Source organism: Gelidibacter salicanalis, from assembly GCF_007997285.1.
Lineage (GTDB): Bacteria > Bacteroidota > Bacteroidia > Flavobacteriales > Flavobacteriaceae > Gelidibacter > Gelidibacter salicanalis.
Genome location: NZ_VORX01000003.1, coordinates 57,672 through 288,357, shown reverse-complemented (window position 1 = coordinate 288,357; position 230,686 = coordinate 57,672). Strand labels below are relative to the sequence as shown.

The following is a 230,686-nucleotide window of genomic DNA, read 5'->3' as shown; positions in this document are numbered from 1 at the left end:
TAATTTTGGCTGTGTGGTCATGGTGAACTAAGTATTTGAACCTTTAAAATTACTAAAGCTTAGGTTAACAAATTTGGATAAGCGGCATTTTTACCAAATAAAGAAATTACGATGTCTAAGGTTTAGAATATCGCAACATAATAGGGTCTGACCTATTGAAATCATAGTCTATTTTAAACCTAAAGTGGAATTCTAAGCTGTTTTGAGCATGGTAGACAACAGGAGTGTGCCCACCACTAATAATACTAAAGAAAGTAAGCCTCCAATGATTAAAAAATGTTTGAATTTATAAGCGCCAGTTCCGTAAATCAGCGTGTTGGTTTGATAGCCCATGGGCGTGAAAAAACTAAAGTTGGCGGCAAACATCACCGCGAGAATAAAGGGTTTGGCGGGCAAATCTAAGCCTGCGGCGAGGGTAATGGCAATTGGGGTGACAATTACTGCGGTTGCATTGTTGGAAATAAATCCACTCAAAATCATGGTAATTCCAAACAGCACACCCAAAATGATGATGTTATTTTGACCGGTGAGCAGATTTAACAAGACTTCTGAAATCCAGATATCTGAGCCGGAATTATTCATGGCGATGCCCAACGGAATCATCCCAGCCAAAAGAAAAATAATTTGCCAGTTGACTTTTTTATAAATCTTGGAGAGGTTGATGCAATCAGTTATCAACAATAAGGCCACGCCGGTTAAGGTACTGGTCAGAATGGTTAAGACGCCACTTGCTGCTAAACCGACTACCATAAGCAATGCAAATAAACTAATGGCACGTTTGTACGGATTGATGTTATAATCTTCTTCGTGGTGTCTTAAAACGAGCGCATTGTCTAAAGAATATAAATGTTGTATTTCGTCCTGTCTCGCCTTTAAAAGCAGTTTATCTCCCGCTTGTAAATTGGTATTTTTAATAAACTTCGGGAAATTTAAACGCATACCATTTTGAAACTGCCGTCTATTTTGTATGCCCAACGGTCGCGCCACATTGAAGAGCATGTTTTTAATTTCAGAAAAGGATTTATCGATAAATTCTGACCCGGGGAGGATTAATAATTCAATATAACTAAACGGATTTTTCTTTTCTTCCTTAGAATCGGTTTCTTCAGGGGAGTACAATTCATTTTCAGCGGTCAGGGTAAACTCATTTTTAGAGATGGAGGCATAGGCCTTAACGTCACTTAACACCACTAATTTGTCATGAGGTCTTAGCGTTGTGTTAGGCCCTGGATTGTCATTGATGATGTCATTCCGAATCAATTTTAAAACACGAATATCAGGATTCTTATAAAATTTAGCATCAGAAAGTGCAGTTCCTACTAATTTTGATTCTGTTCTTACCGTTAAAGTAAATAGGAAGGTGTTATCAATGTAGGTGTCAATAAGTTCATCATTATTAGATTTTGGTAGCCATCTGCTAGCAATGGTCATAAAAACAATCCCTACAGCTAACAGAATAAGACCATACACACTAAATTCGAAAAACGAAAATTGTTCGGCACCGAGTTTTTTTGCGACTGAGTTCACCAAAATATTAGTGGAGGTGCCCATCAGCGTACAACTGCCACCTAGAATACCTGCAAAAGAAATGGGCATCAGTAATTTTGGTGCGGAAAAATTATACTTTTCTGAAAGTTGTCCAATTATTTTTATGAAGATTACCACTACCGCCGTGGTACTTATAAAGGCTGAAATAGATGCCGATATCAACATGAATATCGGTACCATAAGTATAACAGGTAATATTTTTAAACGTTTGATAGATTGGGTCAACAAATCTATAACTCCATTGTCCTCAAGGCCAATAGCTAAGATCATCAGCATTAAAATGGTGATGGTGGCAGGGCTGGAAAATCCACTAATAGCCTCTTCTGGAGAGGTTAATCCGGATAAAACTAATGCCACAATGATAAGAAATGCAATCTTATCAATGGGCAAAGCTTCTGTTGCAAAGAGTAGAATGGTAACTCCTAGAATGATAAACACAAGGATGATTTCAAAACTCATAGCAACGTATATTTGAGCGGATTAATTAAAAACCGAAGCCTAGGCCAACTTGTAAGATGGCATCTTCTTCAGATACAAAATACCCCGCATTAACGGAAAAGGCATTTAAACTACCAATCCAAAATCCGCCACCAACGGAGTTATGCCAGGTGTCTGAATCTTGATTTGGCATCCAAACACGACCATAATCAAAACCACCAAAAATTCCGATGGTTATTGGGGTGATGGCGGTCACGTATTCCTTTAAACGCAATTTTAAATCTGTACTGTGATAAAATGATGATTTTCCAGTAAAACGTTCGTTTCTATAGCCTCTAAGGCCGTTGTCTCCACCGATTGATTGTCCGTGGTAAAACAAAAAGTCTTCTCCAAAATTAGTGCTGATCTCAGCTTTTGAACCTACTACCAAATCTCCGGAAGAAATTAATTTCTTGTCAAAACCTAGCTTAAAGGTAGCATACCCAAATTGGTTATCGTCCAATTTTAAGTTTTTCTTGTAGCCAAGCACGGCATTAAAATAAAGTACGCGGGTTGGAAAATCGAGCGCATCAGCATTTTCATACAATATATCAGCTTCAGCACCAATGTAGTTCTGGTTGTCAAATACGGCTTTTTGACCAAAAGAATTGGTATTGAATAATCTGTCTAAATTGTTCTCTACTTTGAAGTTTTCAAATAGGGCGTGAAAATGGATGCTTCTATAAGCAATCCCAGTTCTCAATTCCAGTTGTTCTACACGTGCTCTGTTAAAGTCCTTGTCAACAGCATCTTCATCATATTTTGTGTCATTGCCATAACCAAAAAAGTTTTTGGCAAATTTTGCACTGGTATAATAGCCTTGGGCTTCAAAATTCCAATTGGGAAAGATGTTCGCAAATGTACCCTCATACTCTAATTCTACAGCACCATAGTTGAAAAAATAATTGGCAGATAAGAAATGTTTGTATCTAAAATCTTCCCCGTTAAAGCCATGATTGGTATAGGTGTCTTTTGCACCAATAAATAAACCATCGTCTGTTTGAAAGCCTAAATTTGGAAAAAAGACGTTGGAATTTTCAATGAATTCTCGGTAGATAAAGGTGTTGGTTTCGTAGAGCGGTGTAAATTGTTTTGCAGGTGTTTTATTCGTAAATTCTGCTTTTTCATCTTTCCAATCGTACACTTTTAACTTCTTACGATTGCTCACATCAAAAACGTCATCACCGTAACCACCTACTAAGCGGATCATGATTTCGCGGTCTCCTTCACCGGACACTTCAAATTTATCATCGTCATTTAAACCATAAATCCAAAGCTCTTTAGTAGCCTCCCTATCAAAGGTACGCTCATAAAAGATTGGGTTTGGTGCATCCGATTTTAAACGCTTTAAAACTACTTTAGTTTTTCCTTGTGGAAGTCTGGTTATTTCAATCTTATCGTCTTTATGGGTTCCGTGAATTACAACTACTTGCTGCATTCTGTCGCCATAACGCTTAGCAATGTCATCAAGGTTCTTTAAACGTCCCTTTAATTTGTTTTTAATGTCTTCTGAAGTGTCGTCCTGAACTTCTACAGGTAATCTTGTAAACGCTTTATCAATAGCTTCATCACTCATACTCGCTTGGATGCTTTTAGCTTCTTCCACCCAAACTGAGGCATCATATTTATTTAAAAATGCCATATCTAGGTTGTTGCCTTCCGCATTAAACCATTTGACATTTTTTATATCTGTATCGTAGGATTGCCAAAAGCGAACGTCTGGCAATAGCATTTTTATGATAGGAATGGCAATACCATCAAATTTTGAGAATGCCGCATCACGATCTCTTGGAATTGGAATAAAACGGACATCATCATCGCTAATTTCGTATTCTAACCAACGCCATTGGTCATGATGACGGTCCCAATCGCCAATGAGCATGTCAAACAAACGTGCGCGAATGTAGGCACGTTGATCAATGCTATATTTTTCGTCTTCATTTAATTTTTCTAAGACGTCTGTAGTACTTTCATTATTAACAATTTTCCCATCTTTTCTTGGTGTGTCACGGGAATACCCCTTAAAATCGCTCTCTTCAGGGTTTGAACGCTCTTCAATAAAGTAAAGTTGATCACCATAATCATCACCTAAAAACTTAAATCCAGGTTGTTTCGGTACATAAAATAACTGTGTGTCTGCATGATTTATACCTGCTGCTTTTGCTAGCGGACTAACCACCAATTGTATATAAGGATGGCTTGTTGTGAAAAAGTCATAAACAGCTGTTTCTGGAAAGCTTCCTCTAAAATCTTCTGCTACGTAAGCCACACCTGGCACTTTAAAACGCAAGAATTTTAATGCATCTTTTTCAAGACCTCTCATGGCATATTCTCGGCCTTCAGAATCTTCAAGTCTCGCTGAGAATGATTGGTGTCCACCACCTTTTTGAGTCACTTTTAAACCGGTATACAAGGTGTCCAATATGGCGATATCTGCAGATACAGGTTTTCCAAAATAACTACGGTAACGGTCTCCCCATATAAATTTGTAAAAACCAGATTTATCCAATTTTTGGGAATCAGTCGTAATTGGTAAGGTTTTAGTGCTTTTTGCGAATGACGGAATAGGGTATTCTGCTTCTTTTTCTGGGAATTTACCGTTCATATCAAATGCAAATGAATCTGCTTCTGTAATGAATTTAACGTCAGAGGATCCATCTTCATAATAGTTGATGATGGCAAATCCTTTCTCACCGTAGCTAAATTTTCCTTCGAAATCTAAAGAACCCCCAACATTGGCGATGGTACCTGGAGATAATTTAGTCCCGGTACGTGACCCTAAAGAACCACTGATGACCTGACGAATATTATCGCTCGCTAAATATTGTAAGCTTTCTTCATGACCGGAAACAATGGTCACACGATCATTGTCTTGAGCTAGAGAACTTACAACAGTGCGTAAATAATTGTAACGTAGCGAGTTGGCTTGTTGTTTAGAAAATCCACCTAAATCCTGAATTTCATTGACGATTGGGCCAAGAATAGGAAGTGCCATGCTTTCTCCAAAGGTGCGGTTGCCTGCGTATTTGCCATTACTGAATAATGGGTGGTGCATCACAATCAACAAATTTTTACCTCTTGAATCTTTGATATAGCCTTCAAATTCTTCATTAAAGCGTCTTTTGGTATTGATGTCAGTACATTTTTCATTGATGCCATTGACCTTGTCCCAATTTATGGAAAACCAATTAGAATCTACATATAAAATATTTAACGTTTCATTGACCTCAACATATTCAAGTGGACAAACATTGTTGGGTTGCACTTCAAAGTTTTTGATTTTATTATCTTTTAAATAATCTTCAACCCATTCAATTTCTTTGGTATCATTGCTACTCCATTCGTGATGGCCTGGTGTAAACACCGTGTGCCCTTTAAAATCTTTGGCAATATCTATTTGAGCTTTAATGTAAGTTTCACGGGTGCTTTTGTCGGCTCCCTTCGGAATATAATCGCCGGTATATAATAAAGTGCTTTCTTTTTCAGCCTTGTCCAAATAAGATTTTAACAATTTTTGAAGTTCCGGATTTGCATCAACCGCTTCAGTGCCCAATCCGCCAGCAACAAAAAACGTATGGATAGGTTTTTTAGAGGCGTCTGATTTTGATGTGATATTCGATTGTGGTTTGTAGGTTGCGCAAGCCGTAACCGTTACAATTGTTACCAGCATCAACATCTTGTTGACTGAAAATTTGAAAGCCTTATTGATCATAGAATAGCGTGTTAATATTGTAAAAACGTGTCAAAAATACTAAAGATTTGAAAAAGTCTGCATATTATAAATTGTTTGATGCATTGACGTATCCATTTAAGAATAATGTTGACTGCATTATTTTAGGGAAGTTTACGAAGTAATGAAGGCGAGACTTTTCTGGATCACCTCTTTTAGTGGCGCTGGCGGATGGTTAAATTGCCAAGGATGGGAAGCCCCAAAAACATGATCGCTGTTGTCAATGGGTAAAAGTAGGCTTTTATTATTCCAAGAATGCAACGCTTCAGCTTCAGTAAAGGCTACTGACGGGTCGTCTTTTGCGTGAATGATAAGGTGTGGAATTTTTATTTTTTTGACCGCCTTTTCAATATGCAATCGTCTTTCATTCGCTTTAAAGTCTTCATAAAATTGGTAATTATGAGGCATCTGTTGCTTCGTTCTGCCGTTTAGCACATATTTTACGCCTTCTTTTTTCCATTGTTCCAATTCGCCGGAAGTAGCGGTGCGTTGTCCAAAATCACTTACCCCTGCCCAAGATATAACTTTAGTGATCCGGTCATCCTCAGATGCTTTAAGGGTGACGATGCCGCCACCACGCGAGTGCCCGATAAGTACTAAATTGTTAGGATTTATCTCGGCTTGAAATGGATTGGACGTTGACCTTAAAAAAGTGATCAGATCCTCTAAATCGTCCAATTCTTTGGAATAGTTGTTCTCTGCAAAGGCTTCCAAGTCTGGAAAATCAATAGGTTGTTCCATAGTGCCGCCATTGTGCGAAAAGTTAAATTTCACAAAAAATAAATCCGCTTCAGCAAAGGCTTTTGCGACCAAATCCCAAGCACCCCAATCTTTGAATCCTTTGTAGCCATGGCAAAAAATGACCATGGGTTTTTGAGTTTCAGTGGCCTTATAAAAAGCGTCCCAAAGGATGGGCTTTTTGGTGGTTCTGTTTAGGATGTTGTTTTTATGGATCTTCATACCTTTAAAATTACGGTATTATTTTCGTTTGTCGATAACTAGGATTGGTTTTCGGCTCAATTTTGGGAAGCGTAGCGCGTCAATCTCTTTTTTGTCGCACCACTCCAATTTTGGAGTTACCCGTAGTTTGGCTCTGAAATGGTCCTTAATTTGACCTAAGAGTTGTTCAGATGGTGTATGTGAAGCGATTTTAATTAAAATTTCATCCGTACCAATGGCATTGTGACTGATTTCAATAACAAAACACTCCAACTCATTAAAATTATTCAGTACATTTTGCATGGCAGGCGGATATAATGTGGTGCCTTTATACTTAATCATTTGCTTTTTTCGACCTGCAATTGGTCCGAGGCGTAGCGTGTTTCGGCCACACACACAAGATTCATGATGCGCTGTCATCATATCGCCAGTTTTGAAACGCAAAAGCGGCATCGCTTCAACGCCCAAAGTGGTGATGGTCAATTCACCTGTTTCTCCTTCTTTTACAGGATTGTTATGCTCATCTAAAAGTTCGGCAATGATGAGTTCCGGGTGTAAATGCCCACCTTGTTGTGAGCTACATTCCGTAAAGGCAGTACTCATTTCAGTAGAAGCATACGTAGAAAACAACGGGATGTTCCAATGCTCGGTGATCTTCTTACCCAATGTATTCAAAGTGAAATCTTCATTTCGGATGGCTTCTCCTATACAAATGGCGCCTTTAATTCCGGATGCATTCAAATCGATATTGTGCTGCTGTGCATATTCAATCATTTTCAATAAAAACGATGGGACGACGATGAGATAAGTGGGTTGAAATTTTAGGATAGAATCCCATTGCAATTCAGGAATTCCGGCGCCCACTCTTATAATTCCAGCGCCCAATTTACGGACGCCTAAAAAGTAAGCCAAACCCGCCATAAAACGACGGTCCATTGTCGTCATTAATTGTAATGTATCGTCTGAACTTACACCCGCACACGCAAATGAAATGGCTTCATTGTAAGCCAATCGTTCTAAATCAGCATCGGTCAAAACGTAGGTTACCGGATCACCTAAAGTCCCTGAAGTGGTAACATAGTCAATGATTTTAGATTTTGGAACGCAGATAAAATCGTCATTAAACTGTTGCAAATCGTCTTTTGTGGTGACGGGAATCTTTGTTAAATCCTCAAGGGTTTGAATCTCTGAAATGTAAAGTTGATGTGTTTCAAAATGCCGCTTGTAAAAAGGGGAATTTTTTGACAGATACGCCAACATGAGCTGCAGTTGATTTTCCTGAAAGGCTTTTATTTCAGCGGCAGATTTGGTTTCTATTTCAGGAATCATTTAAGTTTTCGTTTTAATTTTTTAATGTATTTTGATACTTGCTCAGCGTCCGGAATCGTAGTGATTTCCTTAGTGGCAGCGGTTTCAAAATGTTTCAGTGCGTTTGCAAAATCTCTATGCTGATAATTATATAGCCCTACAAGATAATAGGCTTTCCAATAATTTGGATTTAATTCTGACAACTTTTGAAGCTCGCTATCATCGATTGTTTCTTTTTCATTCAGGCTATGTTCAACCTTTCGTTCTAAAATGCGATACGCTTCGTAATTTTTATAGGCTTCCGTTTCCAAAAATGGATCTTTAGGGAAATTTAATATTGGATTGGACACTGTTACAGTGGAAGGATTACCGTTTCTATTTTCAAAAACAGTATTCAAATCATAAGCTACAAACTCGCCCAATTGGTACGGATTTGCGGACACCCAAACTTTAAGTTCTTCAGGTTTAAATACAATCCCGTGGTGAGCCAACAACTGATTTAACGCTTTTTCATTACCAAATCCGATAGCTTTATCATCTAGACCCTCTTTATTTCGTAATACTGAAACGGCTTTTTCAGGAGTCATTTTATCCTCTTCCTTCAATAATTGTTGCATTCTGTCGTAGCGGTATTGGGAATGGCTATTTTGAATGGTTTTTTTATTGCGACGATCGTTTTTATAGGCATCACTTTGAAAATGGTTAGAACAAATTAATTCATCAGAATTTTCCACCTCGTAAACCCCAAAGTTTTTTGGCGACACTTCAATCAACACCGCTTTTTGGTCAATAGCGCTGCCCACCATTATAGCTTCAGAAACAAACACCTCACGCTTTTTGGCAATAGCAATAGCTTCGTCAATGGTAGAAGCATATTGTAAAATTTCACGTGTCACTATGGAAATAGGTGTTTTAGCAACCAACGGGATTTTAGATTTCCCGGCATTTAAGGTTACAGTCAATCCTTTTTCATTCATCCCCGAAACCACGCCAATAAAGCCGCTCCAAGAAATGGACATGAATTTATAACCGTGGTCAGGATTGATAAACGACACTACTTTGTCTTCAGCAAACTTATCACCAGCATAAAAATCGAAGTTTCTACCTATTAACAACTGTCCGTCTTCCGTTTTTTCATCCCAAGCCGCAAATGAGGTGCAACCTACCAAGGCTAAATCTTGCAACGCATGGCCAATATCGTGGGCGCCGTGCAGGTATAAAGCCCTTAGATACGGGGTGGCAATGGCATCAAAATCGGCAGACATATATCTTGAAATACCATAAATCTCCGCTTTAAATTCTTCCGGTACATGCTGGTACATTTTGCGATTGTACCAAGACAAAAACTTTTTTAAAAATTTCTGCTGCCCTTCAGAAGGCACCATACTTTCTATTTTATCTAAAAAAACACCTTCTTGCTTATAAATAATTTCTTCTGATAAACGACCGGAGATGAGTCCACGTTCCAGCGCATCACCTTCCACATAAAGCTCCCAAAGTCCTTGGGCGTTTTTGGTCAGAAAACTGTTGCCAACAACAAATGTTGAATCATTGATTTTACTGCGCTCAGGAATAGAGGCGTTGTAGCTGCTCACATCGGGAAGATGGTTGAGCGATTTCCGAATGCCGCAAGACGTGAAAGACAGCGCCACCAAGCCGCAGAAAAGAAATTGTATGAAGGGATGCTTAGGCATCTGAATATTTTTTCTTATAATTTTTGTTCATGCGTTTGACCATCTGTTCTTCTTTATAATCTACCCAACCTTGACCGACGGTGCGGCGCATTACGTTTTCAAAAGTTCGCATAAAAACGATGTTTTTGAAGAGTTCAGCCAATCGGCCTATTTTTCTAGGAAAAGCGCGGAGGGTAATGGAAAATCCGCCATCTAAATAAGTAATATAATGCCAATAACCGCTTGGCATGTATAGGGCATCACCGTGTTTCATGTCTACCGAAATACCTTCTGCCAATTTCAGCGCCGGGTATTTTTCAAAATCAGGATGGTCCATATCTATCGTTTCCAGATTGTGAACGGTAAAAGGTACTTTATAGAGATGCTTGGCTTGGTCTGGCGCAAAAAGCGTGACTTGCTTATGTCCATGGAAATGAAAATGCACCAAATCGGCCAAATCCATATCATAATGAGCTAAGACCTTTGAACCCTTGCCGCCAAAGAACATCACCGGTAATTTTTTAAAAAACTTTAAACCAATGTCAGGATAGCTGAAATCGTTCAACAACACCGGCATTTTCTGAAGCACATTAAAGAAAAACATGCGCAAATCCGTAGGCTGCGTTTTTAGGATTTCAATATAATCTACCAACTTCATTTTTTTAGCAGGAGCCACTGAGTTTTGGCGTCCTTTGGTGGGCTCATTGTTGTATAATGGTACTATTTGATCTCCCGCTAAACTTTGAATATAGTCCAGATTCCATTTTTCATAAGCAGGCCATTCTTTAGTCATGTCTTCAATTAAGACAGGCTTTTGAGGCTTAAAATAGTGCTCGATAAAATCTTCTTTGGTGATGGATTTTACTCTGGTAATTGGTGTGGTTTTAATCGTTCCCATTTTTCGGTTTTAAAATAAGAAATTTATATAGCAACGGCTGAATCGTAAACGTAATGAACATGGCCGACAATATACCAATAATAGAGATGCTTGCCAACGAATGTAAGGCAGGATGTTTCGCAAAAATTAAGACGCCAACGCCCAAAATTGTAGTCAAAACGGATAAAATGATAGAGGTTTTATGCGTGGTCATTGATGCCACTCCTGATCTCATACCGTTGGTCATAAAAATACTGTAATCGACACCTAATCCAAAGATAAAGGTGGAAATAATGATGTTAAAAATATTGAATTCCAAATGGAATACGCCCATAATCCCGATAGTGACCACCCAAGTGATGATGATGGGAATGACCGTAACCAGCGTTAATTTCAGATTCCTGTAAAAAAGTAATAATAATAGCATTACCGCAATTAAACAGTAGCCTAAAAGCTTATTAAAATCGTTGTTGAGATGCCCTAACAAGGTTTCATTGATGGCTTGACGATCGATTACCAGGGTGTTATCCGAATTTTTAAATGCGTCTTTGACGTATTGAATATTGCTGTTTTCAACATTTACGACTGAAGAAATGGTCATAAAATCTCCATCTCGTGCGATGAAATCGTCAATGGGAATCACATTCATGGTTTTGTATGCTTCGATGCTGAGCGGCTGAAAGTCATGATCTAAAAGTTCGTAAAACTCTTGAAAAGTTGTTGGTTTAAATCCGAATGTTGTACCGTTTGTAATCAGTTCCGCTTTGGATTGCTCCTTGATTTCTGGCGTCCAAAAGTGATTCCAAGTTGCAATGTGTTCCTGCTGGGTTTTATCTGATGCTACCAACGCACCCACTGAATTGTAACTGATCAGCTTTTGTTGTTGCTCCAGTCCTTGAAGCGTTGCAAAAACACCATCATTCGTTTCTAATACGTGTTGTTCATCGGTGCCAAACGTTACGACATATAAGAATTTTGATGAGATGTTGATGAGTTTGTCCAATGCCGCTTCCGCAGATTTGATCTTTTCCGGTTGAAAGTTTAGGTTGGAAATATCCTTGTTAAATTCCACCCGATGATAGGTAAAGACGCTTAATAGTAGGAGCGCTGCAATCCCGCCGATGACTAATTTATTTTTATGGAAATCATACGCCGCCATGCGGTCCAAGATTGTGGACTTTACATCGGCTTTTGAACTGCCCTTATAAGCTTGCGGAATAAAGATGAGTGCAAAAATAGAAGCGCCTATCACACTGATCGCTGCAAAAATCCCTAAATCTTGAAGTGCTTGCGAATCGACAAACAGCAAACATAAAAACGCCAAAGCAGTGGTTAAGCTGCTCATTAAAATCGGTTTTGAAACGCCGTCATAGAGCTCCTTAACGGTTTCGTTATTTCGAATATGCGTGAGGATGTGCAGCGAATAATCGAGCGTGACACCCAAAAGCACGGCACCAATTCCCAAGGAAATGGCAGAAATTTCCGTTCGAATTACGGATAATGTGGCAATAGCCAATAAACCACCAAAAATTGTTGGCACAAACAAAATGATGGGGATGGTCAGTTTTCTATAAAAAACAATAAAGACTGCCATGAGCAAGACCATAGCAATGGAAACCGTCAGTTGAATATCGCTTTTAATTTGTTTTGCGTTGGCCACCGCAATGAGTGTCCCACCAAAATAGGAGCTTTTAACCTTGCCGGAATAGTCGCTATTTAATTCTTCTTGAAGTTGGTAAAGTTGCTCTGAAAAAACACTGTTTTCGTTAGTATTACTGCTCGGATATTTTGGGGTGATAAATAACAAGAGGTGTTGTTCATCTTTGCTGACCAGAAATCCATCTTTAAGCGTGAACTCATCGGAAATCCCGAGGTGTTGCAAATGTTTGATGCCCATCAATGAAATTCCTAACGGATCTTTGACAATCGTTTTCTTGGCGATAATCCCAGAAGGGGAAATCAATGTTTTGTAATTATTCTCGATGATTTTCGCAATAGAATCTGGATGTAATTTGTTTAAAAGTAATTGGTAATCAGCTTCCTTTAAAAAGAGCGGCGCGTTACTGTAAACAAAATCTAGGGATTCAAAAATGGTTTCGTCTTCTATGTTGCCCTGAACGTCTTTAACGTAATCACTTGAGCGTTTAGACAGTGAATCTAAAAATTGGGTTGCATAATCGGTTAAATCTTCGGAAGAACCATGGTCTTCCCGTTTAATATTGACGATAATTTTATCTGCAAACTGAACTGTGTTTAAAACTTTTTGCAGTTGCTCATTTTCCGAAGTAGTAGGAATTAACTTTGAGATGTCTTCATCAAATTTCAGCGTGGAAGTCATCCAAACAAGTATCCCAAAAAAAACGCATAGCGTAATCACAAAGGCAGATTTATGACTTTGAAAGGTGTTGTATAGTTTATAAAACCACTTAGCCATGGGTCAGTACATTTTTGCGATCAATGATTGAGAAAAATAAATAGCCTAGCACACCAAAAATGAGGGCAGAGGTTGTGGACAGTACAATACTACCCACAAGGTAGGCTTCAAAATGCTGCATCAAATCAAAATTTTCTCGAATACCTTCCAATGTGTAGTGGGATTCGATGCCTAACACCCAATTCCCTACTTGCAAACTCAATAAAAGTACAAGCGGAATAAATGGTGGAAAGCTAATATTTGAGAATGCAAACGCAATTACTTTATTAAGTCGGAGTAAAATTGCCAAGAAGATAACAATGACGGTATGAAAGCCCCAAAGTGGTGATAATCCTAAAAAGACGCCTAAGGCAATCGATAATGCTTTCTTTTTTGGCGAATCCTGATTCCTTAAAAAGTCTTCCAAAAAGAATCGTTTAAGGCCTTTTTTTTTTAGTTTCCTAATCAGGTTTCGGGGAATAATGTAGAACACTCTTACGAGCAAGAACCAAGTGTAAAGCACCACCATTCGGGCAATATCGTTGAAAGGTCTAAAGTGGGAAACACGCTCATTAAGGTCATACAATATGTTGATAGGCACGTGAACAATGTCAATCCCCGCCCAATAGGATTTAACAATAGCCTCAATTTCAAATTCGAATTTTTTGGTGGAATCCATAAATGTTATGGAGGCCATTTCTTTTATGGGATACAACCGAAATCCGGATTGTGAATCCTGAAGTTTCAAGCCTGTAACCGCTTTCATCCAAAAGGTTGACACGCGATTACCTTTTGCACTGGTAGCCAAAACATCCGCAGTATTCATATTGCGGTCGCCGATCATCAGTAGGTTTTTATTTTCAGAATCCTCAAGTGCTTCAATGAAATTGGGAATGTCTGAAGGAAAATGCTGACCATCCGTATCCAAAGTAATGGCAAATTCAAAACCTAATTGAACCGCTTTATTGAACCCGGTTTTTAGTGCGTTGCCTTTTCCTATGTTTTGAGGAAGATGGATTTGAACGATCTCGGGAAACTTTTGCAAAATGGCGGCGGTGCTATCGTTGGAGCCGTCATTAATGATAATAATGTCCTGAGTAAACTCTAAAACGCCAGTAATTACCCTCTCCAAAGTTTTCTCATTGTTATAGGTGGGTAAGACCACACAACAGCGATACAAATTTAGTTTAGATTGGGTTTCTGAAAGCGTCATTGAACAGGAGCGTAGTTAACGTTTCACAAAGGTAACATTACATTTCAAAACTGGCGTTCCGTCGTTAAAAGAAGTGCTATTTTTTATCTTCACATAGTTTCCATCTTCCTGAATTACAATATTAAATTTCAAGTTTGCATTGATATTAGGGTCAACCATGGTTAAAAATTTGACATTGGATGCGGATTCTATAAATAAGGACTGCTGCAGATGATCTTCAGTGAGTTCTTTGATGATTTGAAGCATTGTAACGCCAGGAGTTACAGGGAAATTAGGAAAATGGCCTTCAAAAATGGGATGTTCTTTTTGAATTTTTACCGTTGTTTCAAAGGATTGTGCTTTAGTTATTTCAGACGCAACGATAGTATAGAATTGTTGTAAAAGCATAGCGTTTTTAAATCGTCACGTTAAATTTTTAATTTATAAAAGCATTCTCAGATACTGATGTATTGATTTTTCGGTTAGCGAAAGTAATCAACGTGTAATCGTCATTTGGTTCAATCAATTTTACTTCTTGAACTTCTCCATTCGACTTAGAAAATTTGAGTTCAAAAGATGCCATAAATTTTTTCATACGTTTGTCTTTCGGAATGAATTTCACCAAATACCCTTCGTTAATTTTAAAATAGGCCAAATCAAACTGCGTCTCGTCAAACATATCGCCTTTAATACTGTTGACAATGAGTGTGTTCAAGCTTTTGAAGATTTTGTTGGAGCTCAAATCAATTTGGTCTTTTTTACCTTCATTGTTTACTAGGAGTTGATCATCCTTAAAGATAGCACTATTTTGATACGGTTTCACATATTCCCATTTAACTAGGTTTGGCGCTTTAAACACCAATTTTCCTTCAGATGCAATGGCATTGTCCATGACACTTAAATGCTTGGTTTGCGTAAAATCGCTGACAATGGTTTGGGTGTTTTTCGCCGTATTTTGAACTTTTGCTTTAAATTCTTTTTGTTCAGATGCTGACAGTTTTGTTTGTGACATCGCACTGATCGCAAACAAAAAGGTTACCGCTAAAGTGAATATATACTGTTTAGTGTTCATTGAGAAGTTCATTTATAGTGACCGTTTGATAATCTTGTTTTTGGAGAACTTGCAATAAATGTTCCAAAACTGGCAAGACGTTAGGTTGTTTATCGTGCAGCAAAATAACAGCGCCTGGTTTGAGCTGCTTAGTAATCCGTTTAACGATGCGTTCAGGATTTTTTATGACCGTATCGAAAGACCGAATGCTCCAGCCAATCACCTGTTGTTCAGTAACTGCTAATGCTTGTGCCAGCTTGGGTGTAGTAACACCAAATGGCGGACGGAAGAGTGTCGTTTTCCTATTGGTTAGTTTGTGAATGGCATTATCGGTTTGTTTGATTTCGTCGAGCCAATTTTCTGTCGAATTAAAATCGATCATCAATTCATGAGAAAATGAATGATTGCCAATAGCGTGGCCTTGAGCAACGATGGCTTTGAAAATTTCTGGATACCTTTCAATGTGTTCACCGATACAGAAAAAGGTGGCTTTGGCATTATACTGATTCAGGATATCCAATACTTTAAGAGTATATTCCGGATTTGGGCCATCATCAAAAGTAATGGCGATATTTTTTTGGGTAACTTTCGGATTTGAAGTGAACGCCTTCAAATAAAAGCCCCAACTCATATTAAAACTCCCTAAGGCCATTATCGTAAACCAAAGGATTAATAACAGTATATACCACCACAATGCAATCCCGACCGTGGTATCGAGAATGACCAAAAGCAAAAACAGACTTATGGTAACGAAGCTGGTGATTTTGAAGTTTTTCATCGTTTTAATAAGATAAAACTATGGTCGCGGCCTTTAAATTGGTTGTAGAGTAATATGTATTTGATTTCCGATTTCTCTTCCCCCTTATAAATCAAATCTTTTGGAATGTCCTGACGATTTAGAATTTCATACGCAGTCCACAGCCCAAATGATGAAGCTGTATAAAATTCGCCAATCAAATGTTTGTAATGAAGTTCAGTAGCGTTTTCTAATTCTGTTGAGACATTGTTGTAATAGGAATCAAAAGCATCACCATTTCTACCGGAAATCAATACATCAATCGCAGAAGCTTGAATTTCATTTTTGATTAGAAAATCATTTAACTTCTGTTGTATGGTGTTTTCCGAAACAGTACTGCACACGGCCATATCTACTAATTGAATAGCATTTGATTTCGCTTCAGAAGAAACCACAAAAAACGACGCACCTTCTCCAAACGGCACCTGAATGCCATTAGCATTAGCGTCTTCCATATGTCTCATATGCGTAATGATTTCACTGCCCAATTCGTCAACGCCACCCACTAAAACATGTCGGGCTTCCTCTTGTTGTAATACTAATTGTGCATCCATCAACGCCGATTCAAAAGATACTGCGGCATGGACATAGGTGTTGTTATAGGCTTTACATTTCAATCCCAGGGCAATTTGAGCACCAACCGTGTTGTGTGTAGACTGAATAAAGGAGGTTGGTGTTAAAAATTCTTCGTTATTATCAATTATGGTATTTAAAAATTTTTCGGTGTCCTCAATACAGCCCATACCCGTTCCGGTGATGATAGCATCGGGTTGTCCTAATTGTGCCCTCTGAAGTGCTTTAGTGGCCGCTGAAACACCCATTTTGACGCCGGTGGCCATACGTCGAGAGGCAGAAGACGAGATATAGTCTCTATAATTTGGGTATTTTGCTGGGACTGTACTTCCAGAAACGCTTATGATATCTTCCAAAAACCCATCACTATCAAAAGTGTTTTGAGCTGAAATACTGACGGCGCTATGGAGATAAACGTTTTTCATGACTTTGAAAAAATAAGCGTGGAGCAGTTGCCACCAAATCCAAACGAATTGGACAGGATGTGCTGTACCTCTTTTTTAACTACTGAAGTTACGGGTTGTAATCCGGTTTCAGGCATTGCCGTCTTAAAATTGAGATTAGGAAAAATAGTTTGTTCTCGTAAGGCGATGATTGAAAAAACGGCTTCCACAACGCCAGCTGCTGCTAAGGTATGTCCGGTAAAAGATTTGGTAGAACTGAAATCAGGAATATGGTTTCCAAATACCCGCTGCAGGGCGATGCTTTCAGAAAAATCATTATTTGGAGTTGCTGTGCCGTGAGCGTTGATATAATCGATGTGTTCAGGGTTCAGATCTGCTAATTTTAGGGCTTTTTTCATGGCTAAAAATGCACCTTCTCCATTTTCAGAGGAGGCGGTTTGATGAAATGCATCGTTAGCATTGCCATATCCAGAAAGATAGGCCAATACAGTTTTTTGTTCTTTAACAATTACTTTATCAGATTCTAATACCAAATATGCTGCGGCTTCACCCAAGTTTAAGCCTTTCCTGTCTGCATCAAATGGTGCACAAAGCTCATCAGATTGGATCATTAAAGTTTTAAATCCGTTGATGGTGAATTTAGATAAGGCATCCGTGCCACCTACCACCACACGGTCCAATTTCCTTGCTTTAATCAATCGCGCACCCAACATAATCGCATTGGCGGCGGACGAACATGCGGTACTGATTGTGGTTACAAATTCGATGATGTTTAGCGCATCCGCTATTTTTTGAGTGGAATCTCCCGCGTGATGACTTTGAATGTATTTTTGTGCCTCAGGATCAGTTGCAAATTGTTTCAAATAGAGTTCCGTCATGTCCATTCCGCCTACAGTGGTGGCTGAAATAAACCCTGTACGGTATTGTGAAATAGCGTTAATATTGGCATCTTTAAGCGCCGCTTTTGCCGCAAAAAGTCCTAATAAGCCAGTGCGGGTATAATTGTGGTCTTCGGGGAGTTGTAATTGTATTGTTAAGTCCGCATTAGAAAGCGAAATCTCACCAACTTTAATAAGACCCGAGTGTTTGGTTTGAATATGCTTGAGTGTACCAATGCCACTTTTTGAAGCCAATAGAGACGTCTTGCTCTCTGCAACGGAATGACCAATTGCAGAAATTATGCCCATTCCGGTAATTGCAACGCCCATAGTTTGGTCTTATTTAGCTCTCCTTTCGGTAATATAATCGGCCAGTACAGCCACAGATTTAAATATCTCTTTACCTTCTTTCGGATCGGTCAATTGAATACCGTAATCCTTATCTAACATCACAATTAACTCTAAAGCGTCAATGGAATCTAATCCTAAACCATCACCAAAAAGTACGTCATCATCAGCAATATCAGCAACCGTGAACTCTTCTAAATTCAATTGCTCTATAATCTTCTCCTTCAATTCTTGTCTTAACTCATTCATGTTTTGTATAATCTCTTAATCTCGTTAGGGCTATGTGCAATAATACCATTTTCTTCTACCAAATATAAGAAAGCCTCGTAATTTTTATCATCAAATTCGACCCATCCACATAAGACTTTTTCGGCTTTCTTTCGCTTTAGAAGACTCTGTGCATTGATCCATAAAGGATCGGCATTAAAGCGGTCAAAGATAAAAAAACAATTTTCAGAATGCAGTTGGTGTTTGATGCTAATTTCGCCCATACAAATGTTAGGCAAGGTGTAGACAAAAACGGATGGACTTGGGAAAAATTTTTCGGGATCAGCGATGGAGGCTTGATACGTCCTGTCGGTATCTAAACTTGACGCTTTGTTTGATAAAATTATGGCGATGTTATGTTCATTGTCTGAAGATAAATCAGCGTTTTTTAAGAGGACATCCGCAGCCAAAAATGCCAATTTACTCAAATTGTCCATTTTGTAAAATTTGGGATAATTGGTCTCTAATTGTTTTGCAGCGCTTTTTATAAATGTCGAAAATTCTTGAATGGGACTTGCATTCACATCCTTCCCATCTAAGAAAACACTGCTGTTCTTAATGTGGCAATAGGATGATATGCGATAGGGTTGTTCCAAAAATTATTAACGTTTTTTGCAGACGAGCATGGTGTGATAGTCGCCTAACGCTACATCTTCGTTAATCGTTAATCCAGCCTTTTCAATCAAGGATTCAAACACTGTAGCGGGATACATTTTGCTGTTGCCATTGGCCATTACTGTAAAATAAAGCGAGGTGGCTTCTAGGACGAATTTTGACATCGGGAATTCCTGACGGTCTGTAAAAGTTTCGATGATGATTAGCTCTGTGTCAGCATCCATTGAAGCGACACACGTAGATAGAATTGTCAAAATTTCAGCTTCAGAAAAACAATCTAAAAATTGGCTCATCCAAATGACATCCGCACCCGTTGGAATTTGAGGATTTGGATTTAACCAGTCCATTTCCTGACCGCTAATGCGGTTTCCAAAGCCTGCATCATTGATGTTTTTTAAGGCTTTATTCAATTGCCCTGGCAAATCAATAATTTTCACCTGGATTTTTTCATCATAATTAAAACATTGCAAAGCAAATTTCCCTGTGTTGCCGCCAATATCGAACAAAAGTTTTGGATGATTTTTAAACACGCGTTCTAAAGCTTCTTCAAAAATACCATCCGAATAAAAATGGTCAAATTCAAACCACGATTGTTGTTCTTTTGGCGTTAATTGCGATAGACCTTCATAAATCGTGTCCCATTCTCCTAGCTCTTTTAGGCCTGAAGGTTCTCCAGTTTTGATAGCTTCATCAAGATGAAACAAGCCTTTGTAACAAATGTCGTGCGTAAAGTTGAGGTTGACGTTGACATCTTTACTGTAATTTAAAAAATAGCCTGTTTTGGTCAATTCGTAGATGCCATTTTCGGATTTACTGACTACGCCTGCACTTTCGGAAAATTCTAATAACACGCCAAGACCATAGCGGCTGATGGAAAGTTGGTCAGAAATAGCGTCTATGGTAATGCCGCCGTTATGGCGACTATCAAAAATCAGGTCAAAAACACCCAGTTTTTTTAAGGTGATTGATGATTGGAATATAAAAGGGGCGAAGGCTATTTTTTGTGCTTCCAATAAAGCATCGGCGGCTCTAAGTTCTTTTTTCGACATAAAGGGTTATGATAATGCTCTGAAGAGTGCTGCCGTGTTGCAACCTCCAAATCCAGAAGCGGTTTTTAAAAATGTTCGTACTTTTTTTGATGTAGTTTCTGTAATAATGTTGAGCGGCTTAGTGACGCCCAAGGTTTCAAATCCTGCAGACGCAATTAAGGTGTTATGGTGTAAAGATTGCATACCAATTATAGTTTCCAATAATCCTGATGCACCCAAAGTGTGACCGAAATAACCTTTTAAACTGTGTAATGGCGTTTGCTCTAATCCTAATCTGTTGAAGGCGATGGCTTCCATTTCATCATTAAATAACGTGGCTGTTCCGTGGGCTGAAATATAATCGATGGTGTTGTAATCGATGTTTGCTTCTGCTAACGCCGATTTTACACTTCGGTATAAACCTTCGCCAGTGCGGGACGGTCCAGAAATATGATTAGCATCGTTACAACTGGCTTCACCCAAAATTTCCACAGCGTCTTCAGAAAGATTCTTTTTATTTGAAGTCACCAAAACACTGGCAGCCACTTCGCCTAAATTAATTCCCTTGCGATTGGCATCATAAGGTTTGCTTGGCCCATCACTTAAGGCGTGGAACGAATTAAATCCGGAAATTACAAAATCAGAAACCAAATCTCCAGCAACCACGAAAACCTGATCATAAATGCCTTCTTGGATATAGCGTTTCGCAATGGCAACCGATAAAATCCCTGAAACACAAGCGTTGGAAATAACAATGGCCTCATTTTTAAAGCCGTAATAGTTTTGGATTATTTTTCCCAAGTCGCTCAAATACCCACGTTCTTGAGGAAATTGGCTTTGAGTATCCAACACGTCAATATTTCCTTTGGTAGTGGAGATGATGAGTCCGACACGATCAGAAATGTCAATGCCTGAAGCTTTTATAGTTTCGGAAAGCGATAACAGCAGCATCTTTTCTAAACGGGTGAAATCCTTGTTAGGTGTTAAAATTTGAAATGCAGAATTTAAGATTTCGGTTGGGATGACAGCTCCAAAAAAAGGTTTATAAAATCGGAACGGTTCGTCCACTGATTGAATGGCGCGTTTGCCTTGTTTGAGATTTTCAAAAACGGTCGCGCTGTCAAACCCCAAGGATGACGTGATATTATGGTATGACACATAGCATTTAGTCATGCATTAAGTCGTGTTTTTCTTTCCAATTTTTATAAAATTCTGGCAGATTTAATGTCATGTCATTCGCCTCAAAATTGGTGAACACTTGAGTAGTTTTGCCGGTGCACACTATTTTGCCTTTTTCGTTTGTAATTGAGTAAGCAAACATCAATTTTGCCGCCCGCGAATTGACATAAGTTGTTTCAATGGTCGCTACTTCGCCATAACGCAAGGGTAAGTGGTGTTCTAAAACTGTTTTCACAATAGGCGTCGCATAACCATGGGTTTTTGCATCGAGATACGTTAATTCAAACGCCCTACCAAAAGCTTCACGGCCTTCTTCAAAGTATTTGACGTAGTGGCCATGCCATACAATATTTAAAGAATCGACCTCACTAAATCGCACTCTAATTTGATGGGAAATTTTCAATGAAGAATTTTCCTCTTTTTCTGACTCTTTCATTATGATACGTTAAGCATGAGATTCATTTCGGCGTTGGCAATTTCAAAATTGCCGTTAAATATAGAAAGTTTTACTGTGGTGAGATGCATTAGTTCATAGACAATAGCAACTTCCGTTTTTAGATACGCATTCACTTTTGGCAAATGCTGAATACTTACTGTTTTAATGGAAGCGATAAAACCTTCTTTTGCAGGTAGATTGTCGGCATAATTTTTATAACCGGTGTATAGGGCGGCGGCTTGAGCCATATGTTCGATTAATCCAGTTTCTGAGAACTCGTTATTTGCTACAAATAAATTGTCCTTTAAAATGGTAAAACCGACGGTGGCTTTGCCTTCAGAAAAATCTAACAATGAATCCACCATCATCATGGGTTCACGATGCGGCAATAACTTTTTAAGGTCTGCTAAGTTGGTAATTGGTATTTTCATTTTTTATCGTCCCAAAAATCATAAAAATTAAACCACTGCAGGGGATATTTCGCAATCATTTGCTCCACATTTTCAGTGTATTTTTTCAAGAGGTCATTCATGTCGCCTTTATTGTAATCGATCCACTTGGCGTATAAATGGTAATGCCGTTTTGGTTCTCGCATGACGTAAACAAACAATACGGGCACTTTTAATCGGCTTGCTAAGTAGAAAGGTCCCAAAGGGAATTTTGCTTTTTTACCGAGCAAGGTTTCCTCCAAACATTTGGTGTTATCCATATACCGATCGCCCGCAATACAAATGATCCTGTTGTTGGCCAACGCGGCATTGATTTCGAAAATATGCGATAAATCGTCCTTCACCACAATAAAATGCATCTCCTTTTTTACATACTGGCCTAAATAATCCTTGATTTCTTCATGATCTTGGTCTGTAATTACAATACTAATGGAATCTTTTGTCAAGCGTTCTTTGAAAAAATACTGCGCGAGTTCAAAATTACCAATGTGGGCACTGATGAGAATGCCGCCTTTGTTCATGGCCAACACTTCAGCAATTTTTACTTCACCATCAAATTCATAAGTATAATTGCTACGAAGGCCCGAAGAAATAGCTATTTTATCCACGATGGTCTGCCCAAACGTATAATAGGTTTTATAGATGCTCACCATGGTTTTCAACCGAGAATAGTGGAGCCTCTTCCTGAAATAATAGCGTAAGCCTTGCACATTCTTCCCAGAAAACAAGCAGAAATAGGGTACAGGAAGGTGCATCAATGCATAAGCCGCATTAATTCCGAAATTCTTTATAAAAAAAACGAAGACCTTAAAACCGAATACAGTGCCCCTCGATTTTCCATCCCATTCTGCCATTTGAGTGTGATATATGGGCTTGATGAAAGCGCATTATTAAGGCGACAAATTTACGCGAATTTTTCGGTTTTGAAATTGGCGTTTGGTTTAGTGAATTCCACCCGTAATACCTATGACTTCACCGGTAATATAAGACGCTTTTTTTGAAGCTAAGAAGGCGACTAAATGCGCAACTTCTTCAGGTGTTCCAAAACGATTGGCGGGAATCATCTTTTTAAGAGTGGCTTCATCCAAATCTGCCGTCATATCCGTAATGATAAATCCGGGAGCTACCGCGTTTACGGTGATGTTGCGTTTAGCAACTTCTTGGGAGAGCGATTTTGTCGCTGCAATAATGGCGCCTTTAGCAGCGGAATAATTAGTCTGCCCAGAAACTCCCTTTAATCCGGAAATGGACACCATATTAATGATACGGCCGTATCGGTTTAATAACATTTTTTCGATAAGCTGATTGGTGACATTGAAGAAGCCGTTCAAGCTGGTATTGATGACGTCATTCCATTCCTGAGGCTTCATCCACATAAATAATCCGTCTTTGGTGATGCCGGCATTATTTACCAATACTTCAATAATGGCGTCAGGTTGCTGTTCCTGCCAGGTATTTAAGGCGGTCTGTACACTTTCGAAATTAGAGACATCAAACTGGATGATTTGTCCAGAGCCTCCAACGGCTTCAACCTCCTTTAAGGTTTGAAGTGCCGCTTCCTTATTGGCCTTGTAATTGATAAGAATCTCATACTCTGAATCTTTGGCCAATTGGATACAAATCGCTTTGCCGATTCCTCTAGAACCTCCAGTGATTAGGGCGTATTTATTTTGTGTGGACATAGGTTAAATTTATTTTTCCCGCCGATGGCGCAGATTTCCGCGGCATAAATCTGCAAAAAAATTAGACTTCTTGATTCATGAGAAATGCTTTAACCGCATTCACATAAGGATACATCACAACATCTTCTTTAAAAATTGGCACAATCTTACGAATGGCGTCATAAGTGGTTCGTGTTTTTGATGAGACAGAATCCTTCACCCCTAAATATTCAATAGCCTGAATGATCGTGATAAATTCGATTGCCAGAACCTCGTAAGCGTTTTCAATTACTTTTTTGGTGATCAGCGCAGCATTGGAGCCCATACTCACGATATCCTGATTGTCATTATTATTAGGGATGCTGTGCACATACATAGGGTTGGAAAGCATTTGATTTTCGGCCGTGGTTGAGGTGGCTGTAAATTGGACACCCTGCATCCCGAAATTTAAGCCAAGTTTCCCTAAATTGACAAAAGGAGGTAAAATGTTATTAAGACTAGGGTTGAGCAAATAATTTAACTGGCGCTCGGCTAGCATGGACGTCTTGGTGACCACCAGTTTTAACTTGTCCATTTCTAATGACACATAATCGCCGTGAAAATTACCACCGTGATAGACATTTTGATTCTTGACATCCACAATCGGATTGTCGTTAGCCGAATTGGCCTCTTCAATTAGGATCGTTTCCACCTGATTGAGCGTATCCAAAACAGGTCCTAATATTTGCGGGACGCAACGCAAAGAGTAGTACTCTTGGACTTTATCTTCAAAAATAGAAACATCTTGAACGGCATTATACAAATGATGTTCACGTTTTTTTATTAGGGTGCTATCTTTTAAATGCGCGCGCATGAGTTCTGCAATGTCGCGTTGGCCTTTATGCTTTTTGGTTTGATTCAATTCAAATGAAAGGTGATCGTCGTAAGCTTTCACAATTTCATTAATGGCAGAGGATGCGGTGATGGTCCAATTTAAAAGCTGACGTGCGTAAATGGTGTTGACAATCCCGACGCCGGTCATCACTGAAGTGCCGTTCATCAGGGCTAGACCTTCACGCAGGTGAATAGAAACAGGTTGTAAATTTTCTCTTTTGAAAACGTCTTCAGTGGGATGTTTTTCACCTTTGTAGATCACTTCGCCTTCGCCAATCATCACTAGAGCTAAATGCGCCAATTGCACCAGATCGCCACTCGCGCCCACACCGCCATGTTCATAAATGACCGGTGCAATGTCTTTATTGATCAATTGCACCATCAATTCAACCACCGACTTATGCACGCCAGAATTCCCCAAACAAAGCGTGTTCAGTCGTGCCAACATAGCTGCTTTAACATAAAGCGACGGAATTAGGTTCCCCGTTCCTGAAGCATGACTCCTAATTAAATTATACTGGAGTTGCTGGCGTTCTGAATCTTCAATTTTATATTGCGCCATCGGCCCAAAACCGGTATTGACGCCGTAAATGATTTTGTTTTCTGAAAAGGTTTTTAAGAATTCGAAGCTTTTTTCAACCGTTTCAAGCACCTTATTTTCAATTTGAATGGGCTGCCTATCAAATAAAACATGTTTGAAGTCATCAATTCCTAGGGTTCCGTTAAGTGTGACCATTTAGAGCGTATTCACAAAGTTTTTTAAATCTTATAATAACCAGAAGTAAAGTGGTTATTTTTGTGCTACAAATGTAAAATAATAAATCATTTAAATCCATTAGCAGTATGAAGGATGTTCAGGTAGATGTTTTGATTATTGGTGCAGGGCCTTCTGGTTGCGTTGCAGCCGCGTATTTGCATAAGCATCAGGTGAATGTAAAAGTGGTTGAAAAAAGCGTTTTTCCGCGTTTTGTGATTGGAGAAAGTTTATTGCCCAGATGCATGGATCATTTTGAAGAAGTAGGCTTATTGGACGCCTTGATTGCTCAAAATTTTGAGATCAAAAGTGGGGCACGATTTATAAGAGGGGAGACCATTTGCGAGTTCGATTTTTCAGAAAAATATACGGCAGGTTATGATTGGACATGGCAAGCACCGAGAGCCGACTTCGACTTTGCCTTGACAAAAGAATTGAAAAAGCAAGGCGTTGACATTGCTTTTAATCAGGAAGTAGTAGCTGTTGAATTTGATGAAGAAAGTGCCTCACAAACAACGATAAAGACTGGAAATGGTGAACACTATCGTATAAAAGCCAAATTTATCATCGACTCTAGCGGGTACGGGCGGGTTTTGCCTCGATTATTGAATCTTGATAAACCCTCAACAATTCCCGAACATTCGTCCATTTTCAGTCATGTAAAAGAAGAAGCCCGTCCCGCAGGAACAGAAGGGACTTTTATAACCTTTGACGTGCTGGATACCGATACGTGGTTTTGGGTCATTCCCTTTAGTAATGGTAATACGAGTATTGGATTTGTAGGTAAAACGGACTTTATCAATAGTTTTGAAGGCACTCCTGAAGAACGCTTAGCTCAAATGTTAAAGAAATCGTCCTATTATTATGAACGCTTTAAAAATGTCGATTTTCTATTTGAACCTAAAAGCATTCAGAATTATTCTAAGTCAGTCACCCAGCTTTATGGTAAAGGCTATGCGCTGACCGGAAACAGTGCTGAATTTTTAGATCCCGTATTTTCTTCAGGCGTTACCTTTGCGACGGAATCTGGCTTAAAAGCAGCTAAATTAATTACCAAAGAATTGAACAATGAATTTGTTGATTGGGAAAAAGACTATGCCGAGTATATGAAAAAAGGGGTATCGGTATTTGCCTCCTACGTTAAGGAATGGTATACCGGAAACTTACAAACCATCTTTTTTGAAGGTGTAGATAATAAAGAGATCAAACGTCAGATTTGTGCGGTGTTGGCCGGTTATGTGTGGGATGAGACGAATCCTTTCGTGAAAAATCACCATCGATTGATCAAGACTGTGGCAAAGGTAATTCGCTTAGAGAAGCGATCTATCTCAAATTAGGACTTTCTGAAATCTATTGATTTTAATTAATGGTAAGTTACTCTTTCATTCTTTTATCGTTGAGTTGAGATCTTTAACTCGAATTTCAAAATCTAATACTCTAAGCGATTATAATTTTAACTATTCTTAAAAATTAAGTTAGAGTGACGGAGCGAAAGTCAAAAACCCATATATTTGATATCAAATTGAACAGAACCTTAAAACTGTAAATTTGAAATGTTTTAGTGATCTACTTCAAATGTTCAACTTTAGCATCAAATTTACTGTCGCACTTTATTTCATATATTTACGGACTAATGACTGTACAAAATAAGAAAGTTAAGACCACAATTTTAGCTGTGTTGATGACAGCGGTACATGCTATTGCTCAGGTCGAAAAGTTGCCACAACCTCATGAAAGAAGTGGGCCTCCTCCCCCAGGTTTCCCTATTGACGACGGCTTAATTTTTTTAGTTGCAGCGGCTTTAATATTTGGAATTTACAAAATTTTAAAATATTCTAAAAAACAGGTTTAAGCTCACATTTTAAGCTCATAAAGTCTTTTAATATATTTCCCCAACACATCAAATTCCAAATTCACCACAGTATTTTCCTTAAATAATTTAAAAGTAGTATGTTCATAAGTGTACGGGATAATGGCGACGCTGAATTCATTTTTCTTACTGTTAACCACGGTTAAGCTAACCCCATTCACGGTAATTGAGCCTTTTTCAATAGTCATATTGGTTAAAGCAGGATCATATGTAAACGTAAACAACCAACTTCCATTTTGAAATTCTACTGATTTACAAATGGCAGTTTGGTCGACGTGGCCCTGTACTATATGTCCATCTAGACGGTCTCCAAGCTTCATAGCGCGCTCTAAATTAACCTCATCATTCACAGTTAAATCTCCCAAATTTGTTTTTAGCAATGTTTCTCTAATGGCCGTCACGGTATATTCGAGGTTGTTTAAAGAAGTTACGGTTAAACAAACGCCGTTATGGGCCACACTTTGGTCAATTTTTAATTCTGGGGTAATGTTGCTTTTTACGGTGAGGTGAAGGTTGTCCTGATCTTGTTCTAAATTAGTGATGACTCCTAAATCTTCAATGATTCCAGTAAACATATTGTCGAATAATTAGTTAAATTTGCATTTGTGCAATGGGTTACAAAGATATGACATAAATGATTATTAGCCATTATAGTGCGATTTCATAAACACATATCTGTAGACCCATAGTCAAAGTTTAATATAAAGTAGGATGAAAAAAGACGAACAAATTAAAGTGGGAATTTCCATAGGTGATTTAAATGGTATCGGATCAGAAATTATCTTGAAAACCTTTGAGGATTCTAGAATGCTTGAATTTTGTACGCCAATTATTTTTGCTTCTATTAAAACCATGTCCTTTTTTAAGAAGCATTTTGATAGCGCCATTAATTTTCACGGGATTAATGATTTAACCCAAGTTATTGAAGGAAAAGTCAATGTATTAAATGTTTGGAAAGAAAATATCAGCATCGCTTTTGGAGAAGAAGATTTGAAAGCTGGTGAATATGCCATAAAATCTTTAGAGAAAGCGACTGAAGCTTTGAAGAACGATGAAATTGATGTTCTGGTAACCGCACCCATTAACAAACTGACCATACAATCTGACCAATTTAAATTTCCAGGACATACCAATTACCTCGCAAAAGAACTTGGTGGTAATAGCCTCATGTTTATGGTAACTGAGAAGCTTAAGGTGGGCTTATTGACGGATCATGTTCCGGTTAAGGATGTCCCGAGTCATATCACGGCTAAACTTATTGAAGAAAAAGTACAAACAGTTTACGATTCGCTAATCAAGGATTTCAGGATCAATGGACCAAAAATTGCGGTTATGGGAATTAATCCGCATGCAGGGGACAACGGTGTTATTGGCGATGAAGATGAAAAAATTCTTAAGCCTACACTTCTAAAACTTAGAGATAAAGGGAAATTGGTTTATGGACCGTATTCAGCGGACAGTTTTTTCGGGTCTAAAAATTATCAAAATTTTGACGGCATTATTGCCTCTTATCACGATCAGGGCTTGATTCCGTTTAAAACCATCACTTTTGGCGAAGGCGTAAATTACACTGCCGGATTAAATAAAGTTAGGACTTCTCCTGACCATGGTACTGCTTTTGAAATTGCTGGAAAAGGAACCGCAGACGAAACCTCGTTTAAGGAAGCTGTTTTTACTGCCATTCAGATTTTTAATAACAGAAAGGAATATAAAAAACTTTCCAAGAATCCTTTAAGGAAAGCGCCAAAAAAGATATAAACATTTTTTGTTAATAGCTTCTTTTTAATACAAAAATATTTTCTATATTTGCAGCCTCAAAATGAACGCGATCATGAAGCCCTTGAAAGAGTACGATATACAGTTTGTAGGTCTAAAGTTAGGAAAGCATCATTTTGATTATCAAATTGATAAAAAGTTCTTTGAGCATTTTGAGTATGATGATTTTAATGATGTTGATGTAAAGGTGGATTTGCTTTTTGAAAAGAAAAACACACTTTTAGAGCTGCATTTTGAAGTCGCCGGCACTGTAAACATCAATTGCGACACTAGTAATGAGCCTTATGATCAGGAGATTGAAGGTGAATTTGATTTGGTTGTCAAGTTTGGTGATGAATATAATGATGAAAATGAAGATATTTTAATCGTACCTCATGGAGAGTATGAAATTAATGTCGCACAAAACATCTATGAGTTGATCATCTTGTCCATGCCGATAAAACGAATTCATCCGGGCATTGAAGATGGAACGTTGGAGTCAGAAGTACTTAAAAAATTAGAAGAGTTGAGCCCTAAAGGCTTGGAAGATAAAGAACAAACAGAGGACATTGACCCTCGTTGGAATACATTAAAAAAACTATTAACGGATAAATAACAATATAAAATGGCACATCCTAAAAGAAAGATTTCTAGAACTAGAAGAGATAAAAGAAGAACACATTACAAAGCGGTTGTTCCTACAATTGCAACGTGTCCTACTACAGGAGAAGCACACTTATTCCACAGAGCTCATTGGCATGAAGGAAAACTTTACTACAGAGGACAAGTGCTTATTGATAACTCTGAAAAAGAGGAAAATTTAGCATAATTATTATGCATGCATACTAAAAAACGCTCAATCTTGAGCGTTTTTTTATGTTTAATTTTTGAAAGTCTTAAATTCAACTTAATTTGCGTCATATTCGACCAAGTTTTAGTAAATTCATTTATTATATACTGCTTTTGGCTAATTTCAGTCAAATTTTAGGTCATTCTAATAGAAAATGATGAGTAAAATCACTGCTGCAATTACTGCCATAGGTGGATATGTACCCGATTATGTATTGACAAACCAAATTTTGGAAACTTTAGTCGATACAAATGATGAGTGGATTGTCACCAGGACAGGTATTAAGGAACGAAGAATCCTTAAAGATGATGGCAAAGGCACTTCATATTTAGCCATCAAAGCCGCTCAAGATCTGATACAAAAGAAAGGTTTAGACCCTTCTGAAATAGAATTGGTTATCGTTGCAACTGCAACGCCAGACATGAAAGCTGCTGCTACAGCGGCTTATACAGCCACGCAAATAGGTGCTGTAAATGCTTTTTCATTTGATTTAGAAGCTGCATGTTCTAGTTTCTTATACGGAATGTCCGTTGCTGCGCGCTACATTGAATCAGGAAAATATAAAAAGGTACTTTTAATAGGTGCCGATAAAAATTCGTCCATGATCGATTATAAGGACAGGGCGACCTGTATTATTTTTGGTGATGGCGCAGGCGCGGCATTATTTGAGCCTAATTTGGAGGGCTTCGGACTTCAGGACGAAATACTAAAAAGTGATGGTAGCGGTAGAGATTTTTTACGCGCTACGCACGGTGGTTCGTCATATCCTCTAACTCCAGATGATGTTGCAGAGGGCAAACATTTTCTATACCAAGAAGGTAAAATGGTATTTAAGAATGCTGTTTTCAATATGGCGGATGTCACTGAAAAGATTTTAGAGAGGAATAATCTGGTAAATGATGATATTTCTTGGCTAGTGGCACACCAAGCCAACAAACGTATTATTGACGCTACCGCTAGCAGAATAAATCTTGATGAAAGCAAGGTTATGGTGAATATCCATAAATATGGGAATACAACTTCAGCAACACTACCGTTATTATTATTTGATTACGAGCAACAACTTAAAAAGGGAGACAAACTAGTGTTTGCTGCTTTTGGAGGGGGTTTCACCTGGGGTTCAGTTTACCTTACATGGGCATATAATTCATAGACTAACTAACTTTAAAATATTTAAATTCAATAATTATGGATATAAAAGAAATTCAAAACTTAATCAAGTTTGTGGCCAAATCTGGGGCAAGCGAGGTTAAATTGGAGATGGACGATATCAAAATTACCATTAAAACAGGTAGTGATGATAAAGGGGAGTCCACAACTTATGTGCAACAAATACCAATGGGACAAGCTCACGTTGCACAAGCTCCTGCACCTGTAGCTGCACCAATAGTAGCTTCTGCGCCTGCCGCGGATGAAAATTCAAAATATATTACTATTAAATCGCCAATTATCGGAACGTTCTACCGTAAACCATCTCCAGACAAACCTATGTTTGTTGAAGTAGGAACTTCTATAAAAGAAGGTGACGTTTTATGTGTTATTGAAGCAATGAAATTATTCAACGAAATTGAATCTGAAGTGTCCGGTAAAATCGTGAAAATTTTAGTTGATGATTCTTCACCTGTTGAATTTGATCAACCCTTGTTTTTAGTAGATCCGTCATAGGCCATTTGAAATTCCAATAATCAATTCCAATAGGAATGGTATTCTTGGAATTTGTGTTTTAAATAGTGAAAATTTGAAGAATCTATGTTTAAAAAAATATTAATAGCCAATAGAGGTGAAATAGCACTGCGTGTTATTAGAACCTGTAAGGAAATGGGCATAAAAACAGTAGCGGTTTACTCCACTGCTGATGCAGAAAGTTTGCATGTTAAGTTTGCTGATGAAGCCGTTTGTATAGGACCTCCCGCGAGTAGCGAGTCTTATCTAAAGATGTCAAACATCATTGCAGCGGCAGAAATTACCAATGCTGACGCCATTCATCCTGGTTACGGATTTTTATCTGAAAATGCTAAATTTTCAAAGATTTGCGAAGAGCACAATATTAAATTTATTGGTGCCTCTCCTGAAATGATTGAGAGAATGGGCGACAAGGCATCAGCCAAGGCGACTATGAAAGAAGCTGGAGTGCCTTGTGTTCCAGGAAGTGAAGGGATCTTAAAATCTTTTGAGCAAACGGAATCCTTAGCAGCAGAAATGGGATATCCTGTGATGCTGAAAGCTACCGCCGGTGGTGGAGGTAAAGGGATGCGTGCCGTATGGAAAGCTGAAAACCTTAAAGCCGCTTGGGATTCTGCTCGTCAGGAAGCTAAAGCAGCCTTTGGTAATGACGGGATGTATCTTGAAAAATTGATTGAAGAACCCCGTCATATTGAAATTCAAATTGTTGGCGATTCTCGCGGAAAAGCGTGTCATTTATCTGAACGTGACTGCTCAATTCAGCGCCGTCATCAAAAGTTGACAGAAGAAACACCATCACCATTTATGACCGATGAACTTCGAACTGAAATGGGATTAGCTGCCGTTAGAGCCGCAGAGTACATTAAATATGAAGGTGCAGGAACCATAGAATTTTTGGTGGACAAACACCGTAATTTCTATTTTATGGAAATGAATACACGTATTCAAGTTGAGCATCCTATTACAGAGCAGGTCATTGATTTTGACTTGATCAGAGAGCAAATCATGGTAGCGGCCGGAATTCCAATTTCTGGGAAAAACTATACACCTAAACTACACTCTATAGAATGTCGTATCAATGCGGAAGATCCGTATAATGATTTCAGACCTTCACCAGGAAAAATAACCACGCTTCATGCCCCTGGAGGTCATGGCGTACGTTTGGACACTCATGTTTATTCAGGGTATACTATTCCACCTAATTACGATTCTATGATTGCAAAGTTGATCACCACGGCGCAAACACGTGAAGAAGCTATCAATAAGATGAAACGTGCTTTGGATGAATTCGTGATAGAAGGCATTAAAACAACAATTCCGTTCCATAGACAATTAATGGATCATCCCGATTATTTGGCCGGTAATTATACCACCAAATTCATGGAAGGCTTTAAAATGGAAGCACCAATTGAAGATTAATACTAAAAACTCCGAAAGTAATTTCGGAGTTTTTTTTTGGTTATTATTAAGGATGACATATACTTCTCAGCTACATATTGAACGATTTAGATTGTGATCTAACCCATTTATAATTGGTACTTTTATGCCCATAAATTCCGAAACATGAATCTTTCTTATTGGGAACAAAATAGTTACCTCTCCAACATTGATTATACCATTGTGGGTAGTGGCATCGTAGGCCTCAACTGTGCATTGCAACTGCGACTACGGTTTCCCAAAGCGAATATTCTAATTCTAGAAAAGGGTGTTCTGCCTCAGGGTGCCAGTACAAAAAATGCAGGATTTGCCTGTTTTGGAAGTCTCAGCGAAATTTTAGATGATCTTAAATCGCATTCAGAGGAAGAGGTTGTGGCGTTGATCCAAAAACGACGTAGCGGCTTGGAGTTGTTAAGACACAACTTATCCGATTCCGCTATGGATTATAAGCAGTATGGCGGCTATGAATTGTTTAATCAAAAAGACGCGGAAGGGTTTCATCATTGCATGTCCCAAATGGGAAAGGTTAATTCCTTACTGAAACCGTATTTTAAGGCAGATGTATTTGAAGTAAAGGACAATCCATTCCACTTTAAAAATATACAAAATCAATTGAGTTTTACGCCTTTTGAAGGTCAAATAGATACTGGAAAAATGATGCGTTCGCTTACGGATTTGGTACTTCGTAAAGGTGTTTTGATTTTGAACTCAGTCGCTGTGGAAAGTTTTGAAGATTTGAAGAATAAGGTGCATATCAAAACCAATCACTTCGAATTTAATTCAAACCGAATGCTCATCTGTACCAACGGTTTTGCTACAAAACTTATTGATGTGGAAGTGAAACCAGCCAGAGCACAAGTGTTGATCACAAAACCGATTAAAAATTTAAAAATTAAAGGAACTTTCCATCTCGATGAAGGATATTATTATTTTCGTAATATTGACAACCGAATTTTATTGGGTGGCGGGCGTAATCTCGATTTTAAAACTGAAGAGACCACAGAAATGGGAGAAACGGAACTGATCCAAAATAAATTAAAATCCTTATTAGAATCGACAATTTTACCTCAGACGCCTTTTGAAATTGACTACAGTTGGAGTGGAATCATGGGTGTGGGAAGCACCAAATCTCCTATTGTTAAACAATTAAGTTCACAAGTGTTTTGCGGCGTGCGTTTAGGAGGTATGGGCATTGCTATTGGCAGTCATGTGGGGAAAGAGATAGCAGATCTAGTAAATTGATATAGCATTTACTTAAGTTGTTTTTTATAAAATTTACACTTAGAATTATTGCGCAAATACAACTAACTTCTTTATTAATATGCATTAGTGTCCGATAAAAATAAATAATAAATTAACAAACTCATTTAAAGCAAGGGACATTAGAAGATTTCCGAAATGAGACTTTGCATTTTAGAAACTATTTCTACCGAGAGGGAATGTGCGATTTTAATTTAAATGATCGTTATTTGTCAGTTAGTTGCAAACAAGTCTTAATTCTTTATTCTAACAGCGCAGCGGTCTTGATTCTTTATCGGACAACAATGATTAATATGATAAAAAAAATACTCAATTTTTTCTTTAAAATCATCTTGTTGCTTCTAGTTATTCCTTTAATTGGAGTGATTTTTTTCAAATGGGTACCCGTACCCGCAACTCCTTTAATGTTAATTAGATATTTAGAACAAAAGGAAGCGGATGCTGCAACGGTGTGGAAACATGATTGGGTGCCTATAGAAGAGATTTCTAAAAATTTACAATTGGCAGTGATTTGTAGTGAAGATCAAAATTTTTTAAAGCACAATGGTTTTGATATGAAGGCTATTGAGAAGGCCTTTGATAATAATCAGAAGGGAAAGAAGGTGAGAGGTGCTAGTACCATCAGTCAGCAGACTGCCAAAAACGTGTTTCTATGGCCACAACGCAGTTGGGTCAGAAAAGGCATGGAAACCTACGTCACTTTTTTAATGGAGTTGATTTGGAAGAAGGAACGCATCATGGAAGTGTATTTGAACAGTATAGAAATGGGCAACGGTATATATGGGGCTGAAGCAGCATCACAGTATTGGTTTAAGAAATCGGCGTCAAAATTGTCTAAGAGTGAAGCTGCTGCTATAGCAGCTATTTTACCACGACCTTTGAAATACCGGGCGAATCCAGCAACCGCTTATATTGCTGGACGTAAAATTTGGATCATGAGACAAATGGGATTCCACGGCAAGCTAAATTATGAGGCAAAAGATGAAAAATAATTTAGAATTAAAACAACGCCTCTTTAATCAATGTGCTGTTTTTGTAGACCAACGCTATTTAAAAATACAAACTCAAATCAAGGAAATTCAAGAATCCTTAACATCAGAAACCAAGAGTAGTGCTGGTGATAAGCACGAAACGGGAAGAGCTATGTTGCAATTAGAGCGTGAAAAAGCGGGGCAGCAATTGGCTGAAATCGAGAAAATTAAAGAAAATTTATCCAAAATCGACCCTACGAAGTCTACGGCGCATATCGGCCTAGGCAGTATCGTATTGACCTCTCAGTCCAACTATTTTTTGGCCATTAGTGCTGGTCAATTAAAAGTAGAAGCTGATGTGTTCTACGCCATTTCACCAAATACACCTATTGGCCTGCTTCTGGCTGGAAAAAAAGTGGGAGATCTGATACGTTTTAGAGAGCAACACTTTACGATAGAAGCCATATATTAAAATCCACACGTCTCAATTTTTTGGGTTATTAGGCTTTGTCAATTAAAACAAATAGTATTTCTCTACTGCAGCCAGTATCTTTTTTAGTAAAAACCATTTATCTTTATTAAAAAATTATTGCTAAATCATCTTGTCTGAAGAATCGAGGAAACACTTTTGATGTACTGATTATTGGTGGTGGCTTGGCAGGACTTTCTGCGGCTATCCATTTGCAAAAAAAAGACGTTAATGTTGTGCTCATTGAGAAAAACAGCTATCCCAGGCATAAGGTTTGTGGCGAATATATTTCTAATGAGGTCCTCCCGTATTTGAGTTATTTAGGAGTCGACGTCTTTAAATTGGGAGCGAAGAAAATTACTAGGTTTGAATTGTCTAGCATTAAAAGTAAACTTCTCGCAGCAGATTTGCCATTAGGTGGATTTGGAATCAGTCGCTACACCTTGGATGAAGCACTTTTTTTAGAGGCTAAAGCAGTAGGTGTACACGTAATTCAAGATACGGTTGTAGAGGTGCGTTTTTCAGGTGAATTATTCACGATAACCACTAAAGACCATGGGAGTTTTCATGCTCAACTAACCATTGGTGCTTATGGCAAACGCACAAATCTTGATGTGAAATTAAATCGTGAATTTATCAAAAATAAATCGCCTTATTTGGCTGTAAAAACCCATGTTAATGGTGATTTTCCTGAAGATGTGGTGGCCTTGCATAATTTTGAGGGCGGGTACTGTGGCGTTTCTAAGGTAGAAGATGACAGCATTAATCTTTGTTACATTACCAATTTGGAAGCGTTTAAGAAGTTCAAGGATATCGAGGAATTTCAACAACGAGTAGTTTTTAAGAACACCTATCTCAAATCGATATTTGAGAATTCCACTCCTGTGTTTGACGCGCCGTTAAGTATCAGCCAGATTTCCTTTGATAGGAAATCGCCAGTAGTACAGCATATGCTCATGTGTGGCGATTCTGCAGGAATGATCCATCCTCTTTGTGGTAATGGCATGAGCATGGCGATTAGAAGTGCTCAGATAGCTTCAGAACTTATTCTTGATTATTTTGATAATGGTATAACTCGAAGTAGTCTAGAAATAGCCTACACTAAAGCTTGGAATCAACAGTTTAAAAACCGATTGAAAGTGGGTCATCTTGTTGCGAAAGTATTCGACCATCCTAACGTATCTGAAACAGCACTTAGTGCACTTAAAATGATGCCATTTCTAATGCCTTTTATCATCCAACAAACCCACGGTAAACGAATGCAAATACAATGAGTTTATTAGTTGACACTACATATCGGACTGACGCCGACGAATTGATGGATGATTTTACCATTCAAGGTCCTATGCTTAATGATGCGTTAGATAAGTTAGCAACCATAAATAAGTTTTTGGGTGGGAATGCGGTGACTATTAATGGACTCAAGACACTCTTAAAACACCATCCAAAAGAGACTCCTATCACAATTATCGATTTGGGTTGTGGTGGTGGTGATATCTTGAGAGCAATTGCAGATTATGGTAACACTGAAGGGTACCAGTTTAATTTAATAGGAATAGACGCCAATAAAAATGCCACAGCCTATGCGAAAACCTTATCTTCAACCTATAAAAATATTGAGTTTCTCGATGTCGATGTTTTTTCTGAATCCTTTAAACAGATGCAATATGATGTGGCGATCAGCACATTATTCCTGCATCACTTTAAGGAACAAGAACTGAATGAACTCTTAAAACACCTCTTAGAAACCGCAATGATAGGGGTCGTGGTCAACGATTTACACAGACACCGATTAGCGTATTATTTGTTTAAAATGATTACGATTCCTGTACAGAACAAAATGATAATTGAAGACGGGTTAACCTCCGTATTACGTGGATTTAAAAGAAAAGAACTCGTTGCATTAGCATCACACTTAAACAGTAAATATCAACTCAAATGGAAATGGGCTTTTAGGTATCAGTGGATTTTGAAGAGAAATTAGGTTTGAGGTTTGAGGTTTTGGGTTTCAGATTTCAGGTAAATGAAGAAGGTATTGAAGTTAAAGCAAAACATGAAATTTTTGCGCATTTCAACATCATAAAAATCAATTTAAATCAGCAGTATCAGCGTCATCAGCGTTCCATAAAAGTAATATCATGAAAGTAAAAATAACGGCCGTCGCCAAGCAATTACCCAAATATTCTCGAAACACGAAGGACATCATCCCCTATTTAAACGTGTGGCTGGAGGGTCAGGAAGAGCGTTTTCAGCGTAAAGTGATCAAGTTATTTGAGAATGCAGGGGTGGACAAGCGGTATTCCATTATGGATGCGGAAGAGGTGTTTTTGAATAGCTCTTTTGAAGAAAAAAATGACATTTACACCCGCGAGGTAATCAAATTAGGAGAACAAGCTTTGTTGAAATCACTTGCAAAAGCCAAGCTTCAACCCACTGATATCGATTATATCATCACAGTGAGTTGCACGGGAATCATGATTCCGTCATTAGACGCTTATCTCATCAATCGGTTAAAAATGCGTCAGGATATTATCCGATTGCCGGTAACTGAAATGGGCTGTGCCGCAGGAGTCTCCGGTATCATTTATGCCAAGAATTTTTTGAAGGCGAATCCCAACAAACGCGCTGTGGTCATCGCGGTCGAATCGCCCACCGCGACTTTCCAACTCGACGATTATTCCATGGCAAATATTGTAAGTGCCGCCATTTTTGGTGATGGTGCCGCGAGCGTCATCTTGTCTTCCTATGAAGCGGATTCAGGTCCGGAAATTCTCGATGAAGCCATGTACCATTTCTACGATGCAGAACAAATGATGGGGTTCAAAATTGTCAATACTGGCTTGCAGATGATTCTGGATAAAGCAGTCCCTGAAACCATTTCAAACCATTTTCCAGAAATTGTCCATCCGTTCTTGGAGCGTAATCAGATGCGTATTGAGAATGTGGACCATCTCATTTTTCACCCTGGAGGTAAAAAAATAGTACAAACGGTAGAGGAACTTTTCGGTAGTTTGGGAAAAAATATTGATGATACCAAAGAAGTCCTTAAATTGTATGGCAACATGAGTAGCGCGACGGTGCTTTATGTGTTGGAACGATTTATGGAACGGGACTTGCCGAAAGGTGATATCGGCTTAATGTTGAGTTTTGGACCAGGGTTTTCAGCGCAACGGATTTTATTACAATGGTAGATGACAATCGCAGCGTTATCATGACTATTAGGTATGGATATGAAAAAGGATTTTGAAGATAAAAATTATTGGGCGCTTATTTTGGGGGGCTCCAGTGGACTGGGTTTAGCAACGGCTAAGACTTTAGCCCAACACGGCATGAATATTTGTATCATCCACCGTAATTCACGCGCCCAAGAAGACAGTATTAAAGCCGAATTTAATAGTATCCGCAACACTGGCGTGCAGTTTAAAGCCTTTAATGCCGATGCTTTTAAAGTTGAAAAACGTAACGAATTGGTGTTAGAAGTAAGCAAGCTTTGTGGTACAGAAGGCCGTATTCGGACATTGGTGCATAGCGTAGCCAAAGGCAATTTAAAACCGATGCTTTCAGAAGATCAACCTAGGTTACAAACTGACGATTTTAATTTGACCATCAACGCTATGGCCATTAGTTTATACGACTGGACGCAAGCCGTTTTTGAAGCCAAATTATTTGCTGAAGATGCCAGAATCATCAGTTTTACCAGTGAAGGCAATACCAAAGCTTTACAGAATTATGCCGCCGTGTCCGCAGCAAAAGTGACTTTAGAAGCGATTACCAGAAATATTGCTTTAGAATTTGCACCCTTCGGGATTCGAGCCAATTGCCTTCAAGCCGGTATAACAGACACGGCATCTTTGAGAATGATTCCCGGCAGTGAAGCACTGAAAGCACATGCATTAATGAGAAATCCGTTTAAACGCTTAACCACTCCAGTGGATGTAGCCAATGCGGTGTATCTGCTGAGTAAAGACGAGGCACGTTGGATTAATGGCTGTGTGATTCCTGTGGATGGTGGTGAACATATCTCGTAAGTTTAGCCTCCTGACTTAAATAAAAAATGCCTTATGATAATGAAGTTTTTAATTGAGAAAGTTTGGATGTTGGCCCTGCTATGTTCTTTCGCAGGTCTTGCTCAATCCGTTGAAAATGACACTTCGAAAACAATTCTACTCATATTGGGTTCTGGAAATTTAAACACGTCTATAGAACGCGCAGAAATGGGGTTTAATGTGTATAATTCCAAAAAAGACATCGACTATATTATCGTGTCGGGCGGGTGTGGAGCACATAGTTCCAGTATCTGCGAGGCAACGATTATGGCTGACGTTTTAATTGCCAAGGGCGTCCCTGAAACGATCATCTTTAAGGAAGAAAAATCAAAAAGTACGGCTCAGAACTATTGTTACAGTCGCGAGCTTAAACATTCAGATGGCACTAAGTTAATTAACCAAGGCGATCAGCTTTTTGTAGTGTCCAACCATTGGCACGCAATGTCGGTTTCTGGATGTTTTAATGATAACGATTTGGCGATTTCAAAATACATCATTGAAGGCAACATCATTCCCAAACCAGATAGTAAAACGGATTATGGCGCGATGTACGACAACTGTATGAACAATCCAAATTATTGTAAATCTGTGCTTTGGCCAAAAATTGGTGCCGCCTATAGTTTGAAAGGTGATCCTGCTAATCAACATAAATTTATTGAAGATCTTTACATCACCGGTCCGGATTCTAGTGCATCCTATTCTAAGATTGCCAAAACCATTCCTGAAGTTTCTAACTATTGGAATTCAGGAATTGATGCCACATTCTATAATAAATTCCAGGATCTTATTTATATATTTAAAGGCACAGATTATCTCACTCTGAAACCGGGAACTTTAAGCATGGTTGGGGAACATACCAAGCCAATACAGACCTTATTTTCTGAACTTCCAGATCATTGGCAGACGGGACATCTGGATGCCGCTTTTTTTGATTCCACCACCAAATATATGTACCTTTTTAAAGGCGCGGAATATGTTAAATTTCGATATAAAAAGTACAAAGTACAAATTGTTGATAGTCCAAAAATGATTACTGACTTGGTTGAGAATTGGCCTTTTAATTGGGGAACGGGTGACGTTGATGCTGCTCTCTTTACAGAAGCAACCAATGAAGTTTTGCTCTATCGCGGGCAAGAAATGCTCAGATTGAAATTTGAAGGGGACAAATTGATGATGTTAAATACATCGCCTCAAAAAGTGAATTTGGCATGGCCGACAGAATTCTGGGGAGATAGAAATTAAGTTTATCATGATCAAAAGTAGGTCATTTATAAAATTATCTATAACACAAAAAATTAGTATTACAAATGACCTCAAAAGATATCATTTCTCTATTGCCTTATGAAGCGCCTTTTCTGTTTGTGGATGGACTTTCCAAGATTTCAGAAGCAGGGGCGACGGGCTATTATACCTTTAAAGAAACTGAATATTTTTATAAAGGGCATTTTAAAGCACATCCCGTCACTCCGGGCGTGATTTTAACGGAGTGCATGGCGCAAATTGGAGTGGTCTGCTTGGGAATCTATCTGCTTAAGGATGAAATTACTGAGAATTTTAAGCCGGAAATTGCCTTAACCTCAAGCGCTGTAGATTTTTATCTCCCAGTTTTTCCTGGCGAAACCGTTACTGTTATTTCAGAAAAAACAGTCTTTCGATTTCATAAATTAAAATGCAACGTCAAGCTTTTTAACCAAAAAGAGGAATTGGTCTGCAGAGGTACCATTTCAGGAATGTTAAAACCAAAGGGAAATGACTAGAGTTGTTATTACGGGCATGGGTGTTGTAGCACCAAATGGTGTAGGCTTGGAAGCGTTTACTAAAGCGATTAAGCTCGGGACGTCCGGCATTGCCTATCACGAGAATTTAAAAGCGGCGAATTTTTCCTGCTGCATTGGAGGGATTCCTCAGGTTTCAGAAGAAAAAAAATTAGAATATCTCACACCATTACAACTCCGCGGATTTAATAGCTCTGGGATTTTATATGGGTGTATGGCAGGAATGGATGCATGGAAGGATGCTGGGTTGGAAATTGATGTGGAGAGTGCATTGGATTATGATAGTGGATGTGTGTTTGGTACTGGAACGTCGGGGGTTGATAAATTCCGCGAAGCGATTTATAAATTAGATGCCGGTGAAGTGAAACGCATGGGTAGTACGGTGGTCTTACAGACTATGGCCAGCGGCATCAGCGCATACCTTGGTGGGATTCTCGGATTGGGAAATCAGGTGACCACCAATTCGTCCGCCTGCACCACCGGAACAGAAGCCATTTTGATGGGATTTGAACGCATCAAGATTGGGCAGGCCAAACGGATGTTAGTAGGCAGTTGTAGTGATGATGGGCCTTACATTTGGGGCGGATTTGATGCCATGCGGGTCATGACTTATAAGCATAATGATTCCCCGCAGGAAGGATCGCGACCAATGAGCGCTTCGGCAAGCGGATTTGTGCCCGGAAGTGGCGCCGGTGCCATGGTTCTAGAATCATTAGAAAGTGCTTTAAAACGTGGTGCTACCATTTATGCGGAAGTGTTGGGAGGTCATGTCAACTCGGGAGGCCAACGCAACGGCGGCACATTGACAGCTCCTAATGCGGAGGCTGTGCAACGTTGCATTATGAATGCTATTGAAAGTTCAGGAATTGAAGCCAACGCGATTGACACCATCAACGGGCACTTAACCGCCACTTCAAAAGACAGTCTCGAAATTGAAAATTGGACCCATGCCTTGGGGCGGAATGGTGCTAATTTTCCATATGTCAACTCATTAAAATCGATGGTGGGTCATTGTCTTGCAGCTGCGGGAAGCATTGAAAGTGTAGCGACGGTATTGCAACTAAAAAATCAATTTGTGTTCCCAAACATCAATTGTGACGATGTGCATCTTGAAATTCTAGAGCTTATTTCTGATGACAAAATCCCGAAACAAATGCTCAATAAAACGTTGACCATCGCTGCAAAAGCGAGTTTTGGTTTTGGTGATGTTAACGCATGTATTATCTTTAAGACTTATAACTAAATCTTTATACGGATTCTAGAGCTTACAATTTATGAAAAACGAAGATTTAATTGCCAAATTGAAAACCATCGTCCAACCTTATGTGCAGGATGAAGATGCATTCAAAAATTTGTCAGAAGAAACCACTTTTGTGGGGGATTTAAAAATAAATTCGGCCAATTTGGTTGATATCATTTTAGATGTGGAAGACGAATTTGATATCCGCATTGAGAATGAGGAAATGGAACAAATGCTTTCGGTAAAAGCAGCGATGGCCATTGTTAATTCCAAAATTACTAGCTAATGATTGGTAATGATATTGTCGATATAGAACTTGCGAAACGCAATTCACGTTGGCAAGAGCAACGCTATTTAGACAAGCTATTTACCACTGAAGAACAGGAATTTATTCGTTCTGGCGACCAACAATTTCAAAATATTTGGCGTTTATGGACGATGAAGGAAAGCGTTTATAAAATCACCTCGAGAGCCGAGGGAACCATTCGGTTTAATCCAACTAATTTTAAATGTACTGTGTTAGATGCTACTCAAGGAAAGATCATTTATAAAAACCAATCCATAGCAACCTCTACAATAATTAATCAGAATTTTGTTCAGACTACTGCGAGTTCAAATCCGCAGTGGGTTTCAAAAATATTTCAATTTTCAAGTTTAGATTATCCTACCCAACATTCTGAAAGTGTGCAACAGGCTATTAAAGCTTATGCTGCTTATAAAAAGGTTGTTGACACGTCTGTAGCAGTTATCAAAAATCGTACAGGAATTCCACAATTTTATATTTATGGGCAGTTACAAACCGAACAGCTTTCACTTACACATCATGGTCTTTATGGGGCGTTTGCTATTAGCGTGATAGAATCTTAAGGAAAACTTCTGAATTTACTTCTAAAGCCGTGGGATGTTCAAATCTGAGGATGGTATCGTCGTGTTCCGCTTCAATTAAGTAATACGGCCCTTTAAAATAATTTTTCAACACGCGAGCTTTGAGTTCCGAATCGTCAACATATTTTAATTGATGGGCGTAAATAATATGATCATTAAGCATATTCACTTCACCAAAGAACGAGGCAATTAAGGGTGTTTCTGGATTGCGATACAGCTCCAGTGGCGAGTTGTTGGCGATGATGTTTGAATCGTGCAGCACCAACATTCTATCCGCGAAGCCTAAGACATCTTCCTTGTCGTGCGTGGCGACAAGGCAAGTGATTTGCTTTTCTTTCAAATACTTAAATACACTTCGGCGTAAGGATTGCTTCTGAAAATTATCAATATGGCTAAAGGGTTCATCCAAGAGAATAATCTCCGGTTGTTTGGCCAAAGCTCTTGCCAAGGCGACACGTTGCTTCTGTCCACCACTTAAGGTTTTGACTTTCGTTTTAGCAAATTCTTCTAATTCTACAACTTCTAGAAGCTCTTTTATACGTTCCTTTTTCTCTTCCGGAAAAAAATTGGAAAGGTGTTTTCCTACATTTTCTTCAACGGTGATGTAGGGCATCAAGTCGAATTCCTGCGCTACGTATTTCATAAACTCATAACCCACTACTAGATTGTATTTGGGACCTAAAATTTCATTGTCCTTCCAAAATATGTGGCCTTTATTTAAATCATATTCGCCGTAAATCAGTTTTAATAGGGTCGATTTTCCAGAGCCACTTTCCCCAATAATGGAGAGGTGCTCCCCTTGGGCTACAGTGAATTCCAAAGCCTTCAACACAGAGGCTTCTATAGCTTTCGGATCGTAAGAAAAAGTGATGTTTTTAACGTGTAACATAGTGTAGATATAACAAAACCTTTCAATCCATAGAAAAGACTGAAAGGTTTTTATAGTCTAAGAATTAGTGTTTTAGCCTTTAACCTTTGTCATGGTTTTGTTCGGCAATTCTTTATAACCCATATTATAAAGCGTAAAGCCGAAAATATCAGCGTATTGCTCAATGGTTTTGCTTACAGGCGTACCGGCACCATGACCTGCATCCGTTTCAATTCTGATCAAGGTCGGATTCGTACCCGTTTGCTTACTCTGTAATTCCGCTGCAAATTTAAAACTATGCGCAGGAACAACACGGTCATCATGATCTCCAGTAGTGATCATCGTTGCTGGATATTCTACCCCTTCTTTAACATTATGAACTGGTGAATAACCTTTTAAATAATCAAACATTTCTTTGTTATCCTCAGACGTGCCGTAATCATAAGCCCAACCTGCACCTGAGGTAAAGGTATGATAACGTAACATGTCTAACACCCCAACTGCCGGGATGGCAACTTTTACTAAGTCTGGACGTTGCGTCATGGTGGCACCAACTAACAATCCACCGTTAGAGCCACCGCGAATGGCTAAATAGTCTGATGAGGTATAGTTGTTATCGATTAAATATTCTGCTGCAGCGATAAAATCGTCAAACACATTTTGCTTTTTAAGCTGAGTCCCGGCATCGTGCCATTTCTTTCCATACTCACCACCACCGCGAATATTAGGAACGGCATATACACCGCCTTGCTCCATCCAAACAGCATTAGCAATGCTAAATGATGGGGTCATTGAAATGTTGAAGCCACCGTAGCTGTATAAAATAGTAGGGTTTTTACCATTAAGCTCCGTTCCTTTTTTATAGGAAATAAGCATCGGAATTTTGGTGCCGTCTTTTGAAGTGTAAAACACTTGCTTGCTTTCAAAATCGTCAGGATTATACTTAATTGCTGGTTTTTTGTACACTTTAGAAACTCCAGTTTTAGGATTCAAAGTATAAATTGTACTTGGGGTGATGTAATTAGAAAACGAGAAATAAACCGTTTCATCATCTTTTTTGCCTCCAAATCCGCCAGCACTACCCACGCCTGGCAATTCAATTTCTCTTACCAATTTCCCATCGTAATCGTATTGTTTTACCTGAGATACGGCATCCACCATATAACTTGCAAAAATATACCCACTACTTGTCGAGGCGCTTAACACATTTTCTGTTTCAGGAATAAAATCCTTCCAATGTTCTGGACTCGGATTTGAAGCATCTACAGTGACTACCTTTTGATTGGGTGCATCTTTATTGGTGATGATATAGAGCGTGCTGCCTACATTTTCCATCACCGCAGAATCCGTATTAAAATCATCTAAAATAGTTACGATCTTGCTATTTGGCTTAGACAGATCTTTCATCAATAACTTTGATCCAGATGTTGAGGTTCTAGGATAGATAAACAAGTATTTTCCATCTTCAGTAACGTTGCCACCTACATAACGGTGCTTCTCTTCAGGTGTTCCTCCATAAATCAATTGGTCTTGCTTTTGAGCCGTGCCTAATTTATGATAGAAGAGTTTATGCTGATCGGTCTTCGCGGAAAGCTCACTGCCCTTAGGTTTGTCGTAACTGGAGTAGTAAAACCCATCGTTATTTTTCCAGGAAATACCGCTGAACTTGACATCAACTAAGGTGTCTTCAATTTGTTCTTTGGTTTCAGTATTCATAATAATGACTTTTCGCCAATCGCTCCCGCCTTCTGAAATGGAATAAGCGAGAATTTTACCATCTTTAGAAAAGTTGACCCCGCCTAAAGAAACTGTACCATCGCTACTGAAGGTGTTAGGGTCTAGAAAAACTTCTTCTTTATCAGCGTCATTTTTCTTTCGGTAGATTACGGATTGGTTTTGAAGACCGTCATTTTTGTAGAAATAGGTATAGTCACCTTCTATAAATGGGGCGCCAACTTTTTCATAATTCCAGATTTCTTCCAAACGCTCTTTTAGTGCTTGACGGTAGGGAATGTGTGCTAGATAATCGCCAGTGACTTTATTCTGGGCTTTTACCCAAGCACCAGTTTCATCACTTCTGTCGTCTTCGAGCCAACGGTAAGGGTCTTTAACTTCTTTTCCAAAATAAGTATCTACAGAATCTACTGTTTTTGTTTCAGGATACGTCACAGCAATTGCATTGGAGTTTTTGAGTTCATTTTCAGTTTTGCAGGCGGTAATTGTAGTTAAAATTACCACAGCCAGCGCTAAGTTTTTCATAGGAGTAAACGTGTTTGGTGTTGTGTTTCAAAAATAAACAAAAAAGCCCCTACAAAATGGTGTAGGGGACTTTTTAATATATTATTAAGAAATAGTTTCTAAGATCTTATGATTTCTAAAATATAATTTCTGGCTTAAAGCAGATTGTTAGCAATTAAATATTCAGCAATCTGGATGGTATTGGTAGCCGCACCCTTTCTTAAGTTATCACTGACAATCCATAAGTTTAATGAATTGGGCTGCGACCCATCTCTACGGATACGCCCTACAAAAACATCATCTTTTCCATTAGCATAAATCGGCATTGGATAGGTGTTGACATCTGTATTGTCTTGAACGACAACGCCAGGTGTTTGACTTAATAACTTGCGAATTTTAGTCACATCAAAATCATTATCAAATTCGATATTTACAGATTCGCTATGGCCGCCTTCGGTTGGAATTCGTACGGCGGTGGCAGTAACTGCGATAGAACGGTCATCGAGAATTTTTTGAGTTTCTCTAACCAATTTCATTTCCTCTTTAGTGTAGCCATTTTCCTCAAACACATCGCAATGCGGGATGGCATTCTTATGAATTGGATAAGGGTAAGCCATTTCGCCTTTTATTCCTGCCAACTCATTTTCCAATTGTTTTACGGCTTTTAAACCTGTGCCGGTGATGGATTGGTAGGTAGACACAATAATCCGTTTAATACCATATTTTTTATGAAGCGGTGCCAAAATCATCACCAATTGAATGGTAGAACAATTAGGATTCGCAATAATTTTATCGTCTTTGGTAAGTTGATCAGCGTTAATTTCTGGAACAACCAATTTTTTTGAAGCGTCCATTCTCCAAGCTGAAGAATTGTCGATAACGGTTGTGCCAGCCTCAGCAAATTTAGGAGCCCATTCTAAAGACGTGTCGCCTCCTGCAGAAAATAGCGCAACGTCTGGCTTACTGGCCACAGCATCTGCCAAGCCAATAACCTTATAGGTCTTATTCTTAAATTTGATTTCTTTACCCACAGACCTTTCCGAGGCTACGAGCATCAATTCGGTAAATGGAAAATTACGTTCTTCAAGAACTTTTAACATCACTTCGCCAACCATTCCAGTGGCACCAACAACGGCTACTTTCATAAGAAAAAATTTAAGGAGCTAATGTAACCATTAAATGAAAGCGGTTAAAGAAGAAGTTAAAAAAAAAGAACCCGATTCTTTTCAGGAATCGGGTTTAAGTTAGAATATGAAGTGTAGCGGAATTATTTTTTTAACGCGTCTCTGATTTCTTTTAATACGTCCAGTTCAGTTGGTCCTGCTGGTGCTGCTGGGGCTTTTGGTTTTTTAGTTTTGTTGTAAGCTTTCACAATTATAAATAATACGAAACCAACAATTAATAAGTTAATGATAGAATTTACCCATTTCCCGTACATGATTGCGTTTTCTGGCTTAATGATCGTACCGTCAGCAGCAATATCAGCTGGTGATAACACATATTTCAGGTCAGCAAAATCAACGCCACCGGCAAAATTACCAACAATAGGCATCATAATGTCAGTTACAAATCCATTGACAACTAAGCCAACGGCACCTGCAAGAATAACGGCTACCGCTAAATCAATAACGTTGCCAGTCATAATAAAGTTTTTAAATTCTTTCCACATAGTTATTGGTTTTAAATGAGTTATTCAGTTACAAAAGTATGAAAAATTAAGAAATGTTAAATTTTTAAGAAAACATTATTTTTTAATGACCCGTTTCACCCGTTGGGAAATGGCAGTTAGCAATTCGTAGGAAATGGTTTGTGCTGTATTTGCTAAGTGTTCTGCAGTATGCGAGGCGTCAAAAATAATTACTTCATCACCTTCTTCGCAATCAATACTTGTAATGTCAACCATAATCATATCCATACAAACATTGCCTATAATAGGTGCTTTTTGTCCTTCAATAATCACAAAGCCTTTACCTTGTCCGTATTGCCTACCAACACCATCTGCATGTCCAATGGGTATGGTAGCAGTAGTCATAGTGGCTTCACTTTTGTAGGCACGGTTATAACCTACTGTTTCTCCTTTTTCGATATGATGAATTTGAGAAATGACCGATTTCAGTTTCGCTACGGGAATGAAGTTTTTATTTTCTTTTTCAGAATTGCCAAAACCATAAAGACCGATGCCGCTTCTCACCATATCCAGATGGGCTTCAGGATAGTTTAAGATTCCTGAAGTGTTGCTGAGGTGAAGCACAGGCTTATAATCAAAAACTGTGATAAATTTTTCGGTGATGCTTGTAAATGCTCGTATTTGCTGTTCTGTAAACGCTTTTTCGGTTAAGTCTTCACTAGCCGCCAAATGCGAAAAAATTGATTTTATACAAATGGCTTCTGAAGCATTTGTTATAGAATGTATCGGTTCAATATCTTCAAGATTAAAACCTAAGCGATTTAACCCCGTATTGAATTTAAGATGGATGGGGTAATTTTTCTGATTTTTATCCGATGCAACTTGTAAAAACTCATCTAAAACCTTCCAATTATAGATGCTTGGCTCCAGACAACGTTCAATAATAGTCTCAAAACTTACCGGCAAAGGATGGAGTACTAAAATAGGTTTTGTAACGCCTGCATCTCTTAGGACAACACCTTCGCTAGTATACGCTACCGCGAAATAATCAACACCTAATTCTTGCAAATAGAGTGCAATAGCATCAGCATCACTACCGTAAGCAAAGGCTTTTACTACAGCTAAAAATTTGGTATTTTTTTGAAGTTTGGATTTAAGATAATCAAAATTGTGTTTTAGGGCAGAAAGATCAATTTCGAGTACCGTTTCTTGCGCTTTAGACATGAGGATTTTTTAATTTATCAGTAGGTTCTTTTTCAGTCTTGACCTTCACGGCATTTACTTTGTCTTGTGCCATAGCTTTGTAAAATGCACCACGACTCAGGGGCTCATATTCATCCACTTCGCCTAACATTACGAGAGCATCGTTTTGAGATTTTCGGTAACTGTATTGGGCCAAATTTCCGGTGCGCGTACAAATGGCGTGCACTTTGGTGACATATTCGGCAGTGGCCATTAAGTAGGGCATTGGGCCAAACGGATTGCCTTTGAAATCCATGTCTAAACCAGCCACGATAACTCTCACACCCTTGTTGGCCAGGTCATTGCAAACACGAACAATTTCATCATCAAAAAACTGCGCTTCGTCAATGCCAACAACTTCACAGCCATCTGCTAAAATAGGAATGTTGGCTGCGGCAGGCACAGAAGTAGAACGGATTTGGTTAGCATCATGAGACATAACCATGCCTTCGTCATAACGCACGTCTATAGCAGGTTTAAAAATTTCCACTTTTTGTTTGGCAAACTGTGCACGTTTAAGACGCCTGATTAATTCTTCGGTCTTTCCAGAAAACATGGATCCACAAATAACCTCAATCCACCCAAATTGTTCTTTAGGATTTACTGTATTTTCAAGAAACATTTCGTAATTTTAACACTAAAACAAAGCTCATCTTCGTTTTACATAAAGGTGGCGTAAATTTATTAAAAATCATAAGCATAAATTAGAATTAAAGTTAAAAGTTATGAAGAAGAAGTTGGAGTCGGAATTGATGAGTATTGCGCATAGAATTCTTAAATTAAAGGGTAAAGAAAACGTTGCAGAATTGCATCGCGAAACAGGTCTTTTATACGAAAAATTGTGTGTCTTAAAATTTGCTAATGAAAACCTAGAACAAGGCTTGCCAACCATTGGCGTGGATTCTTCTTTTTTCGATATGTTGGATGTCGCTTTTAATAATGAAGTCAGTGATAATATTGAACGTGGCGACAGAATTTATGTCAATCTTGATGAAGTAGAAGATGACGGGATCATGGAGCCTGTTATGGAAAAAATTAAGGATTTAGTAGCGCAGATGCCTCACGAAACCCACGAAGTGGATGCCATGTTTGAGCACCCCGCAACACCCCCAGTTATTGAAGAAACCAAGGATGATTTTGAAGAATTGACCGCCGATTTTAAGAATATGCCCGTTTTTGATCCGGTATCGACATCTACCTCTAAAGATCAGCTTAGAAAATCATTAAACGACAGATTAAAAAATCGTATTAACATTGGTCTCAACGATAAAATTGCATTTATAAAACACCTTTTTGATGGGCAGCGTGAAGACTATGAGCGCGTACTCTCTCAAATAAATACCTCCAGCTCTTTTGAAGAAGCTCGTAATCTCATCCAAAATATCGTGAAACCTGATTATAACAATTGGGAAGGTAAAGAAGCGATTGAAGAGCGTTTTATGCAGATCATTGAAGGTAAGTTTGATTAATACATGAGTAAATTATTTATTGTTCCAACCCCTATTGGCAATCTTAAAGATATGACCTTTAGAGCTGTTGAAGTTTTAAAGGAAGTCGATTTGATTTTGGCTGAAGATACCCGTACGTCCGGGAAACTCTTAAAACATTTTGAAATTGCGACCCGTTCGCAATCGCATCACATGCACAATGAGCATAAGACGGTGCAAAATCTGATTGAAAAAATTAAATCAGGAACAACGGTTGCTTTAATAAGTGATGCGGGAACCCCTGCCATTTCCGATCCTGGATTTTTATTGACCCGTGCCTGCATTGAACACGGTATCGAAGTGGATTGCCTCCCAGGTGCCACTGCCTTTGTACCCGCTTTGGTGAATAGCGGTTTGCCTAATGACAAGTTTGTGTTTGAAGGTTTTCTACCGGTTAAAAAAGGCAGACGGACCCGTTTTCTTCAACTTGCGGAAGAAACACGAACCATGATTTTTTACGAAAGTCCGCATAAACTCATCAAAACATTAGCACATTTTTGTGAGTATTTTGGTGAAGATCGGTCGGTCTCCGTTTCTCGCGAATTGACCAAGCTCTATGAAGAAACAGTGAGAGGTAGCGCCAAAGAAGTCTTGGCACATTACACTCAAAAACCACCCAAGGGCGAAATCGTCATCGTAGTGGGCGGCAAACCTAAAGAGTAATTCGTTTTTAGTCCCATTCAAATATTTAGATTTTTCATAACATATTCTGGTAAAAACTTCAGTATCTTATTAGCCATATACTAAGATTATGAAGAATAAACATTATGACGTTTTCGTCATTGGTAGCGGGGTTGCAGGGCAAACCGCAGCAGAACTATGTGTCGAAAACAATTTGAGTGTGGCCATTGCGGACAATAGAGAATACGGAGGCACCTGTGCAAATAGAGGCTGTGATTCCAAAAGAATATTACTGCAATTTTCAAAACTGATGTACCAAAGTCGCAATTTAAAAGGCTTTGGCGTAGAAGAGATGCCCAAACTCAATTGGAAAAAAGTTCAAAAATTTAAACGTTCGTTTTCCAATCCTATTCCGCCGAATACTGAAGAGAAAATGAAAGGTTTGGGGATTGCCATGTACCATCAATCGCCAAAATTTATCTGTAAAACAGAAGTGGAAGTTGAAGGGAAGGTCATTTCTGCGGATTATTTTGTGATTGCTACCGGAAACATTCCCAGACCACTTGATATTGATGGGAAGGCATTATTAAATATAAGTGAAGATGTTCTTAATTTGAAAAAAATTCCGAAATCCATAACCTTTATTGGTTCGGGTTATATAACCATGGAATTCGCCTGTATGTTGGCAACCTTAGGGTCGAAGGTGACCATTTTAGAGCGCGCGGAAACGGCATTGGGGGACTTTGATCAGTTTTTGGTTAAAAAATTGATTGCGAAGTTGGAAAGTCTTGGCGTGAAGTTTATTTTTAATGCAGATGTCACTGCTGTTAAAAAATTAAAGAAAAATAAGAAAGTTTCTTATAGTATGAAAGGGGAAACGAAAACCTTAAAATCGCGAATGGTCATCAATGCTACCGGCAGAATTCCTGCGATTGCCGCTTTAGAATTAGATAAGGCTGGTATTGATGCCGATAAAGATGGAATTGTAGTCAATGACTATTTACAGAGCAAATCTCATCCTAAAGTTTATGCCTGTGGCGATGTTTCTAATAAATCGCCATCTTTAACCCCACTTTCAGGATTGCAAGGTTATATTGTTGGCAACAATGTGGTAAAGGAAAAATCGAAGACGTTGGATGTGCCCTGTGTGCCCTCTACGGTGTTTACCACGCCTAATTTATCTTCAGTAGGGTATGGCGAAGTTGAAGCCAAAGCACGTTATAAAAATGTCAAAGTATACCAAGGCGATTCTAGTGGTTGGTATAACGCCAAAAAAGAGAACGAAGACACCTACGCTTTTACCATTGTGGTGAATGAACGCACGGATGAAATTGTGGGGGCTCATATTTTGAGTTCTGAAGCCAATGAAAGCATCAACGTGTTTGCCGCCGCGATTTATAACAAAATGACCACCAAGAATTTCAAACGCATGATGATGACTTATCCCTCGTTTGGAATGGACCTGAAAAAAATGATGGAAAATAAGTAATTATTGAAATGCAAGATTTACATCATCGCATAAAAAACTGCACGCTATGTAAGGCTCACTTACCATTGGGTCCAAGACCTGTGGTGACGGCTCATGCCAATTCTAAAATTGTTATTATCGGTCAGGCACCGGGCACTAAAGTGCACGCTTCTGGAATTCCGTGGGATGATGCCAGCGGGAAACAACTGCGGAATTGGTTAGGGGTTAGCAACGAAGAATTTTATAACGAACAAAATTTTGCCATTGTCCCGATGGGCTTTTGTTATCCAGGACGCGGGAAAGGTGGCGATTTACCGCCGCGACCCGAATGCGCACCACAATGGCATGAGCAATTATGGGACCTGATGCCAAATGTTAAATTGGTGTTGCTGATTGGGATGTACGCCCAGAGATATTATTTAAAGAAGGACGCTAAAAAAACCTTAACAGAGACGGTTGATAATTTTCAACACTATTTGCCGAGGTTTTTTCCGTTACCACATCCTTCACCGCGCAATCGGTTTTGGTTAGCGCGGAATCCATGGTTTGAGATGGAGGTTGTGCCGGAGTTGAAGAAATCAATTCAAGAGATATTGAGAGCTTAATTTAGCGGTGCAATGAATATTCTAGAGAACAAATAGCGGTTAAAATTCATAAGTATCATCAGGGCTTATACCTTGATTTGTTTTTGCGAAAAATGGCACATATTGTATCATACCACCTCGAACTCTTGATATTAAATGGTATTTTTGAATACTCAAACTTCATTATTAAAAATCATTAAAAACTCAAAATATGGATCATAAAGTTATTACCCATTGGAAAGGAAATTCGCAATTTGAATCTGATAATCCCAGCGGGAAAACCCTCTTAATAGACACTTCAGAAGAAGACGGCGGTCACAATTCCGGGTTACGTCCTAAGGCAATGATGCTTTCAGCATTGGCAGGTTGCTCTGGTTTGGATGTGGTTTCTATTTTAAAAAAGATGAAAGTTGAAATTTCAGATTTCAGAATGGATACGTATGGCGAATTAACCGAAGAACATCCCAAAACATACCACACCGTCGCTGTAGAATATCATTTTTATGGGACAGATTTAAATGAAGATAAAATTAAAAAGGCAGTAGACTTATCCATTGAAAAATATTGTGGCGTGATGGAAATGTTTAAGAAGTTTGCCAAGGTGAACACATCGATTCATTACCATAATAATTAAATTATACATAGACCTCACAGGTTTTTAAAACATGTGAGGTCTAATTTTTGCCTTATCATCCAACCATAAACCATGTTCTCCTCATGCGCTGGACTCTAAAACCTAAACCTGAGCTTTCCAAAATAAAGCATCTTGCTGAATCCCTCAAGGTAGAGGATGCCATCGCTATGTTATTATTGCAACGGGGGATTGAAACCTATGAGGCCGCCAAACAGTTTTTTAGACCAAGTCTGAACGATCTGCACGATCCTTTTTTAATGAAAGATATGGACAAGGCCGTTGCGCGCATAGAGCACGCCATTGCCAGGGGAGAAAACATTTTGGTTTTTGGCGATTATGATGTGGATGGTACCACTTCAGTAGCTTTGATGTCGTCCTATTTAAGAACTCGAATCGATACCGTGGCCACTTATATTCCTGATCGGTACGAAGAAGGTTACGGCGTGTCTATTAAGGGGATCGATTTTGCACACGACAATGATTTTTCTTTAATCATCGCGCTAGATTGTGGGATTAAAGCCATTGACAAAGTCGCCTACGCGAAAGAAAAAGGAATCGATTTTATTATTTGCGACCATCACAGGCCCGGTGCTCAACTTCCAGATGCGGTGGCTATTTTAGATCCGAAACGCGACGATTGCTATTACCCTTATGACGAGTTGTGTGGTTGCGGGGTTGGATTTAAACTGGTTCAGGCCTTAGCTTCAAACGATGGGAAATCTATTGAAGATTTAACAGCATATCTTGACTTGGTGGCGACGGCTATTGGGGCTGATATTGTTCCGATTACTGGCGAGAACCGGACCTTGGCGTATTTCGGATTGCAGGTGATTAATGAGCAGCCGCGGGCAGGTATTAAAGCCATCATCAATCAAACCAAGAAAATCGAAATGACCATTACGGATGTGGTATTCATTGTAGCCCCCAGAATTAACGCTGCCGGACGCATGAAGCATGGGAATTATGCGGTTACTTTACTAACAGAGGAAGACGAAAATTTGGCCCAAACTTATGCAGCACAAATAGAGCAATTCAATTCTGACCGAAAGGAAGCGGATCAGCAAATTACCCAAGAAGCCTTACTGCAAATAGAGGAATTTAAAGAGCAGGAACGGCTGACTTCTGTGGTGTATCATGAAACTTGGCACAAAGGGGTGATTGGTATTGTAGCTTCCCGATTAATAGAAACTTATTACCGACCGACCTTAGTATTTACCAAAAGTGGCGATAGATTAGCGGCTTCGGCACGGTCTGTTAGCGGATTTGATGTGTACAATGCGCTTGAAGCCTGTAGTCAACATATTGAACAATTTGGAGGCCATAAATATGCCGCGGGATTGACCCTAAGGTCTGAAAACTACGAGGCCTTTAAGCAGGCTTTTGAAGATGAGGTTTCAAATACTATCGATAGGGCGCTATTGACTCCAGAAATCAGAGTGGATATGACCATCGATTTCAATGACATCAGTCCAAAATTTTACCGTATTCTCAAACAATTCGCGCCGTTTGGACCAGGAAATATGGCTCCTATTTTTATGACCGAAAATTTACAGGACACCGGCTACGGGAAATGTGTGGGTGGTGACGATAAACATTTAAGACTTACGGCCAAGCAAGGGCATTCCCAACAAATTGTAGGGATTGGCTTTAATTTGGGGGATAAATGTGATTTCATCACTAACAAGAAACCCTTTAAGGCAGTCTATTCCATTGATGAAAACCATTGGCAAGGGAATGTAAGTTTACAATTGAAATTAAGGGATATCAAACCCTGATCCTAAATTTTTAGTTTCAAGAAATTAATTTCTTAGCAGTTTGTTTTATTTTTGTGTCAAACTTCAAACACCTTTCAAGTAGTACAACGCTGTATTGCGAAAGGACAGGCACTTATGGAACAGCAACCAACTAAAAAAGATCCGTACGCGGCACTCCGCATCAAGGAATTCAATGTTTTTCTATTAGTTCGTTTTGCACTCGTCTTTGCCTGGTCTATGCAATTTATTGTGATCGAATGGCAAGTCTATTCCATTACTAAAGATCCGCTGTCATTAGGCCTTATCGGACTGATGGAAATTATCCCTGCCCTTTCTATGGCACTGTTTGCTGGACATATTGTAGATCAGAGTGAAAAACGTGGACTGCTGATGAAATGTATAATCGGGTTTTCAGTAATCAGTTTCGGACTGTTTTTATTGACTTGGCCTTTGGTGGTGGGCAATTGGTCCACCAATGCGGTGCTTTATAGTATTTATGCCTTGGTATTCATGGGAGGTTTGGTGCGCGCGTTTATTGGTCCCACGGTGTTTTCTCTAATCGCCTTAATTGTTCCTAAAAAACTATATCCCAATGCAGCCACATGGAGCAGTTCTACCTGGCAAGTCGCCTCCGTTTTAGGACCAGCTTTGGCGGGTTTCAGCATTAGTTGGATTGGTGTGCATTGGTCCATGTGTTTAATTTTAGCCTTCGCATTAATCGCGATGCTCAATTTGCTGCGTATTCCTACAAAACCGATTTTAAATCCTAAAATTGGCGAGCCTGTCATGCAAAGTTTGAAGGAAGGCGTCAAGTTTGTATTCAAAACAAAAGCCGTTTTAGGGGCCTTGACCTTAGATATGATTGCGGTACTTTTTGGAGGCGCCATAGCCTTGTTGCCCATATTTGCACAGGATATTCTTAAAGTGGGTTCAGAAGGATTTGGTGTGTTGCGTGCCGCGCCAGCCGTGGGAGCATTCTTAACCATGCTAATTACCGCTTATATCCCGATTAGTAAAAATGCAGGAATGAAACTTTTGGCGGCAATTTTTGGGTTTGGAGTGTGCATCATTGTCTTCGGATTATCTTCTATCTTTTGGGTGTCCGTCCTTGCCTTATTTTTCAGTGGGGTTACGGATGGCGTGTCTATGGTCATTCGTCAAACGATCTTGCAGTTAAAAACGCCAGATCATATGCGGGGGCGGGTAGCCTCCGTAAATTCTATGTTTGTGGGCTCATCCAATGAGCTTGGAGCCTTTGAAAGTGGCGTGACGGCAAAGTTGATGGGCACCGTGACTGCAGTTGTCTTTGGAGGTACAATGACCATATTGACAGTAGTCACCACAGGTCTTGTGTCTCCATCATTCAGAAGATTAGATTTACGAAAAGATTTGGAGGAGCACGAAAAGGAAGATTAAAATTTTACTATATAATGTCACACCTTTTAATCCCGAAGCGTCTGGATTGAAATCTTAAAGAACTTATCCTCTGACTTTGATCTTTTTAAATCAGAGCAAAGCTTTCTTATTTTTAATTTAGTTTCAATTGACGCCAATTTTACAATTCTTTCAAGAGTAAGTGCGCGTTATTGAAAACCGTATAGGTATAATATTGGATTCAATCGACCAATTTAAGGTAGGAAATATTTAATATCAAACAAGTCACTTGAATATTGGTGGACTAGATATGCACATATTTTACCGCCATATAATTAATCCATTCACACTACAGAAATTGCATATAAAGCTTTAAGTTCTTCTTGAGCTTTATCGCGTTTTATTTGTACTCTAGCTAAGGGAACTTATTTTGTGGGTTCGATAGTCTGAAATAAAGCAACCATCATTGCGGCAGTTCGATTGGTCTGGGTCTTTTCGATCTCCTACGTTATGGCAATTATTCCATTCAACCGCTTTTTGATGAGTCTGTAAATGAGAGCCTTTACAAGCTTTTTGAAGGAACCATTAAAGATACCACTGGTCACTTCCTAAATCACACTCTGCCTAAGAGAAATCCTACACGAACCTAAAAAAATTCATAAACTGATTCTTTGAGTAAAATTAACATAATATGTTAAAAAAACTAATTAAACTCAATAAATATAGCAGAAAACCTCAATTTACCTTATATTCTTAGCACAGATACTTATATATGACAAGAAAAATGACAGAATCGCAAGATCTTTTTGAGAGAAGAAAAAAGATTGTTGCAAATGGAGTTGGCGTGTTTAATACCGCTACAGTTAAGGACGCAAAAGGAGCTATCATCACTGATGTTGATGGTCGAGAACTCATTGATTTTGCCGGAGGTATTGGCGTAGTAAATGCCGGTCATTGCCCAGAACCTGTTGTGGAAGCTATACGGGAGCAAGCAGGAAAGTATTTGCATACAAGTTTTAATGTTGTTACCTATGAACCATATATAACCTTGTGCGAAGAACTCGCAGAAATTCTACCCCATGGTGAAAAAACAAAGGTAATGTTAGCTAGTACCGGTGCAGAAGCTGTAGAGAATGCCATAAAAATTGCACGTCAGGCTACTAATAGGCCGGCAATTCTTTGCTATACTGACGCGTATCATGGTCGAACCATGATGGCCATGACACTCACCAGCAAAATAAGTTATAAATATGATTGTGGCCCTTTCGCACCTGAGGTCTATAGGCTTCCTTTTCCAAATTTTTATAGATATCATGGCACAAGAACTATGGAAGAATTTGTGGAGGACGAATTGAAAAGACTTCATGAAAGTGCACTTAATCTCGTAGACGTTAAAAACGTTGCTGCAGTCATTATAGAACCGATCCAAGGTGAAGGAGGCTTTAATCCAGTTCCTCAAAAATATTTGGAAGGTCTTAGAGCATTTTGTGATACGCATGGCATTATGCTTATTATGGACGAAGTGCAAAGCGGATTTTGTAGGACAGGACATTGGGCAAGTTGGCAACATTATGGCGTACTGCCAGACATAAGTACCTATGCTAAGTCCTTAGGGTCCGGCTTACCCATTGCGGCCGTTGTTGGTAAAGCAGACGTTATGGACGCCGCCGCTGTAGGCTCTATTGGAGGCACCTACATTGGTAGTCCCATATGTTGTGTAGCGGCATCCGCTACAATCAAATACATGAAAGAGATCAATCTGAATGAAAAAGCAGTAAAAATTGGTCAAGTCATTATGAATAGGTTGCAAAGCTTAATGAAGCAACATCCGGAAATTGGAGATGTAAGAGGCGTTGGCGCCATGATAGGTATTGAATTTGTGAAAAGCGATGATCAGCGACAACCTAATTCTGAAATATGTTCAGAAATAGTAAAAGGCTGTGCGGAAAATGGATTGATCGTGTTAAGTGCAGGAACCTATAAAAATATAATACGGATTCTTTCGCCTTTGGTCATAACAGACAAAGAATTAGAAAAAGGGTTATCCATTTTGGAAACCGAAATTAGTAAAGCTATACAACAATAATATATGAAACCATTTGCAATTGCAGGAATACAAATGAAAGTATCGGCTGTCGCATCCAATGTGGAGATGATGAAGCTGAAATTAAATATTACAATGAGTCTCTATCCTTGGGTAGAGATGGTCGTTTTTAGTGAATTGTGCGCTTATGGACCTCTGACCCACACGGCAGAAGTTGTTCCAGGAAATTTTGAACGGGAAATGCAGGCCATGGCGAAAAAACATGGCATATGGCTTCTGCCAGGATCTATTTTTGAGAAAAGTGAAGGACATATTTTCAACACCACTACGGTCATAAATCCTCAAGGGGAGATTGTCACTAGATATAGAAAAATGTTTCCCTTTTTTCCATACGAAATAGGTGTAACTCCAGGATCAGATTTTTGTGTCTTTGACGTACCAGGAGTTGCCAGGTTTGGTATTTCCATATGTTATGACATGTGGTTTCCTGAAACCGTACGAACACTTGCTGTCATGGGCGCTGAAGTTATTTTGCATCCCACCATGACCGGAACTATTGATAGGGATATCGAATTATCTATTGTTCGTGCCATGGCAGCGGTTAATCAATGCTACTTTTTTGATGTCAACGGACTCGAATCTGGAGGTAACGGACGATCATTGGTTTGCGGGCCTGATGGGCGTGTCATTTATCAGGCAGAGGGGAATGAAGAAATTTTCCCACTAGAATTGAATATAGAGAGAGTTAGACGTAGCAGGGAATTAGGCGTACTCAGATTGGGACAACCATTAAAAAGTTTCCGGGATCATATTGGCCAGTTCGGGATTTACCAACAAGGTGCGCATTTGCCCTACTTAGATTCACTGGGACCACTTATTAAGCACACCAAACTTGATACTTTGGCCAAATTAAAAATGCAGGAAAACGAATATGAACCACCATCCAATCCAACCGGTTACAAAGGATTTGGAGAGGTATAAAACTGAATAATATGGGAGGAATATCACCAAAGAAAAAAAAAGAAGCACAATCTGTAAAGGATTTCATTAGCTGGTTTGAAATCCCAGCCATTAATTTTCAGCAGGCGGTAGATTTTTACAATCACATTTTCAATATGGAGATGGAGAAAAACCATGAAGGCAATTATGCTATGGCCTTTTTTCCTGCCGATAAAGGGATAGGAGGCGCCATAGTTGCGGGGCCCGGTTCCACACCCAGTGATACGGGAACTTTGATATATCTTAATGGCGGTAAAGATTTATACCAAGTTCTGCAACGTGTTGAACCAGCAGGCGGACGGATTATAATGCCTAAAACGCTCATTAAAAAAGAGTCGGGTTATTTTGCCATTTTCATCGATTCTGAAGGAAATAAACTTGCCTTACACTCAAATACATAAAATTTATGCCAGACAAAAAACAGCTTCGTTCCTATCATTATAATGTTGCACAGCTTCGATTGGAGTCGTGGAATACCTTAAAAAGTCAATCCATCAAACTTGACCATTGCAACCGTGGAGCTTCAGAAGAAAAAGATCTAAAAAGTAGCCTTCGCAACATTATAAAGGAGCTTGAGGGTGTGGAAAGTTATTTTGCTTTTCCCGGAAAATCGTGTTTACAAGTACTAAAAGACATGTTGGATAGGCAGGAACATACAGCCCTGGCGCATAAAATAGCTGAGATCACCAAAAATTTGGTAAGTGATAAATACAGAAGTAATCCAGATTTATTTGAAGATGATGAGAGTGGAGTTGCTACTTCAGAAAAAGGAGAGCATCAAGAAGGGGTGAAAAAAAATTATTTCGAAGTTTTGTTTGTTGAAGATATTTCCGTTCAGGAGGAAAATAAACTGAGAAACGATCTTAAGGATATTCGTGGTGCCAACGAGCAATTTACTTACGACATAGTGGTGCAGCGGTCTTTTGAGGATGCACTGATTGCCTTGCACTTTAATTATAATATCCAAGCCGTGGTGGTGCGTTACGCCCCGCCCTATCATTCCAAAAAACTAACACCCACCTTAAAACCTTTTATCCAAAATGTCTTGAAACTTGATCTGGCTGCCAAACCATCCTCTGAGCTGGGGCCACTTTTAAGTAATCTTGTCAAGAAGTTTAGACCCGAACTTGATACCTATTACGTCACAGACACTGCGTTGGGAAATCTTAAAGACAGTACCCTGAAAAGTTTTAAAAGGATTTTTTACAGAACTGAAGATTTACAAGAATTGCACCTTACTATTTTAAGGGGAATAAGCGAACGCTATGAAACGCCATTCTTTTCTGCCTTAAAGGAATATAGTAAAAAACCGACCGGTATCTTTCATGCCATGCCAATTTCTAGAGGGAATTCAGTTTTTAAATCCAGATGGATCAATGATTTCGGGAGCTTCTACGGCCGAAATATGTTTTTGGCAGAAACGTCTTCTACAACTGGTGGCTTGGATTCTTTACTTCAGCCAACGGGATCTTTAAAAAAAGCACAGGAGATGGCCAGTGACGCTTATGGATCTTTAAATACTTTTTTTGTAACTAACGGAACGTCAACAGCCAACAAGATTGTAGTGCAGGCGCTTGTAAAACCAGGCGACGTGATTCTCATTGATCGGGACTGCCATAAATCACATCATTACGGATTGGTTTTGGCAGGAGCCTACCCTGTTTATTTGGATTCTTACCCTATTGAGGAATATTCAATGTACGGTGCAGTTCCTTTGGAACAGATCAAAGAAAAATTACTTCATTTGAAGGCCGCAGGAAGATTGGATCTTGTAAAAATGTTGCTGCTCACCAACTGTACTTTTGACGGACTGGTTTACAATGTTGAAAAAGTAATGCAGGAAATTCTCGCCATAAAACCTGACATGGTCTTTTTGTGGGACGAAGCTTGGTTTGCTTTTGCGGGATTCACCTATAATTATAAACAAAGAACAGGCATGTTTGTCGCTCAAAAACTGTATGAAAAATACAGGAGCAGCGCCTATAGAGAAGAATATGATGCCCATATCAAGAATCTTAAAAAGAATGACATCCTTTGTCTTCCAGATCCTGATAAAGTTAGAATCAGAGTGTATTCCACCCAAAGTACGCACAAAACACTGAGCAGCTTCCGCCAAGGCTCAATGATTCATATTTGGGATGAAGACTTCCGACGAAAGAGTGAAAATACGTTTATGGAAGCTTATATGACACATACCTCAACCTCGCCAAACTACCAAATGCTAGCTTCATTAGATGTCGGTAGAAGGCAAGTGCAGTTTGAAGGTTACGAACTCGTGGAAAAAAGTATAGAAATGGCCATGGTGCTCCGCGCAAAAATAAACGATCATCCACGACTCAATAAATATTTTGATGTATTAACAGTGAGTGATTTTATCCCTAAGGAACTGCGCAAATCAGGACTTTCTGAATATTACACGCCTAAAGAAGGCTGGAACAGAATGGAAACTGCCTGGGAGAAAGATGAATTTGTACTAGACCCAACCAAAATAACCCTGCATGTAGGTCGTACCGGAGTAGATGGAGACACGTTCAAAAATAAATACCTCATGGATAAATTTAATATCCAGATCAATAAAACCTCCAGAAACACGGTCTTATTTATGACCAATATTGGTACTACCAGAGGCAGCGTGACCTATCTCACCAATGCCTTACTGAAAATTGCAGATGAATTGGATAAGGAATTACGTTCCTTAAGCGCTAAAGAAAACAAGATCCGCCAGGATAAGATTCATTCATTAACCAAAGATTTTCCCCCATTACCTGATTTTAGTTATTTCCATGAGTCATTCCAAGCGGTTCCGGGCGTTCCGGGAGGTAATATCAGAGAAGCTTTTTTCTTGGCTTATAATGAAGAGAATTACGAATATATGCCATTGTTAGAATGCCTGCCTGCTATGGAAAACAATAGAACTTTGGTCGCTTCTTCGTTTATAATCCCTTATCCTCCAGGATTCCCTGTACTTGTTCCCGGCCAAGTGGTCAGTAAAGAAATTATCAAGTTTTTAACGGCATTAGATGTGTCAGAAATTCATGGGTACCGTGCTGATTTAGGGTTGCGAATTTTTAAAGATAATGTATTGAACAGGCAAAAGACCGTTACCTCCATGGGCTCCATGGGAAATAATAATAAAAAGAAATTAATCAAATAAAATCAACAATTATGGATGATAAAAAACCAAATACGCCCAAATCAAAAGGGACAGAAGATAAAAAAGCAAAAGCTCCAATAAAAACAGGAACCGATAGAACAAAAATTCCGATTAGGGGAAAGAGCAAAAAAGAGAACAATCATTCTGCATCAAATTCGAAAACAGAAAAAGCAACCTCAAAACTTGCGGCTAAACCGTCTAAAGTCAAGGCTAAACCTGCTAAATCGTCTAACAAGGTTACAGGCACTAAAAAGTCTGGTACATCTTCTGTCTCCTCAAATAAGGCATTAAAGGGTGTTTCTGATATCCGTAGATCTTTTCATAAAAATGAGGAGCCCTTATATTTTATCAGCGCTACCAATTTTAATCTTTTAGGAGCCGATGAATGGATTAAGGGTTTCAAGTTCATTACTTATATTGAGTGCTTTGATGGATTACATCCCAATGTGTTCTCTCCAAAACAAGAAATTCCGCATGATGATTTTGATGGCATTGAAGACATCAATAACTATTTGCTGCAACATCCCGAAGTTCAGGATTATCTTAAAACAAGATCTGTGGATGGCAGGCCAGGTAAGGCAATGTTTTTAATGTTTAATGAAGAAACCGAAAGACTCGCTGAAAAATTGGGTCTGGAGATCATGTTCCCAAGTGCAGAGATGCGAACCTTTCTAGATAATAAAGTCAATACAAATAGAATTGCCGAAAGAGCAGGTGTGGCATGTGTTCCTTATGTACTTTCAAACGTAAAAGATTATAAGCACCTGACTAAGATTTCTAAAGAACTTGGCACAAAATTGGTCATCCAAACGCCTTTTGGTGATTCAGGACATACGACCTTTTTCATTTCCAATGAGAAAGAATATAAAAAATACGCGGAAGAGATTGAAGCGGAAGATGAAGTGAAAATCATGAAGCGCATTCGCTGTAGAGGATCTGCAATTGAAGCCTGTGTCACCCGTCACGGGACAATTGTAGCGCCATTAATGACCGAATTGGTAGGTTTTAAAGAACTTACACCTTATGAAGGTGGCTGGTGTGGGAATGAGATTTATCCGAATGCTTTTACCCCAGAATTGAGACAAAAAGCTATTGAGAATACACAACTTTTCGGAAATCAGTTAAGGGAAGAAGGTTATAAGGGCTATTTTGAGCTCGATTTTCTCATCGATCAAGATAATGGCGAAATATATCTGGGAGAATTGAATCCTAGGGTAACAGGAGCGAGTTCTATCACAAACCACGCGGTTTTTGCCCTTGCCGATGCCCCCTTATTTGTGTTCCATATTCTCGAATGGATGGATATTGAATACGAACTGGACATTGAAGCGATCAACGAGCGTTGGTCCAATCAGGATAACCTCGATGGATGGAGCCAACTCATTGTGAAGCACACGGAAGACACGATAGAATACGTGACCGCTTCGCCAAAATCAGGTATTTGGAGAATGTATGATACAGGACATATTCAATATGACCGCATGGATACACACCGAAGGGCCGTAGAAAATGAAAATGAAGCGTTCTTTTTAAGAATATCCAAAAAGGGAGATTATCTCTATGAAGGCGCAGATATGGGTATTTTAGTAACCAGAGGGCGTATGATGACCGATGAGTTTGAATTGAACAATAGAGCCAAACATTGGATTAAGGCCATCCGTTCACAATACAAATCTGAAATGGTTGAGGACAAAAAGAAGCCAAAACTTTCAGGTACTTTAACGAAATAAAAATTTAATTTAAAAAGCTTATCTGAATAATCAGAGAACTTTACGTCTTGAATTATTTAATAAAAAACAGCTTTAAAAAAGAAACACTAAATACATGCAACTACATTTTACCGCAGTTTCTGAACTTGGCGTACCAGGAAAGAAATGGCAAAAACTATATAATACGCACTGGGAAGCTTATAAAGCCTGGTTAATTTCAAAAGGCAATGCGCAAGTTCCGGATTTAAAAACCTCTCAGGCCGCCTTAAAAAAATACATGCCTGAAATGTGGCCAACTTACGAGCGACTATGTAAACTTGCCAATGCTGATGAGGTCGCGGCAAAATTTTTAACCGGGTTTCAACCCCCTGCCTACATTAGTGCCTGCTCTAACGCTGTTTTATCTGGGGAAGAAATACAACTAGTGCGCAATTATGATTATCACCCAAATTTAATGGAGGGCACGCAGTTATTGAGTGCCTGGAACGGCAAAAAAGTAATTGCTACAAGTGATTGTTTAATTGGAGCTGTAGATGGCATGAATGAAGATGGGCTTGCAATTTCTCTGACTTTTGGAGGAAGAAAAGAAGTAGGTATTGGTTTCGGAATTCCTTTTATCTTGAGATACGTTTTGGAATTCTGCAGCAATGCAGAAGACGCCATCGCAGCATTGATAAGGATACCTTCTCACATGTCCTACAATGTTACCGTTGTGGACAAAACTGGCGCTTTTAAAACGGTGCAACTCGCACCCGATAAAAAACCCGTTGTTACCGATGCAGCATTTACAACCAACTATCAGGGAACTGTAGACTGGCCTGAAAATGCAGCGTTCAATAAAACATTGGAACGCTCTGCATTTCTTGAAAAGCTGTTGGCAAAAAAAGGATTGAAGGCTTCGGCAATTGCTGATGCTTTTCTTCAGAAACCACTTTATAACACAAAATTTAAGGAAGGTTTCGGAACCTTATTTACTGCGGTATATCAACCCGCCAATGGCGTGGTGGAAATGCGCTGGCCAAATGAAAAAGTCACTCAAACCTTTGAAGGATTTCAGGAGCAATATAAACTCATTACATTTAATGAAGCTGTCATTGGTTCAAAACAAGATACTACTTGGGCAAGCGCTCCAACTGAAACACCTAAAATAACATCACAAGAAGCTGGTGTGCCCGATTGGCAGGAAACCGTCAACAAAAGCTTTATGAGTGCCAAAGCAAATGCATCTCATGCAAAAGACCGTAAAAGATCAGAATTAGTCGGTGATACTACAGTTCATAGAGGAGAGATTTCATGGGAAATAGTGGCTGATTATTGGGCCAATGTGGGCAAAAGTTATTGGGAAAAATGGCAGAATTAAATTCCTCCGCCTTCTTAATTTAGATACAATCATTAGCATCGCATTTCAAACCAACAAACTAATTGACCATGGAATTTCAAAGTATTAATCCCTATAATAACGAGCCTGTTGGAAAATTCACCGCGCTCACAAAGGAGGAGTTAAATGAAAAACTGACTAAAAGTCAAATAGCATTTGAGTCTTGGAGAAAGATATCTGTTGCAGAGCGCTGCCAGCATATTAGAAATGCTGGTCAAATATTGCGTGACAATGCCGAGCAATACGCCAGAATGATCACGTTGGAAATGGGGAAACCCATTTTCGAATCGAGAGCTGAAGTTAACAAATGTGCTTGGGTTTGCGATTATTACGCAGATAATGGGGAAACCTTTTTGGCTCATGAAATCATTTCTACGGATGCTTCACAAAGTTTTGTAAGGCATGATCCTATAGGTGCAGTTTTAGCCATAATGCCTTGGAATTTTCCATTTTGGCAAGTGTTCAGATTTGCAGCACCAACATTAATTGCGGGCAATACCGCCCTGTTAAAACATGCACCAAATGTCTTTGGCAGTGCCCAATTTATTGAAGAAGTGTTTACAAAAGCCGGCGTTCCTGACGGCGTCTTTCAAAATCTGATTATTCATCACGACGAAACAGAAAACATCATCGCACATGATGCCGTTCAAGCGGTTACCTTAACTGGAAGTGAAAGCGCAGGCGCTGCTGTTGCTGAAATTGCAGGACGACACATCAAAAAAACGGTTTTGGAACTTGGTGGCAACAACGCCTTTATCGTTTGGGAAGATGCCGATATCGATAATGCTGTGAAAATAGCTATTACTTCACGTATGCTCAACTGCGGGCAAAGTTGCATCGCTGCCAAAAGGTTTATCTTAATGGAAGCTATTTATGATGAGTTCGTCGCAAAATTCACAAAGATAGTAAGTGATTTAAAATCAGGGAATCCTTTAGACGATACTACACAAGTAGGGCCCTTAGCACGCAAGGATTTAGCAGATCAACTGAACAGACAAGTCAAAGAATCCGTAAAACAAGGCGCTCAGTTAGTACTTGGTGGCACTCAAAAAGAGTGCTTACATGAGCCTACGATTCTTGGGAACGTAGCACCCGGAATGCCAGCTTTTGATGAAGAAACTTTTGGACCTTTGGCAGCGATGATCAAAGCAAAAGACATTGAACATGCCTTTGCACTTTCAGAACAATCCAGATACGGACTAGGTGTTACTGTCTGTACAAAAAACATAGAAAAGGCGCTTAGCTATGCGGATAAAGTAAGTGATGGCGCCTATTTTATTAACGAATTAGTAAAGTCTGATCCGAGGTTGCCTTTTGGTGGGACTAAAAAATCGGGATACGGAAGAGAACTTTCGAAAGATGGCATGATGGAATTCGTTAATCGGAAAACGGTTTATGTTCAACATTAAAGTTGCGTTTTTACTTCTAGAGAATCCTGATTTTTATGTTTGCATTTACGGTTTTGCCACGCAGTCCCAGGAATTTTAAATCCCAAAATAGAGAGGTCGTCGTCTTTTAAGACTTCAGTTCATTCGTGTTTGATTTGCAGTACGACTTGCATAAATTAACGCTAAGTTATTTTTCGCATTTTAAGCATCAACCTAATATCGAACAGAAGATTGTTTCTGTGGTACAAAATGCATCCTCTTTCAGGGAAACTAATTTTCTAAGACGAAAGGAAATTAAATCAATATTGAAAGATGCTACTCAAATGTTAGTCAAGCTCCCATATTAATCTAGAGGATATCATATTAATACATGAAAACTGAAAAACCAAAAAAAAAAAATTTGCTTGGTTTTGATATCATTTCTCAAAGATAAAGTGACCGTTAAGGAATTAAAACCTTAAAGAATTTATCTTCTGACTTTGATCATTTTTAAATCAGAACAGCGCTTTCTTATTTTTGATTCGGTTTCAATTCATGTTCATTTTTAAATGTTTTTAACAACAAGTCCTCTCCATCAAAAACAGCATAGGTATAATATTGAATCCAATCGCCTAAATTGATATACGTTGACTGTTCATTTAATTTAATTTCCATCGGCAAATGGCGGTGGCCAAACACAAAATAGTCGCGGTGTTTGGATTCCAGTTTCCGTTTTGAATACTGAACTAGCCATTCTTTGTCTTCACCCAAAAATTGGGCGTCGTCATCTCCAGAAATCAATTTGTTTTTTACGGAGAGATGCTGGGCTATTTTCACACCTAAATCAGGATGTAGCCATCTAAAACACCATTTAAAAAACGGGTTAGTAAACACCTTTTTCATCCGTTTATAGCCTTTATCGTGAGGGCCCAGACCATCACCATGACCTATAAAAAAGAGTTTGTCATTAAAAATGAATTCCTTTGGCTTATGAAACACCTCAATATTGAGTTCTTCCTCAAAATACCCGTGCATCCATAAATCATGGTTACCCACAAAATAGTAAATAGGAATACCGGAATCGCTGATTTCTGCAAGCTTCCCCAAAGTGCGTGTAAATCCTTTTGGAATCACAGTTTTATATTCAAACCAAAAATCGAATAAATCGCCGAGAAGGAAAATTGCTGCCGCATCAGCTTTGATATCGTCTAACCAAGCCACAAATTTCTTTTCACGCGGAAAAGACTCTTCATGCGTAGGCGCTCCCAGATGATTGTCAGAAGCAAAGTAAATTTTTTTTCCTTTGGGAATATTCATTTAGTAAATATAAATATAATAGCCACGAATACACGAATGTTTTTAACAGACTGTGGACTGAAAACTGCCAACTGTAAACTAGTTATCACTCGCAAACCATTCTGCAAAACTGGAATCCGTTTCCTGAAGTCTCAATGCAGACAATTGAATGGTTTCTGGTAAATGTTTTTTGATCTTTTCTGCAAAATCAATCACCATCATTTCACTTGTAGGTTGATAGTCGACTAAGAGCACGTTGTGGTCTCTATCTGATAATTCTTTTGCCAATTCAACATGTGGTGTGTTTTTATTAAATACTGTGGCGTGGTCAAAGACATCGACGATTTCGGTTTTGACGATTTTTTTCAAATCAGAAAAGTCAATAACCATCCCGTATTTTACGTTAGTGGGATCACTAATAGGCGTGCCAATGACAGTCACTGATAATTTATAACTGTGTCCATGTACATTTTTGCACTTGCCATCATAACCATAAAGGGCGTGGCCAGTTTCAAAAGAAAATTGCTTGGTAATTCTGATTTTGCTCATTTAGCATCAATTTATTGCAAAGATATTCAAATTGTAAAAGGAAACCGTTTTTAGATTACATTTGGCCGATAATTATCATGTATTTAATAGATGGTTATCCTTTTAAATCGCTTTTAATGACTCAACTTTTTGAAGAGATTGATTTTGTTGAAAATCCGTTGTACGAACAAATCATCGCGGATATCATTTCACAAAAGTATGCCATTGTTGAAGACTTTTTTACGGATGATGAGGTTCAGGTATTACGGCAATCTTTACTTGATAAACACGAAGAAGATGTATTCAAAAAGGCGGCTATTGGCAATAGAGTCAATGAAGTTATCGTAAAATCTATTAGAGGTGATATTATTTTATGGATTGATGAGGCACATACCAATGCTGCTGAAAGTCTGTTTTTTACGAAAATAAATAATCTTGTCGGTTATTTAAATAAGACTTGTTTTTTAGGAATTCTTCGTAAAGAATTTCATTATGCCATTTATCCACAAGGCACATTTTATAAACGTCATTTAGATACATTTCAAAATGATGATCGTCGAAAACTGTCGTTTGTATGTTATTTGAATGAAGCGGGTTGGTTGCCAGAGAATGGTGGCGAATTAGTATTGTATTTAGATGATGATGGACGAGAGGTGGAAAAGATTATTTATCCGTTGCCTGGTCGGGTAGTTATTTTTGAAAGTCAAGTCCTTGAACACGAAGTAAAACCAGTCCATACCCAAAGACTGAGTATTACAGGATGGTTAAAAACCCGTTAAGATTATCTGTTTTTTCTGCGGTTATACACATATACCACAATCAACACGATGGCTAAGATTAAAAACAGACCATTTCCGCCTAAAAAATTTAAAAATTCCATAGTTTTTGTAATTATTTGTTGCCAAAGTTAATCGTTTTGGTGGCTTTGCAAAAAGAGTTTTCTAAATTTTATGATCAATGGTAAACCTCTTGCCACCATCCATAAGGTCATGGCAATAAAAATGGCATACAGCTGATATTCCAAATAATCCAAATAAAGTAGGACGGGTAAAAAGACAAGAAATGTAGCGCCTAATAATACATTGCGGAGGTATTTCATACGGCCTAAGCCTTTAAACATCCCGTCAAAAATAAACGCCAAGGCGCAAATAGGCTGCATCAACAGCACGATCCAAAACACGTCGTAAAAGGCTTTTAAAACTGCAGGGTCATTAGAAAACAAATTGCCTAATGGATAGTATAAAAGTGCTCCAACGCCCGCTATTGCAACACCAACCAAAATGCCATACTTTATGAGTTTATTGCTCAGCGCTATAAGCAAATCCGGTCGGTTGGCACCAAATAATTTACCAGATAAAATATTTCCTGCACTGGCATAACCATCAATCATAAACGCACCCAGAAACCATAAATTAATGGCAATGGTATAGGCTGCAATGTATTCTTTCCCGTAACTGGTAGCGTAAGCGTTGGCAAAGTATAAGGTGAAGTTGAGAGCTAAAGTTCTCATAAACAGGTTGGCAATCATTAATAAAAATCGGTTGATCTCCTTATTGAAAGGGAAGGTAATTTTAAGAGGAATGATCGTTTTTGTCAATAAAAAATAAGCCGAACATAAAGCCATTAAAAACTGTGCTGCCACACTGGCGTACGCCGCGCCTTCAATATTCATAGGGGTTATGTAACCGTTAATACCATAAACAAGGATGATGTCTAAAACAATGTTTGCTGTAGCCCCAATGATGGCAATAATCATGGGATAGAAGGTGTTTTGTAAGCCTCTAAACGCTCCAAATACGGCTATGGTAAACAGGGTAAACGGAAATCCGAAGACGCGAATTTTGTAATAGGCGACGCAATATTCCAATATCAAATCTGAAGCATTGTAGAGTTTGAAGATAAATTGTGCAAACGGATAAGTGCCTAAAATAATCAGAACACTTAATAATGTAATGATAAAAATGGCTTGTGCCGGTAAAGATTTAATATCGTCCAACCGGTCTGAACCGACATATTGCGATACAATGGACGAAATCGCGCTACGGGTTTGCCCCAAGACCCAGATCAACATCGAAATAAAAGCACCTACAATGCCCACCGCGGCTAGTGACTCTGTGGCGTTCACATTAATATTGCCCACAATGGCGGTATCCGTTATAGATAAAATTGGTTCTGAAACGCCAGCAATGAGGGCAGGTATGGCAATCCGGTTGATATTTTTTAAACTGATGGCAGATTTCACAGGACGTACTCGTAACAATAAAATGGATGTTCGCTTTGTTTAGGAAAATAAATAGAGCCTAAACGTTTGTAATTGCGAAGTTCGTAAAATTTTTGATTTCTAGGGTTTTGGGAAAATGTATCCAAGCGTATGGAAGCAAAATCATTATCCTTGCCGTATGTTTCTGCAAATTCCATCAGGTGCTGGGCATAACCATTGCCTTGATAATCGGGATGTACCGATAATCGGTGGATATATAAATTATTTGCATTTGGGGTTAACCAAGATATGGGTTGATATTCGGCATCCATCAAGGTAGAAATGACAATGGAGCCAATAATCGTTTCTTCTTGGGTTAAAACATACAGTTCATTTCTTTGAATATCCTTTTCAAAAGCCGCCGCATTGGGGTAATGTTCGTTCCATTGGTAAATAGTCTTAGCTACCATATCTCTTGCACAAGCCGTGGTAACTGAGAGAATCCCGTCAATATCTTTAAAGGTCGCTTTCCGAATCATTTTAATGTTTATTTTAGCCGAAATTTAGTATTAATAATGCACATGAAAAATATTTTAGTCCCAGTAGGATCTTCAAAAAATGCCGTAAGTCATTTGCAGTATGCCGTTGATTTTGCCCGAACCTTTGGGGCTAAATTATACGTGGTGCAAATTTTGAGCGTCACTAAAAAATCTGGAACCGTTGATAAAGGTGATTGCACCTTAGAACGCGAAAGTATGGAATTTTTGAAGGCTCACGTGGCTAAAGTGGATTCTACAGGTGTTAACGTAGTTGTAAAAACCTTTAAAGGAAAGTTGATTCCAACCTTAGAACTCGTTTGTCAGACCGCAGATATTGATTTAATTTTGGTAGAGCCGAGAACGAATTCCATAAAAGAAGAAGTGTATTTAGGCAAAACCTCTGGTAAGATTATCAAACAAACTAATATTCCAGCTTTAATAGTGCCTGAAGAATTTAAATTTCAACCTATCGAGAACATTTTAATTGCTTTAAAATCAGCAGTCCTTAAAAAAGATGATGTTTTTACGCCATTAATTTTCTATAAAAGAGCAGTTCAAATCAAAAATTAATTTACTTTTGGTCCAGACTCCGTTCTATAATGAAGGCGACTTTATTGTAAATAAAGAGCTGGCAGATTTGTTAAGCCACACAACATATAGTACGAATGCTACAACATTTCAGGGCGTTTTGGACAATTATAAGGATAGTAAACCAAATATGCTATGTGTGGTAAGACGAAAACGAGGTTTTTTTACGAAGATTTGGGAGAATAATACCATTCTTAAAAAAGACTTTAACAGTTCGTCCTTGCCAGTTTTGGTTTTAGGTGGATTGAAATAAAGTTGAAATACTTAAGCTTGTCATTAGAAAGGCCTAAGACTTATTTGGTGTAGAAATTTGCGAAAGCAAATAGAAGCCAGAACACGAGTAAAATATTTAAAATCTGCCGCCGGGAGAAGGTGGCGCAAACATAATTTGGGGATGTAGCTCAGTTGGCTAGAGCGCTTGGCTGGCAGCCAAGAGGTCGTCGGTTCGAGCCCGATCTTCTCCACCAATGAAACCAATGCTTTCAAGCGTTTTTGAAAGTGTTGGTTTTTTTATTTGCACACTATTTGCACACTAACTGAGAATTAGGCTAGTTTGGAAGACTATCAATTTGTAATATAATGTTTACGCATATGAGCTGTTGCATGTTTTAGAACGAACCACTCAAAATAAATACAGGCTTTAAAAAATCCGCAAGATTTTCCAAGTGACGTCTGTCCAAGCCATCGCTTACACTGTGTTCTGTGTGGTGTTTTTTTTTACTGTTCGCTATAGCTTAGATTACATTTTAAATTCCTTCCCAAAAATTAAAAGGTATTTTTCTTTAGAAACTTTGTTGACATTTTCGCCTAAATATTTGCCATCTATTCTCAGAGTTCCCATCCAACCAGATTCAATATTTGCAATAGAGAATAAGCCAAGATTTGTAAATTTCATATCAAAAACAGGTGAAAAATAATATTCATTACTTTCTAAAATTGGTTTTGCGTTTTTGAATAATCTTAACATAAAGTGTTTGTTTAAAGGGTCTTTGCTGTTATCTATTTTATTTAGAAATTCGTTTTCTGAAGTATTTGAGACAAACATTGCTATTATAACTATTCCTATAATAATATAAATTATTTTTTTCATTTCATTTAGATTCTGCTATTTTTCTAAACTTTTTATTTAGTTCTCTATGGTCATTTCGGACAATTTGTTTTTATTTATTGGGGAATGTTTGTTAACATTAGACACAACATCAGATAAGGATGAATTTATTATCTAATTAATTACATCCTGCTCTTTTCTTTCTTTCATTATATTGTTGAGTAACTTGATCGAGAGCAGCTTGACTACCACCCGTGTAATTTAATGCCTTAATGTATTGCGCATGTAACTCAGCACACTCCTCATCATTTGCATCATCACTTGAGCAATTGAATAATAGAATTGAGATAAAAAGTACGAGAAATTTTTTCATAATTTTAAATTTTAATTGGTTGAGTATTTATCTAATAAATAATATTTCTTAAACTTCTAACGTATTTTATTTTAGTATGCATAGGATATAAACATTTCTTTGTAAGATTATCTTATCTCTTATATCCTTTAAAATTACTTTTCATTTCATCGTTTTCTAGCATAATTATTACATCCATTCCACTTTGAGGTTTTATGCAAATAGCTGTATTTCTACCTCTATCATCGGTGGCTAAAATGTTGCATAAAGGGTCATCACCAAAATGTTGAGTAGGAGTATATCTGAAAATTGCACCATCACCCGTTTTTAATTCTAAAGTGTTGTCACTTTTTACAGTAAAATATGCTTTTTCTTCCAATTCTCTACCATTCATTTCTGTTAGCACAAACATGGGTGGTTCTCCATAATTATTGTTGTTAGAGTTTTCGTATTCACTATTTTGAGTGTCAGAACTATTATTTTTAGTAGATTCAAAACATGTAATAGCTAAGACTGCTATCAATGCAATAAGAATTATTTTTTTCATTATAACAGATATTTAATTGAAATTATTTTTTTTTAGATATTACAAATTCCACTACCAAATAATTTGAGATTTATCCTTTTGTGTATGTGTATCATTAATTTTTGTACTTTTTTGCAACAAGATAGTTATTTTTAATTGTTAGTTATTTCTAAAAATTAAATATTAAGGTATTGTTTATTAATATATTAAAGATATGACAATGGGATTATTGGTTTTTTAAATCTTATTAAGAAATATGTTACCAAATACTTTAAAAACTACCGAAAATTTTTTACATCCACTTGTAAGCCTTTTTATACTTCTTCATTGGGGGGGTGTGGGTGGGTGCTCTTTTATTTGTTAGTTTAATTTAAGTCAGGTTTTATCATAATTAAGTAGTCTGCAATGTCTAAACCTTGTTCTTTTTCACATTCTGTTGATTTATCTCTTAAAAGTGTTGAGGTTCTAAAGGTTGCTAAACTGGTAAGCTGTGGAATTTTATCGTTCCATAAATCAAAACATTTAAGGTCGGGAAAAAGCACCACGTTACGCCCTTTTAAGTATCTTGTTCTGGTTTCGTTTAGGTTGTTGGCACTTCCACACGCTAGCCAAATAAATTCGGGCAAATAAACGCTTGAAATAATAGCGGTTTTTTCGCTTTCAACTATGGCAACGGGTTTACTGGCATCTTCATTTAGTAAGTGTTCACCAAAATAGCATTGTTCCAAATTGAAACTGTCAAGTTTTAAAGCCTTATGTGCCCAGTTAATATGATTATAAGGTTCTTTTACTCTTTTGCCATTTAAAGCATTGTATAACATAATCTTACCACTTCTAACATTTTTGTTTCTATCGACTTGCCAAAATACGGTTGCACCTTGCCAATGCTTTGAAGTACCAATATTGTATTTATCTGCTAAGTTATAAGCTACTTCATAACTCCAAAGACTGGCTAAGTAATCAATAAAGTAATTAGGGCTTTTACTGGCTTTGCTTTTATCCATAACCTCAGCATTAACAAAACTGGTTTTAGGTTTTGGTTTAGGTTTTGCCCTTGTTGTAACGTTGTGGTTAATCGGGGTATCAAATGAAATATTATTATCATTAAAATACTGCTTTGGCTTATAGTGATAACCACATTTTACAAGCCTATTGCAGTAGCCAACGGCAGCATTCAAATACTCGTTAGCTTGTAGATCAATGTACTTTGTAAACACGCCTTTTTTATTACAGTTTGAGCAATGGTAACGGGTTTTCATTCCGTTGTATGGTTCTAATGTGTATCTGTAACCCTTCAATGTGCTAATATTTTTTTTTAGAGGTGCATTTAGTACACTTACTACATTAAAATATGTTTTCTGAAACATTTGTATCTCTTTCGATATAAATCGGATAACCGAAACTCTGCCTAATACCCAACTTAAATCCGTTTTTCTTTAATCTACTCGAAAAGGTACGACTTGAACATATTCCATAACCACTATCTAAACAATAGGTTTTATATTCCGTATAAATGTCTATTAAAGGTCTTGTTTGGTTTATTGAAATTTCATAACCCTTATCATCTAAAAACATTAATACGCTGTCGCTTTCCTTTCGATATTGCAATACTTCATTTTGAACTATATTACTTTGTGAAAAGTCTTTGTTTTTTAGAAGTCGAGTTAAGCCATTCAAAACCCAGTTGAACACACCCGATAATTCAGTTTCGATGATTCGTTGTGAAAGTTCTTTGTCTTGGTTGTTCGGTGCTATGGTAACCCTAAAAGGTAGGATTATAAACCTCCTAAAAAATGCGTTGGTGTTCTCAACCTCTTTGGGCAACTCGTTACAGTTAAACATAAACCTTGCATAGTCAGAAATGATTTGAGTATTCTTATAAAGTAATCTTGCTTCGACTGGTTCGCCCGAAATTAGAAGTTTAAAAATATTGCTTTCTAGTTTGCCGTTTATTTCACTTGCATAGTTGAGTAGCTTATTTACTAACATTGCCCTTGAATTGCCATTTTCTGCCGTTAAGGATTGCAGCGAATAGTTTGCAACGTTTTGACAACCTAATAAAGCCATTAGCACCTCAAATAAAACACTCTTACCATTTGCACCAGTACCAAATAACAATAAAACCTTTTCAAGCTTTAAAACGCTGTTCTTTACAAATATGTAACCCAAATATTCTGCAAGTATATTCTGTAATTCGGATTCGGGCAATACCTCATCTAAGAACTTCTGAAACTGTGGTGCTGTTGCTTCGCTATTATGGGCAAAGGGTAATTGATAGGTTAAAAAATCGGACTTCTTAAACGTTCTTAAAAACTGTTTCTTTGGCGTTATTTCAAAAGTGCCATTGTTGAGGTTTATTAAAGTAGTTCCAGTAGTCGGCTTAATCTCTTTTAATCCTGCATCTGCAATAAACTGTTTATACAGTTCATCTTTGAAAAGGTGGTGTTTAGCATCAAATTTATCAACACCCATTTTTAGGGCAACTTCTCCTAAAAAGTCTTTAAAAACATCATCGCTTACATTCTCCCAGTATTCGGAATTAAACAAATAAATAAATTCACTTTTACGGCAAAGACTAAACCCGTTATCGTTTACATTCTTTAATAGCAATTCAATACAGGCAACTAAATAATGTTTCTTTTGTAACTTGTCTTTGTCATTATCCAGTTTGCAATAATCCCTAAAGTTTACTGGCTCGATACCTTTTAGCATTTCATTTAAAATATTATCAACTTGATTTTGCTTTAGGTGTTCTTTATCCATTTTAACCGCTTCTAATATGGTTTTCGCTTCGCTTAGTATCTCATCAATACCAATACTTGATTTTTCTGTTTTCATAGCTTAAAACAGTTTTAATTGGTTCGACTTTGGGAAGTGTTTCGGATTTGTAGTAATATACCACGCCCAATGATTTGTTATCTTACATCTTTGACGTTTTACCTCAGCTAAAAGACCTAGTTTTTCTAAATCTCGCTTATACCTAGTGATGCATTTTTGAGATATACCAGTTGCTTCAAATACCATTGTAGCGGTCGCAATATGATTTTGTAAATAGATAAATATGGTTTTTAATTGGGTACTTTTATTGTTACCTTGCCTATGTCTTTTATTCGGGTTGTTATCTTGGTTTTCCATTATCTCAACCCGTTTTTATGATTAGACAAAAATTCATCTGTTTCAGCTACTATCTCTTTTGAAGTTTTCTGCTTTCCAGTCTTAATCCAGTTTATAATTTCAGATTTGAAAAAATAAAGTCGATTACCCTTTTTATGGTATGGTATTTCGTTACGTTGAACGTAACCGTAAAGGGTTGGTTTTGATAAACCCGTTAAAGGTGCAACCTCATCAAGTTGTATCGGGTTTTCAATTTCTTGTTGAGGTTTAGCCTTCTGAAGTAGTAAGGCTTTTAATTCTTTTACCTCGTTTGCAAGGGTTGCAATTACATTAGGTAATTGCTCAAATTTTAATGCTTCCATTACAGTAAATTTTAATTGTTTGCTGTAATGGTATCTGTTTATTAATGGTCTGAAAACAGTTAGAGTTTAATAGGTATTACTTTAGGTCTGTTAGGTTTGTTTTAAGGTATTTACTTTGCAAAATCTGTATAATCATTTTCATTAAATCCATAAAAAGCATCATTCATAATATTAAAGTATTTTCGTTTTAATCTTGTATGATTTGTTTCTTTATTCTTGTTATTAAAATAGAAATCATAAAACACTTTTCTCACTTTTTTCTTTTGAAAGCCTTTACAATTAAAATTTTGTTTTATTGGTTTTTTATCTGCAAAAGTTGTTTTTATAAAAATTAGAAGTTGTTCATTAGTCAAATAAAACTCGTCATTTTTGTTTGTGGTTTTTGTCAAAACTTCAAAATGTTTAAATACATCATAAATATCAATTTTAGGAATTAGATGGTTTTTCATTTCAAAAACATTATCATTAGATAAATCCTTATTGATTTGTTTAAAATCGGCTTGGCTCTGTGGTAATATTTCAGGGTATGCTGAAGTAATAAAATTTAAAATATTATTGCAGATAATTATGATGTCTTGAATAATGAATGATTTTGTTGTGTCATTGTGTTTTTTTATGAATTGTTTTTTCTCAAAAATTGTGTCATAAAATTGAAATTCAGAATCTTTCAAATAAATTGCGTGAAATTTAAACCAAGTTGAAAACCTTATAATTGGTGGTTCGTCTTTAATAAAAAAGCACTTTTCAAACATATCATCAGGTAAATTAATTAGCTTTTCATTCCATAGGTTAATTATATTAGTGCAATTATATTGTATAGATTTCAATACTATTAAGTTTATGATATTAGTTTCAGTAATGTAAGATTGTAAGGCATAGAAGTCTAAGAATTTTGTTTCTTCTTCACATACTTTGAATTGCTGTATTAACATACCTTTTTCAAAATCATCCATTAACAATTTTCTAATTTGTAATGTTTGATAATCTATTGTACTAATTATATTCATTGTCTTTTATTCTGAGTAATGTAGTTAATGTACTAAATGTACCTTAAAAAATTAAAAATATTTCAGTTCTAAAAATCAAGTAATGAATTAGCAAACTCCTTTTTTGCTTCATCTTCAAAACCTGCAAAGTAATTTTTTGTAACGTTGAGGTCGCTATGGTTTAAAGCTTCGCTTACAAACTCCATACTTGCACCTTTGCGCAGTGAATTTGTGGCAAAGCTATGCCGAGCCCAATAGGTACTTATGTCGTTTGGTAAATCGTTTCTTTTGGCTATTCTTTTTATGTGATCATTAACTAAACGAGTAAAGTTTTTGATTTTCTTGTACTGTGTTTGGATTGTATCTTTTGAATTGACAATATTAAAAACAAAGTCGCTTTTATCTTTATTGCCATAGTTTGAAATGATGCTATTTGTGAAGTCTGTTAAATAGATTGTTATTGCTGTTTTTTCGGCTGTCTTGTCAAATGTTTTAGCCCTGTAATAAGTAAACTTATCTTCTTTAATATCTGAATATTTTAAAAGGGCAATGTCTTTAAAATTCATTCCGTTACTGGCATAACTAAAGAACCAAAAATCTTTTGCTTGTTGCTCGTTTTCATTTTCAGCATCAGCACCAAACAAAGTTTTTAATTGTTTTGCGTTTAAAGCCTTTTTTACTTTTTTGGATTTTGGTATTCTGTATTTGTTTTTAGTAAAAGGGTAAATGTCAATGCTTATGTCATTGGCTTCAATAGCATTATTAAAAATAGCTCTTAATGCCTTTGTATAAATACCTATTGTGGTGTAGCTTCTACCTTTGGCTAACATAGATTTTTCATATTCTTTTAACCAGTCGGCCGTAATAGTATCAAAGGTTAGTTTGTCAATTTTGCTAAGTGCTTCTTTGGCATTGTCTTTATCGATAAAAACGGCTAACGAGTTTAGAGTGTATTTATAGCTTTCAGCCGTTCCGATCTTATCATTACTCATGTTCTTTTGAATAGCTAAGTCGAAATGATACTTAACATTGTTTTTGTCAGAAGATTTGCGAAAGTATTTAGTTTCAAACTTAGCAATGTCAAAAACGGTCATTGCTTCTGCTTCGTCATTTGCTCTGGTTTCAAACTCTAATAATCGTAAACGTATTTTTTTATTTGCACCTCTTAAACTTTTGTTTTCGGGGTTTATCCAAATCGTTTCAAATTCTTTATCTGTCAAATCAATATCCAACGAATAAAGTTTAACGGTCTTTTTATTATTGGCTTTGTTGTAGACTCTTAGTTTAACAGGAAACTTGCCGTTTTCTTTTTCACGTCTTGTATCTAATACTATTGAAATTATGTAACTCATTGCCTTTCATTTTCTCAAATATAATCATTTGCACACTATTTGCATACAATTTGCACACAATAGATATGAACTAACAAATAATAGATATTAAATGAAATTCGTATATTAGCCGTAAACATTAGAGTTAATCAATGATTGAGTATAATTTGTATAAGAAACAGATAGTTTAATTCTTGACTGGCAGCCAAGAGGTCGTCGGTTCGAGCCCGATCTTCTCCACATAAAAAAGCAACGCGGTAGCGTTGCTTTTTTGGTTTTCTAAAAGTCATAACTTAGTTGGTCCATAGATTAATGACTGACATCTTTCTCTATAAAATCTATATCTGGATTCATGATTTCCAAAATCAGTTTTTTTAATTCGATGTGAAATGCCTCCAAAGTTTCGGACGTAATGAGCTGCTCTTTAGTTTGACTGCGTGTGGAAGGTTTTTTTCCAAACTTTAAAAAATAGTCGCCTTGTAGATTCTTAAACGAAATAATCCCTGCTTCAATGGGTTGGGTAAAAGGTTCTGTGGCATTGAGCATATAGGCATAAGCCAAAATCTGAAAACTTTTACTGTATTTGGTGTAGTCTAAACTTAAATCTTCCCATTCGACGATTTCTACCTGGCCTTGGAGAACTTTTCCGGACTTATAATCAATAATCCTTAATGTGCCATCAAACTCGTCAATACGGTCTACCGTGCCCTTTAAATGGACCGGAAATGGTAATTCAGGAATATCTAATTTGATATGGAGCACTTTCTCTAAATCGATTATTTTTATCTGATGGCCAGATTTTAAAGTTTCCAGCTCCTTGTTGATGAAATTATAAACATAGCGTTTGGCAACTTCAAGGATGATCAAGTTTTTACCTTTGGTCATATCACCTTCTTTATACAAGGATTTGAAATGAAGCGCGACCGTATCATTGATCAATGTTTTCATGTCCTTCAAATTGTCTTGGGTCAGGATTTGTCCTTTGTAAGGCACATAAAAATCCTCTAAAGTTTGATGAATAACACTGCCCAACGTATTTACCGCAACCGTTTCTTCAACATCTTCAAAACTCTGAATCTTCAGTACCTTTTGATAGTAGAAATCGATAGGGTTTCTGATGTAATTGGTGAGCGATGAGGGCGAAAATCCGTCGGTCGCTATCTGCTGCAAGCGGTCAGAAACGGACGCTGTCTTGGCAATAATTATGGGCGATTTTTGAGCTACTTCAACCTTTGGTACCACAATACTGTGTTTGATCTTGTGGATATTTTCTATTTGAAGTTGGGTAATAAATCGGCTTTTTTCGCCCCCGTTTAATACGTCTGGCTCGGTGTTATAAATTATATAAACGTTTTTAGCGCGTTGCAAAAGGCGGTAGAAGTGATAGGTGTATACTGCATCTTTTTCTTTAAAGGTGGGCAATCCGTTTTCAAGTTTGACGTCAAAAGGAATAAATGAATTTGTGCTTTTCCCAGCAGGAAGAATGCCTTCATTGACGGAAGAAATAATCACCGTTTCAAAGTCGAGCACACGAGATTCCAGCATCCCCATAATTTGAAGCCCTTGCAAGGGTTCTCCCTGAAAATCTAAAGTTTCACTGCTCAACAATTCTTTGTAGAGATAGTAAAGCGTGGTGCTATTACTTATTAGTTTGTACTGCGTATTGTAGCGTTGCAGTTCGTTAAATACTTGATTAAATCGGTATAAATATTCCAGCGCCAGGACATTTTTCGACTTGTCAAGGTCGAGTTGTGCCTTTAAAGTGAGGATCAGTTGCGTGCAATTTTGAAGTGCCTTTTCAGGAACATTTTGCCAAGATTGGAACATCAATTTTATGATATCTTGTTTTGAATCCGATAAACTCATTAATTTTTCAACAGTAATACTGACAATATTATTGCTCTGAATGTGATTGATGATGAGATTGCTGTAATTTATCCCATTGTGGCTTAACACCGATTGTATAAATGCATGCGATAATAGAGCCACCACATCTTTATAATACAACTCGTTGGTATGGTTCTTTTGAATTTTAAAGATCGCATCAAATAAAGAGGCTAAGGGTACCGATTTTAAAGGTAGTCCCATCGTAATATTTACGGAGTTTACTCTTTCTGGAATGGAATTGAGCAGTGGCATTAAAAGGGTTTCATCGCCTAATACCACCGCAGTATTTTTCAAATCTTCCATTGGTAATGCATCTAACAACTCTCCAATATACTTTACCTGCCCAATGTTTTTAGGGATGGCAATGGTTTGTATGTTTTTTTCAGAACGGTAATTGTCGCCTATCCATTGAAAGTTATTATGGCTGAAATGGGACCAGCTTTTAAGATGTTGCCTGATAAATATGCCGGCATCATGGATGGGGTTGTTTAGAAAAGCAGCATCAATATCCCAATAGATGCGCGCTAAATTGTGTTTCAACAACTCTTGAATGATGCGTTCTTCAGCGGTATTAAGTGCGTTAAAGCCAATAAAAACATGGTGCTTGTCGGGATGCGAAGCCCTGTAGGAAGGGACGCCCTTTACTGCTTTTCTATACACTAAACCTTGGTATCCTTTTTTGCTGGCTATCAGTTCCGTTTTAAATTTTGCGTAGTAAATTTTAAGGCGTTGCCAAAAGGCTAGGTATGTTTTTATATAGGACGTTTGAGGATCGGCAACGGACCAATGGTTAAGCTCCTTAATGGAGCTAAGGTATTCAAAAATATGGTCGGGTGGAATGAGGTAGCGGTCAATCTCATTGAAATCTTGCAAGAGTAACTGTCCCCATTTCGAAAACTGATCAAAGGTTTCTTGTTCAGCTTCAGGAGTGAGTTCTTTATAGACTTTATAGAACTCAAAAAGGAGCTCTGTATTTGTGGCGTAATTCAGTTCAGAAAGTTGTTCGACAAATTCTTCTATCGACAGGATTTCTGGTGCAAATATGGTTTTTGCGACACTTTGGGAGAGAATGTTTTTAAGGAATGTACCGGCTCTTTTGCTAGGTAATATAAAGGTAAGATTTGCTATGTCTAGCTCTTCCTTTTGGATGTGGTCAATAACTTCTTTTAGAAAACTTGTCATGCTATAAATATAAAAAACGCCCCGAATATCGGAGCGTTTTTTCAAAAAATTTATGTGGGTTAAAACTTAGTTTGTAAGTTTTACTTCTACACGTCTGTTGTTAGTTCTACCAGCAGCAGTTTTGTTAGAATCAATTGGATTGTCTTCACCAAAACCTTTAGCAGTTAAACGTTCTTGTTTGATGCCGTTAGCAATCAACCAATCTCTTACTGCGTTAGCTCTTCTTTCAGACAATAATTGATTAGATCTTTCTGATCCAACACTATCAGTATATCCTTCTAAAGCGAAAGTAGCTTCTGGATATTTGTGGAAGATTGCATGCATAGACTCTAATGTTTGAATAGATTCTTTTTTGAAGGTAGATTTACCTGTATCAAATAAGATAGTTCTAGCGTACTCGTTAAGAGTTTTCATTTCTTCAACAGTTGGCTTAACTTCTGGACATCCGTTGTTTGCAACAGTACCAGCTTCGTTAGGACATTTGTCATCTTTGTCTAATACACCGTCACCGTCTGTGTCTTTCCAAGGACATCCTTTGTTTGCAGCAGGACCAGCTTCATTAGGACATTCGTCATCTTTATCAGCTACACCATCGCCATCAGCATCAGGACAACCGTTTAATGCTTTCAAGCCAGCAACTGTAGGACATTCGTCTTTGTTATCTGGAACACCATCACCGTCAGTATCAGGACAACCGTTAAACTCAGCTAAACCAGCTTCGTTAGGACAATCATCTTTTGAATCTTCAATACCATCGTTGTCAGAATCTGGACAACCGTTGAATGCTGCTAAACCAGGAACATCTGGACAAGCGTCATCTTTATCATATACACCGTCTCCATCAGTATCTTTTCCACCGAATTTAAGAGCTAAACCAACAGTGTGTTGGAAATGTGTAGCTAAGTAATCTTCAAATGAATGCTTGTAAGCTGACTGTACAGTCACACCAATGTTTTCAGAAAACCATAAGTTGAAACCTAAAGTTCCATTTGCAGTTCCTGCTCCAATGTCATCAACCCAAGTGTAACCACCACCTACTCCTAGGTAAGGGTCAAACACTGAAGTGTTTAACAAATGACCAAAGCTGTATTTAACTGTACCATCTAAGCCATAGTAAGATAAATCATCAGCTGAACTATCTCCAATTTTACTGATTTCATTAATAGTACCAGCTGCAGTCAATGTAAATCCGTCAGATAAGTATCTAGAAACAGAGATTGAAGATAAAGAAGGTAATACGTTGTAATGATCTCCATAATTGAAGTATTCATCAAAAGTTCCACCTTGTCCGTCTTCACCAGTTGGGTAAAAGTCAACTGCATTCACACCAACCCCAATTGCCCAAGGGTTGTTTTCGTCCTGCGCGTTGACGTTGCTAAAGCTAAATAAAAGCAACATAGCGAAAAATAATCTGCTAAGATTTTTCATATTCTAATAATTTAATTTTTAAGTGTTAATTAATGAACAAAAGTAAGTTGTAAAATATTATTAACAAAGACAAATATATAAAATTATATAGTAATTGCCTTAACTTATCAGTGTTTGGACTGATTTTAAATAATTTCTAAACTTTTTCCGACCTTGATAAATGCAGCGATTGCCTTGTCTAAATGTGCTTTTGTATGGGCCGCTGAAAGTTGTACTCTTATTCTTGCTTTGTCTTTTGGAACTACAGGAAAGAAGAATCCGATCACATAAATACCTTCTTTAAGGAGCATATTAGCCATGGTTTGGGACAGTTTTGCGTCATATAACATCACTGGTACAATTGCAGAATCGCCATCGATGATGTCAAATCCTGCCTTTTTCATACCTTCTTTAAAATAGGCCGTGTTCTCAGCTAAAGTGTCTCTGAGGGTTGTATCCGTAGCCAACATCTCAAAAACCTTTATGGAGGCCCCAACAATTGCAGGCGCAAGGGAATTGGAGAATAAGTAAGGTCTAGAACGTTGTCGTAATATTTCAATAATTTCTTTTTTGCCAGTTGTATAGCCGCCCATAGCACCACCCATCGCTTTGCCTAAAGTTCCGGTAATGATATCAATGCGGTCCATCACACCTTTTTCTTCTAAAGTGCCACGACCGGACTCGCCAATAAATCCAGTGGCATGACATTCGTCAATCATAACCATGGCGTCGTATTTGTCGGCCAAATCGCAAATTTTATCCAATGGTGCCACGATACCGTCCATAGAGAACACACCATCTGTCACTATAATTTTGAAACGTGCTCCCTTTTCATTGGCCGCGATAAGTTGTTGTTCCAGATCTTCCATATTGCTATTTTCATAGCGGTAACGGGCCGCTTTACACAAGCGTACACCATCAATAATAGAAGCGTGATTTAATGAATCAGAGATAATTGCGTCATTGGCATCCAATAGTGGTTCAAAAACCCCTCCATTTGCGTCAAAAGCTGCCGCGTAAAGAATGGTGTCTTCAGTACCGTAAAATTCTGCAATCTTTTTCTCTAAAGTTTTATGAATGTCCTGTGTCCCACAAATAAAGCGTACTGACGACATCCCAAAACCGTGTGAGTCTAAAGTGTCTTTAGCAGCTTTTACCACATCTGGGTGAGAAGACAAGCCTAAATAATTGTTAGCACAAAAATTTAAAACAGTTTCACCAGTATCCAGAGTGATCTCTGCACCTTGAGGTGACGTGATGATGCGCTCTTCTTTATATAGCCCAGCCTCACGTATGTCTTTAATTTCTTTTTGTAAGTGTTGTTGTAGTTTGTTACCGTACATGATTATTTGATTTTATGCAAAGTTAAAATTCTTTTATCTGAATGTCCTCATTAATGTAAACAAGTATTTTTTTTGCCACATTAAAGCCCATCTCTTCTAAAATGGCCGCGTACTCCAAGAGCTGATTGTGATGGTTGAGATGTGCCGCACCCGTTTTGTAATCTATAATCACTGCTTCTCGGTTTTCATTGACGACAATGCGGTCAGGTCTTAAAATTAAACCACCAGAGGCTAATATATCCTTTTCATTGTAAACTTTTAATTCAGGTTTAAAATACGCATTTAATTTTTGATGTTGTATAAGCGTGTTGACTACTGACCTGAGTTCTATACTTTGTTGCGCATTAATACTGCCGCTGCTTTCTAAAGTTTCAAATACCCCATCTAGGTCGTGGTCATATTCTATTTTGGACATAATGAGATGCACAAGATTCCCCTTTTCAATGGCTGCTTCTTGCTCGGTATCCCACAAATAACCTGCATTGGTAACAATTTTTAAATCGTGGTGTTCTTTGGCTACAGATATAAATTGCTCCTGAATTGATGAGGCTTGTATCCTTTTAGGCCTAAGGACACGTTCTGCTGTACCAATATTAAAAGTTTTTTTTGAGCTATCCCAAAGACCTACATGTTTTAGATAGCTTATAAATAGACCCGAGTATTTACCTAGTTTTTCATTTTGGGCTTTATCAACGTCATATTCTGAAATGATATAAAGTTGTTCTACTGCCCTAGTGAGAACCACATATAAGAGGTTCATACTATCCAATTCCAGTTGGGTTTTATACTCCGCATACATCTCTGCACCCGTTGTGCCTAGCTCTTCCAACTCTTTATTGATATTGATGAATACATTTGAAAAGCCGTTAAAGGCTTTGGGCATCACCGGAAACCAAGTTTTTGGAGAACGGTCATCATAAACATCTTGATTGGCATAAGGGAAAATGACTACAGGGAATTCCAATCCTTTCGATTTGTGGATGGTCATAATCTGCACCGCATTATTTCCTTGGGGCGAAGTGATGGACAATGTATCTTGTTTAATTTCCCAATGCACGGTGAAACTCGAGAACCCTGCATTATATTTTTGCGAAAAATCCAACACCTCATCCAGAAAAAACTGAATGTAAGCATTGGATGTGCTATTCAGTTTGAATTGACGTACAATACTTTCTATGGCTTCATAAAAAGGAAGCTGTAAAAAGTGATCAAAATCAAAATCGTACTCTTTCAAGTTTTTGAACATCTCCGCCGTGTCCAAATGCACTAAATTTTGAAAAAACAAATGGTTGTCCTCAAGTTGCAATTGATGTTTTGCCAGATAGCTGAGAATTTCAATTTTTAGCATGTCATTATGAGGCTGTGAAGCCAGGGCGATAATGCTGGTTAAAAATTGGACTTCCGGCGAGTTTTTTAATAGCAAGGATTCAGATGAAATAATTGGTACACCCTCAATACTTAAATATTCAGCCAAGGCAATCCCTTCTTTTCTTTTTCGTGTGATGATGCACATATCACGATAATCGAATGAATTTTTTTTGGCGTTTGTAATGGCTTCCATCACTTTAAACCCGTAGGCTTCGTCTTTTTCCTCAGCTTCAAATTCCAATAAAGAAATTTCCACATAGCCTTCTCCACTCAGCGATTGCTCCTGATGGCTTGCTTCGTAAATTTCCCTATGCGAAGGGTTAGTCACCACAAAAGAGGACAAATGCTTAAAAAAATTATTGTTAAAGTCGACAATATTTTTAAGACTCCTAAAATTGGCCGGCAGGTTTTTAACCTCCTGTAGGATCTGAAAGGGCTGTTGCTTTTTCGAGTATAAGTCTATAAACTGTTCTGCTTTTCCACCGCGCCATCGGTAGATGGCCTGTTTGGCATCGCCAACCAACATGACAGAGCCAGTTTCGCCTTTTAAATTCTGCCCCGACAAGGCATTGTCAATGAGAGGAATTAGGTTTTCCCATTGCTTTACTGAAGTGTCTTGAAATTCATCAATAAAATAATGTTTAAATTTTTCGCCCATCCGTTCATAGATAAATGGCGCGGGTTGCGATTTAATTTCATTGCTGATCAACGAGTTGAATTCAGAAATCAATACTAAATCCTCATCTTTTTTGATGTCCTGCAAACTGTTATAAATGGCGTTCAGTACTGAAAGTGGGGTGATGTTTTTAAGAACATTTTTTAAAAACTTCAGTTGAATTATGGCTTTCTTTGTTTCTTCTAGAGCATTGTATAGGCCCGGTTGAAGTCCGTCCATAGCCGACATCTTGGAGGCGTCCAATTTTTTTTTTGGATACATTGGTTTGCCTTCAGCTATATCTTGCTGCCATTTAGAACCAAAATTAACCTCGAAATTTGCTTCTGACAACTTTAAGAAATGCTTGGGGAGGTAGCTGCCAGAGAAATCTGAGAATTGAATCCCATGAGACTCAAAACTGTTGAGTACCTCTTGGGCAGATTGACTTATAGCGACTTCTAGGTGGGAAACTTGAGATAGGAGTTGGGTTTTAAGAGTTTTAAAGTCTGATAATGTTTTATCTTTTAACAATTCAATATAGGGCATGTCATTTTCGTTGGTCAATAATTGGGCAATTTGATTAAAATCAAACGCCACGTCCCAACTCTTATCATCATCAGCTTTTTCAATGGCAAATTCCACTAATATTTTTGTGAGTTCTTTATCCGTACCTGCCTTATCAATCAGCTGATCTACAGCTTTGGCAAGAATAGTTTTTGTATCTAACTCTACTTCAAAGTTTAGTGGCAATTTTAAATCGTGGGCAAATGTTCTGATTAAGCGGTGATTGAATTTGTCAATGGTTGAAATATCGAATGCCGCGTAATTATGGGCAATGGTATTTAAAATGATTTTGGACTTTTCATGCAGGGTATCAGGTTCAATTTCAAGTTCTTCAACAAGGAGACTGAACATGGGTGTGGGCGTTTCTAGAATGGATGGCTCAGAAAATGCCATAAGCATATCTACCACCCGAGCTTTCATTTCGGCTACTGCTTTATTGGTAAAAGTGAGCGCCAAGATGTTTTTAAAGGCATTTTTTTGGTTGGAAGTCATTAAGATCTTCAAATACATTTTTACAAGGGTAAACGTCTTACCACTTCCCGCTGAAGCATTATATATTGAAAAAGGATGTTGAAGTTCCATGGTTTTTATTTTGAGACAAGATAAAAACTTAAGCTGATTTATCTGTTCAATTTTTAAGGAATTCAATTTGCGATACTGCGCACGCCTCTACCGTTCATCAACGTTAAACTTTTCTTAACACTTAGATACGAAGCAGGTTATATTTTTAAATACACACTATTATGTGTAAATTTGAGTAGAATAAAATATTAACACTTAAAAACATATACATTATGGCTTTCGAATTACCGAAATTAAAATATGCATATGACGCTTTAGAGCCTCATATTGATGCAAAAACAATGGAAATACATCATACTAAACACCATCAAGGGTATACAGATAAATTGAACAGCGCTATTGAAGGAACTGATATGGCTGGAAAAACTATCGAAAATATTTTGATCAATTTAGAAATGGATAATAAGGCTGTTAGAAATAATGGCGGTGGATTCTATAACCACTCTCTTTTCTGGGAAGTGATGAATCCCGAGGGTAAGAAAGAATTGTCTGGAGATCTTAAGGCAGCCATAGAGTCTGCCTATAAATCAGTAGATGCATTTAAGGATGAATTTAGCAAAGCTGCTGCCACTCAATTTGGTTCAGGATGGGCTTGGTTGTGCGTACAAAAAGGTGGAAAAGTTGAAATTTGTTCAACTCCAAACCAAGATAATCCATTAATGCCAGGTGTAGGATGTGGTGGAACACCAATTTTAGGATTGGATGTTTGGGAACACGCTTACTATTTAAAATATCAGAATAAAAGACCTGATTATATTAGCGCTTTCTTCAATGTGATCAACTGGAGTGAAGTTGAGCGACGTTACGCAGAAGCGAAATAAGTTTTAGAGCTATCATTTTAGAAAAGCAAACTCGAAAGGGTTTGCTTTTTTTTTGCTTCTGATTCTAAATAATTAGAGTTAAAAAACTAGAGATACCTGTCTTCTGAAGAAACTTGAAAGTGGTAATTTAAAAGATTCCCATTTACACCGAAGGAAGTCCTCTTAAATTTGAGATACCGGCCTTCGAAGGTAGGCATGAAAAAAGGCGGACGAATGTCCACCTTTTTTGCCCCAAATCTACCATAAACTTAACCTACTTATGTTATGGTGAAGCAAATATACGTGCATAGTTTAGCAATACTTTAATTTATTAGTTAAACGGCGTATAAATTGGGCTGAATGAAATAATAAGTAAGAAACAGGAATTTAAAATTTTATCGTGCTAAGCACTTGATTGCGAGATGCGAATTCTGAAGTTCAGGCAATGTTGCAAAATAGAAGTGCATAAAAAAAGGCAAACCGAAGTTTACCTTTTTTTGCCCCAAATCTACCATGAACTTAACCTACTTATGTTATGGTATTGCTAATGTAGAGTGAAATTTAATAAGTCAATTAATTTTTAGATGAAGTGCTTAATTATCCGATTAAACGGTTTTTTTTCGGATGATCAGCATATTTAGCTAGTTTCCAGCTTAGTAGGCACGGGCGCTATTTCCTTCATAAAAATTGATAAATGCCTTGTTTACCACACGGTTTCCTCCTGCTGTTGGATAATTGCCCGTAAAATACCAATCGCCTAAATTTTTAGGACAGGCCAGATGTAAATTTTCGATGGTCTGAAATATGGTTTTTACCTCTGTTTTCACGCTGGAATCACAAATGAGTTCTGCAATCTTGTCCGAAATTTGTTCCGCGGTAAATTGACTGTACAGCTCTTTCACAAAATTACGCACGTCTTTATCGTCCAATTCCACTTGAGCGACACATTTGTGATAGACCTCTTCAATAAGATGGTATTTATCGTTTTCCTTTAACAATTCGAGCATTGCTCTAAAGGCGATTAAATCTTCCAATCGCGCCATGTCAATACCATAACAATCCGGGTAACGAATTTGTGGCGCTGATGACACTACAATTATTTTCTTAGGATGAAGTCTGTCCATCATTTTAATGATACTCTTTTTTAGAGTTGTACCACGTACAATACTGTCATCAATAATAACTAAATTGTCTGTGGGTTTGATTACGCCGTAGGTAACGTCATAAACGTGGGCTACTAAATCATCCCGACTGCTATCTTCAGTAATAAAGGTGCGGAGCTTAACGTCCTTAATGGCTATTTTCTCTATGCGCGGCCGCTCAGATAAAATCTGTGTGACCTTTTCAGCGGATAAGCCGCCATTACCTTCCAGAATGGCTTTAGTTTTCTTTTTGTTAAGATGATCTTCAACCGTTTCAATCATTCCAAAAAACGACGTTTCCGCAGTATTTGGTATATATGAAAACACACTGTTCTTGGTATCATAATCAATAGCTTCCAAAACTTTTGGCATCAAAAGTTTACCTAATTTTTTACGCTCTTGATAGATTTCAGCATCACTTCCTCTAGAAAAGTATATGCGTTCAAAAGAACAAGCTTTACGTTCTAAAGGCTCTAGAATTTTTTTAATAGAAGTTTCACCTGATTTCTTGGTAATGATGGCATGTCCTGGTGGAAGTTCTTGAACATCATCAAACTCTACGTTAAAAACGGTTTGAATAACTGGTCTCTCAGAAGCTACCACTACAATTTCATCATCCTGATAATAATAAGCCGGACGAATCCCGGAAGGATCACGAAGTACAAAAGAATCGCCATGACCCAAAAGTCCCGCCATAGCATAACCGCCATCCCAGTCTTTTGCAGAGCGTTTTAGTATTTTAGCAACATTTAATCGGTCAGCGATTAATGGTGAGCATTCGTTTTTATTATACCCTTCATTTTTAAGCTGCTTGTATTTTTTGGCTACGGCATCATCCAAAAAATGCCCAATCTTCTCCATGATGGTCACGGTATCTGCTTTTTCTTTCGGGTGTTGTCCTATTTTGACCAAGCCTTCAAATAACTTGTTCACGTTAGTCATGTTGAAGTTTCCGGCCAAAATGAGGTTTCTGTGCATCCAGTTATTCTGTCTTAAAAATGGGTGTACATTTTCAACACTATTTTTACCAAAAGTTCCGTATCGCACGTGGCCTAAAAGTAATTCTCCTATATAGGGGATGTTCTTTTTTTGTAAGTCAACATCATCAGCGTATTCAGGATGCTCCGTCAATTCTTTATTGATGCGCTCGTTTATTTGCGCAAAAATATCCTGAATAGGTTGTTGTGCTATAGAGCGTACTCGGCTAATGTAGCGTTCGCCAGGAGCTGTGTCCAATTTTATACTTGCAAAACCTGCGCCGTCTTGGCCGCGATTGTGTTGCTTTTCCATCATCAAGTACATCTTGTTGACGCCATAAAATGCACTACCATATTTTTGCTTATAGTAATCTAAAGGTTTTAAAAGTCTGATGAGGGCTATACCGCACTCATGTTTTAACGCATCACTCATTGGGTTATTTTAATTTTAGATTTCTGTAAATAGTAAAACTTTGTCGTCATTTGGCTTTCAATATTACAAACCATGGTTAAAAAAAAACGCGCTCCATTTGGAGCGCGTCAGTATATAGCAATTCAATTGTCACTCCTTCAGATTGATGTTGTTCAAAGGTCATATTGAATAGGTTTAAGGTCATAATTTTTAATCGTTCTCTTGGAGTATGCGCTACGGACTTACAAAATAATTTGGATAAAAGTCTTAGCGCGGTTTCTAAAGAAGTTGTTTTTAATTGTTTTCTAGAACAATTTCAAATTGGGTCAATTGCTTGAATTGATTCAATCGTTGATAAATTTCTTGGTCGTCAAGGGTTAGCATGCGCTCAGTCCCAAATTTCTCTACACAAAATGAGGCTAATGTAGAACCGTAAATAACGGCATTCTTCATATTCTCAAAAGAATAGTCTTCTGTTTTCGCCAAGAATCCGGCAAAGCCTCCAGCAAAAGTGTCTCCAGCACCTGTAGGGTCAAATACTTCCTCTAACGGAAGGGCAGGGGCAAAAAACACATTTTCTTTTTGGAATAAAAGCGCACCGTGTTCTCCTTTTTTTATCACCACGTATTTTGGACCCATTTCCTGAATCTTACGTGCCGCTACTACTAATGAATATTCTCCTGTTAATTGACGGGCTTCCTCATCATTGATGGTAAGGACATCCACTTTTTTAATCACAGCCTTTAATTCATCAAGAGCGCAATCCATCCAAAAATTCATGGTATCTAAAATCACCAATTTTGGTTTTTTGTGCATCTGCTCCAAAACACTCATCTGTACTAAGGGATGCAAATTCCCCAACATAACTACATTAGCATCTTTATAGTTTTCTGGAACTACCGGACTAAAATCAGCAAGTACGTTAAGCTCTGTTACTAGGGTATCGCGAGTGTTCATATCGTTATGATATTTTCCGCTCCAAAAGAACGTTTTGCCTTCTTTTACGATCTCAATCCCAGAAATATCTACATTTCTGTCTGCTAATAAATTTAAATAGTCTTGAGGAAAATCGCCACCAACAACTGACACTACAGCGCTTTCAACGTTAAATTGAGAGGCTGCCAAGCCTATAAAAGTTGCGGCGCCGCCTAGAATTTTATCCGTTTTTCCGAAAGGGGTTTCGATAGCGTCAAAAGCAACGGTACCTACGATAACTAATTTGCCCATAGTGAGGTTTAAAATTTGCTGCAAATATAAGGTTTTTTAGGCACGTCATAAGCACTATCTTTTGATAAAATATTCCTAAATAATGAATTATTTCCTTCCAAAATCGGCAGGAATCTCACCCCAGGCTTTGGTTTCCCATTTCACTACAGTGGTGGTGTAAGTGTTGTATTTAAGCCAATTTACCGCTCGGTCTACCAATACAAAAAGAGCTTCGTTTTTAGAGTTGCGAGGCAATTTGGTATTGCAGGTTTTTTTTCGGACCCAACTCATAGCGGTTCTTGAGTCGGTATAGATGATGCGTTTGCTCTCCATTTTCTTCAGAAATGCCAAGCCGTGAACAATGGCTAAAAATTCGCCAATATTATTAGTGCCTTCCGGGAAAGGTCCTTGAATGAACAATTGCTTCTTGGTTTTGGTATCCACACCGCGATACTCCATAATGCCAGGATTGCCGCTAGAAGCAGCATCTACCGAAATAGAATTTAAATTGGGTTGTCCGATTTTTTGCAATTCTACTCCCGATAAGCCGCTTTTAAAGCTTTTAGACTTCCCAATATAATCGTGATAGTTTCCGTCCAATGCTTTTTTTGCCGCCTCAAACGTTTCAAAAGATTTGTACTGGGCGCCTTGGTAATCTTTAATTTGCGCCTTGCAGTCATTCCACTTCTCAAAGATGCCCGTTTTATGGCCTTTCCAGACGGTATAATATTTTTTTTTCTTAGACATTTTTATCATTCTCGCGAAAGCGGGAATCTCTCAAAATTAGTTAGGGTCTTTTTTTAAAAGCAATTTCTCTACCACTTTTGGAAAATGTTCCATTTCCAGATCATGTATTTTGGCTGCTACCGTTTCTGCGGTATCTGTTGGACTGACCTCACATTTTTCTTGAAAAATAATAGCACCTTCGTCATAATGTTCATTCACATAGTGAATGGTGATCCCGGTTTCGGTCTCTTTATTGGTCACTACAGCTTCGTGCACAAAACTGCCATACATGCCTTTGCCGCCATACTTTGGGAGTAATGCCGGGTGGATATTGATGACCTTATCAGGGAAAGCATGTAGAATAAAATCTGGGAATTTCCACAAGAAACCGGCCAAGACAATTAAGTCAGGTTGGGAAGCTTTAAGGATATTCAAGACATCGTCAGTTAGGTTAAAGGCAATTCTATTAAAAGAAAGTGCGCTTACTTTTAAAGCCTTACATCGATCCAAAACTTTGGCATAAGGATTGTTAGTGAGTACCTGAATGACAGAACCAGTTTCTCTGTTGTGAAAATACTTGATTAAATTTTCAGCATTAGTACCACTTCCGGACGCAAAAATTACAATACGTTTCATCTGCTACGATCTCTATTTATGTTATTGTCAGATGCTAGTCGCTATCAAATTAAAAAATGTTCAGCAAAATTCCATAATCTCATTTCATTTACAGATATTCGCTCTAGAATTCGGAACAAAAAAAAGAATAAATAATAACAATTGGTAGGTAAAATAGAAATACTTCACTGTATATTTACTAAATTACAAACACATTGTAGAAATAAAAATGGGTTTTAAAGTAAAGTTTTTTATTTTTGCCAATTAATAAAACTTAAAATTAAAGATTATGTCAGACATTGCATCAAGAGTAAAAGCGATTATAGTAGACAAATTAGGTGTAGACGAGAACGAAGTTGTCACTGAAGCAAGCTTCACAAATGACTTAGGAGCAGATTCATTGGATACTGTAGAATTGATCATGGAATTCGAAAAGGAATTCGATATTCAAATTCCAGATGACCAAGCAGAAAACATTGCAACCGTAGGTCAAGCTATCTCTTATATAGAAGCAGCAAAATAAGCAACAAACTTTATGGAATTAAGGCGAGTTGTAGTTACGGGTTTAGGTGCGCTTACACCAATCGGGAATACCAAAGATGAATATTGGGAAGCCTTGATAAGTGGTAAGAGTGGTGCTGGACCAATAACTTATTTTGATGCTGAAAAGTTCAAGACTAAATTCGCTTGCGAATTAAAAAACTTTGAACCAACCAAATTTATTGACAGGAAGCTCGTCAACAGGATGGACCGGTTTACACAATACGCTATGGTTGCTTCTGATGAAGCAATTTTAGATGCGAAACTGGATCTTAATGTTGTTGATAAACTACGTGTTGGTGTTATTTGGGGTGCTGGTATTGGAGGGTTAGAGACTTTTCAGGACGAAGTTCTTAACTTTGCCGCTGGCGATGGAACTCCGCGTTTCAACCCTTTCTTTATTCCTAAAATGATTGCTGATATAGCTCCAGGAAACATTTCCATTAAACATGGATTTATGGGTCCTAACTATACCACGGTTTCGGCCTGTGCATCTTCTGCCAACGCAATGATTGATGCTTTAAACTATATACGTTTAGGGTATTGTGATGTTATTGTAACTGGAGGAAGTGAAGCAGCTGTTACCAAGGCAGGAATGGGTGGCTTTAATGCCATGCATGCTTTATCAACTAGAAATGAAAGTCCAGAAACAGCTTCTAGACCATTTGACGCTACCAGAGATGGTTTTGTTTTGGGTGAAGGTGCTGGGGCAATTATTCTAGAAGATTATGAGCACGCAAAGGCGAGAGGCGCTAAGATTTATGCGGAAGTACTTGGGGGCGGTTTGTCTTCAGATGCTTACCACATGACTGCACCACATCCTGAAGGAATAGGAGTTATAGCCGTAATGAAAAACTGTTTGGAGAATGCTGGATTGAAACCGGAAGATGTTGATCATATCAACACGCACGGTACATCCACACCTTTAGGTGATGTTGCTGAACTAAAAGCAATTACGGAAGTCTTTGGAGAACACGCCAAGAATATCAATATCAATTCAACCAAGTCCATGACAGGACACTTGTTGGGTGCTGCAGGAGCTGTAGAGTCTATTGCTGCTATTTTAGCAATGGAACACGGCATTGTACCACCAACAATTAACCATACGGTGGTTGATGAAAATATTGATCCGCAATTAAACTTAACACTTAACAAAGCTCAAAAGAGGGATGTTAGAGTGGCTATGAGTAATACCTTTGGATTTGGCGGTCATAACGCCTGCGTATTATTTAAAAAATTAGATTAAATCCCGAATGAACTACATTCGTAACATATTAAATTCCCGTTCTAAAAATGACGGGAATTTTTTTTTGCAAATCCAAAAAATCATAGGATATAAGCCAAAAAACAAGACGCTTTACGTGAAGGCGTTTACACATCGCTCCATGAATGTGAAGGACGAAAAAGGTATGGCACTTAATTATGAACGCCTGGAATTTGTGGGCGATGCTATGCTCGGTGCCGTCATCGCTTCTTATCTGTACAGCGAAGTGCCAGATGGAGATGAGGGGTATTTAACCAAAATGCGTTCTAAAGTAGTTAGTAGAGAGCACCTGAATGAATTGGGTAAAGAATTAAAGCTCATCGACTTTGTGGAATCTAAAATCCCAAAGAATAATTTTGGCAGTAATATCCACGGTAATCTTTTTGAAGCTTTAGTGGGCGCGATTTTCCTAGATAAGGGTTATAAGCAATGTGAAAAATTCATCTTTAAAAACGTCATTGATAAGCATATTGATATTGAAACTCTAGAGGGGAAGGTGATCAGTTATAAAAGCTTGTTGATTGAATGGTGTCAAAAGGAAAAGAAAACTTTCGACTACAACGTTTATGAAGATACTGGCAATGATAACATCAAACATTTCTCCGTAAAACTTTCCATTGCCGGTAAGATTGTGGCTAAAGCCAGAGCGACTTCCAAAAAGAAAGCAGAAGAAAAAGCTTCCAAACGCGCTTTTTTCGCTTTTCAGAACCGAATTAATCAGTCCTTTAAGGAGTAGTTTTTTAATTTTGGACAAAAGTTACTAACTACAACGATTTCGAGCAACAGCGCTGTTAAGAATTAACAAAACATCACATAACAGTAGAGATAAAGTGCTATCTTTACGGCTGATGTTGTTATTACTATGGCGTTACACAAACTACTTGTAGATGATTTCTATGACGCTTCCTACTCGCTTTTGGCCGTACATTGTAGGTTGGAAGATTACAGATTAGCCTATCTTCTTAATAAATATTTGAATCTGAATTTAGAACGTCAGCCTCAGGATTTAGACTATAAGTATTTTGCCGCAACTTATCCAATTTACGAGTGGTTTGATGAAAAGTTATTTACAACTTGGCACATGGTGTCCAATGTTTGTAAAAAGGAAGAAGATAGCCTACAAAGTTCTGGTTCCTTGTTTTCTACCAGTGAGAAAGTCCTAAAAACCTATCATTTTTTACCCGAGCTTAAAAACGTCGATTTTTTAATAAAAATCACTAATGAAGACCGGTACCTCGACGAAAAGGACATTTTAGAAAAGATACAAGCCATACCTCAAGTCATAACAACGTACACTATAGATGTAGACCAATTAAAGTCTAAAGACAACTTAATTTTTTGATTAATGCAGAAACGTAAAAAAACTAAAATAGTAGCCACTTTAGGGCCAGCAACAAGTACTAAAGCCGTATTAAAAGCAATGCTTGATGAAGGGGTAGATGTGTTCAGAATCAATTTTTCACATGCTGATTATGCTGATGTTGAAGAACGCATCCAAATGATCCGTGAACTCAATGAAGAGTTTGGATATAATGCAGCCATTTTAGGCGATTTGCAAGGTCCGAAATTACGCGTTGGTGTGATGAAGGGTGAAGTTGTTGTAAATGCAGGTGATGAAATCATCTTTGCAACCGGAAAGAAATTTGAAGGCACAAAAGAGCGTGTCTATATGACATATGATCGATTTCCCCAAGATGCAAAACCAGGAGAACGCATCCTGCTTGATGATGGGAAATTAATTTTTGAAGTGGTTTCCACAGATCAAAAATCAGAAGTTACCGCTCGCGTCATTCAAGGTGGCCCTTTGAAGTCTAAAAAAGGGGTGAACCTTCCAAATACCAATATTTCACAACCTGCGTTGACTGAAAAGGATATTGAAGATGCCATTTTTGCAATTAAAATGAAAGTGGATTGGATGGCCTTGTCCTTTGTGCGTCATGCTGAGGATTTGATGCAACTGAAAGAATTAATTGAAGAACACAGCGATCATAAAATTCCAATTATTGCAAAAATTGAGAAGCCAGAAGCCGTAGAAAACATTGATAAAATTGTGGCCTATTGTGACGGATTGATGGTGGCACGTGGCGATTTGGGTGTGGAAATTCCTGCAGAGGAAGTTCCTTTAATCCAAAAGCAACTGGTGTTGCGCGCTAAGCGAGCACGAATCCCGGTCATCATTGCAACTCAAATGATGGAAACTATGATTTCTAGTCTCACGCCAACTCGTGCGGAAGTAAATGACGTGGCCAACTCGGTCATGGACGGTGCTGATGCGGTAATGCTTTCTGGAGAAACTTCAGTAGGACAGTATCCTGTACAGGTAATCAGACAAATGAGTAACATCATTAAAAGTGTGGAAGATTCGCCATTAATTAAAGTGCCGCAATCACCACCACATATTCGTACCAAACGTTATATCACCAAATCCATTTGTTACCATGCGGCCAATATGGCCAATGAAATTAATGCGAGAGCCATCTCTACTTTAACCAATAGTGGGTATACGGCCTTCCAAATTTCAGCGTGGCGACCAAGTTCGCATATTTTAGTATTCACGTCTAACAAACGAATTTTAACCCAACTCAATCTATTGTGGGGCGTAAAAGCGTTTTTCTACGATAAATTTGTAAGTACTGATGAAACGATTGAGGACGTTAATGCCATTGCTTGTAAAAAAGGCTATCTAGAACCTGGAGATATGTTGGTTAGTTTAGCTGCAATGCCGATTCAGGAAAAAGGTATGGTTAATACCTTAAGGGTCACAGAAATTACCAGTTGTAGTTTTTAATATAGTAATACTAAATCAAAATAAATTGAACCTCAAAGCAGTTAATGCTTTGGGGTTTCTTATTTTAATAAAGGTTTTACTTGCATGGCGCGATCAATAGGTGCTGAATGTTGATCTCACAAAACAAGTTTTAAATGGTTTCTAAAGGCATAATGCTAGTCATGATTTTATTAATTTTTGGTTGTGGTAGCAATGAGGTGCCCCCCTTATCGTCCGTGATGTTACAGTCTTCCGAGTGTTTTGGGACGTCTGAAAAGGATGTTCAGATATGTTTGGATTCCGTTGTTAACGATTCCAGATGTCCAACGGGGCTGCAATGTGTTTGGGAGAGTGATGCTACTGCCGCATTTACATTAAAAACGATTACGCGTTGTGCCAGTTTAATCTGCATACCAATAGTAAGTTTCAAATGGATACACTTATTGATGGGATGGTCATTGCACTATTAGAAATTGCCCCATATCCTCGCGCTCAGGACTCCATTAAAGCTTCAGAATACAGAGTGGGGATTCGGGTGACCGGACCATAATGATATTTAGTATGGTAGGATCCGTCCTTTAAAAACCGAATTTCAACTGCACACTCACGCTTTTTTCCTGAAGATCTGTTGGTTTTATAGTGTGGTCTTCCGTATTTAAATTGGATAATGAGATGCCCAATAAACGTACGGAATTACTCATTTTTTCTTGATACAATAAATCTTTGGCAGTTTCCAGTATGACGTCTTTATCACTGATAAAATAGGGCAGGGTTTTACTTCGGGTCTGCAGTGTAAAATCGCTATATTTTATTTTTAAAGTCACCGTTTTACCCGCTACTTTGCTATATTGTAAACGTTTTGACACTTCGGTAGCAATTTTGTCCAACCGCTGGAGCATAAATATTTCACTGGATAAATTTTCGTTGAAAGTGCGCTCCGCAGCTAAGGATTTCCTAATGCGGTTTGGTTTTACTTCACTATCGTGAATGCCCCTTACCAAATTGAAGTAATAGCTTCCTGATTTTCCAAAATGATCTTCGAGATACTCTAATGATTTTAATTTTAAATCGCGTCCGGTAAAAATTCCTAATTGGTACATTTTATCGGCGGTGACCTTGCCTACGCCGTGAAATTTCCGAATGTCCAAAACCTCTAAAAATGCTAAGACATCTTCTGGATTGACCGTTTTCTGTCCGTTGGGTTTGTTGTAATCGCTGGCAATTTTGGCTACAAATTTATTCACGGAAATCCCGGCAGAAGCGGAAATACCAACTTCTGCCAGAATTCTGGCTCTAATTTCCTGAGCAATTAGGGACGCGCTCGGATTGCCCATTTTATTTTCGGTGACGTCTAAATAGGCTTCATCTAGAGAAAGCGGTTCCACCAAATCAGTATACTCATAAAAAATAGACTTCACCTGTTTTGAAATCTCTTTGTATCGATCAAACCTAGGCTTTACAAAAATCAGTTCAGGGCAATTGCGTTTGGCTTGCATGCCGCTCATCGCACTGCACACTCCAAATTTTCGGGCTTCATAACTTGCTGCTGCCACAACGCCACGCTTCTCACTTCCACCAACCGCCAAAGCCTTACCTTTTAGTTCAGGATGGTCCATTTGCTCAACAGACGCATAAAATGCATCCATATCTACATGAATGATCTTTCTTATTGGTAAATCGTTTGGCATGCCGTAAATTTATAACATCTAAGCGGAACAGAAATTATAAAAGATGGCAAAAACAGCGATTGTTTTGGGTGCAACGGGACTCACAGGAAACATGTTATTAAAAATGCTTCTCGATGATGAACGCTATGATCATGTCACGGTTTTTGGAAGAAATAGTGTGGAACTTAAGCATCCTAAATTAGAGGAATATATCATTGACCTTTTTCAATTGGATCATTATGCCAACAAATTTAAAGCTGATGAAGTGTATTGCTGTATCGGAACCACCAAGGCCAAAACATCCAATAAAGATACCTACGTCAAAATAGACTACGGAATACCTGTAGCTGCAGCAAAATTATGTAAGGAAAATGGGATTCCTACGTTTGTGGTCATCTCTGCTTTAGGCGCCAAAAAGAATAGTAAAGTCTTTTACAATAGGACCAAGGGCCTCATGGAGGCTGCGGTGTTGGATTTACAAATTCCCCAAACCTATATTCTTCAACCCTCTTTAATTACCGGAGAGCGGGAGGAAATTAGATTAGGCGAACATATATTTAAAATTTTAATGAATTTTATCAAGCCTATTTTCCGCTTTGGAGATCTGAAGCGTTACCAACCCATCGCGCCAGAAACCATTGCGAAAACAATGGTGTGGGTGGCAAACAACGATTATGAGTCAGTTCGTATAAAATCAAAGAAAATCCAGGAATTAGGTGAGCAAATTAATTGAAATTGAACGTAAATTTTTAGTCCTTTCTGATCAATTTAAGTCAGAAGCATTTAAGAAGACACGGATAGTACAAGCGTTTTTAAATTCCGATAAAAACCGAACGGTTCGGGTCAGATTAAAGGGCGATCAAGGGTTTTTAACTATTAAAGGAGCCACATCAGACGATGGTGTATCGCGCTTTGAATGGGAAAAGGAAATCTCAGAAGCGGATGCTGAAGCCCTTTTACAGTTGTGTGAAGTCGGCATGATTGATAAAGTGAGATATGAAGTGCAATCTGGTGCGCACTTATTTGAAGTAGATGAGTTTTTTGGTTTGAATGAAGGGCTAATCGTGGCAGAGGTAGAACTCGATGATGTTGATGAAACATTTATCAAACCTAGTTGGCTGGGAGCAGAGGTTACCGGCCAATTAAAGTATTTCAATTCTCAATTAGTAAAACACCCCTTTAAAAATTGGGCCTAATATTAACGATAAAAACAATCTTATGAAATCTATAGTGTATGCACTCAGCCTAGTATTCTTACTGACTTCTTGTAGCGAAAAATACAGGAAGATTGATAAAGATGATGTGACCATCAGTTCAGAACGGTTGGATTCAGTGGTTGCTGAGCCTAAAACAAAAACCCAACTCAGAAAGGATTTGATTGCAAAGGGTTATAACATATTTGATGTGATTGATGAGAAGACTAAAGATACCATTATCATGCAGCAATATTTTATGGCATTTTTAAAAAGTGGACCTACCAAGATTCAGAATGAGGAGGAGACTAAGCGTTTGCAAAAATTGCATTTGGAGCATTTAAAAAAGATGTACGATATGGGCTATGCGGACATTTCAGGGCCGTTTGGAGATGTTGGGGAAATTATGGGCATCACCATTTATAATGTTCCAACCTTAAAGATGGCGGATAGTTTGGCCAAATCTGATCCTTTGGTAAAAGCAGGAAGTTTAACAATTGAAATCCATCCTTGGTGGGCCCCTAAGGGGTATTCGTTAAGATAGATTGATAAGAAAACCACTGCGCTCAACAGTGGTTTTTTGGTAATAGGTCAGAATCTACCGTCCTAAATATATTATTGAGTTGAAAAAGCTTCTACTGTTTTCATGCTGTTTACGCTGTAGGTGTCTGAAACGGAAACCACAGCCTCTTCTAGCGCATCAGGAGTAACTTTAGCCTTATCGTATTCTACCATGGCCAAGTGTCTCTCAAAATCGACTGTAGCCGATTTCACACCTTCCATTTTTGCGATTTTCTTTTCAATGGTTTTTGCACACCCCATCACACAGGTCATGCCTTCAATACCAAACTCTGCCTTAGCAAAGGTTGCCTGTGGATCAAAGTTAACTTGTGAAGCCGCTTCAGGTTCTGCCATCTCTACAGTTTTAATCTCAGGTTGGGTGCTGTCTTTACAACTTACTGACACTAGCGCTAATGCTGATAACAATACAAATACTTTGACTGATTTCATGATCATCGGATTTAGGATTTTAAAAAGGAGTGCTTATAACACCCTCTTAAACATCAAAATTAATCAATTATGGGCTTAAGCAGTCAAAATTTAGAGATTTTAACTTTCAAAAATACCAGGCTTAATTTGATGAAGCGCACGGCAGCAGCAATACAGATCGCGGGTTATCCTTGAATATAAAGCATAAAAAAGCCTGAAGTAGGTCCTTCAGGCTTCTTTCAAATTAAATGGAGTAGGTATTAGTTGAAATCTGCTTTCATTACACCTTCGTTAACCCGATGGTTGGTAACATTCATCTTAATAACCTGTGGGCCTGTAGTTACAGACATGCTGTACGGATACATCATCTCTTTAACCGGCGAATAGTTGCCGTAATCTTCAACACTCGTAAAAGATTGACCTTGTGCTTCGATAGTTTTTTCAACTCTCACTAAATATCCTGTCTTGGCATCATAATAACGGAAAGAGTCTTTTCCGTTTTCCGTCACTTTAATTTTGTAAGCATCACTGCCATCAATACTGATCATGCTCTCTAAACTTAGAGCGCTCGGCTCGTAATACAATTCAGGGAAAATGGTATGTGAGGCTTTCTGATCTTTTATTTGCTCTTCGGTTAAATCCATCTTATTGCCTTGCTGCTCAGTATATCCCGTGGTACCGTTGAATTTCTGTTTCATGATTACTCCCATGCCGTCTATAGACATTTCCATAGAAGTTTTATTTGGTGTCATAGCTTTCATTTCGCCAACTGGAGAAAACGGAGCGCCTTCAATAGTCACATTTGCCGTAGTCCAAACAGACTTTACCGCTTTTGCTTTTTCTTTACCACCAACAGCTTTGAAATACGACTCTAAAACCGTAGCCGTAGTCACACCATCAGGAAGTGGTTTGCTAAATTTTGGTTTATCAACCGGGTTGGCATAAGTGTCAAAATACAAGATTGGAATGCCTGTTTTTTCAAGATTCTCCAACACATCAGCACCTTTACCAACAACTACAATTCGAGCGTTCTCTGGTTTAAAATAGGTATTGGCAACACGCTTTACATCTTCAGCAGTAACAGCATTTATTTTTTGTAAAAACGTTTCGTAAAAGTCTTTAGGCAAATTGTTCAATTTGATATTTAGTGCATATCTGGCCACGGTTTGTGGACTCTCTAAGGCCAATACAAAATCGCCTACATATTTTGCTTTTGCATTTCTCAAGGCTTCAGCTTCTACAGGTTCGTTTTTTATACGATTGATTTCTTTTAAGGTTTGCACCACGGCACTGTCCGTAACCATGTTTCTTACGGCTGTACTGGCGGTAAAACGACCAACATATTTGTCAGCATCTACACCAGAACGCGCGCCATAAGTATAGGCATGTTTCTCACGCAAATTCATATTCAGGTAACTTCCAAAGCCCCCGCCCAAAATTTTATTGGCTATCAACACCGCATGGTAATCAGGATGATTCATTTTTAAATTGACATTGTTAGTCAATAAAATGTTTGATTGAACAGCATTTGGCATATCCACAAAATTAATTTGTGTGTATTGCACATTTGGAGTGGCGTCTGGAACGTTGGTTTGCACGTTAACCGATTTTGTTGAATTTCCAAAACGTTTTTCAACTTGAGACTTGATGGTCTTAAAGTCGACATCGCCCACCACCACTAAATATGCATTGTTAGGATTGAAGTTTTCTTCATAAAATGCGCTGATATCCTGAAACGTGACATTATTAACAGTTTCTGTAGAAATAAACTCTCCGTATGGATGGTTTATGCCATAAGATAATGCATTACCTACACGTCCTGCAACGGCATCCACACTTTTTTCTTGAGATTTTAAGCCTTCAATAAGTCTTTCTTTTTCCTTTTTAAATTCCTCTTCCACCAATAATGGGTGCATGGCAGCATCTGCCATTAGTTCTAAAATACGATCTGAATATTGAGAAAGTGCACTGGCATAAGCGCCAGAAGAATTAAAGCTCAATCGGGCTCCTAAAAAATCTATTTCTTCGTTAAATTTTTCTTTAGAGATTGAGGTCGTCCCGTTACCCATCATGCTGCCAACTAAACTAGAAACTCCAGCTTTTGCGCCTTCAGTTTCTGGTTTGTTATCAATGGTTAAGCTAAAGGATACTCTTGGCAATTTATGATTTTCTACGACCATCACCTTCATACCGTTTTTAAGGGTAAATTCTTGTGGCGATTTTAAATCGATTTTTGGAGCAGGTCCAGGTTGCGGTTGTTTTGAACGGTCAATTTGTGCATGTACAGAAAAAGCCATAAAAAACACCATTAAGAACGCTGATATATAAGTTTTCATATGATTCAATGTTTGTTAAATTTTAATTATAGGTCATCCTTTTTTGGAAGATAATCAAGTTCTACACGTTGGTTAGGACTTAAATATTTTTTAGCAACGTCTCTGATTTCTTCTCTCGTAATGGAACGGTAGATTTCAATTTCGCTATTGATTAGGTTGACATCACCCTTTAATAAGTAGTTTGTCGCTAAGTTTTCAGCAATCCCTTCCACGCTTGAATTGGAGTTGACATAACGGTTTTCAAATTGATTTTTCAGTTTTTGGTAATCCCGTTCTGAAATCAATTCTGTTTGTAATTTTGCAATTTCTTCATCCATTTCACTTAGTAAGGTATCTAAAGACACATCACCCAAAGGCAATGCCAATATAGCAAATACGCTATAGTCCATTTGCCCGATGTTTATGGCTTGTGCCTGAAGGGCCATCTTTTTCTCGTCGACTAATTTTTTGTAAAGTACTGAGCTCTTTCCACCACTTAAGTAGCTAGAAACCATATCTAAGATATAAGATTCACGTTCCTTAAACCCTGGGGTACGGTAAGCAGCAATAACTGCAGGAATTTGAATATTATTGTCGTAAGCCGTTGCTTTAATAGTTGTAGTAATTGGGGTTTCTTTAGCAAAATTTCTAACCACATCAGCTCCTCTAGGGATCGCACCAAAATAGTCTTTTACCATTTTTTTGGTTTTGGCTTTGTCAATGTCACCAGCAACTACCAATACGGCGTTGTTTGGAACATAGTATTTTTTGAAATAGGCTTGGAATTCCTCTAAAGTAGCGGCATCCAAATCTTCCATTTCACCAATATTTTTTTCTTTGTAAGGGTGCACGGAGAATAAGTTTTCTCCAATAGCTCCTAAGAATCCACCGTAGGGCGCATTGTCATAACGCAAGCGTTTCTCTTCTTTAACCACTTCATTTTGGGTATCTACACCAATTTGATTAATGATTGGGTGCATTAAACGCTCAGATTCCATCCATAATCCTAATTCTAAATTGTTTGATGGAAAGACTTCGTAATAATACGTTCGGTCTAAAGATGTATTGGCATTGTTGGTGCCTCCGTTAGAAGACACAACGTTAAACCATTCGCCTCGGGCAATATTTTGAGTGCCTTCAAATAACAAATGCTCAAAGAAATGGGCAAAACCGGTACGGTTGGGCTCAAAATCCTTTCCACCTACATCATACATCACAGAGGTAATAACTACGGGAGCGGAATTGTCTTGATGTAGGATCACGTGCAGTCCGTTGTCTAAATCAAACTCCTCAAATTCGACCTGTTGAGCATTGGCGAATCCGCCAAAAAACAGCAAAGAGGCCAAAGCGAATAAACGTTTTTTCATTGTTTTCTTTTTAATATTAATTAATATATAATGTAAGTAGCATCTTACTCAGTTTTGTTACACTATTGCTCAAAAACATGAATTGATCTTGGCAATAAAGTGGTTAAGATTGAAAATTACTCTTAAAAATTGTGTTTATAAAGATTTTTTTACGAATTTTAAGATTCATAAGTTTTAAATGGAATATCCATGAATAGATCTTTATCAGTCTCCTTAAAATATGGCTTATTCGTTGCGGCTAGTTTAATTACGTACTTCCTTATTCTAAGATTGTTTGATTTACACAATAACCCATGGTTACGGATGGCCAATGGACTTTTTATGGCCTCTGGAATCTATTTTGCCATTAAAAACTATAAATTCAAATTTAATTCTGACTTCACTTATGTTGACGGTTTTAAAACCGGTTTATTGACGGGGTTTATAGCCACAGGCTTCTTCGTGGTGTTTATGGCCATTTATATGTTTCATTTGGACACTGAATTTCCCAATACAATTCTGAAAACTTGGTTCGATAATACTAATCAAGGCGCCGGTATTCTCATTTTAATTGTATTGATGGAAGGTTTAGCGTCTACTGCGGTTTTGACTTTAATGTTTATGCAAATATTTAAAAAAAGCCAACACGTTGGTCAGCAGGAAGATTTAATAGATCATAAACCAAGACAAAAACCTTAAATTTCCAGGTCTACATTCCAATTCAACCCTCTCATCAGTTCAAATTGTATTATCATTAAAGTGACCATTAACCGTTATCACCTAGATCGCAGATTAAATAACAATGGCACAATTAAGAGCACAGAAGTCAATTTCGTAACTGAATTGAGTGCTGAAGTTTTAAAATTTTTCAGGCATTATTTATGATCTTAATCGATTCATAATTTCTAACACAGGATTTTTATAGATTTTATTTGCTTCTGGCGCTGAAAAACGTTTGTAGTTTAATTAATTAGGTGTATATTTGCACCCATTTTAGAACAAAAATTAACTAATTTAAACGTTACGCTATGTACGCAATTGTAGAGATAGCAGGGCAACAATTCAAAGTTGAAAAAGACCAAAAAGTGTTTGTTCACCGTTTAGCAACAGAAGAAGGAAAGACAGTGTCTTTCGATAATATTCTTTTGATTGGTGATGGTGATAACATTACTTTAGGCGCCCCAGCTATAGACGGAGCTCTTGTAGGAGCAAAAGTCTTAAGTCACCTTAAAGGTGATAAAGTTATCGTTTTCAAGAAGAAAAGACGTAAAGGTTACCGTGTGAAAAACGGTCATCGTCAAGCTCTTACTGAAATCGTTATTGAAAGCATTGTTGCTTCAGGAGCTAAAAAGGCTGAGAAAACTGAAAAAGCAAAGCCGGTAAAAGAAGCGAAAGCTGAAAAAGCTGCCCCAAAAGCAGCAGCAAAAAAATCAACTGGAAAAGCTGACGATTTGAAAAAAATCGAAGGAGCTGGACCTAAAGCCGCTGACGCATTAGTTGCAGCAGGTGTTGATACCTTTGCGAAATTAGCTGACATGAAACCAGAAGCTATCAGTGAAATTTTGACTGAAGCAAGTTCAAGATTGGCTCATATTGTAACTGACACTTGGCCAAAGCAAGCAAAATTAGCTGCTGACGGTAAATGGGATGAGTTACAAGTTTATCAAGAAAAATTAGATGGTGGTGTTGAAAAATAATTCAACCCATTAAGTATAACAAATTAAAACCTTAAGACAATGGCTCATAAAAAAGGAGTTGGTAGTTCTAAAAACGGTAGAGATTCAGAATCGAAACGCTTAGGTGTGAAGATTTTTGGTGGTCAAGCTGCTATTGCTGGAAATATCATCGTAAGACAAAGAGGCAATACACATCACCCAGGTGAAAATGTGTATGGTGGAAAAGATCACACTTTGCATGCACAAGTTGATGGTCTAGTCAAGTTTACAAAGAAGAAAGACAACAAGTCTTATGTGTCGATTGAACCGTTTGAGGTTTAATTTTCGCAGGTTCTTTTAGATATCAAAAAACCCTTTCTGTTTTCAGAAAGGGTTTTTTAGTTTGAAGACCTTAGAGATTTTAAAACCTCTAAGTTATTTTGTTAGTTATACAATCTGCATCTTCTTCAAGAGGAAACTCGCATTCATATTCTTACAAATGCCTGTTTTAAAGGTGTAGTCAAAGTACAGTTCGTCATCAATAATTTCCGCATCAAAATAATAATTCTTTACTTCTTCAAGTTCTTGTTCTATTTCGCATAAGCTTAAGTCGTGCGTGGCAATAATTCCCGTCGCGTCAGATGCCACCAATTTTTCAACAAACTTGCGCGATCCTATGGCTTTATCAGTACTATTGGTGCCTTTTAATATTTCATCTAAGATGATAAAATACGGCTCTTTTTGAATGGCGTCTACAATGAATTTTAAACGCGTTAATTCCGAAAAGAAGTAAGAGCTATCATCTGTAAGAGAATCGCTCGTACGCATGCTGGTAATGAGTTTTACAGGATTATAGTTACTCGACTTAGCACATACGGGCAAGCCAACGTTAGCCATCACAATATGTAGGGAAACGGTTCTCAAAAAGGTGCTTTTACCTGCCATATTCGCGCCCGTAACAATAAAAAACTGTTCGTTCTCTATCTTCAAGTCATTGTCCACACGCTTCTCAGTTTTTAATAACGGATGCCCTAAATCAACTGCATTGATCACATTTCGGTCAGAAGAAATTGTAGGAAAAACGTAATGCGGGTGATTAAAAGCATAATTACCTAAACTGTTATAGGCATCAAAAAAGGAGACGACTTCAAACCAATCTTCTACTTTATGTTTATAACCATTTAGCCATTGCTCTACTCTGTAGCTGTTTTTTAAATCCGTTAAGAAATACCCATTCCCAAAAACACTTGAGATCAGGTTGTTTCTATTATCTAAAGCATCTAAAGCTTGGCTAAATTTATTGAAAATGAGGGACGCCTGTTCGGATGCTGACTGAATTTGTTTCTGCTTAGCAATAAGTAATTCCGAAGTAAAGGTTTCATTCTCAATTTGTTTTAGGAGAAGTGCATACTGCTTAAAGGTGTCTTTTACTTTGTCCGTATGAAAGGCTAAATCGTTGATTTTCTTAAAATATATTCCGGTAATACCCAATCCTATAAATAACCAGTAAGCCAAAAATCCGGCACTTATAACTTTTAGAAAGAATAACGCGAATATGCTCAAAGTGCCGCCAAGAAATGCCCAAGGCATCCATTTCATAATTTTTGGAATGAACGTTTTGTGATCCTTTAACCAACTGATGATGTTATGTGCGGGAGTTTCTACTTTAATCAAACTAGCGGTGGCGGAGTACAATTGGCGCCATTCCGGTTTGGAGGCGAGTTCTTTAATGGCTTCCTGTCGGAGTACTATGTCATCAACCGCATTAGCCTTCAATTGGGCAGCCAATTGCTGGGTGCCTTCGTCAATAGCTGTTCTATTCAAAAATTGAAAAAAGGAGCCTCGTCCAAATAAATCGATATCCAAGCTATAGAAATGTAATGGATCTTGAGACGCCAAACCTTGATTCCGGTCATGAAAATTCCCAGCGCCAATGGCCAATTCCGTCTCATTGACATCTATAAGCGCTTTTTTGAGTGCTCTTTGCCCTTTTAGTTCGGTATATTTAGAGAGCAGGCCAACAAACACTAGAATGCCCACAATGGCGATTCCTGCGGCAAATTGCCAATTTGGAACAGCAAAGTAGAGGCCCACCGCAGTGAGAATAAACACGGCAATACGCAACGTACTTAAAAGAGTCATTTTTTTATACAGCGCGTTTGCCTCCGTTTGATAGCGCTCTACGTTTTGTTGGTAAAAGGTGGTGGGGTGATCCATAGGTATCATAATTTATCTAAAAGCGTATGCCGTCTAGAGTACTGAAAATTGAAATTACGGTTTTTACCGCTTTATTATAAAATTCAGGATGGATATTTTCGAAATCGTCAGTAGGCTTGTGGTAGTCTTTATGATCTGCGACTCCAAAATATAAAAAGGGAATATCTTTTTTATGGAACGGCGCGTGGTCAGAAGACATGGTCCAGTTCTGCAAGCCGTCCTTACCATCGTGACCCATCAAAAGGGCAAAATTTTCCGGGTTTTTATACTGGGAAATAACTTCTTTTAAAGTGTCATTATAGGCGGTTCCAACGGCATAAAGCTCATTGTTGTCACTCCGACTAATCATGTCCATATTGATGTTGAGCTTGATATTAGTTAAGGGCACTATTGAATTGTCCACAAAATGATGTGATCCGGCTAGTCCTAATTCTTCGGCATCAAAAGCAGCCAAAATAACCGAATGCTCGGGCGGATGCTTTTCAAAATACTCAGCAAACGCAAAGAGGGCGGCTGTGCCCGAAGCATCATCATCCGCACCATTATAAATCTGATTGTTTTTAATGCCTTCATGGTCATAATGCGCGCTGATCACAATATAGTCATCAGGATGTTGCGTGCCTTTGATCAGCCCTAAGACATTGACCCCATTATAAGTTTTGTCCCGAGCCGTAAATGAAAAAGGCTGCTGATAGTCTGGCACAAAAGGAAGCACCTGTAATCGAGAAAATTTTTCGATGATGTAATTCTTGGCTTTTTCGGCTCCAGGAGTCCCTGTGCGTCGGCCTTCAAAGGCATCAGACGATAGTGTTTTAATATGCACTAATAAACTGTCCGGACTAAAAAGATAGCGTTCCTGAATTGCGGTTTGTTGATCGGGTTTCGGTGCGCAAGACCCGAGCGTAAGACTAAGGACTGCAAAAAGTGTAAGCCACAATAAGTGCTTCATAAAGTATGGGGTTTAAAATATAAAGAAACAAAAAATCCCAATAAAGCATTGGGATTTTAATTGAAATTAATGACTTCCTAAGGGGGAAGTTGACTATAAGATTATCCTTTTAAGCTTGCCGCTAAATATTCGCGATTTAGTCGGGCAATATTTTCAAGGGAGATGCCTTTAGGACATTCTACTTCACAAGCTCCCGTATTGGTACAGTTACCAAAACCTTCTTCGTCCATTTGCTTTACCATGTTTAAAACACGTTCAGTAGCCTCAATTTTTCCTTGTGGCAACAACGCGAACTGAGACACCTTAGCACCGACAAATAACATGGCGGAAGAATTTACACAACTCGCAACACAGGCACCACAACCAATACAGGTAGCAGATTCGAATGCCGTGTCCGCATCGTGTTTATTCACCGGAATAGCATTGGCATCAATGGTATTCCCAGAAGTGTTCACAGAAATAAAACCACCCGCATGCTGAATACGGTCAAATGAGGTGCGATCTACAACCAAATCCCTAATCACCGGGAAGGCTGTAGCTCTAAACGGCTCAATGTGTATGGTATCACCGTCATTAAACATACGCATATGTAATTGACAAGTGGTAATTAAACGATCGGGTCCATGAGCTTCTCCATTAATGTATAAAGAGCACGTACCGCAGATACCTTCACGACAATCATGATCAAATGCTACTGGTTCTTCGCCTTTATTGATGAGTTGTTCATTTAAAACGTCCAACATTTCTAGGAAAGACATATCGCCTTCAATACCATCAATTTGGTAATCTACTAGCTTTCCTTTGGTGTCAGCGTTTTTTTGACGCCATATTTTTAATGTTAGCTTCATGCCTTCAATATTAAGTTATTAAGTAATTGAGAGATTGTGTTATTAGGTAACTCAAAATTCAATTGTCTATTTTTCTTTTTGTGTCTTAAGATATTTAATGTAGCCATTAAGTATCAAAAGTGTTTTACTGTGAATGGTCCGTAAATCGTTTAAAGTATCTATGGAAATGTAATTTTCATCGAAAGCTACAATGCCATGGTCTAAAGTTTCAAATAATGAACCTCGTGCAATTCTGCAAAATTGTATGTTTTCCTGATAATGAAATCTACCATAACCTTAAGCAATATTGTTTCCAACTGAACGCGATGATCGCCTTATTTGATCAATTAATACGTACTTTTCAGAACTTGGTAATTTTGAGATGACTGCATTACTAACAAATAGTCTTAGACTTCGCGCTTCTTTCCAGCACGCTAGTTCTTCAAAAGATCTATAATTGTCCATGTCATGACCTTAATAACTCAATCTCTCAATAATTTATTTATAACTTCTCTCTTTCACTTCAATATTCTCGTACTCTAATTCTTCCTTATGAAGGATCGCATCTTTAGGTTCTCCTTGAAATTCCCATGCTGCAACATATTGAAATTCTGGACGTCTTAAGGCTTCACCCTCTTCAGTCTGGTATTCTTCTCTAAAGTGACCACCAGCTGATTCTTCTCTTTGTAACGCATCTTTGGCAAATAACTCCCCTAATTCGAGGTAATCCGCTACGCGCATTGCTTTTGCCAGTTCCTCATTAAATTCATTTTGCGTTCCTGGGACTCTAACATCCTTCCAGAATTCCTTACGAAGTTCTGCAATCTCCACTATAGCTTCTTGTAAGCCTTGGGCATTACGAGCCATTCCACATTTGTCCCACATGATTTTTCCAAGTCGTTTATGGAAATGGTCTACAGAATGTGTCCCTTTATTATTGATCAAGTGGTCTAAACTGTCTGTAACATTTTTCTCTGCTTGATCAAATTCTGGTGAATTGGTCGGAATTTTTCCTGTACGAATATCTTTTGATAAATAATCACCAATAGTATATGGCAATACAAAATAGCCATCTGCCAAACCTTGCATCAATGCCGAAGCACCAAGACGGTTAGCACCATGGTCAGAAAAGTTGGCTTCTCCAATACAATATAAACCTGGTACGTTGGTCATCAAGTTGTAATCTACCCAAAGTCCACCCATGGTATAATGCACCGCAGGATAAATCATCATTGGCATTTCATACGGGTTTTGATCTACGATTTTTTCGTACATCTGGAATAGGTTACCATATTTCTCTCTGATAACTTCTTGTCCTAAGCGTTTGACTAAAACGGCATCATCTTCATTTAAACCTCTTACGTGTGCACGTTCCTTTCCGTAACGTTGAATGGCGGACGCGAAATCTAAATAAACAGCTTCACCGGTTTTATTAACACCATAACCTGCATCGCAACGTTCTTTTGCGGCACGGGAGGCGACATCACGAGGGACTAAGTTCCCGAATGCTGGGTAACGACGCTCTAAGTAATAATCTCTATTTTCTTCAGGAATCGCAGTCGCTTTTAATTTTCCTTCTCTAATAGCCAATACATCATCCATGTTTTTTGGTACCCAAATACGTCCGTCATTACGGAGTGATTCAGACATCAAAGTCAGTTTTGATTGATGGTCTCCAGAAACTGGAATACAGGTTGGGTGAATTTGTGTGTAACATGGGTTTGCAAAAAAGGCACCACGTTTGTGTGCTTTCCAGGCTGCCGTGACGTTACTTCCCATTGCGTTGGTAGACAAGAAGAATACGTTTCCGTAACCTCCAGTTCCTAAAACCACAGCATGGGCAGAATGACGCTCAATCTCTCCAGTAATTAAATTTCTTGCGATAATTCCTCTAGCTTTTCCTCCAACTACAACAACGTCTAACATTTCGTGACGGTTGTACATTTGGATTTTACCACGACCAATTTGGCGGTTCATGGCAGAATAAGCGCCTAATAATAATTGTTGTCCTGTTTGTCCGGCAGCATAAAATGTTCTTGAGACAAGCACCCCACCAAAAGATCGATTGTCTAAATAACCACCATATTCACGTGCAAAAGGAACCCCTTGTGCCACACATTGATCAATAATATTAGCAGATACTTCTGCCAATCGGTACACGTTTGCTTCACGAGAGCGGTAATCGCCACCTTTGACAGTATCATAAAATAAACGGTAAGTTGAATCCCCATCGCCCTGATAGTTTTTGGCAGCATTAATTCCCCCTTGTGCAGCAATAGAGTGCGCACGACGCGGTGAATCTTGAAAACAAAATGCTTTTACGTTATAGCCTAATTCTGCTAAAGTTGCAGCGGCAGAACCTCCAGCCAAACCTGTACCAACAACAATAACATCAATGTTACGTTTGTTAGCGGGATTGACAAGGTCAATATTGTTTTTATAGTTGGTCCACTTGTCCGCCAGTGGGCCTTCAGGTATTTTTGAATCTAAAGCCATATTAGATATTTTTTAGTAATTAAAATGATGATAAAGTGCGATGAAAATAAATCCTAATGGGATAATGATTGCATACGCCTTACCAAATCCTCTTAATCCTCTTGTATATTTATTGTTGGCTCCTACCGATTGAAATGCGGAACTGAACCCGTGTAATAAGTGTAATGCTAAAAACACAAATGCCAGACAATAAAGCGCCACGCGCCACACATCTACAAATTTGTGTTGCAATTCTTCAAAATAGCGGTATTCGCCATCAATCATTCCAGACATGTCGCCTTCAATGAATTTGGTGTTGATCTCCGGTAACCAGAAATCGTAAAAATGGAGTCCTAAGAACAATAAAATGGCACCACCAGTCCAAATCATGTTTCTACTCATCCAAGTAGAATTGGCGTTGCCGTTGTTTTTAACGTAGGCAATTTTTCGTGCATTTCTGTTTCTAATTTCCAAAATCATTCCCATCACAAAGTGAAAAATGACACCCAAAATTAAAATGGGTTGGAAAATATATTGCACTACCCAAAAGGTTCCCATAAAATGAGACGCCTCATTAAATGTGTCTGCACTGAAGACCGATAGGATATTAATTGCAAAATGTTGTACTAAGAAAATCATGAGGAAGAATGCCGAAAGCGCCATGGCAAACTTTCTTCCAATTGAAGAATTTAAAATTCCGCTCATCTTTTGAAGGTTAGTTTAATGTTAGGCAAAGATACACTTCAATCGTTTGAAAGCCAAAAAATAGAACTATTTCTACTTATTTGGAATCATTTTAATTAAAAATTAAAACGTGGATTTACAATGGTATTATAAATAGAACCAAAGGAATAACTCAACCCTATATTGAAATAATAATTATACCCTGATTGCAATTGCTGTTGCTGTAACAACAATTCTTCTAAGGAAACGTCTCCAGCGGGCAGATTGATCTGATTTCGGGTAATGCCGTAATTGCCGCTAAGATTTAAATTAAAACCCTTAAACAATCGGATACTCGTGCCTAAATAAAAGGTCAGCGAATTGAGACTTGTGTCGTGCATATATTGCTCAAAGGAGGCTTCGCCATAAATGTTACCCCATTTTTGGTTGACACTTCCTCCTAATTTTAATTCATGTTCCCACAGGTATTCATTTTCTTTGGCATAAACTGATCGCTGAATATAGTTGTTGTAGACGATGCCATTAGAATACGTTAAGGCTAGTTGTTTTTTTGCAGAAACTGAATAGTTGAAAAAATTGTATTCTATGGCAGGCTTAAACTCCCAGTAAAACTCCTTGTTGCTATACATCGAGGATCCTAAGTTGGCAAACGCCCCCGCTGACCAATGGCCGCTGATACTTATGATATCACTAACGTAAAAGTATTTTGAATTTCGCTTAGAAATGATGTCAGTGCCATCATAACTAAAGGTGGATTGATTCTCGCTAAAACCGGCCCTAAATGAAAACTTATTTGCTTCGGTAACACGTTTTGAAGTTGCATTTACACTAAAACTGCTGAATGTGCTCGATTCTTCACCACTAAAATAACCAAAAATGTCCGCTCCAAAAACCCAGTAATCCCAAGGATCTTTAATGCTGGCATTTGTTACTTCATTTTCTTGAGGTTTTTTGATGGTAATTGAAAGATGTTCTGTATCTCCTTTTTTCATCCAATATCTCACCAATCCTAAACTTATGAATTTTAATATTTTATTTCTGATAATGTCCTCGGTCATATCGGAATCGGTAGAAAAAATGACCTGCTCCTGAAGATCTTTATAGCTCCTTTGGCCTATAAAATCAATCACATATTCGCTGCCACCACTGCCATTGGTTTGGCGGGTAAAGAAAAGATGAACATCCGCAAACTTCTGATCGCGCACAAACTCGACATGGGTTAAATTTTGTTTGATAAACGTATTATCACAAGTGTTACAATCTAGATACAATTTGAGATCTTTGGAATCTTGAGAAAAAACAAAAGAAGTAATAATTAAACAGAGTACAGTGAAGGCAGATTTTATCATAGTAATTGGCGATTATAGTGGTATAGTCGTAAAATAATCGCGTGCGAGAATTTACATATTTGTCTGCATCTTCATTAGCACTTCCATCCCTAACTTTCCAGAAAGATATAAAATTAAATAAAATAATTTTTCTTTGATTTTATATATTTTATAATGCGGTCAAAATGTTTTGTATTCCATTCCTCCTTAAATCAGAAAAAACCAAGGATCATAGTCTGTGTAATCCTTTAAAATTAATTTTCAAAAATTTTCAAAATGTATCTTATTATTATGAACTATAGACGGTAAAATGGCGAAGTAGAGGTTAAAAGTTTCATAAAGACGCAGTAGATTTTTTTAAGCAACCCGAAAACTGTAATTTTGAAAAAACTACACATTATGAAATACGATCAAATAGACCGCAAACTTTTTATAAAAAACCGCAAGAACTTTATGGCTCAGATGAAGCCAAGTAGTTTAGCGGTTTTTAACTCTAACGATATTTATCCAGTTAGTGCAGATAGTACGATGCCATTTCAGCAACATCGCGACATTTATTACTTGAGTGGAGTAGATCAGGAAGAAAGCATCTTGGTGCTTTTCCCGGATTGTCCTAAAGAAAACCATCGTGAGATATTATTTTTAAAAGAGACCAATGATCATATTGCAGTTTGGGAAGGTGAAAAACTCACCAAAGAAGCAGCGTTTGAAACCTCAGGGGTTAAAACCGTGTATTGGTTAAAAGATATGGAGAAGGTCATGTTTGAATTGATGACCCAATGTGATACGGTGTATATCAATACCAATGAACACTACCGTGCCAATGTTGAGACTGAAACCCGCGAAGATCGCTATACCAAATGGTTAAAGCAGAAATATCCTGCGCATGCTGTAGCGAAAAGTAATCCAATTTTGCAGCGTTTACGTTCGGTTAAAGATCCTATAGAGATTGACTTAATGCAAAAAGCCTGTAATATTACTGAGAAAGGGTTTAGAAGACTTCTTGATTTTGTCAAACCTGGAGTTTGGGAATATGAGATTGAAGCCGAATTGATGCACGAATTTTTGCGCAACCGCTCCAAGGGGTTTGCGTATACTCCCATTATTGCGGCGGGCAACAATGCGAATGTGTTGCATTATGTAGTTAATAATCAACAATGTAAAGACGGCGATTTAATTTTGTTGGATGTTGGGGCTGAATATGCCAATTATTCAAGTGATATGACGCGTACCATTCCTGTAGGCGGAAGATTCTCAAAGCGTCAGAAGGAAGTTTACAATGCGGTAAATCACGTTAAAAAAGAGGCGTCCAAATTATTGGTTCCAGGCACGGATTGGGCAGAGTACCACAAGGAAGTTGGCGCAATGATGACTTCTGAATTGTTGAGTCTAAAATTATTGGATAAAGCTGATGTTCAAAATGAAGATAAAGATTGGCCAGCTTATAAAAAATACTTTATGCATGGTACCAGCCACAACATCGGATTGGACACGCATGATTACGGTATTTTGACGGAGCCGATGCAAGAAAACATGGTATTTACGGTTGAGCCGGGAATTTATATTCCAGAGGAAAAATTCGGAGTGAGATTGGAGGATGATTTGGTCATTCAAAAATCAGGAGAGCCGTTTAACTTGATGGGAAATATTCCTATTGAAGTGGACGAGATTGAAGACATTATGAATTCATAAATAATAATAGAGGCACTTGAAAAAGTGCCTCTATTATTTTTAATTGATGTCTGAGTTAGGCCGGCACCAAATGAAATACATAGCGGTTAAGTTTTCTTAAGGTCTCCACCTTATCACTAGTATTGATCAGCAGCGAAATGTTATTATTACTACCGCCGTAAGAAATCATCCGGACATTCACATCTTGCAGAATCTGGAACAGTTTAGGAGTGTCAGCATGATACACAATATGGTTGCCCACCAAACAAACAATGGTTCTAAATTCATCAACTTCAACCATCGCAAATTTTTCTAATTCTTCAACAATGCCAGATAGATTTTTGGTGTCGTCTATAGTGAGCGAAACCGCAATTTCTGAAGTCGTAATCATATCGATAGACGTTTCGTATTTCTCAAAAATTTCAAATACTTTCTTTAGGAAACCGTGTGCCAAAAGCATTCTGGCAGATTTTATTTTAATGGCCGTAATCCCATCTTTGGCAGCTATGGCTTTGATACCTTCGCCATGAATAGCGTTGGTAATTAAGGTGCCGTGGGACGATGGAGATAATGTATTTTTTAATCGCACAGGAATATCCAGTTCTCTAACAGGCATCACGGTTTGAGGGTGTAGAATTTTAGCGCCAAAATACGCCAACTCCGCAGCCTCGTCAAACGATAAGTTGGAAATGGCATGGGTATCTGGTACAAAACGCGGATCGTTATTATGGAAGCCGTCAATATCCGTCCAGATTTGTACTTCACTAGCGTTTAGCGCCGCACCGATAATTGTTGCGGTATAATCACTCCCCCCACGTTGTAAATTGGCTACTTGGCCATCAGCATCCAAACATATAAAGCCTTGGGTGATGTAAATGTCTGCGTCTGGTTGTTGGTCAATACTGCGGTTAAAATTTTGACGGATATAAAAATTATCCGGTTCGTTAAATTTATCAATTCGCATAAATTCTAAGGCGGGCAGTAAGCACGCTTTTAAGCCTTCTTGTTTTAAAAAACGACTGAAGATAAATGTAGAGAGCAATTCGCCTTGGGAAATGATTTTATTGCTTAACAAGGGGGAGTAGTTGGTGTTGACAGCAGTCTTTAATGAGGCAAAAATAGTGTTGACATAGGTCTGCACTTCAAGTTTTATGGCGGCGTTAGTAATTAAATTCTGCACTGTTTGGGTGTAGGTGGTGTGCAAATCAGAAATGAGATCGATGGCGTTGTCCAATTCCTTGAATTTAATACATTCTGAAATTGTAACCAAGGTATTGGTAGTCCCTGACATGGCAGAGAGCACCACAACTTTACGTTGACCATCATTAATGATATTTTTGACATTGGTCATGTTTTCAATCGAGCCAACAGAGGTGCCTCCAAATTTTAATACAAGCATAATAGTATAAATTTTAATCGAGCGAAAATAGAAGCTGTCCATCACATATCCATAGAAATTAAAATTTTTGACTAATTTTACACAAAATGTTATATAATTAACAAATGAAAACCATTGCTGCTTGCGTTCAAGAGCTATTATTAGCCCAACCATTTTTGGAAGAGGCCATTTCACGCGGCATCATCAACTATTCGGCTTTGGCTGAAGAACTGGCGCCAACGATTAGCAATCTGCTCAAAAAGCCGGTGAAAGAGGGAGCGGTCATGATGGCTTTGCGCCGTTACCAACCGCCCATAGATCTTGGGAGTTCGTTAAAATTGAAGCGTGTCCTACAAAATCTGGGTGATATCACCGTGCGCTCCAATCTTACCGATTTTACATTTCAGAATTCCAAAACCCTAATCCATAGCCACTCAAAAATTATGCGCGAGATGGACGGCATGTCCAATGTGTTTTATGCATTTACAAGGGGTATTTATGAAAGCAATATCATTATTTCCTCCGCTCAGCGATTGGACGTCCTGAAGAGTTTTCAATTTGAAGTGTTGCTTGGAGAGAAAGCAGAACTCTCAGCAATCACCATCAGTTTGCCATCAGACAATAGCAAAGTAACCGGGCTTTATTATCAGATATTTAAACGGTTGGCTTGGGAAGGGATTGCGCTTTATGAGGTTGTTTCCACTACTAACGAATTTACAATTCTTGTTGAGGATGACGTGGTAGACCGTGCATTTTCAGTTATGAAGCGTTTGAAGGATTAAAATGGCGATACATGTTGAGTAGCATGAACATAAGTATGGAAGGAATAATCCATCCCAAATTATAAGAGGCGAGAGGAATGGCATTAATAATGGATGTTAAACCTTCAGATGGCGCCAAAATCTTCAGAAAATCTGGAATGCTAAAGATAAAAGCGGTAATCACTACACTTTTAAACACCAAGGCTGAGGCCCATTTTTCAGGTATGACGTTCAATAAAATCAAAATAATGGTGATTGGATAAATAAACATCAGGGCAGGGATAGCTACATCTATAATGTATTTCACGTCAAATTGGCCCATTACAATGCCCATTAAACTCCCAATGATGGCCGTGATGGTATAAACGGTTTTCGAGTTGTGAAACAAGCCCTTTAAATAATCTGCCGTACCAGTTACAATACCCACGGCAGTGGTGAAACAGGCCAAGGCAATAAGAACGCTTAATAAACTTGCTCCCGCTGTTCCCAAAGTTTTGTGTCCCAAACCTAATAATAAAGCCGATCGTGATACATCTTCCGGGAACTCTGTATTGTGCAATGCACCAATTAAAATTAGGCCCGTATAAATGATGAACAAACCAAAGCCAGCCAATAAGCCAGCTTTAAATATAAGTTGCTGTTTGTCTGCAGCGGGACTGGAATTTTTTAAATTTATGGAGATGATCAGCACCGCACCAACAACCATTGCGGCAATGGCATCAAAGGTTTGGTACCCTTCCAAAACACCATCCACCAATGGTGTGCTAAAACGGGTAGGTTGCACTGCACCTGGCGATGCGAAAATAGCAATCCCGATAATGGCCAATAAAATCATGATGATGATGGGCGTGAGATACTTGCCTAATAAATCCAACACTTTGGAGCGATTCATCACAAAAATAAAAACCAGAATAAAATAAATGCTGCTCGTTAAAAGACTGCTGCTATTAAAGAAAGGAGCAATGGCCATTTCGTGAGTTACCGAGGCAGTTCTAGGACCGGGAAGCAGTAAGCAAATGCCGTACACGATAAAGCAATAAACAACGCTGAAAATTGGTGATACTTTTTTGCCAAAATCGTACATGGTGCCTTGTAATCTGGCGTGGGCCACGATGCCTAAAATAGGGATAATCACAGCGGTAATAACGAAACCTATGGTGATCAATAACCATGCTTCTCCGGCCTGAAATCCTAAGAATGGCGGCAATATTAAGTTTCCAGCTCCAAAAAACATTGAGAACAATGCGAAACCAGTAATAAAGATGTCTTTACTTTTATTCATAGTGCATAATCTTATTTTGATAGCCAACACCTTAAGGTCAACTAAAGACTAAAACATATATTTGCCGAATATAGATGAAATATGAGATTAGAGTACAAAGACATTCCAGTTTTTTATCAGGATCAAGGCCAAGGAGTACCAGTGGTATTGCTACATGGATTTCTGGAAACTTCAGTAATGTGGCAGGAGTTGATTCCCACCCTTACTAAAAACTACCGCGTAATTACCATTGATCTTTTAGGACATGGCGCCACCGGGTGTTTGGGTTATCTCCATACGATGGAGCAGATGGCCGAGGCAGTTCAAGCAGTATTGAACCATTTAAAAATTGAACAATTAGTGATAATCGGACATTCCATGGGAGGCTATGTGGCTTTAGCGCTGGCGGAAGCCTATCCCAAAAGCGTGGCGAAGTTGTGCTTGATGAACTCGTCGCCGTTTGCTGATTCTCCAGAAAAGCAGAACAATAGAGATCGGGCAATTGAGGCGGTCAAATACAATCACAAAAATTTTATCAGAATGTCAATTGGCAATTTGTTCAGTCCCGATAATCGCGAACAGTTTGACGGAGAAATTGAGCGTATTAAGATGGTGGCCATGGGTTTACCCGTTCAGGGGATCGTCGCGGCTTTGGAAGGGATGAAAATACGCGAGGATAGAAGTGCGTTGCTCAAAAAATTAACGGTTCCAAAATTGGCCATTCTTGGGCGTAAAGACCCTGTTTTAGAGTATGATTCAGTAAGCGAAGAGTTAAAGTCTCTAAATGTTGAAATTATCGATTTTCCTGACGGACACATGTCTTATATTGAAAATAAAGAAGAATTAACTTACCATATTATGCGGTTTATCGAAAAATAATGTTCTTTGGCGTCTTTTTCTGATATTTTTTTCTAAGTTAGTCTGCTCTAACCCAGACCACCATGAAAACTACGAAAAATGTTGCGGCCCCGTTACAATTGTATTGTTACCTTTTTGGTCATAACTATAAGGTTACAAAAAACGTCACTTCATACGTCAAGGAATATACCTGCGGATGTTGTAAAAAACAACTGACCACTAATAGTAATGGCGATTTGACCGAGTTGACCCCAAAGTTTAAGGAAATCAATTCCATATTAGAGGAGATGTATAGCCGCCGATTGGAACGTTCAGGAGCGCATGTCTTTAATGCTTCGGCCTATTAACCTCAACGGATATAAAAACCGCAAATTACCTGTTTGTAATTACGTCCTCTGTACTTTTGAAAATGTCAGTTTTATTACTATTTGTAATCTTTCATTTATTACAATCTTAACACATAATTTTTTCGAAATTCATTCGTTTTGGTTATCATGTGGAAGTTGTAAAAAAATTGAGTTTTGAAAAATTTATATTGCAGATTATTTAATCACGATTTGATTATAAAAAACGAAATTACAAAGTTCGTTAAAGAATATACCTGTTCACAGTGTGGCAAACATTACACCACCAGTGATCAAGGAGAGCTGATTCCGTTAACCGATAAGCGACGCGAGATCAACAAGACTTTAAAAGTGCTCTATAATAAACGAAAGAAATTGAAACAGCCGGTTTATTGATCATTTAGGGCGTTCCAGCCTTTGGCAATGATAGGGACCAATGTTTCGCCACGGGTTACTAAATGCATTCCGCGTTCCTTTTCCGTGATATACCCAATAACAGTTAAATTCGGGTTGCCTTTTATTTTAGGGAAATCCTCTTGAGAAATGGTCATTAATAATTCGTAGTCTTCACCCCCGTTAAGTGCAATGGTCGTACTGTCCAGATTAAACTCTTCGCAGGTAGAAATTACTTGCGGGTCTAAAGGAATTTTATCTTCATACAGTTCAGCCCCTACATTACTTTGTTTGCATAAATGGATAATTTCAGAAGAAAGCCCGTCGCTAATATCAATCATAGAAGTAGGCTTCACCTTTAACTCTTTCAACAATTTAACAATATCCTTACGCGCCTCCGGTTTTAATTGGCGTTCTACGATATAGGTGTACGGATCTAAATCCGGTTGGTTGTTTGGGTTCACCTTAAAGACTTCCTTCTCCCGTTGCAACACCTGAAAGCCCATATATGCCGCACCTAAATCGCCAGTAACCACCAATAAATCATTAGGTTTGGCACCACTTCTATACACCACATCCTTTTTGTTGACCTCTCCAATAGCGGTCACTGAAATTATTAAACCGGTAGTGGATGACGTGGTGTCTCCACCAACAATATCAATATCATATAATGTCGCTGCCGCTTCAAACCCGGCGTACAATTCTTCTATGGCTTCCAGCGGAAACCTGTTGGAGACAGCAATTGATACGGTCACCTGACTTGCAGTCGCGTTCATCGCATAGATGTCTGATAGATTTACCATAATCGCTTTATAGCCTAAATGCTTAAGTGGCATATAGCTGAGATCAAAATGAACGTGTTCTACCAATAAATCGGTGCTGACGACCACATGTTTTGATTTAAAATCCAAAACAGCAGCATCATCGCCAATCCCTTTTACGGTCGATTTTTGAGTAATTTCAATATGTTTGGTCAAATGGTCAATCAGTCCAAATTCACCCAAGTCAGCCAAGGACGTACGTTGTTGGTTTTTATCTTCTATCATAACTGCAAATTTATCAATTAGCCCAGTAATACAAGCGTTTTTATCGTAAAATTATTATACCCATCATCTGTATTATGCTATCCTACCATTTACTAATATAATGATTGGTTGTATGGTAAAACACTTCTTAAGTTGTATATTTGTAGACTATTTAGAAATAATCTATATAACGAATGATAAAAGTATCTGAAACAGCGAAAAAGAAGCTCGTTGAACTAATGACTGAAGACGGCTATAACACGTCAACCGACTTTGTACGCGTTGCTGTAAAAAGTGGTGGTTGTTCGGGTTTATCATATGATTTGAAGTTTGACAAATCACAAGATAATGAGGATAAAATTTTCGAAGATAATGGCGTCAGAATTATTGTCGACAAGAAGAGCTTTTTATACCTAATTGGTACAACCCTGGAATATTCCGGTGGGTTGAACGGTGCGGGCTTTGTTTTTAACAATCCAAATGCCAATCGTACCTGCGGATGTGGGGAATCATTTTCCCTTTAAATCCCTCCAATCTTCCAGAACGGAAGGCGTTGAATAATTAATGAAAATGACATGACGAAATACACAGAAGACGATTTAAGAGAAGAATTAAAAACCAAGGAATACGAATATGGTTTTTACACAGATATTGAGTCTGACACGTTTCCTATTGGTTTAAATGAAGATGTCGTTCGCGCGATCTCATTGAAGAAAGAAGAGCCAGAATGGATGACAGACTGGCGTTTGGAAGCGTTCCGTGCTTGGGAAGAAATGATTGAGCCAGAGTGGGCCAACGTTAATTACGTAAAACCAGATTTTCAATCTATTTCTTACTATTCTGCTCCCAATACAAAACCGAAATATGACAGTTTGGATGAGGTTGACCCGGAATTGCTAGAAACCTTTAAAAAACTAGGAATTTCTCTTGATGAGCAAAAAGCTTTGGCAGGTGTTGCAATGGACGTGGTGATTGACTCCGTTTCTGTAGCGACCACTTTTAAGAAAACTCTTAATGAGAAAGGAATTATTTTCTGCTCGATGAGTGAGGCTATTAAAGAGCATCCTGAACTGGTCAGAAAACATATTGGTACTGTAGTACCTCAAAAGGACAATTTTTACGCCGCTTTAAACTCGGCAGTATTTAGTGACGGTAGTTTCTGTTACATCCCTAAAGGCGTACGTTGCCCAATGGAATTGTCCACCTATTTCCGAATCAATCAAGCCAACACAGGTCAATTTGAACGGACCTTGGTTATTGCCGATGAAGGTAGTTATGTAAGCTATTTGGAAGGTTGTACCGCACCAAGTAGAGATGAAAATCAGTTGCACGCCGCAGTGGTAGAATTGATTGCCATGGATGACGCTGAAATTAAATATTCAACCGTTCAGAACTGGTTCCCAGGAAACTCAGAAGGCAAGGGTGGGGTTTTTAACTTCGTTACTAAAAGAGGCTTGTGTGAGAAAAATGCTAAAATCTCTTGGACACAGGTAGAAACGGGTTCTGCCATTACCTGGAAGTACCCAAGTTGTATCTTAAAAGGAGATAATTCAGTAGGCGAATTTTATTCTATAGCAGTGACTAATAATTACCAGCAAGCGGATACCGGAACTAAAATGATCCATTTGGGTAAAAACACCAAATCGACCATTATTTCCAAAGGAATTTCTGCAGGTAAATCTCAAAACTCGTATAGAGGTTTGGTTCAAATTAGCGCTAGAGCTGAGAATGCACGTAATTTCTCGCAGTGTGATAGTTTACTGATGGGGAATGATTGTGGCGCGCATACCTTCCCTTATATTGAAGTGAAGAACAAATCATCAATCATTGAACACGAGGCAACTACTAGTAAAATTGGTGAAGACCAGATTTTTTACTGTAACCAACGTGGCATTGATACTGAAAAAGCCATTGCCTTAATTGTGAATGGTTTTAGTAAAGAAGTTTTGAATAAGCTTCCAATGGAATTTGCTGTAGAAGCACAAAAATTATTGGAGATTAGTTTAGAAGGTTCTGTCGGGTAAGCTAACCGTATAGACTAAATTAAAAAGTACACTAAATAAAAATATAATAGTCAAATTCTGAATTCAACCTTCAGAATTTGGTCCCAGACGATCGGGATAATCATTGAAAGTTAAATCATATGTTGAAAATTAACAATTTGCACGCAAGTGTTGAAGATAAGGCCATCTTAAGAGGCATTAATTTAGAAGTGAAAGCCGGTGAGGTTCATGCCATCATGGGGCCAAACGGTTCTGGTAAAAGTACCTTGGCATCTGTAATCGCGGGTAAGGAAGAATATGAAATGACCGACGGAGAAATCTTGTTGGAAAATGAAAACATTAACGAGATGGCTCCAGAAGAGCGTGCTCACAAAGGTATTTTCTTGTCTTTCCAGTATCCCATAGAAATCCCGGGTGTATCCGTAACCAATTTCATGAAAACGGCAATTAATGAAACCCGTAAGGCCAAAGGTCTTCCGGATATGCCAGCAAATGAGATGTTGAAAATGATCCGTGAGAAATCTGAAATGCTAGAGATTGACCGTAAATTTTTATCTAGATCATTAAACGAAGGGTTTTCAGGTGGCGAAAAAAAGCGTAATGAAATTTTCCAAATGGCCATGTTGGAGCCAAAATTAGCCATCCTTGATGAAACGGATTCTGGTTTAGATATCGATGCTTTGCGCATTGTGGCTAACGGCGTCAATAAATTGAGAAGTAAGGATAATGCAGTGATCGTGATTACGCATTACCAGCGTTTATTAGATCATATCGTCCCTGATTTTGTTCATGTATTGTTTGAAGGACGCATTGTGAAATCTGGTGGTAAAGAATTGGCACATGAGCTTGAAGAAAAAGGCTACGACTGGATTAAGGAAGAAGTGAACGCATAATTTAAGTATGCAGTACACAGTAATCAGTCTGCAGGGACTGTCAACTGAAAACTGCCAACTGAAGACTGAAAAAATGGAATTAAAAGAAAAACTCATAGCCTCATTTATGGCATTCGAAAATCTAGTGGATATCGATTTGCCTGTTCATGATGTGCGTAGTGAAGCAATCAAAGAATTTGAAACCCAAGGATTTCCTTCCAAACGTGATGAAGCGTGGAAATACACCTCTTTAAATAGTATTTTAAAGCACGATTATAGCGTGTTTCCAAAACGGGACAATCACATTGATTATAATGATATCAAAAAATATTTCATTCACGATATTGACACTTATAAGATTGTCTTTATCGATGGGAAGTATTCTTCGCATCTCTCTGAAACCACGCATGATGGTATTGATGTGTGCTTGATGTCATCGGCATTGACCAAAACCAAATACAGGTTGATTATTGAAAATTATTTCAATAAGATCGCTACCAAAGATAGTTTAACCTCATTAAATACGGCGTTTTCACAAGAGGGTGCTTACATTCATATTCCTAAGAATAAATTGGTTGCAAAACCAATTCAGATTGTTCATTTTTCAACCGGAAACGAAGCAGCGCTCTTAGTGCAACCACGTAACTTGATTGTGGTGGATGAAAATTCGCACGTTCAAATCATCGAGCGTCATCAAAGTTTGACCCAAAATCCGGTGTTGACTAATAGTGTTACCGAGATTTTTGCCAACAAACGTGCTATTGTAGATTACTACAAAATCCAGAATGACAATGAAAATGCCTCACTAATTGATAGCACCTTCGTCAATCAGAAACAAGAAAGTTTTGCATCGGTACATACGTTTTCTTTTGGAGGGAAATTGACCCGTAACAACTTAAATTTCTATCAAAATGGAGAACGTATAGATTCAACCATGAAGGGCATCACCATTATTGGGAATAAACAACATGTTGATCATAACACCCTAGTACATCATATTGAACCAAACTGCGAAAGTCACCAGGATTACAAAGGCATTTATGCTGATAGTAGTACAGGCGTGTTTAATGGTAAGGTTTTAGTAGACAAGGATGCGCAAAAAACGAATGCATTTCAGGCCAACAATAATATTTTGTTGAGTGATAAAGCGAGCATTAACACCAAGCCGCAATTAGAGATTTTTGCTGATGATGTGAAGTGTTCTCATGGGTGTACAATTGGACAATTGGATGAAAGTGCCATGTTTTACATGCAATCTAGAGGTATTCCTGAGAAAGAAGCCAAAGCATTGTTGATGTTTGCCTTTAGTAACAATGTGATGAACTCAGTTAAAATTCCTGAGATCAAGCAGCGAATAACCAAGATAATCGCCAATAAATTGGGGGTAAATATCGGATTCGATTTATAGATCGCTCGCGGATGACACAAAGACGTTTCAATGAGTTGATCATACAGGTTTGACTTTTCATTAAATGATTTGCGTTCATCGCAAGCCTTCTGTGTCATCCCGACTCCATCGAACGGTATCAAATTTCAAAATTTAAAGCATGTTTCCAGTCGAAGAAATAAGAAAAGATTTTCCAATCCTTCAAAGACAAGTCAATGGCAAGCCGTTGGTGTATTTTGACAATGCTGCCACGTCTCAAACGCCACAACAGGTGATTGATGCCATTGTGGATTATTATTCCAATTACAATGCGAATATCCATAGAGGTGTGCATACATTAAGTCAGGAAGCTACTGATAAATACGAGCAGGCCCGACTTAAAATTCAACAGCACTTTAACGCTAAAGCGTCCCACGAAATTATCATGACTTCTGGGACTACCCACGGGATCAATTTGGTGGCGAGTGGTTTTGGTGCTCTTCTAAAAAAAGGAGATGAAGTTATTGTATCTGCTTTAGAGCATCACAGTAATATTGTGCCTTGGCAAATGATGTGTGAGCGCAGTGGCGCCGTGTTAAAAGTCATTCCCATGAATGATGAAGGCGCATTGGTTATGTCTGCATATGACGCCTTGCTTTCAGAAAAAACCAAACTGGTATTTGTCAACCATATTTCCAATGCTTTGGGAACTATAAACCCAATTAAAGACATCATTGAAAAAGCTCATGCTGTAGGTGCAGCCGTATTGATTGATGGCGCTCAAGCCTGTCCTCATGTAAAACCGGATGTACAAGCTTTGGATGTCGATTTTTATGTGGCCTCAGCCCATAAAATGTGTGGCCCAACTGGGGTTGGAATGTTGTATGGCAAAGAAGAATGGCTGAATAAACTACCTCCTTATCAAGGTGGTGGCGAAATGATAGCGGAAGTCAGCTTTGAGAAAACCACCTATGCTGATTTGCCTCACAAATTTGAAGCGGGTACGCCAAACATTTGCGGCGGAATCGCTTTTGGAGCTGCCATAGATTATATGAACGCCATCGGATTTGAGAATATTGCCACTTATGAGCATGAACTTTTAGACTATGCTACAGCGCAACTCTTAGAAATTGACGGACTGAAAATTTTCGGGACCTCCAAACAAAAAACAGCGGTAATTTCTTTTAATCTCGATGGCATCCATCCGTATGATGTGGGTACATTGTTGGATAAAATGGGTATTGCCGTTCGGACAGGGCACCATTGTGCACAGCCGATCATGGATTATTTTAAAATCCCTGGTACTATTAGAGCGTCAATCGCTTTTTATAATACCAAGAAAGAAATAGATGCCTTAGCAGCTGCGGTTAAAAAAGCACAACTTATGTTGTCCTAATAGGTGATATTTAGTTTGATAAACATACGCTATAGCTTTAAAAACACCCAATTAGGGTGTTTTTTTATGAAATAAACAAATAGATGTAAAAATGCATCTTATCGAAAAAATTAAAATATTTAAATAAATCTTAATATTTATTCTTTTTAAGTTATAAATTGGGAAATCTTTAACTTAAAACATGTAGTAATATGAAAAGAGTATTTTTAGGAATGGTGGCCTTGGCGCTGGTCTTTACCTCTTGTGATAAAAACGAGGAAGCCATCAGTCCAGAACAGGAAAGTGTTGATATGAGCGATTTTAGCTTATATACCGACATCGCTATTGCGGGAGAAGCCAAACCATCAGCAGATGCTAATTTGAAAAATTGTTTTTCAATGGCGAACCTCAACCGATTATTGGATGAAACTCCTGGCTTATACAAAAAGATGTATGATGTGGAGTATCAAACAAGAGTTAAGCAAGTTGGTAAAGGTAAGCCTGGAAGTGGAGGCGGAGAAGAACCAACACCACCAGGTGATAATTTAGGTGTGATCACTATTCCTGTATATGTACACGTCGTGTATAGTAATTCTAATGAGAACATTTCTGATGCGCAAATTGCTTCGCAAATGGCAGTATTAAACCAAGATTTTAGAAAAACCAATGCGGATAGCAATTCTATTCCTTCGGAGTTCGCAGGTCTTGCTGCAGATACGGAAGTACAATTTACACTAGTAAACACGTTCAGACATGCCAATTCAAAAACATCATGGGGCACTAATGACCAAGTAAAAACGACCTATCCTCCGGTAACACCACAAACGCATTTAAACATCTGGGTTTGTAATATTGGCGGTGGAATTTTAGGATATGCTCAATTTCCTGGAGGTCCAGCAGCTACGGACGGCATTGTAGTAGGTCCTAATTATTTTGGAACTACAGGCTATGTGTCTACACCTTTTGATAAAGGGAGAACTACAACGCACGAAATTGGACATTACTTAAACCTACGTCATATTTGGGGAGATGGTAGATGTCAACAAGATGATTATGTTGCTGATACGCCATCTTCTGATGGACCAAACTACGGTTGCCCAACATATCCAACGGTTAATTGTAGATCAACGGACATGACCATGAATTATATGGATTATACTAACGATGCCTGTATGAGCATGTTCAGTAATGGTCAAAAAGCAAGATTGCGTACCATTTTTACTGCAGGAGGCCCAAGAGCCGCTATGGCAAATTAATACATGCTATATTATCAAACGAATGCCTCTTTATGAGGCATTTTTTGTTTGCAAAATTATTTGATAATTAGCTTAACATCCTTGGCTTAAATTAAGACCTTTGTGCGCTGAAAAGATTTTTAACTATGAAAGTGAGCGTACTGTCTTGTATCCTGTTATGTGCTTGTTTTTGGCTGGCATCGTGTCAATTATTATCTTCTGACAAAGTCATTTATGTCAATAATGCTATGATACCCTGTGCGGAGGGAGATTCCGAAAGGTGTTTACAAATAAAAGCTGCTGTAGATGGACCATGGCAAGCGTACTCGGGCGCTCTTGAAGGTTTTGAATACGAGAAAGGGTTTTTTTACAAACTTAAAGTATCTGAAAATGCTACGGGCAATTCTGCTGCGGGAGAAACCTTGCCATCCTACACCGTCGTAGACATTCTAGAGAAAAGTAAAACTACCTTAACCCTAGATAATGGCTTCTGGATTGTGGTGGGGATTTTAGAGACCTCAAAACTTCCAAGGAATCCAGTATTTAAAATTAAACAGAATACTTTTGAAGGCAATACAAGTTGCAATAAGTTTTCTGGAACTATAGCCTTAACTAAAGATTCGTTTAAACCAAACATCGATTCAATAACAGAAATGGATTGCAACACCTTGTCGGTAGAACACTTATTTCTTAAAACCTTACCAGAAGTAAAGCGTTATCAAATTAAAGGTGATCGTTTATTACTCTTGGATAGGCATAAGAAAATAATGATGACCTGCGTGTATTCTCCTGAATAATCCCGAAATTACACTAGGTTTAATCAACTCCTAATATAATCGCGTATGAAATTTATAATACCAATAATCGCTGTACTGTTATTTTCCAATCAATGTGGTCAAGCCACGGATACATCCAACAAAAAAAATGACATTTCCATAGCAACGCAAGACGGAATGACAATCACTTATGAAGCCCAATCGCGGGGCTTTTACGAAAAAATTTGGGTAGATGCATCAGGGATTTCCTTTGTAGATAACCGCGAGTTCGACAATGTTAGGACCACACCTATTTCTAAAGCAGAGTGGGAGGAACTCCTAGCAATTAAAAACGCGCTTCATCTTAACACTTTACCCAAATTAAAAGCACCTTCTGAAAACCGATTTTCTGATGGCGCAGCAATTGGGACTGTCACCATAAAAACAGAGCAGGACGAAGTTAAAAGTAGCGAATTTGATCACGGGAACCCACCAAAAGAGCTCAAATCATTGTTAAATAAGTTGTTAAGCATCAAGGAAAAACTCTGATAAACAATAGATATATTGTAACTTTGTATAAACTTTTTAGAATGACTATAAAATCAATACAAGAAGACCTAATAGACGAGTTTTCAATGTTTGAAGATTGGGAAGAGCGTTACCAATATATGATCGATTTGGGCAAAACCTTGCCGTTAATTGATGAGCAGTACAAAACCCAAGATAATATCATTAAAGGCTGCCAAAGTAAAGTTTGGGTACATGCTGAAATGGAAGATGATAAAGTGGTATTTACCGCAGATAGCGATGCGATCATCACCAAAGGGATTATCGCCATTTTAATTCGCGTGTTTTCAAATCAACATCCAAAAGATATTATTGCTGCCGATACTGATTTTATCGATACGATTGGTCTTAAGGAACATTTGTCGCCAACTCGTGCTAACGGCTTGGTAAGTATGATCAAACAATTAAAAATGTATGCCATTGCATATCAAACACAGTTAAATTGAGCCAAGAAGTTTTAAGATTTAGTCGGTCTTTCATGTAACCCGTCTAAACCCTTTAGCTCCTATGCTCCTAAATTTTAAAAAAATGAGTGAAACAATAGATGTTAACGCCTTGGGTGAAAAAATAGTTAGAGTGATCAAAACGATATACGATCCGGAAATTCCTGTAGATATCTATGAACTTGGTCTCATCTACGATGTCTACGTCAACGAAGATATGGACGTCAAAATTTTGATGACCTTAACGACTCCAAATTGTCCGGTAGCCGAGACCTTACCGTTAGAAGTAGAAGAAAAAGTGAAATCCATAAATGAAGTAAAATCTGCCGTGGTAGAAATTACTTTTGATCCACCTTGGACGCAAGAACTGATGAGTGAAGAAGCGCGCTTAGAATTGGGGATGCTGTAACAGCGTCTTCAAATTACAAAACACAAATGGGAATTTTTAAAGGATTCTCATTTGTCCTTTAATACCATTTCATAATTACTTTAACTTCCTTTTAAAACCTGTAAAAATAACAATGCCAAGACCCAGTCCTAAATCCTTAAAAGATAAAGACAAAACTAGCCTGAGAAAGTCTTTTAGTGCCTTGGTATTCATTCCGCGTTTCTTTAAGGAAATTTGGGCCACGAATAAACGTTTGTTTTTATTGTCAGCGTTTTGTCGACTCATTGGCGCAGTTTTGCCCGTCATAATTTTATGGGTTGGTAAGTTGATTATCGATGAGATCATCCTTCAAACCAAGATTGATACGTCAGACTTAACCCAGCTCTGGACCTACGTGGCCATTGAATTCGGCCTCATTGTGCTCTCTGATTTGATGAGCCGTGCCATTTCATTAACCGATGGACTTCTGGGCGATGCCTATTCCATTGACTCTTCTGTAACCATCATTAAAAAAACAAATCAAATAGACATCAGTCTGCTGGAAGATTCTGAATTTTATGATAAGTTGGAACGCGCCAGAGTCCAAACTGCGGGACGCGTAGGGCTGTTATCCAATGCGCTGGGAGAAGTACAAAGTTTAATCTCCATTGCAACTTTGGTGGCCGGTTTGATTTATTTTGAACCTTACCTAATTATTTTATTGGTGCTGAGTATCATTCCATCGTTTGTCAATGAAATTTGGTTTAGCCAGCAGCAATATTCTTTGGCAAGAGGTTGGACGGCTGAGCGCCGTGAACTCGATTACCTCCGTTTTATTGGCGCGAATAACGTGACGGCCAAAGAGATTAAACTCTTTGGGTTGACGGACTTTATCGTCGATCGTTTCAAAAATCTTTCCGAAGAATATTTTGAACTGAATAAAAAACTGTCCATAAAACGTTCTGCTTTAGGTTTTGTGTTTAACGTATTGGGAACCATTAGTTACTACGGTGCTTATATTTTTATCATTTACCGAGTGATTTCTGGGGTGATTACGCTTGGAGAATTAACTTTTCTGTCCGGTTCTTTTAACCGTTTAACCCGAAATCTTCAGGATTTCTTTTCAAAATTCACCAGAATCACGGAAAGTGCCTTGTATTTAAAGGATTATTTTGAATTTATAGATATCTCCATCGAACCAAAACACAACGAAGACCAATCGTTACCGGAAAAAATCCAAGTAGGTTTTGAATTTAGAAACGTCCGTTTTTCCTATCCAGATTCTGACAACGAAATTTTAAAAGGGGTGAGTTTTAAGGTAGTTGCAGGAGAAAAAATGGCGTTTGTAGGTCAAAATGGCGCGGGCAAAACGACCCTTACTAAATTGATGCTCCGGTTTTACGAGCCTACTTCTGGGGAGATCTTGTTAGACGGTATCAATATCAATCGCTATAAAAGAGACGAATATCAAGAGTTTTTCGGGGTGATTTTTCAAGACTTTTTCCGATATGAATTTACAGTTAGAGAGAACATTGCCATTGGCGATATTTCCCAATTGGATAATCAAGCAAAAATTGAAAATGCCGCACAGTTGAGTTTGGCAGATGAAGTTATTGCAGATCTAAAAAAAGGCTACGATCAACAACTCGGGAAACGGTTTTACAAAGGCCAAGAACTTTCGGGAGGACAATGGCAAAAAGTTGCGTTGGCCAGGGCTTATATGAAAAATGCTGAAGTAATGATTTTAGATGAGCCAACATCCGCATTGGATGCCAAGGCGGAAAGTGACGTTTTTAAACGCTTTATTGGCTTAACCCAAGGTAAAACCAGCATTATTATCTCCCACAGGTTTAGTACCGTAAGACAGGCTGATCGGATTTTGGTCTTGGAAGAAGGAAAAGTTTTAGAAATAGGCACTCATGAAGAATTAATGGCGAATCATGCCCTGTACGCTCAATTGTTTCAACTGCAGGCAGAAGGTTATCAATAGTAACGCCTATCTTAAAAGCACGCTTAACGTTTCAATATCAAAATAGATATAAAACGCGGTGTTTCAGAAGTTTAAGCGCATTGCTTTTAGTGGTTTAGACTCTGTAATCTACACTTTACGCAATGAAGAGTATTGACTTCAGAATAGAATTGACATTAATAAATAGCTTAAATTTGTAGGATGGAAAATGAAATTATCAACAGAGTAGCCAATAGTAAATTGGTGGTCGTAGACCTTGAAGATTATTATCCGAAAGGCCAACGTAGTGTCATAGATATTAAGCAATGGTTGTTTCATGAATTGGTGTTGCGTGAAAAAGATTTTAGGGCATATGTAAAGCAACACGACTGGGAACAGTATCAAGACCACTACGTGGCGTTAACCTGCACGTCAGATGCCATTGTACCCGCTTGGGCGTTTATGTTGCTTACTGTGCATTTGGAGCCCTTTGCCAAAACCATCGTCATAGGCAGTTTAGAGCAATTGGAAGCCGCACTGTATCAAGACATCATTCAGAAATTGGATATTACCCCGTATGTAGATCAACCCTTAATTATAAAAGGATGCGCCCATAAGCCTGTTCCGGCTAACGCCTATATCATGTTATCTCAAAAGTTGAGACCTGTGGCAAAGTCTATAATGTATGGCGAAGCATGTTCCGCAGTGCCCTTGTATAAAAGGAAAAAGTAAATATTTTAGAGAATTCTGATAAAGTCGTATCTTTGCACGCTTTTAAAATTAATCCATAAAATTTAAAACCGTAAATTATGAACACTAAAGTAGTTTTAAGCTTTGTCTTAATGTTGACAATGTCATTTGGTTTTGCACAAACCAAAGAGGAGTTACAAGCACAAAAATCAGAAAGACAAGCCGTAGCTGATGCAGCACAAGCAGAAGCAAATGCAATCCAAAAACAAATAGACGCGCTTCCAGGATGGAAAAAAGGTGCTTTTGGGGTGATTGGTGGTAGTTTTTCTAATTTCAACAATTGGTACTCTCAAGGCACGCCTAACAACAGTAGTGGTAACATTGGGATTAATTTTAATGGGTATGCCAATAAATTGGAAGACACCTATTTTTGGAGAAACTCTTTAACGGTTAATTTGGCTTGGGTTAAATTTGACGATAAGGATGATCCAACTGATGATGACAGCTTCAGAGCAACAACTGACGTGTTTAATGTATCTTCTCTTTACGGAAGAAAATTAAACGAGAAATGGGCTGCATCTGCTTTGGGAGAGTACAGAACAACCATTCTTGATAATTTTAATGATCCTGGTTACTTAGACTTGGGTGTTGGATTTACTTGGACGCCGATGGATAATCTAATCGTGGTGATCCACCCCTTAAACTATAACTTTGTGTTTGCTGATAATGATTCTGTTTTTGAATCTTCTTTAGGTGCTAAAGTTGTAGCGGATTATACCAGACAATTTGGAGCAATTGCCTTCAAATCTAACCTATCTGCATTCTACAGTTATAAAGATTCAGATTTATCTAACTGGACGTGGACAAATGCTTTCAGCTACACACTTTGGAAAAACATTGGGGTAGGATTTGACTTTGCCTTAAGAAGCAACAAACAAGAGGCTCTAAATTATGCCTTGGCTGGATTGCCTGCAGATTTCATGGGTGAACAACCTAATTTTGATACTGTAGATAATGATTTACAAACGTACTATACTGTAGGTTTGACTTATAAATTCTAAGTTTAATATATTTCATAAAAAAATGCTACCTGATGGGGTAGCATTTTTTGTTTATAAGTGTTTTCTAGCTTATTCTTCCTCTTCTTGATAATCAGGATAGAGAAAATTATTATAAGGAAAACGAGCCACGTGAATGTCTCTTACTTCATCATACACACGTCTTTTAAACGCTTCCATATTCTCTTTATTCAACGCTGAAATGAAAATGGCATCATTCCCAATTTTATTCATCCAGGTTTTTTTCCATTCCTCCAAAGAATAATTTTCTTTGGTTCTTACCGCAATTAAATCGTCATCATCAAAAGGTACAGCCTCGTAAGTGTCAATTTTGTTGAACACCATAATGGTGGGCTTATTCGCACTATCAATTTCTCCTAAAATTTTGTTGACACTGGCAATCTGGTCTTCAAAACTTGGATGCGAAATGTCTACAACATGCAATAGCAAATCAGCTTCGCGCACTTCGTCCAAAGTACTTTTAAAGGATTCTACCAATTGAGTAGGGAGCTTTCTGATAAATCCTACCGTATCCGTCACTAAAAATGGCAGATTGCCTATCACCACCTTACGCACCGTGGTATCTAAGGTTGCAAAGAGTTTGTCTTCTGCAAACACATCGCTTTTACTGATCACATTCATCAAGGTCGATTTTCCAACGTTGGTGTACCCTACTAAGGCCACGCGTACCAATTGACCTCTATTGCCACGTTGTACGGACTGTTGGCGGTCAATGTTTTTAATCTTATCCTTTAATAGTGTAATTCGGTCTCTAACAATACGTCTATCCGTTTCAATTTCAGTTTCCCCAGGACCGCGCATTCCAATACCCCCTTTTTGACGTTCCAAATGCGTCCACATTCCTTTTAGGCGTGGTAGTAAATATTCGCATTGCGCCAATTCCACCTGAGTTCGCGCATAACTTGTTTGTGCACGTTGGGCAAAAATATCGAGGATGAGGTTGGTTCTATCCAAAACCTTGCACTCCAATAATTTACTGATATTACGCTCTTGTGCTGCTGATAGTTCGTCATCAAAGATGGCAGTACCAATCTCGTTTTCTTTGATAAATTCAGCGACTTCCTGCATTTTTCCTGTCCCAATAAAGGTTTTGGGATTTGGCATTTCCATTTTTTGTGTGAAGCGTTTTACGACTTCGCCGCCTGCTGTGTAGGTTAAGAATTCAAGTTCATCTAAATATTCTTTAGACTTTTCTTCATTCTGTTGTTTGGTGACAACACCAATTAAAACGGCCTTTTCTAAATTAATATCTTTTTTCTCTAACATATATCTGATTAAAAGACAAAGTTACATAATTGATTGGCTATCATTTAGTATTTTTAAAACTTAAATTATTGATGTGAGCCTGCAGCACCCAAATTCTGATACCCATACCATTGCTTTTTATAATACTGAGAACTTATTTGATCATCTAAACGATCCACTCATCATGGATACTGATTTTCTAGAGATCGCTAATAAGAAATGGAGTAAGGAACGCTACGAGATAAAAATCTATAAAACAGGAAAAGTCATTTCCAAAATTGGTTTTGAGGAGTTGCAACACCCCCCGACCATCATCGGTTTGGCAGAAGTTGAAAACGACAAAGTCTTGACTGATTTAATTGAAAGCGAGCATTTAAAACCCCATAATTACGGATTTGTCCATTACAACTCACCTGATGAAAGGGGTATTGATGTGGCCATGCTTTACGATAAAACCAGGTTTAGGCTGGATGCTTCCGAAACAATTACGCTTAATGTCGCAAATGAATTGGGCGTCAGAGATTATACCCGCGATATTCTTAAAGTGAGTGGTTATTTGAACGATCAAAAGATTCATGTATTGGTAAATCATTGGCCTTCCCGTCACCAGGAATCAGATGCTACAGGACAAAAACGTATGTATGCTGCACAACGGGTAATTGATTTGATGAATGACATTCAAGCAGAGGATGCTGATGCGAAGATTATCGTGATGGGCGACTTTAACGATAACCCAAAAAATGATAGTATTCAATTTTTAAAGCAGCAGCAGTCGCTTTTTAATCCGATGGAAACATTGCTGTCATTTAAACGTGGAAGTGCAAATCACAATAACAAATGGATTTTATTTGATCAAATTTTGGTCACGCGCAATCTGCTTGAGCCGCAACCTAATGGGCTACAGTACATCAAGGCAGATATTTTTGACGACGATTTTTTAACCCAACTCAATGGGAAAAACAAAGGGCAGCCTTTTAGGACTTATGTGGGTAAGAAATATAAAGGGGGGTACAGCGATCATTTTCCGGTATACATTCAAGTAAAGGAAACCTCACGATAAAACCTGAATACAATTTTCTTCTTGAATGCCCTTCGGTTAGATGACTGTCAGGAAGAGCGTGGCTAAAAACACGGCCACGGCCGGAATCAACCACAATGTGAAAATACCATATCCCGATTTCTTCTTTTGATTGGCATTCATGATTTTCCGTTTCTTCCCACTGTACTGAATCCAATTGAAAAAATAAAGAATCAGGGACGCAAAAGCCAGCAAAACCCAAGCATTCGTTGAAGACATGGTAGCCACATGCATTTGCTGAAAAAACTCAGCGAAAAAGACCCCTAAAACCAGCAGTAGCGACACTTGTACGATGGTAATGTAAATAATAGCAATTCGGTTGGCCTTATTTTTATAGGCTGTTTTCTTATAGTAGTTAAAACTATTGAAAAATAATTGGTCGAAAATCGTCATAGGCAGCAAAAATAATCAAATTAAGCTGTGCGCCATACAGTTATTTTTAATTGGAGGTTAATAACAAAACATCATCAATCTGGTAAGCACCGTCTAAAGTCGTATCCGTTCCTGACCCCGTTACCTTAAAGGCGACATGCAAGGTCCCGGTGTAGGAAGACAAATCGATCAAGCCAGAATCTACAAACTCATACCAAGCGTTGTTTTGAGATGGTAAGGCCGCTTTTACTGGCGTCCAAGTTGCGGCAAGGACATTGCTGCCGTCATAATTTGTTGAGATCAGAACTTCCAGGCTATTGTTGGGAGAATCGACGTGGTGTTGCGCCGCTTTGAAGTTCAAATAAATGTTGGAATAGGCGTCCATTGAAAACCCTGGAGTAACCAACCAGGCTATGTTAACAGGAGCCCGTGTACCAAAGGTCCCAAATTCAGTATACCCGTTACCTTCGAGGTTTTTTTCTCGCCATTTCGTGGTGCCTACTTCTGCAAAGTTGGTCCAACTTTTAAAATTAAAACTGGTGTTATGCTTGGCGTCATCAAAGTCTTCCTTAAATAGGGTTTTAAAATCCTCTAAGCGTAAAGGTATGCATCTACCGTCGGTCATCATCACATCATCCAGTGTATTCAGAGCCACAACTAATTTACTGCCATCATAGGTTTTTGATATGACCCCGGAAACTGCGCCATTACCTAGAGGAAGGAAGACGTCTTTAAAATCAGCATAAGAACTGGTCTCCAAAGTAAAATTAGAATAGCCAATGGTGCCTGAACAGCTTTGTAATTGTCGTAGGGTGTCAAAATCCTGAATGGGATCAAAATAGCGCTTGCCCTCCAGATTCGGCGTGAATTCGACACCGTCAAATTTGGCGTAGATGCCAATATGACTGTTATTTACTTGAGAAAATGTGAGATTTAAAGGCACGATGTCAAAAGTAGAGGCTGAACGGAAGACGTTTTGAACCCTCTGATTTTCTGTAAGCCTCAAGACGGTTGTGCCAAAGAAGTTGGTTTGAGTGCTTCCTCCAATGGTTACCACGCCGTTTCCCACGCGTTCTTCACCAATATACAGTCCTTTTAGTTTGATATAGACTTCTCTTCCAAAATTATATTGATTGTGGGTTTCTACGCGATTCACAATCAATTTAATGCCTGACGAAGGATGTTCCGCAGCATTCTGAATGAAAATTTCTTTAAAGAAATTCCCAGTTTTATCTGAAGAACTCACTATGCCTTTAATGTAGACATCTGTATCAATCAGTACGGGTAACGAATTGTTATAAGTGTATTTTGCTTTTAATTCAGGAATGGAAATTTCAGTAGCACCACTAGCTAAAAGTGCTTCGAGACCTTTGTTTTCTTGAACTCCTACACCTTCAGGAATTGTAAAGTCATCGTCCTGAACACACGACAGAACAGAGAGCAGCACTACCAATCCTAAAAGAAATGCTGCTAATGTAGTGGTCTTCATCATGGCTTTTTTATGTATTTAAAATCTCACATATACGTTTAAAAAGTAAGTAGCACCGCGGCCATACCAGTATTTTGAACCGAATACGGGCCTATCCCGACTCGCATCTTCTTTTAATTCTTGATAATTGGCATTTCGAGCTTGTTCATAGCCTCCTGTTTTGTGTACCACATCCAACAAGTTGTTCACACTGGCAAAAAATCCCAAATAGTACTGTTTTATCTTCCACGATTTCGCGCCTACCAAGTTTACAATCATATAATCGTTAAATGTTTCTTGTTTTAAAAGCTTCCGCGCCACTTCGGGATCATAATCACTAAAAGGCAAACCGTCAGCATAAGAATAGAAGTTTTGAGTTCTAATCAACGGGCTGATATCTACATAAGTTTTGTCAAAGAAATTAGCGGTGGCGCCAAACCACCAAAATTCAGGATCGCGGTATTCAAAGCCTACAGAATAAGCTGTTTGAGGGCCATTAGATAGTTTGTAATTTTTCATAAAACTTTTACCATAAGAGATGCCGCCTGTGTTGGTGAAACGCGAGGAGGTTAAATATAAATTTGGATTATTGCTGTAAGTATATTGACCTACGGAACATGCACCTTTAAGTTTTATGGTAGTGGTGAGTTGTGCTTCAAACCCAAATTCTGCGCCAAAATGTCGTTTGTCAATACCTTGTAAAATCTCTTGGACAAAGGCTGAGGTTTTATTATCTGAAATGTCAAAACTGCTCAGACCATCCGCGTAATAGAACGATATGTCATTGGCATCTTCAATTTGGGAATAAAATCCCGTGAGCTTAGCCTTCAGAATTGACGATCGGAAAATGTAACTGGCATCTACAGCAATGATTTTTTCTTCCGAAATATTTTTAACCACATTGTGATTATCTCTCGCGTTGGTATACGTATTTCTGAGTGAAGGTGCTTTGGTCAGATAGGCCGCATTAAAGTCGAACACATGTTTTCCGGTGACTTTGTAGGTCAGGCCAGCTTTTGCGCCAAGACCTAAGAAGTTTAGTTTCTCACCTTTACCATAAGAATTATCTGGATAAACTTCGTGCTGATAACGTCCATCGCGTTGATAGGAAGTATGCGCAACACTTAGTGCGGCGTAAAAATCTATATTATTATATTTAAACTGTGCTTGGGTAAATCCGGATAGAATGTTCGCTTCAAAAATATAATGGTATCGATATTGATCACCTTCTCCGACAATTCTGTCTGGGTTTTTTAAATCGTAGTGCACGTTATCAAATGCATCTTTATTTAGGGCGCTTGAAGCGCCTAAAAGATCGGTGAGTTCTGCAAAATTATCAGATGATAATTGGGTATAATTTAGTGAACCATTTAAGGTCATATGTTCGGTAAGATCAGCTATGAAAGTTGTATTTGCGGTTATTTGAGTGTCGTCATTGCGGTCTTCATACAGCACATAAGCGGCGGTTATGCCTTGGCTACTATTGGTCAAATTGGCATCATAAATCTGGTTCCAATCAATTTGACCATCTATTAAGAATTCCTGTTCTAAGAGATAGGCTGTAGAATAGTCAGGGCCATTGAAATTTGCCAAGGCATAACTTGGCAATTTTTGATAATAGGCACCGCTCGGATTGCCGCCTCCAGGATAATCCAAACGGCTGTTAGCGCTTTTTCCAAACTGATACGCCATAGTTGTGTTGAGGCTTATCTTATTTGTTATGTTCCAATAATGATTTAGCATCACCACAGGTTCATTAACTTCTTTAACCCGTGAGTTGCGTTTTTTACCATCGTGATATCCCCAATATTCATTATAGGTGATGCCTTTAAGATCATAAACTTCTTGAGTGTTTGGCGATGATTTCCCCCTGCGATTTGGCGCATAGATTGCCGTAAAGTTGAGGCTGTGGGCCGCATTAATTAATTTTTCTACGGCGGCGAAAAATGAATTGGAATCATAGAAAGTGGCTTCCTGAAACCCTTCATCGCCCCAGCGTTTGCCAGCGCTAAGAGCAACGGCCCAACCTCCTTTTATCAGTCCGGAGGCATAACTTCCTATGACACGATTGGTATAACTCCGGTCAGATGAAGAATAGGTGAGGCGGCCACCTTTTTTATATTCTGAGGCTCGGGTATTGATATTCGTAGAACCCAAAATACCGCCAAATGTGTAGTAGGAAGGCGTCAAGTTAGATGACAGTTCCTGATTCCGCAGAACGTCATTTAAACCACCCCAATTACTCCATTGTGGTCTGCCATTAAAGATTTTGTTCATTTCTATACCGTTGATCAAAACTGAGCTATTTTCTGAGCTCAAGCCTCTGACGCTAAAAAAAGATCCACTAAATTCAAACGCCGCGGTCCTTTGAAAAATATCTTGGGAGGAGTGTAAAAGGCCAGAAATATTATCGGCGCCACCGGTAGTGTCATCATTCAATTCGTCATCAGAAAGCGTCACCGTAAAGAGATCCACGGAATCTGCCACATTAATGTCGAGCATCATATCACTGATCTCTAAAGTTTGTCCTTCGTAAATAATTATAGGAAAGCGTTTGGTGAGATAGCCCGCTTTTGAAACTTTTAAGATGTGTTCTCCTAGTGGCAGAGCAGAAGTGAAACTAAATTTTCCTTCAGCATCCGTTTCAGTAGATTGTGAGGTTTCTTCTATAGTGATGGTGACCTTAGGGATGGGTGCGAGCGTAGTGCCATCAATAACACTTCCTTTTACAACAGTGTGTTGTGCGGATGCTGTTAAGACAGAAACAAAACCAAACAATAAAAGTGTCACACTTTTTCTCATCGTCTGCTTTTAAGTTGATCATTCAGACAGGTGCTAAAAATGATCTTAATCACTCAAATTTTTGGTAAATCCACTACACTAATACAGCAATGCTACTATATAACGACACTGATGTTTATGTTCTTTATGTCTAAAAATGAGATAAATAGACCTTATAAATGTACATTATTTATAATATATATTTACATTTGAATACAGAAATATGGAGGGCATCCCAAACACTTTGTAAAATGAAATTACAGACCTTACGCTTATGCCTTATTTTAGTAGTGTTTGCTTCCAACTTATGGTCTCAAGAACCTAAAAAATTCAAGATCCATACGGTTGCATTTTACAATTTGGAGAATTTTTTCGACACCATTAATGATCCCTTAAAATTTGATGAAGCGAGTCCAATGTTAGAAATTCGTACAGGCAGGTCAGCCGTTTATTATAAAAAGGTACGGCATATGGCTCAGGTTATTTCCGATATTGGAGCGGATGGTGCTCAAAATGCCCCGGCTATTTTAGGAGTTTCAGAAGTTGAAAACAGAGATGTTTTAGTTGATCTGGTCAATGATACACTCCTGCTGCCTAAAAACTACGGTATCATCCATTATGAATCCCCGGATATTCGCGGTATTGATGTTGCCCTGATATATCAAAAGACACTTTTTCAACCCGTTTCTACAAGTAGTCACGTGCTGAAAATTTATGATGAAACGACTAAAAATAGAGTGCACACACGAGATCAGCTTTTGGTAAGCGGCAAGCTGGATGGCGAATTGATTCATGTTATTGTCAACCATTGGCCATCGCGGAGTGGCGGTGAAGAACGAAGTAGAAGCAAGCGGATGGCCGCGGCGACACTCAATAAGCGCATTATTGATTCTCTACAAATAATTGATCCGTATGCCAAGATTTTTACGATGGGCGATTTAAATGACGATCCCAACAACGCCAGTTTAAAGCAAATTCTGAAGGCCAAATCAGACAGAGAGAAACTTGAATTAAAAGAGATTTATAATCCCTACGAAAATTTTCATAAGAACGGATTGGGCACCACCGCCTATCGCGATGCTTGGAGTTTATTTGATCAAATTTTAATGACGCAACCCTTATTGGAAAAGGACTTTACATCATTCCGGTTTTATAAAGCCTTTATTTATAATAAGAATTATTTGACCACCAAACGCGGACGTTGGAAAGGCTATCCGTTTAGAAGTTTTTCAGATGGAGGTTTTACGGGTGGCTTTAGCGATCATTTTCCGGTGTATGTTTATGTCATCAAGCAAGTTCCTTAGAGTAGTAATAAAAAAAAAGCCACTTTCAAACGAAAGTGGCTTTTTAAATTTATATAAAACTTGATCTATTACAAATCAAACTTGATGCCTTGTGCTAATGGCAATTCGTCAGAATAATTAATAGTATTTGTTTGACGGCGCATGTACACTTTCCAAGCATCAGATCCAGACTCACGTCCACCACCTGTTTCTTTTTCACCTCCAAAGGCGCCACCAATTTCAGCACCGGAAGTTCCGATGTTTACATTGGCAATTCCACAATCAGAACCAGCATAAGACAAGAATTTCTCTGCTTCTTTCAGTTCGTTGGTCATAATTGCTGAAGATAAACCTTGAGCCACACCGTTTTGTGTTTGAATGGCATTTTCTACATCACCAGAATATTTCATTAAATATAAAATTGGGGCAAACGTTTCGTGCTGTACAATTTCATAATGATTTTCTGCTTCAATGATTGCTGGTTTCACGTAGCAGCCGCTTTCAAAGCCTTCGCCTTCTAAAACGCCACCTTCAACCAATACGTTTCCGCCTTCAGCTTTTGCTTTTTCAATCGCTTCCAAATATGTTTTTACAGAATCTTTGTCAATTACTGGTCCCACGTGATAGTTTTCATCTAAAGGATTCCCGATTTTAATTTGACCGTAAGCACCAACTATCGCATCTCTCACTTTATCGTAAACGGATTCGTGAATAATCAGACGACGTGTTGACGTACAACGTTGTCCTGCAGTACCAACCGCGCCAAAAACAGCACCCGGAACGACCACTTTTAAATCGGCAGTTGGGGTAATGATGATGGCATTGTTACCTCCTAATTCCAATAATGATTTTCCAAAACGTTCCGCAACGGTTTTTCCAACAATACGTCCCATTCTTGTAGATCCTGTTGCAGAAATAAGAGCAATTTTAGGATCTTTTGTCATGAATTCACCAACTTTATAATCGCCATTGATGATATTAGAAATCCCTTCAGGTAAATTATTATCTCTTAAAACGCCAGCAATGATATTTTGACAGGCTATAGAACATAAAGGTGTTTTTTCTGAAGCTTTCCAAACACAAACATCACCACAAATCCACGCCAGTGCGGTGTTCCAAGCCCAAACGGCAACCGGAAAGTTAAATGCTGAAATGATCCCAACCACACCAATCGGGTGCCATTGTTCTCTCATCACGTGACCAGGACGCTCAGACGGAATGGTTTGCCCATTTAATTGACGGGACAGACCTACTGCGAAATCGCAGATGTCAATCATCTCTTGCACCTCGCCATAGCCTTCTTGAAGTGATTTTCCCATTTCATAAGACACGAGTTTCCCAAGAGGCTGCTTCAATTCTCTTAATTTATTTCCAAACTGACGTACAATCTCACCGCGTTGAGGTGCTGGAACGTCTCTCCAAACCTTGAAAGCTTTTGTAGAGGCTTCCATGACTTTCTCGTAATCCTCCTTAGTGGTAGCTTTTACCTTACCAATCAGTTTTCCATCTACTGGTGAATAGCTTTCAATAACTTCGCCGTTAGAAAAATTAGTTGAGCCTGTTGAAGTGCCTTCATTTATATCTTTAACGCCTAATGCTTTTAGGGCTTTTTCAATTCCAAAATCTGTAGCAACTGCTTGCATATATATTGTTTTTTAATTAATTAATGATGTTTGCGAAGATAGCAATAATATGTCGCTTTTTGAAGCCTACCCTCCTTAAAAATAAGCTAACTTTAAGGCTGAAATTCAATCTATACGCTATGAAAAACCTTATTTATGTCCCGTTTTTAATGCTCCTGTTTCTAAACTGTAAAAATGATCAAAACACCCCAATGGTGGAACAGGAAACAACTTCTGAGTCAAAAACGAACGCTACATCCGAATCAAAAAAAGTGAATGAATTTGCTATTGTCATCCATGGTGGCGCGGGTACCATCTTACGTGAAAATATGTCAGCCGAAGATGAAGCAGCCTATAACGCGAAGCTGGAAGAGGCGATTCGCGTGGGGCACGAGATTTTAAAAAATGGCGGTTCGAGTTTGGATGCTGTGGAAAAAACCATCAATGTTTTAGAAAATTCGCCACTGTTTAATGCAGGCAAAGGTGCTGTGTTTACAAATGCGGGAACAAATGAATTGGATGCCTCCATTATGGATGGAAAAACCTTAAATGCAGGTGCTTCTGCAGGAACTAAAACGGTTAAAAATCCAATCAATTTAGCCAGAGCCGTTATGGAAAACTCCCCACATGTGATGTTGTCTGGAGAAGGCGCGGAACTGTTTGCAAAAGAGCAAAATATAGAACTCGTTGACCCTTCCTATTTTTATACTGAAAACCGATTTAAAGCCTTAGAACGGGTAAAAGCAGCCGAAGACACGAAGAATGCACGAGACAAAACGGCCTTTTATGACCCGATTATAAAAGATTCAAAATTTGGAACTGTAGGGTGTGTGGCTTTGGATAAAGACGGAAATCTTTCCGCAGGAACTTCGACAGGCGGAATGACCAATAAACGCTGGGGACGCATTGGTGATGCACCAATAATTGGGGCGGGTACTTATGCCAATAACGCAACCTGTGCCGTGAGTAGTACGGGTTGGGGCGAATATTTTATCCGTGCGATGGTGGCTCACGATATTTCTGCCTTGATGGATTATAAAGGTTTGAGTTTGCAAGAAGCTGCGCGAGAAGTCATTCAGAAAAAAGTACCTGATTTAGGTGGTGACGGTGGTATTGTTGCGGTTGATAAAGATGGCAATATGGTCATGGAATTTAACACGGCCGGCATGTACAGGGCTTCGATGGATGCGTCGGGAACATTAACGCTAGGAATTTACAAAGAATGATTTGTCAGAAAATACGACTTAATTCTGCATTGGTTTTACAATCTTTGCAGCACTAATACCATGCAGTATGCCGTTTAAAATAATAATTTCTTTTGTGTTCCTGCTTTGTCTAGTGGCTTCTTGTAAAAAGGACGATGCTATAGATCAAGACACCGATAATCTCTTTAAGTTCCGGGATTATATAAGTTATACTACGGCAGGCCGCGTTTCTAATGCCGATCCTATCTTAATCAGCTTGGCAAATGACGTTGAAGGATGGACTGCGGGAAAGGTCATAAACCAAAATCTTATCAAAATTGAGCCAAAAGTTCAGGGAAAATTAGTGGTTGAAAATGCGCATACTCTTGTTTTTAAACAGGATGAGCCGCTTAAACCGGATACTGAGTATACCGTAAGTATTAACTTGGCTGAACTTAATAAAAATCAGCCCAAAGAATTCAAAACCTATACTTTTCAGTTCAAAACCATTACGCCTAGTTTTAATGTAGCCACCACCAATTTACAATCCTACAGTAAAAAGTGGCAGTATGTAGAAGCGGTTTTAAAATCGGCGGATGTTATCGAACTTAAAATCGCAAAACAACTTGTTGAAGCTTGGCAAAACGGGAAAAAACTCATGTTACAGTGGAATGAAGCTGCGGGGAGAGAGCGGGTTTTTGAGTTTAAAATTGACAGTATCAATCGACTGCTTGAGGACAGTGAAATTCTAGTCAAATGGAATGGCAAAGCCATAAAGGCAAGCAATTCCGGCGAAAGTAAATTCAAGATTCCGGGCATCAATAATTTCACGATTGTCAATGTTTCAGTCGTTCAAACACCAGAGCAAATGGTATCCATTAACTTTTCGGATCCCTTAAACAAGCAACAAAATTTTGACGGCTTGGTAACCATCAAAAATTCAAAAAATCCAAAGTTTATTGTAGACGGCAACGTGCTTAAAGTGTATCCAGAATCGAAATTGGTAGGCGATGCCTTGGTCGATGTCTTTCAAGGTATTGCCAATACTGACGGCTTTAAACTCAAAAAAGCATTTTCTAAAACCATTTCTTTTGAAGATTTAAAACCTCAGGTGCGTCTCATCAGCAATGGCACAATTTTACCGAATTCCAATGAACTTAAATTCAATTTTGAAGCCGTTAATTTAAAGGCAGTCGACGTCCGGGTGATTAAGATTTTTGAAGATAATGTCTTGCAGTTCCTACAAGATAACGATTTTCAGAGCAATAATCAGTCGGCTATTAAACGCGTAGGCCGACGCATTGCCAAACAAACCATCACCTTGCAAAACGATGCGGTGGCAAATCATGGGAAATGGAAAGCCTACAGTATTGATCTTTCAACCTTTTTTAATGCTGATCCTGGTGCGATTTACCGCATCGAATTGAGCATCAAAAAGGAATATTCCATCTTTGATTGTGATAATTATGCTAACGTCAACACTTCAGATGAGGACTCCTACGATGACTATTATTACAATGAGTATTACCAAGATAATTATAATGAAAGTACTACGGAAGATGAAGATTTGCGGGAAGAAGAATATTGGGACAACTTAATCTACAGCTATAGAAACTCAAATTATAATTGGGAAGAACGCAACAACCCGTGTCATGACGCATATTTTAATGAAAACCGGGTTATTTCCCAAAATCTAATCGCTTCCAATTTGGGGGTGATTGCCAAACAAGGTGCGAATAACACCTATTATTTTGCGGTGACTAATATTTTGAATACTAATCCTGAATCGGGGGCGATGGTGAGGCTGTTCAATTTTCAGCAACAGGAAATTGGGAAAGCAACGACTGATAGTGAAGGCTTAGCTACCTTTAAAAGCACTAAGGTGGCCTCTTTTGCTATTGTCACTAAAGGGAAAAACACCAGTTATATAAAACTAGTGGATGGCAATTCGTTATCCTTAAGCAAATTTGATGTGTCTGGGAACAGTCTGCAACGCGGCCTTAAAGGCTATATCTATGGCGAACGTGGAGTTTGGCGTCCGGGAGATTCGTTGTTTTTGACCTTTATGTTGAATGATAACGACAACAAATTACCCAAAGGACATCCGGTTAAAATGGAAGTGACGGACCCGAGCGGGAAACTGATTTATAAGAATATCAGCACGGAAAATATCAATAATTTCTACCGATTTACAGTGCCTACAGAGTTTGAAGGCAAAACAGGAAATTACAACGTAAAAGTGTCCGTTGGTGGCGCGTCATTTTATAAAGGATTGCGCATAGAAACCGTTAAGCCAAACCGTTTAAAAATCAAGATCGATTTTGAAAATGAGGTTTTGTCGAGCACTGAACCCTTGAATGGCACCTTAGATGTGCAATGGTTGCACGGTACGCCAGCTAAGAATTTAAAAGCCGAAATTAAAGCCAAGTTCAGCACCTCTTACGAGGGCTTTAAGAATTATAAAGACTATGAGTTCGTAGATCCTACCCGTTCGTTTTCTTCAGAAGAACTCACTGTTTTTGAGGGCAACGTAAATGAAGAAGGCGTCGCAAACATTACCAAACCTTTAAACGTGGGTAAAAATGCCCCCGGATTATTGAACGTTCAATTTCTAGTGCGTGCTTTTGAAAATGGTGGTGATTTTTCGTTGGATGCCTTCACCAAAACCTATGCGCCCTACAGTTCTTTCGTTGGATTGAAATCGCCAGAAGAAAATAAAAATGGCACCTTTTTTACGGATCAAAATCAAGGGTTTGATGTTATTACGGTAGATGCAAAAGGCAAACCTGTGCAGCGTGAAAATCTCGAAGTGAAAGTCTATAAAATAGAATGGCGCTGGTGGTGGAATTCATCTGAAGACAACCTGTCCAGTTATGTATCGAGCACCTATCATAAACCTTATTTGGATAAAAAGGTGACGACAGATGCTAACGGAAAAGGGAAGTTTTCGCTAAACATTCCAGAACATCAACGCGGGCGATATTTGATCAGAATCATCGATCCTCAGAGTGGACATGCCACTGGAAGAACAGCGTATTTCTATAAAAATTGGTATCAAAACTCGTCCGATACGGACAAAGAAGCAGCCAAAATGTTGGTGTTTGCGGCAGATAAGGAAAATTATAATGTAGGGCAGTCTGCTCAAATCACCTTTCCTTCAGGTACTGAAGGTCGAGCGCTTATTAGTATCGAAAACGGATCTGAGGTGCTGTCTTACAAATGGATTGTTACCAAGCAAGGGGAAACGACCGTTAATATTCCGATTACAAAAGACATGGCACCTAACGTGTTTGTCAATATTTCCTTATTACAACCGCATGCTACTACGGCTAACGATTTGCCACTTCGCTTGTATGGGGTTATTCCGTTGATGGTTGAAAATCCAGAAACGAAACTGAAACCAGAAATTAAAATGCCAAATGCGCTGCAACCAGATCAGGAGTTTGATGTGGTGGTCAGTGAGAAGAATAAGAAACCAATGACCTATACGTTGGCGATTGTTGAGGAAGGCTTGTTGGATCTGACCCGATTTAAAACGCCAAATGCTTGGGATGAATTTTATGCGCGTGAAGCCTTGGGGGTTAAAACTTGGGATATTTTTGACGATGTCATAGGTGCCTACAGTGGAAGTATTGATCAGGTGTTTGCCATTGGGGGTGATGCGAATGCTGCCGCCGGTAAAAATAAAAAACCAAACCGATTCAAACCCGTGGTCAAGTATTTGGGACCGTTTACTTTGGGCGCAGGCGAGCGTAAAACACACAACATTAGAATGCCAAACTATATTGGATCCGTGAGAGCGATGGTTGTTGCTGGTGATGCTAATACCGAAGCTTACGGTAGTGCTGAGAAATCGGTTCAAGTCAAAAAACCTTTAATGGTGTTGGCAACATTACCACGTAAACTCAGTCCTGGAGAAAAGGTGACCTTACCGGTAACCGTGTTTGCCATGGAATCTAAGGTGAAAAATGTCAATATCAGTTTAAAATTAAGTGACGGGATTTCAGTAGTCGGTGCGGCATCAAAATCGCTGACGTTTGCGAGGCCAGATGAACAAATGACTTATTTTGAATTGGACGTCAGCAAAGCAAAAGGGTTTAATACCGTTGAGGTGATTGCAATTGGTAATGGTGAGAAATCAAGTTATAAGGTGGATATTGACGTCTATAATCCCAATCCAATAACTTCAAAATCATTAGATGAAACTCTAGAAGCCAACGCTTCCAAAAATTTGGATTTTGCAACGTTGGGAGAAGCGGGTACGAACAGTGCCAAAGTTGAATTTTCAACCTTGCCTTCAATGGATTTTACCCGACGTTTACACTATTTAATCCAATATCCACACGGGTGTTTGGAACAAGTGACCTCGGCAGTGTTTCCACAATTATATCTCACCGATATTTTTGATTTGACCAATCAAAAGAAACAGGAAATTCAAAAGAATATTGAAGCTGGAGTAAAGCGCTTGGGTAATTATCAAGTGGCATCTGGTGGGATGAGTTATTGGATGGGAGAGCACACCGTAGATGATTGGAGCACTACGTATGCCGGACATTTCATGTTGGAAGCCGAGAAAAAAGGTTTTGTATTACCCTTGACATTTAAAAGTAATTGGCTGCGTTACCAAACTCAAGCGGCAAGAGATTGGCGCCCGAGTTTCAGGACCGCGAATACTGATTTGGCACAAGCCTACCGTTTGTACACGTTGGCCTTGGCAGGGAGTCCAGATTTGGCAGCCATGAACCGTTTAAGGGAGTTTAGTGAGATTTCCAACGAGGCCAAATGGCGATTGGCAGCAGCCTATGCTTTGGCAGGTCAGAAGGAAGCTAGCCAAAAAATTTCGAGTACCGCCAATATTAATTTTACGCCGCCAAAGTATAATTATTACACCTACGGATCGGTGGATAGAAATCGTGCCATGGCTTTAGAAACCATGGTGTTGACCAAAAACCCTAAAATGCGTGAGGTGGCACAGGATTTAGCGAAAGATTTATCGAGTTCAAAATGGATGAGCACCCAAACCACTGCCTATAGTTTATTGGCCATGGCAAAAATGGTGGAAGCTAATGGTGGGAAATCGCTTAAAGTTAACTATACCTTCAACGGCAAATCGGAAACTATTGACACTAAGAGCGCCATTGCCCAACGTGAATTAATCGTGAAAAATGGGAATAATTCCTTCAGTTTTAAAAACAATCAAGATAATTTAGTCTATGTCCGGGTGCTGAATTCTGGAAAACTACCATTAGGAGAAGAGCTTTCTGAACAGCGTGGTTTAAGCGTGTCCGTAGTTTATAAAGATTTAAAGGGAAACGTTTTGGATATTGGGAAGTTGAATCAAGGGCAGGATTTTGTGGCTGTGGTGAAAGTGAGCAATCTTAAAAATCAGGACGTGAATGATGTGGCCTTGACCCAGATATTCCCATCGGGATGGGACATTGTCAACACGCGTTTTACTGCTTTTGGTGATACTACAACCAGTACAGCCAGATATACTGATATCAGGGATGACCGCGTCAACTTTTATTTTGATTTACCTCAGAAAGGTAAAAATGGTACCAAAACCTTTACAGTCATGTTGAATGCGTCGTATTTGGGAACTTATTATTTGCCAGGGATTCAGGTAGAAGCGATGTATGATAATGAGTTTATGGTACGTAGTAAAGGACGGTGGATTGAGGTGTTGAGGTGAAAGGACAGAATAAGAACCACCTCGACTTCATCCCAATTCTCGGGCTGAATCCACCCTTCCTTAAGAAGGAGGAGAAGATTAAATGGTGATTAAGTAATTATTTAAAGCAAAATCAAAAACTTCCTTCCCTTTCTAAGGGAAGGTGGCTTTAAGCCCCGGGTAGGGCTTAAAGACGGAAGGGTTGCAATCTAAATATTAAAATATAAATTACAATCAGACCTCACAGGTTTCAAAAACCCATGAGGTCTTTACTCATGAACAAGCTTTTAACCTACATAAAACGCCACAAATTCAAATCAGCTCTAATTTTTGTAGTGCTACTACTGTACTATTTCTGTTTACCAAGGCAGTTGTTTAAGGATCCGACAGCAACCGTTATCACAAGTTCTAAAAACGAGCTTTTGGGCGCAATGATTGCTAAAGATGGTCAATGGCGATTCCCACAAAACGATACCGTCCCTGACAAGTTTAAAACCTGTATTGTTCAATTTGAAGATGCTTATTTTTATCAGCATCCTGGTTTCAATCCGGTGTCGATTACAAAGGCTTTAAAAGAGAATTTAAGTTCCGGCGGTGTCAAAAGAGGAGGAAGTACCATCACACAGCAGGTCATCCGATTATCTAGAAAGGGTCAGTCTCGGACCTATTTTGAAAAGATCAAGGAAATCGTGTTGGCCACTCGCTTGGAATTTCGAGCATCCAAAGAAAAGATTTTGTCCTATTATAGCAGCAATGCTCCTTTTGGGGGCAATGTGGTAGGTCTTGATGCGGCTTCTTGGCGGTACTTTAATAGAGATGCCTCCCAATTGTCTTGGGCTGAAAGCGCCACACTGGCAGTGTTGCCAAATGCACCGAGTTTGATCTATCCGGGGAAAAATCAAGAGCAGCTGTTTATCAAACGCAATCGGTTATTGCACAAATTAATGGTTGAGGAAATAATTGATTCCTTAACCTATCAATTGTCCATTGCGGAGGGTTTGCCTCAAAAACCTTATCCGCTGCCACAAATCGCACCGCATTTACTTCAAAAAATTACAGAAACCCATTCAGGGCAGTCAGTTCAAACCACCATTAAAAAGCCAATCCAGGAACAGGTCAATAGCATTGTGTCCAATCATTATCAAACTCTAAAACAGAATGAAATTTACAACGCCGCTGTGTTGGTTTTGGATGTCAGAACGCGTAAAGTCATAGCTTATGTAGGTAATACTCCAACAGACAAAGCCCATCAAAAGGATGTGGATGTGATTGACAAACCTCGAAGTACCGGGAGTATTTTAAAACCCTTTTTATACGCCGCAATGTTGGATGCTGGTGATATTTTACCCAACACCTTAGTGGCGGATGTGCCTACGCAATTTGGGAGCTACAATCCTGAGAATTTTGATAAGCAGTATGACGGCGCTGTATCTGCCAGTCGGGCCTTATCACGCTCTTTAAATGTCCCTTCAGTTCGGATGTTGCAGGAATTCGGACTGGACCGTTTCCATCACTATTTGGAAGCGTTGCATTTAAAAGACTTAACCTACAATGCCAACCATTACGGATTGTCTTTAATTTTGGGTGGCGCTGAAAGTAATCTCTGGGATTTATGCAAAAGCTACGCGGCTTTATCGTCTACCTTAAATCACTTTAACGAAACTTCAAGTGAATATTACACAAATGAATTCACTGAACCTACATTTCTGAATCAAACATCGATTGATTTCGGTAAAAAATCCTCTGAAAAAACCTTGTTCGATGCGGCGTCAATTTATCTAACTTATGAAAGCCTAAAAGACGTCAATCGGCCGGAAGGCAATGAAAATTGGGAATTTTATGATAGTTCCAAGCAAATTGCTTGGAAAACGGGTACGAGTTTTGGATTCCGCGATGCCTGGGCTATTGGTACTACTAAAGATTATGTAGTTGGCGTTTGGGTGGGTAATGCTGATGGCGAGGGCCGACCAGGGTTGGTAGGCGTCCAAACCGCAGCGCCTATTTTGTTTGAGGTGTTTGATGTATTGCCCAACAGCGAGTGGTTTTCAAAGCCTTTTGATGAAATGCAAGAAGTGGAAATTTGTGTACAATCGGGATATCGAGCGTCTCCAAACTGCGTTGATAAAGAGCAGAAATTTATTCAGCGTACAGGATTAAAAACAGCACCTTGCCCGTTTCATGTTTTGGTGCATTTAGATAGATCAGAACAGTATCAAGTCAATTCCTCTTGTGAAGATTTGAGTAACATTGTTCATACATCATGGTTTGTGTTGCCACCGCTAATGGAATATTATTATAAGGCTCAAAACCCATTTTACAAAGCCTTACCGCCATTTCGGGAAGATTGTTTGAGAGATAACGCTATTGCTATGGAATTCATCTACCCAAAAGAAAACAATAGCATTTTCTTGCCAACAGATTTTGATGGGCAAACCAATGATTTAATATTAAAAGTCGCACACAGCAAGCCTGAAACTTTAATTTTTTGGTATTTAAATGAACGGTATTTGGGCAGCACTAAAAATATACACGAATTTGCCATGAAACCTAAACGCGGGAAGCATGTCATCACGATTGTAGATGAGTTTGGGAATGAAAGTAAGCGATGGATTGAAATTTCAGAATAATGCTTCAGAATGAAGATTTAAAATCACTATTTTTGTCTTCAACCATTCAAACAAAAAACTATGTACGAAACTGTAAAAATGCTCCATTCCTATTGGGCTTACTTGACTCTTTTGATGATTGTAATTGCGGCTCTAAATGCGCTCGTTAAATATTTTGGAAAAAAGGAATTCCACCCTATAGACTTTAGAATCTCTTTATTTACACTGATCGTGTCACATATTCAATTACTTATAGGCCTGATCGTGCTTTTTGCCGGTCCTTATTTTACTGTCATTTCAGAATTGGGCATGAAAAATGTCATGGGTGACAAATTGCTGAGATCAAATATAATAGAACATCCATTAATGATGATTATCGCGGTAGTATTGATTACAATAGGATATTCTAAGCATAAAAAGAAATTGACTTCCACACCAAAATTCAAGGTGTTGGCTATTTTTTACACCTTAGCACTTATCAGTGTCTTGGCAAAAATTCCTTGGAATACGTGGTTCTAAACCATCTTTCAAATTTAATCCATAAAAAAACCAGAGCTATAAACTCTGGTTTTCTTTTTTGTTGCTGATTGAGTTTTATGCAAAAACTAATCTTAATTTTTGTAAACTAAAAGCGCAGCGCTCTTAATTCTACTTATCTATTCATATGTTTGATCTCTTCAGTAAATGTGTCTACATCAACGCCGTCCGCTACCAAGGTTAATGCTTTGTCTACAACATATTTCACGTTGTCCGTTCTAAAGCCCAACCCAATAGCAATTTTTTTTAATAATAGCTCTTCTTTGTCGCCTTGGATATGATCTACATGTACCATACGGGCCAAATCATACAAGCGCTCTAAGCGATGGTCATAGGATGTAGGTGGATTAATTGGGTGAGATTGATAGTCTTTCAAGATCAATTCATAATCTTCCTTACCAATATCTAAATTACGCGCTAAGCGATCTAAGAAGGCTTTTTCATCATCGGTAATAATACCATCATCCATGGCTACTCTAACTATAGATGCAAAGTGATCTTCATTACGTCTCTTAAATCCGCTATCAAATAAATCTGAAATTGACATATCTTTTTGTTTTAATCCCAATATAGGTTGTGTGCAAAACTACATTTTTTTTGATTATTGGAATAATAAATATAATGAAAATACGCAGCATTATAACCATCTCAGCATCTTAAGACCTCTTTTCTGACCGCGGAGAATGCCATCAGCGGTTACAATTATTTAAGATGAAATTCACAATTTCAATAAGTTCCAATTGAAATCTAAACTTTATCTTTGTTCAAAATAAATTTTCTTGAGTAAATCACATCTCTCGCAATCCTATGCACAGACTTTGCAAACGCATAATCTGCAGACTGCTATTGCCGTACATCAAAGTAAGACCCATTTAAAGGGCTTGGTGGGGTCTTCTTTAAGTTTTGTTATTACAGAAGCTTTTAAGACCGCAGACCAGCCATTTTTACTGGTTTTTAATGACAAGGAAGAAGCTGCATTCTATCTCAATGATTTGGAATTGTTGCTCAATGATAAAGATGTCCTCTTTTACCCTGGGAGCTACCGTCGTCCGTATCAAATTGAAGAAACGGACAATGCCAATGTGTTATTACGTGCTGAGGTTTTAAATCGAATCAATTCGCGAAAAAAACCTGCAATTATTGTTACCTATCCAGATGCCCTTTTTGAAAAAGTGGTGACGAGAAAGGAATTGGAACGGAATACACTCAAAATATCCGTCAATGATCATCTTTCTATAGATTTTGTAAACGAAGTACTGTTTGAATATCAATTTAAACGTGTGGATTTTGTGACTGAACCTGGCGAGTTTTCTGTGCGTGGCGGTATTGTAGATGTCTTTTCATTTTCGCATGATGAACCCTACCGGATTGAGTTTTTTGGTGATGAGGTAGACAGTATTCGGACTTTTGATGTTGAAACCCAGTTATCAACGGAGCTTATCAAAAAAATTAACGTTATTCCTAATGTTGAAAACAAGTTTCTAAACGAAAATCGGGAGAGTTTTCTAAAATATATTGCAGCCAAAACCGTCATTTTTACTAAAAATGCTGATTTGCTTTTTTCTCGAATCGATGACTTTTTTAGTAAAGCTGAAGAAGCCTTTAAAACCTTATCTACAGAAATTAAGCACGCCTCGCCAGAAGAATTATTTTGTAGTTCTACCTTGTTGAAACGACAGATGCTCGATTTTACATTGGTTGAATTCGGTACCATTACGGTTTTGGGCACACAAACCATCGATTTTCATACAGCTCCGCAACCTTCGTTCAATAAGCAATTTGATTTGCTGATTGAAGACTTAAATAACTATCACGATAAAGGCTACACTAATTATATTGCTTGTGTAAGTGAGCAGCAGGCCAAACGCTTTCATGATATTTTTGAAGATGCCAATACAGAACGTCATCGCGCTTTAGAACAAGGCGTCCATTATAAAACTATTGTATTATCTCTATTTCAAGGATTTATTGATCATGATAATGAAATCGTCTGTTATACAGACCATCAAATCTTTGAACGCTACCATAAATTCCACCTTAAGAATGGCTACGCAAAAAAGCAAGCGATCACGCTTAAAGAACTCACCAAACTTGATATTGGCGATTATGTAACGCATATTGATCACGGTATCGGTCGTTTTGGAGGACTTCAAAAAATTGATGTTGAAGGCAAGAAACAGGAAGCCATCAAACTGATTTATGGCGAACGCGATGTGCTGTATTTGAGCATTCACTCCTTGCATAAAATCACCAAGTTTAATGGCAAAGATGGGAAACCACCAAAAATCTATAAACTTGGAAGTAACGCTTGGAAAATTTTAAAGCAAAAGACCAAAACGAGGGTTAAGGAGATTGCTATTAACTTGATTCAAGTGTATGCCAAGCGGAAGCTTGAAAAAGGGTACCAATACCACCCGGACAGTACGATGCAATTAGAGTTGGAGGCCTCCTTTATTTATGAAGATACGCCTGACCAAAGCACTGCTACCGCCGATATTAAAGAAGATATGGAAAGCGAGCGTCCTATGGACCGATTGGTTTGTGGGGATGTTGGATTTGGTAAAACGGAAGTCGCCATCAGAGCAGCTTTTAAAGCTGTTGACAACGGTAAACAAGTGGCAGTGTTAGTGCCTACAACCATTTTGGCCTACCAACATTTTAGAACATTTACGGAACGCTTAAAGGATTTTCCCGTAACTGTCGATTATTTAAACCGATTCAGAACCACTAAAGAAAAGCGCGACACTTTGGAGCGTCTTGAAAGTGGGATTGTAGACATCATCATCGGTACACACCAATTGGTCAATAAAAATGTAAAATTCAAAGATTTAGGCTTATTGATTGTTGATGAAGAGCAAAAATTTGGTGTTGCCGTCAAAGAAAAATTAAAGACACTCAAGGATAATGTAGATGTCTTGACCTTAACCGCAACGCCAATTCCTAGAACTTTGCAATTCAGTTTAATGGCCGCGCGTGATTTATCGGTTATTACAACGCCACCGCCAAACAGATACCCTATAGAGAGTCACGTGGTCCGTTTTAGTGAGGAAATCATTCGGGATGCGATAACCTATGAAATTCAGCGTGGGGGCCAAGTATTTTTCATCCATAACCGTATAGAAAACATTAAGGAAGTTGCTGGCATGATTCAGCGTTTGGTGCCTGATGCAAAAATTGGCATTGGCCATGGGCAATTGGACGGTAAAAAACTGGAGCAGCTAATGCTCGGTTTTATGAACAGTGAATTTGATGTGTTGGTCAGTACTACCATTGTAGAGAGTGGATTAGACGTCTCCAATGCGAACACCATTTTTATCAATAACGCGAATAATTTCGGGTTGAGTGACTTGCATCAGATGCGCGGTCGTGTAGGCCGGAGTAACAAGAAGGCCTTTTGCTATTTCATCACTCCAGAATATTCTGCTATGACGGATGATGCCCGAAAACGTATCACTGCTTTAGAACAATTTACCGAGTTGGGCAGTGGCTTTAATATTGCCATGAAAGATTTGGAGATTAGAGGTGCGGGCGATTTATTGGGAGGTGAACAAAGCGGATTTATCAACGATATTGGCTTTGATACCTATCAGAAAATCTTAAATGAAGCCATTGAAGAATTGAAGGAAAATGAGTTTAGAGATTTGTATCAAGATGATCAAGTAGAAAAAGAATACGTAAAGGACATCACGATTGATACCGATTTTGAATTGTTGTTTCCTGATGATTATGTGAACAATATTACGGAGCGTTTAAATTTATACACCAAATTGAACGACATCAAAACCGAGGAAGAGCTACAAAAATTTGAAAGCGACTTGATTGACCGTTTTGGAGAAATGCCAAAACAAGTGATTGATTTGTTGAATAGTGTCCGTATCAAATGGATTGCCACAAAAATCGGTTTGGAAAAAGTGATCATGAAACAAGGCAAAATGATTGGGTATTTTATCAATGATCAAAATAGTGCTTTTTATCAAAGTAACGGTTTTACGCGTGTACTGCAATATATCCAAACCCGTCCTAATTTGGCGAAAATGAAAGAAAAACAAACCCGAACGGGTTTGCGCTTATTACTTACTTTTGATCACGTAAAAACCGTAAAACAAGCCTTATCGGTGTTACAACCTATAGTGGCTTGATTATTGAATCATAGCGATATTAAAGACGACTAAAAATAAAATTGAGTCCACATGAAAAAAATAATGTTCGTATTGGCGTTTATGCCAACACTTTTAATGGCACAACACAGCATACAAGGCACATTTTCGCCAGCCAACGAGTTTACCTATGCCTTTGTCTATAAATCCAACCCCACCGGCTCAATATATATGGACCGTGCGAAGGTGGATGAAAATGGCCATTTCAGAATTGAGTTGGACACCACCAGCACTACCGGAATTTATAAAATAGTATACGGTGTGCCGCAACAAGATCATAATTTTGATTTGATCTATAATGGCAAGGAAGATGTTGTTTTAAACTTCAGCTTAACGGAAGGCTTAGAGTTTAAAGAGTCTAACGAGAACAAATTGTGGGCGTCTTACACTAACAGTATTGAGATGATTAACCGCGCCATAAGCAATTTTTATGCGCAGGAAAGTGACGATAAAGAGGCTTTTAAAGACATTTTCAAGACCTTAAAGGAAACCCAAGATGCCTTTGAATTGGCCGCTAAAAACAGCATGGTTTCGGTCTTTATTGCCGCCAATAAACCCTATATTCCTGAAACCTATGAAGATCTGTCCACCTATTCTGCGAATCTGAAAGACACCTACTTAAAGCATGTCGATTTCAGCAATCCGCTGTTGCAGAGTTCAGAGTTTTTGTCCGACAGAGTGATGGCCTATGTTTTCGGAATGACGGCCAATCCAACAGATACTTTTTATAAGCAACAAATTGATAATTTGGTCGGTTATATAGGTGTAGAGAACGCCGAGATTAAAATGGTTTTACTACAAGCGGTCTGGAATAATATGGTGCAAATTGAAGCGTCTACAGTTGCCAATTACATCACAGATACCTATTTATTAGATCTTGCTAAAAAACAAAATAACAGTGCGCTTCAAGCCCAGTTAACGGTTTATAAAAATACGGCAATAGGTACAGTTGCCACCGATTTTCCTATAGAGATGGAACAGAAAGGCAAAAAGATGAACACCTCACTTCATGGCTTAAACAACGCGGAACATTATGTATTGATTTTTTGGAGCAGCTCTTGCTCACATTGTTTATCAGAACTACCTCAAGTTAGAGACATCGTGGATAAAATGCCTAAGCAAAAAGTACAGGTGGTGGCTTATGGTTTGGAAGACAATGTCGCACAATGGAAGAAAGAAATTGCCAACTATCCTAATTTTGTTCAAGTTATAGGCTTGGAGAAATGGAATAATCCTATTACCGATGTGTATGGCATTGAGTTAACGCCAACCTATTTTGTGTTGGATAAGGATAAAATAATTGTGGCAAAACCACATTCTTTAGAAGATTTGAAATCGGTTTTAAAAACGCTATAAAAAAAAGAATGCGTCTCAATAGTTGTGCAATCTCTATGAGAGTTGAATATTTGAGAACTATTCTCGAACAGCTGTCCGAGACATGAATATAAAAAAAGCCGTTTCAATTAGTTTTGAGACGGCTTCTTTTTATTGTCTTATTCCAAACTCGGAATGCGGAGTACTTGACCCGGATATATTTTATCAGGATCGGACAACATCGGTTTGTTGGCATCAAATATCAACGGATACTTCATAGCGTTACCGTAATATTGTTTGGCAACTTTACCAAGAGTGTCTCCTTTAATCACCGTATGAAAACGGGCTTCTGGCTCAACATGGTCTACAGTCATCTGATCATCAACTGAAGCAATGCCATTAGTGTTACCAATAACCAATACTACTTTTTCCTTAGTTGATTGGTCAAGCGCTTTACCGGAAACGGTGGCCATGTCATCATCAACATGTACTTTTAAGTTTTCAACATTCAGTTGTAAATCTCTAATTGTTTCTTCTAATTTTCTAGCGCCAGCCTCCTCAGTTTTTAATTCGTCTGCGGCAGCTTTTGCAGTGGCTTCAGATTTTTCTTCAGCGTCGTTCTTTCCTACGCCAAATACTTTAGCTCCAGCATTTTTAATAAATGAAAATAATCCCATATTGATTTAAGTTTTTAAGATTAAAATTATAATTGAAGAGGTAATTTACAATAAGTATTTGAAAATTTGACGGGCAACTTGTCAATATATTGTTAAAAAAAGAACGCCCATCCAAAATACATCAGATGGGCGTTACTAAAAGCTAAATAACCAACCAAAATTTAGCTTCTAGTTTTTCTCTTAAGTTATCAGTCTTTGCGGTTTACTGCTCTCGTTTTTCTGAATTTCTAGCATTTTCTTGGCGCTGGAATCGTCTGCAGGTTTTTGTGTCGCATTTATAATATATTGGAGATATCTCCTGATCATTAATAACGCTCAACTTTAAAAGTTCATTGTCAAAATAATCATAATCTAATGTTAATGTTTTTTAATGCGAATTGCTGTTGGCATTCTTTAACTCATAAAAGTCATTATTCGGAACATTAACAACCTTCGAACCTTTAAATTTAAGGATCGAATTAAGTTAAACTTGGGGATGGCCTATCTTCAAATCATCCGAAATGACAGTAACCAATTTAGAATCATCACTTAAAGTGAACGAAAATTTTAAATAGATGTATGATTATAATCGTGCAATTTTAAGATTGCACTTTGATAGTTTTTAAAACACCTGCCAAAAGGTTTGGAGCTCGAGGTTTTGAAATGGAATCACATTTTATTTGTGTATTTTTGAATTCATTTAATTAAAAAACTTATGGATACACCTACAAAATATGCTGTTTTTGGATCAGGAAGTTGGGCAACGGCCATTGTGAAAATGCTTTGCGAAAATCTTGATGAAGTGGGTTGGTATATGCGTAGCACCTACATAAAAGAACATTTATTAAAGGAACAACACAATCCGAGTTATTTAAGCTCTGTAGAATTTAAAACGTCCCAGTTAAAATTGAGCAATGACATTAATGACATGGCAGCCTATGCTGACGTGCTCATTTTTGTGATTCCGTCAGCATTTATTCATGGCGAATTATCGAAACTAACTGCGGATGTTAAAGATAAGATCATTGTTTCAGCAGTTAAAGGCATCATGCCTGAAACTGGAAAATTGGTGGGCGAACATTTTCATGATGTCTATGATGTGCCTTTTGAAAACACAGCAGTTATTGCAGGGCCTTGTCATGCGGAAGAGGTGGCTTTAGAGCGCCTATCCTATTTAACCATTGCCTGTGCCGATGAAACTAAAGCCAAGGCCATTGCCAAAACGTTGGCAAGCGATTATATTAAAACCTCAACCAGCGATGATGTTGTGGGCATTGAATATGCTGTAATGCTTAAGAATATTTACGCCATCGCTGCTGGAATTGCTCACGGTTTGGGGTATGGCGATAATTTTCAGAGTGTTTTGATGAGTAATGCCATTCGCGAAATGAAACGGTTTATCAAGAAACGCCACAAAATGAAACGGAATATTAATGATTCCGCATATTTAGGTGATTTGTTGGTCACAGGGTATTCGCTCTTTTCACGTAACCGAATGTTTGGTAATATGATTGGGAAGGGTTATACGGTTAAATCTGCACAAATGGAAATGAATATGGTGGCGGAAGGCTATTATGCCGCTAAAAGTGCTTATAAACTCACTAAAAAGAGTGAAGACATTGATAAGCTGCCCATCATCAATGCCGTTTATCAAATACTATATGAAGACAAAGATCCGAAACGTACCTTTCAGAAACTTACGGATAAATTGGATTAATATAAAGTCCGACGCCTCCAATAAAGAATGGGCTTATTATAACACAAAAGGTCCTGCTGAGGCAGGAACTTTATTATTTTACCAGTACTCCTTTTACGGTCATTAAAGGAATGGTCTGCAAAGCTTTTTCATTGATCGTGTTTTTTCTGAAGAGATAAGTCTTTTCATACATGGTATTCCCCACAAAAAACGTGACTCTAAATTCATTATTTAGTGCAAATAACTCCTCTTGCATCAGCTCAATTTTAGCATAACTTTTTTTAGGCAGGGCGTCTAATTTTTTTCTGAAGATGGACGTCATTTTTTTGTCTGAATATCCACTGGTGACAATCAGCACCACTTCTAAATCGACGTCTTTGTCGTTAATGATATAGGCATTCCAATCTTGGGTTTTGTAAATGTCATTGTATTCGTTAACCACCGCTACATGTACGCCTTCAACTTCTGGAATTTGGATGTCTTTTTTCATGTGAATTCCTGCAAATGAGGATGTGTTTTAATTACGTCGTAAAGTTACTATTTTATAAGGAATGTTGCTTTCCGTACTGATTTTTCGAAAAAAAAAACCGAAATTGTCTTCAATACCATCAAAATTTGTGTCTCTATCTTAGATAAGATTTCTAATGATCAATAAAATTTAATGACAATGAAGAAAAGCCTAGTTATAATTTTAATGTTACTGTTGATGCCTAATATGCCAACTTATGGTCAGCAAGACAGTATTGGCATACAACATACAAAGTCGTATGTAGACACGGATTTTCATGTATCTAAAGTGTATTACAAAGGAACAGATACCCAAGTGCCGGAGGAGAATTTTTACAAGCTCATAGAGGAAAATCCAAACCTATTTCTTGAGAGAGTAATTGATAATGCGGGAAACATCACACGGTATTTGTATGATCCTAATCGGAAAGGTGGCGTGACTGATACATTTTTGGATTCGTATCATAAAGGCGACTTTCCAAATTTTAAATTGCAAACCATAACTAATGAGACTATTGAGCTTTCTAACTTAAAAGGTAAACTAGTTATTCTCAGGTTTGAAATGGAAGCCACAACCTTCAGATTTAAAAAGCACGAAATTCAGGAATTAGATGATAAAATAAACGCTTTAGATCATAAAGATGTAGTGAAGGCAATTCTCATATTTAATGATTCTGAGAGTAATGTAAAGAAAGGTTTTGATCGTGAAGATTCAAATTTTGCTTTGGTGGCAGATGGCCGCAATTTTATAGAGAAATATGCCATTTCAAGATTTCCATCAACCTTGGTAATTGATCAAAATGGCAACCTTATCGGGACGTTCAGAGATGTTGATGAGATCGATTTAGAAGCATATCTAAAAAATGAGTAGAACGGCGAAACTTCCTCGATGCCATATAAAAAAATGAGAGAATAATTTAATTAAATTCATTATTGCTATTGTTGGTGTTCTCCATCAACAATAGATTATTGCCATTGTTGGTGTTTTCCACCAACAATAAGATTATTGCCATTGTTGGTGTTTTCCACCAACAATAATCTTTGCCTATTTTGACACTCTTAACCAGAAATGAATGATTTTTTTACCAAGAATAATTCTTTCAGATCCTACTCTTTGTCCAGATAGAAAAAACGATTGTTATAACTATCCACTACAATTCCTCTCAGATTTACAATAATTAAGTGCTGCAGGATAACATCGTTTGAATATAAATCAAAAAGATTGTCGTTTTTGAAGGCGATGTTGTCAAGTCGTAAAAAGTAAAGATGACATACTAAGTCTATCTGAATCACCTCTTTTAGAAGTCCTAAGGTCTTCGCTTCGGTTAATAAAGAGAAAATGGTGCCATGCACCAATTCATCTGAAAAATCGCTAAAGACCTTATCGGCCTTTGGGTAGTATTTTTTAATGCCGAATAAGAAGGACGGCTTAAAATGTTTTAGGTATGCAAATCCTTTTTTGTAGATCAGGATGATCTTTTCAATGGCGTCTGTCGTGGCATCATTAACAATAGCAGTTATTTCAACACGGTATTTATCCAATAAAAAAGACAAACTCTGAGATACTAAGTCTTCCTTAGTGTCAAAATATTTATAAATCGTCTTTTTTGAAATGCCCAATGAACTCGCCAGTTCGTCTAAAGTAAAACCTTTACTTCCAAACTGGGTAAAGTTTAAAATTGAGCATTCCAAAAGATCCGATTTTGTGGTCATGCCATTCTCAATTATTTCCAACCACCACCAAGGGCTTCGTATAAATCAACAATAGTCAACAACTGTTGTAATTTGCTGTCAATCATGTTTAATTCAGAACTCAATGCGCTTTGTCTCGAAATCAATAAGTCTAAATAATTGGCATAGCCGTTTTTCAATAATTCCATAGAATTATTTTCAGCATTTCTTAAAGCTTCAACTTCCAACTCGCGGAATTCAAACTTTTTGGTTTCTTGGTTGTAAGCATACAGCGCGTTAGACACTTCATTACCTGCAATCAATAAGGAGCGTTTAAACTCCAATAAGGCTTGTTCTTGTTGCGCATCAGCAACTTCTTTTTGGGTTCTGATTTTTCGCTGGTTAAAGATTGGTTGTGCCAATCCGCCAACAATGTTCGCAAACAAGGAACTCGTACTTACCAGTTCATCCAATTGCAAGCTTTGAAATCCTCCTCCAGCAGTCAAGGTCAATGACGGATAGAAATTACTACGCGCTACATTGGTCATTTCAAAAGCTCTGACCAAATTGTACTCCGCAGCAATAACATCAGGACGGTTGCGCAACAACGTTGAAGGCACCCCTAATTTGATGTCCGATTGTAATTCTTGTTCATCTAACATACTGCGCTCATACTGTTGAGGTTGTTGCCCCAATAAAATACTCAAGGTATTTTCTGTTTGAAAAATTGCAGTTTCTAAATCCACTTGTAAAGCTCTTGCGTTATTGTACTGAGCAATATTTTGATCAACAGCCACTTGGGTCACATTCCCAGCGTCTTTTAGGATTTTAATGGTACTGACACTGCTGTCTCTTATAGCAATGGTTTTTTCCGTAATATCCAACTGCGCATCTAAAGCTAGCAGTTGGTAGTACGTTGCGGCAATATCAGCCACCAAGCGCGATTTTACCGCTTGATGTGCGGCCACAGTTCTTAGATAATCTGCATCGGTTGCGCGCTTGTTACTGCGTATTTTTCCCCAGATATCAGCTTCCCAAGATACATTGCCACCCAGCTGAAATTGATCTATATGATCTTTTCCACTACCAGTAAATTGGGCGCCTTGTTGGCCATTATCAGAAAAATAAGATCTGTTGGCACTGGCATTGGCGCCAAGGGTCGGTAAAAAACCTGCCTTGCCTTGTTTTGCATAGGCTTCTGCCGCTAATACTTGTTGAATGGCGACACGGATGTCGATATTATTTTGAAGGCCTTCTTCAATATACTGAACCAAATAGGGGTCATTAAACAGTTCCTTCCAGGACATGTCAGCCATAGAAAGGCTGTCCGTTGGTAAGGCATCTGTTCTGTACAGATTTTCAGTTTCCTCTACTTCTGGACGTGTATAGTCTTTTGCTACAAAACAACTTTGCAGGGTAAATGCTGAAACGGTCAGCATAAGCATATACTTAACGGTGCGGGTTTTAAAAATTGCTATCATGAGTTTGATTCTTCTTTAAGTTCTACTTTTGGTTGTGGTGCTCCAGATATTTTCTCTTGTAACCATTGGAAAAATATGAACAGGATTGGAATAACGAATACCCCAAGGATGGTTCCTATCAATAAGCCTCCTACAGCTCCCGTACCAATGGAACGGTTACCTGCTGCACCTACGCCGTTTGCAAACACCAAGGGCGATAATCCTAAGATAAACGCGAATGAGGTCATTAAAATAGGTCGTAAACGCGCTTCAGCACCATTAATGGCCGCTTCTAACAGCGATTCTCCGTTTCGACGTCGCTGCAACGCGAACTCCACAATTAAAATCGCATTCTTGGCCAACAGACCGAGTAGCATAATTAATGCAATCTGGAAATAAATGTTGTTTTGCAACCCTGTAAGTTGGGTTACAAAGTAAGCTCCAAAGACACCTAATGGCAATGATAATAATACAGAGAAAGGCGTTAAATAACTTTCATACTGTGCTGCCAATAAGAAATACACAAAAACGAGCGACAGAATAAAAATGGTCGTGGTTTGGTTACCTGCACTCACTTCCTCTCGGGTCAGACCAGAATAGGCTGTGGTGTAATTTGCAGGCAAGGTTTGCGCAACTTCATCAACCGCTTTAATGGCGTCACCTGAACTATATCCAGGAGCGATAGCCGCGTTTAGGGTTACGGAGTTGAACAAGTTGAATCGGGTTACGGATTGTGGTCCGTACACACGTTTCAAATTTACAAATGTCGTAATTGGCGTCATCTCTCCGGTGCTGGTACGCACGTACAACTTCCCTAAATCGCTCTCTTGAGCTCGGTCTTCAGGTAAGGCTTGGACGTATACCCGGTATTGCTTCCCAAATCTTGAGAAATCTGCCGCAAATATACTTCCAATATACCCTTGTAAGGTTGAAAAGATGTCACTAATAGGCACGCCTAATTCTTTTGCCAACTCGGCATTAAGATCAATCTCGTACTGCGGATATTTGGTGTTAAATGAAGATTGTGCATATTGAATCTCCGGACGCTGTGATAATTTCCCAATAAACTCTTGGGTTACTTTATCCAAATCCGTAAAGCTTCCGCCAGAACGGTCTAATAAATTCAGCTCCACCCCGGTAGAGTTACCAAAACCTGGGATACTTGGTGGGGAGAAGAAAATAATATTTGCTTCCGGAATTTGCGCAGCCACACCAAACATTTTACCCGTAATACTTTGGGCGGAAAGTGAATCAGCTCCTCTATCCTTTAAGTCGTCTAAACGGATAAAACCTAATCCGTAGTTGTTACCTGCACCTCCTAAGAAGCTGCTTCCTTTAATCAATGACCCACCTTTTACACCAGGAATTTGGATTAATTTATCGTATAAATCCTTATTGACCTGATCGGTTCTATCTATTGAAGAACCTGCTGGAAGTTCAACGTTGACGAATACAATTCCTCTATCTTCATCCGGTACGAATCCCGTTTTCAATTCAGATGAGGACCAATAAATAGCTCCAACGGATGCAATTAATACGAGCACGGTTACCCATTTATTTCTGTATAGGAAATGTACAGATTTTCCGTATTTCGTAACTGTGGCATCAAAACCTCTGTTGAAGCCAGCAAAAAAGCGTCCTAAGAATCCTTTTTTCTTACTGTTATTTTTATCATCGTGTCCTTTAAGGAAAATGGCACACAAGGCTGGACTCAAGGTGAGAGCGTTAATTGCCGAAATGATAATCGCTACAATAAGCGTCACCCCAAATTGCTCATAGAAAACTCCGGTTGGGCCTTTAATAAAGGTTACTGGAATAAACACCGCGGACATTACTAAGGTAATCGAGATAATCGCTCCTGAAATATCGTGCATGGCTTCTACCGTAGCTTTCTTCGGATCAGACTCACCTTCATCAATCTTGGCGTGCACCGCTTCAACTACCACAATGGCATCATCTACCACAATACCAATGGCCAATACCAAGGCGAAGAGCGTTAATAAGTTGATGGAATAGCCGAATAAATTTAGGAAGAAGAATGTTCCAATAATCGATACTGGTACTGCGATGGCAGGAATTAACGTCGATCTAAAATCTTGTAAGAAGATAAACACCACCAAGAATACCAATAAGAAGGCCTCTGCCAAAGTGGTGACCACCTTTTCAATAGAGGCATTCAAGAATTCATTAGTGTTATACGGAATAAAGACTTCAATGCCTTTGGGCAAATTCGCTTTAATCTCTTCTAACTTACTTTCAATTTCAATAATGATATCACGAGCGTTAGAACCTTTCGTTTGGAAAATACCCATGTTAACTGCAGGATTCCCATTGGTTATCGAGCCACCGCCATAAGATTGGGCACCCAGTTCAATATCAGCAACATCTGATAACTTTAAGAATTGACCGTTGCCTAATGCTTTAATAATAATGTCACTATACTGTGCTTCGGTCTTAAAACGACCGCCGTATTTAATTACATAACTAAACGCTTCACCATTATTTTCTCCTAATGAACCTGCGGCAGCCTCTAAACTTTGTTCCCGCAAAGCGGCAGTAACATCTGTAGGAATTAAGCCATAAGCGGCCATTTTATCAGGCTGTAACCAGATGCGCATGGCGTAATCTTTACCTCCAAAAACGTTTACATCTCCAACCCCATTAACCCTTTGTAATTCCGGGATGACGTTAATTTTGAGATAGTTTTGCATAAAGGTGTCGTCATAATCAGGGTTTGTACTGTAAAATGACATAAACATTAAGGCACTCGTTTGCTGTTTAGACGTGGTAACCCCCGTTTGTAATACAGCTTGTGGCAATTGCGAGTTGGCACGAGCCACACGGTTTTGTACGTTAACTGCAGCAATATCCGGATCTACATCCTGATCAAAAAATACCGTAATGGAAGCGGTTCCGGTATTGGAAGCACTTGAAGTGATGTACGTCATCCCCTCTACACCGTTAATTTGTTCCTCGATAGGGATGATCACACTTTGTAGAATGGTTTCAGCATTCGCTCCAGGATAGGTGGCGTTAACTGTAATGGTTGGCGGTGCAATATCAGGATATTGCGTAATAGGTAATGCGGTAAGACCAAGGAAACCCAAAATCACAATGATGATGGAGATGACCGTTGAAAGTACTGGTCTGTCAATAAATATCTTTAACATAAGTTCTTATCTTGGTGGATTATCTGAATATTTTTTCAATAGGTTTTGCGACGCTATCAAAAGGGATTTCCATAGGTTTAATTTGAGTATCACCTCTTAATTTTGCGACACCTTTGGCAACAATTTTATCCCCTTGTTTAAGTCCGTCAGTAACCACATACATGTTATTAACATCAGCGGACACACTAATACGTGTGGATACGGCCATATCATCTTCAGCTATTTTATACACGTAGTAGCTGCCTTGTTGCTCATAGGTAGATTCCTTAGGAACGACTACAGCATCTGTATAGGTTTTAGGAACTCTAATTTTACCACTGTTACCATTAGTTAATAAGCGCGCATCATTATTAAACACGGCACGGAAAGAAATAGATCCAGTATTGGCATTCACTTGAGAGTTAATGGTTTCAATAGTGCCTTCTTTTTCGTAAGGAGTCCCATTGGCTAAAATTAAAGTCACTTTAGGAAAGTTTTTAATTTTATCTTGAATGGTATTGCCTTCTGCATTTTGAATAAAATCTAAATATTCTCTTTCATTCATTGAAAAATACGCATACACTTGACTGATGTCAGATACAGTAGTTAAAGGTTCTTGGTTACTTGGGCTTACTAAAGAGCCTTTACGAAGCCTGATGGAACCCACGTAGCCATCTACAGGACTCTTAATATTACCGTAGTCAATATTGGCGCCAATACTGTTGTAAGCGCTTTGGGCTTGCTGCAATTTTGCTTTCGCGGTGGCCAATTGAACGTCACTAATGATGTTCTTTTCTACTAGAGGTTTAAGTTTGTCAACTTCTACCTGGGCAGCATTGACGTTTGCTTTAGCGGCAGCAGCATCCTGGTTAAGGGACTGGGTTTCTAATTTAAAAAGTGTTTGCCCTTTTCTTACTTTCTGACCTTCGTCCACCAATACATCTGTAATGTATCCTGAAATTTTAACCCGCACTTCACTATTATTCACCCCTTCAATACTTGTCGGGTAGGTGGTATAACCAGTGACCGTTTTTTGAGGAATTACGGTTACTTGAAACGGCATTGGGCCTTGCGGACCTTGTGGTGCTTGTTCTTTTTCTCCGCAGCTCATAAAGAGCGTGATCATACTTAAAGCGAATACTAAAGGGAGTTTGATTGTTTTCATTTATTACAGTTTTGTGGTTTTTTCTATTATTCTTGATCTTAATGTGGAAACGGATTGAGTGACTTCTTCAAGGAATTGAATGTAATTATCATGAAAATCGAGTTCAAATTTTACGCTTCCGTCAGCAGTTTGATCATTGCTTTTCCGCTTGTAAATTTTAATTTCTTGATGTAAAGCTTTTTGTTCCATCCAAGATTCCATTAAAGTGTCGATACTTTGAAGGATGCTATCTTCATTGATGGTGTAATATTTTTTACGATCTCCTGGTTTTGTGAAATAAACAATTTTCTTTAAATCTGCTAAATGATTGAGATGGGTAGAAATCGTGCTTTTGCTAGCACCAAGATCAGTGACCAAATCTTCAAAGGTGGTGCCCACTTTACCAGTTAAAACAATATGCGATAAAATACGGGCAGCAACAGGAGCATATTGTTCCTTTTGCTCCATAAACACTCCTAGTCTTTCGACTAAATCGCGTTTTTCACTTCGGATTTCAGTAGTCATTGTTCAAATTTTATGCAAAGATAAGATAGGTTCGGAACAAACCGAACCAAACGAAGTTAAAGAAATGTTAAATAAAAAAACCGATATGGAGCTATCGGTTAATAGTTATAAGCAGTAAGATTTTATAAAGCAGATTTAAACTGCTCTAAAAACCTAACATCGTTTTCACTTAATAAGCGGATATCGCCAATTTGATGTAATAACATGGCAATACGATCGATCCCCATGCCGAATGCAAATCCAGAATATATTTTTGAGTCAATACCACAGTTTTCAAGAACATTAGGATCTACCATGCCGCACCCCATAATTTCTAACCAACCGGTTCCTTTGGTGATGCGGTGGTCAATTTCGGTTTCCAATCCCCAGTACACATCTACTTCAGCGCTAGGCTCAGTAAATGGGAAATAGGAGGGACGCAATCTAATCTTGCTTTTCCCAAACATTTCCGTGGTAAAATATTGAAGGGTTTGTTTTAAATCGGCAAAACTAACATCCTTGTCAATATACAGCCCTTCCACTTGGTGGAAAAAACAGTGTGACCGCGATGAAATAGCTTCATTTCTGTACACCCGACCTGGTGAAATGGTACGGATAGGAGGTTGGTTATTTTCCATATAACGCACCTGTACTGAGCTAGTGTGGGTACGCAATAAAATATCAGGATCAGTTTGGATAAAAAAGGTGTCCTGCATGTCTCTTGCCGGATGGTATTCTGGCAGATTTAATGCCGTAAAGTTATGCCAATCATCTTCAATTTCTGGGCCTTCACTTACATTAAAGCCTATGCGAGAAAAGATGTCAATAATTTGATTTTTCACTAATGAAATAGGATGACGAGCGCCAATTGCAATAGGTTCTCCAGGACGTGACAAATCGCCATAGATGCCCTTAACTTCCTCTTTGCTTTCCAACACTTCCTTTAAAGTGTTCACTTTTTCTTCTGCAGTAGTCTTCAGCTGATTAATCACCTGTCCAAACGCTTTCTTTTGCTCGTTGGGCACGTTTTTAAATTCGGCAAAATAAGCATTTAACACGCCTTTTTTACCTAAATATTTAATCCGAAACGCTTCGATTTCTTCCTTTGTGTGCGCCTCAAATGCTTCAGCTTCAGCAATACTTTCTTTTATCTTGTCTATCATAAGTCAAAAAATGAATGGCAAATTTACTGTTTTTTTGGATTTTACCTTAGTGATTAGAGTTGAATTCCAGTTTATTTTGAAGAACTTTTCACCGGATAAAATCTTACTGAATAAATTCCACTTCTACAAAATAATTCACAATGGCTTCTTTCATCAAGACGCTTTGCTCCCCTGCTTTTAAAGGTGGTAATTGTTCTTTAACCTTGTAATGCGGCCACTTATCATCGTCATAAAAATCAAACTCATAATAGCCATACGGTTCTAGCAAACGGCAAATAGCAATATGCATTAAATCTAATTTATGATCTTTTTTAAATTTTTTATGAAGTTGTCCTAGCTCTTGAACCCCAATTAAATAAATAATGGCATCCAAATCTAAAGGGTCTCCTTCAGCAAACTGATCTGATAATTTTTGAACCACAAGTTCCCAGCGCTGTTTTAATTGTTCGTCTCTTGACATTTCTTTAGTTTCAGGTTTAGAATTAAAAGGAACCAAATCTCATTGAAAATTGCGGCGCAACTTCAAGATCCTCGTCAAATTAATTTCTCGCAAAGTTAACTTATATTTGACGAAATTCTGTAAGATATGAGTGTTTTGGATATCGTTTTGACTGCCCTAATCCTTTTTGGATTGGTACGCGGACTGATGAAAGGTTTTTTTGTTGAAATTGCCTCTTTAGTGGCTTTGGTGGCGGGGATATATGGCGCCATCCATTTTAGTAATTATGCAGCTACATTTATTGATGACAATTCGCAGTGGGATGAAAAAACCGTCAATATTGTGGCATTTGCGGCTACCTTTCTCATCATTGTTTTAGTCATCGCATTAGCAGGAAAAGCCTTGACCACACTGGCGGACTTTGCCGCCTTAGGTATTGTCAATAAGTTGCTTGGAGCCCTTTTTGGCGCTATAAAAGTCGCAGTTATCTTAAGCGTTATCCTCAATGTTTTTGATAATATGAATAGGGCCATTCCCCTCACTGACGACGAGAGTATTGAAGACTCCATGTTATACGCTCCTATAAAATCATTGGTGCCAGCAATTTTTCCGGTGATTTTGGAAAAGAAAAACGAATTGGAAGAGCATTTAGAAGACGACGATGCTTTAACAGAAGAAGCCCCCTCTGACCTCATTTAATATTTGATGCTTGTCGTTAATCCAAACGATAGATTTCCATGATATCATTTAAATAGCCATCAAAATCGATATTTAAATCGATCAGCTTGCCAGTATGCACATCAAATACCCATCCGTGGACTACAAGACCTCTATCTCTATTGGCTTTTTGAACCGCCGCGGTTTTAATTAAATTGACACACTGTTCCTGCACGTTCAATTCTACAAGGCGGTTGTACCGCTCATTTTCATCTGGAATAGCATTGAGAGTGTTACGGTGGATGCGGTACACATCACGAATGTTACGCAGCCACGGGTTTAAAATACCCAAATCTTCAGATTGCATGGCCGCTTTAACACCACCACATTCATAATGACCACAAACCACGACATCCTTAACTTTTAAATTGTTTACGGCGTAATTGACCACAGACATCACATTGAGGTCAATACTGATTACCATATTCGCAATATTCCTGTGAACAAACACTTCACCAGGCCCTAAACCCATCAATTCTTCGGCCGTGACACGACTGTCTGAACATCCAATAAATAACAATTCCGGATTTTGGCCTTTCCCTAAATCTTCAAAATAGCAAGGGTTTTTAGAGAGTTTATCCTTAATCCAGGCTTCATTGTTTTTAAATACGTTCTTTACATCCATGGGTTACAGTATTATCGTTTGGTGTATGAGCAATGGCATGATGCTTTCCAGGTAACAAGGACTAGCCATTGTTTATACACATTTTTGTTTTACAATATTTTTTTATCATTAATGTCCGGTAAAAATATATATAAATTAGCAAACTTCTTTAGATCAAGAGACATTAGGAGATTTATGAAATGACACCTTACTTTTTAAAAGCTTTTTCTACCAAGAGTGATTCGATTATTTATATGTAAATGATCGTTGTTTGTCAGTGAGTTGCCAGTAAGTTTTTATACCTGATTTTAACAGCGCAGCGATCTTGATTCTTATCGGACAACAATGTTGTTTTATTTCAAAAATGGAATTGCAGGTATGTATAAATTCTTCAGTCCTTTTTGACTTTTTCTAATGTTCAAAATAATAGAAATTATATTATATAGGTACAAAAATAATATCACCAAACCGACGGTTGAGAAATTTGTAATCAATAAAGGAAATGAATTTAATAGATTAAAATCAATAGGAATAAATGACCCTTTAGTTGCTATCATTAAAACAACAAATAGAATTAAAGTCCAAGTAATTTGAAAACTGATGAGTTTTCGACCCGTATCATCCACAAGTTTTATCTTTTCTCTCTTTAAAATCCACATTACAAGTGGAATTATTATTCCTAATAGAGGCTGAATTAGAATGCTCATAGCGCTAAGGTGTAACAGAGTCAAATATCCTTTATCTTCAATATCTGTCCATTCCAAAAGATCATCTGGTGTTACTTCCAGTGCCTGAGTTAATTTTATCAGCGTATCTCCCCTAGGAATTGACTCTCCTTTTTCAATTCGCTGAATTGTTCTGAGACTTAATTTTGATTCTTCCGCCAGTTGTTCTTGAGAAAATCCTTTCCGATTTCGTAAGTCTTTAATTTTAATTGCTAAGTTTTGATTTTTCATTTTGATGTAGTTTAATGATTACCCAGCAAAGATATTTTCAGGTTGTTCTAATGGTTGCGTCACTTCTATGTCAATCTTATGACATTAGTGCCTACGTTAGGCTCAAATGTCCAATAACCTAGAAATACAGATCATAAAAGTAATAAAGATATGCCTTTTCTAAACTAATTATTTAAGATTATTCTACAGGGTTGAAGCGTGGGGAGGTGAGAATTTAAGTGCAATTTAAGAAGAAAAGCTCTATTGAAATACTCAAAATTTTGGATAAAATTCAAGTAAATAGAGCGAAAATTAATAACTTTTAATACTTAAATCGCTTTGATGGCATCTTTAGGGATCCATCCAGTTTTGCCATCAGCAAGTTTAATTTTCTTCCAATTATTCACGGTATCTATGATGTGCACTTTGGTGCCTTCATGGAGTTTAAAGGATTCCGTGCTCCTCAAATTGGGTTCGCTTTTAACTTGACTTTCCTTGGCAAAGACTATGGCGGGATGGTCATTTTTAACCAGATTGTAATTAGCAAAAGCTAGCGCTACCGCACTACAGGCCAAGATAAAAAAGGACATGGCAGCAACAAAGGCCATTCTTTTTTTTGCCGATTCATATGTAAAATAGAATAGCAGATAGAGCACTACAAAAAGGAGCATAAACACCACGGAGACTACAGCCCAAGTATCAAAAGTAAGCCAATTGGTAATTTTTTTTGTGAATTTTGAAAACCCTAATTCTGGAGCTTTGTCAATGGCATCAATGGTCATATTCCGGGCAAACGCAATATTATTCTTTATTTCCTGGTCATTTGGAGCCAGTTTGAGCGCTTTTTCGTAATAATAGATGCTTGGTGCAATGTGGTTCAATTTGTAATGCGCATTCCCTAAATTAAAGTATACTGCTGCCGAGTGTTCTCCGGCCTCAAGAATTGCTTCGTATTTGGAAATGGACTGTTCAAAATCACCATCATTGTAAAGCTTGTTGGCCTGTTCAAACAGTGCTTCGTTTTGAGCAAATCCCAATGTCCCAATTAAAAACGTCAGTATATAAACAAAATGTTTCATGTTACTTAATCTGTTTGTCAATTACTGAAATGGTCGTGGCTGCCTTATCATAATCGTGTTGCATAGTGACCTCTGTAAATGGCGTATAACGTGCCAATTCACAACTGTCCAGAATAGAAAGGAAATCCGTCACTACGGCTTCATTAACCTCCCGCTTCAATAATAACTGCTGAATGCGGTCCTTGCTTAAATCGCTCGTTTCAATGCGCAACTTGGCTTTAAGGTAATTATGAAGCGCTTTCTCTAAAGCAATATAAAACGCTTCTTTCTGACCCAAGGCTTTTTTGGCAAAACCTAAATATTTTTTAGCAAGCTTATCTGCTTTACGGACTTTGTTTCCACTAACATCAGCTGCGCGTTCTGCTTTCTTTCTGCGGAAAACCATGGCCAACGGAATGGCCATGAGAGGCAACAATAAGACGCTCCAAAACACCGTGGAATTTAAAAAAGGTTCCGATTCTATCGGCTCTAGATTGGCATTGCTTTTAACGAACGCAAATTGGTCGTTGTTCATAGTTACACGCTGCTTACCATCTCCAGAACCAGCAATATTGCTATCAGTATTGGAGTTGTTTGTAGGGCCGTCAAGAACATTGACCACCACCTCCCCAGAAGAAATTGTTTTATATGTTTCTGATTTTAAATCAAAATAGGTAAAATCGATATTCGGGATAGGATACTTGCCTTTAAACTGCGGCACAATGGTATAATTGTCTACAATGCTGCCTTGCATGCCTTCTGAAAGTGTTTTAATGTTTTCAGTGTGTTCTGGCTCATACACCTCAAGTGCACTTGGGATGCTCAGTTTTGGCAATTGAAATAATTTTAAGTTTCCTTTGCCGGTCACTTCAACCCGGGCTTGTAAAGATTCTGTCGCGTTTAAATTAGTTTTTGAGGTGGTTAATTTAAAATCGAAATCGCCAACGGCTCCAGAGAAATCCAAAGGTTTTCCATTTTCAGGTAGTGCTTTAACGGTTAAAGTTTTACTACCGGCAGAAACGGTTTTATGAACTTCTGTCGGCACGAAAGTTCCAAAGAAATCGCGCCTTTTACTAGGTACCTGCACGGTAAGGTCTAAACTTAAGGGTTCAATTTCTAATTTTCCTGATTTTTGAGGATAAAGGACCGTTTTACGGATCACCAAATAGCGGTAATTGCGCCCTTTATATTGCGTTTTTTGTATCTGGCTGCCCTTTAGATCGATATTCTGGCTCCAAAAATCATTATACCGTGGGTTGCCATTCTCTCTAAAATTACTCACCCCAATGTCCTCAGAAACATAAAGTTTATATGTTACGGTTACCGCTTCATTTAAATACGGATTGGTTTTGGAGATTTCAGCAATCAGATGGACGTTGTCATCCGCAACGTTTTCAACATCATCAGGATCATTGGGCCTGCTGACTGCCGTGGAGATTTGCACGGTTACGGGTGACGTTTTATAAGTTTCTCCTTCAATTTCTATGGTCGCTTGATTGATGGTAATCGATCCGGTTTTTTTCGGAGCAAGAAAATAACTGTAGGTTTTTGAAAAGGAGCGTACACCGTTAATCCAGGAATGGCTGACCGATTGGTTCGGGCCACCTACCACCGTAAAATCAGCGAAGGACGGTGGACTGAAATTATCACCATCAGTGTTCATTTCAAAATCAACGCGTAAACGCTCATTAATACCCAGTTGCGTCTTGCTGACTTTCGCCTCAAATTTTATTTGGGCGGAGGCAAGACCTGTGCTGAGGAGTATTAAAAATAATAGTATGAATGTCTTTAATTTCATCTGTAAATTAAAAAATTAACGAACATCGAATAATGATTAACGATTTTTGAATTATTGCTTTTTGAGGTTTTAATACTTGCGACAACTATTGAAATGAGTTGATTGCTCTCATCTAAAACCTTTGAGATTTTTTCTTTGTCGCCAATAAATAGATCGTTATTCATTAACAAAAACCGTTTTACCAGTCTTTTTCTGTTTCTACTTTAATGCCTTTTTGTTTATCGGCATTCATTTTTTCTTGAACTTTTTGTTCCTGATTATTCATGGCTTCCAATAAGTTCTTTATTTGTTGTGGAGACAATTTTCCAGGCTGAGGTTTTTGCTGTTGTTGTTCATCCTTCCCTTCTTCATCTTTAGGTTTCCCCTCATCTTTCTTATCCTCGCCCTCTTTTTTATCCTGATCTTTTTGGTCGTCTTTATTGTCTTTGTTGTCCTGATCCTGTTGATCTTTATCGTCTTTATCTTTATCCTTATCCTCGTCGTTCTTTTCTTTGTCCTTATCTTGATTTTCGTCTGGCTGATCGTCTTTTTGCTGCTCAGCACATTCTTTAGCTAAACCAAGATTGTAACGCGTTTCATCATCCGTAGGATCATTTCTAAGGGCACTCTTATAAGCTTCAACAGCTTCTTTACACTGCTTGTTCTTCATTAAAATATTTCCAATATTATGAAAAGCTTTGTGTTTTTCCGATTTTTCCGTGGCATTTTTAGCCGCTTGTTGTTGGCGGTACAAGGCCTCTTCGTAGTTTCCTTTTTTGTAATAGGAATTTCCTAAGTTGTAAGTTCCTGCAACTGAGGACGGTTGTTTTGAAATGGCTTTGCGATATTCTTTTTCTGCGGAAATAAAATCGTCCGTATCCATAAGTTGGTTGGCTTCATAAACAAAATCGTTTGATTGTTTAGTAGCCGATAGTTGCTCCTTCTGGTTCTCATCAATTTGAGAAAAAGCGAACGATGTAAAAAGTAATACTAGTAGGGTTAGGTGTTTCATCTCTATAACATAATGAGCGTTTTTTAACGTCTGATGGATGCCCATCAACGGCTCAATTCACATGAACATATTAGTTTAATTGCCACAAGCTTAAAACAGTGCATAAATCTAAAAAAACTATAGCTATCAAGGTGATAATGTTTTCTTAAAATATGTTTGGAACGCCATCTTTAACAGTCTTTTAACCGTAAACAGCGGTTTTATGATGATTATTAATCAGTTAGCTTTCAAGTCGCGTTTAGGCCATCATAACATTGCTAACAAGCGATTAAAAATCTTCATTGAATAAATTCAGGCGTTTTAACCACGAGGTGCGTCGTTCTAACAATAAGACATCAATCAATAAAAAGAATAAAGCCGCCGCCAGAAACCATTGATACTGCGACTCAAAATCCGCAAATTGTTTGGCTTCAAATTCTGTTTTATCCATTCGGTTTAAAATATCTCTGATATGTTCCACCACCTCTGCAGTGTTTCTGCCGTTAATGTAAGATCCGTTTGCTTCAGCGGCAATGTTTTGTAGAGTGCTTTCATCTAAACGGGTAACGACGGTTTGGCCATTGCGATCTTTTTTATAGTTGACAATCCTGCCATTCCGTTTCTCGGGAATGGGACCGCCCTTCACGTCTCCAACGCCTATAGTGAAAATCCGAATACCTGCTTCATGCGCTTCTTGTGCTGCCTCAGTTGCTAAAGTGCCATGATCTTCGCCATCAGAAATGATGATCAGGACACGGTTGGTGTCTTGGTCTTCATCAAAATAGGTTTTAGAAAGGTCAATTGCTTCATGGATGGCGGTGCCTTGCGAAGACAGCATATCCGTATTCATGCTCTGCAGGAACATTTTGGCCGCTGCATAATCGGTGGTAATGGGCAATTGCGGAAATGCTTTGCCGGCGTAGGCGATAATGCCCACACGATCACTAGCTAAATTATTAATGATTTGCGTGACCAATTGTTTCGATTTTTCCAAACGATTGGGCGCAATATCTTCCGCCAACATACTTTTAGACACGTCAATGGCGAAAACAATATCGACACCTTCGCGTTTTACCGTTTCGAGCTTTGTGCCTAATTTAGGATTGACTAGCGCCATGACCAAACATGCAAACGCAAGCGAAAGTACGACCACTTTCAAAATAGATTTAAAGAGAGACGTGTCAGGACTTAATCGTCTCAGTAAGGGTTTGCTCGCGAATTTGCGCTGCACCCGACGCTTCCAAACCTGTAAAAGTAAAAACACAATAATGACCAACGGTATCACCATTAATCCCCAAAACCATATGTTTTCTTCTAATTGCATTGTTCAGTCTTCAGTTCGCTATTATTAAATTCTAATTAAAACTTCTAAATACCGTTGATCGTAATAAAAATTCAATCAGTAATAATCCAAAAGCTAATAGTACTAGTGGACGGTATTTTTCTTCGTAATTGTAATATTTGAATTCCTCAACATCTGTTTTCTCCAATTTGTTGATTTCATCATAAATAGCGGCCAGTTTTTTATTGTTATCCGCTCTAAAATATTTACCCCCGGTCACCTTGGAGATGTCTTTTAATAAGGCCTCATCAATCTCTACTTGTTGGCGTCCGTATTGGAATTGTCCATTAGGTAAAATGCCAATCGGAGAGAGAGCAGTTCCGTTAGTGCCAATCCCGATGGTATAGACTTTAATATCGTATTCTACTGCTAATTCGCTAGCAATTTTAGGATCTATAAATCCGGCGTTATTAACCCCATCCGTTAATAAAATAATCACTTTACTTTTTGCCTTACTGTCTTTAATACGGTTAACCGATGTTGCTAAGCCAGAACCAATGGCCGTACCGCCTTCAATTATGGTATTGTATTTAATCTCATTGAGGGCACGCAACACAATGGCTTTATCACTGGTAATTGGCGTTTTGGTATAGCTCTCTCCAGCGTATTCTACAATCCCGATGCGGTCATTTGGTCTGCCCTTGATAAACTCTGAAGCCACCTTTTTAAGCGCTTCTAGTCGGTTTGGTAGTAAATCTTTGGCCAACATACTTGCCGATACGTCAATAGCGATGACAATATCAATCCCTCTGGTGGTTTTTGTTTTCGTAGATACATCTACCGTTCTTGGGCGGGCTAACGCCGTAATAATTAAAGCGAGGGCCAATAGGCGCAACACAAATAGGACATGCTTTGCTTTAGTCAAGCGAGATGGCGTTATTTTAAACCCCTTTATGGTTGACATTTTAAGTTCAGCCGTCTGCTTGTTGTGTTTCAATACATACCACAACATGAGCAACGGTAGGAGGAGAAACAACCAGAAAAATTCTTTATTTAAAAATTCGATTCCTTCCAGCATCATTCTTCTTTTTTGAGTTCAACTGAATTTAAGACCCGCTCCATAATGTCATCTGCATACTGATCTTCTGCATCCCAAACTAAGATTATTTGTTGCAATATATTTTTCGCCGTAAAGGCTAATAATACGTAATTTCCTTTTCTAAATTGATCAGTAAGTGGTGTCGGGAAGGACGCAGAACCATACACCTTTAAGCCTTCAGCAGCATTAGGAGTGATAAATTGCTCACGCTTTACCAAAATATCCCTAACATTATTTTTCTCGAACATTTCTAAAGCGCCATTTACAGCAAGATTTAAATCGACTGAGGTGCTATCAGGAATGTTGAGTTTTGAGGTGCTAACCACAATATTAACGGAGCCTAATAGGGTGCCATAGCTAAACATGGTGGTTTCCGCTACTTTGGAAATAGAGTCAATTGCTTTTCCTTCTACACGCTCTAAAACCGCAGGTGTTGAGATGTAAATTGGTGGCACACCATATTCGCTCATTACCCAATCGCCTTCCAGCAACTCTTTACTATCGTTACCAATAATGGTGTCCTTCACATAATCAAAACCATATTTTATGGAGAATCCAATAAAGGTGGCAAGGATTAAAAACAGAGATAATGCAACGGTGATGATGATTTTACGACGTTGTTTCTTACGCGCTTGTTCTTCCTTGTATTGCTGATCTAGTAATTTTTCTTCTTCGGTTGGTTCTGGCAAGGCTTGCTTGACATTGTCAATTTCTAAATCAATGGTGTTTCTATCAATTTTTGCCAATTCAACATCAGGAGCAGATTTCGCAAATTTCACTAAATCCGCGCGTTTAAGAATGGTTTCAATATTTCTGATGTCTTCTTTACTAAGTTCTATTTGGTTGCCATCTTTTAATAAATTTAAGCGATGCACCAATTCGTCTGTCGTGCTTTCTAAAGCGCGATCGTAGACTTTTTCATCGAGATAACGTCTGATGATAAAGGTCAATTCTGAATAATAGCCCTTCAGTTCTGATTGTTGTAAATAGTCAGTTTCATCCAACTTTTTGAGGGCGAGTTTGGCGCGTTCATAAGGTGGCAATAACGCAATTTCTTCTTCTTCGGTCAAAGGTTTTTTACGCCAAATAAACCAATACATTAGGAAGGCAATAAGCGCAAGGACGGCTAACACAATCAGTGCAGTTTTCCACCAGTCGCTACTGCTTTTTTGAACTTCTATAAATGGTTTAATATCGTATAAGCCTTGTTTTGTGGAATCGACAAGGATATTATTGACCTCAACTTTTAAAGAATCTGTAAAATACTCTTTAGTTCCAATGATGATTTTTTGCCTAGGGATGGTATAACTGCCAGAATCGAATTGGGTTAGTCCATATTTTTTGATCAAATTGTATTTGGCACTGTTTTTTGTGGTGTCTACTTGGTACGATTCAATCATTTCCAAAGGCGAAAATGTTTGTCCTTCAGGGAACACCACCAGATCTGTAGTGTCTGCTTCCACCTCAATTTGATAAGTAATTTGCTCACCGATTTTAATTTTTGGGGTGTCAATGGAAGTTTTGACTTGACCGAAAGAGAAGAAAGAGATGATAAAAAAGAAAATAGAAAGAACGCTTGAAGCGCGGAGCTTGAAGCGAGAGGTGTTGTAGGTTATATGTCGAAAATCGTAATTCATAATTCGTAACTCGTTACTCTCTGCGTTTAAAATAGCCTAATAATTTGGTGACATAACTCTCATCTACCCGACAATCAATAGTACCAGCACCTGATTTTGAAAAAGTGTCCTTAAAATAGCTGACGCGTTCAAGGTGGTATTTGCTATAATCTGTTCTAATTCTTTTAGAAGCCGTATTGACCAACATATACTCGCCAGTTTCTTCATCTTGCATTTGCACCATGCCTAAATTAGGGATGCTTTCTTCGCGTTTATCATACACTCTAATCCCCGTAATATCGTGTTTGTTGGCGGCAATTTTTAGGGTTTGCTTATAATCATCCGCAATAAAATCAGATAGAAGGAATACAATGGCCTTCTTTTTCATCACTCCGGATAAAAATTGCAAGGCTTGAGTGATATCCGTTTTTTTACTTTTGGGTTTAAACTCAATCAATTCTCTGATGATACGCAACACATGAAATCTGCCTTTTTTTGGCGGGATATACAATTCGATAGTATCCGTAAACAAAATTAAACCAATTTTATCGTTATTTTGAGTAGCTGAAAATGCTAAGGTTGCCGCAATTTCAGTAATAATTTCGTTTTTAAATTGCTGTTCTGTACCAAACCATTCTGAACCCGAAATATCGACCATCAGCATCATGGTCAACTCGCGTTCTTCCTCAAATACTTTAATGTGCGGTTCATTGTAACGTGCCGTCACGTTCCAATCAATATTCCGTACATCGTCACCATATTGATACTGACGCACCTCGCTAAAGGTCATCCCTCTACCTTTAAAAGTGGAATGGTATTCTCCACCAAAGATATGGTCAGACAAGCGCCGCGTCTTAATCTCTATTTTACGTACTTTCTTTAAAAGCTCTTTTGTATCCATTTTTTATTGAGTCTGCAGTTGGCAGTCTTCAGGTTTCAGTCGCTATATGTTCAGAATTTAGTTGGACGGGTTACTGCCCACTGCTTACTGCTCACTGTGGACTTTATTTATGGTACTTCAATTTCATTAATGATTTTGTTGATGATATCAACTGACGTGATGTTTTCTGCTTCCGCTTCGTAAGTAATCCCCACTCTATGACGTAACACATCGTGAACAACGGCGCGGACATCTTCAGGAATCACGTAGCCACGACGCTTAATAAAGGCGTAACATTTTGCAGCAACCGCTAAATTGATACTTCCACGAGGCGAAGCGCCAAACGAGATTAACGGTTTTAAATCGGCTAGTTTATATTTTTCAGGAAAACGAGTGGCGAAGATGATATCGAGAATGTATTTTTCAATTTTCTCGTCCATATACACTTCTCGAACGGTTTGCTGTGCTCTTAAAATTTGTTCTACAGAAACGACAGCATTAACTTTCTCATAAGCGCCTTTCATATTATTACGCATAATGAGTTGCTCTTCGTCTATTTTTGGATAATCAATAACCGTTTTCAGCATAAAACGATCCACTTGTGCTTCAGGAAGCGGATAGGTTCCTTCTTGCTCAATAGGGTTTTGGGTAGCCATCACCAAAAATGGTCGGTCTAATTTAAAAGTTTCATCTCCAATAGTTACTTGTTTTTCCTGCATGGCCTCCAATAATGCCGATTGCACTTTAGCTGGCGCTCGGTTAATCTCATCGGCTAAGACAAAATTTGCGAAAATTGGACCTTTTTTAATGGTGAAATCATTCACTTTCATATTGTAGATCAGCGTACCCACCACATCAGCAGGTAATAAATCTGGTGTAAATTGTATCCTGCTAAAACTCGATTCAATAGCTTGGGACAGGGTGTTAATGGCGAGCGTTTTTGCCAAACCAGGGACTCCTTCCAACAATATATGTCCTTGTCCTAAGAGTCCAATTAGTAAGCGTTCAATCATATATTTTTGGCCTACAATGACCTTATTCATCTCAAAAGTAAGCAAATCAACAAAGGCACTCTCTCTTTCAATTTTCTCGTTAATGCTTTTGATATCAACTGTGTCTTCCATCATATTAGAAATTTATTTAACCTGAAATAGGGTCTGGGTTTTTGAGGTCTGCAAATTGTTAAAATTTTTAGTGGATTGCTGTTAATAATTGGTTAAAAAACAAAGAGCAACACCATTGGTGTTGCTCTTTTAATACATTTTTATGAAATAAAGCTTAATTAATCGTAATGATGCCGAGGTCGGTATTACTTTCTGCCGTTACTTTAATATCGTTTAATATTGTTGGTAATAAATCTGATTTAGGGTCAGGCGCTAAGGTAATCTTGTAATTACCCGGGTTTAATCCTACTAATAAGAACTTTCCTTCTCCGTTTGTATACGTCGTAATTGTATCAGTGCCTTTACTTGCGGTAATTTCGGTTTGCATACCCATTGGTAATACACTGCCTGAAATTGTTCCGGTGCTTGCTTCCGCACTTGCTCTTATCACTGGTTTTAAGTTGATATTGCCGGAATTCCCGGCGACAACAATTGATTTGTCAACATCAAAATCTAAAAGGAATGTGTAAGCCATGTTTGGCAATAAGGTTTGATTAATTTTGATTTTCAAACCTGATTGTTGTGCACTTGGCGTTTTTAAAGGAAAGGTCTCCCCGTCAATGACTACAGTGTTATCATCACCTAACACTAAACGGATCTGATTTAAGGTTCCCGAAAGCACTTCAAAGTCATCCACCAATAGCACATTCACGCCACCAGTTAATGTTAATAGATCATAAACCCCAGCATTAATCGCATTCAAACTTTGCCATCCTTCTTCGCCATCTCCGGCATCATTAACTTTTACCATCACGTCAACAATGTCAATATAAACGTGATCATAATCTCCAGGAGCGTCCATTAATTTAATCGAAACTTTTGCTTTTCCTTCTGCATTGGACGCTGCGTCGTCTTCACTACACCCAAATGAGAAAAATGTGATGAGGGCTAATAAGCTTGCTTTTTTTAAAAAATTCATAGTATTTGTAATTTATAGGTTCAATTGTATGTACGTAATATTTTCAGAAATGGACTACAGTAAACGGTTAAGATAGTTGATGTTGCAGGCACTCAGGCACTTAATCCAATAAATTTTAGAAGAATCTGCAGTTTCCAACTTCAGGAAATTTTATTCCCTACCATGTAGTGACGAATTTGATAATTATTAAACATGAATCAGCTTACTCTTTTAGATTTAAGTATTTTTATATTCTGAATGAATAGATCTAAAACAAAACGTGTGAAGTATTCGAAAATTATAGCAGGAACGATGACTTGGGGAGCTTGGGGCAAAAAGCTTTCTACTGAAGCAATGGCAGATTTGATGCACTTTTGTGTAGAACAGGGCGTCAGTACATTTGATCATGCCGATATTTATGGCGGCTACACGACGGAAGCTGAATTTGGGCAGGCTTTTGCTCAGAGTGGATTGAATCGAGAGGCAGTGCAACTGATTAGTAAGTGTGGCATTCAGCATCTTTCTGGGGGTCGGAAGAATAAAATAGGACATTATAGATATGATAAGGATTATATAATTTGGTCAGTAGAAACCTCTTTGAAAAATTTGCAAACGGAGTATTTAGATGTACTGTTATTGCATCGGCCGAGTCCGTTGATGCACCCCGATGAGATTTCGGAAGCCATCGAGAAATTAAAACAACAAGGGAAAATTATAAGCTTTGGCGTCTCAAATTTCACGCCGTCTCAAGTGGATTTGATTTCAAAAAATGTACCTGTAGAAGTGAATCAGATAGAATTTTCCTTAACCCAATATTCGGCCATGTTTGATGGCAGTTTGGACCATCTGCTGATCAAGGAGATTTCCCCAATGGCCTGGTCGCCTTTAGGAAATGTCTTTAAAGAAGATACAGCGCAAACCCGACGCATAAAAATCCTGTTGGGTGAACTGAGCCTTAAGTACAATGCTACCGAAGATGCCTTATTGCTTGCCTGGATTTTAAAACACCCGGCTAACATCTATCCAGTGGTGGGTACCACTACTAAATCCCGACTTGAAGATGCTGTAAAAGCAGCGGCGATTGACTTGGAGTTGGAAGATTGGTTTTTAATGTTGGTGGCTAGCCAGGGGCATGTTATGCCTTGATGGGTATTCAGACTACAGTATTCAGTTGGCAGTTGGCAGTATTCAGGCTACAGTATTCAGTTGGCAGTCCTCAGTATTCAGTATACAGAAAGCTGTAATTAGGAGAGGTTTAAAAGGGAAATTGTCGTTAGACAGTTGGACTGAAAATCAATAAAAAATGATAATAATTTAATACATAAAGTTCCTGTTTTTGGGAGTAAAAATTATATGAAAAGAAAAACAGCATTAATTACGGGCGCTACTAGTGGTATTGGGCGCGCTACGGCTCATGAATTTGCCAAACACGGCATCAATTTAATTTTATGTGGACGCCGTCAGGAACGTTTGGATGCCATCAAAAAGGCTCTCGAAAAAACTACTGATGTGCACGTCCTAAATTTTGATGTCCGCGACAAAGACGCCACTTTTAAAGCGATTGCCTCATTGGCAGAAGATTTTAAAACCATAGATATTTTAATTAACAACGCCGGAAATGCCCACGGTCTCGATCCCATCCAAACTGGCGATACCGATGATTGGGATGCAATGATGGATATTAATGTAAAAGGGTTGTTGTATGTTAGTAAAGCGATAATTCCGCAGATGACGGAGCGTCAATCGGGTCACATCATTAATATTGGATCTTCCGCCGGGAAGGAAGTATACCCTAAAGGCAATGTGTATTGTGCGAGCAAACATGCGGTTTTAGCCATTACCGAAGGGATGCGCCTTGATCTCAATCCGTTTGGGATTAAAGTAAGCGCCATTAATCCTGGCTTGGTGGAAACTGAATTTTCGCAAGTGCGATTTAAAGGCGATGCTGTGGCAGACACGGTCTATAAAGGTTATAAAGCCTTACAAGCTGAAGATGTTGCTGAGGTCATTTACTTTGCAGTATCGCGTCCCGCCCATGTGAATATTGCTGATGTATTGATGTTACCAACAGCTCAAGCATCGTCGACGGTAATTAAAAAGGATCATTAATTTACGCACGAATAATCAAAAATTGCAAGCACCTTGATCAACAAACGTCTGCTCATAAAAAACCTTTTGGCTCATAATGATGAGAACAGCTTCTATGACAAAAAGCGGCAGATTGATATTGGCGAAAAAGAAGGCAAAGCGAAATTCCTGAAGCACGTGTGTGCCCTGTCTAACACCAATCCTAAAAATAATTCTTATATCGTTATTGGGGTTGAGGATGATGACAATAGAATTATGGGTGTTGACTTTTTTGACGATAGCAAAATTCAAAATTTGATCAATGCGTATTTGATCAATCCTCCCATTGTACAGTATGAAAACATTCCGTTTCCGCATCTGCCCGATGATAAAGTAGTGGGTCTGGTAACCATTAGGGCTATTGATGGGTTGACCTCGCTTAAAAAGAATATTTGGAAGTACTACGGCGGCTCTGTGTTTTATAGAGATGGGAGTATGAGCATGCCCAAAGTTTACGATGTCGACATAAAAGATGTCAACTCCAAAATTGTGGAAGCTATAGAAAATAACTCCCAAAATAACATTCAACATACCTTAGACGGGGTGTTCGATTTTTTGAGCAAACGAAAAGATTACCACCCCCAATACAAAGTGTTTAAAGAATATTTCGTGCTCTGCTGGGCCGGACAGAAAAAGGTCTATAAAAATGAAACTTTTTACAGTAGGGTGGATATTGAATTGATCAATGAGCAGGTGCGACTGTTTTTTTCGACTTTAGATGAGGTGACCATTCGTTATGACGACCATGCTTTTAATATTGTTGAATACGTGAGTTTAGGACTCAACAATAGTTATAAATATTACCCATTGGAAGAGACGCGTATTAGTTTTGCCAACAACGCTACCTATCATATTGAGACCAAACTACTTTTTGAAGCCCCACAATTTGACAGGAAGGTTTTGCATCATATTTATAATGCAAATAATGCTATTTTAGATAAACTGAAAAAGGGAGTTACTTTAAATTCTAGTGAAGAACGTGATGTAAAAAATCTGCCCGCAACCTACCTTATTTGCTACCTTAATTTGTTTCACGATGCGATAGATAAATTGAATGAAGCCAAACCGTATTTAAAAAAATACAATTCAGAAGTCTATGAGAGTTTAAAAGAATCGTTGCGGATTTTAAGAAAAGTGAAGTATAGTTAGGCACAGAATTTCTTTACCGTTTGTCGATGTTTTTTGAAAGCGTATGTAATTCAACATATATATTGACAGATTGTAGTTTTTAAGAATGTTGTTGAAATAATAATCGCATATTTACAGTGCTATTAATCAATTATATATACCCTGTTTCTCCTGATTCTATTATCAGCATTGAAACAGGGTTTTTTTTGTAAAATTTCGTCGATATTTTTAATTTCTTGTTGGACGCCGTAAGCTCCCCGAATTTTATAAGCATCATCTTTATAGGATCAAGTCCAAAAGTGGTGGGATTTCTACGCCCTGTCATCCAGTTTGTCATTCCGACGTTAGGAGGAATCCCATGATCGTGAGTACTTTATGATACAAAGATGATGTGATGTCTCATTACATTCGACATGATAAAAATGGGATCAAGTCAAAAAGTTATGGGATTTTCTACGTCCTGTCATCCCATTGCAATTTGTCATTCTGACGTTAGGAGGAATCCCATGATCGTGGGTACTTTATGGTACAAAGATGATGTGATGTCTCATTACATTCGACATGACAAAAATGGAAAATCTACAATTTTAGAAATTCTTAAATCGTTAAGTTACGCGTTGCGTATAAACTCTTCACATTTATCCACCATGTTCGTACTGCCACAAACAAATGGGACACGTTCATGAAGTTCCGTAGGCTGAATGTCCATAATACGTTGAATGCCATCACTAGCTTTTCCATCAGCCTGTTCTGCTAAAAATGCCATCGGATTGCATTCGTACAGCAAACGCAATTTTCCTTTTGCATTTAAAGAGCTCTTTGGATACAAATAAATTCCACCTTTAATCATATTTCTATGAAAATCGGACACTAATGAGCCAATATAGCGCGATGTGTAAGGTCGGTCACCTTCTTCCATCTGGCAATATTTGATGTAATTTTTTACGCCTTGTGGGAAATGGATGTAGTTACCCTCGTTTACCGAATAGATGCGGCCGTCTTTAGGAAACTTCATATTAGGGTGCGATAAGTAAAAGGTTCCAATGGCTGGGTTAAGTGTAAACCCGTTAACCCCGTCACCAGTAGTATAAACGAGCATGGTGGAAGTGCCATAAACAACATAGCCAGCGGCTACTTGTTGATTTCCGGGTTGTAGAAAATCCTCAATGGTTACTGGCGTTCCGATAGGTGTCACTCGTCTGTAGATCGAAAAAATAGTCCCCACAGATACGTTCACATCAATGTTTGATGAGCCATCCAAAGGATCAATAAGCACGACATATTTATTTTGATGATTTTCATCCTGACTGTTGATGGCAATAAAGTCATCTTCCTCTTCACTAGCAATACCACAAACGATATTTCGGTTGGTCATGGTTTGAATAAACTTTTCGTTGGCGTAAACGTCCAGTTTTTGCTGGTCTTCACCTTGAATATTCATATCGCCTGCTGCGCCGATGATGTCCACCAATCCGGCTTTGTTCACCTCGTAATTGACGACTTTTGCGGCTAACCGTATGGAATTTATAAGGCTAGAAAGTTCACCTGATGAGTATTTAAATGAGGTCTGATTTTCAATAATGAATTCACCTAGAGTTTGATGTTTGCGAAACATGAAGTGTTTTGGATTTGTTTCTGCAAATATCGTATTTTTTACCATACTACATCGTTTTCGGAAAACTTAAATGGTTTTAATTTTATCAGTTTGCGTTATATTTGAAAAGAATTTTTTATAAATGAATTTCAAAATAAGAAAGGCTATTTCTCAAGATATGCCTCAAGTACACGCACTAATCACTGAATTGGCAATTTTTGAAAAAGAACCTGATGCTGTAGAAGTGACCATTTCACAATTACAACAAGATGGGTTTGGAGAGCATCCTTCGTTTCAGTGTTTTGTAGCTGAAGTTGAGGAAACCGTACAAGGCATCGCATTGGTTTATCCACGTTATTCCACCTGGAAAGGTAAAATATTGCATCTTGAAGATTTAATTGTGAGTCATAAAATGCGCGGTAGTGGATTAGGGACGGCACTTTTAGATGAGGTTGTGCGTTATGGAGATCAATTGGGCGTTAAACGCATTTGTTGGGAAGTGTTGGATTGGAATGATCCCGCCATTGAATTTTATCAAAAGAAAGGTGCGGACGTGAAGCGCGATTGGGATGTGGTCCATTTAAATGAAGAAGGAATTAAAAATTATATAGCGACGCTAAAGGATGCACGTATTTAAATTTGGAGGCGCCTCAGTAAAAGATGCACTTGGGGTTAGAAACTTAGAAGCTGTTTTAAGAACGGTGGGGTATGAAAATACCTTAATAGTGATTTCCGCCATGGGGAAAACAACCAATGCGCTGGAGATTGTGGTGGGCAATTACTTTAATACTAAAGGTGAATTGCAAAGTTCTATACAGGACGTCAAAAAATATCATAATGCAATTCTTTTAGATCTTTTTGATACCGGACCGGAAGAAACTCATCCCGTCTTTAAGAAAGTAAGCGCCCTATTTGAAGAGTTGCGCCATTTTTTTGACCGAAATAAGTCGCCGGATTATAATTTTGTCTACGATCAGGTAATTGGTTACGGAGAATTGGTCTCCACCCTTATTGTGAGCGAATATCTCAATAGGGTTGGGATTAGAAATAATTGGGTAGATGTACGGGAATTGATTAAAACAGACACGTATTACAGACGCGCCAACGTTAATTGGGAAGCTACCCAAGCCGCGGTAAGTTCTAAATTAAACACTTCAGTTTTAAACATTACTCAAGGCTTTATTGGTAGTGACGACAATAACTTTATGACCACATTAGGCCGTGAAGGCAGTGATTATTCGGCAGCCATTCTTGCCTATTGTTTAAATGCGGAGAATGTGACCATTTGGAAAGATGTGCCCGGAGTGCTTAATGCTGATCCTCGATACTTTGAAAACGCACAGTTGCTCAATAAAATCTCTTATCGGGAGGCTATTGAGTTGGCGTTTTACGGAGCTTCGGTGATCCACCCTAAAACATTGCAGCCATTACAGCAAAAGGAGATTCCCCTCTTTGTCAAATCTTTTAAAAATCCTGAACATGCAGGGACTATGGTGGCAAAAGGGTCGGGAATAGAACCGTTGATTCCGTGTTTTATCGTGAAGAAAAATCAAGTATTGATTTCTTTATCGTCCTTGGATTTTTCTTATATCGTAGAAGAAAATATCAGTGAGATCTTTAAATTGTTGGCCTTGTATAAAATGAAGGTGGATGTGATTCAAAATTCTGCCATCAGTTTTTCAGTTTGTGTGGATAATGTGTACAATAATCTCCCTAAGCTTTTGCAACATTTAAAAGCAAGGTTTAAAGTCACCTGCCATGACAACGTGTCCTTATATACCATTCGTCACTATACTCAAGATGCCATTGCGCAATTAGAGGAGGGCAAAACGATCTTGTTAAAGCAATTGACACAAGGCACCGTTCAAATGGTCGCCGAATAATTGACCATCAAAAAGGTGAAAGAGATCGGTTTAGAGCATCATCTCAAAAAATATTTATAAATAAAAATGATTAGGTTTGTAGCCATGACCAAACAGCAGGATATCGGATTAGTAAGTGCAAAGGAAGTTGCGAAAGCCATCAATTTGGAAAAGTATGGTGTTTTAGGCACATTTACTGGCTGGATACTTATGAAAGTTCTTAAAATATCCACACTCAATGAGGTTTACAACCGTCATAAACATTTAAAAGAGACTGATTTTTTAGATGCTATCTTGGGTGATTTTCAGATCCGATTTGAAATACCAGAAGATGATTTAAAACGCTTGCCTAAGGAGGGTGCATTTATAACGGTATCCAACCATCCGCTAGGAGGGATTGATGGCATCCTTTTGCTGAAATTAATGTTAGAGCAGCGCGAGGATTTTAAAATCATTGCTAATTTTCTGCTGCATCGTATTGCGCCCATGAAGCCGTATATAATGCCGGTTAATCCATTTGAAGATCGTAAAGATATAAAATCGAGTGTTGCAGGGTTTAAGAATGCCATTTTGCATTTGCGCGCCGGCCACCCACTAGGTATATTTCCTGCTGGTGAAGTATCTACCTATAGAGATGGGAAGTTAGTCATTGATCGTCCTTGGGAAGAAGCCGCTATGAAACTCGTGCAAAAAGCAGAAGTGCCGGTAGTGCCAATTTATTTTCACGCAAAAAACAGCAAGTTATTTTATAAGCTTTCTAAAATTAGTGATACGTTCAGGACGGCTAAATTGCCTTCAGAAGTGTTGACCCAAAAGAGGCGCGTTATCAAAGTTAGGATAGGAAAACCAATTACTGTAGCTGATCAAAAGGAACACACCACGCTAGAGGAGTTTTCAGAGTTTTTGAGACGTAAAACGTATATGCTGGCCAATAGTTTTGACGAGAAAGGCAAATTTCTCAGCACAATTTCTTCCACATTAAAAGTGCCAAAAGCCATTAAAAGTATCGTCATGCCTGTAAGCGTAGACACGATGATAAAGGAAGTCAATTATCTGCGGGAACATGATGGGCGACTCCTAGAAAGCAAGAATTATGAAGTGTTTTTTACCGATTCTAAGAAAATTCCTAACATTCTGCGAGAAATTGGTCGACTGCGTGAAATTACCTTTAGAGAGGTAGGGGAAGGCACGAACGAATCGATAGATTTAGATCCGTTTGATAATTATTACCACCATATGTTTTTATGGGATAATACCACTAATAAATTAGCAGGCGCATACCGTATGGGCCTCGGTTCGAAAATATTTGCCAAATACGGCATTGATGGGTTTTACCTTCAGGATTTATTCCGTTTTGAGCCTGAATTGTATAAAATGATGAGCGAATCCATTGAAATGGGTCGCGCATTCGTCATCAAAGACTATCAATTGAAACCGATGCCTTTATTCCTCTTATGGAAAGGTATTGTACATACTACGTTACGGTATCCAGAGCATAAGTATTTAATTGGTGGCGTGACCATTAGTGATAAGTTTACCAACTTTTCAAAATCACTCATGATTGAATTTATGAAATCCAATTACTATGATCCTTATGTAGCGCAATATGTGCATCCAAAAAAGGAATTCAAGGTGAAATTAAAAGATGCCGATAAGGATTTTGTGTTTGACGAAACGGAAGCTGATTTGGTAAAGTTTGACAAAATCATTGATGAGTTAGAGCCAGGAACACTGCGACTACCAGTTCTAATTAAGAAATACATCAAACAAAATGCTAAAGTGGTAGCCTTTAATGTGGATCCCCTTTTTAATAACGCCGTAGATGGTTTAATGTACATCAGAATAGCCGATTTACCAGAAAGCACCGTCAAACCCGTGATGGAAGAATTTCAAGCGGAGATGGAGCGGAAATTCGCGGAGAATGGGGATGCTCCAGACATTTAAATTTTGAGAGAAAAAAACATACATAAGAAACATAAAAAGAGCCAAGTTTTCGCAATCCGGCTCTTTTAAAGTTCTAAATGGATTTAAACCAATCTTGAAAATAGTCTCCTACAATAGGGGTTAATTTCTTTTCGCCATTAACAGCGCCAATTAAACTTATAATCCAAAGAATAAGAACCCCTAAATTGATAATCCATCCTACAATTGGAACAAAGCTTAATACCAGGCCTAAAAGCATCAACCCAAGCATCTGTCTGATATAGAAAGCCCCAAATTCACTTTTAGTAGTATTGTTCATTACTAATGCTACAATCCATCCAATCAAAGTGAGGTGCGCAATTAGCGCAATATTTTTGCCGTCTTTCGCAATGGCGTTGGCATCATTTTCAATGTTGTGCGCTGTTTGTCGTGCATCTTCAGAGAATTCATTAGCGCTATGTTTAGTAGAATCGGTAAAGTCTCTTTTCGTGTCATGGGTATCGTCTAACATATCGTTAAGATCGTTTCCTAAATTTTGATCGTTTGCCATCTTTAGTTTATTTAGAGATTAATTGTAACTCATTAAAAATAAGAACATTAAATATACTAAAAAATCTTATTCTTTTACAAGAAAGCTTGGTCTATAGGTTCCCAAAGTTCAATTTTGTTGCCGTCATTATCCAAGATCCAACCAAATTTACCATACTCGTGAGTTTCCATGTCGCCTACAATGGTCACGCCTTCTTCTTTTAGGAGCTTAGGAAGTTCTTCCAAATAATAACCAATTTACGAGAAATCATGTAGATTTTTTACTACTTTTTAATTTGAGCTTCATACACCGAAATCCACTCCTCAGCGGTTATTTTCGAAACTAAATCCCCAATGAGGTCAAAAGGAATGTCTTCTATTTTTTTGAAACGTATACAGCTTTTTCCCATATCTAATTTACGTTTGGAATGTTTTGGGTATTCTGCTACAAACCAGTCGTGAATTTTAGGAATTGCATAAATACCACTATGATAAAGATTGATTGAGTTTTTCTGTGATGCAAAACTTATAAAGGGTAGTGGTTCGGAGGGTTTGCAATGGTAACCTTCAGGGTAAATACTGTGTGGTATATAATAGCTAATCATACCGTATTGAATGCCTTCTTCGAAACCTTTTGGTAAATTTTTCAGGATGGTTTTGCGCAATAATCTTAAACCTTGATGTCGTTCTTCAGGTGTTTGGCTGATATAGTCTGTAGGAGTGGCGGCGTCATAGGTCATAGTATTTAGGGTGTTAAAAGATGTTATAATTTGAAGTGGCTTTCTATTTTATCCACAATTGTCTGCGCCAATTTCTCTTTGCTTTCTACCGTCCAGCCTGCCACATGAGGGGTTAAAAGGACGTTTTGTGCCTTGATAAGGTATTGAAAAGCTTCTGGTATTTCTGAGGTGAATAGATCTTCAAATGACGATTTTTCGTATTCTAAAACATCCAAACCTGCCCCAAGTATTTTTCCAGATTTTAAGGCTGTCACCAAATCTTTTGTGACCACACTTTTACCACGTGCTGTATTTAATAACCAAAAGGGTTTTTTAAAAGATTTGATGAAATCAGCGTTAATCATATTTACAGTCAATGGTGTTTGTGGGGTGTGTAAACTCAAGACATCAACGCTTTCTTGAAATTCCCGAAGTGAAACCTGTTTGGCGTTATCATCGCCTACATCATCTTGAATATCGTAACACAGCACCTCTACATCAAAACCCATTAGTTTTTTAGCGAACGCTTTCCCCATATTGCCGTAGCCAATCAGGCCGACAGTCTTTCCGTCCAATTCAATGCCTCTGTTATCCTCGCGGCGCCATTGCCCTGAACGTACTTCGCGATCGGCCTTATTGAGTTTATTAAATAATGATAAGAGCATTCCCAAAGCATGCTCTCCTACCGCATTCCTATTCCCTTCTGGAGCAGCGATAAGATGAACCCCTTTTTGTTGGGCATAATCCCCATCAATATTTTCCAATCCCGCACCTACGCGCCCAATGAATTTGAGATTAGTGGCAGCATCTAAAAACGTTTTGTCAATACTAAAACGACTTCTGATGATCAGACCGTCATAGTTGTGGATTTTTTCTTCTATAGCCGATTTTGAGGAGGTATAATCTTCATCATTTTCATATCCAAAAGCTTGGAGTTGGTTGATGAGTAGTGCGTGATTGGTGTCAAGGTGGAGGATTTTCATGCTGTTTTCCTGAGGATACAGGATTCTCATTTTAAAAGTTAATGTATCAAAATTAAGAAAAGCCTGGCTACTTTTAAGGATGTGAGTGAAGAATGTAAGGATTGGGTTTGCTTTTTTTAATTGAAAAACCCTTCCGTCTTCAATTCCTTTTCTGGAATTGAATCCATCTTCCCTTGAGAAGGGAAGGAATTTTTGGTTATGTTTTAATTGATGGATTGTTATAAAACATCGAGAATTCTCCTTCTTTTGAAGGAGGAGTGGCTTCTGATTCTGGAGAGAATCAGGAGGCGAGGTGGTTTAATAATCAATATGAGTTTAATATAAGCTCAATTGGATTTTGGTTTTTGAGATACTAAAAACCCTTCCGTCTTCAATTCCTTTTCTGGAATTGAATCCACCTTCCCTTGAGAAGGGAAGGAATTTTTGGTTATGTTTTAATTGATGGATTGTTATAAAACATCGAGAATTCTCCTTCTTTCAAGGAGGAGTAGTTTTTGATTTCTGGGAGCATCAGAAGACGAGGTGGTTCAAAAATCCTTAAATAGTTAATTGATATTTATACTGAATTAAAGTGTTTCGATGTAATTAAAAACCCTTCCGTCTTCAATTCCTTTTCTGGAATTGAATCCACCTTCCCTTGAAATAAGGGAAGGAATTTTTGGTATTGCTGTATTGAGTTTTGTGTTAAGAACTTGAAATTCTAATCCTATTTAAGGAGGAGTGGCTTCTGATGCCGGAGAGCATCAGGAGGCGAGGTGGTTTAATGATTTATAAAAATTAAATTGCTGTGCACCCTAGATTTGAATGATTTTTAGTAATTAAAAACCCTTCCGACTTCAATTCCTTTTGTGGAATTGAATGCACCTTCCCTTGAAAGAAGGGAAGGAATTTTTGATTGTGATTTTGTGACTTAGAATCCAAGAATCAATTTGGCGATTAGGAAATAGGTCATAATACCAAAGATATCATTACTGGTAGTGATAAATGGTCCGGTAGCTACTGCCGCATCTATGCCGCGTTTGTCTAGGAAGATAGGAATAAATGTGCCAATGAGGGCGGCCATAACAATGACCGTGATCAGTGCGATGCAAATGGTCATGGATTCGTAATAGGTGGTTTTAAATCCGAAATGACTGATAAATAATACAACTATGGCAATGGCGAGTCCGTTCACTAAGCCCAAAAGCATTTCTTTAAACAGTCGTTTTATGATGTTGCCATCAATAGTGTCATTTGCCAAACCTTGTACCACAATCGCGGAGGATTGTACACCCACATTACCGGCAGTGGCCTGTACTAAAGGAATAAATAATAATAGGGCAGGAAATTTTAGCATCGCATCGCTAAAACCATTAATGATACTAGCGGCGCCAATCCCACCAAACATCCCAATAAGCAGCCATGGCAGGCGTGCTTTGGTCAATTGCCAAATGCTGTCATCAGCCTCTACATCAGCGGTAATACCTGCCGCCAATTGGTAATCTTTATCCGCTTCTTCACGTAAGACATCAATAATGTCGTCAATGGTAATACGGCCCAACAACACCATATCATCGTCCACTACAGGAATGGCTTCCAAGTCATATTTCGCCATAATTTTCGCCACTTCTTCCGGATCTTCATCAACTTTTACATAATCCACACTTTTGATGTAGATATCCGCTATCTTTTCGGTGCTTTTGGCAACAATTAAATCTTTTAAAGAGAGGCGTCCAACCAGTTTATTTTGTTTGTTTACAACGTAAATAGAGTGCACTCTCGTCACATCTTTGGCTTGACCTCTAATGCGACGCAAACAACCTTCAACTGTCCAGGTTTCGTAAACTTTGACCAACTCTTTGGCCATAAGACCACCCGCAGTGTCCTCATCGTAAGCAAGAAGTTCTGTGATTTCCGCCTTATGACCTGCGTCTTCAATATGATGAATGACTTCGCGCTGACGTTCTTCGGAGAGTTCGGCAATAATATCTGCCGCATCATCCGTGTCTAAGGCACCAACTTCATCAGCAATTTCTTTTGAGGAAAGGTTGCGTAAGACTTTTTCACGGTTATCTTCATCCAACTCCATCAACACTTCTGAAGTGGTTTCAGAATCGAGGAGTTTGATCACATACATGGCCTCATCAAGATCAACTTCATCCAGAATTTCGGCAATATCAGCGTAATGGAACTCCATTAAAAGCCGGTTTAACTCCTCGTCATCTTTGACCTTGATGAGGTGTTGTACCTGTTCAATGAGTTCGTCTGTAAGCTCAAATTGTATGTTCTCTCTCTCGTCAGTCAAATGGTGTGCTTTTTTAAGACTTATTGTCGTTTTCTATCAGTTGGGTCAGAGCGATAAACTGTGCTACGCTTAACTGTTCTGGGCGCTGGTCAAAGATAGGATTTGATTTTAAATTTTCAGATAAATCGAATGATTTTAAACTGTTCCGCAGTGTTTTTCTCCGCTGTTGAAATCCTGTTTTTACGACTCTGAAAAATAGTTTTTCGTCGCATGGTAGCGTGTAATTTTCCTTTCTGGTCAATAACAAGACGCCAGAATCTACTTTTGGTGGCGGATTGAACACATTTGGCGGGACGGTAAACAAATATGTTGCGTCATAAAATGCCTGCGTCAATACGGATAGGATGCCGTACACTTTGCTGCCTTCTTTAGAACAGATGCGTAAGGCTACTTCTTTTTGGAACATGCCCGAGAATTCAGGAATCTGATCGCGCATTTCCAAGGTTTTGAACAGGATTTGCGATGAAATATTATAAGGAAAATTCCCAATAATGGCGAAAGGATGTTCTTCAAAAACCTCTTTGAGATTGTATTTTAAAAAGTCTTTTTCAATAATCCGTTCTGCTAAATTGAGATAATTGTTCTGCAAATAGGCCACAGAATCCCTATCAATCTCAATAACATGCGTGGTAATGTCTTTTTTTAATAGATATTTGGTGAGCACACCCATCCCAGGACCAATTTCTAAAACGTGGTCATACCCTTGGTAGGTAAGGGAATCGGCAATTTTTTCGGCAATACTTTCATCAGTCAGGAAATGTTGACCAAGGTGTTTTTTTGCTCTTACTTGATGATCTTTTGACACGAATAAAATGGTTTAGTGAAGGTGATGACTCGTAATGCGAAGCCTGGATTTTATGGTGCGAAGTTAGTGAGATTTTTTTTTAGGTCTAGAAACAAGCAATTTTCTCTACGCATAAATTTAATTCCCCTTTACCGCATATTCATCTATCAATTCCAGTTCCGTGCGAAATGCCAATACTTTATCGCCAAATAGCCTTAACGATTCGTTGCGGAGTTTCTCGGCATCATTTGCATAATACCTGTCCAATGCTTCTCTAGATTTAGCTCGATATTGCACTGAATAGGTAACGGCGCCTTCGTGTTCTTCCACCAATACTTTGCTCAATTTCGCTTCTGTAAAATGGCCTGTTGCCAATACATGCGGAATGTGTTCCTTAATCCAAGCTAGCCATTTGTCGTGAACGCTCGCGGCTACGTTAGAAGTGACGTTATATATAATCATAGTTTTCAAGTTTAAAAAATAAGTACCAAATACCTTGCAGTTGATGGTACCATGTGCTGATTAATTGCGTTAAACAATATCGCGCAAATTACAGAAGTTCTTGTCTGAGATCAAAAAAATTCTGTCTTATTTAGTAGAACTTAGGTTGCCAATCTTAGAAAAATATTCAGCTTTTAATTAATGGCATCCCCACGCAACATTCTAAATTGTTTTCGTGCCTCCACAAAATAGATGCTGTCTTGATGGTTGAAGATGATTTTCTCGTATAATGCCTTGGCCATATCAGGTTGGTCAAGAATCTTAGCGTACAATTCGGCCAAATGAAAATAAGCGTCGTCCGCTAAAATACCATCACTATAATGGGCTATTATAGTTTCATAATTGGCAATGGCCTTCTCGTATAGTTTTTTTTGTTGGTATAATTCCGCTTGTTTAAAAAGGGCTTGGTCTTCTATGCTTTCGCCTTTATGCTCTGTCAACACGCGGTCTAGAAGTGCAATGGCAGCATCAGTCTTATTTTGAAAAGCCATCAAATCTGCTTTAGCATACAGTTTTAAAGCGACGTGTAGCGAGTCTTCATATTTATTGTCTGAAATGAGCAATTTCAAGTCCAACGCATCATTCGCAATCAGTTGGCTAGTAGAAGATTTTAGCACTTTCAATTGGGATTCTGCCCATTCAAAATCACCTTTATAGTAACTGGTTTGAGCCACTTTAAAACGGGCTTCCTGTGCAATAGGGCTATTCTTTAAATTGGATTGTATTTGCGTATAATAAATAAGCGCTTCATTAAATTTCTCCTGCAACACTAAAATGTCAGCTAAAGCCATCTTTACGGTGGCTTGTTGTACTGAAGAACTTTTGAGTTGTAAGGCTTCCTTTAAAAATTGGCTTGCCTCGCCCGTTTTATTTTGCTGAAAGGCCAAAAAGTTGGCATAGGCAATTTGAAGTGCCAAGGTCTGCTGGGTTTTTCCGTAAGTCGCAAACAGGGATTGATACCGTTCTGCAATTGTGGGAAACTCTTTTGGAGTGGCCTCAGCAGTGGCAATGTTTAGTAAATGTTGGTGGACTTCAATGATGGTGCCAATATCTTGGGTGTGCTTTAAAATATAGTTGAAAATTTCTGAAGCTATCGCGTTGTCATTATCGTTATGAGCGATCAATGCAACTTCAATAATCCGATGTAAACTTTCACGTTGGCGCATGTATAAGGCTTTTTCTTGAGTAAACGCTTTGTTGTAATCTTTTTCTTGAATGTATAACCAACTCAAGAGTTCATACCAATAAGTGTCGGGATGAGTTTGTATTTTTTTTAGTAAGAGTCTTTTAAGCAGCCTGTTATTCTCCTGATCTTTATGCTCAGAAACGAAATTGCTGAACTCGTGTTTGACGCTGTTCAGGTTTTCTGGCCTAAGTTCTACATACGCCATATAATTGCTAAAAAGTTGCTCTACATTGCCTTGTTCACCATAAACGCTGGCCAATTCACGATAAAAATTAAGCTCAGGATTGAGTTCCATTCCTTTGTTGTAACTTTTTATAGCGTATTCCAATAATGAATGACGTTCAAATTGTCGGGCAATGAGCGCAGCATATTCCGGACGCTCTTCCAGATGGGTGAATGCTTCCTCGTAATGGGCAGTCGCCTTGTCCATTTGATTCCGCAATTGAAAGTTATAGCCCAACTCAATGATGAGGGATGGATTGCGATATTGGACCATTTTGGAACTGATCAGGGTTTCAGCAGCATCAAATTGTTCAAGCTCCTGATAGATTTCGATCAATTTAAAAACAAAGTTATAATTGCTGGGCTGTGCCTCGTAAAGCTTTTGATAAGATAGTAGTGCTTTTTCAAATTCTCCACGTTTATAGTAGTCCGCAGCCAATTGTTCATCAACATTTTGTGAATGTGATAACAACCCAAGGCAGAAGAATAGCACACTAAAAAACGCTTTCATTTGACTAATTTATGTAAAAATAAGCACTTAAAAGGGCTCGGGATAGTGAATGTTTTAATAAAAGAAAAGCCCAAACGAACGTTTGGGCATTACCATCAAAATAAATGTGCTATTAACCATTAATTATATAAAATGATTCAATTATTCTGTGTGGTTTTCTTTATATGTTTAGGATGAAATGCTATTTAAATCAAAACTTTAATCATTAATACCACCAAGGAGATGAGTATTAAAAGTCTCATAAAATTTTTCATGTAAAACAAATTTATATTTGAAAACACTAACATGAATAAAATATTCTTAAAATCAAAAAAATATGACAATTATTCGTCGAACAACGTCTTAATTTAGCGTTTCATCTAAAACCTGTAGGTTATTTCTTGCAAATTAGATATTGTCAAAACCTGTATAAGATCTCAAAACCTCAGGTATTGTAATGCCCGTTTCGGTTTGATAGTTCTCTAAAATTCCCGCTAAAACGCGAGGCAAGGCCAAGGAACTTCCGTTGAGTGTATGTGCCAATTCATTTTTTCCCTCGGCATTTTTAAACCGGAGTTTTAAGCGATTTGCCTGAAACGTTTCAAAATTGGATACTGAAGAAATCTCTAACCAACGGTCTTGCGCGGTAGAAAACACTTCAAAATCATAGGTGAGCGCTGAGGTGAATCCTAGGTCGCCACCACACAAACGCAATACGCGGTACGGTAATTTTAATTCATCCAAAATGCCTTTAACGTGTTCCACCATGGCATCAAGAGCCTTGTAAGAATTGTTGGGATGTTCAACACGTAAAATCTCAACTTTATCAAATTGGTGCAAACGGTTTAGGCCTCTTACATGAGCGCCATAACTTCCGGCTTCCCGTCTAAAACATGGTGTGTAACCTGTTATGCCAATTGGTAAATCAGATTCGTTTAATAATTCATCCCTAAAGATATTAGTTCCAGGTACTTCTGCGGTAGGAATTAAATACAAATTATCTTCAGTTATATGATACATTTGCCCTTCTTTATCCGGCAGTTGTCCCGTTCCGAAACCTGAAGCTTCATTCACTAGGAGTGGTAACTGGTATTCCGTATACCCCGCCGCTGTATTTTTATCGAGGAAATAGGCAATTAACGCGCGTTGTAAACGGGCACCTTTGCCTTTATACACTGGAAATCCTGCGCCGGTAATTTTATTGCCCAGTTCAAAATCGATGATGTCATATTTTTTTGCCAACTCCCAGTGCGGCAGCGCATTATCGTGCAATTTTGGAATATCTCCTTTTTTGAAAATTTCTTCATTATCGTCCTCAGTACTTCCAGCAGGAACACTGTCATGAGGCACATTTGGAAGTTTGTAAAGCAGCTGGTTTAAATTTTCAATGGTCGTGTTAAGTTCGTCTCCAAGTGTTTTTGAACTCTCTTTAAGCTCTCCGGTACGTTCTTTTAATCCATTCGCTTTATCAGCCTGACCGGATTTGTACAAGTTGCCAATTTCTTTAGATAAACCGTTGGATTCTGCTAAAGTATTATCCAATTCGGTTTGTAAGCGCCGTCTGTTTTCATCTAGGGTGATGACTTCATCAATCATTTGTGTGGCTTCCAGATTTCTCTTCTTCAATGCCTCAATCACGCGGTCGCGGTTTTCTCTAATAAATGGTACTTGTAACATAATTCTTTAATTTGATGGCTAAAATAAGGAAATTTTGGGCATCTGCGTCGCGATAACAGGACAGTTGGCCCAATTTTATCTCTAGGAAGGTGGAATCAATAAAAACAAATTAATCTTTAGGTAATTTTTCTTGTTGCGAAGGGAGCAGCCAATCGCTGTGCTTAAAAGGATGCCATTCTTCATTGGCCAAATCAACTTCAGGATCGATCAGTTGTTTCAATTCGCCTCCGTTCACGCGCACATACGCCTTAACATACACTTTGACCTCGCGTCCTTGCGCTGCATACAAGCGTTTTAAACGTTGGGAAAATTGCCAAATAACGTCTGGTTTTGTACTGACCGTTCGCAATTGTTTAGGGGAGAGGAGATCTTCTATTTGGATAGGAATTTGTTGGTTGGTTTGCGCGTCTACAACTTTAAAAGTGGTATGTCCGCTTTTGGCGCGCAACATCATCCGCCAGGACAAACGGTGGCCTTCCTCTGTCCATAACACGTCATCTTTAAAAAACCAGTGGCGTAACGGCAAGCCAATTTGGATAATAAAATATACAATCAAAACGACCATAAACGGTTGATGATAGTTGGGAACAATCACCTCTTCTCCTTCATAAAATGGTTTTCGTTTTAAAAATATACCATGTATGGTCTTGGTGGGAAAGAAAAATAAGGCCAAGGCCAAGGATAAATACGGAAAAATACCAATTTGAAAAATAAACGAATTAAATAAATGGAAGAAAATAGAGGCAAAAAAAGCAAATTTTCTGGTGCGGTTCCACAGTAAGAACGGAATAATCAGCGCATCAAAAAGGATTCCAAAATAGGCTATGGAATAACGCGTCCAACGCTGCTGCAGAAGTTCCCCCACTAAAAAGTAATCTTTTTTGCCCTTCATGAGGATTTCGGCCACGGAAGCATCTAGCCAATCCGGATAGATCTTTGCAATCGCCCCGTAGGTATAAACGATAAACATTTGCAATATGAACACCAAGGCACACCAATGGGGCATGGAAATCATCTTAATTTTTGGATTTAACTTGGCATCTACCGAGAGGTATTTATGGGCCGGTTGAATGACCATGATCGCACTTAGCAGTATTAACAGATAATAGTGGTTATTGTAAGATGATTTTTGCATTAAATAGGTGCCCGTCCATAAGATAGTAAACGCCAACATACTCCAACGGTATTTGTAACCAATCATCACAAATAGTCCACACAGGCCCATCACACCGTAATAAAAGTACATGCCATTTCCTGGTAGAGGTTGAAGCCATTCAAACCCAATAAATGAAAAGGTGACTTGCGGATCCATTAGGGTGCGACGGATCCATCCCGTGTAAATGGCCCCGACGCTTTCCATAATAATTAAAAATCCGAAAATAATCCGGAAGACAATAAGGGCACTATTGTCAATATGTTTAAAAAGCAGCTTATGCATTGCGCTGGGCTATAAAATGTTGGGCATGTGTTCGGTCTTGTCTGAGTTGGGCAATTAGCGCATCTACTGATTCAAATTTACGTTCGTCCCTAAGGCGGTCCAAAAAGTTGATTCTTAAATCCTGACCGTAGAGGTCTTGGTAAAAATCGAAAAAATGGGCTTCGATGGTTTTTTTATCGCCATGAAAGGTGGGATTCATACCAATATTCATCATCCCATAGATGGTTTTGTTTTGAACCAGTGACGAAATAACGTAGACTCCATTTTTAGGAATCAGTTTATAAGATGCGTCAACACTGATGTTTGCCGTAGGAAATTCCATCTTTTTCCCGAAGCCTTTTCCTCTGACCACTGTACCATTGATGTAATAATCATAGCCTAAAAATGCAGTGGCCGTCACAATGTCTCCGGAATTTAAAGCAGTTCTTATTTTGGTGGAGCTGACGGCGACATCATCTACATCTTGTGCGGAAATTTCTTCTACCTCAAACCCGAACTCAGTTCCGAAAGCTCTTAAATCATCAATATTGGCAGATCTATTTTTTCCAAAATGATGATCATAACCAATTATCACATGCTTAACCTTGAGTTTATCCACCAGCACTGTTTTTACAAAATCACGCGCGCTCATTTCAGCAAACGCCTTAGTAAATTCCTGGATATAGATAAAGTCCAATCCCAAGGCTGATAAAATCTCTTTGCGTTCAGCAATAGTATTGAGTAATTTTATGTTTGCATTTTGTTGCAATACCATTCGCGGATGGGGGAAAAAGGTAAGCACTACAGATATAAGATGATGTTCCGCAGCTTTTTTGGTCAGCTTTCTAATGATTTTTTGATGCCCAATATGAACGCCGTCAAAAGTGCCGATGGTCACTACGGATGGTGTTTTTGGTATGGACTGTGCTGTAGCTGAAATGACCTTCAAGTTTTTTTTGTAAAAATAACTATTTAAGGGTTTAAAAAAAATTAGTACTGGAGAATTGAATTTTAAGGGATCGGAATTTATAAAAACCACTTCCTTAAGGTTTTTTCAAACTGAAAGTTTCTTCTATTTTAGAAATTATATGCGGCACCTCAGAAGTTGTAAACCAAAGTTCTAAATGAAAACGGTCATCTTCTAAGGGTGTCAGTTTTAAAGTGCCCCTATTAATTGGATAAACTCCTGTTTCGCCTTTGCAATAACACCTCCGTTCAAAAAGCAAATTAACCTCTTGCAGCTCGCTATTTGTTAAGGAAATGGCGCGAGGGGCAGGTGGCAGTTCTATATACACACGTTCCATATAGTGGCCATCCAAAGTGTGTTGCACCTCTGTGCGCTGATATTCAAAGGTTAAAAGTGAGGCTTCTTTTTCCAAAAAATCAACATAACCAATGCCTAATTCGTCGGTTTTAAAAACAACAGAAGTTTTTGGAGAACTTTTAAAACTGCAGTTTCCATCCTCTGGACAGAGGGTTGTTGTTTTCTTCAATTTTTCAGTGTTTTTAGAATTGTTCGTATAACTTCTACATGAAAATCCTATTGATAATGTACTTAAGGCAATAATAAGAATGACACTTCTCATAAATTTGGAGAGATTATTGTAAGTTATTTATTTTGAGTGTAACTTTCCCAATGTTAAATATAGTGGTAAAAAGAAATGAAATGGCTGATAGATACTTAAAAATTCCCTCGATTTTAATGCTCATTTTTGCTTTTTCGATGACCTACGCTCAAAAAGGTGAATCCGTATGGACCACGATTGCCAAAAACGATATTTCACAGAAAAGAATGCTTCCACAGCAGTCTGTTCCTGAATCAGCCGTGTATTATCAATTACACATGGAGACATTAAAAGGGACGCTTCAAGATGTTCCACAACGCGATTCTGGAATCCCTTCTAAAGCACTCTTAGATTTTCCAAATAGTGATGGTGCTTTGGAAACCTTTAAAATAATGGAATACTCCGTCTTGCATCCGGACCTACAGAAACAGTTTCCTGAAATTCGATCTTACGTCGGGTTTAGTGTAAAGAATCCTTCAGTAATAGTCTATTTCAGTGTGTCTCCACAAGGCTTACACGCCATGACTTTGTCTCCAAATAATGCAGCCCATTTTATTAATCCGTATACGGATGATGGTGCTTACGAGGCGTTTTCCAGAAATGCCATTCCCATAACTGATCATTTGTTTGAATGTGGTTTTTTGGATGATGGTCTTCCCAATCCATTGGAATTATCACGCACGATAACTGCTGCAAAAAATGCCGATGACGGCAAGCGACGTACATTTAGATTGGCCATTGGCACTAGCGTAGAATACACCAACTTTCACGGCGGAACTGTGGCTTCTGCCTTATCGGCTATCAATACTACGATGACCCGCGTGAACGGCATTTATGATCGCGAACTTTCGCTGAGGATGACTTTGGTTGCCAACAATAATTTGCTCATATCTACAACAGATAATAGCTTATTTTCTAATGATGGTAATATCGCATCTATTACCAATATCCTCAATACGAAAATTGGTGAAAACGCTTATGATTTAGGTCACACGTTTACTACAGGTTCCGGCGGAAGCGCTTATTTGTCGCGCGTATGTACCAATAATAAAGGTGGCGGGACCACAGGTTTGACCAAGCCTATTGGAGATCCGTACAATATTGATTACGTGGCTCATGAAATGGGGCATCAATTTGGCGCCACCCATACTTTTAATGGGTCTGTTGGCCAATGTTTGCAAAATAGGTCTGACAGTACAGCTTATGAACCAGGGAGTGGTTCTACCATAATGGCTTACGCCGGACTTTGTGCGCCTCAAAATGTAGAACGCAACAGCAGTGATTATTTTCATCAGATTAGTTTACAGCAAATTTGGAATAACATTACCCAAGGGAATAGCATATGTGCCGTTATAACGTCTACTGGGAATACCGCACCAAAAGCGATGGCGGGAGCGTCATACAACATTCCAATCTCGACACCATTTAAATTGACCGGCTCTTCAACAGATGTTGACGGTACAAATTCCCATACTTATACTTGGGAGCAATTTGATTTGGGTGAAGCCGCACCCCCCACTGAAACTACGGAGTTTGGGCCAATTATCCGCTCGGTAAGGCCTACTGCCAATCCGGTGCGATTTATTCCAAAATTTGAAGATGTACTGGTCAATGGTGGAACATCTACCACTTGGGAAAAATTACCTTCTATTGACAGGGCCCTGACGTTTGCCTTTACAGTGAGAGACAATGACCCAAGAGGAGGACAGACGGCGGTGGATATGATGACCGTCAATACTATTGAAACTCCTGGTGCTTTTAAAGTAACCTCCCAAAATGAAAATGTCACTTGGGAAATTGGAGCTACTAAAAAAATCATTTGGAATGTGGCAAATACTGCTACGGCACCCATTAATACACCTACGGTCAACATCAAGTTGTCTACGGATGGGGGCGTTACTTTTCCTTTGGTTTTGGCAAGCAATGTGCCCAACGATGGCGAACAGGAAATAAAGGTTCCAGAGGGTAGTACGACTGCTAAAGCCAGAATTTTGGTGGAAGCCGTGGGGAACATATTTTACACCGTAAATACTACAGATTTTAAGATTGTTACGGTGGATTATCTCTTGAATTTTGAGGCGACTTCCGTTTCCGTTTGCCAACCTGAGAATGCGGTATATCAATTTACGTATAACACTTACGGCGGTTATGCTCAAAATACCGTTTTTTCAGCATCCAATTTACCTTCAGGTACTAGCGCTGTGTTTAGTCCAGCAAGTGCAAATGTTGATGGTACTATAGTTACGATGACCGTTAATGGTATGAGTGGTCTTGCTCCTGGAGCATACCAGTTTACTGCAGTAGGTTCCTCAGGTGTTATCACACGGTCTTCAGCAGTGGAGCTATCTGTGTTCAATTCCGCTATAAAACCCATCACCTTAACCTCACCTTCAAATGATGTCTCTGGTCTTTATGGTGCTATTGACTTTGAGTGGGTTGCGGATGTCAATGTAGAAACCTATGTATTGGAGATTTCCAAAACGTCTAATTTTAACACGGTGTTAGAGACCCAAACCCTTACTACTAATACCTATGCCGCCAACTTAGAATTGGGAACGGTTTACTATTGGAGAGTTACGGGGGCGAACAGGTGTTCCGGGCTCAGGACCTCATTGATTTATCGTTTTTCTACTGGCGTTTCAACTTGTGGAGAACCAGTAACGGCAAAAGATACGCCTATCACCATTTTGCCCGAAGCGGCAGGAACTTATACATCTTCAATCACGGTTAATGAAAATTTACCGGTTACGGGTGTCAACGTTAAAGTTAATATTCAGCACGATTGGGTAAGAGACTTAAAGCTTGTTTTGGTTAGTCCACAGGGCACGTCTATAGTGCTAAGTAATAATAATGGAGAGGCTGAGGCCAAAAATTACACGAATACGGTTTTTGACCAACAAGCTAAAGACTCTATAACACAGGGCAAGGCGCCTTTTACCGGTAGTTATATTCCTGAGGAAGACTTGTCAGCACTCTATGGCGAACTCTCTGAAGGACAATGGAAACTTCAAGTCATAGATTTGTATGATACGGATGGTGGTAGTCTTATCGAGTTTACGCTCCAACTCTGCCTGGCACGACCGCTTTCTGTTGAAAATAAGGATTTTACAGCGTTCGGTCTTTTTCCAAATCCTAATACTGGTGAGTTTACTGTAAAATTGCAATCTTCTTCAGGTGAGCCAATTAATATAGGTGTCTTTGATGTAAGAGGACGAAAAGTGTATGAAAATCGCTATCCGAACAGCGCAAGCTTTAGAGAAGTCATCCGTTTGCAAAATGCCCAATCAGGCATGTATTTCATCACCATCAGTGATGGAATACAAAAAACCACTAAGAAGATTTTGGTAAATTAATTAAATCCTTTTCAATTCCACAAAGCCTTCTCCATAATTTAGGACGGCTTTTTTGTGGCTGTTTTTTCAGTGATTTACGTTGACTTTACCATGTTATCGCACCAATTAATTCCGTTATCGCCTTATCCGAACTGATTATAGGTCAAAGAAAAAGACCTTTTCGTCGTATTGAAAAGGTCTTTATTAATGTGTAAATTTTACTTAAATCTATGAGATAAGGATATTATAATCCTATAGTCCAGCCGTTGGCCCAAGTTGGTTTTGCGGTGCCGTTACCAGCTCCTGTAGCATTTTCATTTACAGTGTACATAGCAGAGACATCAACCGCTGTACCCGCAGTGTCTTTACCTGAAGATAACTTTGTGATGTTGTCAAATTTAACGTTTGTAGCCATTAATGAACCAGCAGTTACATAACCTAAACTTTCATCATGTTGCACATCAAAACCTGTTTTCCAGTTGCTCAATACTATATTGTCAAATTTAGCTTTTGTACCCACTCTTAATTTAATAGCTTGTGTTTCTGAACTTGTATCAGCAGCTCCCAAACCAATTAATGTTAAGTTTTTAATTGTAGGATTTGAGATTGGTGTTGCTAAATGGTTGTTAGAATTGTTATCAGCCTCAATGCCTCTATTACCAGCGTTAGATCTGATACCAAACCAGTTTTCACCTGCTCCAGACCAACCTTCAGTCCAGTCAAACATATCATCACCTACTTGTTCAGAGAAGTTGCTTACTACTAAATATTTTGCAACCGCTGTTCCGCCAAAAAATTCGAAACCATCATCTGAACCTTCGTAAGATTGTACGTACTCGATAGTTGTTCCGTTACCTACACCAAACAATGATAAGCCGTTAAATTCTTTTTCAGAGTTGTAAGCAAACCCAGTGTACTCCAATCTTAAATATTTGATAGAACCAGAGTTGTCATTTGGTTCGTTACCACCATAAGTTAAGTCAGAAACTTCAGCTGACGCGGTGATACCTTTGTTGATAGGTGCTTTTCCGCATACTACGAGGCCGCCCCATGCGCCAGGTGTTTGTGTTGCAGCCGTCATTACTACAGGATTGGAAGCCGTGCCTTTTACATCAATTTGACCGCCTTGGGCTACAGCAATATAACGCACTGCAGCAAAGTCAGAACTCGCTACAGATGTCGCTTCAATTTTAACCCCTTCTTTAATGGTAAGCTTTGCGCCTGCATTCACGATTAGTTTCCCTGTCAATTTGTAGGTGCCAGATTCTAAAATAACTTCTCCGTTATTAATGTCTCCTTGTAAATTGTCACGCTCTAAAACAAAGGTTGAGTCATCCACATCGGAAGAGCTGTCATCATCACTAGAACATGAGGTTGTAAATACTAAGGAGGCTAGAAAGACTGATCCTAAAAGTTTCGAAATTGTTTTTTTCATAATGTTTACGTGTTAATTGATTTTAAATTCAAATTTTTAATTAATGGTTGTTATTTATGTTCATTGGTACTATTACGCTTTGATTCCTGTTTATAATTTGTAGTTGAGTCCTAATTTGAAAAATGAGCCGCGTTTGTAGGATAATACGGTGATGTCTTCTGAAGCATTTTCTTGGATTCTTTCAATCGCAGGATTCAATATATTTATCACTGTAAGATCGATGCCCAGATGTTTATTGAGCTTGGTTTTTAAGATAAAATCTAGGCTACCCACGCTCTTGTCTACCAAATTTCCTTTGGTTTCTACACCCAGCGCATAAATTTTGTCGGAAGTGTAGGCATAAGCGAGCGTCGCCATTATATTGCCGTCAGTATTGAAGTCTTTGATATAAGAAAGGTCGGCATTCAATAATAAGTCTGAAGCTCCTGTAAACCCTGAAGTATCATTTGTAAGATTGGTGTTGTAATTGGTTTCCCGTCTTACTTTTTCAGAATCCAGATCCTGATGTGTTTGCATAAAAGAGGCATTAAGTCCAGCAGAGAGTATGTTGGAGTGTTCTTCATCAAAGTTGAACAAGTCTTTTCTGAGTTCTATTTCAGCACCATAAACATAGCCCGCATCTCCTGTGTTAATAAAGGAAATGTCGTTAGTAGATGATGCTAAAGTGATTTCATTGATAGGGTCTACTATGTACTTCCCAAAAGCGGTGATGGAGAACAACTCTGAGTTTTTAGGGAACACCTCCCATTTTAAATCGAGGTTATAGTTTTGGGACGGATACAAGTCCGGGTTACCAACTTTCACCTCGGTGACGTCTTCATAAATAAAGAGGGCTCTTTCTTTAAATTGAGGCAGTGTGTAGGTTTTACTCGCCCCTAAGCGTAAGTTTTGCTGATCATTTAACTCGTATTTTAAAATGACACTTGGCAAAAACTCATTTCTATTAAAGGTATTGCTTTTACCAGAGGCATCCAATTGCGTTCTCCAGGATACTGTTTGTTCGACACGTTCAAAACGCAGGCCGGCAACAGTGCTCAATTTATCGGAAAGCTGATATTCTAAACTCGCATAACCAGCGTGGATAAGTTGTTCTCCATCATAAGTTTGCGGCGTTAAACCGGCGAAGGACTCGATTCCAAAATTGCCATTTTCAAAGTTTGGCTGACTGAAAAATAGATCCAAATCATCAGGATTTACTGGCGAATTTAGCTCCGATCCGGAAATTCTGAAGTTGAATTGTATCGCTTCAAAATCACGTTGCTTCAATCGGCCATTATACCCAACGGTAGCTTTCCCTTTCGATACGCCATTTTCATCTTCATTCAACTTATAACTTAGAGAAATATTGGCCGCTATTTCATCCTCCACTAAGTTTTGATAGTACCTATGGTTGTCCGTAATTGTATTTTGAGCAAATACATAGCTGTTCGTATCGTCAGAAAATTTGAGAGTATTTTGAGTCCTGTCTGGCATGTCGCCTTCAACTTTATTATAAGAGGTAGCCCAGTCAAGCTCAAATTTGTCAGAGAGTTTATGGCTTCCCAGCAATTGATGAATCATTAACGTGTTTTGCACATAGGTGCTGCGTTGGATGAATCCGTTGTTGGCTTCAGCAATATCACGAATAAAACCTTGGTAGCTATCTCTCATCTGGTTGGACGAGTTTACAGCCAAAAAGTTGTAGGCAATTGTATGGGCAGAATTGAGGCGATAATTGGCATTAAACATGCCCGTCGTATTCGTGTTATAAGCAAAACGTTCCTGGTTGAATGATTTCAGTTTAGCGCCTTGTGCACTGACACTTTGATTGATACCTTCACGATATTCAAAACCGTTATCAAAACTGGCTGTGGCAAATAAATTAAGGCTTCCTTCTTCTCCCATCTGAAAAGATTTACCTGCCTTTAGGCCAATGGCACTGCCTAAAGGTTTCTCTTTAATTGGCGCTAAACTATTTGTAAAATTATAACTGTTCAGAGGATTGTTTGGTACGCCATAGTTGGAAAACCCTAATGTGTTAGGCCCGTCCTGCAACTTGAAGTCATTAAATTTATCCAAGGCATTGGTGCCAAGTGTAGATCCTAAACTAATTTCCAACATGCCTTTACCTTTGTAGTTGATTGAGGTGATATCAACGTTACCACCGGCAAAATCTCCCGATAAGGTTGGACCGTAAACTTTATCAATTGATATATATTCAACAATATCTGTGGAAAAAAGATCCAAAGAAATGTTTTTCTTTTCAGGATCATTGGAAGTTATCGGAAGCCCGTTAAGCGACGTGGAGTTGTACCGATCGCCCAACCCGCGTACATAAATAGTATTGCTGCCTTCTTGCTTGGAAACGCCAGATGTTTTGATCACCGCATTAGCCACATTGCTGAGTCCTTTTCGAGACAATTCGTCGGCGCCAATATTCTGTTTGATTTCAATAGCGTTTTTCTGGTATAATAACAGCGCCGTTTCACTTTCTTTTCGTGCTGTGGTCGTAATAAGTACTTCATCTAAAGACGCCGCGCTTGCCATCATTTCAACATCGATACTGACGATTTTTCCGGCTTCAACGGCCACATCTAATTCTTTAGTTTCATAACCTACAAAACTGTAAACTAAGGTATATCGACCTTCATCCAAATCGTTAAATTGATACACCCCGTCAATATCAGAGGTGGTTCCGATAGTCGTGCCTTTTATCAGCACATTTCCGAACGCTAGAGGTTCGTTATTATATTCTTTATCAATCAATTTACCTGCAATAGCAGCTGTGTTTTGTGCACTCATTATTGAGACGCTTACTAGGAATAATAGTGTTAAAAAATGCTTCATCAGTCGTTCATAATTGTTTGATGCAAAGAAACTGATGCTATGTAAAACGGAGGTTACCTAAGGATTAAGTTGAGGTCATATAAAAGTTAGGTTTATGTTAGTTTTAGGTGAATTTATTGCTAAAAGGTCATCTAAATTTAACATTGAAAAATGTATCTTGCGTGCGCTTAAAGCATTACTATGAACTGGGAACAATTATTATCATTAAAACGATTTGGAGATACACACAAACGTATCAGAAAAGAACAGGATGAAACCCGTTTAGGCTTTGAAGTGGACTATGATCGGATCATTTTCTCTTCAGAATTTAGAAGCTTGCAAGATAAAACCCAAGTCATTCCGATGTCGCAGACTGATTTTGTACACACCCGATTGACCCATAGTTTGGAAGTGAGCGTGGTGGGTAGAAGTCTAGGTAGGCGCGTTGGGCAGAAAGTATTGGCAAAGTATCCGCATCTTCAAAATATTCATGGGTATCAGGCTAACGACTTTGGTGCCATTGTCGCAGCAGCTGCTTTGGCGCATGATATCGGGAATCCGCCGTTTGGACATTCTGGTGAACAAGCCATTGGCGAATTTTTTAAAAATGGTAAAGGCAAGCAGTTTAAATCGCAGTTAACGGATAAAGAATATCAGGATTTATGCGATTTTGAAGGCAATGCCAACGGTTTTAAATTGCTGACCGAAAGCAGGGTTGGTCGTTTAGGTGGCTTGCGTTTGAGCTACGCTACGCTTGGTGCGTTTACCAAATACCCTAAAGAATCGTTACCCAAAAAACCAACGTCGCATATTGCCGATAAGAAATACGGATTTTTTCAAAGTGAGAAACAAGCCTTTGAGGATGTGGCTCAAGAGCTTGGATTGATCAACCGCGGAAATGAGGAAGATTTAAGCTATTCCAGACATCCGTTAGCCTATTTGGTAGAAGCTGCCGACGATATTTGTTATACCATTATCGATTTTGAAGATGGGATTAATTTGGGGTTGATTGATGAGGAATACGCTTTGGAATACCTGATCAAATTGGTCAGAGATACCATTAATACCAACAATTATCACAGTTTGTCCAATACGGAAGACCGCATCAGTTATTTGCGCGCCTTGGCGATTAGCACCCTAATCAATGAAGCGGTAGAACTCTTTATGACGCATGAAGAGGCTATTCTTAATGGCACCTTTGACAAAGGTTTGATGGAGGTTTCTAAATATCAGGCTCAAATTAAAGATATTATTAAGGTGAGTGTTGAAAAAGTCTACCAATCGGCAGAAGTCATAGACAAAGAAATTGCTGGTTTTAGAATTATTGATGGTATTTTGGACGTATTCACGAGTACGATCTTAAATCATCATCAAGGTACTTTAGGCAGTTATAACAAATCAATTCTGAAGATTTTCCCTAAGACGCTCGACTTGAATCAGGAAAACATCTACCACAGTTTGTTGGGTATATGTAATTATGTGGCTAAATTTTCAGACAGTAAAGCCATTATGACTCATAAAAAACTCCAAGGGACGCATTTTTAGGGCGTTAATTTAATAGTAAAATTTTAGGTATTCTTGATGTCATTTAGCGCGGTCTTCAAAGTTTTGGAAATTGTCTTGGCATCAATCCCGGACATGTCTTGCAATTGTTTTACGGTGCCTTGTTCGATAAAGGTATCCGGAATTCCGAGCACTTTTAAAGGAAGATGGTAATTGTGCTCCGCAGCAAATTCTAAAATGGCTGAGCCAAATCCGCCTTTTACCGTGCCGTCTTCGATAGTGATTATATATTTATACCTTGTAAAAATGTTGTGCAACAGCGCTTCATCCAAAGGTTTTACAAAGCGCAGATCATAATGAGCGATATCTTGTGAGTTACTCACATTTAAGATAGCTTCTTTAGTGTTTTCAGCGATGAATCCTACGGTCAATACCGCAATGTCTTTTCCCTCTTTAAGGACTTCACCCTTTCCTATGACTAATTTTTTAAACGGCTGTTTCCAATCGGCCACTGAGCCATACCCACGAGGGTATCTGATGGCAATAGGATGTTCAAGGCCTAACTGCGCGGTGTACATGATGTTGCGTAATTCAGATTCATCACGAGGTGCCATAATGATGAGGTTTGGGATGCATCGTAAATAGGCCAAATCAAATACCCCGTGATGGGTTGCCCCGTCTTCACCTACCAACCCTGCACGGTCTAAACAAAATATAACAGGTAAATTCTGTAATGCGACATCATGAATGACTTGATCATAGGCGCGTTGTAAAAACGTAGAATAGATGTTGCAAAACACCACCATGCCCTGTGTGGCCATTCCGGCTGAAAGTGTTACCGCGTGTTGTTCAGCAATGCCCACATCAATAGCACGTTTCGGCATTTGAGCCATCATGAATTTTAAAGAACTACCGGTTGGCATTGCTGGAGTAATCCCTACAATCTTTAGATTCTGTTCGGCCAATTCGACTAAAGTCAGTCCGAAAACATCCTGAAACTTGGTAAGTGACGAGGCGGACTTTGCAATTAATTCGCCCGTAAGCGAATCGAATTTTCCTGGTGCGTGATAGGTTACTTGGTTTTCTTCTGCTTGTTTTAGGCCTTTCCCTTTAGTAGTAATAACATGTAAAAACTTAGGACCCTTAACCGATTTTAGTCGGGTTAATTCTGAGATTAGGGCATCCAAATCATGACCATCAATCGGTCCGGTGTAATCAAAGTTTAGCGCTTCAAATATATTGTCTTGTTTTTCAGTGCCTTTTTTAACGTTGGTCAAATATTGCTTTAAAGCACCCACACTCGGGTCGATGCCAATAGCGTTGTCATTAAGAATAACGAGCAAATTGGAATCGGTAACGCCTGCATGATTAAGGCCTTCAAAAGCCATCCCGCTGGCAATGGAGGCATCGCCAATAATTGCTACATGATGTTTGTCTTCTCCTTTTAGTTGTGAGGCAATCGCCATGCCTAAAGCCGCAGAAATAGAGGTGGAGGAATGTCCCACACCAAAGGTATCGTATTCACTTTCGTCCCGTTTCGGGAATCCGCTGATGCCTCCAAGTTGTCTGTTGGTATGAAAATTAGTGCGTCTACCGGTTAAAATTTTATGGCCGTAAGCTTGATGTCCTACGTCCCAGACCAATAAATCTTCGGGTGTATGGAACACATAATGCAAAGCAATGGTCAATTCTACCACACCCAAACTCGCGCCTAAATGCCCTTCCTTAGTCGCCACAATATCAATAATAAAATTGCGGAGTTCTTTAGCGACTTGAGGTAAATCAGTTTGAGCTAGGGCTCTTAAATCTGACGGTGTATGGATATGGTCCAATATATTTTTCATCTGAATACAAATGTAGCATTTGAAATTGTATTTTTGATTTTTAACCTTGAAGATTGCCTTGTGGAAAACCCTTTTGACGACGTCTATTTTATGAAAAAAGCTTTGCAAGAAGCAGAAATTGCTTTTGACAAGGGTGAAATTCCTGTGGGCGCCTTAATTGTGATTGATAACAGAATCATTGCTCGGGCACATAATCTAACCGAACTTTTAAATGATGTTACCGCGCATGCGGAGATGCAAGCTATCACCGCCGCAGCCAATTTTTTAGGTGGAAAGTATCTTATCAATTGTACGCTTTACGTCACCTTAGAACCCTGTCAGATGTGTGCGGGCGCTTTGTATTGGAGTCAAATTAACCGTGTTGTGTATGGGGCCAGAGACCCGGAACGTGGGTGCATTGCCTTAAATACAAAACTGCATCCCAAAACGGTGATGGTTGGTGGGGTTTTGGAAGACGAGTCAGCGCAATTGTTGAAACGTTTCTTTATAGAAAAGCGGAACTTAAACTAGAATTTGTTTTTTTCTTTATCGCGCATCTTATCTAGGTTCTCCTTAGTGAGCATATAATCCTTAAAGTTGCGATCTTTCCAACGATGGTAGGTAAATAAGGGAAACACGACCAAAAACAGGCCAACGGTGCCAAAACCAATCATCTTTTGGGAATGTTCAGTCTCTAAAATAAATCCCGCGGCAATACTGCCTAATGTGAGAATTACCAGTACAATTATTAAATATTTCATTATTGTGTGATGTTTATTAATTTGCGACGGTACATGGTAAGCAATTTTGATTTGGAGATAAACCCTACATAAATTCCGTCATCTACAACAGGTAGATTCCATGCGTTACTATCTTGAAATTTTTTCATAATCTCCGTCATCTTGTCTTTCTTAATGTCGATAGTATCTGGCGGAACTTGCATCACATCTCGTGCAAATACTTCAGTATAAAGAGTCGGGTCAAACATAATGGGTCGGATATCGTCCAGCAGAATAATTCCTTTTAAGGTATTGGTTGTGGCATCGACCACAGGAAAAATATTCCGGTTTGATTTAATTACCGCCTCGTGCACAATATCGCCCAAAGTCATCGTGGTGGTAATTTTAATAAAATTTGTTTCCACAACCTTATTGATATCCATCAATGTCAAGACTGCATGATCTTTATCATGGGTAATAAGTTCCCCTTTTCGGCCCAATTCCATAGTATAAACGGAATGAGGGTGAAAATATTTCGTAATGCCGAATGATATGGCGGCCGTTAACATGAGCGGTATAAAGAGTTCATACCCGCCGGTGACTTCAGCAATCAAGAAAATTGCGGTTAAGGGGGCGTGCAGTACGCCGGCCATTAAACCGGCCATGCCAACCAGCGTAAAATTACTTTCGGAAACGGGATAATTTGTAAAGCCACTGTGGTTGATCAGTTTTGCAACACAGTTGCCCATAATACTGCCCATAAACAAAGTTGGGGCAAAAATCCCCCCAACTCCACCAGCTCCAAAAGTGAGCGCACTGGCAATAATTTTAAAAAATACCAGGCCGGCTAAAAGCAAAATTACTACCCAAATATTATCGACATTGAGATTTAAAAAATTATTCTGAATTGCTTTTTGATGATTGCCCGCAATTAAATTGTTGATCACTTCAAAACCTTCACCGTATAAGGGGGGTATAAAATAAATTAAGACGCCCAAAAGCGAACCTCCAACCAAGAGTTTTTTTATGGGGGAATCACTTTTATCAAATAGCCGTTGTATGCGATCATACACTTCCGTAAAATAAATGGAGGTAAACGCAGCAACAACTCCTAAAAGCAAGTAAAAGGGTGCGTCAGATAATTTAAAGCCCTCCTCAAGGCTGAAGGACAGCAGCACGTCATTGCCCAGAAAAAAATACGAAGTTAAAATTGCAGACAATGACGCCATTAATAAGGGCAACATAGAGGCAATGGTCAAATCTAAACTAAAGACTTCTATAGCAAAAATAATAGCAGCAATAGGGGCTTTAAAAATAGATGACATGGCTCCCGCGGCGGCGCAACCAATCAATAAATTACGTGTGGTCTGATTGACGTGAAATAGCCGTGCGATATTTGAACTTATGGCAGCCCCGGTAGCCACTGTAGGGCCTTCCAATCCTACAGAACCTCCAAAACCAACCGTGAGCGGTGCGGTTAATATAGAGCCAAACATTTGATAGCGCTTCATGAGACCCTTTCGCTTGGAAATCGAAAAAAGGGTTGAAGGAATCCCGTGACTTACTTTATGCCTAATGACATACTTCATAATCAGATACACCAAGGTCAGACCAACAATGGGAAACAGAAAATAGAACGCTTCTTGGTAATACTTTACCAATTGCCCTTCCATGATATTCTGGATAAAATGCGTCAGATTTTTTAAAACTACCGCACCAACGCCCGACGTAAAACCTACCAAAATACTTAGAATAATCACAAACTGATTGTGGGAAATGTATTTAGCTCTCCAGATTAAGAGTTGCTTAAAAAGTGGTCGTTTAGGCATTTTTAAATCTACTAAAAAAATTGTCCCGACGGTTATCGGGACAAGGTTTAAATTTTATTAAGATTTGAGATTCAGTTTTAAACTGAGTTCCTCAAGTTGTTTATCATCAATTGGAGCAGGAGCATCAATCATCACATCACGACCATTATTGTTTTTCGGGAATGCAATAAAATCGCGAATGGTTTCTTGTCCACCCAAAATAGCAACCAATCGGTCCAATCCAAAAGCCAATCCACCGTGTGGCGGTGCACCATATTGAAAAGCATCCATTAAGAACCCAAATTGCGCATTGGCTTCTTCCGGCGTGAATCCTAAATAATCAAACATTAACGCTTGGGTCTTCTTATCGTGAATTCTGATGGATCCACCACCAATTTCATTACCATTTAACACCAAATCGTAGGCGTTGGCTTTTACCGCACCCGGATCAGTATCCAACAATTCCAATTGTCCTGGTTTTGGTGAAGTAAACGGATGGTGCATGGCGTGGTAACGGTTGGTGTCTTCGTCCCATTCCAACAAAGGGAAATCAATTACCCATAATGGTGCGAATTCCTTAGGATTTCGTAAGCCTAATCGCGTAGCCAATTCCATACGTAAGGCACTCAACTGTGTTCTTACTTTATGGGTGTTTCCTGATAGCACACAAATCAAATCTCCCGGTTTTGCGCCTGTTATTTCAGCCCATTTGGCTAAATCTTCTTGATCATAGAATTTATCAACAGACGATTTGAAAGTGCCATCGTCATTATAACGTGCGTAAATCATGCCTAAAGCACCAATTTGCGGACGCTTTACCCAATCAATCAATTGGTCAATTTCTTTACGTGTATAAGCGTTTCCGCCCGGTATGGCAATTCCCACTACCAATTCAGCAGCATTGAAAACACCAAAATCTTTATGTTGTGTGACGTTGTTTAACTCGCCAAATTCCATCCCAAATCTAATATCTGGCTTGTCATTTCCATACTTTTGCATTGCTTCGTCATAGGTCATACGTGGGAATTTTTCAATTTCCACACCGTTCACTTCTTTTAATAAATGACGGGTCAAGCCTTCAAAAGCATTTAAAATATCTTCTTGCTCCACAAATGCCATTTCGCAGTCAATTTGCGTAAATTCTGGCTGTCTGTCGGCACGTAAATCTTCATCTCTAAAACATTTCACAATTTGGAAATATTTATCCATGCCACCTACCATCAACAATTGTTTAAAGGTTTGTGGACTCTGCGGAAGCGCATAAAACTGCCCCTCATTCATACGGCTAGGCACCACAAAATCACGAGCACCTTCTGGGGTGGACTTGATTAAGTAAGGCGTTTCAACCTCTATAAAACCTTCGTTGGAGAGGTAATTGCGGACTTCTTGGGCTACTTTTGCTCTAAAGATCAAACTGTTTTTTACAGGATTTCTTCGGATGTCTAAGTAACGGTATTTCATACGTAATTCTTCACCGCCGTCAGTGTCATCTTCAATGGTAAATGGAGGCAGAAGCGCTGCGTTCAAAACTGTTAATTCAGACACCAAAATCTCGATATCGCCCGTCACCATATTCGGATTTTTAGACGTGCGCTCAATGACGGTTCCTTTCACTTGAATCACAAATTCACGACCTAAGTTTTGGGCTTGCTCCATTAGAGATTTTGGCGTGCGCTCCTCGTCAAAAACAAGTTGGGTAATGCCGTAACGATCGCGTAAATCGACCCAAAGCACAAAGCCTTTGTCGCGGCTTTTTTGAACCCATCCGGATAAGGTAACCTCGGTATTGATATGTGATGCTCTTAACTCACCACAGTTGTGACTTCTGTACATAGTATGAAAAATTGAAGTGCAAATTTAATGAAGTTCTATGAGTATCAAATAAAAAAGGCTTAACAATTATAGAGTATTATATTTTAGATTTATAGGTGCTGAACTTCGATATAATGGCCCTCAAAAACTATAAAATGTTGTGCTTTTTATTCCTTTTTATTGGATTGCGGAAACACTGTCAATCATTGGAATTTATCAATTCTGCCTCAAAACTTTATCGAGCAAATTCATCCTTAACTCTGGCAGCATGTTGCTTTGTTTATACAGTTATTGGCTGCAATGGCAACCTTGGAAAGGTCTGGGATTAATTTGTAGTTTGATGAGGATGCGTCAGCGTATAAGTGAGATGCAAAAGGGAGCACCATTTAAATGCTCCTTCCTATGCAAATGATTAAATAAAAGACTCTTGTCTTTGCTGAATTAAAAGCTAATAAATTATAGGTTGATAAAAAAAAGTCAGATACAAACTCTGACTTTTAGTGATTAATAGCATTTAATCTAAAGTGAATCCCCACGATCACTTTTTTTTGTTTTAGGTACATAAATCCCTAATCGAATATCCAAATTAATCTCCACATAATAATGGCCCTTTGTATAGTTGGTATTAAAAAATGTATAAATGGTGATTATGTGAGCTTTCATTTTAAGTTGGACACTAATCAATGATTGAAATACTTTACAACGTAACGCGTTATACATTAAATACTGCTAATCGTACATATTTGTTTAACTTCCAATGGTATAAGTATTATATTTAAAATATGATTAAAGCTATAATTGTTGACGACGAACCTAAGGCCATACAGAGCCTGTCTTGGGAGCTTTCAAACTTTAGTGATGACATTAAAGTGGTCAAGACCTTCACTAGTCCGGAAGATGCTATAGACTATATAGACAATAGTGCCTTTGATTGTCTGTTTTTAGACATTCAAATGCCCACCATGGACGGATTCCAGTTTTTGGAAAAACTTACCAATAGAGATTTTGCGGTGGTCATAACTACGGCCTATAATGAGTTTGCAATTAAAGCCTTAAAACATGAGGCTATAGATTATTTGTTGAAGCCGATTGATTCTGATGATTTGCAGGAAACTATAAAAAAGATTAAAAAATATAATTTTAAGTTGGCCAATTCCAGTAAAATAGAAGAGGTGCTGCTTAATTTTAATGCGAAATTTGATCATAAAAAAATCACCATTAATACGGATGGCAAGTTGATTTTTTTGGAAGCAGAAGAAATTTTATTTGTGGAGTCTGATGGAAATTATTGCACCATCATTATGGAAAATGCCCAAAAGATTGTTATTACTAAAAAATTGAAAGAAATGAATGCCATTTTGCCTGCCAATCAATTTTTTAGAATTCATAATTCTTATATCATTAATCTAAAGAAGATAAAAGAGTTTATAAAAAGCGAAGGTTACGTGATTATGGAATCAAACCATAGAATTCCGGTAGCCCGCCAACGTAAATCGGACTTTTTAGAGAAGTTGTAATCCAATGAAATTCTTACCTACACCATATAAATATCATCTGCAATGGTCCCTCAAAATTTTAATGGGATTGCTAATTTTTTGTGCGATGCCTTCAGGACAAGCTCAAAATGAAGCGTCGATTAATTTGGAGCAGACCTTGCAAAAGTTGCAGGGAACTTGGCCAAAACAGTATGAAACGATAGATTCTGTATTTCTGAAATTCAAAAATGATAGTGTGGTCTTAAAGACATTGATCAAAAAGGCCGAAGCTAAGCATGCCCTAGAAGTTGAAAGTTATGCTTGCAATAAATTAGGCGAGTTGTACCGCAACCTATCTCAGTATGACGCGGCTTTGAAGATGCACGCTAAGGCGGAAAATTTGGCCATTGAAGCTCGTAATGTGCAATTAGAAGTGATCAGTCTCAACATGATTGGCGTGGTGTACCGTCGGATGGATGTTATAAAACCTGCCTTAGATTATCATAAAAAAGCCTTGGATATTGCCAATTCCATTGCCGATCCTACACCTCAATTAAGAGCCAGTATTGCAGTGTCACAAAACAGTATGGGCAATATTTATCTGACCTTAAAACAGTACGATTTAGCCATTGCACAATTTGAAAAATCCTTATTTATTGAGCAGCAATTGGATAATAAATTAGGTCTTGCCATTAACTATCATAATTTAGGCTATGCCGATGAGGCCAAAGGACTGCTGGACGTTGCCTTGCAAAATTATAAGCGCTCTTTAGAGTACAATGAACAAATTGATTCTGAAGTTGGCCGAGTGATCTGTTTTAACAGTATTGGACAAATTTATATTAAACAGGGTAAATTTACGGAAGCCAAAATTATCATTGAAAAGGCGCTGGAAAAAGCGCTGCAACTTGAGGATCAATTTTATATTTCATATGCCTATATCAATTTAGGATGGGCTCAGAATGAATTGAATTTAAATGCGCTTGCCGAAGCCAATCTGCAAAAAGGCTTGGAAATCTCTGAAAAATACGGGCTAAAAACTTCTATCGTTGATGCCCATAAGCACCTGTCCAGTTTATACGAAAAGCAGAAAGCCTATCAAAAAGCGTTGTTTCATTACAATCAGGCTGTAGAACTGGAAAAGACCATCTACACGGAGCGTAACATGCAATATGTAAGTGATATCATTATTCAATATGAAAATGAGGCAAAAAACGTCCAAATACAGCAGTTGGCCAATGAAAACGAGTTGGTCAAATCTTTGATGCAACGCAACCAAACTATCTTTTGGTTTGCGATTTTAGCGCTGGTCATTACGGCAGCGACCATGATCGTGATCAACAGAAATAGGCAGCTGCGTCATGAAAAGCAAATTCTGACTTTAGAGCAGGACATGTTAAGAAGTCAAATGAATCCGCATTTTATCTTCAATTCCTTAAACTCTATAAAACTTTACATTATTAATAACGAAAAGGAAAACGCTGTTTACTATTTGAATAAATTTTCGAAATTTATCAGGAAAATATTGATTGCCTCTACTGAAAAAGAAATCCCTTTGGAAGATGAATTGGAGACCATGAAATTGTATATGAATATTGAAAACATCCGTTTTTCAAATGAAATCCAGTTTACTATAGATGTGGCCGAAGGTATCAATACCGCATACATCAGGGTACCTTCACTTATTTTGCAGCCATTTCTTGAAAATGCTTTGTGGCATGGACTGTCCTCTAAAAAAGAAGATAAGCAAATTGAAATGAAAGTCTATCAAGAGCGTCAGGACTTTGTGACAATATCCATTACCGATAATGGAATTGGTAGAAAAGCGTCAGGTTTAATCAACCACAATAGAGTGCTCAAAAGAAAGTCAGTGGGTTTAGCCATCACTAAAGCGCGTTTGACCAATTTCTCCAAAGGGTTTACGACAGATTACAAAATGGACATTGTAGATTTGTACGATGAGCAGCAACAACCGTCAGGAACTCGTGTTGTGGTAAATATTCCCATACGGGCCACTAATTTAAAGAGTGCTTAATTGGCGGCATTCCTATCCCGTGATTTTAGAATGGACGTTTGTATTCGTCTCTGTCTAAATTATATGGATTTTCTGAAACTTCCTAATTTCTCCTTAAAACTAAGGCCCATCCACTAAAAGATAAGCCTTGTGAAATTGTGGAGTATGGTTGATTTATTAGTTGCCCAAGCCGCCAAACATAGACCCGTATTCTGATGTTTGGAGTGAGAAATTTGTTTCTTCTACACCAATACATTCCATAGTCATGTTGTTTTTGTCTTTCTTTTTGTCCACATAATGCATTTCCATCATCAATGCGTTTTCGCTAAATTTTGTCATCCAAGCGGGATTAAATCCTTTGGGAAGCTTTGTTTTTCCATTGTCCCACATTTTACTGAAACTTACAGGAGCTTCATTGGTGACGTAAAATGTTACTTTAGCATCCTTGTTTTCGCCAATGAACCCATCACAATGGTAGCCTAAAATAGTTTTAGAATCGGTTTTGGTAAAACTGTAATCTGAATTTTCGGCTTCATCTGTGAAATCGTCCAACTTTATTTTGGAAGACTTCACGATTTTTTTGCCCATCACCTCCATAAACACGCCGGTTATAGCATTCGCGTTATCCATAATGGTGAACATCTTCATGCCTTCTTGACTTTGGGTCATGGAAGCGATATCAAAACCAAAATAATCCGCGTCTTTCTTTAGGTAATAATCAAAAATAATATCATCTTTTTTATGGGTCATTTTGAGCTTGTAGATGTAATCAAAATCGTATGCGTTTCTTAATCCTTGCGAATCGCCTTGAGCGAAAACAATTGCGGAAGAGCATAGAAAACTGAGGCTTATAAAAAACCTAATAAAAAGTGACTGTTTCATTTATTTTTAAATTTAAAGGGTTAACGTGTTGCTAATTTTTAATTTACAAAAATAAGAATGATAGAGATGTAAGATTGTATGGTCAGTAGTGAATTTTGTGTGCTTGGTGAGGAAGTGGTCTTATTTCCGATTTTCGGCCACCTTTTCGAGTTCCATATACCAATCTTCTCCAAATTTTCTGATCAGCGCTTGCTTCACAAATTTATAGACTGGCACTTGAAGTTCCTTGCCCAAGGTACAGGCGTCGTCGCAAATTTCCCATTTATGATAATTTACGGCAGAAAATTCAGTGTAGTCTTTCACACGGACCGGGTATAAATGGCAGGATACAGGTTTTTTCCAATCAATTTCTCCTTGATTGTGCGCTTCTTCTATAGCACAGAGTGCGGTTCCTTTAGTGTCAAACATCACATAAGCACAGTCAGCCCCATTGATTAGTGGCGTTTCAAACTCGCCATCTTCATTTGTAGTAAATGTGCCTTGCGCTTCAACGGCATCAATTCCTGCCTGGCGCATAAACGGTTTAACTTTGGGATAAATGTCCTGTAAAATCTTAGTTTCTGCCAATTCTACAGGTGCACCAGCATCACCATCAATGCAACAAGCGCCCTTACAAGCAGACAAATTACAGACAAAATCCTTCTCGATGATGTCTTCTGAAACAATGGTTTTTCCTAACTGAAACATAATGTATTGGCTTAAAAATGAGGTGATTTTTGTTTAAAAATGGCTGACAAAAGTAACCAAAATTTAGAGTTA

Annotated in this window: 198 protein-coding genes, 1 tRNA gene and 2 pseudogenes (1 of these 201 running past the window's edge); 89 read left to right on the top strand and 112 right to left on the bottom strand. The window is 38.4% G+C overall.

Features of this window, described 5'->3' with window-relative positions; genetic code table 11:
• From ES711_RS07550 to ES711_RS07440, 23 genes are all read right to left on the bottom strand, one after another.
• Positions 1-21, bottom strand: the 5' end (the start) of a protein-coding gene (locus tag ES711_RS07550) for a phosphoenolpyruvate carboxylase (RefSeq protein WP_146892210.1). The gene continues 2,559 nt to the left of window position 1, outside the view; 21 of the gene's 2,580 nt are visible here — the first part of the coding sequence; the start codon lies at positions 19-21; the stop codon falls past the left edge of the window.
• A 171-nt stretch (positions 22-192) separates the two neighbouring features.
• A complete protein-coding gene (locus ES711_RS07545) occupies positions 193-2,007 on the bottom strand; it encodes an SLC13 family permease (RefSeq protein WP_146892207.1) in 1,815 nt (604 codons plus the stop codon).
• A 25-nt stretch (positions 2,008-2,032) separates the two neighbouring features.
• The gene (locus ES711_RS07540) at positions 2,033-5,737 is read right to left on the bottom strand and encodes a ShlB/FhaC/HecB family hemolysin secretion/activation protein (protein ID WP_146892204.1); all 3,705 of its coding nucleotides are present in this window, start codon (positions 5,735-5,737) and stop codon (positions 2,033-2,035) included.
• A 132-nt stretch (positions 5,738-5,869) separates the two neighbouring features.
• Positions 5,870-6,715 carry an alpha/beta hydrolase family protein gene (locus ES711_RS07535; RefSeq protein WP_146892201.1) on the bottom strand — a complete coding sequence of 282 codons (846 nt, stop codon included), beginning with the start codon at positions 6,713-6,715 and terminating at the stop codon, positions 5,870-5,872.
• An 18-nt stretch (positions 6,716-6,733) separates the two neighbouring features.
• A complete protein-coding gene (locus ES711_RS07530) occupies positions 6,734-8,023 on the bottom strand; it encodes a phenylacetate--CoA ligase family protein (protein WP_146892199.1) in 1,290 nt (429 codons plus the stop codon).
• Entirely contained in the window at positions 8,020-9,696 is a 1,677-nt protein-coding gene (locus tag ES711_RS07525) for a C45 family peptidase (RefSeq protein WP_146892196.1), read from the bottom strand. Before ES711_RS07525 ends, ES711_RS07530 begins: the two co-directional genes overlap by 4 nt.
• A complete protein-coding gene (locus tag ES711_RS07520) occupies positions 9,689-10,573 on the bottom strand; it encodes a cupin-like domain-containing protein (RefSeq protein ID WP_146892193.1) in 885 nt (294 codons plus the stop codon). The genes ES711_RS07525 and ES711_RS07520 overlap by 8 nt, the downstream gene beginning before the upstream one ends.
• Positions 10,560-12,986 carry an MMPL family transporter gene (locus ES711_RS07515; protein ID WP_146892190.1) on the bottom strand — a complete coding sequence of 809 codons (2,427 nt, stop codon included), beginning with the start codon at positions 12,984-12,986 and terminating at the stop codon, positions 10,560-10,562. Before ES711_RS07515 ends, ES711_RS07520 begins: the two co-directional genes overlap by 14 nt.
• Entirely contained in the window at positions 12,979-14,178 is a 1,200-nt protein-coding gene (locus ES711_RS07510) for a DUF2062 domain-containing protein (RefSeq protein WP_146892187.1), read from the bottom strand. Before ES711_RS07510 ends, ES711_RS07515 begins: the two co-directional genes overlap by 8 nt.
• Positions 14,179-14,193: 15 nt before the next feature.
• On the bottom strand, positions 14,194-14,565 hold the full coding sequence (locus tag ES711_RS07505; RefSeq protein WP_146892184.1) for a 3-hydroxyacyl-ACP dehydratase: 372 nt from the start codon (positions 14,563-14,565) through the stop codon (positions 14,194-14,196).
• A 28-nt stretch (positions 14,566-14,593) separates the two neighbouring features.
• Positions 14,594-15,229, bottom strand: a complete 636-nt coding sequence (locus ES711_RS07500) for a LolA family protein (protein WP_146892182.1) — start codon at positions 15,227-15,229, stop codon at positions 14,594-14,596.
• Positions 15,219-15,986 (bottom strand): polysaccharide deacetylase family protein, encoded by a 768-nt coding sequence (locus ES711_RS07495; protein ID WP_146892179.1) that lies wholly within the window; start codon positions 15,984-15,986, stop codon positions 15,219-15,221. The genes ES711_RS07500 and ES711_RS07495 overlap by 11 nt, the downstream gene beginning before the upstream one ends.
• Positions 15,983-17,002, bottom strand: a complete 1,020-nt coding sequence (locus tag ES711_RS07490) for a beta-ketoacyl synthase chain length factor (protein WP_146892176.1) — start codon at positions 17,000-17,002, stop codon at positions 15,983-15,985. The genes ES711_RS07495 and ES711_RS07490 overlap by 4 nt, the downstream gene beginning before the upstream one ends.
• A complete protein-coding gene (locus ES711_RS07485; protein ID WP_146892174.1) occupies positions 16,999-18,189 on the bottom strand; it encodes a beta-ketoacyl-[acyl-carrier-protein] synthase family protein in 1,191 nt (396 codons plus the stop codon). The genes ES711_RS07490 and ES711_RS07485 overlap by 4 nt, the downstream gene beginning before the upstream one ends.
• A 9-nt stretch (positions 18,190-18,198) precedes the next feature.
• Positions 18,199-18,456, bottom strand: a complete 258-nt coding sequence (locus ES711_RS07480) for a phosphopantetheine-binding protein (protein ID WP_146892172.1) — start codon at positions 18,454-18,456, stop codon at positions 18,199-18,201.
• On the bottom strand, positions 18,453-19,070 hold the full coding sequence (locus tag ES711_RS07475) for a 3-oxoacyl-ACP synthase (RefSeq protein ID WP_146892169.1): 618 nt from the start codon (positions 19,068-19,070) through the stop codon (positions 18,453-18,455). The genes ES711_RS07480 and ES711_RS07475 overlap by 4 nt, the downstream gene beginning before the upstream one ends.
• A gap of 6 nt (positions 19,071-19,076) precedes the next feature.
• Positions 19,077-20,138, bottom strand: a complete 1,062-nt coding sequence (locus ES711_RS07470) for a methyltransferase (protein WP_146892167.1) — start codon at positions 20,136-20,138, stop codon at positions 19,077-19,079.
• A gap of 6 nt (positions 20,139-20,144) precedes the next feature.
• Positions 20,145-21,290 carry a beta-ketoacyl synthase N-terminal-like domain-containing protein gene (locus ES711_RS07465; RefSeq protein WP_146892164.1) on the bottom strand — a complete coding sequence of 382 codons (1,146 nt, stop codon included), beginning with the start codon at positions 21,288-21,290 and terminating at the stop codon, positions 20,145-20,147.
• Positions 21,283-21,732, bottom strand: coding sequence for an acyl-CoA thioesterase (locus tag ES711_RS07460; RefSeq protein ID WP_146892161.1), 450 nt, complete (start codon positions 21,730-21,732; stop codon positions 21,283-21,285). Before ES711_RS07460 ends, ES711_RS07465 begins: the two co-directional genes overlap by 8 nt.
• Entirely contained in the window at positions 21,732-22,163 is a 432-nt protein-coding gene (locus ES711_RS07455) for a hypothetical protein (protein ID WP_146892159.1), read from the bottom strand. The genes ES711_RS07460 and ES711_RS07455 overlap by 1 nt, the downstream gene beginning before the upstream one ends.
• Entirely contained in the window at positions 22,160-23,035 is an 876-nt protein-coding gene (locus ES711_RS07450) for an LpxL/LpxP family acyltransferase (protein WP_146892156.1), read from the bottom strand. Before ES711_RS07450 ends, ES711_RS07455 begins: the two co-directional genes overlap by 4 nt.
• An 87-nt stretch (positions 23,036-23,122) precedes the next feature.
• Positions 23,123-23,863 (bottom strand): 3-oxoacyl-ACP reductase FabG, encoded by a 741-nt coding sequence (gene fabG / locus ES711_RS07445; RefSeq protein WP_146892153.1) that lies wholly within the window; start codon positions 23,861-23,863, stop codon positions 23,123-23,125.
• A 61-nt stretch (positions 23,864-23,924) separates the two neighbouring features.
• On the bottom strand, positions 23,925-25,451 hold the full coding sequence (locus ES711_RS07440) for an HAL/PAL/TAL family ammonia-lyase (protein WP_146892150.1): 1,527 nt from the start codon (positions 25,449-25,451) through the stop codon (positions 23,925-23,927).
• Positions 25,452-25,558: 107 nt separating this feature from the next.
• Between ES711_RS07440 and ES711_RS07435 the strand changes: the two genes are divergently transcribed.
• Together ES711_RS07435 and ES711_RS07430 are read left to right on the top strand one after the other, a co-directional pair.
• Positions 25,559-26,806 (top strand): NAD(P)/FAD-dependent oxidoreductase, encoded by a 1,248-nt coding sequence (locus ES711_RS07435; protein ID WP_146892148.1) that lies wholly within the window; start codon positions 25,559-25,561, stop codon positions 26,804-26,806.
• Positions 26,807-27,102: 296 nt separating this feature from the next.
• Entirely contained in the window at positions 27,103-27,321 is a 219-nt protein-coding gene (locus ES711_RS07430) for a PID-CTERM protein-sorting domain-containing protein (protein WP_146892145.1), read from the top strand.
• Between the two features lie 2 nt (positions 27,322-27,323).
• Here ES711_RS07430 and ES711_RS07425 read toward each other — a convergent pair whose 3' ends face one another.
• Positions 27,324-27,914, bottom strand: a complete 591-nt coding sequence (locus ES711_RS07425; RefSeq protein ID WP_146892142.1) for a riboflavin synthase — start codon at positions 27,912-27,914, stop codon at positions 27,324-27,326.
• A 136-nt stretch (positions 27,915-28,050) separates the two neighbouring features.
• Here ES711_RS07425 and pdxA point away from each other — a divergent pair, with 136 nt between their 5' ends.
• The 18 genes from pdxA (at position 28,051) to ES711_RS07335 (ending at position 43,692) form a co-directional block, all read left to right on the top strand.
• The gene (pdxA, locus tag ES711_RS07420; protein WP_146892139.1) at positions 28,051-29,097 is read left to right on the top strand and encodes a 4-hydroxythreonine-4-phosphate dehydrogenase PdxA; all 1,047 of its coding nucleotides are present in this window, start codon (positions 28,051-28,053) and stop codon (positions 29,095-29,097) included.
• Positions 29,098-29,170: 73 nt separating this feature from the next.
• Positions 29,171-29,710: a YceD family protein gene (locus ES711_RS07415; RefSeq protein WP_146892137.1), complete on the top strand. Its 540-nt coding sequence runs from the start codon at positions 29,171-29,173 to the stop codon at positions 29,708-29,710.
• A gap of 9 nt (positions 29,711-29,719) precedes the next feature.
• Positions 29,720-29,923, top strand: coding sequence for a 50S ribosomal protein L32 (gene rpmF / locus ES711_RS07410; RefSeq protein WP_027127661.1), 204 nt, complete (start codon positions 29,720-29,722; stop codon positions 29,921-29,923).
• 178 nt (positions 29,924-30,101) lie between these two features.
• On the top strand, positions 30,102-31,097 hold the full coding sequence (locus ES711_RS07405; protein ID WP_146892874.1) for a beta-ketoacyl-ACP synthase III: 996 nt from the start codon (positions 30,102-30,104) through the stop codon (positions 31,095-31,097).
• A 35-nt stretch (positions 31,098-31,132) separates the two neighbouring features.
• Complete coding sequence (gene accB, locus ES711_RS07400; RefSeq protein ID WP_146892134.1) at positions 31,133-31,609, top strand: acetyl-CoA carboxylase biotin carboxyl carrier protein; 477 nt, start codon at positions 31,133-31,135, stop codon at positions 31,607-31,609.
• Positions 31,610-31,693: 84 nt separating this feature from the next.
• Positions 31,694-33,046, top strand: coding sequence for an acetyl-CoA carboxylase biotin carboxylase subunit (gene accC / locus ES711_RS07395; protein WP_146892132.1), 1,353 nt, complete (start codon positions 31,694-31,696; stop codon positions 33,044-33,046).
• A 144-nt stretch (positions 33,047-33,190) separates the two neighbouring features.
• Positions 33,191-34,306, top strand: a complete 1,116-nt coding sequence (locus ES711_RS07390) for an NAD(P)/FAD-dependent oxidoreductase (RefSeq protein ID WP_146892130.1) — start codon at positions 33,191-33,193, stop codon at positions 34,304-34,306.
• Positions 34,307-34,617: 311 nt separating this feature from the next.
• On the top strand, positions 34,618-35,316 hold the full coding sequence (mtgA, locus tag ES711_RS07385) for a monofunctional biosynthetic peptidoglycan transglycosylase (protein ID WP_146892127.1): 699 nt from the start codon (positions 34,618-34,620) through the stop codon (positions 35,314-35,316).
• Positions 35,306-35,767 carry a GreA/GreB family elongation factor gene (locus ES711_RS07380; RefSeq protein ID WP_146892124.1) on the top strand — a complete coding sequence of 154 codons (462 nt, stop codon included), beginning with the start codon at positions 35,306-35,308 and terminating at the stop codon, positions 35,765-35,767. The genes mtgA and ES711_RS07380 overlap by 11 nt, the downstream gene beginning before the upstream one ends.
• Before the next feature lie 113 nt (positions 35,768-35,880).
• Positions 35,881-37,038, top strand: a complete 1,158-nt coding sequence (locus ES711_RS07375) for an NAD(P)/FAD-dependent oxidoreductase (RefSeq protein WP_146892121.1) — start codon at positions 35,881-35,883, stop codon at positions 37,036-37,038.
• Positions 37,035-37,748, top strand: a complete 714-nt coding sequence (locus ES711_RS07370; RefSeq protein WP_146892118.1) for a methyltransferase domain-containing protein — start codon at positions 37,035-37,037, stop codon at positions 37,746-37,748. Before ES711_RS07375 ends, ES711_RS07370 begins: the two co-directional genes overlap by 4 nt.
• A 154-nt stretch (positions 37,749-37,902) precedes the next feature.
• Positions 37,903-38,955, top strand: coding sequence for a type III polyketide synthase (locus ES711_RS07365; protein WP_146892115.1), 1,053 nt, complete (start codon positions 37,903-37,905; stop codon positions 38,953-38,955).
• Positions 38,956-38,994: 39 nt separating this feature from the next.
• Positions 38,995-39,792, top strand: coding sequence for an SDR family oxidoreductase (locus tag ES711_RS07360; protein WP_146892112.1), 798 nt, complete (start codon positions 38,995-38,997; stop codon positions 39,790-39,792).
• A gap of 39 nt (positions 39,793-39,831) precedes the next feature.
• Positions 39,832-41,052, top strand: coding sequence for an ElyC/SanA/YdcF family protein (locus tag ES711_RS07355; protein ID WP_170245249.1), 1,221 nt, complete (start codon positions 39,832-39,834; stop codon positions 41,050-41,052).
• Between the two features lie 65 nt (positions 41,053-41,117).
• Positions 41,118-41,567, top strand: a complete 450-nt coding sequence (locus ES711_RS07350) for a 3-hydroxyacyl-ACP dehydratase FabZ family protein (protein ID WP_146892106.1) — start codon at positions 41,118-41,120, stop codon at positions 41,565-41,567.
• Positions 41,560-42,828: a beta-ketoacyl-[acyl-carrier-protein] synthase family protein gene (locus ES711_RS07345; protein WP_146892103.1), complete on the top strand. Its 1,269-nt coding sequence runs from the start codon at positions 41,560-41,562 to the stop codon at positions 42,826-42,828. Before ES711_RS07350 ends, ES711_RS07345 begins: the two co-directional genes overlap by 8 nt.
• A 31-nt stretch (positions 42,829-42,859) precedes the next feature.
• On the top strand, positions 42,860-43,111 hold the full coding sequence (locus ES711_RS07340; RefSeq protein ID WP_146892101.1) for an acyl carrier protein: 252 nt from the start codon (positions 42,860-42,862) through the stop codon (positions 43,109-43,111).
• On the top strand, positions 43,111-43,692 hold the full coding sequence (locus ES711_RS07335) for a 4'-phosphopantetheinyl transferase family protein (RefSeq protein WP_146892098.1): 582 nt from the start codon (positions 43,111-43,113) through the stop codon (positions 43,690-43,692). Before ES711_RS07340 ends, ES711_RS07335 begins: the two co-directional genes overlap by 1 nt.
• Here the strand turns inward: ES711_RS07335 and ES711_RS07330 are convergent.
• The 6 genes from ES711_RS07330 to ES711_RS07305 form a co-directional block, all read right to left on the bottom strand.
• A complete protein-coding gene (locus tag ES711_RS07330; protein WP_146892095.1) occupies positions 43,673-44,599 on the bottom strand; it encodes an ABC transporter ATP-binding protein in 927 nt (308 codons plus the stop codon). The genes ES711_RS07335 and ES711_RS07330 overlap by 20 nt on opposite strands.
• 72 nt (positions 44,600-44,671) lie before the next feature.
• A complete protein-coding gene (locus ES711_RS07325) occupies positions 44,672-46,837 on the bottom strand; it encodes a prolyl oligopeptidase family serine peptidase (RefSeq protein ID WP_146892092.1) in 2,166 nt (721 codons plus the stop codon).
• A 134-nt stretch (positions 46,838-46,971) separates the two neighbouring features.
• Complete coding sequence (locus tag ES711_RS07320; protein ID WP_146892089.1) at positions 46,972-47,961, bottom strand: aspartate-semialdehyde dehydrogenase; 990 nt, start codon at positions 47,959-47,961, stop codon at positions 46,972-46,974.
• A 122-nt stretch (positions 47,962-48,083) separates the two neighbouring features.
• Positions 48,084-48,485, bottom strand: coding sequence for a large conductance mechanosensitive channel protein MscL (mscL, locus tag ES711_RS07315; RefSeq protein WP_146892086.1), 402 nt, complete (start codon positions 48,483-48,485; stop codon positions 48,084-48,086).
• A 75-nt stretch (positions 48,486-48,560) separates the two neighbouring features.
• Positions 48,561-49,667, bottom strand: a complete 1,107-nt coding sequence (gene alr, locus ES711_RS07310) for an alanine racemase (protein ID WP_146892083.1) — start codon at positions 49,665-49,667, stop codon at positions 48,561-48,563.
• Positions 49,660-50,307 carry a thymidine kinase gene (locus ES711_RS07305; protein ID WP_146892081.1) on the bottom strand — a complete coding sequence of 216 codons (648 nt, stop codon included), beginning with the start codon at positions 50,305-50,307 and terminating at the stop codon, positions 49,660-49,662. The genes alr and ES711_RS07305 overlap by 8 nt, the downstream gene beginning before the upstream one ends.
• Before the next feature lie 103 nt (positions 50,308-50,410).
• Here ES711_RS07305 and ES711_RS07300 point away from each other — a divergent pair, with 103 nt between their 5' ends.
• The 14 genes from ES711_RS07300 to ES711_RS07235 all read left to right on the top strand — a co-directional run bounded on the left by ES711_RS07300 (position 50,411) and on the right by ES711_RS07235 (position 68,300).
• Positions 50,411-51,154 carry a hypothetical protein gene (locus ES711_RS07300; protein ID WP_146892079.1) on the top strand — a complete coding sequence of 248 codons (744 nt, stop codon included), beginning with the start codon at positions 50,411-50,413 and terminating at the stop codon, positions 51,152-51,154.
• Between the two features lie 3 nt (positions 51,155-51,157).
• Entirely contained in the window at positions 51,158-51,835 is a 678-nt protein-coding gene (rsmI, locus tag ES711_RS07295; RefSeq protein WP_146892076.1) for a 16S rRNA (cytidine(1402)-2'-O)-methyltransferase, read from the top strand.
• Between the two features lie 88 nt (positions 51,836-51,923).
• Complete coding sequence (locus ES711_RS07290; protein WP_146892074.1) at positions 51,924-53,282, top strand: dihydrolipoyl dehydrogenase family protein; 1,359 nt, start codon at positions 51,924-51,926, stop codon at positions 53,280-53,282.
• Positions 53,283-53,290: 8 nt separating this feature from the next.
• Positions 53,291-53,866 carry a uracil-DNA glycosylase family protein gene (locus tag ES711_RS07285; protein ID WP_146892072.1) on the top strand — a complete coding sequence of 192 codons (576 nt, stop codon included), beginning with the start codon at positions 53,291-53,293 and terminating at the stop codon, positions 53,864-53,866.
• 190 nt (positions 53,867-54,056) lie between these two features.
• Positions 54,057-54,479, top strand: coding sequence for an OsmC family protein (locus tag ES711_RS07280; protein WP_146892071.1), 423 nt, complete (start codon positions 54,057-54,059; stop codon positions 54,477-54,479).
• 83 nt (positions 54,480-54,562) lie between these two features.
• On the top strand, positions 54,563-56,254 hold the full coding sequence (gene recJ / locus ES711_RS07275; RefSeq protein ID WP_146892069.1) for a single-stranded-DNA-specific exonuclease RecJ: 1,692 nt from the start codon (positions 54,563-54,565) through the stop codon (positions 56,252-56,254).
• Positions 56,255-56,368: 114 nt separating this feature from the next.
• Positions 56,369-57,649, top strand: coding sequence for an MFS transporter (locus ES711_RS07270; RefSeq protein ID WP_146892067.1), 1,281 nt, complete (start codon positions 56,369-56,371; stop codon positions 57,647-57,649).
• 730 nt (positions 57,650-58,379) lie between these two features.
• Positions 58,380-59,693, top strand: a complete 1,314-nt coding sequence (locus ES711_RS07265) for an aspartate aminotransferase family protein (protein ID WP_146892065.1) — start codon at positions 58,380-58,382, stop codon at positions 59,691-59,693.
• Positions 59,694-59,696: 3 nt separating this feature from the next.
• Positions 59,697-60,632, top strand: coding sequence for a carbon-nitrogen hydrolase family protein (locus ES711_RS07260; RefSeq protein WP_146892063.1), 936 nt, complete (start codon positions 59,697-59,699; stop codon positions 60,630-60,632).
• Positions 60,633-60,643: 11 nt separating this feature from the next.
• Positions 60,644-61,051, top strand: a complete 408-nt coding sequence (locus ES711_RS07255) for a VOC family protein (protein ID WP_146892061.1) — start codon at positions 60,644-60,646, stop codon at positions 61,049-61,051.
• Positions 61,052-61,056: 5 nt separating this feature from the next.
• The gene (locus ES711_RS07250) at positions 61,057-63,804 is read left to right on the top strand and encodes an aminotransferase class I/II-fold pyridoxal phosphate-dependent enzyme (protein WP_146892059.1); all 2,748 of its coding nucleotides are present in this window, start codon (positions 61,057-61,059) and stop codon (positions 63,802-63,804) included.
• Positions 63,805-63,815: 11 nt separating this feature from the next.
• Positions 63,816-65,534: a biotin carboxylase gene (locus ES711_RS07245; RefSeq protein ID WP_146892057.1), complete on the top strand. Its 1,719-nt coding sequence runs from the start codon at positions 63,816-63,818 to the stop codon at positions 65,532-65,534.
• A 94-nt stretch (positions 65,535-65,628) separates the two neighbouring features.
• A complete protein-coding gene (locus tag ES711_RS07240; RefSeq protein WP_146892055.1) occupies positions 65,629-66,873 on the top strand; it encodes a C45 family autoproteolytic acyltransferase/hydolase in 1,245 nt (414 codons plus the stop codon).
• Between the two features lie 68 nt (positions 66,874-66,941).
• Positions 66,942-68,300: an NAD-dependent succinate-semialdehyde dehydrogenase gene (locus tag ES711_RS07235; RefSeq protein WP_146892053.1), complete on the top strand. Its 1,359-nt coding sequence runs from the start codon at positions 66,942-66,944 to the stop codon at positions 68,298-68,300.
• A gap of 489 nt (positions 68,301-68,789) precedes the next feature.
• On the opposite strand, the gene ES711_RS07230 is transcribed toward ES711_RS07235, so the two are convergent.
• Entirely contained in the window at positions 68,790-69,575 is a 786-nt protein-coding gene (locus ES711_RS07230; protein ID WP_146892050.1) for a UDP-2,3-diacylglucosamine diphosphatase, read from the bottom strand.
• 78 nt (positions 69,576-69,653) lie between these two features.
• Positions 69,654-70,103 (bottom strand): 6-pyruvoyl trahydropterin synthase family protein, encoded by a 450-nt coding sequence (locus ES711_RS07225; protein ID WP_146892047.1) that lies wholly within the window; start codon positions 70,101-70,103, stop codon positions 69,654-69,656.
• Between the two features lie 116 nt (positions 70,104-70,219).
• On the opposite strand from ES711_RS07225, the gene ES711_RS07220 reads away from it, so the two are divergent.
• Complete coding sequence (locus ES711_RS07220) at positions 70,220-70,861, top strand: 2OG-Fe(II) oxygenase (protein ID WP_146892044.1); 642 nt, start codon at positions 70,220-70,222, stop codon at positions 70,859-70,861.
• Positions 70,862-70,989: 128 nt separating this feature from the next.
• On the opposite strand, the gene ES711_RS07215 is transcribed toward ES711_RS07220, so the two are convergent.
• Both ES711_RS07215 and ES711_RS07210 read right to left on the bottom strand, forming a co-directional pair.
• A complete protein-coding gene (locus ES711_RS07215; protein WP_146892872.1) occupies positions 70,990-72,324 on the bottom strand; it encodes an MATE family efflux transporter in 1,335 nt (444 codons plus the stop codon).
• Entirely contained in the window at positions 72,321-72,821 is a 501-nt protein-coding gene (locus tag ES711_RS07210) for a GNAT family N-acetyltransferase (RefSeq protein ID WP_146892042.1), read from the bottom strand. Before ES711_RS07210 ends, ES711_RS07215 begins: the two co-directional genes overlap by 4 nt.
• Positions 72,822-72,863: 42 nt before the next feature.
• Here ES711_RS07210 and ES711_RS07205 point away from each other — a divergent pair, with 42 nt between their 5' ends.
• The 3 genes from ES711_RS07205 (at position 72,864) to ES711_RS07195 (ending at position 73,876) form a co-directional block, all read left to right on the top strand.
• Complete coding sequence (locus ES711_RS07205; RefSeq protein WP_246139143.1) at positions 72,864-73,391, top strand: universal stress protein; 528 nt, start codon at positions 72,864-72,866, stop codon at positions 73,389-73,391.
• Positions 73,392-73,398: 7 nt separating this feature from the next.
• A complete protein-coding gene (locus tag ES711_RS16485) occupies positions 73,399-73,662 on the top strand; it encodes a hypothetical protein (protein WP_246139142.1) in 264 nt (87 codons plus the stop codon).
• Between the two features lie 137 nt (positions 73,663-73,799).
• Positions 73,800-73,876 (top strand) — tRNA-Ala (locus tag ES711_RS07195).
• Positions 73,877-74,148: 272 nt separating this feature from the next.
• Here the strand turns inward: ES711_RS07195 and ES711_RS07190 are convergent.
• The 13 genes from ES711_RS07190 to ES711_RS07130 form a co-directional block, all read right to left on the bottom strand.
• Positions 74,149-74,499, bottom strand: a complete 351-nt coding sequence (locus tag ES711_RS07190) for a hypothetical protein (protein WP_146892039.1) — start codon at positions 74,497-74,499, stop codon at positions 74,149-74,151.
• Positions 74,500-74,635: 136 nt separating this feature from the next.
• Positions 74,636-74,830, bottom strand: a complete 195-nt coding sequence (locus ES711_RS07185) for a hypothetical protein (RefSeq protein ID WP_146892036.1) — start codon at positions 74,828-74,830, stop codon at positions 74,636-74,638.
• Positions 74,831-74,942: 112 nt separating this feature from the next.
• Entirely contained in the window at positions 74,943-75,356 is a 414-nt protein-coding gene (locus tag ES711_RS07180) for a hypothetical protein (RefSeq protein ID WP_146892035.1), read from the bottom strand.
• A gap of 344 nt (positions 75,357-75,700) precedes the next feature.
• Positions 75,701-76,702 carry a toprim domain-containing protein gene (locus tag ES711_RS07175; protein ID WP_262713417.1) on the bottom strand — a complete coding sequence of 334 codons (1,002 nt, stop codon included), beginning with the start codon at positions 76,700-76,702 and terminating at the stop codon, positions 75,701-75,703.
• Positions 76,680-78,173 carry a DNA primase family protein gene (locus ES711_RS07170; protein ID WP_246139141.1) on the bottom strand — a complete coding sequence of 498 codons (1,494 nt, stop codon included), beginning with the start codon at positions 78,171-78,173 and terminating at the stop codon, positions 76,680-76,682. The genes ES711_RS07175 and ES711_RS07170 overlap by 23 nt, the downstream gene beginning before the upstream one ends.
• A 3-nt stretch (positions 78,174-78,176) precedes the next feature.
• Positions 78,177-78,470: a hypothetical protein gene (locus ES711_RS07165; RefSeq protein WP_211363059.1), complete on the bottom strand. Its 294-nt coding sequence runs from the start codon at positions 78,468-78,470 to the stop codon at positions 78,177-78,179.
• Entirely contained in the window at positions 78,470-78,811 is a 342-nt protein-coding gene (locus tag ES711_RS07160; RefSeq protein ID WP_146892028.1) for a helix-turn-helix domain-containing protein, read from the bottom strand. Before ES711_RS07160 ends, ES711_RS07165 begins: the two co-directional genes overlap by 1 nt.
• A gap of 110 nt (positions 78,812-78,921) precedes the next feature.
• Positions 78,922-79,818 carry a hypothetical protein gene (locus tag ES711_RS07155; RefSeq protein ID WP_146892025.1) on the bottom strand — a complete coding sequence of 299 codons (897 nt, stop codon included), beginning with the start codon at positions 79,816-79,818 and terminating at the stop codon, positions 78,922-78,924.
• Between the two features lie 68 nt (positions 79,819-79,886).
• Positions 79,887-81,029 (bottom strand): tyrosine-type recombinase/integrase, encoded by a 1,143-nt coding sequence (locus tag ES711_RS07150; RefSeq protein ID WP_170245248.1) that lies wholly within the window; start codon positions 81,027-81,029, stop codon positions 79,887-79,889.
• 408 nt (positions 81,030-81,437) lie between these two features.
• Positions 81,438-84,197 (bottom strand): PD-(D/E)XK nuclease family protein, encoded by a 2,760-nt coding sequence (locus ES711_RS07145; protein WP_146892020.1) that lies wholly within the window; start codon positions 84,195-84,197, stop codon positions 81,438-81,440.
• A 66-nt stretch (positions 84,198-84,263) separates the two neighbouring features.
• Entirely contained in the window at positions 84,264-85,625 is a 1,362-nt protein-coding gene (locus tag ES711_RS07140) for an OmpA family protein (RefSeq protein WP_146892017.1), read from the bottom strand.
• A gap of 125 nt (positions 85,626-85,750) precedes the next feature.
• Positions 85,751-86,947, bottom strand: a complete 1,197-nt coding sequence (kbl, locus tag ES711_RS07135) for a glycine C-acetyltransferase (RefSeq protein ID WP_146892014.1) — start codon at positions 86,945-86,947, stop codon at positions 85,751-85,753.
• A 22-nt stretch (positions 86,948-86,969) separates the two neighbouring features.
• Positions 86,970-90,116: a UvrD-helicase domain-containing protein gene (locus tag ES711_RS07130; RefSeq protein ID WP_146892011.1), complete on the bottom strand. Its 3,147-nt coding sequence runs from the start codon at positions 90,114-90,116 to the stop codon at positions 86,970-86,972.
• A 212-nt stretch (positions 90,117-90,328) separates the two neighbouring features.
• Between ES711_RS07130 and ES711_RS07125 the strand changes: the two genes are divergently transcribed.
• A complete protein-coding gene (locus tag ES711_RS07125) occupies positions 90,329-90,937 on the top strand; it encodes a superoxide dismutase (RefSeq protein WP_146892008.1) in 609 nt (202 codons plus the stop codon).
• Between the two features lie 632 nt (positions 90,938-91,569).
• Here the strand turns inward: ES711_RS07125 and ES711_RS07120 are convergent.
• The 4 genes from ES711_RS07120 to purN form a co-directional block, all read right to left on the bottom strand.
• Positions 91,570-93,468 (bottom strand): amidophosphoribosyltransferase, encoded by a 1,899-nt coding sequence (locus ES711_RS07120; RefSeq protein WP_146892005.1) that lies wholly within the window; start codon positions 93,466-93,468, stop codon positions 91,570-91,572.
• A gap of 273 nt (positions 93,469-93,741) precedes the next feature.
• Complete coding sequence (locus tag ES711_RS07115; protein ID WP_146892002.1) at positions 93,742-94,674, bottom strand: PfkB family carbohydrate kinase; 933 nt, start codon at positions 94,672-94,674, stop codon at positions 93,742-93,744.
• An 87-nt stretch (positions 94,675-94,761) separates the two neighbouring features.
• Complete coding sequence (locus ES711_RS07110) at positions 94,762-95,400, bottom strand: ribonuclease H1 domain-containing protein (RefSeq protein ID WP_146891999.1); 639 nt, start codon at positions 95,398-95,400, stop codon at positions 94,762-94,764.
• Between the two features lie 36 nt (positions 95,401-95,436).
• Complete coding sequence (gene purN, locus ES711_RS07105) at positions 95,437-96,015, bottom strand: phosphoribosylglycinamide formyltransferase (protein ID WP_146891996.1); 579 nt, start codon at positions 96,013-96,015, stop codon at positions 95,437-95,439.
• A 268-nt stretch (positions 96,016-96,283) separates the two neighbouring features.
• Here purN and ES711_RS07100 point away from each other — a divergent pair, with 268 nt between their 5' ends.
• From ES711_RS07100 to pyk, 5 genes are all read left to right on the top strand, one after another.
• Positions 96,284-96,517 carry an acyl carrier protein gene (locus tag ES711_RS07100; protein WP_007647141.1) on the top strand — a complete coding sequence of 78 codons (234 nt, stop codon included), beginning with the start codon at positions 96,284-96,286 and terminating at the stop codon, positions 96,515-96,517.
• A gap of 12 nt (positions 96,518-96,529) precedes the next feature.
• Positions 96,530-97,780, top strand: a complete 1,251-nt coding sequence (fabF, locus tag ES711_RS07095; RefSeq protein ID WP_146891993.1) for a beta-ketoacyl-ACP synthase II — start codon at positions 96,530-96,532, stop codon at positions 97,778-97,780.
• Positions 97,781-97,787: 7 nt separating this feature from the next.
• On the top strand, positions 97,788-98,534 hold the full coding sequence (rnc, locus tag ES711_RS07090; protein WP_146891990.1) for a ribonuclease III: 747 nt from the start codon (positions 97,788-97,790) through the stop codon (positions 98,532-98,534).
• A gap of 126 nt (positions 98,535-98,660) precedes the next feature.
• Complete coding sequence (locus ES711_RS07085; protein WP_146891987.1) at positions 98,661-99,140, top strand: IPExxxVDY family protein; 480 nt, start codon at positions 98,661-98,663, stop codon at positions 99,138-99,140.
• 3 nt (positions 99,141-99,143) lie between these two features.
• Positions 99,144-100,586, top strand: coding sequence for a pyruvate kinase (gene pyk / locus ES711_RS07080; RefSeq protein ID WP_146891984.1), 1,443 nt, complete (start codon positions 99,144-99,146; stop codon positions 100,584-100,586).
• 557 nt (positions 100,587-101,143) lie between these two features.
• Here the strand turns inward: pyk and dinB are convergent.
• A complete protein-coding gene (dinB, locus tag ES711_RS07075) occupies positions 101,144-102,253 on the bottom strand; it encodes a DNA polymerase IV (protein ID WP_146891981.1) in 1,110 nt (369 codons plus the stop codon).
• Between the two features lie 43 nt (positions 102,254-102,296).
• Here dinB and ES711_RS07070 point away from each other — a divergent pair, with 43 nt between their 5' ends.
• The 3 genes from ES711_RS07070 to ES711_RS07060 are packed head-to-tail and all read left to right on the top strand — an operon-like array spanning position 102,297 to position 103,969.
• A complete protein-coding gene (locus ES711_RS07070; protein WP_146891978.1) occupies positions 102,297-102,965 on the top strand; it encodes an NAD(P)H-binding protein in 669 nt (222 codons plus the stop codon).
• A complete protein-coding gene (locus ES711_RS07065; RefSeq protein WP_146891975.1) occupies positions 102,949-103,428 on the top strand; it encodes a CYTH domain-containing protein in 480 nt (159 codons plus the stop codon). The genes ES711_RS07070 and ES711_RS07065 overlap by 17 nt, the downstream gene beginning before the upstream one ends.
• A gap of 22 nt (positions 103,429-103,450) precedes the next feature.
• Positions 103,451-103,969 (top strand): YciI family protein, encoded by a 519-nt coding sequence (locus ES711_RS07060; RefSeq protein ID WP_146891972.1) that lies wholly within the window; start codon positions 103,451-103,453, stop codon positions 103,967-103,969.
• A gap of 71 nt (positions 103,970-104,040) precedes the next feature.
• Here the strand turns inward: ES711_RS07060 and ES711_RS07055 are convergent, their stop codons facing one another.
• The 3 genes from ES711_RS07055 to ES711_RS07045 form a co-directional block, all read right to left on the bottom strand.
• On the bottom strand, positions 104,041-104,436 hold the full coding sequence (locus ES711_RS07055) for a heavy-metal-associated domain-containing protein (RefSeq protein ID WP_146891970.1): 396 nt from the start codon (positions 104,434-104,436) through the stop codon (positions 104,041-104,043).
• A 239-nt stretch (positions 104,437-104,675) separates the two neighbouring features.
• The gene (locus ES711_RS07050) at positions 104,676-106,751 is read right to left on the bottom strand and encodes a M16 family metallopeptidase (protein ID WP_146891967.1); all 2,076 of its coding nucleotides are present in this window, start codon (positions 106,749-106,751) and stop codon (positions 104,676-104,678) included.
• 26 nt (positions 106,752-106,777) lie between these two features.
• On the bottom strand, positions 106,778-108,097 hold the full coding sequence (locus tag ES711_RS07045) for a M16 family metallopeptidase (RefSeq protein ID WP_146891964.1): 1,320 nt from the start codon (positions 108,095-108,097) through the stop codon (positions 106,778-106,780).
• Between the two features lie 189 nt (positions 108,098-108,286).
• Here ES711_RS07045 and ES711_RS07040 point away from each other — a divergent pair, with 189 nt between their 5' ends.
• The 3 genes from ES711_RS07040 (at position 108,287) to rpmA (ending at position 110,073) form a co-directional block, all read left to right on the top strand.
• Positions 108,287-108,775: a DUF4199 domain-containing protein gene (locus ES711_RS07040; RefSeq protein WP_146891961.1), complete on the top strand. Its 489-nt coding sequence runs from the start codon at positions 108,287-108,289 to the stop codon at positions 108,773-108,775.
• 329 nt (positions 108,776-109,104) lie between these two features.
• Entirely contained in the window at positions 109,105-109,773 is a 669-nt protein-coding gene (gene rplU, locus ES711_RS07035; protein WP_146891958.1) for a 50S ribosomal protein L21, read from the top strand.
• Between the two features lie 39 nt (positions 109,774-109,812).
• Complete coding sequence (gene rpmA / locus ES711_RS07030) at positions 109,813-110,073, top strand: 50S ribosomal protein L27 (protein WP_146891955.1); 261 nt, start codon at positions 109,813-109,815, stop codon at positions 110,071-110,073.
• A gap of 105 nt (positions 110,074-110,178) precedes the next feature.
• Here rpmA and ES711_RS07025 read toward each other — a convergent pair whose 3' ends face one another.
• The 7 genes and pseudogenes from ES711_RS07025 to ES711_RS06995 form a co-directional block, all read right to left on the bottom strand.
• The gene (locus ES711_RS07025; RefSeq protein ID WP_146891952.1) at positions 110,179-111,948 is read right to left on the bottom strand and encodes a MutS-related protein; all 1,770 of its coding nucleotides are present in this window, start codon (positions 111,946-111,948) and stop codon (positions 110,179-110,181) included.
• Between the two features lie 16 nt (positions 111,949-111,964).
• Complete coding sequence (locus ES711_RS07020; protein ID WP_146891950.1) at positions 111,965-112,897, bottom strand: M28 family peptidase; 933 nt, start codon at positions 112,895-112,897, stop codon at positions 111,965-111,967.
• Positions 112,898-112,998: 101 nt separating this feature from the next.
• Positions 112,999-113,745 (bottom strand): succinate dehydrogenase/fumarate reductase iron-sulfur subunit, encoded by a 747-nt coding sequence (locus ES711_RS07015; protein ID WP_146891947.1) that lies wholly within the window; start codon positions 113,743-113,745, stop codon positions 112,999-113,001.
• Between the two features lie 66 nt (positions 113,746-113,811).
• Positions 113,812-114,189: pseudogene (locus ES711_RS07010) on the bottom strand (four helix bundle protein).
• 33 nt (positions 114,190-114,222) lie between these two features.
• Positions 114,223-116,220, bottom strand: coding sequence for a fumarate reductase/succinate dehydrogenase flavoprotein subunit (locus ES711_RS07005; protein WP_146891944.1), 1,998 nt, complete (start codon positions 116,218-116,220; stop codon positions 114,223-114,225).
• Positions 116,221-116,232: 12 nt separating this feature from the next.
• Positions 116,233-116,904 (bottom strand): succinate dehydrogenase cytochrome b subunit, encoded by a 672-nt coding sequence (locus ES711_RS07000; RefSeq protein ID WP_146891941.1) that lies wholly within the window; start codon positions 116,902-116,904, stop codon positions 116,233-116,235.
• Between the two features lie 95 nt (positions 116,905-116,999).
• Positions 117,000-118,232, bottom strand: coding sequence for a hypothetical protein (locus ES711_RS06995; protein WP_146891938.1), 1,233 nt, complete (start codon positions 118,230-118,232; stop codon positions 117,000-117,002).
• 378 nt (positions 118,233-118,610) lie between these two features.
• Between ES711_RS06995 and ES711_RS06990 the strand changes: the two genes are divergently transcribed.
• A complete protein-coding gene (locus ES711_RS06990) occupies positions 118,611-119,903 on the top strand; it encodes an aminopeptidase P family protein (RefSeq protein WP_146891935.1) in 1,293 nt (430 codons plus the stop codon).
• Between the two features lie 55 nt (positions 119,904-119,958).
• Here the strand turns inward: ES711_RS06990 and ES711_RS06985 are convergent, their stop codons facing one another.
• Positions 119,959-121,281 (bottom strand): aspartate kinase, encoded by a 1,323-nt coding sequence (locus tag ES711_RS06985; RefSeq protein ID WP_146891933.1) that lies wholly within the window; start codon positions 121,279-121,281, stop codon positions 119,959-119,961.
• 104 nt (positions 121,282-121,385) lie between these two features.
• On the opposite strand from ES711_RS06985, the gene ES711_RS06980 reads away from it, so the two are divergent.
• The gene (locus tag ES711_RS06980; RefSeq protein WP_146891930.1) at positions 121,386-122,042 is read left to right on the top strand and encodes a hypothetical protein; all 657 of its coding nucleotides are present in this window, start codon (positions 121,386-121,388) and stop codon (positions 122,040-122,042) included.
• On the opposite strand, the gene brnQ is transcribed toward ES711_RS06980, so the two are convergent.
• Positions 122,020-123,303: a branched-chain amino acid transport system II carrier protein gene (gene brnQ, locus ES711_RS06975; protein WP_146891928.1), complete on the bottom strand. Its 1,284-nt coding sequence runs from the start codon at positions 123,301-123,303 to the stop codon at positions 122,020-122,022. The two genes, ES711_RS06980 and brnQ, sit on opposite strands and share 23 nt — an antisense overlap.
• A gap of 81 nt (positions 123,304-123,384) precedes the next feature.
• On the opposite strand from brnQ, the gene ES711_RS06970 reads away from it, so the two are divergent.
• Both ES711_RS06970 and ES711_RS06965 read left to right on the top strand, forming a co-directional pair.
• The gene (locus ES711_RS06970; RefSeq protein WP_146891925.1) at positions 123,385-124,161 is read left to right on the top strand and encodes an alpha/beta fold hydrolase; all 777 of its coding nucleotides are present in this window, start codon (positions 123,385-123,387) and stop codon (positions 124,159-124,161) included.
• Between the two features lie 62 nt (positions 124,162-124,223).
• The gene (locus ES711_RS06965) at positions 124,224-124,487 is read left to right on the top strand and encodes a hypothetical protein (protein ID WP_146891922.1); all 264 of its coding nucleotides are present in this window, start codon (positions 124,224-124,226) and stop codon (positions 124,485-124,487) included.
• A gap of 386 nt (positions 124,488-124,873) precedes the next feature.
• Here the strand turns inward: ES711_RS06965 and thiL are convergent, their stop codons facing one another.
• Positions 124,874-125,923, bottom strand: coding sequence for a thiamine-phosphate kinase (gene thiL / locus ES711_RS06960; protein ID WP_146891920.1), 1,050 nt, complete (start codon positions 125,921-125,923; stop codon positions 124,874-124,876).
• A gap of 173 nt (positions 125,924-126,096) precedes the next feature.
• Here thiL and ES711_RS06955 point away from each other — a divergent pair, with 173 nt between their 5' ends.
• The 13 genes from ES711_RS06955 (at position 126,097) to ES711_RS06895 (ending at position 138,584) form a co-directional block, all read left to right on the top strand.
• The gene (locus ES711_RS06955; RefSeq protein WP_146891917.1) at positions 126,097-126,426 is read left to right on the top strand and encodes a HesB/IscA family protein; all 330 of its coding nucleotides are present in this window, start codon (positions 126,097-126,099) and stop codon (positions 126,424-126,426) included.
• Positions 126,427-126,477: 51 nt separating this feature from the next.
• The gene (gene sufB / locus ES711_RS06950) at positions 126,478-127,926 is read left to right on the top strand and encodes a Fe-S cluster assembly protein SufB (protein WP_146891914.1); all 1,449 of its coding nucleotides are present in this window, start codon (positions 126,478-126,480) and stop codon (positions 127,924-127,926) included.
• A 119-nt stretch (positions 127,927-128,045) separates the two neighbouring features.
• Positions 128,046-128,798 carry a Fe-S cluster assembly ATPase SufC gene (sufC, locus tag ES711_RS06945; RefSeq protein WP_146891911.1) on the top strand — a complete coding sequence of 251 codons (753 nt, stop codon included), beginning with the start codon at positions 128,046-128,048 and terminating at the stop codon, positions 128,796-128,798.
• A 73-nt stretch (positions 128,799-128,871) separates the two neighbouring features.
• A complete protein-coding gene (gene sufD / locus ES711_RS06940) occupies positions 128,872-130,185 on the top strand; it encodes a Fe-S cluster assembly protein SufD (protein ID WP_146891908.1) in 1,314 nt (437 codons plus the stop codon).
• A gap of 139 nt (positions 130,186-130,324) precedes the next feature.
• A complete protein-coding gene (locus tag ES711_RS06935) occupies positions 130,325-131,539 on the top strand; it encodes an aminotransferase class V-fold PLP-dependent enzyme (RefSeq protein WP_146891905.1) in 1,215 nt (404 codons plus the stop codon).
• A 191-nt stretch (positions 131,540-131,730) separates the two neighbouring features.
• Positions 131,731-132,774 (top strand): zinc metalloprotease, encoded by a 1,044-nt coding sequence (locus ES711_RS06930; RefSeq protein WP_146891902.1) that lies wholly within the window; start codon positions 131,731-131,733, stop codon positions 132,772-132,774.
• Between the two features lie 125 nt (positions 132,775-132,899).
• Positions 132,900-133,550 (top strand): DUF4377 domain-containing protein, encoded by a 651-nt coding sequence (locus tag ES711_RS06925; RefSeq protein WP_146891899.1) that lies wholly within the window; start codon positions 132,900-132,902, stop codon positions 133,548-133,550.
• A 45-nt stretch (positions 133,551-133,595) separates the two neighbouring features.
• Entirely contained in the window at positions 133,596-134,057 is a 462-nt protein-coding gene (locus tag ES711_RS06920) for a hypothetical protein (protein WP_146891896.1), read from the top strand.
• Positions 134,058-134,098: 41 nt separating this feature from the next.
• Positions 134,099-134,521: a SufE family protein gene (locus tag ES711_RS06915; protein WP_146891893.1), complete on the top strand. Its 423-nt coding sequence runs from the start codon at positions 134,099-134,101 to the stop codon at positions 134,519-134,521.
• 82 nt (positions 134,522-134,603) lie between these two features.
• Entirely contained in the window at positions 134,604-134,927 is a 324-nt protein-coding gene (locus ES711_RS06910; RefSeq protein WP_146891890.1) for an iron-sulfur cluster assembly protein, read from the top strand.
• Positions 134,928-135,039: 112 nt separating this feature from the next.
• Positions 135,040-136,875: an ABC transporter ATP-binding protein gene (locus tag ES711_RS06905; RefSeq protein WP_146891887.1), complete on the top strand. Its 1,836-nt coding sequence runs from the start codon at positions 135,040-135,042 to the stop codon at positions 136,873-136,875.
• 180 nt (positions 136,876-137,055) lie between these two features.
• A complete protein-coding gene (locus tag ES711_RS06900) occupies positions 137,056-137,565 on the top strand; it encodes a DUF2480 family protein (protein ID WP_146891884.1) in 510 nt (169 codons plus the stop codon).
• A 77-nt stretch (positions 137,566-137,642) separates the two neighbouring features.
• Positions 137,643-138,584 carry a DUF3078 domain-containing protein gene (locus tag ES711_RS06895; RefSeq protein ID WP_146891882.1) on the top strand — a complete coding sequence of 314 codons (942 nt, stop codon included), beginning with the start codon at positions 137,643-137,645 and terminating at the stop codon, positions 138,582-138,584.
• 69 nt (positions 138,585-138,653) lie between these two features.
• Here ES711_RS06895 and hflX read toward each other — a convergent pair whose 3' ends face one another.
• The gene (gene hflX / locus ES711_RS06890; protein WP_146891879.1) at positions 138,654-139,868 is read right to left on the bottom strand and encodes a GTPase HflX; all 1,215 of its coding nucleotides are present in this window, start codon (positions 139,866-139,868) and stop codon (positions 138,654-138,656) included.
• 73 nt (positions 139,869-139,941) lie between these two features.
• On the opposite strand from hflX, the gene ES711_RS06885 reads away from it, so the two are divergent.
• A complete protein-coding gene (locus ES711_RS06885; protein ID WP_246139140.1) occupies positions 139,942-140,907 on the top strand; it encodes an endonuclease/exonuclease/phosphatase family protein in 966 nt (321 codons plus the stop codon).
• Between the two features lie 36 nt (positions 140,908-140,943).
• Here the strand turns inward: ES711_RS06885 and ES711_RS06880 are convergent, their stop codons facing one another.
• From ES711_RS06880 to ES711_RS06870, 3 genes are read right to left on the bottom strand one after another with little or no spacing between them, the layout of a single operon-like run.
• On the bottom strand, positions 140,944-141,318 hold the full coding sequence (locus ES711_RS06880; RefSeq protein WP_146891873.1) for a hypothetical protein: 375 nt from the start codon (positions 141,316-141,318) through the stop codon (positions 140,944-140,946).
• 46 nt (positions 141,319-141,364) lie between these two features.
• Positions 141,365-142,789 (bottom strand): DUF5689 domain-containing protein, encoded by a 1,425-nt coding sequence (locus tag ES711_RS06875; protein WP_246139139.1) that lies wholly within the window; start codon positions 142,787-142,789, stop codon positions 141,365-141,367.
• 15 nt (positions 142,790-142,804) lie between these two features.
• The gene (locus ES711_RS06870; protein WP_146891871.1) at positions 142,805-145,567 is read right to left on the bottom strand and encodes a TonB-dependent receptor; all 2,763 of its coding nucleotides are present in this window, start codon (positions 145,565-145,567) and stop codon (positions 142,805-142,807) included.
• Between the two features lie 230 nt (positions 145,568-145,797).
• On the opposite strand from ES711_RS06870, the gene ES711_RS06865 reads away from it, so the two are divergent.
• Positions 145,798-146,850 carry an endonuclease/exonuclease/phosphatase family protein gene (locus ES711_RS06865; RefSeq protein WP_146891868.1) on the top strand — a complete coding sequence of 351 codons (1,053 nt, stop codon included), beginning with the start codon at positions 145,798-145,800 and terminating at the stop codon, positions 146,848-146,850.
• A 68-nt stretch (positions 146,851-146,918) separates the two neighbouring features.
• Here ES711_RS06865 and amaB read toward each other — a convergent pair whose 3' ends face one another.
• The gene (amaB, locus tag ES711_RS06860) at positions 146,919-148,472 is read right to left on the bottom strand and encodes an L-piperidine-6-carboxylate dehydrogenase (RefSeq protein WP_146891865.1); all 1,554 of its coding nucleotides are present in this window, start codon (positions 148,470-148,472) and stop codon (positions 146,919-146,921) included.
• A gap of 119 nt (positions 148,473-148,591) precedes the next feature.
• On the opposite strand from amaB, the gene ES711_RS06855 reads away from it, so the two are divergent.
• From ES711_RS06855 to ES711_RS06840, 4 genes are all read left to right on the top strand, one after another.
• The gene (locus ES711_RS06855; RefSeq protein ID WP_146891862.1) at positions 148,592-149,677 is read left to right on the top strand and encodes an isoaspartyl peptidase/L-asparaginase family protein; all 1,086 of its coding nucleotides are present in this window, start codon (positions 148,592-148,594) and stop codon (positions 149,675-149,677) included.
• A 67-nt stretch (positions 149,678-149,744) separates the two neighbouring features.
• The gene (locus ES711_RS06850) at positions 149,745-155,327 is read left to right on the top strand and encodes an alpha-2-macroglobulin family protein (RefSeq protein WP_146891860.1); all 5,583 of its coding nucleotides are present in this window, start codon (positions 149,745-149,747) and stop codon (positions 155,325-155,327) included.
• Between the two features lie 239 nt (positions 155,328-155,566).
• The gene (pbpC, locus tag ES711_RS06845; RefSeq protein WP_394344882.1) at positions 155,567-157,933 is read left to right on the top strand and encodes a penicillin-binding protein 1C; all 2,367 of its coding nucleotides are present in this window, start codon (positions 155,567-155,569) and stop codon (positions 157,931-157,933) included.
• Positions 157,934-157,993: 60 nt separating this feature from the next.
• Positions 157,994-158,431: a hypothetical protein gene (locus ES711_RS06840; RefSeq protein WP_146891854.1), complete on the top strand. Its 438-nt coding sequence runs from the start codon at positions 157,994-157,996 to the stop codon at positions 158,429-158,431.
• A gap of 133 nt (positions 158,432-158,564) precedes the next feature.
• On the opposite strand, the gene ES711_RS06835 is transcribed toward ES711_RS06840, so the two are convergent.
• Entirely contained in the window at positions 158,565-158,996 is a 432-nt protein-coding gene (locus ES711_RS06835) for a tellurite resistance TerB family protein (protein ID WP_146891851.1), read from the bottom strand.
• A 232-nt stretch (positions 158,997-159,228) separates the two neighbouring features.
• Between ES711_RS06835 and mfd the strand changes: the two genes are divergently transcribed.
• Together mfd and ES711_RS06825 are read left to right on the top strand one after the other, a co-directional pair.
• A complete protein-coding gene (gene mfd / locus ES711_RS06830; protein ID WP_146891848.1) occupies positions 159,229-162,588 on the top strand; it encodes a transcription-repair coupling factor in 3,360 nt (1,119 codons plus the stop codon).
• A gap of 51 nt (positions 162,589-162,639) precedes the next feature.
• Complete coding sequence (locus ES711_RS06825; protein ID WP_146891845.1) at positions 162,640-163,962, top strand: TlpA family protein disulfide reductase; 1,323 nt, start codon at positions 162,640-162,642, stop codon at positions 163,960-163,962.
• A 137-nt stretch (positions 163,963-164,099) separates the two neighbouring features.
• On the opposite strand, the gene lysM is transcribed toward ES711_RS06825, so the two are convergent.
• Positions 164,100-164,597 (bottom strand): peptidoglycan-binding protein LysM, encoded by a 498-nt coding sequence (gene lysM / locus ES711_RS06820; protein ID WP_146891842.1) that lies wholly within the window; start codon positions 164,595-164,597, stop codon positions 164,100-164,102.
• A gap of 694 nt (positions 164,598-165,291) precedes the next feature.
• On the opposite strand from lysM, the gene ES711_RS06815 reads away from it, so the two are divergent.
• Entirely contained in the window at positions 165,292-166,293 is a 1,002-nt protein-coding gene (locus ES711_RS06815; RefSeq protein WP_146891839.1) for an NAD(P)H-dependent glycerol-3-phosphate dehydrogenase, read from the top strand.
• Between the two features lie 73 nt (positions 166,294-166,366).
• Here the strand turns inward: ES711_RS06815 and ES711_RS06810 are convergent, their stop codons facing one another.
• On the bottom strand, positions 166,367-166,762 hold the full coding sequence (locus tag ES711_RS06810; RefSeq protein WP_146891836.1) for a hypothetical protein: 396 nt from the start codon (positions 166,760-166,762) through the stop codon (positions 166,367-166,369).
• 177 nt (positions 166,763-166,939) lie between these two features.
• On the opposite strand from ES711_RS06810, the gene ES711_RS06805 reads away from it, so the two are divergent.
• Positions 166,940-167,650 carry a peroxiredoxin family protein gene (locus ES711_RS06805; RefSeq protein ID WP_170245246.1) on the top strand — a complete coding sequence of 237 codons (711 nt, stop codon included), beginning with the start codon at positions 166,940-166,942 and terminating at the stop codon, positions 167,648-167,650.
• A gap of 236 nt (positions 167,651-167,886) precedes the next feature.
• Here ES711_RS06805 and ES711_RS06800 read toward each other — a convergent pair whose 3' ends face one another.
• From ES711_RS06800 to ES711_RS06770, 7 genes are all read right to left on the bottom strand, one after another.
• Positions 167,887-168,492 carry a TetR/AcrR family transcriptional regulator gene (locus ES711_RS06800; protein WP_146891830.1) on the bottom strand — a complete coding sequence of 202 codons (606 nt, stop codon included), beginning with the start codon at positions 168,490-168,492 and terminating at the stop codon, positions 167,887-167,889.
• 11 nt (positions 168,493-168,503) lie between these two features.
• Entirely contained in the window at positions 168,504-169,931 is a 1,428-nt protein-coding gene (locus tag ES711_RS06795) for an efflux transporter outer membrane subunit (RefSeq protein ID WP_146891827.1), read from the bottom strand.
• The gene (locus ES711_RS06790; protein ID WP_146891824.1) at positions 169,928-173,080 is read right to left on the bottom strand and encodes an efflux RND transporter permease subunit; all 3,153 of its coding nucleotides are present in this window, start codon (positions 173,078-173,080) and stop codon (positions 169,928-169,930) included. Before ES711_RS06790 ends, ES711_RS06795 begins: the two co-directional genes overlap by 4 nt.
• A 19-nt stretch (positions 173,081-173,099) precedes the next feature.
• Positions 173,100-174,224 (bottom strand): efflux RND transporter periplasmic adaptor subunit, encoded by a 1,125-nt coding sequence (locus tag ES711_RS06785; RefSeq protein WP_146891821.1) that lies wholly within the window; start codon positions 174,222-174,224, stop codon positions 173,100-173,102.
• Positions 174,225-174,227: 3 nt separating this feature from the next.
• Entirely contained in the window at positions 174,228-174,728 is a 501-nt protein-coding gene (locus ES711_RS06780) for a GbsR/MarR family transcriptional regulator (protein ID WP_146891818.1), read from the bottom strand.
• A gap of 122 nt (positions 174,729-174,850) precedes the next feature.
• Complete coding sequence (gene pheS, locus ES711_RS06775) at positions 174,851-175,870, bottom strand: phenylalanine--tRNA ligase subunit alpha (RefSeq protein ID WP_146891816.1); 1,020 nt, start codon at positions 175,868-175,870, stop codon at positions 174,851-174,853.
• 103 nt (positions 175,871-175,973) lie between these two features.
• Positions 175,974-176,330: a hypothetical protein gene (locus tag ES711_RS06770; RefSeq protein WP_146891814.1), complete on the bottom strand. Its 357-nt coding sequence runs from the start codon at positions 176,328-176,330 to the stop codon at positions 175,974-175,976.
• A 126-nt stretch (positions 176,331-176,456) separates the two neighbouring features.
• On the opposite strand from ES711_RS06770, the gene ES711_RS06765 reads away from it, so the two are divergent.
• Complete coding sequence (locus ES711_RS06765; protein WP_146891811.1) at positions 176,457-177,008, top strand: CvpA family protein; 552 nt, start codon at positions 176,457-176,459, stop codon at positions 177,006-177,008.
• A gap of 16 nt (positions 177,009-177,024) precedes the next feature.
• On the opposite strand, the gene ES711_RS06760 is transcribed toward ES711_RS06765, so the two are convergent.
• The 11 genes from ES711_RS06760 to ES711_RS06710 form a co-directional block, all read right to left on the bottom strand.
• A complete protein-coding gene (locus ES711_RS06760; RefSeq protein ID WP_146891808.1) occupies positions 177,025-177,651 on the bottom strand; it encodes a carbonic anhydrase in 627 nt (208 codons plus the stop codon).
• Between the two features lie 332 nt (positions 177,652-177,983).
• Entirely contained in the window at positions 177,984-178,586 is a 603-nt protein-coding gene (locus tag ES711_RS06755; protein ID WP_146891806.1) for a helix-turn-helix domain-containing protein, read from the bottom strand.
• A 308-nt stretch (positions 178,587-178,894) separates the two neighbouring features.
• Positions 178,895-179,644, bottom strand: a complete 750-nt coding sequence (locus ES711_RS06750) for a tetratricopeptide repeat protein (protein ID WP_146891803.1) — start codon at positions 179,642-179,644, stop codon at positions 178,895-178,897.
• A gap of 1 nt (position 179,645) precedes the next feature.
• Positions 179,646-181,421, bottom strand: coding sequence for a BatD family protein (locus ES711_RS06745; protein WP_146891800.1), 1,776 nt, complete (start codon positions 181,419-181,421; stop codon positions 179,646-179,648).
• Positions 181,422-181,599: 178 nt separating this feature from the next.
• The gene (locus ES711_RS06740; RefSeq protein WP_146891797.1) at positions 181,600-182,412 is read right to left on the bottom strand and encodes a tetratricopeptide repeat protein; all 813 of its coding nucleotides are present in this window, start codon (positions 182,410-182,412) and stop codon (positions 181,600-181,602) included.
• A 268-nt stretch (positions 182,413-182,680) separates the two neighbouring features.
• Positions 182,681-183,715, bottom strand: a complete 1,035-nt coding sequence (locus ES711_RS06735; protein ID WP_146891794.1) for a vWA domain-containing protein — start codon at positions 183,713-183,715, stop codon at positions 182,681-182,683.
• Between the two features lie 31 nt (positions 183,716-183,746).
• Entirely contained in the window at positions 183,747-184,751 is a 1,005-nt protein-coding gene (locus tag ES711_RS06730) for a VWA domain-containing protein (protein WP_146892866.1), read from the bottom strand.
• Positions 184,751-186,409, bottom strand: coding sequence for a BatD family protein (locus ES711_RS06725; RefSeq protein WP_146891791.1), 1,659 nt, complete (start codon positions 186,407-186,409; stop codon positions 184,751-184,753). The genes ES711_RS06730 and ES711_RS06725 overlap by 1 nt, the downstream gene beginning before the upstream one ends.
• A gap of 13 nt (positions 186,410-186,422) precedes the next feature.
• A complete protein-coding gene (locus ES711_RS06720) occupies positions 186,423-187,289 on the bottom strand; it encodes a DUF58 domain-containing protein (RefSeq protein ID WP_146891788.1) in 867 nt (288 codons plus the stop codon).
• Between the two features lie 107 nt (positions 187,290-187,396).
• The gene (locus ES711_RS06715) at positions 187,397-188,395 is read right to left on the bottom strand and encodes an AAA family ATPase (protein ID WP_394344881.1); all 999 of its coding nucleotides are present in this window, start codon (positions 188,393-188,395) and stop codon (positions 187,397-187,399) included.
• Positions 188,396-188,546: 151 nt separating this feature from the next.
• Positions 188,547-189,350, bottom strand: coding sequence for a DUF4382 domain-containing protein (locus ES711_RS06710; RefSeq protein ID WP_146891785.1), 804 nt, complete (start codon positions 189,348-189,350; stop codon positions 188,547-188,549).
• A 237-nt stretch (positions 189,351-189,587) separates the two neighbouring features.
• Here ES711_RS06710 and ES711_RS06705 point away from each other — a divergent pair, with 237 nt between their 5' ends.
• From ES711_RS06705 to ES711_RS06695, 3 genes are all read left to right on the top strand, one after another.
• Complete coding sequence (locus tag ES711_RS06705) at positions 189,588-190,475, top strand: aldo/keto reductase (RefSeq protein ID WP_146891782.1); 888 nt, start codon at positions 189,588-189,590, stop codon at positions 190,473-190,475.
• A gap of 207 nt (positions 190,476-190,682) precedes the next feature.
• Positions 190,683-191,438, top strand: a complete 756-nt coding sequence (locus ES711_RS06700) for an SDR family NAD(P)-dependent oxidoreductase (RefSeq protein WP_146891780.1) — start codon at positions 190,683-190,685, stop codon at positions 191,436-191,438.
• A gap of 33 nt (positions 191,439-191,471) precedes the next feature.
• On the top strand, positions 191,472-192,605 hold the full coding sequence (locus tag ES711_RS06695) for an ATP-binding protein (protein WP_146891778.1): 1,134 nt from the start codon (positions 191,472-191,474) through the stop codon (positions 192,603-192,605).
• Between the two features lie 589 nt (positions 192,606-193,194).
• Here ES711_RS06695 and fbp read toward each other — a convergent pair.
• Positions 193,195-194,199 carry a class 1 fructose-bisphosphatase gene (gene fbp / locus ES711_RS06690; protein WP_146892863.1) on the bottom strand — a complete coding sequence of 335 codons (1,005 nt, stop codon included), beginning with the start codon at positions 194,197-194,199 and terminating at the stop codon, positions 193,195-193,197.
• A 121-nt stretch (positions 194,200-194,320) separates the two neighbouring features.
• Between fbp and ES711_RS06685 the strand changes: the two genes are divergently transcribed.
• From ES711_RS06685 to ES711_RS06675, 3 genes are all read left to right on the top strand, one after another.
• The gene (locus ES711_RS06685; RefSeq protein ID WP_146891775.1) at positions 194,321-194,815 is read left to right on the top strand and encodes a GNAT family N-acetyltransferase; all 495 of its coding nucleotides are present in this window, start codon (positions 194,321-194,323) and stop codon (positions 194,813-194,815) included.
• Positions 194,802-196,061, top strand: a complete 1,260-nt coding sequence (locus ES711_RS06680; protein ID WP_146891772.1) for an aspartate kinase — start codon at positions 194,802-194,804, stop codon at positions 196,059-196,061. Before ES711_RS06685 ends, ES711_RS06680 begins: the two co-directional genes overlap by 14 nt.
• An 84-nt stretch (positions 196,062-196,145) precedes the next feature.
• A complete protein-coding gene (locus ES711_RS06675; RefSeq protein ID WP_170245255.1) occupies positions 196,146-197,984 on the top strand; it encodes a GNAT family N-acyltransferase in 1,839 nt (612 codons plus the stop codon).
• Positions 197,985-198,057: 73 nt separating this feature from the next.
• On the opposite strand, the gene ES711_RS06670 is transcribed toward ES711_RS06675, so the two are convergent.
• From ES711_RS06670 to ES711_RS06615, 12 genes and pseudogenes are all read right to left on the bottom strand, one after another.
• Positions 198,058-198,513 carry a DUF4870 domain-containing protein gene (locus ES711_RS06670; protein ID WP_246139138.1) on the bottom strand — a complete coding sequence of 152 codons (456 nt, stop codon included), beginning with the start codon at positions 198,511-198,513 and terminating at the stop codon, positions 198,058-198,060.
• 74 nt (positions 198,514-198,587) lie between these two features.
• Positions 198,588-198,737: pseudogene (locus ES711_RS06665) on the bottom strand (VOC family protein); the annotation flags it as partial.
• A 38-nt stretch (positions 198,738-198,775) separates the two neighbouring features.
• Positions 198,776-199,231 (bottom strand): DUF1801 domain-containing protein, encoded by a 456-nt coding sequence (locus tag ES711_RS06660; protein WP_146891769.1) that lies wholly within the window; start codon positions 199,229-199,231, stop codon positions 198,776-198,778.
• Between the two features lie 23 nt (positions 199,232-199,254).
• Positions 199,255-200,193 carry a 2-hydroxyacid dehydrogenase gene (locus ES711_RS06655; RefSeq protein WP_146891766.1) on the bottom strand — a complete coding sequence of 313 codons (939 nt, stop codon included), beginning with the start codon at positions 200,191-200,193 and terminating at the stop codon, positions 199,255-199,257.
• A gap of 910 nt (positions 200,194-201,103) precedes the next feature.
• Positions 201,104-202,477, bottom strand: a complete 1,374-nt coding sequence (gene mgtE / locus ES711_RS06650) for a magnesium transporter (protein ID WP_146891763.1) — start codon at positions 202,475-202,477, stop codon at positions 201,104-201,106.
• 13 nt (positions 202,478-202,490) lie between these two features.
• Entirely contained in the window at positions 202,491-203,282 is a 792-nt protein-coding gene (gene rsmA / locus ES711_RS06645) for a 16S rRNA (adenine(1518)-N(6)/adenine(1519)-N(6))-dimethyltransferase RsmA (RefSeq protein WP_146891760.1), read from the bottom strand.
• Positions 203,283-203,399: 117 nt separating this feature from the next.
• Entirely contained in the window at positions 203,400-203,723 is a 324-nt protein-coding gene (locus tag ES711_RS06640) for a DUF4286 family protein (RefSeq protein WP_146891757.1), read from the bottom strand.
• Between the two features lie 173 nt (positions 203,724-203,896).
• On the bottom strand, positions 203,897-205,681 hold the full coding sequence (locus ES711_RS06635) for a tetratricopeptide repeat protein (RefSeq protein ID WP_146891754.1): 1,785 nt from the start codon (positions 205,679-205,681) through the stop codon (positions 203,897-203,899).
• 387 nt (positions 205,682-206,068) lie between these two features.
• The gene (gene serS, locus ES711_RS06630) at positions 206,069-207,337 is read right to left on the bottom strand and encodes a serine--tRNA ligase (protein ID WP_146891751.1); all 1,269 of its coding nucleotides are present in this window, start codon (positions 207,335-207,337) and stop codon (positions 206,069-206,071) included.
• A 109-nt stretch (positions 207,338-207,446) separates the two neighbouring features.
• A complete protein-coding gene (locus ES711_RS06625) occupies positions 207,447-208,775 on the bottom strand; it encodes an HTTM domain-containing protein (RefSeq protein ID WP_146891748.1) in 1,329 nt (442 codons plus the stop codon).
• On the bottom strand, positions 208,768-209,703 hold the full coding sequence (locus tag ES711_RS06620; RefSeq protein WP_246139137.1) for a bifunctional riboflavin kinase/FAD synthetase: 936 nt from the start codon (positions 209,701-209,703) through the stop codon (positions 208,768-208,770). Before ES711_RS06620 ends, ES711_RS06625 begins: the two co-directional genes overlap by 8 nt.
• A gap of 94 nt (positions 209,704-209,797) precedes the next feature.
• Positions 209,798-210,340 carry a hypothetical protein gene (locus ES711_RS06615; protein ID WP_146891745.1) on the bottom strand — a complete coding sequence of 181 codons (543 nt, stop codon included), beginning with the start codon at positions 210,338-210,340 and terminating at the stop codon, positions 209,798-209,800.
• 80 nt (positions 210,341-210,420) lie between these two features.
• Between ES711_RS06615 and ES711_RS06610 the strand changes: the two genes are divergently transcribed.
• A complete protein-coding gene (locus tag ES711_RS06610) occupies positions 210,421-213,672 on the top strand; it encodes a zinc-dependent metalloprotease (protein ID WP_170245245.1) in 3,252 nt (1,083 codons plus the stop codon).
• Positions 213,673-213,895: 223 nt separating this feature from the next.
• Here the strand turns inward: ES711_RS06610 and ES711_RS06605 are convergent, their stop codons facing one another.
• Positions 213,896-215,086, bottom strand: coding sequence for a hypothetical protein (locus ES711_RS06605; protein ID WP_146891739.1), 1,191 nt, complete (start codon positions 215,084-215,086; stop codon positions 213,896-213,898).
• A gap of 90 nt (positions 215,087-215,176) precedes the next feature.
• Positions 215,177-217,867 carry a TonB-dependent receptor gene (locus ES711_RS06600; protein WP_246139136.1) on the bottom strand — a complete coding sequence of 897 codons (2,691 nt, stop codon included), beginning with the start codon at positions 217,865-217,867 and terminating at the stop codon, positions 215,177-215,179.
• A 225-nt stretch (positions 217,868-218,092) separates the two neighbouring features.
• Here ES711_RS06600 and ES711_RS06595 point away from each other — a divergent pair, with 225 nt between their 5' ends.
• Positions 218,093-219,436 (top strand): deoxyguanosinetriphosphate triphosphohydrolase, encoded by a 1,344-nt coding sequence (locus tag ES711_RS06595; RefSeq protein ID WP_146891734.1) that lies wholly within the window; start codon positions 218,093-218,095, stop codon positions 219,434-219,436.
• Between the two features lie 23 nt (positions 219,437-219,459).
• Here the strand turns inward: ES711_RS06595 and dxs are convergent, their stop codons facing one another.
• Entirely contained in the window at positions 219,460-221,238 is a 1,779-nt protein-coding gene (dxs, locus tag ES711_RS06590; RefSeq protein ID WP_146891731.1) for a 1-deoxy-D-xylulose-5-phosphate synthase, read from the bottom strand.
• A gap of 60 nt (positions 221,239-221,298) precedes the next feature.
• Between dxs and ES711_RS06585 the strand changes: the two genes are divergently transcribed.
• Positions 221,299-221,748, top strand: a complete 450-nt coding sequence (locus ES711_RS06585) for a nucleoside deaminase (RefSeq protein ID WP_146892855.1) — start codon at positions 221,299-221,301, stop codon at positions 221,746-221,748.
• Here the strand turns inward: ES711_RS06585 and ES711_RS06580 are convergent.
• From ES711_RS06580 to aspS, 3 genes are read right to left on the bottom strand one after another with little or no spacing between them, the layout of a single operon-like run.
• A complete protein-coding gene (locus ES711_RS06580) occupies positions 221,745-221,978 on the bottom strand; it encodes a hypothetical protein (RefSeq protein WP_146891729.1) in 234 nt (77 codons plus the stop codon). The genes ES711_RS06585 and ES711_RS06580 overlap by 4 nt on opposite strands.
• Positions 221,978-223,765, bottom strand: a complete 1,788-nt coding sequence (locus tag ES711_RS06575; RefSeq protein WP_146891726.1) for a chloride channel protein — start codon at positions 223,763-223,765, stop codon at positions 221,978-221,980. Before ES711_RS06575 ends, ES711_RS06580 begins: the two co-directional genes overlap by 1 nt.
• A 57-nt stretch (positions 223,766-223,822) precedes the next feature.
• Complete coding sequence (gene aspS, locus ES711_RS06570; RefSeq protein WP_146891724.1) at positions 223,823-225,577, bottom strand: aspartate--tRNA ligase; 1,755 nt, start codon at positions 225,575-225,577, stop codon at positions 223,823-223,825.
• A gap of 761 nt (positions 225,578-226,338) precedes the next feature.
• Between aspS and ES711_RS06565 the strand changes: the two genes are divergently transcribed.
• Positions 226,339-227,073, top strand: coding sequence for a LytR/AlgR family response regulator transcription factor (locus ES711_RS06565; RefSeq protein ID WP_146891721.1), 735 nt, complete (start codon positions 226,339-226,341; stop codon positions 227,071-227,073).
• Positions 227,074-227,158: 85 nt separating this feature from the next.
• Positions 227,159-229,066, top strand: a complete 1,908-nt coding sequence (locus ES711_RS06560; RefSeq protein ID WP_170245244.1) for a tetratricopeptide repeat-containing sensor histidine kinase — start codon at positions 227,159-227,161, stop codon at positions 229,064-229,066.
• A gap of 156 nt (positions 229,067-229,222) precedes the next feature.
• Here the strand turns inward: ES711_RS06560 and ES711_RS06555 are convergent, their stop codons facing one another.
• Both ES711_RS06555 and ES711_RS06550 read right to left on the bottom strand, forming a co-directional pair.
• On the bottom strand, positions 229,223-229,927 hold the full coding sequence (locus tag ES711_RS06555) for a DUF4412 domain-containing protein (protein ID WP_146891715.1): 705 nt from the start codon (positions 229,925-229,927) through the stop codon (positions 229,223-229,225).
• A gap of 120 nt (positions 229,928-230,047) precedes the next feature.
• A complete protein-coding gene (locus ES711_RS06550) occupies positions 230,048-230,614 on the bottom strand; it encodes a DUF3109 family protein (protein WP_146891713.1) in 567 nt (188 codons plus the stop codon).
• Positions 230,615-230,686: the final 72 nt, after the last annotated feature.

What these genes read in the sequence shown, in the direction of transcription:
- ES711_RS06965 (WP_146891922.1), top strand. Translation starts at nt 124,224, where the DNA reads ATGAAAACTACGAAAAATGTTGCGGCCCCGTTACAATTGTATTGTTAC.
- ES711_RS06625 (WP_146891748.1), bottom strand. Translation starts at nt 208,775, where the DNA reads ATGCATAAGCTGCTTTTTAAACATATTGACAATAGTGCCCTTATTGTC.
- ES711_RS07125 (WP_146892008.1), top strand. Translation starts at nt 90,329, where the DNA reads ATGGCTTTCGAATTACCGAAATTAAAATATGCATATGACGCTTTAGAG.
- kbl (WP_146892014.1), bottom strand. Translation starts at nt 86,947, where the DNA reads ATGTACGGTAACAAACTACAACAACACTTACAAAAAGAAATTAAAGAC.
- ES711_RS07450 (WP_146892156.1), bottom strand. Translation starts at nt 23,035, where the DNA reads ATGGCAGAATGGGATGGAAAATCGAGGGGCACTGTATTCGGTTTTAAG.
- ES711_RS06745 (WP_146891800.1), bottom strand. Translation starts at nt 181,421, where the DNA reads ATGAAATTAAAGACATTCATACTATTATTTTTAATACTCCTCAGCACA.
- ES711_RS07060 (WP_146891972.1), top strand. Translation starts at nt 103,451, where the DNA reads ATGAAATCTATAGTGTATGCACTCAGCCTAGTATTCTTACTGACTTCT.
- serS (WP_146891751.1), bottom strand. Translation starts at nt 207,337, where the DNA reads ATGTTACAAGTACCATTTATTAGAGAAAACCGCGACCGCGTGATTGAG.
- ES711_RS07535 (WP_146892201.1), bottom strand. Translation starts at nt 6,715, where the DNA reads ATGAAGATCCATAAAAACAACATCCTAAACAGAACCACCAAAAAGCCC.
- pdxA (WP_146892139.1), top strand. Translation starts at nt 28,051, where the DNA reads ATGAAAAAAGACGAACAAATTAAAGTGGGAATTTCCATAGGTGATTTA.
- ES711_RS07000 (WP_146891941.1), bottom strand. Translation starts at nt 116,904, where the DNA reads ATGAGCGGAATTTTAAATTCTTCAATTGGAAGAAAGTTTGCCATGGCG.
- ES711_RS06900 (WP_146891884.1), top strand. Translation starts at nt 137,056, where the DNA reads ATGGAAAATGAAATTATCAACAGAGTAGCCAATAGTAAATTGGTGGTC.
- ES711_RS07495 (WP_146892179.1), bottom strand. Translation starts at nt 15,986, where the DNA reads ATGAAAAACTTCAAAATCACCAGCTTCGTTACCATAAGTCTGTTTTTG.
- ES711_RS06565 (WP_146891721.1), top strand. Translation starts at nt 226,339, where the DNA reads ATGATTAAAGCTATAATTGTTGACGACGAACCTAAGGCCATACAGAGC.
- ES711_RS06730 (WP_146892866.1), bottom strand. Translation starts at nt 184,751, where the DNA reads ATGCTGGAAGGAATCGAATTTTTAAATAAAGAATTTTTCTGGTTGTTT.
- ES711_RS07070 (WP_146891978.1), top strand. Translation starts at nt 102,297, where the DNA reads ATGGCAAAAACAGCGATTGTTTTGGGTGCAACGGGACTCACAGGAAAC.
- ES711_RS07155 (WP_146892025.1), bottom strand. Translation starts at nt 79,818, where the DNA reads ATGAATATAATTAGTACAATAGATTATCAAACATTACAAATTAGAAAA.
- ES711_RS06880 (WP_146891873.1), bottom strand. Translation starts at nt 141,318, where the DNA reads ATGACGATTTTCGACCAATTATTTTTCAATAGTTTTAACTACTATAAG.
- ES711_RS06785 (WP_146891821.1), bottom strand. Translation starts at nt 174,224, where the DNA reads ATGAAAACAATCAAACTCCCTTTAGTATTCGCTTTAAGTATGATCACG.
- ES711_RS06850 (WP_146891860.1), top strand. Translation starts at nt 149,745, where the DNA reads ATGCCGTTTAAAATAATAATTTCTTTTGTGTTCCTGCTTTGTCTAGTG.
- ES711_RS07460 (WP_146892161.1), bottom strand. Translation starts at nt 21,732, where the DNA reads ATGAAAGAGTCAGAAAAAGAGGAAAATTCTTCATTGAAAATTTCCCAT.
- ES711_RS06635 (WP_146891754.1), bottom strand. Translation starts at nt 205,681, where the DNA reads ATGAAAGCGTTTTTTAGTGTGCTATTCTTCTGCCTTGGGTTGTTATCA.
- ES711_RS07205 (WP_246139143.1), top strand. Translation starts at nt 72,864, where the DNA reads ATGAAAAATATTTTAGTCCCAGTAGGATCTTCAAAAAATGCCGTAAGT.
- ES711_RS06670 (WP_246139138.1), bottom strand. Translation starts at nt 198,513, where the DNA reads ATGGCAAACGATCAAAATTTAGGAAACGATCTTAACGATATGTTAGAC.
- ES711_RS07440 (WP_146892150.1), bottom strand. Translation starts at nt 25,451, where the DNA reads ATGGTCACACTTAACGGAACCCTAGGAATTGATGACTTCAAACATGTT.
- ES711_RS06980 (WP_146891930.1), top strand. Translation starts at nt 121,386, where the DNA reads ATGAAAACCATTGCTGCTTGCGTTCAAGAGCTATTATTAGCCCAACCA.
- ES711_RS06995 (WP_146891938.1), bottom strand. Translation starts at nt 118,232, where the DNA reads ATGATAAAATCTGCCTTCACTGTACTCTGTTTAATTATTACTTCTTTT.
- recJ (WP_146892069.1), top strand. Translation starts at nt 54,563, where the DNA reads ATGCGCTGGACTCTAAAACCTAAACCTGAGCTTTCCAAAATAAAGCAT.
- purN (WP_146891996.1), bottom strand. Translation starts at nt 96,015, where the DNA reads ATGAAACGTATTGTAATTTTTGCGTCCGGAAGTGGTACTAATGCTGAA.
- ES711_RS06770 (WP_146891814.1), bottom strand. Translation starts at nt 176,330, where the DNA reads ATGTCAAGAGACGAACAATTAAAACAGCGCTGGGAACTTGTGGTTCAA.
- lysM (WP_146891842.1), bottom strand. Translation starts at nt 164,597, where the DNA reads ATGGGATTATTTTCATTTATTAAAAATGCTGGAGCTAAAGTATTTGGC.
- ES711_RS07175 (WP_262713417.1), bottom strand. Translation starts at nt 76,702, where the DNA reads ATGTTTCAGAAAACATATTTTAATGTAGTAAGTGTACTAAATGCACCT.
- ES711_RS07015 (WP_146891947.1), bottom strand. Translation starts at nt 113,745, where the DNA reads ATGAAGCTAACATTAAAAATATGGCGTCAAAAAAACGCTGACACCAAA.
- ES711_RS07270 (WP_146892067.1), top strand. Translation starts at nt 56,369, where the DNA reads ATGGAACAGCAACCAACTAAAAAAGATCCGTACGCGGCACTCCGCATC.
- ES711_RS07240 (WP_146892055.1), top strand. Translation starts at nt 65,629, where the DNA reads ATGCAACTACATTTTACCGCAGTTTCTGAACTTGGCGTACCAGGAAAG.
- ES711_RS07250 (WP_146892059.1), top strand. Translation starts at nt 61,057, where the DNA reads ATGCCAGACAAAAAACAGCTTCGTTCCTATCATTATAATGTTGCACAG.
- ES711_RS07230 (WP_146892050.1), bottom strand. Translation starts at nt 69,575, where the DNA reads ATGAATATTCCCAAAGGAAAAAAAATTTACTTTGCTTCTGACAATCAT.
- ES711_RS06605 (WP_146891739.1), bottom strand. Translation starts at nt 215,086, where the DNA reads ATGAAAAAAACAATTTCGAAACTTTTAGGATCAGTCTTTCTAGCCTCC.
- rpmF (WP_027127661.1), top strand. Translation starts at nt 29,720, where the DNA reads ATGGCACATCCTAAAAGAAAGATTTCTAGAACTAGAAGAGATAAAAGA.
- ES711_RS06655 (WP_146891766.1), bottom strand. Translation starts at nt 200,193, where the DNA reads ATGAAAATCCTCCACCTTGACACCAATCACGCACTACTCATCAACCAA.
- ES711_RS07180 (WP_146892035.1), bottom strand. Translation starts at nt 75,356, where the DNA reads ATGAAAAAAATAATTCTTATTGCATTGATAGCAGTCTTAGCTATTACA.
- ES711_RS07040 (WP_146891961.1), top strand. Translation starts at nt 108,287, where the DNA reads ATGAATAGATCTTTATCAGTCTCCTTAAAATATGGCTTATTCGTTGCG.
- ES711_RS07530 (WP_146892199.1), bottom strand. Translation starts at nt 8,023, where the DNA reads ATGATTCCTGAAATAGAAACCAAATCTGCCGCTGAAATAAAAGCCTTT.
- ES711_RS06550 (WP_146891713.1), bottom strand. Translation starts at nt 230,614, where the DNA reads ATGTTTCAGTTAGGAAAAACCATTGTTTCAGAAGACATCATCGAGAAG.
- ES711_RS06640 (WP_146891757.1), bottom strand. Translation starts at nt 203,723, where the DNA reads ATGATTATATATAACGTCACTTCTAACGTAGCCGCGAGCGTTCACGAC.
- ES711_RS07520 (WP_146892193.1), bottom strand. Translation starts at nt 10,573, where the DNA reads ATGGGAACGATTAAAACCACACCAATTACCAGAGTAAAATCCATCACC.
- mscL (WP_146892086.1), bottom strand. Translation starts at nt 48,485, where the DNA reads ATGTGGAAAGAATTTAAAAACTTTATTATGACTGGCAACGTTATTGAT.
- rplU (WP_146891958.1), top strand. Translation starts at nt 109,105, where the DNA reads ATGTACGCAATTGTAGAGATAGCAGGGCAACAATTCAAAGTTGAAAAA.
- ES711_RS06560 (WP_170245244.1), top strand. Translation starts at nt 227,159, where the DNA reads ATGCCTTCAGGACAAGCTCAAAATGAAGCGTCGATTAATTTGGAGCAG.
- ES711_RS07320 (WP_146892089.1), bottom strand. Translation starts at nt 47,961, where the DNA reads ATGAAAGTAGCCGTTGTTGGTGCCACTGGAATGGTTGGCGAAGTGATG.
- ES711_RS07350 (WP_146892106.1), top strand. Translation starts at nt 41,118, where the DNA reads ATGACCTCAAAAGATATCATTTCTCTATTGCCTTATGAAGCGCCTTTT.
- ES711_RS07365 (WP_146892115.1), top strand. Translation starts at nt 37,903, where the DNA reads ATGAAAGTAAAAATAACGGCCGTCGCCAAGCAATTACCCAAATATTCT.
- ES711_RS07360 (WP_146892112.1), top strand. Translation starts at nt 38,995, where the DNA reads ATGAAAAAGGATTTTGAAGATAAAAATTATTGGGCGCTTATTTTGGGG.
- ES711_RS07435 (WP_146892148.1), top strand. Translation starts at nt 25,559, where the DNA reads ATGAAGGATGTTCAGGTAGATGTTTTGATTATTGGTGCAGGGCCTTCT.
- rsmI (WP_146892076.1), top strand. Translation starts at nt 51,158, where the DNA reads ATGAGTAAATTATTTATTGTTCCAACCCCTATTGGCAATCTTAAAGAT.
- ES711_RS07470 (WP_146892167.1), bottom strand. Translation starts at nt 20,138, where the DNA reads ATGTCGAAAAAAGAACTTAGAGCCGCCGATGCTTTATTGGAAGCACAA.
- ES711_RS07380 (WP_146892124.1), top strand. Translation starts at nt 35,306, where the DNA reads ATGAAAAATAATTTAGAATTAAAACAACGCCTCTTTAATCAATGTGCT.
- ES711_RS07330 (WP_146892095.1), bottom strand. Translation starts at nt 44,599, where the DNA reads ATGTTACACGTTAAAAACATCACTTTTTCTTACGATCCGAAAGCTATA.
- ES711_RS06835 (WP_146891851.1), bottom strand. Translation starts at nt 158,996, where the DNA reads ATGTCAATTTCAGATTTATTTGATAGCGGATTTAAGAGACGTAATGAA.
- ES711_RS07280 (WP_146892071.1), top strand. Translation starts at nt 54,057, where the DNA reads ATGGATCATAAAGTTATTACCCATTGGAAAGGAAATTCGCAATTTGAA.
- ES711_RS06985 (WP_146891933.1), bottom strand. Translation starts at nt 121,281, where the DNA reads ATGCTTGTATTAAAATTTGGAGGCACCTCTGTTGGCTCGATTGAAAAC.
- ES711_RS06575 (WP_146891726.1), bottom strand. Translation starts at nt 223,765, where the DNA reads ATGCCTAAACGACCACTTTTTAAGCAACTCTTAATCTGGAGAGCTAAA.
- ES711_RS07325 (WP_146892092.1), bottom strand. Translation starts at nt 46,837, where the DNA reads ATGAAAAACTTAGCGCTGGCTGTGGTAATTTTAACTACAATTACCGCC.
- ES711_RS07185 (WP_146892036.1), bottom strand. Translation starts at nt 74,830, where the DNA reads ATGAAAAAATTTCTCGTACTTTTTATCTCAATTCTATTATTCAATTGC.
- ES711_RS07110 (WP_146891999.1), bottom strand. Translation starts at nt 95,400, where the DNA reads ATGTCTAAGAAAAAAAAATATTATACCGTCTGGAAAGGCCATAAAACG.
- ES711_RS07025 (WP_146891952.1), bottom strand. Translation starts at nt 111,948, where the DNA reads ATGGATCACCCCACCACCTTTTACCAACAAAACGTAGAGCGCTATCAA.
- ES711_RS07545 (WP_146892207.1), bottom strand. Translation starts at nt 2,007, where the DNA reads ATGAGTTTTGAAATCATCCTTGTGTTTATCATTCTAGGAGTTACCATT.
- ES711_RS07260 (WP_146892063.1), top strand. Translation starts at nt 59,697, where the DNA reads ATGAAACCATTTGCAATTGCAGGAATACAAATGAAAGTATCGGCTGTC.
- fabF (WP_146891993.1), top strand. Translation starts at nt 96,530, where the DNA reads ATGGAATTAAGGCGAGTTGTAGTTACGGGTTTAGGTGCGCTTACACCA.
- ES711_RS07305 (WP_146892081.1), bottom strand. Translation starts at nt 50,307, where the DNA reads ATGTTTCTTGAAAATACAGTAAATCCTAAAGAACAATTTGGGTGGATT.
- ES711_RS06990 (WP_146891935.1), top strand. Translation starts at nt 118,611, where the DNA reads ATGAAATACGATCAAATAGACCGCAAACTTTTTATAAAAAACCGCAAG.
- ES711_RS07220 (WP_146892044.1), top strand. Translation starts at nt 70,220, where the DNA reads ATGACTCAACTTTTTGAAGAGATTGATTTTGTTGAAAATCCGTTGTAC.
- ES711_RS07415 (WP_146892137.1), top strand. Translation starts at nt 29,171, where the DNA reads ATGAAGCCCTTGAAAGAGTACGATATACAGTTTGTAGGTCTAAAGTTA.
- ES711_RS07405 (WP_146892874.1), top strand. Translation starts at nt 30,102, where the DNA reads ATGAGTAAAATCACTGCTGCAATTACTGCCATAGGTGGATATGTACCC.
- ES711_RS06875 (WP_246139139.1), bottom strand. Translation starts at nt 142,789, where the DNA reads ATGATGAAGACCACTACATTAGCAGCATTTCTTTTAGGATTGGTAGTG.
- sufB (WP_146891914.1), top strand. Translation starts at nt 126,478, where the DNA reads ATGACGAAATACACAGAAGACGATTTAAGAGAAGAATTAAAAACCAAG.
- ES711_RS07425 (WP_146892142.1), bottom strand. Translation starts at nt 27,914, where the DNA reads ATGTTTACTGGAATCATTGAAGATTTAGGAGTCATCACTAATTTAGAA.
- ES711_RS06760 (WP_146891808.1), bottom strand. Translation starts at nt 177,651, where the DNA reads ATGGATGTAAAGAACGTATTTAAAAACAATGAAGCCTGGATTAAGGAT.
- amaB (WP_146891865.1), bottom strand. Translation starts at nt 148,472, where the DNA reads ATGCAAGCAGTTGCTACAGATTTTGGAATTGAAAAAGCCCTAAAAGCA.
- ES711_RS06580 (WP_146891729.1), bottom strand. Translation starts at nt 221,978, where the DNA reads ATGAAATATTTAATAATTGTACTGGTAATTCTCACATTAGGCAGTATT.
- ES711_RS06840 (WP_146891854.1), top strand. Translation starts at nt 157,994, where the DNA reads ATGTACGAAACTGTAAAAATGCTCCATTCCTATTGGGCTTACTTGACT.
- ES711_RS06755 (WP_146891806.1), bottom strand. Translation starts at nt 178,586, where the DNA reads ATGAAAAATCAAAACTTAGCAATTAAAATTAAAGACTTACGAAATCGG.
- ES711_RS06905 (WP_146891887.1), top strand. Translation starts at nt 135,040, where the DNA reads ATGCCAAGACCCAGTCCTAAATCCTTAAAAGATAAAGACAAAACTAGC.
- ES711_RS07120 (WP_146892005.1), bottom strand. Translation starts at nt 93,468, where the DNA reads ATGAGTGATGCGTTAAAACATGAGTGCGGTATAGCCCTCATCAGACTT.
- ES711_RS07165 (WP_211363059.1), bottom strand. Translation starts at nt 78,470, where the DNA reads ATGGAAAACCAAGATAACAACCCGAATAAAAGACATAGGCAAGGTAAC.
- ES711_RS07020 (WP_146891950.1), bottom strand. Translation starts at nt 112,897, where the DNA reads ATGAAGCACTTATTGTGGCTTACACTTTTTGCAGTCCTTAGTCTTACG.
- ES711_RS07510 (WP_146892187.1), bottom strand. Translation starts at nt 14,178, where the DNA reads ATGACGCTTTCAGAAACCCAATCTAAACTAAATTTGTATCGCTGTTGT.
- ES711_RS07335 (WP_146892098.1), top strand. Translation starts at nt 43,111, where the DNA reads ATGATTGGTAATGATATTGTCGATATAGAACTTGCGAAACGCAATTCA.
- ES711_RS07300 (WP_146892079.1), top strand. Translation starts at nt 50,411, where the DNA reads ATGAAGAAGAAGTTGGAGTCGGAATTGATGAGTATTGCGCATAGAATT.
- ES711_RS07455 (WP_146892159.1), bottom strand. Translation starts at nt 22,163, where the DNA reads ATGAAAATACCAATTACCAACTTAGCAGACCTTAAAAAGTTATTGCCG.
- mtgA (WP_146892127.1), top strand. Translation starts at nt 34,618, where the DNA reads ATGATAAAAAAAATACTCAATTTTTTCTTTAAAATCATCTTGTTGCTT.
- ES711_RS06615 (WP_146891745.1), bottom strand. Translation starts at nt 210,340, where the DNA reads ATGAGAAGTGTCATTCTTATTATTGCCTTAAGTACATTATCAATAGGA.
- ES711_RS06715 (WP_394344881.1), bottom strand. Translation starts at nt 188,395, where the DNA reads ATGATGGAAGACACAGTTGATATCAAAAGCATTAACGAGAAAATTGAA.
- ES711_RS07190 (WP_146892039.1), bottom strand. Translation starts at nt 74,499, where the DNA reads ATGAAAAAAATAATTTATATTATTATAGGAATAGTTATAATAGCAATG.
- pyk (WP_146891984.1), top strand. Translation starts at nt 99,144, where the DNA reads ATGCAGAAACGTAAAAAAACTAAAATAGTAGCCACTTTAGGGCCAGCA.
- ES711_RS06930 (WP_146891902.1), top strand. Translation starts at nt 131,731, where the DNA reads ATGAAAAGAGTATTTTTAGGAATGGTGGCCTTGGCGCTGGTCTTTACC.
- ES711_RS06795 (WP_146891827.1), bottom strand. Translation starts at nt 169,931, where the DNA reads ATGATAGCAATTTTTAAAACCCGCACCGTTAAGTATATGCTTATGCTG.
- ES711_RS06910 (WP_146891890.1), top strand. Translation starts at nt 134,604, where the DNA reads ATGAGTGAAACAATAGATGTTAACGCCTTGGGTGAAAAAATAGTTAGA.
- ES711_RS06855 (WP_146891862.1), top strand. Translation starts at nt 148,592, where the DNA reads ATGAAAAACCTTATTTATGTCCCGTTTTTAATGCTCCTGTTTCTAAAC.
- ES711_RS06720 (WP_146891788.1), bottom strand. Translation starts at nt 187,289, where the DNA reads ATGGATACAAAAGAGCTTTTAAAGAAAGTACGTAAAATAGAGATTAAG.
- ES711_RS07255 (WP_146892061.1), top strand. Translation starts at nt 60,644, where the DNA reads ATGGGAGGAATATCACCAAAGAAAAAAAAAGAAGCACAATCTGTAAAG.
- ES711_RS07480 (WP_146892172.1), bottom strand. Translation starts at nt 18,456, where the DNA reads ATGAATGAGTTAAGACAAGAATTGAAGGAGAAGATTATAGAGCAATTG.
- ES711_RS07340 (WP_146892101.1), top strand. Translation starts at nt 42,860, where the DNA reads ATGAAAAACGAAGATTTAATTGCCAAATTGAAAACCATCGTCCAACCT.
- ES711_RS07355 (WP_170245249.1), top strand. Translation starts at nt 39,832, where the DNA reads ATGAAGTTTTTAATTGAGAAAGTTTGGATGTTGGCCCTGCTATGTTCT.
- ES711_RS06865 (WP_146891868.1), top strand. Translation starts at nt 145,798, where the DNA reads ATGAAATTACAGACCTTACGCTTATGCCTTATTTTAGTAGTGTTTGCT.
- ES711_RS06750 (WP_146891803.1), bottom strand. Translation starts at nt 179,644, where the DNA reads ATGAAACATTTTGTTTATATACTGACGTTTTTAATTGGGACATTGGGA.
- ES711_RS06680 (WP_146891772.1), top strand. Translation starts at nt 194,802, where the DNA reads ATGCACGTATTTAAATTTGGAGGCGCCTCAGTAAAAGATGCACTTGGG.
- ES711_RS07370 (WP_146892118.1), top strand. Translation starts at nt 37,035, where the DNA reads ATGAGTTTATTAGTTGACACTACATATCGGACTGACGCCGACGAATTG.
- ES711_RS07390 (WP_146892130.1), top strand. Translation starts at nt 33,191, where the DNA reads ATGAATCTTTCTTATTGGGAACAAAATAGTTACCTCTCCAACATTGAT.
- thiL (WP_146891920.1), bottom strand. Translation starts at nt 125,923, where the DNA reads ATGATAGAAGATAAAAACCAACAACGTACGTCCTTGGCTGACTTGGGT.
- fabG (WP_146892153.1), bottom strand. Translation starts at nt 23,863, where the DNA reads ATGTCCACACAAAATAAATACGCCCTAATCACTGGAGGTTCTAGAGGA.
- brnQ (WP_146891928.1), bottom strand. Translation starts at nt 123,303, where the DNA reads ATGAATAAAAGTAAAGACATCTTTATTACTGGTTTCGCATTGTTCTCA.
- ES711_RS06675 (WP_170245255.1), top strand. Translation starts at nt 196,146, where the DNA reads ATGACCAAACAGCAGGATATCGGATTAGTAAGTGCAAAGGAAGTTGCG.
- ES711_RS06800 (WP_146891830.1), bottom strand. Translation starts at nt 168,492, where the DNA reads ATGACCACAAAATCGGATCTTTTGGAATGCTCAATTTTAAACTTTACC.
- hflX (WP_146891879.1), bottom strand. Translation starts at nt 139,868, where the DNA reads ATGTTAGAGAAAAAAGATATTAATTTAGAAAAGGCCGTTTTAATTGGT.
- ES711_RS07245 (WP_146892057.1), top strand. Translation starts at nt 63,816, where the DNA reads ATGGATGATAAAAAACCAAATACGCCCAAATCAAAAGGGACAGAAGAT.
- ES711_RS06970 (WP_146891925.1), top strand. Translation starts at nt 123,385, where the DNA reads ATGAGATTAGAGTACAAAGACATTCCAGTTTTTTATCAGGATCAAGGC.
- fbp (WP_146892863.1), bottom strand. Translation starts at nt 194,199, where the DNA reads ATGTTTCGCAAACATCAAACTCTAGGTGAATTCATTATTGAAAATCAG.
- ES711_RS06920 (WP_146891896.1), top strand. Translation starts at nt 133,596, where the DNA reads ATGAAATTTATAATACCAATAATCGCTGTACTGTTATTTTCCAATCAA.
- ES711_RS07130 (WP_146892011.1), bottom strand. Translation starts at nt 90,116, where the DNA reads ATGGAACTTCAACATCCTTTTTCAATATATAATGCTTCAGCGGGAAGT.
- ES711_RS06915 (WP_146891893.1), top strand. Translation starts at nt 134,099, where the DNA reads ATGACTATAAAATCAATACAAGAAGACCTAATAGACGAGTTTTCAATG.
- ES711_RS06555 (WP_146891715.1), bottom strand. Translation starts at nt 229,927, where the DNA reads ATGAAACAGTCACTTTTTATTAGGTTTTTTATAAGCCTCAGTTTTCTA.
- ES711_RS07465 (WP_146892164.1), bottom strand. Translation starts at nt 21,290, where the DNA reads ATGACTAAATGCTATGTGTCATACCATAATATCACGTCATCCTTGGGG.
- ES711_RS07145 (WP_146892020.1), bottom strand. Translation starts at nt 84,197, where the DNA reads ATGACAAGTTTTCTAAAAGAAGTTATTGACCACATCCAAAAGGAAGAG.
- accB (WP_146892134.1), top strand. Translation starts at nt 31,133, where the DNA reads ATGGATATAAAAGAAATTCAAAACTTAATCAAGTTTGTGGCCAAATCT.
- rpmA (WP_146891955.1), top strand. Translation starts at nt 109,813, where the DNA reads ATGGCTCATAAAAAAGGAGTTGGTAGTTCTAAAAACGGTAGAGATTCA.
- ES711_RS06705 (WP_146891782.1), top strand. Translation starts at nt 189,588, where the DNA reads ATGAATAGATCTAAAACAAAACGTGTGAAGTATTCGAAAATTATAGCA.
- ES711_RS07430 (WP_146892145.1), top strand. Translation starts at nt 27,103, where the DNA reads ATGACTGTACAAAATAAGAAAGTTAAGACCACAATTTTAGCTGTGTTG.
- ES711_RS06685 (WP_146891775.1), top strand. Translation starts at nt 194,321, where the DNA reads ATGAATTTCAAAATAAGAAAGGCTATTTCTCAAGATATGCCTCAAGTA.
- pbpC (WP_394344882.1), top strand. Translation starts at nt 155,567, where the DNA reads ATGAGGTCTTTACTCATGAACAAGCTTTTAACCTACATAAAACGCCAC.
- ES711_RS07345 (WP_146892103.1), top strand. Translation starts at nt 41,560, where the DNA reads ATGACTAGAGTTGTTATTACGGGCATGGGTGTTGTAGCACCAAATGGT.
- ES711_RS06595 (WP_146891734.1), top strand. Translation starts at nt 218,093, where the DNA reads ATGAACTGGGAACAATTATTATCATTAAAACGATTTGGAGATACACAC.
- dinB (WP_146891981.1), bottom strand. Translation starts at nt 102,253, where the DNA reads ATGCCAAACGATTTACCAATAAGAAAGATCATTCATGTAGATATGGAT.
- ES711_RS07050 (WP_146891967.1), bottom strand. Translation starts at nt 106,751, where the DNA reads ATGAAAACTTATATATCAGCGTTCTTAATGGTGTTTTTTATGGCTTTT.
- ES711_RS07500 (WP_146892182.1), bottom strand. Translation starts at nt 15,229, where the DNA reads ATGAACACTAAACAGTATATATTCACTTTAGCGGTAACCTTTTTGTTT.
- ES711_RS07515 (WP_146892190.1), bottom strand. Translation starts at nt 12,986, where the DNA reads ATGGCTAAGTGGTTTTATAAACTATACAACACCTTTCAAAGTCATAAA.
- pheS (WP_146891816.1), bottom strand. Translation starts at nt 175,870, where the DNA reads ATGATAGACAAGATAAAAGAAAGTATTGCTGAAGCTGAAGCATTTGAG.
- ES711_RS07170 (WP_246139141.1), bottom strand. Translation starts at nt 78,173, where the DNA reads ATGAAAACAGAAAAATCAAGTATTGGTATTGATGAGATACTAAGCGAA.
- ES711_RS07005 (WP_146891944.1), bottom strand. Translation starts at nt 116,220, where the DNA reads ATGGCTTTAGATTCAAAAATACCTGAAGGCCCACTGGCGGACAAGTGG.
- ES711_RS06610 (WP_170245245.1), top strand. Translation starts at nt 210,421, where the DNA reads ATGGCTGATAGATACTTAAAAATTCCCTCGATTTTAATGCTCATTTTT.
- ES711_RS07290 (WP_146892074.1), top strand. Translation starts at nt 51,924, where the DNA reads ATGAAGAATAAACATTATGACGTTTTCGTCATTGGTAGCGGGGTTGCA.
- ES711_RS06810 (WP_146891836.1), bottom strand. Translation starts at nt 166,762, where the DNA reads ATGAAAAAAGACATCCAAATTCCAGAAGTTGAAGGCGTACATGTAGCG.
- ES711_RS07085 (WP_146891987.1), top strand. Translation starts at nt 98,661, where the DNA reads ATGGCGTTACACAAACTACTTGTAGATGATTTCTATGACGCTTCCTAC.
- ES711_RS07525 (WP_146892196.1), bottom strand. Translation starts at nt 9,696, where the DNA reads ATGCCTAAGCATCCCTTCATACAATTTCTTTTCTGCGGCTTGGTGGCG.
- ES711_RS06925 (WP_146891899.1), top strand. Translation starts at nt 132,900, where the DNA reads ATGAAAGTGAGCGTACTGTCTTGTATCCTGTTATGTGCTTGTTTTTGG.
- aspS (WP_146891724.1), bottom strand. Translation starts at nt 225,577, where the DNA reads ATGTACAGAAGTCACAACTGTGGTGAGTTAAGAGCATCACATATCAAT.
- ES711_RS07490 (WP_146892176.1), bottom strand. Translation starts at nt 17,002, where the DNA reads ATGAAAAACGTTTATCTCCATAGCGCCGTCAGTATTTCAGCTCAAAAC.
- ES711_RS07265 (WP_146892065.1), top strand. Translation starts at nt 58,380, where the DNA reads ATGACAAGAAAAATGACAGAATCGCAAGATCTTTTTGAGAGAAGAAAA.
- ES711_RS07540 (WP_146892204.1), bottom strand. Translation starts at nt 5,737, where the DNA reads ATGATCAATAAGGCTTTCAAATTTTCAGTCAACAAGATGTTGATGCTG.
- ES711_RS06805 (WP_170245246.1), top strand. Translation starts at nt 166,940, where the DNA reads ATGAAGAAAAGCCTAGTTATAATTTTAATGTTACTGTTGATGCCTAAT.
- ES711_RS07210 (WP_146892042.1), bottom strand. Translation starts at nt 72,821, where the DNA reads ATGATTCGGAAAGCGACCTTTAAAGATATTGACGGGATTCTCTCAGTT.
- ES711_RS07235 (WP_146892053.1), top strand. Translation starts at nt 66,942, where the DNA reads ATGGAATTTCAAAGTATTAATCCCTATAATAACGAGCCTGTTGGAAAA.
- ES711_RS06735 (WP_146891794.1), bottom strand. Translation starts at nt 183,715, where the DNA reads ATGCAATTAGAAGAAAACATATGGTTTTGGGGATTAATGGTGATACCG.
- dxs (WP_146891731.1), bottom strand. Translation starts at nt 221,238, where the DNA reads ATGAAAAATATATTGGACCATATCCATACACCGTCAGATTTAAGAGCC.
- rnc (WP_146891990.1), top strand. Translation starts at nt 97,788, where the DNA reads ATGAACTACATTCGTAACATATTAAATTCCCGTTCTAAAAATGACGGG.
- ES711_RS06815 (WP_146891839.1), top strand. Translation starts at nt 165,292, where the DNA reads ATGGATACACCTACAAAATATGCTGTTTTTGGATCAGGAAGTTGGGCA.
- ES711_RS06660 (WP_146891769.1), bottom strand. Translation starts at nt 199,231, where the DNA reads ATGACCTATGACGCCGCCACTCCTACAGACTATATCAGCCAAACACCT.
- ES711_RS06790 (WP_146891824.1), bottom strand. Translation starts at nt 173,080, where the DNA reads ATGTTAAAGATATTTATTGACAGACCAGTACTTTCAACGGTCATCTCC.
- ES711_RS07055 (WP_146891970.1), bottom strand. Translation starts at nt 104,436, where the DNA reads ATGAAATCAGTCAAAGTATTTGTATTGTTATCAGCATTAGCGCTAGTG.
- ES711_RS06600 (WP_246139136.1), bottom strand. Translation starts at nt 217,867, where the DNA reads ATGAGTGCACAAAACACAGCTGCTATTGCAGGTAAATTGATTGATAAA.
- ES711_RS07100 (WP_007647141.1), top strand. Translation starts at nt 96,284, where the DNA reads ATGTCAGACATTGCATCAAGAGTAAAAGCGATTATAGTAGACAAATTA.
- alr (WP_146892083.1), bottom strand. Translation starts at nt 49,667, where the DNA reads ATGTCTAAAGCGCAAGAAACGGTACTCGAAATTGATCTTTCTGCCCTA.
- ES711_RS06710 (WP_146891785.1), bottom strand. Translation starts at nt 189,350, where the DNA reads ATGAATTTTTTAAAAAAAGCAAGCTTATTAGCCCTCATCACATTTTTC.
- ES711_RS07285 (WP_146892072.1), top strand. Translation starts at nt 53,291, where the DNA reads ATGCAAGATTTACATCATCGCATAAAAAACTGCACGCTATGTAAGGCT.
- ES711_RS06725 (WP_146891791.1), bottom strand. Translation starts at nt 186,409, where the DNA reads ATGAATTACGATTTTCGACATATAACCTACAACACCTCTCGCTTCAAG.
- ES711_RS07140 (WP_146892017.1), bottom strand. Translation starts at nt 85,625, where the DNA reads ATGAAAAATCTTAGCAGATTATTTTTCGCTATGTTGCTTTTATTTAGC.
- ES711_RS06870 (WP_146891871.1), bottom strand. Translation starts at nt 145,567, where the DNA reads ATGAGAAAAAGTGTGACACTTTTATTGTTTGGTTTTGTTTCTGTCTTA.
- ES711_RS07115 (WP_146892002.1), bottom strand. Translation starts at nt 94,674, where the DNA reads ATGGGCAAATTAGTTATCGTAGGTACCGTTGCTTTTGACGCTATCGAA.
- sufC (WP_146891911.1), top strand. Translation starts at nt 128,046, where the DNA reads ATGTTGAAAATTAACAATTTGCACGCAAGTGTTGAAGATAAGGCCATC.
- ES711_RS06765 (WP_146891811.1), top strand. Translation starts at nt 176,457, where the DNA reads ATGAGTGTTTTGGATATCGTTTTGACTGCCCTAATCCTTTTTGGATTG.
- ES711_RS06935 (WP_146891905.1), top strand. Translation starts at nt 130,325, where the DNA reads ATGTTTCCAGTCGAAGAAATAAGAAAAGATTTTCCAATCCTTCAAAGA.
- ES711_RS06740 (WP_146891797.1), bottom strand. Translation starts at nt 182,412, where the DNA reads ATGAAACACCTAACCCTACTAGTATTACTTTTTACATCGTTCGCTTTT.
- accC (WP_146892132.1), top strand. Translation starts at nt 31,694, where the DNA reads ATGTTTAAAAAAATATTAATAGCCAATAGAGGTGAAATAGCACTGCGT.
- ES711_RS06780 (WP_146891818.1), bottom strand. Translation starts at nt 174,728, where the DNA reads ATGACTACTGAAATCCGAAGTGAAAAACGCGATTTAGTCGAAAGACTA.
- ES711_RS07505 (WP_146892184.1), bottom strand. Translation starts at nt 14,565, where the DNA reads ATGCTTTTACAACAATTCTATACTATCGTTGCGTCTGAAATAACTAAA.
- ES711_RS07045 (WP_146891964.1), bottom strand. Translation starts at nt 108,097, where the DNA reads ATGAAAAAACGTTTATTCGCTTTGGCCTCTTTGCTGTTTTTTGGCGGA.
- ES711_RS07160 (WP_146892028.1), bottom strand. Translation starts at nt 78,811, where the DNA reads ATGGAAGCATTAAAATTTGAGCAATTACCTAATGTAATTGCAACCCTT.
- ES711_RS06955 (WP_146891917.1), top strand. Translation starts at nt 126,097, where the DNA reads ATGATAAAAGTATCTGAAACAGCGAAAAAGAAGCTCGTTGAACTAATG.
- ES711_RS06700 (WP_146891780.1), top strand. Translation starts at nt 190,683, where the DNA reads ATGAAAAGAAAAACAGCATTAATTACGGGCGCTACTAGTGGTATTGGG.
- sufD (WP_146891908.1), top strand. Translation starts at nt 128,872, where the DNA reads ATGGAATTAAAAGAAAAACTCATAGCCTCATTTATGGCATTCGAAAAT.
- ES711_RS07485 (WP_146892174.1), bottom strand. Translation starts at nt 18,189, where the DNA reads ATGGGCGTTGCAATTACCGGAATGGGCATAATTTCTGCAATTGGTCAT.
- ES711_RS06825 (WP_146891845.1), top strand. Translation starts at nt 162,640, where the DNA reads ATGAAAAAAATAATGTTCGTATTGGCGTTTATGCCAACACTTTTAATG.
- ES711_RS07225 (WP_146892047.1), bottom strand. Translation starts at nt 70,103, where the DNA reads ATGAGCAAAATCAGAATTACCAAGCAATTTTCTTTTGAAACTGGCCAC.
- ES711_RS06895 (WP_146891882.1), top strand. Translation starts at nt 137,643, where the DNA reads ATGAACACTAAAGTAGTTTTAAGCTTTGTCTTAATGTTGACAATGTCA.